Here is a 163,021-nt window from a genome sequence, read left to right as displayed (position 1 = left end):
GCCCTCCGGGCGGTAGCCCCCCCCGACGAGGGCTTCGGGGGTCTCGAAGGGGGGGTAGAGCGCCCCGACCGCCACTCCGGCCCGCCGGGCGATCTCTTCCACATGGGCGTCGGCCTCGCCGGTGAGGAACGCCTCCCGTGCCGCGGCCAGGAGCGCTTCGCGGTTGCGCCGCGCATCAGCGCGCAGCGGACGTGACGACGGCAACAGTCCTCCATAAGGTGAATCGGACTCCGCTTGTGTATGGTTTCCGGAGTCAGGTTCATCTTACTGGAGGAGCACTTCCATGACGGTTCCGGAAGAGGGGCTCAGCGGCCTTCGGGTGCTGGTCACCGGTGGCAGCCGCGGTCTGGGCGAGGCGACCGTCCGTCGATTCGCCGCCGCGGGCGCGACGGTGCTGACCGCCTCGCGCGGCACGCCTCCGGAGGATCTGCCCGCCACTTTCATCCCCGCGGACCTCGCGACGGACCAAGGAGTGGCGGAGCTCGGCAGACGGGTCCTCGACAGCGTGGGCGGGGTGGATGTCCTGGTCGACAACGCGGGCGCGGCGAGCGCCCCGGTGTCGACCCTCGAGCGGTCCGACGACTCATGGCGTGCGGACCTGGAGATGAACCTGCTCAGTGCCGTCCGGCTGGACCGGATTCTGGTGCCGGGGATGGTCGAGCGGGGTTCCGGCGTGGTCGTGCACGTCTCGTCGATCGCCAGCCGCCTGCCGCAGCGCACCGAAGTGTCCTACGCGGCGGCGAAGGCGGCACTCAACGTGTACAGCCGTGAGCTGGCGACCGAGGTGGGCGAGCACGGGGTGCGGGTGGTGTGCGTCCTGCCGGGCTTCGTGGCCACCGAGGGCGCGGTCGAGCACCTCCGGCACCTCGCCGATCGGCAGGGCGTCGGCATGGACGAGGTCACACGGCAGATCGTGGATCACCTGAAGGTGCCGATGGGGCGGCCCGGCGATCCCGAGGACGTGGCGGAGATGATCGCCTTCCTCGCGTCCGGCCGTGCGAAGTGGCTCACGGGAGCCGAGTTCCGGGTCGACGGCGGCATCATCCCGGTGGTCTGACATCAAGCCCGAGCGGGGGAGTACGGAGAAACGAGCATGAACATCGACCTCGGCGCAGTGATCATCGACGCTGCCGAGCCGGATCCCGAGAGCGCGTTCTGGCACCGGCTGCTGGGCGGCTCGATCGCGAAGACCGCGACCCACCACTTCCTCCGGATCGACGGGTTCCCGGTCCTCGTGATCCAGCGGGCCGAGGGGCATGTCCCCCCGAAGTGGCCGGACGGCGACTCGCAGCAGATGCACATCGATCTGACGACGGACGACCTGGCGGCGGCGGACAGACTGGCGCTCGACGCGGGCGCACGTCGGCTGAACCCCACGGACGACGTAGACCCCGCGGCGCGGAACGGCGGCCGGGTCTACGCCAGCCCCGCCGGACACCCCTTCTGCCTCCGCTCGGCCTGAGCCGCATCGGCCTGTTCGCGCGTCAGTGCCTACTGTCCTGCGCGTGCTTGGCGAGGCCATCGGCCATGCCTTGCATGAAGCGGGTCAGGTACCAACGCCAAAAGGGGCCGGACAGCGGCAACTTGGGGGCGAAGTGTGCGGACCAGACGATGTCGGTGCCGCCGCCACATGACCGTGTCAGTTCGACGGCGCCTTGGTAAGACCGGAACGGCCCGTTCACATTCTCGTACGCGAACCGCTTGTCGGTGATCAGCTCGACGATTCGCTCATGCGAGACGGCCCTGCCGGTACGGAAGATTCTGATGTCCCCGGCCTGCTGCGGATCGCCCGGATCGCCGACTTCGACCTCCGCGGCGTCGATCCGCGACCACAGGGGCCACGACCCCGGCCGGAGCAGGATCGAGAAGACGGCGTCGGGGTCGGCGTGTGAATGCGCCGTCACGGTGTAGGTGTATGCCACCGCTTGAACGTAGGGCCGCGTTGACGTGCGAGGACATGCGTCGGATTGCGACATGGCGATCAGTTCTTGCGGTGGCCCGGTGGCCCGGTGGCCCGGTGGCCCGGTGGACGGGTGGGCCGGTGGCCCGGTGGGCCGGGCGTGGTCGAGGTTGCGGTGCGCTACACTCGATCTTGTCGTGCTCGCCCGAACTTCGGGCAGCCGGTCACGCGTTGGTGGTCCAAGGCAAGACGCCCCGCTTCCTGCGGGGAGATGCAGGTGCAAGCCCTGCCCAGCGCTCAGAGGGCGAGCCCACTCCGCATGCGGAGTGGGCTCGCGCCATTTCGCGGCACGGTTCAGGGCCGCCGCGGCCCTATCGAGCACGGTGCGAGAGCTGCCCGAGGAGTGTGGCCGTGGCTCGGCGGCGGCCGTAGGCGATCCCGCCGAGGATCACGGCGATGATGAGCGGGGTGTACCAGTAGGTGGTGTCCAGGTAGGTCCATGTGAAGATCTCGGCGCCCACCATGAGCCCGGTCAGGGCCAGGGCGGTGAGACCGGCCAGGCGTGGGATCAGCAGACCGATGCCGCCGGCCACTTCCAGGGCGCCGACCAGGTACATAAACCAGTCGCCGTAGCCGATCTGGTCGAATGACTCGGCGGCGGCCGACATCCCGGCCAGCTTCGGGAGGCCGCTGCCGACGGCGAAGAGCAGGGCGAGGGCGATCTGGCCGGTCCACAGCGCGATATCGGCCCGACGGGAGACGGCCGGCGACGGGGCGGGGCCGGTGGCGGTGTGGGCGGTGGTGTTGGCGGAGTCAGCGGTCATGACGGTTCCTCGTGGCTCGGTGGGCAGTGCGACGGCGAGCGCGGTCATCTGTATGACCGCGGCCGCGGGCAAAGCTCATCGGTCCTCGCCGTGGCCACTTGGCCGACTCCCGTTTCGGGCCGCCGTGCCCTAGACCAGGAGGTCGCCCGGGATGCCCGCCTTGTCCGGGGCGTAGTAGTCCTTGATCCCGGCCACCCAGGTCGCCACCTGGATCCGGTCGTCCGAGGGGTCGAAGGCTTCGAAGAGGGCGTCGATGTTCGCGGGTTGGAAGCCGATCGCCCGCATCAGCGCGACGAACCTGGGGCGTTCGATGAGCCCGTCGCCGTCCGGGTCGCCGAGCGCGGCGAGCGCCTCGGCGAACACGCCGATCGTGGTGTCGAAGCGCTCGGGCGAGAGCACACAGGCCACGTACTCCTCGTAGCTCACCTTGCCGTCGTCGTTGGTGTCCAGTTCGGTGACCAGGGTCGTCCAGTACTGGCGGAACGCCGCGCGCATCGCGTCCTTCGCCGCCTCGTCCGAGTCGGGCGCGGCCTCGACCACATTGCCCGCCATGAGGTCGAAGTCATCGGCCTCAAGGATGCCGTTGCCATTGGCGTCGAACAGGGAGAAGACGTGTGCGACTCGCTTGGTGGCCTCAGTGCGCATGGTTGCTGTCACCCTTCGTCGGTCCATCGCGGCTGCCTCGCTCACTATTCGGCCGATGGCGCTCCCATGTGATTGGCATCTCTCCTTATTCACCCGAAAGGCGGAAGTGTGCTGAATCCTGTGTGATTCCCGCGCCAGGGGCCGGTGCCGGATGTGGTGCCGCTCGACGGAAAGTTGGCGCACAGGTCTTGACCCGTTCCGTACGGCACCCGCAGAGTGCTCGGTAATGCGCATAGGTAATGCGCATTACCAATGCGACGGCGAGAAGGAATCAGAACGTGGAGCAGTCGAGGAAGCGGGCGAAGCCGGGGCGGAATCCGGGCTCGGGCAGTCGTACGTCACGGCCGCGGCAGGCCGAGGTGGCCCAGCTCGCCGGAGTCTCGCAGGCCACGGTCTCGCTGGTGCTGTCGGCCCGTTCGGACGGCAAGGCGGCGACGATCTCCGAGGAGACCCGGCAGCGCGTCCTCGACGCCGCCCGCAGCCTCGGGTACGCACACGACCCGGCCGCGCGGCGGCTGGCCGCCGCGCGCAACAACCTCCTCGGCGTCTTCAGCTTCACCGCGACGTTCCCGACCGATGTGCAGCACTCGTACTACCCGTTCCTCGTCGGCGTGGAGCAGGAGGCGGCCGCCCGCGGCTATGACCTGGTGCTCTTCACCGGGTCGAGCAGCGGCGGGGCGGGCGCGGCCGGGCCGGACGCGTTGAGCCGGGTGCGCCTGGCCGACGGCTGTCTCTTCCTCGGCCGCCATGCGCCGGGCGCCGAGCTCAAGCGGCTGGTGGCCGACGGTTTCCCGGTGGTCCACCTGGGTCGGCGGGAGGAGTTGGAGGGGCTGGCCTGGGTCGGCGCCGACTACGTCAGCGCCAGCCGCGCCGTCGTGGAGCACCTGGCGGCGCTGGGGCACCGGCGCATCGTCCTGGTGCGCGAGGCCGACGACGCCCCGGCGTCCGCCGACCGCCAGCGCGGCTTTCTGGAAGGGCTGGCGGCCGTCGGTGGCGAGGCGGGCCCGGGGGCGGTGCTGCGCTGTGCCGACCCGGCGGGCGCGGTGACGGCGGAGCGGGTGCGCGCGCTGGTCGCGGACGGGGTGACGGCGTTCGTCGCGGAGGAGACGGACACCGGCGCGGCCTGGCGCGCACTGGACGCCGCCGTCCGGGAGGCGGGGCTCAGCTGCCCCGGGGACGTCTCGCTCGGTCTGCTCGGCAGCCCGCCGCCGGACCTGGCCGCGGCACCCGTGCCCACCGGGTTCGACGTGCCCCGGCATCAGCTCGGCGCGGCAGCCGTCCGGCTCCTCGCCGCCCTCGTGGCCGGTGAGGAGGCCCAAGAGCCGCTGGTGGTCTGCGAGTTCCGTACCGGCGCGACGGCGGGTCCGCCCGGCCGACGGCCATGACGCCCCGGACGAGCGAGCACCACAACTCTCGCATCCGACGACGAACCCCACGCCCGCACGCGATGACGAACACCACGCTCGCGCAGGACAACGAACACCACGCTCGCGCATACGACGACGAACCCCACAGCTCGCACGTGACGACGAACCGCTCGCACACGGCGACGAACCCCACAGCTCGCACACGACCCCAAGGAGCACAGTGATAGCGGAACCGGACATCCTGATCGTCGGTGGCGGCCTCGGCGGAGTCGCCGCCGCGCTCGGCGCCTGCCGGGCGGGCCGACGTGTCGTGATGACCGAGGAGACGGACTGGATCGGTGGTCAGCTCACCGCGCAGGCGGTGCCGCCGGACGAGCACCCCTGGGTTGAGCAGTTCGGCACGACGGCGTCGTACCGGGCGCTGCGCGAGGGAATCCGGGCCTACTACCGGCTGTGGTACCCGCTGCGCGCCGAGGCGCTGGGGCTCGCCGACCTGAACCCGGGAGCCGGCCGGGTCAGCAAGCTGTGCCACGAGCCGCGGGTGGCGCTCGCCGTGCTGGAGGGCATGATCGCCCCGTACCGGGCCGCGGGCCTGCTGACCGTCCTGACCGAACACCGCCCCGTGTCCGCCGAGACGGACGGCGATGTGATCCGCGCGGTGACCGTGCGCGACCTGCGCGGCGGTGGGCTGACCACGTTCACCGCCCGGTACGTCCTCGACGCCACCGAGACCGGTGAGCTGCTCGAACTCGCCGGGGTGGAGCACGCCAACGGGGCCGAGGCGCGGGACGAGTTCGACGAGCCGCATGCCCCGGCCGAGGCGCGGCCGGACAACCAGCAGGGCATCACCGTGTGCTTCGCGCTCTCGCACCACGAGGGCGAGGACCACACCGTGGAGCGGCCCGAGGACTACGACTTCTGGCGTTCCTACCGGCCCGACTTCTGGCCGGGTCCGCTGCTCGGCTTCGAGGCGCCCGACCCGCGCACCCTGGAGCCCGTGCCTCGTACCTTCGTACCCAACCCGGATCTCGACCCGCTGGCGGTCAGCGCCGACCAGAGCGCCGACGCCGGGGACAAGGAGCTGTGGGGGTTCCGCCGGATCCTCGCCCGTGGGCTGCACCGGCCCGGCGCCTTCGGCTCGGACATCACCCTCGTCAACTGGCCGCTGAACGACTACTGGCTCAAGCCGTACATCGGCCAGGAGGCCGAAGCCCTGTGCGAGGCACGCCAGTTGTCGCTGTCGGTGCTGTACTGGCTCCAGACGGAGGCGCCGCGCGTGGATGGCGGCACCGGCTTCCCGGGGCTGCGCATCCGCCCGGATGTCACCGGCACCGCGGACGGTCTGGCCAAGGCGGCCTATGTGCGCGAAGCGCGGCGGATCAAGGCGGTGACCACCGTCGTCGAGCAGGACGTCGCGATCGATGTGGTCGGCCCCTACGGCACGACCCGGTACCGCGATTCGGTCGGGGTGGGCGGTTACCGCATCGACCTGCACCCCTCCACCGGCGGCGACACCTATATCGACATCGGCTCCGTGCCGTTCGAGATCCCGCTCGGCGCGCTGCTGCCGCGCCGGATGCGGAACCTGCTGCCCGCGGGCAAGAACATCGGCACCACCCACATCACCAACGGCTGCTACCGGCTGCACCCCGTCGAGTGGAACATCGGCGAGGTCGCGGGCGCGCTCGCCGCGCACTGCCTGGACGCGGGCGTGGAGCCGCACCAGGTGCAGGCCGAGGACAAGCGGTTCGAGGAGTTCGGCCGCCTCCTGGACCGGGCGGGGGTGCAGCGCCGCTGGCCCGACGTCCGCGGCTACTGACCCCGTCCGACGGCTCTCCCCGCCCCGTTCCCCCAGCCCTGTTCGCCCCCTCTCTTCCCTCTCTTCCGGTCCCCGTCTTCGTCAACCCAAGCACGTCAACACACAAGGAGGTGCCCGCCATGACTCCAGACCGCCGCATCCGCGTCGGCATCGACGTGGGTGGCACGTTCACCGATGCCGTGGCGGTCGACGCCGCCACGCTCACGCTGGTGGGCCAGGTGAAGGTGCCCACCAGCCACCACCACGAGGACGGCGTCGCCCACGGCATCGTCCAGGCGCTGGAACAGCTCCTGGCGAAGGTCGACCGGACGGCGGGCGACGTGGTGTTCCTGGCGCACGGCACGACCCAGGCCACCAACGCCCTGCTGGAGGGCGATGTGGCCACGGTCGGGCTGATCGGGATCGGCAGCGGGCCCGGCGCGGTGATCACACGGCGGCTCGCCGCCTTCGGCAAGCTGGAACTCACCCCCGGCAAGCGGCTTCCGCTGGCGTACGCGCATGTGGCCGACCCGACCGAGGAGGCCGAGGTGCGCGCGGCCGTGGAGCGGGTGCGCGCCGAGGGGGCCGAGGTCCTCGTCGCCACGGAGCCGTTCGGCGTGGACCGGCCCGATGGCGAGCGGGCCGTGCTCGACGTGGCGCGGCCCACGGGGCTGCCGCTGGCCGCCGCCCATGAGATCACCTCGATGTACGGACTGCACAAGCGGACCCGCACGGCGGTGGTGAACGCCGCCATCCTGCCGCGGATGCTGGCGACGGCCGATCTGGTGGACTCGTCCATCGCCAAGGCCGGGGTGACCGCGCCGCTGATGGTGATGCGCTGCGACGGCGGGGTGATGTCGCTGGACGAGATGCGCCGGCGGCCGCTGCTGACGATCCTGTCGGGCCCGGCGGCGGGCGTCGCCGGGGCGCTGATGCAGGAGCGGATCAGCGAGGGGGTGTTCCTGGAGACGGGTGGCACCTCGACCGACATCAGCGTGGTGCGGCGGGGAAAGGTGGCGGTGCGCCACGCCACGATCCTCGGCAAGACCTCCTATCTGAGCGCCCTCGACGTCCGCACGGTCGGGATCGGCGGCGGCTCCATGGTGCGGGTCTCCGACGGGCGGGTGGTCGGCGTCGGTCCGCGCAGCGCGCATATCGCGGGCCTGCCCTACGCCTGCTTCGCCACGCTCGACGAGTTGCGGGACGCCCGGGTGGCCACGGTCCGGCCGATGGCCGGTGACCCGGACGACTACCTGGTCCTCGACGCGGCGGGCGGCCGGTTCGCGGTGACGATGACCTGCGCGGCGAACGCGCTCGGGCGGGTCGGCGAGGAGGACTTCGCGCGCAGCGACCAGGAGGTCGCGCGGGCCGCTCTCGCCCCGCTGGCCGCCACGCTCGGCACGGATGTGGCCGGTGCGGCGCGGGCGGTGCTCGACGCCGGAACGGAGCAGGTCAGGGCGGTGGTGGACGCCATGATCCGCGACTACCGGCTGGACCGGGACACGGCACTCCTGGTGGGCGGTGGCGGTGGCGCGGCCGCGGTGACCCCGCATCTGGCCGCCTCCGCCGGGCTCGAGGGGCGCATCGCCCGGCACAGCGAGGTGATCAGTCCCGTAGGGGTGGCGCTGGCGCTGGTGCGCGAGCAGGTCGAGCGCATCGTGCCCGGCGCCACCCAGGAGCAGATCCTCGCGGTACGGGCCGAGGCCGAGCGGGCCGTCGTCGCGCAGGGGGCCGCCGCCGACGGTGTCGAGGTGGAGGTGACCGTCGATCCGCAGACCAACACCGTACGGGCGGTCGCGACGGGCGCCACCGAACTGCGCACCCAGGACCGGGCACACCGCGCCGACGCCGATGAGCGGCTGCGCGCCGCCGCCACCAGCCTCAAAACACCCGAGACACGTGTGCGGACACTGGCCGGCACGGACGCCTACACGGTGTACGGCACCGAGGTGCGGCGCCGGTTGCGGGCGGCCCGCCACCCGGTGCGGGTGGTCGACGCGGACGGTGTGGTGCGGCTCGGCGCGGCGGACGCGCGGGTGGCGACCATGACGGTGGAGAGCTCGGGCGAGGCGCTCGCCGCGCTGGTCCGCGACGCCACCTCCTATGGTGACGGCGGCGTACGGGCCCCGGCCGTGCGGCTCCTGGTGGGCGGCCGGATCGCGGACCTCTCCGGTGTTCTGGAGCCCGCGGCGCTGCTGGCTCTGGCCCGCACCGAGCTGCGTCCGCGCGGCGCCGGGGAGCCGGTCGTCGCCGTCGTGGAGTCACGGACATGAGCGTCGCGGACATGATCTGTGACCCGGACGTGGACCTCGCGGTCCGCCTGCTCGGGGGGACACCCACGCACGAGGGCCGCGATCCCGCGCTGCTGCGCCAATGGGCCCTGGCGGCAACGGAGTTCGGCCGCCGGATGACTCCGCGGGCCGAGGCCGTACGGATCGTGGAGCGGGACGGCGGGCTGGACGCCGGACTGCTGGCCAGGTACCGGTCCCGGCCGCCGGTGGTCGAGGTGTACATCGACACCGTCGAGCGGGCCGAGCGGCTGGTCGCCGAGCGCGGCTGGCGCCATTGGTTCCCGGAAGGGTCGGTGCGCGCCGCCGCCCTCGCCCATGAGCGGGCACACGTCTGGCTCCACCACGCCGAGGTGCGCGCCGAGTTCAAACGGACGCTGGGCCATACGGCACTGCGGTTCGGGCGCCGCCGACTGTACGCGTATGTCGCGGGCGCGGACGAGGTCGCCGCGCACGCCTACGCCCATGCCGCGTGCGGCCTGGGCCGCAGCCCTCTGCTGCTCACGGAGGCGCTGGCCGCCGTCGTGTCCTGCGAAAGCGAGAACTGATCGATGGGTGTCGTCATTCTGCTCGTCATGGCGGCGGGGGTCGCCGCCATGCTCAGCCGCAAGCTGCCCACGGCGTTCGCCCTGGTGCTGCTCGCCGTGGTGATCGCGTTCCTGGCGGGTGCGCCGCTCTCCGGCAAGGGCAGCGTGCTCGACACGGTGCTCCAGGAGGGGGCGCCCGCGCTCGCCGCCACGATGATCGCGATCCTGCTGGGGTCGTGGCTCGGCAAGCTCCTGGAGGAGACCGGTATCGCGGGCACTCTGGTCCGTAAGATCGTCGAATTCGGCGGCGACCGGCCGGTGTTCGTGGCGCTCGGTGTGCTCGCCGTATCCGCGCTGGTCGGCACCGTGACCGGATCGGCGCCCGCGGCGATGCTCGCCGGTCTGATCGGTATCCCCGCGATGATCGCGGTCGGCATCCCCAAGGTGACCGCGGCGGGCACGATCCTCATGGGGATCGCCGTGGGCGTGCCGTTCGAACTGCCGGTATGGCAGTTCTTCTCCACCGCCCTGGACCTGCCCATCGACACGGTGCGCGGCTTCATGGTGAAGCTGTTCCCGTTCGCCCTGGTGGCGGCCGTCGCCTACGTCCTGGTGGAGTCGCGGCGCCGCGGCGTGGAGCACACCTGGTCCCTGAAGTCGGTGCGGGAGCGGCCTTCGCGCGACGACCGCCGCCGGCTGCCCGGCGACGCCCCGTGGTACGCGCTGCTGACCCCGGCGGTGCCGCTCGCGCTCGCCCTGGGCCTGGACGTGGCCATCATCCCGGCGCTGCTGGGCGGAGTGGCGTACGCGCTGGTGACGACGACCCGGCCGCGGGAGATGAACCGCCGTCTGCTGCGGACCCTGTACGGCGGATTCGAGGTGGCCGCGCCGCCGATCACCCTGTTCGTGGCGATCGGCATCCTGCTCGCCGCGGTCAAGCTGCCCGGCGCGATCGACGCGCTGGAGCCGCTGGTCAAGGCGGTCAGCCCGCAGAACGCCGTGCTGTTCGTCCTCGTCTTCACCCTGCTGGTGCCGCTGTGCCTGTTCCGGGGCCCGCTGAACGTCTTCGGCCTCGGCGCGGGGATAGCGGGCGTCCTCATCGCCACCGGCATCTACCCGGCCGTCGCCGTCCTCGGCATGACCGCCTCGTACAACCAGGTCTTCGGGGTGGCCGACCCGACCAGTACCCAGACGGTGTGGAGCGCCCAGTACGCGGGCGTCTCCCCGCACCAGGTGATGGTGCGCACCCTGCCCTACGTATGGGCCGTGGCCTTCGGCGGCCTGTGCGTCACCGCCTCCACCCACCTCTGACCGCAACCGCAACGACTTCAGGAGCCGATCATGCATGAGCCGCAGTCCGGCCCGGACCGCCGTATGTTCCTGCGCGCCACCGCCCTCTCCGGCGCGGCGCTCACCTTCGGCGGGCTGGCGACGTCGTCCGCGTCGGCCGCGCCGGGCGGATTTCCCGACTACGCCTACGTCCGCACACTGCTCACCCCGTCGAAGCTGAAGTACAACCCGACGGGCGAGATCATCTTCCCCACGATCCGCGGGGTGTACGACAAGCTCTCCTCGCCGCTGGGCCGCTACTACCTGTACTACGCGCCGCATGACGCGCCGGGCGGCATCTGCCTGGCCTACGGGAACTCCCTGGAGGGCCCGTTCACCGAGTACCCGTCGAACCCGATCGTCGCCAACAAGTGGGACCCGCACTACTCGGTCAGCCATGTCTCCTCGCCGCATGTGCTGTGGAAGGCGGACGTCAAGGAGTTCTGGCTGTACTTCCACGGCGAGAACACCACGACCCGGCTCGCCCGCTCGAAGGACGGCATCCACTTCACCTACGACAAGGTGGTCCTGAGCACGTCCATGATGCCCGCGGGCACCACCGAGACGTCCTACGCCCGGGTGTTCCAGTACGACCTGCCCGCCCGCGGCGCCCACTATGTGATGCTGTTCATGATCAACAACACCACCGACCACCGGGACATCGGCTGGGGCTGGTCCGCGGACGGCCGCAACTGGACCTTCGCCCAGACACCCCTGGTGCGCCACTCGGACGTCGGCGCGGTCAACGTCGGGGGCCCGCATCTGCTGACGCGCAACGGCTCCGCGTTCGTCGTCTACAACAAGGACAAGTCGAGCGGCGGTGACCTCATGATCACCGAGGTGGGCAAGGACTTCTCGCTCCGCAAGCACCTCGGTGTCTTCTACGACTCCCACTCCTCGGCACCCGAGAACGGCCGGGCCGCGGCCCCCTCCTTCGGCACGGACAAGGGTGTGCCGTACATGATCTACGAGGCCGGTGAACGCCTCGCCGGTTCCATCGCGATGGCCCGGGGCTGACACCCGGGGGAGCGGGCCCGGTGACCACCGGGCCCGCACTCTCACGTCACGGCGTTGATGGCCGATTCGATGACCTTGGCGACCGGCTCCGGGTCGGAGATGAGGGTGAGATGGGAGCCGCCGCGGAAGGTGGTGACCTTCGAACCCGCGCGCCGGGCCATCCTCCGCTCCGACTCGGGGGTGATGATCCGATCGCCGCTGCTGATGAAGTACCAGGAGGGAATGGTCTTCCACGCCGCGTACTTGGAACGGGTGTTGAACGCGGCGGTGGACGCGGCGCGTTGCGCGGCCCACAGGTCCGTGGCCTGCTGCACCGGCACGCTGCCGGCGAACTTCTTCAGGAAGACATTCTTCTTGAGGTAGAGATTGCGGGCTCCGCTCGGGGCGTTCGCGTAGGGCACCGCGTCGTACAGCGTGCCGGGCGGCGCGCTCAGGGCGGACGCGGAACCGCTCAGCGCCCCGGTGGTCTCCCCGACGGCGGGGGCGGCGGCGTCCACGTAGACGAGTGCCTTGACGTTGTTGCTCCGGGCGGCCGCATTGGTGATCACTGAGCCGCCGTAGGAGTGGCCCACCAGGACGACGGGCCCGGGGACGCTCCGCAGGAAGTCGGCCACCGTACGCGAGTCGGTGGTCAGGCTCTCCAGCGGGTTGGCGATGGCGCGGACGGCGTACCCCTTGCGCCGGAGAATCTCGATCTCGCCGTTCCAGCTCGATGTATCGGCCCAGGCGCCATGCACCATGACCACGGTGGGCCTGGCGCTCTTCGCCGCCGAGGGCCCGGTGAGCCGTGCGCTGGGTGTTCCGGCCATGGAGCGGGCGTCCGGGGGCCCGGTTCCGCAACTGGTCATCAGGGCGGCGCTCGCGACAGCGGCTGCCGATGCGCACAGACGGATCCGTATCAGGCGTCGTCGTGATCTGAACACGCGCATGAGCGGAAGCTCTCCTTAGGTCACATCGGCCCCTGCCGCGACATTAAGAGGTCGAGGGTGCGGAGCGCTCCTCGCAAGGGGCTCAATGGGTGATGCGCCGGACCCGTCCGCTCCGCTTGGGCGCCGAGCGACCGGACGGTGTACCCGGGTGATCATTGCGCGTACGGTGCAAGGCGTTCCGCTGTCCGTCAGATGAACGTGTCGTTCTCACCGTCCTCGTTACGAAGGAGAGCCACCGCATGCGCACTGCTCCCCTGGGTGCCGCCCTCGGGCTGGCATCGGTCGCCGCACTGATGTCCTTGATTCCGGCGAGCACCACCTACGCGGCGGAGACCACCGCGGAACGGGCGTACTGCCCGCGCCTCTCATCCTCGCTCGCGTGGTACGGCGACAACAGGGAGCGGCTTCAGCGGGTGATCGACGAGCGGGGAACCTGCGGCAACCCACAGGCGCGCCATGGCGAGCGGCCGGTCGCCGCCTTCGACTGGGACAACACCGTCTCCAAGAACGACATCACCGACCTCGCCATCGCCTGGGCCCTCGAACACGACAAGATCCTGCGACCGGCACACTGGTCCGACACCAGCCCCTGGCTGACCGAGGAAGCCGACCGGACCCTGACCGAGGCGTGCGGCACCGATGTGCCCGTCGGCGCGCCACTGCCGACGTCCACCGACACCGCCTGCACGGACGAGATCTTCTCCATCCGCAGCGAGGCCACCCTGATGAACGGCCACAAGGCATTCGCGGGGGAGTGGAACAGCCGCCGGACCCTTCCCCAATACGCCTGGGTGCCCCAGCTGTTCGCGGGTCACACCGAGGCCGAGGTCACCTCCTACGCACGGAAGTCCCGGGCCGAGGCGCTGGCCGCGCCCGTCGGCGCCACCCAGCGGGTCGGCAGCCACACCCTGCACGCCTACGCCCGCTACAACCCGCAGATCAAGGATCTGATCCGGGTCCTGAAGAAGGCGGGCTTCGAGGTGTGGGTGGACTCCGCCGGCAGCACCCCGGTCACCAACGCCTGGGCGGGCGGCGTCGGCGTCGACCGCGAGCACGTCCTCGCCATCCGCAACCTGCTCGACCGCCACGGGCGGATCACCTACACCCAGGAGGGGTGCGGCGGCGAACCCGCCAGTAAGGGCACGGTCATGCCCTATATCGAGGGCAAGCGCTGCTGGCTCAACGAGAAGGCGTTCGGCGTCACCGGCCCCGACGCCTGGAAGCGGCAGGCTCCCCAGAACCGCCCGGTGATCGCCGGGGGCGACGCCGACACCGATGTGACGATGGTCGGCGACGCCACCGGAGCGGGCCTGGTCCTCAACCGGAACAAGAACGAGATCATGTGCCGGGCCTACGACAACGCGGACGGCACCTGGCTGATCAACCCCATGTTCATCGAGCCACTGCCCCGCAAGGAAGCCGCCTACCCCTGCTCCACCACCGGCTACACCAACCCCGACGGCACGCCGGGCCCGGTGCGGCGGCAGGACCGCAGCGTCATCCCGGACCAGGAGGACTCGGTCCACGGGGGCTGAGCGCAAGGGTAAGCGGACCGGGCGCGGCGCCGGCCGTCGCGCCCGGTCTCTGTCAGCCGATACACCGTCGGCCGGAACGGGAGCAGTAGGCCAAGGCGCACGGATGGACCGGCTGTGTAGCGCAGGCTCACGCAGGACAAGGTCGTTGCATGAGCGATTTCCCATACAGCTCCGTGGGGGCATCCGAGACACCGGGCGAGACATTGCGTGATCTCGCCGGAGAAGCAGTCTGGGACGATCTGGTCCGACAGTCCTACGAGCGCTGGCATCCACCCGGTGTGTTGCTGTTGCAACAGGGCGAGCCCGGAACCCTGGTACTGGCCGTTCTCCGAGGTGTGGCCAAGGTGGTGCGGACTTCACGGAGCGGGGCGCCCACGTTGCTGGCATTCCGTGGTCCGGGCGAGCTGCTGGGCGAGGTAGCCGTACGGGGCGGCGGCGTGCGACTGGCGAGCGTCGAGACGCTGACCCGCTGCAAGGTCGCAGTCATGATGGCCCCGGAGTTCACCCGGTTCGTCGACGCGCACGAGCTGTCGCCCGTCCTTGAGCGCTACGCGCTGGCGCGGCTGCGCGAGTCGACACAAGCCCGCGGGGGCGGGGACGTACTGCACCGGCTGGCGGTGACCCTCGTGAAGTTCGCCGACATCTCGCGCGCCCGGGAACTGGCCGTCACACATGACGAATTGGCACAGCACTTGCGGGTCTCCCGAAACACCATCACCCGACTTCTGCGTGAACTGGAGTCCTGTCAGGTGTGGGCGCGACGCAAGCGCATCGTGATCGACGATCTGCCGGCATTGCGTCGAGTCGCGAACTCCGACGGCGGATGAACCCGGCAGCCTCCGTGGTGTCTGTGGCGCCTGTCACCCGTTATCCGCACTGAGAGAGCGGAAGGCGAGACGTCGATTCGCGAGCCTCGAGGGACACGGCGGTTCGATCCGTTTCCCGCGGACGTTCCAGACCGCCCACGTCCCATTCGTCGATTCCGTGAAGGAGCACCAGATGTCCGAGCACTTCCAACCCCATTTGCCGCTGCCCCAGGCGACCGCCGCGCCCTACACCCGCAGTCGGCCGCTGCCGCCCTACCGAGGGATCGTGGCCGTCGACGCGAAGGACTTCACCGGCTATCCGGCCATCGAGCACGACCTCATCAGCCGGGCCATTCCCCAGCTCCTCGCCAGATCGTTCGAGCGTGCGGGAATCGCGGACGTCTGGAACGACAGGCGGTTCCCCGACTCCACCGGCGACGGCTTTGTGTTCGGCTTCGACCCGACGGCGATGCCCTTCGTCATTCACCCCTGGCTGAGCACACTCCAGGAGGTGCTCACCGAGTTCAACGTGCACTCCATGGGGGCTGTACGCATCCGGCTTCGCGTCAGCCTGCACATCGGGCCGGTGACCGACTCGGGGGAGCGGGAGGACGGGAAGGGGACGCCGCGCAATGACACCCACCGGCTGCTCGACTCCCGCCCTGTCAAGGCGATGCTGGCCGCATCCAGTGAGAACGTCACTCAGGTCGCGGCCATCCTCTCGGACCGCTGCCACCAGGACGCGGTCGAGAGTGGCTACACGGGCCGCCATCTCGATTACTTCACCGAGGTTCCGGCCACGGTGGAAGGCAAGTCGTTCGCCCAGCGCGCCTGGCTGTACGTACCCGCTCCCTCCGGCACGCTGTACGACCGTCGGATCCTGGGGGACCAGGTGATCGAGGACCAGGAGGCCCAGCGGGCGCACGAGGACAGCCCGCGCGACCCTGGCCACGTGGCGGATCCCCGAACCGTCACGAACAGGGCCGACAACGGAAACGTGAACACCGGCACTGTGCACGGGGGCCAGAGCGTCAACAACACGCGCACCAACACACACGTCGCCGGCGACCAATTCGGCGGCAGCAAGGCGGGTACGGTCCACGGCACCCAGGGCGATACCGTCCGCGGCGACAAGAACTCGGGGCACCGATGAGCGAGCGGGACCGGCGCCCCGAACTCCCCGTCGGCACCATGGCTCCGGTCGCCGGGAAACCCGAGGCCCCGGCCGCCGAGGAAGGGGACGACCACACCGCCCGGGAGGAACCGGAGGCCACGGGCCAGGGGGAGTCGGACGGATTCGACGACGAGGACGGTGTCGGTGACGAGGGCTCCATCCCCGGAATCGACGACCTGTTCGGTGGTGCCGGCCGCAACGGCCGGGGACCGTTTATTTACGCCCCCAACGGCAACATCAACACGGGCTCTGTGCACGGCGGCCAGCGTGTGAGCAGCCACAGCCATACGACCGGTGCGGGCACCCACCGGGTGGAGGCGCGCGAAGGCCCCATCTCCGAGGATGAGATCGAGGACGCGGCCTTCGGCTTCGCGGAGCCGGAGTGGTTCCCGGAAGGGCTGAGGAAGCTCGACAGCGGTGTCCTCTTCCTGACCGGAGCACCCGGCTCCGGCCGCCGTACGACCGCTCTCAACCTGCTGCACCGCCACAGCGGCAGCATGGCGCTGCGCGCGGTCGACAGCGACATGGACCTCGCCACCTGGCGGCCCACCCATGCCGACGCCCGCGGGTACCTCGTGGACGGGCTGGTGCCCAAGTACCCTTTGCGCCCGGGCATGGTGGGCAATCTGCGGAGCCTGCTGCACCAGGCCAATGCCCGCATGGTGATCGTGCTGCCGGAAGACCCCGAACTCGTACGGCGTCTGGAGCGGGACCTCCATGTGACCCCCCAGGTCTGCCGACCGGCGCCGCCGCGGGCGGTGTTCGACGCCCGTCTGCGGGCCGCCGTACCGGACCCGGTGCATCGGAACCTGCTGCTCGCGGGGCTGGAACCGGGGCTGCTGGACGACCTGCTGGTACCGGAGCTGGTTCCCGCCGAAGTCGCGGAACTCGTCGCCGCGGTGGTCGACTCGGGCGAGGACGGTACGGACGCCACGGGCCTCCGGAACCGTCTGAGCTTCCTCGCCGAGGGCGAGGTGCCGGACCTGATCAAGGATCTGCGGGACGACTCCGACGGGCTCGCCTTCCTACTGGCGACTTGCGTCTTCGAGGGGCTGGACCACCGCATCATCAGGGAAGAGTCCGAACGGCTCCTCGAAGTGGCAGAGGGTCGTCTGGATTCCGTACTGCCACCGTCCGAGGAGGGCACGGGCGATCAGGGCAAGCGGGAACAGCCTCGGCCCAACCCGCACTTCGTGTTCCGTCGATCCCTGGAAGACCTGCTGCGCTCCGTACGCGCGCAATGCGCGCCCAAGGAGATCCGCGCGACCTCCCAGTACACCTTCGCGGTGGAACCGGTGCGGTTCACCCGGCAGCGGCAGGCCGAGACCGTACTCCGCTACGTATGGCGTGAGTACGGCCGGCTGTCCCAGGTGCTGACTTCGTGGATGGACTCGGTCAGGAACGAGACGGAGCTTACGCAGCCGGTGGGCCGAGTCATGGGCATGGCCGCAGGGTGGGGCGGCGGACGCCGAGCACTGCGCCACATCGGCGCCCTCGCCGGGTCCGAACGTCGCAGCAGTCGGATCATCGCCGCTCATGCGATGGGCGTGGCGGCGAAGGATCCCGTATTGGCCACAGAGGTCAAGCATCGCCTCCGTGAATGGAGTTGGGCACGGAGTCAGCAGCTCCGGTCCACCGTGGCGTACACCTGTGGTACCGACTTCGGGCTCTCCCGGCCGGACCTCGCCATGCGGCTGCTGGGCGGTCTCCATCACGGTCTGGACGACGAGGGGGAGAGCGCCGTGCGCAGGGCGGTGGACTCGGCCCTGGTCGGTCTCTTCAACTCGGGCAGTCAGACGCTGGTCTTCAGGCACCTGGCCGAATGGGCGGGCCAGGAGGGGACCGATGCCGAGCTGGCGCTCCGCAACTTTCCCCGTCTGCTGGCGGACCCCTCCTGGTTCCAGCAACAGCTACTGGGCGCGGGAGAGTGCGCGTGGCAGATCGTCGACCTCGTCCACCGGACACTGGACGACGACGACACCTTCGACACCACAGCCAGGCACCTGATCGGGTGGTGCCGCATGGCCGCCTGGAGCGAACAGCAGAAGGAGGCCGTGGAAACCCTGCTCACTGCCTTGGCACAGGACATGCGACACGGAGTGTTCCGGCTGTTCGTGGTGATCGACCGGCACGAGGACACCGATTTGGTCGGACGGGACATCGCGCGCCGGGCGCTGAACGTCTGGCGCGAGGGCGAGCCGGCGCCGCGACCCCCGTACAGCGACCCGCACTCATCCGGGAGGACATCGTGACAACCGAGGACAGCTGCCCCGTCTACACCCTCGCCCCGCACGCGCCGTGGCGCGAGATCCTTCGCCAGCGTCTGTCCGGGCGGCGCGACCGGGCCCTGGTCCTGCGGGATCGGGAGGGTGCCCACCACGTGCTGGGTACCAAGCGTCCCCGCGGCACGGAGCCCGGCATGGCCGCCGACGGTGCGATGCCCTCCCTACCCCGGCTGCTGGGCTACGAGGAAGCCTTCCGTGTCCGGCTCGGAGAACAGCCCGAAACCCGGAGCGTGGCGCTGCCGACCGCATATGGCACGGAATCGGTGAATGTGCGCGTGTTGTGGTGGGTGCACGATCCGGCGCAGGTAGTGCGCTCCCGGACGGCCTACGGATGGGACGTCGTACGCAAGAACCTCGACCAGTGCCTCCACCAGATGGAAGAGGCTCAGACCACCGGGGGTCGCAGCTTTGGCGCCCCCGAGATGATGCACCACCTGGCTTCGCCCCAGCGTCTGGAGAGTGTGGGGCTCACCTACCGCGTCACGGATGTCCAGGCCCGCGACACCGATGGCGAACTGCGCCTGGGGCAGCCGGGGGACGCCGGCCTGCCGTACTCATGGACGGCGCATCGCCGTGAGGAGTACGACTTCTGCATCCAGGCCCTGCGTAACGGGCCCGTCTCCCTGGCAGCTCTGTGGCTGGTCAGACACCCGGACCAGGTCAGCCAGGTGCTCGACTGGTCGGTGCAGAACCCCGGCCTGGTCCGGGAGGAGACCGACTGGCAGGAGGAGATGGCCGGCCTGCTCGGCAAGCTGACCCCGCAGGAACAGCAGGAGCTCTCCGAACTGCTGCGTGACCGGCTCGTCAACCTGGGACGGCGCGTTCCGGGCCCCCGGAAGGCCGGGGTGAACGGCAGAGTGGACCACCCCTCCGCCGTATGAACACGCGTCCGCCCGGCACCCGGGCGTGCGGAGACCCCAGAGCTTCTTGAGGGTGATTTCCCGGTGTGAGGAGGGGCTGGCTGCGCTCGTCGGTCGCCAACGGGGGCGCGGGCGGGGACGTCGGGTTCGCCTGGCCGTACCTGCCCGCGCTGCGGGCGGTGAGCGCCCCGCTGGCCGAGGCGCTGGTGCAAATCTATAAATCAGATCGCCTACAGCGGAAACATCTGTTGGACAGAACTACGGCCATGTCCAAGGATCCCTCGTGCGGTAGCACAGTCAACGCGACACCGGGATGGACTACCGCCTGAGTGGAGGCTGAAAGTTGAGTGAAGAGACTGACGTAGTCGTCGTCGGGGCGGGCCAGGCGGGTGTGGCCATGAGTGAGCACCTGGGGGCTCATGGCGTGCCGCATATCGTCCTGGAACGGCACCGTATCGCCGAGCGGTGGCGTTCGGAGCGGTGGGACTCCCTGGTGGCGAACGGGCCAGCGTGGCACGACCGGTTCCCGGGGCTGGAGTTCTCCGATGTCGACCCCGATGCCTTCGCCTCGAAGGAGCAGGTCGCGGACTACTTCGTCGCGTACGCCGAGAAGATAGGCGCCCCGATCCGGTGCGGTGTCGAGGTGACCTCGGTGCGCAGGCACGCCGGGCGGCCCGGCTTCCGGGTCGAGACGTCGGAGGGCGCCATCGACGCGCGCTTCGTCGTGGCCGCGACCGGGCCGTTCCAGCGGCCCGTGATCCCGCCCATCGTCCCGGACGGTGCCGTCCCGGTGCAGATCCACTCCAGTGGGTACCGCAACCCGGAGCAGCTCCCCGAGGGCGCGGTGCTCGTGGTCGGGGGCGGGTCCTCGGGGGTGCAGATCGCCGATGAGCTGCGCCGGTCCGGGCGCCGGGTCTTCCTCTCCGTCGGTCCGCACGACCGTCCGGCCCGTGAGTACCGCGGACGGGACTTCTGCTGGTGGCTCGGGGTGCTCGGGCGGTGGGACGCGGAGACGCCGCCCCGAGGCGCCGAGCATGTGACCATCGCGGTCAGCGGCGCTCGCGGCGGCCACACCGTGGACTTCCGTGCCCTGGCCGCCGAGGGGATCGAGCTCGTCGGTCTGACCTCGTCCTACGACGAGGGCGTGCTGCGGTTCGCGCCGGATCTGGCCACCAACATCGCGCTCGGCGACGCCAAGTATCTCGAGCTCCTCCGGGCGGCCGATGAGTATGTCGAGCGCAATGGGCTCGATCTGCCCGAGGAGCCACAGGCCCATGTCCTCGGGCCGGACCCGGAGTGTGTGACCGACCCCCGGCTGGAGCTCGACCTGGCCGGGGCCGGTGTCACCTCGATCGTCTGGGCGACCGGCTTCGCCACCGACTACGGCTGGCTCGAGGTCGACGCGTTCGACGGGAACGGCCGGCCGAACCAGCGACGCGGTGTGTCGTCCGAGCCCGGCGTGTACTTCCTGGGCCTGCCCTGGCAGTCCCGCCGCGGCTCGAGCTTCATCTGGGGCGTCTGGCACGACGCCCGGTACGTCGCCGACCACATCACGACCCAGCGGGCCTACCTCGCGTACGGCACCACCGACCGGCCCGCCGCCGCCCCGGCGGGCCGGAAGAACTGAGGAGCGGACGATGACCTCCATGAACGAGGGCCGCCAGGCGAAGGCCCCGATCGTCGCCGGCGGGCACACCCGGATCCGGCCGTTCAACACCCGCGAGACCTATCCCGAGCAGAACCTCGACAACGACCTCTGCCAGGCCGTGGTCGCGGGCAACACCGTGTACGTCCGGGGCCAGATCGGTCAGGACCTCGACACCAGTGAGTCGGTGGGCGTCGGCGACGCCGAGGCACAGGCGGAGCAGGCCATGGCGAACATCAAGATGCTGCTCGAAGAGGCGGGCAGCCGGATGGAGCACCTGGTCAAGCTCACCATCTATCTGATCGACCCGCGGTATCGCGAGGCGGTGTACCGCACCGTGGGCCGCTGGACCAAGGGGGTCCACCCGATCTCCACCGGTCTGGTGGTGTCGGCGCTGGCCCGTCCGGAGTGGCTGTGCGAGATCGACGCCGTCGCCGTGATCCCCGAGGAGGTGCGGGCATGACGTTCTCCCTGGTGGTCCGCGATGGCGACCGGTTCGGCATCGTGGCCAGCTCATCGAGTCCGGCGGTCGCTGCCCGGGTCGCCCATCTGCGGCCCGGGGTCGGCGCGGCGGCCTCGCAGAACATCACCGACCCCACGCTCGGCACCAGCCTGCTGGCGGGGCTGGCGGACCACGGCGACGCGGAACGCGCCCTGGCCGGTGTCACCGGCGCAGCGCGCAACGCGAAGTCCATCGCGTACCGCCAGCTGACCGTGGTGGGCCGCTCCGGGCCCGGGTTCGCCTTCAGCGGACCGCACACCCTGGGCAGGCACGCCTCGGCCACCGCCGAGGGCGCGGTGGCGGCCGGCAACATGCTGTGTGGCGAGCACATCCCCGGTGTCCTCCTCGACGCGTACGCCGCCGCCACCGGGGAGCTGGAGGAGCGGCTGGTCACCGCCCTGAAGGCCGCTGTCGAGGCCGGCGGCGAGGAGGGGCCGGTGCACTCCGCGGGGCTCGCGGTCGTCGCGGACGTGGACTGGCGGGTGACCGACTTGCGCGTGGACTGGGCCGACGACCCCGTCGACCGGCTCGCCGAACTCCTCGCCGTCTGGCTGCCGCAGCGGGACGACTATGTGCGCCGTGGACTCGACCCTGCCTCCGCCCCCTCCTACGGCGTACCGGGCGATCTGTGATGAGGGCGCTGAAAGACGCCGCCCGGCAGGAGGTCGACCGGCACGCCGAGGAGCTGATCGGCCTGTCCGAGCGGCTGCACGCCGACCCGGAGACCGCCTGGGAGGAGCACCGGGCGGCGGCCGCCGTACCCGAGCTGCTGGACCGCGCCGGATTCGATGTCACCTCGTCCTACCTGGGCCTGGACACCGCCTTCCACGCCCGGTTCGGCGGCGGGCCGGTCCGGATCGCGCTGTGCGCCGAGTACGACGCGCTGCCCGGCCTCGGCCATGCGTGCGGGCACAATCTCATCGCGGCGAGCTCGGTCGGCGCCGCGCTCGGCCTGGCCGCCGTCGCCGACGACGCCGGTCTCACCGTCGAGGTCTACGGCACCCCGGCGGAGGAGGGCGGCGGCGGCAAGATCGAGATGCTCGACCGGGGCGCCTTCGCCGGGGTGGACCTCGCGATGATGGCGCACCCGGCGCCGGTCGACGTCGCCGAGGCGCGCCCCTTCGCGGTCAGCCACTCGAAGATCTCCTACACGGGGAAGTCCGCGCACGCCGCGGCCTACCCCGAGGCCGGGGTCAACGCGGCCGACGCCTTCACCGTGGCCCAGGTCGCGATCGGGCTGCTCCGCCAGCAGCTGCCGGCCTCCGCCCGGGTGCACGGTGTGGTGACCCACGCCGGGGACGCGCCGAACGCCATCCCGGAGCGGGCCGCCGGCCGCTGGTACGTCAGGGCGGAAACCCTCGCCGAACTGGCCGAGCTGGAACCGCGGGTCATACGGGCCTTCGAGGCGGGTGCCCTCGCCACCGGGTGCGAGCTGGAGATCGAGCCGGAGAGCAAACCGTACGCGGAGTTCCGCACCGACGAGACCGCTCTCGACCACTACCGCGCGAACGCCCTCGACCTGGGACGGGAGTTCGCGCCGCCCGGACAGGCCGCCCGGATGAACCGCGCCTCCACCGACATGGGCAACGTCTCGCAGGTCGTGCCCGCCATCCACCCCTACATCGGCATCGGCTCGCTGCCCGCCACCAACCACCAGCACGAGTTCGCCGCGTTCTGCGTGGGCGGGAAGGCCCAGCGGGCCCTGCTCGACGCGGCGACGGCGCTGGCCTGGACCGGTGTGGACCGGAGCTCGGCCTGATGTGCCAGCGCCGGTTACCGACCGAGGCGGAACCCCGTGTGCTCACCCAGCCCCCCTCCCCAATCGGCCGGCCCGCGCGCTGAGGGCACGGCGACCGGCGGCACCCGCTCAGCTCCGGTTTCTTCCACCCATTCCCCAAGGAGGCGCGCATGCCCACTCCTCACACCGACGTCACCACGGCCGAGGTCGAGGTGGCCACCGACGTCGCCGCACTGCGCAGAAGCGTTGTCGCGGGAGCCGTCGGCGTGTTCGTGCACTGGTTCGACTGGGCTGCCTACGCCTATCTCGCCAGTACCGTCGCGACCGTGTTCTTCCCGGACGAGAACGGCACCACCGGACTGCTCGCCGTGTTCGGCGTGTTCGCCGTGTCCTTCGGCATCCGGCCGATCGGTGCCATGGTGTTCGGACCGCTCGGTGACCGTATCGGCCGCAAGCGCACACTGTCGCTGGTCATCTTCATGATGTCCGGCGCGACCCTCACGATAGGTCTGCTCCCCGGCTACGCCGCGATCGGGGTCGCCGCCCCGGTGCTCCTGGTGATCCTGCGCCTGGTCCAGGGATTCGCGGCGGGCGGCGAGTTCGGCAGCGCGGCGAGCTTCCTCGCCGAGACCGCCTCCCGGCGCCGCCGCGGATTCGGGGTGAGCTGGCTGGAGGTCGGCTCGCTGCTGGGCTTCCTCGCCGGTTCGTTCGTCTATCTGCTGCTGTCGACGGGGCTCGACGAGAGCCAGCTGACCGCCTGGGGCTGGCGCGTCCCCTTCCTCATCTCCGCGCCGCTCGGCGTCATCGGCTTCATCATCCGCAACAAGATCGAGGACACCCCCGAGTACCGGGCGCTCGAAGCCAACGACACCGTGGCGCGCACCCCCGTACGGGAGCTGTTCCGCCACCACAAGCCGCAGCTGCTCCAGGCGGCGGGCCTGATGGCGGCCATGCATGTGCCCTTCTACGCGGTGCTGACATACCTGGTCACCTACGAGACCGACCACCTGGGGCACTCGGCGGGCAGCGCCGCCCTGCTGTCCACGGTGATCTCGCTGCTGGGGCTGGTGCTGGTCCCGGTGTTCGGGCTGCTGTCCGACCGGGTGGGACGCAAACCGGTCTTCGTCGGGGCCACCGCGGCCCTCCTGGTCCTCTCCACCCCCGCGTTCCTCCTGATGCGCGGCGGGCTCGCCGGAACCTGGATCGCCGGTCTGCTGCTCGGCGCGATCCTCGCCGCGATCCTCGGCACCTACGCGGTGTGGTCGGCGGAGATCTTCCCCACCCGCACCCGCCAGAGCGGCCTGTCCATCGCCTACAACATCACCGCCGCCCTGTTCGCCGGCACGGTGCCGTATCTGATGACCGTGCTCATCTCCGCGACCGGCTCCACCCTGGTGCCCGGCCCCTATCTGATGGTGTTCGCCGCCGGCGGGCTCATCGCCGCGCTGTCCCTGAAGGAGACCGCCGGTTCCGCCCTGCTGCGCCCCGAGGACGTCTCCGACCCGCCCTCCGAGCGTCATGAGGCGCCGGCCGTATAGGGTCGGCGTCGATACGGACACGGATCACCAGGCGCGAGGGTCACGCATGACGTCACCGGTGGGTTTCACCCTCCTCCAGCTCCGCTACTTCCTCGTCGCCGCCGAGCGCGGTTCGATGACGGAGGCGTCGGGGGAGCTCCACATCGCGCAGTCCGCCGTGTCCGCGGCCATCCACAACCTGGAGCGCGACCTGGGGGCGCAGCTGTTCATCCGCCGCAGGGGCCGGGGGCTGACCCTGACCCCCGCGGGGGAGAGGCTTCAGCAGCACGCCCGGGAGCTGCTGGCCCGCGCCCGTGAGGTCGAGCGGGAGGCCCGGGGAGACGGTGAGACCATCTCCGGGCCGGTGGCCGTCGGCTGCTTCGTGACGCTGGCCCCGTACTATCTGCCGCCCCTGTTCAGCGAATGCACCCGCCACTACCCGGGCATCGAGATCGACGTGGTGGAGGCGGAGACGGATCAGCTCGTCCAGGCGCTGGGCGCGGGGCGCATCGACTTCGCCCTCACCTACGACCTCGGTCTGCCGGCCGAACCCGATCTGCGCAGCGAGACGATCGCGCGGGCCCCGGCCTATGTCATCGTCCCGGCCGATCACCCGCTGGCCCGGCAGGGCGGCGTGGAGCTGGCCGAACTCTCCGCGGAACCGCTCGTCCTGCTCGACCTGCCGCACAGCCGCGACTACTTCCGCTCGCTGGTGGCCGCCACCGGCACCGCGCCCGATGTCCGCTACCGCACCCGGAGCTATGAGACCGTACGGTCGCTGGTGGCCCGAGGGCTCGGATACTCCGTACTGAACCAGCGCCCCGCGACCAGCCAGACCTACGGCGGCGGCGAGATCGCGGAACTGGAGCTGCGGGACGAGAGCCCCGCGCTCGAAGTCAAGATCGCCTCGGTGAAGAGCATGACCCAGACCGCCCGCGCGCGGGCGGTGATGGAGCTGCTGCGGGAGATCGCCGCCCGCCCCACCAGGGCCTGAGCCACCGGATCCGCCGTGGCCGTGGTCAGGCGCGCGGGACGGTGATGACCGGACAGCGCGCGTGCAGCACCACGCCCTGGCTGACGGAGCCCAGCAGCATGCCGGTGAAACCGCCGTGCCCGTGTGTGCCCACGATCAGGCCGAGGGCATGTTCGGACGCGTCCGCCAGGGCCTGCACCGGGTGGCCCGGTACGACCTCTTGGCGCAGTTCCACCTCCGGATGGTCGGCGGTACGCCCGGCGACGGTCTCCGACAGCAGCCGACGGCACTCGTGGACGGCCTCGTCCTCGTCCACCAGTCCGAGCCGCGGAGGCTGCCACACATAGAGCGCCCGCAGGGCCGAGCCGTGCACGGCGGCCTCGTCGAAGGCGAAGTCGACCGCGGCCGCGGAGTGGCGGCTGCCGTCGACCCCGACCACGAAATACGGCTCCCGCCGGGGAGCGAGTTCCGACTCCGGTACGACCACCACCGGGCAGGGCGCGTGGGCGATGAGCGGCAAGGTGACGGCGGAGGAGGCGAAGAGCTCCTGAAGAGCGTTCAGACGCCACGAACCGAGCACCACTTCCGTGGCGTTCCGCGCCTGCTCACGCAGCACCCAGGCCGGATGCCCCTCGGCCAGCAGCCCCGACACCCGCAGCCGGGGATGCCGGGACTCGACGGAGGCCACCGCCTCCTTCAGCACACGATCCCCCGTCGCGTGCAGCGCGTCGTTCCACTCCTCCCAGGACGGCCGCCCGCCCGTCGGCCGGTACCCGGGGGTCGGCACGTTCTGCGCGAGGGCCACCAGCAGCGGCAGACGGCGCCGGTCCGCCTCGTCCGCGGCCCAGTCGAGTGCCGCGCGTCTGCCCGGATCGGGGTCGAGACCGACCACGATCGGTTCCTGTCCGGGTGCCTGCGCCATCGCCGACCTCCTGTGGCGGAGCGTCCTCCGACGGGATGCTGTCCATGCCGCCGACGGGATGTGTCCATGCTGCGCGCCTCCGCGCCACCCTGCGAATCGGAGGCGGAGCGCGCGAGGACCGCACCCCCGCGGTTCTCGAGTGGCCGGGGGAGACCGGGGGGCCGGACACTGGAGGCGCGAGATCGAGGAGGAGTCCCCATGGCTCGCCCCATCACCGTAGGTCTGGACGGATCGCCCGAGAGCCTGGACGCCGCCGACTGGGCGGCGCGCGAGGCCCGGTCGCGTCATGCGCCGCTGCGCCTGGTGCACGCCTGGATGCCGCCGCCGCGGACGGCGCGGACCGCGCAGGCTCCCGAGGCCGGGAAGGAGTGGGCCCACACGGTCCTGGAGGACGCGGAAGCCGATCTCGCCGCCCGCTACCCGGATGTGCCCCTCTCCACCGAGCTGATGGCGGAGACGGCCGTCCCGGCCCTGGTGGCCCAGGACGCGGGCTCTGAGATGCTGGTGCTGGGCTCACGGGGCCGTGGCGCCGTGGCCGGTTTCCTGCTCGGCTCCATCGGGCTTCATGTGCTCGGCCGGGCCACCCGCCCGGTCGTGCTGGTGCGGCAGGGAAGTGGCCGGGCACACGGGCCGACCGGGGGAGATGTGCTGGTGGGGGTCCAGGACCCGCCCGAGTCGGCCGCGCCGATCGAGTTCGCCTTCGCCACGGCCGCGGCACGGGGCACGGGAGTGCGCGCCGTACGGGCCTGGGCGCTGCCGCCGGTGTTCGAGTACGGCACGCCGTATCTGCGGGCCCTCGACGAGGCCGGTGGCATCGAGCCCGGTGAGCGGAAACGGCTGGCGGAAGCGGTCCTGCTGTGGCGGGAGAAGTACCCGGAGGTGCCGGTGACCGAGCATGTCGAGATGGGCAACGCCGCTGAGGTGCTGCTCACATCGGCCGTGGGGGCGGGGCTCGTGGTCCTCGGCCGGCACTCCCGACGGTCCGCCGTCGGCCCGCGCCTCGGCCATGTGGCACACGCCCTGCTCCACCACGCGGCGTGCCCCATCGCGGTCGTCCCCTACGACTGACCCCGCGGCCGCGCGGAACCACCTCCGTGGCCAGGTGCTTCTCGACCGGATCACACTCATGCCCGCCGCCCGCCGTCGACCGACATCGCGATCCCGGTGACGTAGGACGCGGCGTCCGAGCAGAGCCAGACCGCCGCCGCGGCGACCTCCTCCGGAGTGGCCAGCCGGCCGAGCGGCGTGATCGCCTCCTGCCGCGCGGTCATATCGGTGCCGGCCGCCACCTTCTCGAACCCGGCGGTGCGGGTCGGTCCGGGACAGACGGCGTTGACCCGGATGTTCTCCGGCGCGTGGTCGACCGCTGCGGCCTTGGTGAGGCCGACGACGCCGTGCTTGGCGGCCACGTAGGCGGGGGCGTGCGGGATCGCGTACAGACCGCCGTTGGAGGCGATGTTGACGATCGCGCCGTGGCGGGTTCGCCCTCGGCCCATGGGCGACGGCAGGCCCGGAGAAGTCCGGGTGATCCCGCGACGCCGGCCGGATGGGGCGGAACCCGTCGCGGGTCCCGCCCCACCTTCCGCGCGTCACCTGCCGTCGGTCAGAAGCGGTCCGGGGAGCGCTGCGGGAGCGGCGCTCCGGGGAGTACGTCCCGCTTCCGGTTCTCCCGGGCGTCGCCGTTCGAGCCGGCCGTCGCCTCGCAGGTCACGTCCTTCGCCGGCAGCTTGCCGGTGGTCAGGTAGTCCTCCACCTCGCCGTCGGCGCACGCGTTGCCGCTCGGGTAGACGCCGTGGCCCTCGCCGCCGAGGACCGTCAGCATCTTCGAGCCCTTCAGATCGGCGTGCAGGGCCTGACCGCTCGGCAGCGGGGTCTGGGAATCCCATTCGTTCTGCACGACCAGCGAGCCGACCTTGTTGTTCACGACGGTGGCCGGTTCGGCGGACCTGTCCCAGAACGCGCAGGGCTTGACGCTGGACGCGAAGTCGCCGAAGAGCGGGTAGCGGCCCTTGTCCTCGATGGCGTCCCGCCGGTAGCTCTCGGGGTCGCGGGACCAGGCGGCCGAGTTGTCGTTGCACACCACGGTCCAGAAGCCGGCGGTGCCGTTGTCGGACGGGACGTCGGCGTCGGCGGCCGGGCGCGCCGTTCCGGCCGGAGCCGGGAGCCTCTTCGCGGAGGCGGGCTCGCCGGCCGCGGCCTTCTTCAGCTCCACGACCAGTTCGGTGCCCTCCTTCACACCGAAGACCGCGCCCCGCATCATGCCCCGGACGTCATCGCCGGTGTACTTCTCCCCGTCCATCTCGATGGGCTTCTCGTCCGCCCGCTGGACCAGGTCCCAGAACGTCCGGTCGACCTTCTTCGGGGTGTCGCCGAGGCCGTACTGCTCCGAACGCGCGGCGGCCCACTCGGTCCACCGGTCGAACGCCGGCTCGGCACCCTCCGCCCACCACTGGATCATCCCCCGCCAGGCGCGCGCCGGATCGACCGCGCTGTCCAGCACGAACCGGTCGGCCCGGCCCGGGAACATCTGGGTGTAGACGGCGCCGAGGTAGGTCCCGTACGAGTAGCCGAAGTACGAGACCTTCTTCTCGCCGAGCACCGCCCGCAGCAGGTCCATGTCGCGCACCGTATTGCGCGTGGTGATGTGCTTCAGCGTGGCGCCCGACTTCTCACGGCACTTGCGCGCGACATCGCGCGCCCAGGCCACGTCCTTGTCGAACGTCGCTTCCTTGTACGGCCGCAGCCAGTTCTCCTCCTCCGGCTCCAGACCGCAGGTGACGGGGGTGCTCCGGCCCACGCCACGCGGGTCGAAGCCGATGAGGTCGTACTTCTGCCGCGCGGACTCGGGCAGCGACTCCTTCATCAGCATCGGCATGTCGAGCCCCGGCCCGCCGGGGCCGCCGGGATTGGCGAGCAGAACACCGTGCCGCTGGTCCGGTGCGGTGCTCTTGATCCGGGATATGGCCATGTCGATCCGCTTGCCGCCGGGAACCCGGTAGTCCAGCGGCACCTTGATCGTCGCGCACTGGTATTCCGCCGGCAGGTCGGCCTCGCACCGCTGCCACTTCGGCTTCTGTTCGACGTACTGGTCCAGGGCGCTCCCGGTGGCGGCTGCCGGGGCGGCGCCGACCTCGGCGGCGTCGGCCGTGGAGGTGGCGAGCGCGGGAGCCAGCGTTGCCGTGACACTGACAGCCAATAGGGGCGCCAGACCTCGTCTACGCACGAAATCGTTCCTTCCGCTTGCGGATTGGGACAGGAACGATCATTCAGGTGGTGTGCGTCGGACGACATCGGTCGCACGGCCTCAACTCCCCTCCGTCTACGGGGTGATGGGACGGCCGTGCGTGGTCCCTTGGTTGTACGGCGAGGGGTACCGGGGTACGGGGAGGCGGCCGCGGTACGGGGACGCGCCCGGCCCGCGGTCGTCCGGGCCTGTCAGGCGCCGACGGCCTCCAGCAGGAGGTGGAGGTCGTGGGCGGCTTCGGCGGTGGAAAGGGCCGTGGCCGCGAGGACGACGACGGTCGCGGCGGCGAGGACGGGATGGCGGCCGAAGGGCGGCGCCAGGAGGGCCGCGACCCGGCGGGGCACGGGGCCGGCGGCGGTGAGCGGGCCGCGGCGGCCGAAGATGGCCAGGCCGACGCCGGCGGCGCGGGCGGGGGTGTGGTGGGCGGCGAGGGCGGCCTTGGCCACGGTGTGGGCGACCTGGGTGCGGTCGCCGGTGGCGGTGGCCGCGTTCTCATCGGCCCACCGTTCGATGGTGTACGACACGGCCGTGGCGAGGGGGCGCAGCAGCGGATTGGCGGCGGCGCCGAGCTGGGCCAGGGCGACGAAGGCGTAGTGGTGCGCGCTCAGGTGGGCGCGCTCATGGGCGAGCAGGATATGGCGCTCGGTCTCGTCCAGGGTGCGCAGCATGCCGGTGGAGACGACGACGCGGCCGGGCAGGCCGGGGATCGCGAAGGCGTCCGGGGCCTCGTCCTCGACCACGACCAGGCCGTCTTCGGTGGGCATGCACTCCGCTTCCAGGACGGCGGCGGCCAGGGTGCGGGCACGCCGCCAGAGCATCCGGGCGGCCATGAGCACGGCGGCGCCGAGCAGCAGTCCGGCGATCATGGCGACGGACAGTTCGGCGGGGTCGTCGTGCTGAGCGTCGTGGGCCGACCAGTGGCCGAGGGTGGCCAGCTCGGGGAGGCGGATCAGCCCGGTGACGGCCAGCAGCCCCAGGGAGATGGTGGTCGCCGTGCCCAGTACGAGGGCCGAGACGGTGAGCAGCCACGTCGCCAGGCGGGGTTCGCACCGCTCCGACAGGGGGCGGGCGCCGAGGGGCGCGAGCAGGGACAGCAGCAGGGGTATGTAGACGGCGATGCGCATCCGGACGGCCTCTTCGCTACTGGTCGGGTTCGAGCAGTTGGCGCAGCAGGTCCGCGTCGGCGGTGGACAGGCCGTCGGCGAAGCGGGCCAGGACGTCCTGGCGGTCGGATCGCTCCTCCAGGACGGATCGCATACGGCGGGCGGCGAAGCCGGGGTCGTCGGTCACGGGGGCGTAGGCGTAGGCCCGGCCGCGCGGGGTGCGGGTGAGCAGCTGCTTGGTGTGCATACGGGTGAGGATCGTCACCACGCTGTTGTAGGCCAGCCCGCCGCCGATGCGTTCGGTGACCTCGCGGGGGGTCAGCGCGCCGTCGGCCCGCTGTAGCAGATCGAGGATCTCGGCCTCGCGCGCGCCGTTGGGCCGCTTGGAGCCGCGTCCTGGCGTATGGGCGCCCATGGGTTTTGGCGTTCCTCCCTCTTATCTTTTACAGTCGTGTAGGACTCCTACACCGGTGTAAAAGTCGCTGTCCGTCAAGTGTGCCATGTGCTTGTACCAGGGCAGAACTCTGCCCTGCGCCGCGCACGGCCGGAAAGGACCCTGCGGTGCCTCTCGATCTCCATGCGCTGGATGCCGCCCGACCGCCGACAGCGTTCGGCACGGTGGGCGGCTCCCTCGCCGATGGCATACGCGCTCGGCCCTCGGGGAGCGCCAAGTGAAGATCACCTTCCTGATTCACCATGTGTACGGGATCGGCGGCACGATCCGCACCACGCTCAATCTCGCCGCCGAGCTCGCCGACCGGCACGAGGTGACGGTCGTATCGATGCTCCGCCACCGCTCCTACCCGCGATTCGCCATCGATCCACGGGTGACGGTGGTGCCCCTGGTCGACCTGCGCGCGGACGCCGCGGACGCCTCCGACCCGCTGCTGCACCAGCCGGCCGAGGTCTTCCCCACCGCCGAGAAGCGGTACAAACAGTACAGCCGCCTCACCGACCGGCGGGCGAGGGAGTACCTGCGGAGCTGTGACGCGGACGTGATCATCGGCACCCGGCCGGGCGTCAATGTGTACCTGGCCCGCTTCGCCCCGCCCCGGGCGCTGCGCATCGCCCAGGAACACCTCACCCACGACACGCACCCCAAGAAGCTGCGCGCCCAGCTCGCCGGCCAGTACCGCGACCTGGACGCGGTGGTCACCACGACCGAAGCCGACGCGGCCGTCTACCGGACGAGGATGCGGCTGCCGGGCGTACGGATCCTGGCCATACCCAACAGCGTGCCCGACCCGGGCCCGCTGCCCGCCGACGGCGGCACCCACGTCATCGCCGCGGCCGGACGGCTGGTGCGCGCCAAGCGGTTCGACCTGCTCATCGAGGCGTTCACCGACACCTCCGCCAAGCATCCGGACTGGTCGCTGCGCATCTATGGCGCGGGCGCCGACAAGGACCGGCTCCAGCGGCTGATCGAGGAGCAGGGCCTGGGGGACCGGGCGGCGCTGATGGGCGCGGTGTCCCCGATCGAGGACGAGTTCGCGAAGGCGTCGATCGTCGCCTCCGCCTCCGACGCGGAGTCCTTCGGCATGACGCTGGTCGAGGCGATGCGCTGTGGCAAACCGGTGGTCACCACCAACTGCCCGCTCGGCCCCGCCGAGATCATCAACGACGGTGTCGACGGCCGCCTGGTCCCCATGGGCGACCGGCAGGCGCTGGCCGTCGCGCTGTGCGACCTGATCGCCGACGAGCCCGCCCGCCACCGCATGGGCGAGGCCGCCCGCGCCGCGGCCGGCCGCTTCGATCCGGCCCCCGTCGCCCACGCCTACGAGGAACTGTTCGGCGACCTCGCCGCCACCCGCTCCGCCCGCGCCTGGCAGCGCCGCAAGGCCCGCTGGCGCGGTCGCGCGGGCCGGGCCCTGCGCCACCTGCGCCGCTGAGCCCCTGCCACCACCCGCGGCCGCAACGCTGTCCCGTCCCCCGCGGTCGTAACGCTGTCCCATTCGGTCGTAACGCCCCCCCCGCGGCCATACCGCGGGGACCTCCTCGCGGTCGTACCGCGCCGCGCCGTTCCCCCGCGGACACGGCTCGTCCCAGCCCTCACAGAAACGGATCCAGATGAGTGCCATCAGCATCGGCCAGGCGGCCATCCTCGGCATCGTCGAAGGCATCACGGAGTTCCTGCCCGTCTCCTCCACCGGTCATCTGAAGATCACCGAAGGGCTGATGGGCATTCCGGTCGACGACACATCCGTGGTCGGCTTCACCGCCGTCATCCAGGTCGGCGCGATCGCCGCGGTGCTCGTGTACTTCTTCAAGGACATCGTGCGGATCGTCTCCGCCTGGGGCCGCGGACTCGCCGACCGTGAGCAGCGGCACCACCACGACTACAAGTTCGCCTGGTGGGTCATCTACGCCACCATCCCCATCGTGATCGTGGGCCTGGCCGCGAAGCCGTTCATCGAGGGCCCGCTCGCGTCCCTGTGGGTGGTCGCCGGCTCCCTCGTCGCCGGGTCGGCCGTGATGTGGGTGGCCGACCAGATGGGCCGCCACAAACGCGGCGAGGACGACACCAGCTTCAAGGACGCCATGCTGGTGGGCTGTTCGCAGATTCTCGCGCTGCTCTTCCCCGGCTTCTCCCGCTCCGGCGCCACCATGTCCACCGCGCTCATCCTGGACCTGGACCGGGTGGCCGCCACCCGCCTGTCCTTCTTCCTCGGCATCCCGGCGCTGACCGGCGCGGGCCTGTACGAACTGAAGGACGCCGTCGGCGCCGGGGTCGGCAGCGCCCCGCTCGTGGTGGGCACCGCCGTCTCCTTCGTGGTCGCCTACGCCTCGATCGCCTGGCTGCTGAAGTTCGTCGCCAAGCACTCCTTCAACGCGTTCGTCGTCTACCGCGTCGCCGTCGGGCTGCTGCTGCTCGGCCTGCTGGGCACCGGGGTGCTCTCCGCGTGACCGTGGTGAGCGCGGTCCCGCGGCCGCCACGCCGGATCCCGTGGCCGGCGCTGGTCGCCCTCGCCTATGCGGTGGCCCAACTCGCCCTCGTGGTCCCGCACCTGGGGCTGGGCTGGGACGAAACGGTGTACGTCTCCCAGGTCGATCCGGGCCGTCCGGCGGCGTACTTCAGCGCCCCGCGCTCGCGCGGCATCAGCCTGCTGGCCGCCCCCGTGCTCGCCGTCACCCACTCCACCACCGTGCTCCGGATCGTCCTGGCGCTGTTGTCCGCCGCCGCCCTGTACGCGGCCTACCGCGTCTGGCAGCCGCTGCTCGGCCGTGCGCGTACCGCCCTGGCCGCGCTGCTGTTCGCCAGCTTGTGGACCACCGTGCTCTACGGGCCGCAGGTCATGCCCAATCTGTGGGTGGCCCTGTCCGCGGTGGCGGCCGTCGGCTGGTTCCTGCGCGCCGTACACCTCCATGAGCGGCGGCGGGCCCTGCTCGGCCTCGGCGCCATGGTTGCCGCCGCCACCTGCTTCCGCTTCTCCGACGGCGTCTGGCTCGCCCTGCCCCTGCTCGCGGCGTGCGCGATCGTCCCGGCCTGGCGGCGCCCGGCGCCCGCGCTCGCCGTGGCCGGAGGGTTCGCCATGGGCGGCGCCGAGTGGGTCGCGGAGGCGGACGCCTTCGGCTACGCACACGTCCGCCGCGTCGAGCGCGCGCTGATCCAGGAGTACCGCGAAACCGTCCTGGGAGCCCTGGCCGCCGCGAGGCCCGCCACCGATCTCGACGCCGTGGTGGAGCTGGCGGAACTCCCCGACATGGTGCGCGGCTATGAGCGGATCAAGCTGGACAACGTCGACGCCTACCACCGGCGGCGGTCCGAACTCCTGGAGCAGCTGCGGCCCGCACCAGTCCAAGAGACGCCGACGTGTCGCTGAGCCACCGCAGGATCGGGCCGAGCCCCAGATGTCCGAGGGCTGGAAGGGGGGCTACGTGTGCTGTCCGTCCCGCGCCGGGTCGCGGGAGGGCAGCGGGAAGATCATGCAGCTGCTGGTGGCGTGTGCGAGCAGACGATCCGCCTCGTCGAACAGCTCGGCCTGGGCGAGCGCGGTGCGGCGGCCACTGCTGAGGACGGTGCCCACGGCGCGGATCTCGCCGGTGTCCACGGTGACCGGCCGAAGGAACTTCACCGTCAGGTCCAGGGAGGTGTAGCCGACGCCGGCCGGCAGTGTGGAGTGCACGGCGCATCCGGACGCCGAGTCCAGCAGGGTGGCGTAGACACCGCCGTGCACGCTGCCCAGGGGGTTGTAGTGCTCTTCGCCGGGGCTCAGGGAGAACACCACGCGCCCGTGCTCGGCCTCGGTGAGGGTGAAGCCCAGCGTGGCGCTGATCGGTGCCGGGGGAATGGCGCCGGAGGCGATGCTCCGTAGCGTCTCCAGGCCGGTGAGTGTGCCGATGGCCGCCGCCGATACGGCCGGGTCCTCCCACTCGTACGTTCGCGAGCGTCCCATGCTGTTGACCTCCCCGGCTGGTTTCTTGATCGACGCTAGCCCGCGGGCGTCTGGCTGTCAATCTCGCAGTCAGCCTATGATGGCCGTGTGAACTGGCTGAACATCAGCACCGAGAACTGCCCGATCCAGCGGACGCTCGACATCGTGGGCGAGAAGTGGACGCTTCTCCTGCTGCGCGACGCGGTCAACGGCGTCCGGCGTTTCGAGGATTTCCACCGCCATATCGGGCTTTCGGAGTCGGTCCTCACCGACCGGCTCCGGAAGCTGGTGACAGCGGGGATCCTGAAGGTCACCCCCTACCAGGAGCCCGGGAGCCGGGCCCGGAACGAGTACCGCCTCACATCCAAGGGCTGGGATCTCTGGCCGGTGCTGATGGCCCTGCGGCAATGGGGTGATCAGCACGCCGCCGACCCCGAGGGCCCGGTCCTGGACGTTCGGCACGCGGAGTGCGGTGCGCCGGTGCGCGCCGTCGTCACCTGCGGCGATGAGCGTGTTCCGCTCGGCCCCGCCGAGGTGACGGTCCTGCCCGGCCCCTCGGCGCGGCCTCGGCCCTGAGCCTGCTCCCGAGTCGCCGGGACACCGAGTCACCGACCCCGGCGGTCGCACCCCGCGACTGTGGCGGCCGCGCATTGCCCGACATCGACATGGGTCAACCGGTCAGGAATTGGAGCACGAGGCTGGTGGCCGAGACCACCACCCACAGACAGCCACCGAGGATGAGCGGCCGGGGGCCGGTGCGGCGCAGTGCGGTGAGGTCGGTGGACAGGCCCGTCGCGGAGAGCGCGACGGTGATGAGGAAGACCGAGAGCTCGCCGAGTCCATGGTGGGCGGCGGCCGGGATGAGGCCCACGCTGTTCGCCGTGGTCATCAGCAGGAAGCCGATCAGGAACCCGGGTACCAGCCTGACCACCCGGAGCCGGGGCCGGACCGTGGCTTTCGACGCGGCACGGTCACGGCGGCCCACCAGCCAGGCCAGTCCCAGGCAGATCGGGATGATCATGAGGCTGCGGGTGAGTTTCACGACGACCGCGTAGTTCGCCGCGGTCGGACCGTACGCGGTGGCGGCGGCGACCACCGAGGACGTGTCATTGACCGCCGTGCCCGCGAAGAGTCCGAAGCCGTGCTGACCCATCCCCAGCAGATGGCCGACCAGCGGGAAGGTGAGCACGGCGGCGATGTTGAACAAGAAGATGGTGGAGACCGCGTAGGCCACCTCGACCCCGGCCGCGCCGATGACCGGGGCGGTCGCCGCGATCGCCGACGCGCCGCAGACGCCCGTGCCCACGCCGATCAGCGTGCGCAGGTCCCGGGCTATGCCGAGCCACCGGCCGATGCCGTACGCGGCGATCAGACAGACCGCCAACGAGCCGATCATCACCGGAATCGAGTCCGCGCCCACCTGGACCAGCCGGCCCAGCGACAGCTGCGAGCCCAGGACGACGACCGACACCGGCAGCACCCGCTTGCTCGCGAAACCGATGCCCGGAAGCAACCGTGCTCCTGGCCTCACCACGGCGGCCAGCAGCACACCGAGGACGATCCCGGTCACCGGGCCGCCGATGAGCGGGAACTCCTTCCCCACCGCCGTGCCCGCCACCGCGAGAGCCAGGGCGAGGGCCAGACCGGGTACGAGAGCGGCGGCCCCCCGGCCCATGGGCGGTCGGGGCGGCTCGGCGCGACGCACGGTGGGCCGGGACGCCCGCGTCGGTTCGGCCTCCGGTCGTACGGGGACCTCCAGCGGGACCTGACAGTCCGGATCTTCGCTCATGGTCCGACTCTGCTGCGCTCCGGACCTGGGCTGTAGCCCCGAGATCGCGAGGAGGTCATAGCCAAGGGGAATGACTGCCGACCGGGCCCGGCCCATACCCTGGGGCCATGAGGAAGCTATGAGCCGGTTGCCGGATCTGGAGTCGCTGCGGCTGCTCGTCCTCGTCGGTGACGTGGGGAGCCTGAGCGGCGCGGCGGCGCGGCTCGGACTGGCGCAGCCGTCGGCGAGCAAGCGGCTGTCCATGCTGGAGCGCAGGCTGGGCCTGGTGCTGGTGGACCGGACCCGGCGGGGATCGGAGCTCACCGACGCGGGCCGGGCCGTGGCGGGCTGGGCCCAGGGGGTCCTGCGGGAGCTGGAGGGGCTGCTGACCGGCGCGGAGGCGCTGCGTACGAAGCGGGACGCCGAACTGAGGGTGGCGGCCAGCATGACCGTGGCCGAGCATCTGGTGCCGGGCTGGATCGGGGAGCTGCGCCGCACTCGGCCGGAGCTGTACGTCGGTCTCCAGGTGACCAACAGCGAACAGGTCCCGGAACTGCTGCGCGGCGGCGCGGCGGACCTCGGGTTCGTCGAGTCACCGCAGGCCCCGGCGGGGCTGTCGGCCCGGCAGGTGGCCACCGACCGGCTGCTCGTGGTGGTCGCCCCGGGGCACCCCTGGACGCGCCGCCGCCGTCCGCTGGGCGTCGCCGAACTCGCGGCCGCGCCGCTGGTGGTGCGCGAACGCGGGTCGGGCACCCGCGAGACCCTGGACCAGGCGCTGCGCAAGGCCGGTGTGGGCGAACCGCTGTGTCTGCTGGAGCTGGGGTCGGCGACCGCCGTACGCAATGCCGTGATCGCCGGAACCGGTCCGGCGGTGATCAGCGAACTCGCGGTACGGGCCGACCTCGCCGACGGCCGCCTGGTGTCGGTGGAGGTCGAGGGCATCGAACTGCGCCGTGTGCTGCGCGCCGTCTGGGCTTCGGGCCGCGTCCCCGCCGGCCCCGCGGCGGAACTTCTGGCCGTGACCAGACGCCGCGGAAAGAAGGCGTGAGGCGCCGCGGGGGCCGATGCGATTTCGGCGCGGGGGCCGCGGACGCCGACGCGAAATCGGCGCGGGTGTGGTGGGGACCGACGTCATATCGGCGCGCGCGGGCGCGGGCGTGGTGGGGCCGATGCGATTTCGGCGCGGGCGTTGCGGGAGCCGGCGCGGTATCGGCGCCGGCCCCGCACACCGTGGCATCGTCAGGGAGCGATGCCCACACCGTCGATCCGGCTCCAGGCCCTCTCCTGGGCGGATGTCATGGCCGGCCAGGACAGCCCTCCCGGCCGCGGCCGGACACGAGAGGCGTAGGGCTTGGGACCGAAACCGGCGTCGTAGAAGCACCCGGTGCCGTAGACGTGGTCGTACGTGGCGCAGGAGGACGCGATGGACCGCGGGGTCGGCCGCTTTCCGGTGCGCACCCAGGAGTCCAGCGCGGCGATGGAGTCGGCGTACTCAGAGTCGCTCAGCTCGCTGTGTTCGCTTTCCTTGGTGAAGGTCTGCACGAGGTTCTCCCCACGGTGCGCGCCATCGACGGTCGCCCGGTAGGCCGACTCGTGCTCGACGAACGCCGTGGGGTCGTCGATGGCGTGCATGGTCAGCACCGGGATGGCGATCTGCCCGGTGAGGTCGCTGTCGTAGGAGAGATCACGCCGAGCGGCCGGGTCGGCGGAGAAGCGCTCGACACCCGCGTTCAGCGCCTTGTCGTCATGTGAACCGGAGTACCACACGCCCTTGTTGCTGAAGGGATTACGGTCGCGGAGCCGGTTGTGCACGATGTCGCGGAAGGTGAACACCGAGAAGCGCAGATGCGACTCCAGCGTCCGCTCCGGGAGGCGGGTGACGGCGAGGATGTCGTCGAGGTTGCGCTGCTGCCGCTCGGTGCGTTCCTCGGGGGCGGAGGCGTAGCCGGTGCACTCCTGGAGGCGGGCGCGCAGCCCGGCCGTCGTCAGGGTCGAGGTGGGACGCAACCCCTGCCACAGCGGGTACCGGGGCTCATCGGGGCGAGGCAGGTTCTGGCAGTAGTACTGGTAGACCACCCGCAGATCGACGCGGTAGTCATAGCCCCGGGAGCCGCCGCCCAGGACACCGCTGGTGAGGAGGGCCCCGTCGTAGGGACCGTTCTTCTTCCCGTACGTCTCCACGACCTTGGCGGCCACGTTTCCGCCCCAGGACTGGCCGTGTACGTAGGTCCGCTCGGGCTTGCCGAACTCGTCCACGAACAGACGGCGCAGATTCTCCGTGTCGGCGGCCGCCATGCGCGTTCCATAGCCACCTCGCCGGTAGGACGAGCCCGCCCAGGCATAGCCCTCGGACACCATCACCGACCAGCGGTCCAGATCGCCGACGCTCCGCTCGGGATCGGAGCCATCGCCCAGGTCGGGGCCGCCGTGGGAGTGTACGACCAGCGACCCGTTCCACTTCTTGGGAACGGCGATCGCGTAGTAGGCCCCGTTGTCGTCCTGGCCGGTGTAACACGTGGCCTTGTCGCCAATGCTCGCCGGGCATGAGACCGGTGCGGGGCGCGACTCGGCCGCCTGGGCCGGGCCGGTTTGGACCAGTGTCCCCGCGACGACGCCCGCGATGCCGGCGGTCAACGCGACCGTACGCCGCATGCGCGCCAACGGCCGTGGAAGAGAAGGCGCGTTCCGTCTTGAGCTGTGCAAAGCGATGCTCCTGACCTCAGTGGCGCTCCCTTGCGCCAGGCGTTGCGATGCTAGGGAGGCCCGACCCGCAACACCATTGAGCAGGGAGTTCCGTTCATAAAGAACACCGCCCGCGGCGGTGGGCGTGGTGACCCTATGGACGAGTGACGACGCGTACGGAGACGCGCAGTCGCCGGCGGTACTCGTCGAGCGACGCCGACTCGTACTTGGCTCCGGCCGAGGCGTCGAAGAGGTGCTGGGCGACGTCGGTGGCGGACAACCCGGCCGCCTCCCACGCGTTGGCGCGCCCGCTCTGTGTCAGCAGCGCGGCGACATCGGTGACCAGGTCGTGTTCGAGCCGGCTCATCGGGGCCGCGGCGAAGGCTTGCGCGGCCCGCAGCGTCTCGGCGTAGGTCTCCCGGTCGACGATCTCGACGGTGACGGCGTGGAAGGCTTCGAACGCTCCGGCGAGACGCTCCTCGACGGTGTGGTCCGCCCGCCCGAGCGCCTGCCAGGTCGCCCCGCGCAGGTCGTCGAGCATCTGGGCCACGACCGCCCGGAAGAGGGCGTTCTTGGTCTTGAAGTGCAGATAGAGACCCTGCCGGGAGATGTCCGCGGCGCGGGCCACATCGTCCATCGAGGTCTTGCGGGGCCCGAAGCGCAGGAAGACGCCGACGGCCGCGCGCACGATGCCGTCCCGCCGCCCGGCAGGCTGTGGAGTGTCAGGCACGGTCAGCCAGTCTGACCGGTCCGCGCGGCCAAGGGAAACCCGACCCCGGTCAGCCGGGTGCTCTCCTCCCACAGACGGGCGGCGACCGCGGTGTCCTGTGCCCGCCGGATGATCCTCGCGGGGCCCGGATGGCCCTTGGTCTCGAAGAGACGCCGCGGACCCCAGTAGCTTCCGCCGGGCGCGCCCGGATCGGTGGCGGCGCGCATCGTGGTGAGAGCGCCTTTGTCCGGGCGCATGCCGATCCACCGGCTCACCCGCTGGAGGAACGCGGGGGAGTGGCGGGTCAGTTCGGTGCTGGTCCAGCCGGGATGCGACGCCGTCACGGTCAGGTCGAGGGCGGCGGCACGCAGCCGTCGGTCGAGTTCGAGGACGAACAACATGTTCGCCAGCTTGCTCTGCCCGTACGCGGCTCCCGTCGAGTACGGGCGGGTGCGCCAGTTCAGGTCCTCGAAGTCGATGCGGCCCTGCGTCTGCGCCAGGCTCGTCACGGTCGTCACCCGGGCGCCGGGGGTGCGCAGCAGCAGGGGGAGCAGGTGGCCGGTGAGCGCGAAGTGTCCGAGGTGGTTGGTGCCGAACTGCGACTCGAAGCCCTGCTTCGTGCGCGTCAACGGCGTCCACATCACGGCGGCGTTGTTGACCAGCGCGTCCAGGCGCTCCTGACCCGCGAGGACTTCGTGCGCGAACGCCCGTACGGAGTCGAGGTCGGCGAGGTCGAGTGAGCCCGCCCGTACGGTTCCGCGGGGGCCGCGGGCCCGGATCCGATCGACCGCCGCGGCCGCCCTGGCCGCGTCGCGGCAGGCGATCAGGACGTCCGCGCCCCTGTCGGCGAACATCGACGCGGCCTGGAAACCCAGGCCCGTGTTGCCACCGGTGATGATCACTGACCGGCCACGCTGATCAGGAACGTCATGAAGAGTCCACGAGGACAGCCCAACCACCTCCACGCTCGTAGTGAGGCAGACGAGGTTGACAACTTCAGTCATGAATGTCAACTGCGAGTGCGGTGCCGGGGAAGCCTGGTCCGGAGTATCCGGATCGCTGGGGCCGGACCGTCCCGTGGTGAGACCCGCCGACCCGAGGACCCGCCGTCGCCGAACGTGGGCGAGACCTCGGCCAGGACGCTTCGGCTAGGACGCCTCGGCACGCACCGGGGTCAGATGCGGGCGCTTGGCGGTGTGGCCGTCGCCGGAGGAGCGGCCGCGCAGCCGCCGGGCGAGCCAGGGGCCGAGGAAGGCGGCGGTCCATCGCACCTCGTCGGCGGCGGCGCGCCATCCGGTGGGCGCGGGGGTCGTCGGCGGGGGCAGTGGGTGGGTCCAGGTGTCGTCGGCGCCGGGGAGGCTGAGGGCGTGCGCGAGTGCGGCGGCGATGCGCTGGTGGCCGAGCGGGCTGGCGTGCAGGCGGTCGAGGCTCCACAGGCGGGGATCGGCGACCACGGGGTGGTGACCGGTCTCGGCGACGGTGACGCCGTGGCGCCGGGCGGCCTCGCGGATGCGCTGGTTCAGGGCGGTGACGCGCGGGGTGAGGGGGCGCGCGAGAGGGGTCATACGGGCGGGGTCGGGGAAGGTGAGTGTGGCCACGTGGGCGCCCTGGGCGGTGAGCGCGGCGAACATCGTCTCCAGCCGGTGGGCGACGTGGTCGGCGTCGAAGCGGGGGCGGAGCAGGTCGTTGACGCCGGCGACGACGGTGGCCAGGTCGGGGCGGAGGGCCAGGGCGGGCGCGAGCTGTTCGCTGTGGACCTGCGCGGCGAGGCGGCCCCGTACGGCGAGGTTGGCGTAGGAGAGGCCGGGGTCGCCGTGGGCGAGGTGTTCGGCGAGGCGGTCGGCGAAGCCGCGCAGCCCGGTGGTGTCGTCGCCGTCGCCCAGGCCCTCGGTCTGGCTGTCGCCCAGCGCGACGTAGCGGCTGTAGGCCGCGTCAGTGGGCATGGGTGTGCTGCCTCTGTCGCAGGACGGTGATGGTGTGCTCGCACCAGTCGCGGTTGCCCCGTTCGAGGGCCAGGCCGCGCAGACAGGTCAGATACGGGCCGATGCGGTCGCCGTGGCGGAGGAACTCCTCCTCCGTACGGTCACCGCGCATTTTGCGCAGCAGCTTGCCGAAGAGGTGGATCTTGGCCTCGGCGAAGGCGACACGCTCGGTGAGCTGGGCGATCAGGGTCTCCTTGTCGACGTGGTCGGCGGCCTGGACCTTGACGAGCAGGTCGTCGCGGATGAAGGAGGGCTTCGCGAACGCGGCCGTGAACTCCTCCAGCTCCGCCAGCCCGGCATCGGTCACATGGAACAGGCGCTTGGTGGGGCGGGTCTCCTGGACCACCGCCCGGCCCGCGATCAGCCCGTCCCTCTCCAGGCGGGTCAGCTCGGCGTAGAGCTGCTGCGGCTGGGCGTGCCAGAAGTTCGCCACGCCGATGTCGAACGCCTTGGTCAGCTGGTACCCGCTGAGCTCCCCTTCGAGCAGCGCCGCCAGTACGGCGTGCCGTAGGGCCATGGGATCGCCTCCTTCACCCCTCTGTCGCCGGACACCCGGCCATGGTAGTCATGAAAATGACTAATCGCATCCATGATGATAGAAGTTGGGGACGCCATGACCACCGCCGACCGCTTCCGTGCCGCCGTCGACAACCGGGACCTCACGGCCCTGGACGACCTGTTCACCGAGGACATCCGCTTCTACAGCCCCGTCAAGTTCACCCCCTTCGAAGGCAAGCCGATGGTGCTGGGCCTCTTCGGGGTCCTGCTGCGCACGTTCAAGGACTTCCGCTACGTCGGCGACTACACCGGCACCGCGCAGACCAGCACCGACGGCACGGCCGCCGAGTCGGCGGTGCTGCTCTTCCGCGCCGGGGTGGGCGACAAGGAGATCCACGGCATCGATCTGCTGCACTTCGACGACGACGGCCGGATCAAGGAGTTCACCGTCATGGTCCGCCCCCAGTCCGCCGTCCACGCCCTCGGCGAAGCGGTCCTCGCCGGTCTGGTTGCGGACGGCCTCGCCCCGGCGCCCGCCCCCTCCGACACCGTCCCGCTCACCGCGCCCCGGCGGGGGTGACCAGCCGGCCGCCGACGAATGTGTGGGTCGGCTCGAGGTCGCGGAGGGTTTCGGTGGGGCAGTGGGCGGGGTTCCGGGGCCAGACGGTCAGGTCGGCGAGGCGGCCCGGGGCCAGGGCGCCGCGCAGGGTCTCCTCGCCGCACAGACGGGCGGCCTGGGTGGTGTGCAGGGCGAGGGCCTCGTCGTAGCTGATGGCGTGCTCGGGGCCCTTGACGCCGATGACGGTCTGCCGCGTGGTCATGCCCCACACGGAGCGCATGGCGCCGAACTGGCCCACGGGGAAGTCGGATCCCGCGCTGACCTGGGCGCCCAGGTCGATCCAGCCCCGCGCGGGGAAGAGGCGCGCGACGCGGTCCGGGCCCCAGAAGCCCTCCTCCACCTCGGCGGTGTCGTGCAGCAGCGGCTGCTGGATGGTGACCGGGATGCCCAGGGCGACGGCGCGGGCACGCTGTTCGGGGCCGGCCAGGCCGCCGTGCTCCATGACGAGCGCCCCGGCGGGCAGGCCGGGGTTGCGCCGAAGGACGCGTTCGTAGACGTCCAGGAGGGTGCGGACCGCGCGGTCGCCGTAGGCGTGGGTGCCGACCCGCCAGCCGCGGCGGACCACGGCCTCGACCGCCTCGACCAGCGCGTCCGGCTCCCAGATCAGCATCCCGGAGTAGGAGTGGTCGCAGGCGTACGGCTCCTCGGTGGCCCCGGCCTCCAAGCCGCCGTCGAGGCCGAACTTCACGCCCCACACCCGCAGCCATGGATCGGATTCGTAGCGCCACTCCTCCATGGCGTCGAGCAGATCCTCCACCTGAGCCGCGCCGGTCATGCCGAGCGCCGAGATCAGGGCCCGCACCCGGGTGCTCAGCGCCCCCGCAGCGCCGGCGGCCAGGAGCACCCGGTAGTCCTCGGGGGCGACCGCGCAGTCCCGTACCGTGCCGATGCCGGAGGCGGCGTACTGGCCGCCGGCCAGGCGCAGTCCGTCGATGCGCCGGGCCTGGTCCGGGGCCGGGACCAGGCGCTCCACCAGGCCCAGGGCGTTGTCGATCAGCCGGCCGTTGAGCCTGCCGTCGGGGCCGCGGCCGATGGTGCCGCCCGGTGGTACGGGGGTGTCCTCGGTGATGCCCGCCAGACGGAGCGCGTAGGTGTTGACGACGTCGTTGTGGCCGCCGCGCTTGACCAGGACCGGGTGCCGGTCGGTGGCCCGGTCGAGTTCGGTCGCGGTGGGCATGCGGCGCTCGGCCAGGTTGAGCTCCTGCCAGTTGGTGGTGGTGCGGATCCACTCGCCCTCGGGGGTGGCCCTGGCCCGCTGCCGGATGAGGTCCAGGAATTCGGGGATGGTGCGGGCCTGATGGACGGGGACGTCATGCGCGCCGTACGCGGCGAAGATCAAGTGGGTGTGGGTGTCGTCGAACGCGGGCAGCACGGTGGCGTCCGGCAGGTCATGGACGGTGGTGCGCGACGTCACCCAGCCGTCAAGGCCGTTCGGGTCGGGGGACAGCGCCGCGATGCGGTCGCCCCGCACCGCCACTGCCCGCTGTGAGGGCTGGCCCGGCACCAAGGTGCGCACCGCGGCGGCCCGGATCAGCAGATCGGCTCCACGATCGGTCATATGCCGTCTCCCATCGCCATCTCGACGTTGTCGTCCGTAACGGGTCAGGGGCCGCGGGCGGACCGTTTGTTCATCCGCGGCGCCTGACACAGAACGTTGTACGGCCCGTCGGCCGATCCATGTACCTCGGCGGCCCGTGGCGCGGGAAATACGTCATGCTCGTGCCTGGAACGCCGATCATGCGCCAGGTGGACGAGGCGAACCGCCGTGGTGAGCCGCCGTGGCCTTATGCGGGGAGTCCGCGGACAGGAGCCGGGCCAGCCAGTCGGTGCGGGTCCGGCGGGCCGTGGCCGAGATGCGAGCTTGTGGGAAACCGGCGTCGAAGCCGTGGAAGCCACCCGCCCAGACATGGAGTTCGGCCTGGCCGCCGGCCGCCCAGATACGGGTGGCGTAGTCGGTGTCCTCGTCGCGGAAGACCTCGGCGGAGCCGGTGTCGATGTAGGTGGCCGGCAGGCCCGAGAGGTCATCGGCCAGCGCGGGGGAGACATACGCGGGCACCGCGTCATCGGTGAGGTCGCCGAGGACACAGGACCAGCCGAACGCGTTCATCTCACCGGTCCAGACGCCGGGCACACCGGAGTACTGACGGCTGGAGGTGGTGGTGTTGCGGTGGTCGAGCATGGGGCAGATCAGCATCTGCGCGGCGATGGCCGGGGTGCCGCGGTCGCGGGCCAGCAAGGTGACACCGGCCGCCAGACCACCGCCCGCGCTGATGCCGGCGACGACGATCCGGTGGGGATCGATGCCCAGGTCTTCCGCGTGCTCGGCGACCCAGAGCAGTCCCTGGTAGCAGTCCTCGACGAGGGCGGTGCCGGTGAACTCCGGCGCGAGCCGGTGGTCCACGGAGACCACGACCGCGCCGAACTCGTCGAGCCACTCCAGCGGGATGTCGATCTGCGAGAAGCGGTCGCCCATGACCATCCCGCCGCCGTGTATCCAGTAGACGCACGGTGCGGCGGTGGTGCGGCCGGTGGTGGCGGCGTTCGCGGGGCTGAGGACCGACAGGGGAATCGGGGCACCGTCCTTGGCGGGCACGGTGAGCTCGCGCCGGTCGGCCTGCCGGTGTGCGAGGAGGTCCTCGACGGGGGTCGAGGGCAGCTGGCGTAGTTGGGCGAGGATTTCCGGGCTGAGCTGGGACATCAAGGGCGTGTCGGCCAGGAGTTCGCGCAGTTCGGGGTCGAGGGCGGGGCGGGTCGTGGTCATGGTCGTCGCCTTTCGTGGGTGGGGTGGAGCGGGGTCGGCGGGCCGGGGTTCGGGCCGGGGCCTCAGAACGCGGCCTTGCCGCGGACCGGTACGTAGTCGGTGTAATCGGACTCCTTGGCCAGCAGTCCGCCGATCCGCGCCACGATGGCCTGGGCGGCCGCACCGGCGAAGATCCGGTGGTGGTCCTCCTCGCTGGTCCAGCCCTCGGTGACATGGACGACGTCGGGGTCGGACGCGGACCGGGAGACGAGGTAGACGACGCAGTGTTCGCTCGCGCCGGGGCTGCCCTCGTCCAGCCCGGTCAGCAGCAGGTCGATCAGCTGGTCGCCCATTCCGGGCCTGGCGGTCAGGGTGGCGTTGAAGCCATAGGCGGGGATCATGGAAATCCTCTTCTCGGTGGGGGAGTGCGATGACTCCATTCAACCGAGCTGACCTGCGGAAACGTTAGAACGATGCTCGCTTTGACTTGCACGATCCTCGCAGGTACGGGAGACGTGGCGCGCTCAATGGTGCTGCAATGGACGCATGTACCTCGAAGAGCTCCGCACTCTGCTGGCCCGGCACGCCCGCCCCGACTGGACCACCGCCATCGACGGCGTGCTCATCTCGGAGGTCGACCGGCCGGACCCGCCGGAGCCCTCCATGACCGGCACGGTGCTCGCGGTCATCGCCCAGGGCTCCAAACGGCTCGCGCTGGGCGACCGGGTGTACGAGTACGGTCCTGGGCAGTACCTGGTCGCATCCGTCGACCTGCCCGTCACGGGGCAGTTCACCCAGGCCGACCCCGAGCGGCCGGCCCTCGGCTTCGGCCTCATGCTGGAGCCGTCCGCCGTCGCCGAACTGCTGCTGGAGGCCGGTCCCGGAGACACCCCGCGCTCCGGCGGAGGCACTCCGTCGGGGATCGCCGTCAGTGACGTATCCCCCGCGCTGCTCGACGCGGTGATCCGGCTGCTGCGCCTGCTCGACGAACCCCATGACCGGGCCGTACTGGCGCCGATGGTCAAACGCGAGATCCTGTGGCGCCTGATGACCGGTGAGCAGGGGGCGACGGTCCGGCAACTCGGCCTGGCCGACAGCAGTCTGAGCCATGTCTCCCGGGCCGTGCGCTGGATCCGCGAGCACTACGCGCAGCCGTTCCGGGTCGAGGACGTGGCCCGTAGGTCCGGCATGAGCGTGTCCGCCTTCTACCGCAACTTCCAGGCGGTGACCGCGATGAGCCCCATCCAGTTCCAGAAGCAGATCCGGTTGCAGGAGGCCCGGCTGCTGCTGGCCACCCATCCGAACGATGTCACCGGGGTCGGCCAGCGCGTCGGCTACGACAACCCGTCGCAGTTCAGCCGGGAGTACCGCCGCCAGTTCGGCGCGCCCCCGAGCCGGGACGCGGCCCGGCTGCGGGGGGACACCGTACCCGCTCCCGTGGGGGTCCTGCCCTGAGCCGAGCCGAGCCGAGCCGGACTGAGCCGGACCGAGCCGAGCTGAGCGGAGCCGAGCCAGTGGGAGGATCGTGCAAGGGGAAGCGAGGATCGTTCTATCGTTTCCGCAGGTCGGAGCGGTGCAATGGGATCACGAGTTCTTCCGTGGGGCAGGAAAGTGCCTGTCCTTCCGCGGATCCCATCACATCGCGAGGGCCACACCATGAAGACAGTCCTGATCACCGGTACCTCCTCCGGGTACGGGCGGGAGACCGCCCTCCATTTCCACTCGCAGGGGTGGAACGTCATCGCCACGATGCGGACGCCGCGGCCGGGTGACTTTCCCGAGTCGGACCGGTTCCGCGTCGTCGCGCTCGATGTGACCAAGCCCGAGAGCATCGCCGCCGCGTTCGAGACGGCGGGGCCCATCGACGCCCTGGTCAACAACGCGGGCATCCCGTCGATGGGCGTGTTCGAGGGCACCCCCATGGCCCGGGTGCGGGAGGTTTTCGAGACCAACACCTTCGGTGTGATGGCGATGACCCAGGCGGTGCTGCCCCAGTTCCGCGAGCGTGGCTCCGGCGTGGTGGTCAATGTGACCTCCAGCGTGGTGCTGGGACATATGCCGCTCACGGCCGTCTACAAGGCGAGCAAGATGGCCATCGAGGGGTTCACCTCATCCCTCGCGCTCGAGCTCGCGCCCTTCGGCGTACGGGCGAAGACGGTCGAACCGGGCGCCTGTCTGACGACGAACTTCGGCGCCAGGGCGACGAACGGCGCCCCGATGGACGAGCTGGTCCCGGAGGCTTACGCGGCGTTCACGAAGAAGGCCATGGACGACTTCATGCGCCAGGACGTGTTCACCAAGGAGAGCGACGTCGCGGAGACGGTGTGGCGAGCCGTGTATGACACGACCGGCCAGCTGCGATTCCCGGCGGGTCCCGACGCGGTCGCGCTCGACCAGGCGAAGTGAGCGGCCGGCGGGCAGCAGACAAGGTGACGCCGCACTGATTGATCTCATGAGCCGGCCCCGCGCATACGCACGGGGCCGGCTCGCCGTTCGTGCCGCCCGGCCCGGGTCCGACCGCGGCGTCATACGGAGTGGGTGCGGCGGGCGTAGGCGCGGGCGGCGCGGGCGCGGTCGCCGCAGCGGGTGGAGCACCAGTGGCGGCGGCCGTGGCGGAGCAGGTAGCGGTTGCACGGGGTGGAGCCGCAGGCGGTGAGGCGGTCCGCGGCGGGGCCGGTGAGCAGATCGGCGGCGTCCGCGGCGAGGGTGGCCAGGGCGTCGTACTGCTCTCGCACGACGAGCACCCCGACAACCTCGACGACTCCGGCCGGGCCCTGCTCGCCGACGTCCCCCTCACCCTGACCACGCCCGGCGGCGGCGAACGCCTGAGTGAGGGTCTGGGGAAGAAGGTCAGGGGCCTGGCCGACTGGGAGCCCATCGCACTGGACTCGTGCTGAGCAGCGCCCAGGCGGCCGAGGCCGCCCATATCCTCGACGCCGACCGGGTGGCTCCCGTCCACTACGACAGCTGGGCCCACTTCACCGAGGGCCGCGATGACCTGGCGGCCGCCTTCACCGCCGCCCGTCTGGCCGACCGCCTGGACTGGGGCCGGGAGAACTGACGAACCGTCGTCATGGGAGAAGCGGGCTCGCGGTCGGCGTCACACTGCCGAACAGCCCGATCTCCTTGCCCGGCCGCTGTTCAGGGTCCGGGCGTGGCCCGTCAGCCACGCAGCCGGGTGTTGAGGCGGGCGGCCTGGCGGGTCAGGTGGTCGCGTTCGGCGAGGTTGGGTGCCTTCCGGGCCGCCTCGGCGTACAGCCGTGCCGCCGTCGGCAGGTCGCCGTCGCGCTCATGGAGGTACGCCGCCACCGCGGTGTGGCGGGGCAAGGGGTGTCCCCTGCCCGAGGAGGTCGGGGAAGAGTCGTCCAGCGCCGCGAGCGCCGCCAGCCCGGCGCGCGGGCCGTCGGCCTCGCCGACGGCCACCGCGCGGTTGAGCCGCACGACCGGGCTGTCGGTCAGGCGGGTGAGCTCGTCGTACCACTCGACGATCTGTACCCAGTCGGTCTCCTCGGCGGTGGGCGCGTCGGCGTGGAGCGCCGCGATGGCGGCCTGGGCCTGGAACTCGCCCAGCCGGTCGCGGGCGAGGGCCGCCTGGAGGATCTCGACGCCCTCGGCGATCGACCCGGTGTCCCACCGGCCGCGGTCCTGCTCGGCGAGCGGCACCAGGCTGCCGTCGGGTGCGGTCCGGGTGGCGCGCCGGGCGTGGTGGAGCAGCATGAGGGCGAGCAGCCCGGCCACCTCGGGGTGGTCGATCGCGGCCGTGAGCTGCCGGGCGAGCCGGATGGCCTCGGCGGCGAGGTCCACATCGCCGGAGTAGCCCTCGTTGAAGACCAGGTAGAGGACGCGCAGCACGGTGGCCACGTCGCCGGGCTGATCGAACCGCACACCGGAGACGGTGCGCTTGGCCCGGCTGATGCGCTGCGCCATGGTCGCCTCGGGCACCAGGTACGCCTGGGCGATCTGCCGGGTGGTGAGCCCGCCGACGGCGCGCAGCGTGAGCGCGACCGCGGACGACGGCGTCAGCGACGGGTGGGCGCACAGGAAGTAGAGCTGGAGCGTGTCGTCCACCGCGGCCGCGGGTCCGGGCGGCGGTTCCTCGTCGACCAGGTCCTCACGCCGGCGGCGGGCGGCGTCCGCCCGGGTCGCGTCGAGGAACCGGCGCCAGGCCACGGTGATCAGCCAGCCCTTGGGGTCCCGCGGGGGGTCGGCCGGCCAGACGCGGACCGCCTCGACCAGCGCGTCCTGCACGGCGTCCTCGGCCGCCGCGAAGTCTGTTCCGCGGCGGACGAGGATTCCGAGCACCTTCGGCGTGAGGCTCCTCAGCAGGGCCTCGTTCATGAATGAGGACACTCGCTGATGGTGGGCGGCGCGGCCAGGAACGGGCGCAGCTCGAGCCACTCGTGGATCGGCTTCCCGCCCGCCCCGGGGGCCGCCGACAGCTCCCCGGCCAGTTCGACGGCGCGCTCGTAGCTGTCGACGTCGATCACCATCCAGCCCGCGATCAGGTCCTTGGTCTCGGCGAACGGACCGTCGGTGACCGGCGGGCGCCCCTCACCGTCGTACCGGACCCACGTCCCCTCGGGGGCGAGCGCCTGACCGTCGATGAACTCGCCGGTCTTCTCGAGCCGGGCCGCGAAGTCGTTCATGTACCGCATATGCGCCGTGACCTCTTCCGGCGCCCACTGGTCCATCGGCACGTCGTTGACCGCTGCCGGGGCGCCGCGGTAGTGCTTGAGCAGCAAGTACTTGGCCATGGTGGTTCTCCTCGGTGCTGGTGCGACCCATTGTGGTCGCATTCACCACGGGGACGGAGCCGCTCACGGGTTCTCGACATCGCCGCCGGAATTTTTTTTGGGGCACCGTGGTCGCGGACGCCCCGGTGGCCTCTGAAGGCGGCGGGGCTCAGCGGGCGGCCTCGGGGTTGGCGCAGTGGGCGAGTGGTTCGCCGCGCAGATAGCGGGCCACCTCCGCGGCCACGATCCGGGCGGCCTTGTGGGCGACCTCGCGGCTGGCGCCGGCGATGTGGGGGGTCAGGACGATGCCGGGTGTGGACAGCAGCCGGGAGCCGGCCGGGACGGGTTCGGCGGGGTGGACATCGAACCCCGCGCCGCCCAGATGCCCGCTCTCCAGGGCGTCGCACACCGCGTCATAGTCGACGAGCGCGCCCCGGGCGCAGTTGACCAGCACCGCTCCGCGCGGCAGGGACGCGATCCGGGCGCGGCTGATCATTCCGCGGGTCTCGTCCGTCACCCGGGCGTGGAGGGAGACGATCCGGGAGCGGGTCAACAGCTCCTCCAGTGACACCAGCCGGGCCACCCCCGCCACCGCGTCGGGGCGTATGTACGGGTCGTGTACGAGGACGGTGGCGCCCATGGCCGCCAGGGCGCGGGCGACCCGGGAGCCGACGGCACCGAAGCCCACCAGCCCGACGGTCGAGCCGTCGATCTCGATACCGCAGTTGCCGTAGTCGTAAGTGTCGCCCCGCCAGGTGCCCCGCTTGAGGTCGGTGTGAACGTCGGCGACGCCACGGGCGGCGGCGAGGATGAGGGCGAGGGTGTGCTCCGTGGTGGCCACCGCGTTACGGCCGGGCGCGTAGCAGACGGCGACGCCGTGGCGGGTGGCCGCTTCCAGGTTGGCGTTGACCGGTCCACCGCGGCTGACGCAGAACAGTTCGAGGTCGGGACAGGCCCGGAGGACGCGTTCGGTGAGCGGGGCCATCTGCGTCACACAGATCCGGCTCCCGCGCAGTACCTCGATGATCTCCTCCTCGCCGCCGGACGCCTCGTCGCCGGTCGCCTCGTCGCCGGTCGCCTCGTCGCCGGTCGCCTCGTCGCCGGTCGCCTCGTCGCCGGTCGCCTCGTCGCCGGTCGCCTCGCCGACCTCGTCGACCTCGTCGACCTTGCCGAACGGTGTGTGCGGCCAGGGCAGCCGCAGCTCACGGATCTCGAGTTCGCCGTCGCCGGGGACGGCGTTCCGCAGCTCCTGGGTGAGCAGTCGGGGCAGCACGAAATGGTCGCCTGCGGCGAGGACGGTGGTGGGCGCGGTGGGACTCCGGGGAAAGGGGGACCAGTGGAAAGAGGGTCAGTCGGGGGCCACCGCCGCGGCGTTGAGCCGCAGCAGCGACGCCCGGTCGCCAAGAAGGCGCAGCTCGGTCAGCGCGCCGTTCTCAAGCCGGGGAAACACCTGGCGGTAGTGGGCGAGCGGGATGCCGAGCAGCTCGCACAGGACGAGGCGGACGAGAGTGGAGTGGGCGACGACCAGGACCCGGCCATCGGGCGATTCCCGCTGGATTTCGGTCAGGCAGGCGATCGCGCGGGCGGCGGCCGCCGCCGGGTGCTCACCGCCGGGCAGATGGTGGGCGACCGGATCGGCCAGGAACGCGTCCAGCTCCGCCGGGAAGCGCTCCCTCATCTCCGCCCGGGTCAGCCCCTCGCCACGACCGAAGTCCACCTCGTACAGCCGCTCATCGACGCGCGGGGTGAGGCCGAGCGCCGCGGCGGCGGGCCCGGCGGTGAGCCGGGCGCGGGACAGCGGTGAGCTGAGCACCGCGTCCAGCCGCCGGCCCGCGGCCCAGGCACCGAGCGCGGCGGCCTGCTTGTGCCCGAGTTCGGTCAGCGGCACATCGGTGCGGCCCGCGTAGCGGTTCTCCGCATGCCACACGGTCTCCCCGTGCCGTACGAGGACGAAGTCGGTCACCGGTCGGCCTTTCTGTGGGCGTGGGCCGCCACTCGCGGCTCCAGCCAGCCGCGGTGGACCAGTTCGTCGACGAAGCCGAGGTAGCCGGGAAGCAGCCGTTCGGTACGGGAGGAATCGGGGCGCAGCTCGATTCCGGTTCGCACCATGGAGGCGGCGGCCTGCTCCAGCGTGACGCCCGAGGCGGTGGCGGCGAGCACCGCCATGCCGACGGCGCTCCCGCCCTGCGCAGGCAGGGTCACGCTCCGGCCGAGGAGGTCGGCGCGCAACTGCGACCAGTAGCGGTTACGGGCGCCGCCGCCGGTCAGGCTCAGCGGTCCGTCGACGGGCGCGCCGATGTGATCCAGGTGGTCGAGGCAGAGCCGCTCCACACAGGCCACACCGAGCAGACAGGCGTGGAACTCCTCGGCCGCACCGGTCGGTTCGCCCAGGACGAAGGGGCGCGCGTCGGGCGCGCGGAACGGGAAGCGCTCACCGCGTTCGCCGACGAGCGGGTAGACGACCGCGGTGGAGCCGGTCGCGGCGGCCCGCTCGGTGAGGGCGTCGAGGTCGGCGCCGGGAAAGCGGCGGGTCAGCACCCCGGCGCCGCTGCTGGAGGCACCGCCGGGCAGCCAGCTGCCGCCGGGCCCGCGGTGGCAGTAGACCACTCCGGCGGGGTCGCGCACCGGACGGAGGGCGGCGCCCTTGAGGACCAGGGTGGTGCCCAGCACCGAGTTCCAGGCGCCGGGGCTGAGCGCGCCCGCCCCGATCTGTGCCGCGCAGCCGTCGGTCGGTGAGACAAGCCTCATCCCATCCGATGGCCGAAAACGCGGCACCCGCCGGGCGACTGCCTGGCGGGCACCGGGTGGTGGGGACGGATCAGCGGGTCACCAGCCGACGGCGACCGCGAGGTACTGCGGATCGCCGTGCGAGACGAAGGACGACTGCCCCGCGAAGTCGTCGTACGGGAAGCCGTAGGAGAGCTTGTCGATGGAGTGGTCGTGCCAGAACTTGGCGTAGTAGTTCGCCGGTGCGTCCTGGTAGTACTTGCTCGGATCAGACCACTGGTCCTCGGGCAGTTGGGCCACGTGCCGGTTCAGCGCGGAGCACTTGCCCGCCTCGTTGGCCAGCACACCGGCGCAGCCGAAGATGTCGGACGTGGGCGCGTCGATGCCGACCGTCTTGGCGTAACTGCTCATGTAGTCCGCGTACTTGCCGCCCTCCCGGAAGTCGGGCACGCTGCCCGGCGCGAGGATCCGGTAGGGCTTCTCGACCTCGGTCAGCGATGCGAACTCATCCGGCACCGCGTCGGCGAACTTCTTCCAGGTGGCGTCCCGGTCCTCCTGGAACGTCTCGTAGTCCTCGCCGACCTGTGCGTCGAAACCGTCGTGGGCGTGCAGTCGCATCGCCAGCTTCAGCCCGAAGGCGTCGACCCGGGTGGTGTTGCCGTTGAAGACGTCGTCGCCGACGGTGAACTCGATGAAGTCGGCGTACTTGCTGTCGGGCGAGCCGAGGTGGAAGTACATCCGGCCCGCGGAGTTCGCCGGCATGTCGAGCGTGGACTGCTCGGCGATCGAGTGCGTTTCGTTGTTGAAGGTCCAGTAGACCTGGTCGTCCGGGTACTTTCCGTTCGTCCGGTTGAGGACCTGGACGGTGAGGACATTCTTCGCGGGCGGGATGGAACTCGTGTCGCCCCAGAAGGAGTCCGGCGGCTGACCTTCCGCCCGGCCGCTGACATGGTCGGCGGCGGTCGCCGGCGCGGTGCCGGTGAGCGAGCAGAACGTGGCGAATGCCAGCGCGGCGGCGGCGATGAGGCGGGTGGCGCCTCGACGCCGGAGTAGCGGCCGTGCGGTGGGGGGCATGGCTCTCTCCTGATGTGGGGGGTGGGGCCGGGCAAGCGGTCACCGCCGGGCGGCGACCGTTGTCCGGCCTTGCCGAGCGCTCCCGCGCGGGCCGCTGGGCTGCGGGCGGGTGAGAGCGCTCTCTCGAAGAGTTGTCGCGTTTCATGTCCTTGTCAAGAAGTCTGTCTTCAAGAGATGAAGGTGCGCTGGCCAACCGCCCGAACGCATAGGGCCGATGGGCACGGCGCCGGAACCGCGAGGGGCCCCGGCCGGCCGGGGCCCCTCGCGGTTCCGGCCGACCGGCGCGGGGGCACCCGGCAGCGCGGGGCTCAGGCGGAGGTGGCGGTCGGGGCCGCGCCGGTCCGGTGCTCCTGACCGCCCGTCGAGTCCGGGACGGGCTGCCCGCCGCCCTGCTCTCCGGGCAGCTTCAGCAGAAGGGTCAGCACGAGGGCGACCAGGTAGAGGGCGAGGAAGATCACGGTGACTCCGCCGGCGCCGACGAGGGGGAGGAAGAGGCTGGCGATGGCCGGGCCGACGAAGGCCGCGCCGCCCGCGCCCAGGTTGAGCAGGGCCATCGAACCGCCCTTGTTCTCCGGCGCCATGGACGGGATGAGCGCCGAGATGGGGACGAATCCCGCGAGCGTCGCCCCGTAGAACATGCCCGCGAGCACCGCGACCCAGTAGTAGTCCGGGCCGAGCCAGGTCGGTACGAAGTACAGCGTCGTGACGCTGATCGCACAGCCCAGCGCGCCGAAGCCCGCGATGGTGGTGCGCCAGCCGATGCGGTCGGAGAGGACACCGAAGATGAGGTTGAAGAAGATGTTCGTGCCGTAGATGATCGCCAGCAGCTGGAGCCACTTGTCCTCGCCGAATCCGACGTCGTCGGAGAAGATCCGCGGCAGATACACCAGCATGCCGAACTCCGGGGCCGTGTTGATGATCCGGACCAGGCAGCCCACCAGCACCCGCGGATGGGTCCAGATGATGGAGACGGAGTTGAGCAGGCTCTCACCGGTGGTGACCTCCGGCGGTGCCATCCGGTCACCGCCGGGCCTCCGCCGGGCGCCGACCAGGGCGATGGCGCCGCCGATGAGGATGAGGACGAGTGCCGACCACAGCGTGCCCAGGCGGCCGAACGAGGGGATCGTCAGGCTCGACCACAGCGAGCCGAGGGTGGGCAGACCGCCCGTGAAGGCGAAGTAGAACCATCCCACCGCGGTGCCCAGCCGGGCCTGCGGTGCGGTGTTGGTGATCCATACGAGGAAGCCGAACGCGAAGAGCGGGTAGCCGAAGCCCCGGATGCCGTAGAAGAGCAACATCATCGGGTAGTTCTCGGTGCCCAGTGCGAAGAGCAGGTACGCGGCGTCGAAGACGGCCCAGATCACCAGGCCCGTCCACATCACCCGGCGCGGCCCCCACACCTGGCAGAGCGCGCCGGAGAACCACGACGCCAGCATGACGGCGATGCCGTACACGGTGATGACGTATCCGGCTCTTACGTCTGTTGCCGCGCCGTGGTCGGCCATATACGGGGCGATGAACCCGGATTCGACACCATCGCCGATCATGAAAAGGAGCACGCCCAGATAACCCAGGACCAAGGGTTTCGGCATCGCTACCTCCACTCTGAGGTGAGGACGGAGTACGACCGCAGATACTCAAGCGAGCCGAGAGAAATATCAAGGGTCCTGGTAAAAATAACGATGATCAGTGATAACTACTCGGTCTCGACGACCCTCACATCCGTGAGCTCGCGCATCTCCCGCACCAGCTCCTCGTCCACCGGACCGGTCAGCAGAACGTGGTCGAAGGAGTCCACGCTCTCCAGCCGGTGCAGTGCGCGCCGGCCCACCTTGCTGTGGTCCATGAGCAGCACGCTCCGCGCGCCCGCCTGCCGGGTCGCCCGCTTGATGCTGACGATCTCCTGCTCCTGGTGGAAGGTCATGCCCGCGGTCATCGCGGAGGTGGAGAGCACGCTCAGATCGGCGGAGATGCCGCTGATCATGTCCATCGCCGGCAGGCCGATCCATGAGTCATGGGTGCGCGAGTACTCGCCGCCCACACAGATCAGCCGGATGCCCTCGGCCCCCCTCAGCTCCTCGGTGATCAAGCGGTAGTTGGTCACCACGGTCAGCGGCCCCACCTCGGGCAACAGCCGCGCCAGGGCCAGTGCCGAGGTCGAGTCGTCCAGCATCACCGACATCCCCGGGGCCACGAACGGCAGGGCGGCGCGGGCCAGTGCCCGCTTCTCGCCGGCGTGCGAGTGCAGCCGGAAGTCCGAGCTGGACTCGAAGACCATCGAGGGCTGTGCGGAGACGCCGCCGTGGTACTTGCGCAGGATGCCGCGGTCCGCCAGTTCGGCGATGTCCCGGTGGACCGTCATCAGGCTGACGCCGGTGAGCTCGACCAGTTCGGCCACGGTGGCGTCCCCCTGGGCCAGAACATGATCGACGATCAGTTGGTGTCGCTGCTGCCGCGCACCGCGCGACGACGGGGGAGTAGTCATGCCCACCATCCTGCCGTGTTTGTTTCTCACATAGAACCAGTGACAACTCACGCTGCTACTGTTAATTTCGCTGTGACGGGCACCGCCCGGTGCTCCGTCCAGCCAAGGATCATCAGCCAGGAGATCAGGGGTACGCATGGCCGACGCAGTGGTCTTCGACATGGACGGCGTGCTGGTCGAGAGCGAGCATCTGTGGGAGGAGCTGTGGGCCGCCTACGCCGCCGCCCGCGGCCGCGCATGGGGCCCGGAGCAGACACGCGACGTCCAGGGGATGAGCGCCCCCGAGTGGGCCGCCTACCTCACCCGGTTCTGTGCGGCGGGTGACCCCGCCACCAGCACCGAACGAGAGGTCGTGGACGGTATGGTCCAGGCCCTGGCCGACGGCCGCATCGGCCTGTTGCCCGGAGCGCGGGAGATGATCACCGCCACCGCCGAACTCGCACCCGTGGCGCTCGCCTCCTCCGCACCGCGCCGGGTGATCGACGCCGTTCTCGTCCACCACGGTGTCGACCACCACTTCAAGGCGACCGTCTCCAGCGCCGAGGTGGAGCGCGGAAAGCCGAGCCCGGACGTCTATCTGGCCGCCGCGCGCGCCCTCGGCGTGGCCCCGGAGCGCTGTCTGGCGGTGGAGGACTCCAGCAACGGACTGCGCGCCGCAGCGGCCGCCGGGATGACCGTCGTGGCCATCCCCAATCCGCAGTACCCACCCGCCGAGGACGCCCTGGCCGCCGCCGCTTACCGTTCCTCGGACCACCATGCCGTCCGTGACTTCCTGCTCAGCAGGCTCGAGACCCGAGGGGAGTGACCGACATGACCACGGTCCTGGTAGCCGGCGACGACTTCATCGCCCCCGACCTCTTCTCCGCTGCTCTGCGCGAGGGCCTGCCCGCCGCCGGGCTGAGCTTCCGCACCATGCGCACCCGCTGGCCGAACGAGCCCTTCGGTCCGGTGGGGGCCGACGGGCAGGGCAACGGCGGGGTCAAGGAGGCCAGCGGCACCGAGGAGCAGGTGCTGGAGGCGCTCGGTGACGCGAGTGTCGCCCTCACCCAGATGGCGCCCTTCACCTCCCGTGTCATCCGCGAGTCCCCCGGTCTGAAGTTCATCGGGGTGGCCCGCGGCGGCCCGGTCAACGTGGACCTGGCCGCGGCCACCGCCGCCGGGATACCCGTCACCTTCACCCCGGGCCGCAACGCCGCCGCTGCCGCCGAATTCGCCGTCGGCCTGATCCTCGCCGCCATGCGCCGCATCACCCACGCCGACGCGGCCCTCAAGGAGGGCATCTGGCGTGGCGACTACTACGCGTACGACAACGCGGGTCTCGAGCTCGACGGCGCCACCGCCGGCCTCGTCGGCTACGGGGCCATCGGCTCGATCGTCGCCCGTGTGCTGCGCGCCTTCGGTGCCCATGTCCTCGTCTCCGACCCGTACGCGGATCCGGCCCGGGCCTACGCCGACGGTGTCGAGCTCACCGGCCTGGAGGACCTGCTGCGGCGCAGCTCCGTGGTGAGCCTGCACGCCCGTGTCACACCCGAGACCCGGCATCTGCTGAACGCCGGCAACCTCGCGCTGCTGCCCGAGGGCGCCGTCCTGGTCAACTCCGCCCGCGGGGAACTGCTCGACTACGCTCCGCTGCCCGGTCTGCTGGAGTCCGGCCGGCTCGGCGCGCTCGCCCTCGACGTCTACGACATCGAGCCGCCCCCGGCCGACTGGCCGCTGCACAAGGCCCCCAACGTCATCACCACGCCCCATCTGGCGGGCGCCACCCGGCAGACCGCCGACCGGGCCGCCCTGATCACCGCCGCCGAGGCCGCCCGCTTCCTGCGCGGCGAGCCGCTGCGGCACGTGGCCAATCCGGAGGTGCTGACCGGGGGCCGGCCATGATCGTCGGAGTCGACATCGGCACCTCGGTCACCAAGGCCCAGCTGATCTCCCGCGACGGCCGGACCACCCCCGCGCACGAGGCCCGCAGCACCGTCTACACCCTGCCGGGACAGCGCGTCGAGCAGGACCTGGACGACGTGGTGGGCACCGTGGAGACTGTCGTACGGGCGGCGCTCGGCGACGCCGCGCAGCTGGGCGGCGAACCGGTCGAGGCCCTGGCCCTCACCGGGCAGGGCGACGGGCTGTGGCTGCGCGACGCCAAGGGCGCCCCGGTCGGCCGCGCGCTGTCCTGGATGGACGGCCGGGCCGCGGACCGGGTCGACCGCTGGGCCGCCGACGGCACCCTGCACGCCCTGCACCGGCGCACCGGTGTCGGCCTGTTCCCCGGCTCCGCCGCGCCCCTGCTGGCGCATCTGGCCGAACACGAGCCGGAGCGGCTGGCGGCGGCCGAGGTCGCCGGATACTGCGTGGACGCCGTCGTGCAGCGGCTGACCGGTGCCGTCACCGTCGATGTCTCCGACGCCTCGCAGCCGTTCCTCGACGTCGCCACCCGCACCTACGACGAGACCGCGCTGGAGCTGTGCGGACTGTCCGCACACCGCCGGCTGCTGCCCGATCCGGCGCCGTCCGGCACCCTGCACCGGCTGCTGCCCGACGCCGCCCGGCGGCTCGGCCTGCCCGCGGGGCTGCCGGTCTCCGCCGGTCCGTTCGACATCCCGGCCTGCGCCTTCGGCTCGGGAGTGGCCGAACCGGGCGAGGGCAACCTCATCATCGGCACCACCCTCGCCGCCCAGGTCCTCGACACCGAGCCGCGCCCGGCCATGGCCGAGGACCCGGCCGGGATGGTGCTGGCGACCCCGTACGAGAACCGGTACCTGCGGGTCATGCCCGCCATGATCGGCACCGCGGGCCTGGACTGGCTGCTGAAACTGCTCGATGTGAAGATCGAGGCGCTGGACGCGCTGCTCGTCCAGTCCCCGCCCGGCGCCTCGGGCGTCACCGCGCTGCCCTTCCTGTCCACCAGTGGCGAGCGGGCGCCCTTCGTCGATCCGCGGGCCCGTGGCCGGTTCGACGGGCTCTCCCCGCTGGCCGGCCGTGCCGACCTGGTGCGGGCGCTGTGCGAGGCCGTCGCCTACTCGGCCCGGCACTGCATGGAAACCCTCGGCGTCACCGGCACCGTCACCGCCTGCGGCGGCGGTGCCCGCTCCGGGGAGTGGGCGCGCGTCTTCGCCGGTGTCCTCGGGGGCGACCTGGAGGTCTGCGACGACGCCGTGGGCATCCGCGGCGCTGCCCATGTCGCCTGGCGCTCCCTGGGCACGCAGGTCGACCCCGGCGCCTGGCGCGCCCGGCTGCGCACCGTGACCGCCGAGCGCGGGCTGATCGACCACTACGCCGAGGGCTACGCCGCCTACCGCCACGCCCTCGACCTCGCACGCGAAGGCTGGAGCACGCAATGACCAGGCTCTTCAACGACCCCGCCCGGTTCGCCGACGACATGGTCACGGGGTTCGCCGCCGCCCATCCCGACCATGTCCGGGCCGTGCCCGGCGGTGTGGTGCGCGCCCGCCCCACCCGCACCGGGAAGGTGGCCGTCCTCACCGGCGGCGGCTCCGGCCACTACCCCGCCTTCTGCGGTGTCGTCGGCCCCGGATTCGCCGACGGCTCGGTCATCGGCGATGTCTTCACCTCCCCGTCGGCCGCCCGCGCCCGCTCGGTCGCCGAGGCGGCACAGGCGGGCGGCGGTGTCCTCTTCCTCTTCGGCAACTACGCCGGGGACGTGATGAACTTCGGCCTCGCGGCACGGCAGTTGGCGGACGACGGGATCCCCGCCCGCTGCTTCGCCGTCACCGACGACATCGCCTCCGCCCCCGCCGGCCAGACGGCCCGGCGGCGCGGCATCGCGGGCGGCTTCGTCGTCTTCAAGACCGCGTCGGCGGCGGCCGAGGAAGGCGCCTCCCTCGACGAGGTCGTGCGCGTCGCCGAGCTCACCAACGCCCGTACCCGCACGCTCGGAGTGGCCTTCGACGGCTGCACCCTGCCGGGCGCCGGCGAGCCGCTGTTCACCGTCCCCGAGGGCCGCCTGGGCCTCGGGCTGGGCATCCACGGCGAACCGGGGGTGAGCGAGGACACCCTGGGCACCGCGGAGGACCTGGCCCGCGCCCTGGTGACCGGGCTGCTGGCGGACCGGCCCGCCGGTACGGACGGCGAGGGGCGGGTCGCGGTCGTCCTCAACGGCCTCGGCGCCACGAAGTACGAGGAGCTGTACGTGCTGTGGGGCGCCGTGGCCCGGCTGCTGGACGAGGCGGGCCTCACCCCCGTACGCCCCGAGGTCGGCGAACTCGTCACCAGCCTCGACATGGCCGGTTGCTCCCTGACCCTGAGCTGGCTGGACGACGAGCTGGAACGCCTGTGGCTCGCACCGGCCGACACCCCCGCCTTCCGCCGGACACCACCGGCGGAACCCCCGGTGGACGGCGCCGCCGTACGGCCCGCCGCGGCCCCGCGCCGCCAGGCCCGGTCCGCCGCCACGGCCTCCGGCGCCGCGGTCGAGGTCGCCGAGCTGGCCGTCCACGCCCTGCGCGCCGCCCGCGACGTACTGCACCGGGACGCGGAGGCCCTGGGCCGGCTGGACGCGGTGGCGGGCGACGGCGACCACGGCCGTGGCATGTGCAAGGGCGTCGACGCGGCACTGTCGGCCGCCGAAAAGGCACACACCGACCGGCTCGCCCCGGCGGCGGTGCTGGCCGCCGCCGGAGATGCCTGGGCGGCGGAGGCCGGTGGCACCTCGGGCGCGCTGTGGGGGGTGGCGCTGCGCGCCATCGGCGCCGCACTGCCGGCCGACCGGGCGCCGGGCCGCGAGGAACTGGCGTCGGCCGCCGCGGCCGCGCTCACCGCCGTCACCTCGCTCGGCGGCGCCGAAGTGGGCGACAAGACCCTGGTCGACGCGCTCGCGCCGTTCGCCACCGGCTTCGCGGCGCGGCTGCGGACCGGAGCCCCGGTGTCCGAGGCGTACGCGTCCGCCGCCGCCGAAGCCCGTACGGCCGCCGAGAACACCGCGGGGCTGCGCCCCCGGCTGGGCCGCGCCCGTCCCCTCGCCGACCGCAGCGTGGGCACCCCCGACCCCGGAGCCACCTCACTCGCCGCGGTACTGACCGCCGTGGCCACCCTCCGCGCGACGACAGGAAGCGAACCCGTATGACCACCGCCAACGCGTTCCGGATCGTCGTCGGCTGTGACGACGCCGGCTACGACTACAAGGAAGCGCTCAAGAAGGATCTGCTGGCCGACCCACGGGTCGCCGAGGTCATCGACGTCGGTGTGGGCAGCGACGAGCACACCGCCTACCCGCATGTCGCGGTGGAAGCGGCCCGCCGGGTCGCCGAAGGCAGGGCCGACCGCGCCCTCCTGGTGTGCGGCACCGGCCTCGGCGTGGCCATCAGCGCCAACAAGGTGCCCGGCATCCGCGCGGTCACCGCCCATGACACCTATTCCGTGCGCCGCTCGGTCCTCAGCAACAACGCCCAGGTGCTCTGCTTCGGCCAGCGCGTCATCGGCCTGGAACTCGCCCGTGCGCTCACCGACGACTGGCTCGCGCAGCGCTTCGACGAGACCTCCCCGTCGGCCGAGAAGGTCGCCGCCATCCGCAGTTACGAGGGCTGATCGAGGAGGCCGGGAGCTGACCGCGGTGGGCCGGAACGGCGGAGGAGGGCGGGGTATGGACCCCGCCCTCCTCCGTCTCCTCACCTACCGGTGACCTACCGGAGAGGCCGCTACTTGCTCACCTTGACGGAGAACCAGTCCACGCTCATTCCCTCACCGGAGGTGGTGTCCTCCGCGGGTGAGGTGCAGCCGCAGACCTTGTTCGGGTAGGAGCCGCCGACCGCCACATTGAAGATGGCGAAGAACCCGTGGTCGACCGCCTTCTTCCAGGTCTCGGCGGACACCTGGTCCTGCTTCACCGTGAAGGTCTCCTTGCCGTCGCGGTAGAAGCGCAGTTGCTCGGCGGAGGTGTCGGTGCGATCCACGATCACGGAGTACGTGTGGTAGTCGGTCTGACAGCCGTCGCACGGCAGCAGGTCGCTGGAGATTCCGTCCGGGTCGTGGCACTCACCGGCCCACTCCCCGCAGTGGAAGGTGTGCGAGTGCTTGTTCAGCCCGTTGACGGCCTCCATGATGTCCAGCTCGCCGATGCTCGGCCAGTTGGTGGCCCCGACCGGGCGGGCGTCGGCGCCCATGGCCCAGAAGGCGGGCCAGATTCCGAGGGCCTTCTCCGGGTTGGGCTGCTTGAGGGACGCGCTGATCTCCAACTGCCCACCGGCCGGGGCCTCGAAGTCGGTGCGCTGGGTCTCCACCCGGCCGGAGGTCCACTTTCCGGAACCGTCACGGATCGGCTTGATCACCATGTGACCGTCACCGTCGTGGTAGACGTTGTCGGTCGAGTCCGTGACCGACTCGATCTCCCCGGTGCCCCAGTTCGGGGCGCCGCCCGGGTAGCCGGTGCCAATGTCGTACAGCCAGTCGGCCTTGTTCAGACCGGTGCCCGCCGCGCCGTCGAAGTCGTCCTGGAAGACGGTGGTCCATTCGGCGGCGGCGGGCTCGCCCGCGGCGGCGTTGGAGGACGCGCTGAGAGCCAGCAGTCCGGTCAGCGGAAGCGACAGGGCGGCCAGGAGGGCCAGAACGCGTCGTCGGCGGCGGGGGCGCGCGGCGTCCGCCGTCGTATCTGAGGAAGTGATCCTGAACATGTGGGGGGCTGCTTTCGTTCGACGGAGTTCCAGTGACGAGGTGTACGAGCCCCCGTAGCCCGCTCCTGGCGTGGGGGTGGTGGGAGTCTGGGCTACGGGAACTCGGGCACGGGGAACTGAGCGAGCGCAATCAGGTCGAGAGAGCGCTCACACGGAACGACTGTCTTGGACCTCGCCCCCGCCGGTCAAGAGTCGTGCAGGGTTCACGACTTGAACGAAGGTCCTTCGCATGACCGCGATCACGCGGCGGTATCGCCCTCCCCACTTCAGAGTTGGAGGCAGGGGCGAGGGGGCCGCGCCCTCAAAGGCCAACTCTTGACGGCGCGCCACACCGCCATGAGATGGCGTTCCCTCTTGAATATGACGACTTATCGCTTTGTTGAGAGAGCGCGGGAAACAGCGGAGCGGATCGGTCGGAGACACGGCTCCCGCGGCCTTTCCGGCTCGGGCTCATGTGACGAGGACGGCCCGCGCGATCTCATCGGGGACGGTGCCCGTCCCGGCGATCAACTCCCCGTCCGCGGACCAGATGCCCGAACGGCCCGACGTACGGTCGAAGCCACCACCGGTCGGCCCCGCGAAGGCCGCCATGGCGACCCACACCCCATGGTCGGCGGCGACCCGGCGGGCGCGCTCGCCGTGAACCTCGGCCTCGTGGTCGGCGTGGACCACCCCGGCCACATAGCCGTCCATGCCCAGCGCCGCCGTCCTCGCGGCGTGTTCGGGGATACCGGTGTCGCGGCATACGGCGAGCCCCAGCCGCCATCCGTCCACTTCCAGCACGGCGGGTTCCCCGGGCACGAAGCGGATGGCCTCACTGCTGTGCAGGCAGACCTTGCCGTAGACGACATGTGCGCCATCTCCGTCCACCGCCAGGATGCCGATGCGCGGACCGCCCACGGCCGCGCCGACCAGGGCGAGTGTCCGGGACTCGGCGCACGCGGCGACGATCGGGGCCGGCCGTTCATCGTCCGGGGCGACCGGCGTCGCGTCCAGTTCGTACCCCGTCAGCGACATCTCGGGGAAGACCACCACCCGCGCGCCCGCGGCCCTGACGGCCTCCGCGTGCGCCGCCGCGTTGGCCGCCACGTCATGAGCCACGCACCTCGGCTGCGCCACCGCGATGCTCAACGGCCGCGTCACGCTGAACTCCCCTCGTCGAGCCGCACGATCAGCCTATCCACGGCAGGCGGACGGACACGGCCGGTGTGGCCGGGACGAGGCCGGAACCCACCGCGGGCGGCAACCGGTGGCGCACACGGTACGTGTTCCCTCGTGACGCTGTGCGGACGCCGGACGCGGCGTTACCGTGCGATGGGATCGACGGGATCGACGGATTCTGGCGAGGGGGAGGAACGGGGATGCTGGAGCAGGCGTTGACGGCGCTGGCCGCGGCGGGCGGGACCGCGGTGGCGCAGGCCGCGGGTACGGAGACGTGGACCGCGCTGCGGCAGGCGGTGGCACGCTGGTTCGGCCGGGGCGACTCCCGGCGCGAGCGGGCGGAGCTGGAGCGCCTGGACCGGACCGCGGGCGAGCTGGAGACCGCGGAGGCGGCCGTGGCCGAGCGGGCGCGCATCCGTCAGGAAGCGGCGTGGCAGGCCCGTATCGAGGCCGTTCTGGAAAGCCTGGACGACACCGAGCGGGCCAGGGCCGCCGAGGAACTGCGTGCCCTGCTGGCCCGGCACACCCGCAGTGGCGGGGCGTCGACCGGTCGGGGCGGGCTGGCCGTCGGCGGCGATGTGGACATCCGCGCCGAGCGGGGCTCGATCTCGGCCGGTGTCATCCACGGAGGTGTGCACATCGACCGCCCTCCGGCGCCGGAGCCGTCCCAGGGCTGAACGGACCGGCGGCCACCCCAAGCCCACCGCCCCCCGTGGGCGGCGATACGCCGAAGACCATCACAGTCCACGCCGCCCACGGCGGCGTGGCGATAGGCGGCGCCGACCAGGTCAACTATTACGCGTCGGCTCGGGAGCCCGCCACCTGGCCGCATCAGGTCGGTGTGATCCCGTCCCGGGCCCAGTCCTTCCAGCACCGCGCCGAGGCGGAGCGGCTGCGGGCGGCGGCCGACGACGGCGGCACCGCCGTACGGGGCCAGATCCTGACCGGTATGGGCGGGGTGGGCAAGACCCAGCTCGCCGCCGACCACGCGCGCACCGCGTGGCAGGACGGCAATCTGGACGTACTGGTCTGGGTCGCCGCGAGCACCCGCCCGGCGGTGGTGGCCGGATACGCCCAGGCCGGTGTCGAGTTGTGCGTGGCCGATCCCGGCGATCCCGAGCGGGCCGCGCGCACCTTCCTGGCCTGGCTGGCCCCGAAGGCCGGGGCGAGGCCGTGCCGGTGGCTGATCGTCCTGGACGATGTCGCCGACCCCGGCGATCTGCGCGGGCTGTGGCCGCCCGCCGGTCCCTACGGCCGGACCCTGGTCACCACCCGCCGCCGCGACGCCGCCCTGACCGGAGAGGAGCGCCACCGGATCGAGGTCGGCCTGTTCACCGAGGCCGAAGCCGTCGCCTACCTCACCACGTCCCTGGCCGCCCACGGCCGCCACGAGCCCGAGGGCGGGCTCACCGCCCTCGCCGCCGACCTCGGCCATCTGCCCTTGGCCCTGTCCCAGGCGGTCGCCTACCTCATCGACTCCGGCGAGGACGTGGCCACCCACCGGTCCCAGCTGTCCGACCGTGCCACCCCACTCGCCGACACCACCCCCGACCAACTCCCGGACGAACAGGCCCGGCCGCTCGCCGCCGCCTGGTCCCTGTCCGTCGATCGCGCCGATTCCCTCCGCCCCTCCGGCCTGGCCCGGCCCATGCTCCGCCTGGCCGCCCTGCTCGACCCCAACGGCATCCCGCAGACCGTCCTGACCAGCGAACCCGTCCTCGGCCACCTTCTCGAACACCGCACGCGTCAGGCCCCCACCGGGGAGTCGGAACCGGTCTCCCCCAGGGACGCGGTGCGCGTCCTGCGCGTACTGCACCGGCTGAGCCTCATCGATCACACCCCCGCCACACCCCACCAGGCGGTCCGTATCCACCAGCTCATCCAGCGCGCCACCCGGGACTCCCTCGCCCCCGAGCGGCATGACCGCCTCGCCCGCACCGCCGCCGACGCCCTCACCGCCGTCTGGCCGGACATCGAACGTGACACCTCCTCGGCACGGGCCCTGCGCGCCAACACCCGGGCACTCATCTCCCATGCGGAGAAGGCCCTGTTCGGCATGGACGGTGTGCACCCGCTGCTCACCCGGCTGGGCCGGAGCCTCGGCGCGGCGGGCCAGGCGGCGGCCGCCGCCGCTCACTTCCGGCATCTGGCCGCCACGGCCCTCGACCGGCTCGGCTCTGACCACCCCCATACCCTCGCCGCCCGGCGCGATCACGCCCGGTGGCGCGGCATGGCGGGGGACACCGACGGCGCCGCCGCCACCCTCGCCGAACTCCTGCCCGACGATCTGCGGGTGCTGGGACCCGATCACATCGACACCCTCATGACCCGGCACAACATCGCCGTCTGGCGGGGGACGGCGGGGGACGCCGCCGGGGCCGCCACCGCGCTGGCCGCCCGTCTGCCGGACTTCCTGCGGACGCTCGGTCCTGACCACCCCCGTACCCTCGGCGTCCGCCACAATCTGGCCCACTGGCGGGGCGAGGCGGGCGACGCGACGGGCGCCGCCGCGGCATTCACCGGGCTTCTGCCGGACTACGTACGCGTACTGGGACCGTACGACTCCCGCACCCTCATCACCCGGGCCCAACTCGCCCACTGGCGGGGCATGGCGGGGGACCCCGCCGGGGCCGCCACCGCCTTCGGCGAGCTTCTGCCCGACGATGTGCGGGTGCTGGGACCCGACCACGTCAGCACGCTCATCGCGCGGTACGGCCTGGCGCACTGGCGGGGCGAGGCGGGCGATCCGGCGGGCGCCACCGCGGCGCTCGCCGCCCTGCTGCCGGACTTCCTGCGGGTGCTGGGCCCGAACCACCCCCGCACCCTCACCACCGGATCCCAACTCGCCCACTGGACCCGACAGGCGCGGAACGGAACCGTCCGGCCGTCGACCGATCCCTGAACCTCGAGCGGGGGCGCGCCCTCAGACCCCGGCCTCCAGGACCGCGCGGAAGCGCGCCCCGCCGGAGAGCATGTGCTCATACGCCTTCGGGGCCTCGGACAGCGGGAACACCTCGATACGGGGCCTGATCCCATGGGCGGCGCTGAAGGACAGGTTGTCCTCGTTGTCGATCGGGGTGCCGGTGAGGTGGCCCTGGATCGTACGCGTGCCGAAGAGCAGCTCGCCGGTGTCCACCTGGATGGGGTCGGCCGCGGCACCGAGGACGATGAGCCTGCCGCGCGGGGCGAGCCCCGCCACCAGGGGGCTCATGGAGGCTCCGCTGGCGGCGGTCGCGATGACGGCGGACGCGCCACCGAGGTCCTGAAGGGCCTCGGCGACGTTCTGTTCGGTGCTGTCGATGTAGTGATGCGCCCCGAGCTGACGGGCCAGCGGCTCCTTCTCCCGGCCCCGGGCGATCGCCACGACCTGGTACCCGAGGCTGCGCGCGTACTGAAGGGCGAGGTGTCCCAGTCCGCCGATGCCCTGCACCGCGACCAGTGCGCCGGGACGGGAGTCGATCTGCTGGAGTCCCGAGAACGTGGTCAGTCCGGCGCACAGCAGCGGGGCCGCCTCGGCGGCCGGCACATCGTCGGGGATGCGCGCGAGTCCACTGGTCCGCGCGTAGACGACCTCGGCGTAGCCGCCGTCGGTCGTGGTCCCGGTCTGCGCCTGGTCGCGGCAGTTGACGAAGTCACCGCGTCGGCACGGTTCGCACTCCCAGCAGTGCCCGGCCAGGAAGCCGACGCCGACGCGCTCACCGATCCGCCAGGCGCCGACGCCCGGACCCACCGCGTCGATCACGCCGACGATCTCGTGCCCGGGCACGATGGGCCGCTCGGGGTCCACCCGCAGCCCCTCGGCGGCGAGGACGTCGGTGTGGCAGATGCCGCAGTACTCGACCCGCACCCTGACCTGATTCGGGGCGGGGTCGACCAGCTCCCGGTCGACGAGACGGAAGTGGCGGGTGCCGGTCACTTCGAATGCACGGTAGGTAGCCATGCGCTGCTCCTTGTGGTCGATTGCATGGATGGCATTCAATATGACCGACCATCTTAGATTTCCGCAACCCGCCCTCTCGCGGGCTGATCCGGCGACCGTCATCGGGCCCGGGGCGGGCCGGACGGGCGGACTTGACGGTCAACAAGACGACCGTTCATATTCTTTGCGGGGAAGAGATGCGAGGAGTCCGTATGCCCAGGCCGAGCGTTCGTGAGCAGTTGGTCGAGGCCGCGATGGAGTGCTTCCACGAGCGCGGCTTCAATGGCACGGGGATCCAGGACATCGCCCGTACGGCCGGCGTCCCCAAGGGGTCGGTGTACAACCACTTCGACAGCAAGGAAGCGCTCGCCGCCGAGGTCATGGACCGGTACGCGGTATCCTGCAAGATGGAGATGCTGCGCGACGAGACCCTCGCCCCCGTGCCGCGCATCCGGGCCCATTTCGAGTATCTCGCCGCGGACCTGGAGCGGTTCTCCTTCGAACGCGGCTGCCTGTTCGGGAACTTCGGGACGGAGCTCTCGAATCAGAGCGCGATGCTGCGCGGCAAGGTCGACACCGGTCTGCGTCTGTGGACCTCGGCCGTCACCGAAGTCCTCGAAGAGGCGCGCGCGGCGGGGGCGCTCGCGACCGCGCTCACCCCCGACCAGCTGGGGCGGTTCCTGGTGAACGCGTGGGGGGCGCGGTGCTGCGGGCGAAGGTGGTCGGCACTCGGGCCCCGTTGGACGGCTTCTTCGAGGTTTTCGACTCACTCGTCGCCTGAGGCACGGCGCAGCAGCGGGGTGAGGCGGTGCGGCACCAGTTCGCGCATGGCCAGGGCCGTCGTTGTGCGCTCGATACCGGGAACGGCGAGGATCTGGCCCGCGATCCGGTACAGGTCCTCCGCGTCCGCGGCGACCACCCGTACGAGCAGATCGGTCTCGCCGCTGAGGCCGAAGACCTCCACGACTTCGGCGATGTCCGCGAGTGCCTCGGACACCTCGGCCAGCCGGCGCTGATCGACCCGCGCGGTGACGAACGCGGTGAGCGGATGGCCCAGCGCGTTCGGGGTGATCCGGCGTTCGAAGGAGCCCAGCGCGCCGCTCTGCTCCATTCTGGCCACCCGGGCCTGGACCGTGTTGCGGGACAGTCCCAGCCGCTCGGCCAGGGCGACGACGGTGGCCCGAGGGTTGGCGGCGAGGGCGAGCAGGATCCGCGCGTCGGTGGCGTCCAGGTCTCGCTCACTGTTCATAGTGCTCAATCGATATCCCTCATCCGGCTCAGAGCATAAGCAGAATGCTCAATGGCAGAGGAGCATCTTGTGCAGTTGAAGAGTCACCTGTCTACTGGCGGCGCACAACGACAATTTTCCACGGCATGGTGCCGATAGCGGAGGCGGTCTGTGATGGTCCTGGACCCGGAGCTGAGAGCGGCCGGCGGCAACGGCTCGGGCCTTGCCCGGCAGGATGAGCTCGCCGTGCTGAAGGCGGTCGGGCAGCGGGTGCTGTGGCTGTCCACCGCGATCATCGACCACGCCAACCGGGTGCGGCCGAACCCCTCGGGGCTGAAGGTGGGCGGTCACCAGGCGTCCAGCGCGTCGATGAGCTCGATCATGACGGCGCTGTGGTTCCACGCGCTGACCGCGGATGACCGGGTGTCGGTCAAGCCCCATGCCTCACCCGTACTGCATGCGATCAACTACCTCCTGGGCGAGCTGGACGAGTCCCGTCTGACGACCCTGCGCGCCTTCGGGGGGCTTCAGAGCTACCCCAGCCGGTCCAAGGACCCCGATCCGGTCGACTACTCCACCGGTTCGGTCGGCATAGGCGCCACCGCCCCCCTGTGGGGCGCCCTCGCACGGCGCTATGTGGAGGGCCACCTCGGCGGGGCGGGTACAGGGCGGCAGTACTCCCTGCTGGGCGACGCGGAGCTGGACGAGGGCGCCATCTGGGAAGCCATCCAGGACCCGATGGTGCCGGGCCTGGGCGAGGTGGTGTGGGTGGTCGACCTCAACCGGCAGTCCCTGGACCGGGTCGTGCCCGGTATCGCCGCGGACAGGCTGCACGGCATGTTCGCCGCGGCCGGCTGGCAGGTCATCACCCTGAAGTACGGGCACCAGCTCCAGGAGTTGTTCGAGCGGCCGGGCGGCGAGGCACTGCACGCCCGTATCGACGCCATGGACAACCCCGAATACCAGCGCCTGCTGCGCTGCTCCGCCGAGGAGCTGCGGCTGCGCCTTCCCGGCACCGGCTCCACGGCCGGGCCGATCGCCGACCTCATCGCCTCCCTGGACGATGCCGCGCTGCTGGCGGCGCTGCGCAACCTGGGCGGCCATGACATCGGCGCGCTGATGGACGCGTTCGACGGCGTGGACGACACCCGCCCGACCGTCATCTTCGCGTACACGATCAAGGGCCACGGGCTGCCCACGGAGGGCCATCCGCAGAACCACTCCTCACTGCTGACCGCCGACCAGATGAGGACACTGGCCGACCGTCTGGGAACGGACCTCGACCGCCCGTGGGCGGTCTTCCCCGACGGGTCGCGGGAGGCGGCCCTGTGCGCGGCGGCCGCAGGCCGGCTGCGCCGCCCCGGGCACGTGGCCCAGCGGCCCCCCGCGGTCCCCGCCGACCTCGGGCGATCGGCACCGGCCGGCACCGGCAACACCCAGCAGGCCCTGGGACGGGTCCTGCTGGATCTCATGCGGCGGGCGCCGGAGGCGGCGAGCCGGATCGTCACCGTCAGCCCGGACGTCAGCTCCACCACCAACCTCGGGGGCTGGCTCAACAAGGTCGGTGTGTGGTCGCCGACCGAGCGCCTCAACTGGTTCGCCGATGACGCCGAGACGATCCTGCACTGGCGGGAGCGGCCCACGGGTCAGCATGTGGAGCTGGGCATCGCGGAGACCAATCTGGTCGGGCTGCTCGGCGAGCTGGGCGCCACCTGGAGTCGGTGGGGCCAGCCGCTGCTGCCGATCGGTGTCGTCTACGACCCCTTCGTCAACCGGGCCCTGGAGCCCTGGTCGTTCGGCATCTACGCGGGAGGCCAGTCGATCCTGGTCGGCACGCCGTCCGGTGTCACCCTCGCCCCGGAGGGCGGCGCCCACCAGTCGATCACCACCCCCTCGCTGGGCATCGAGCAGCCCGGCTGCGTCACCTATGAGCCCGCGTTCGCGATCGACACCGAGTGGTGCCTGCTCGCCGCGCTCGGCAACCTCGGCCGCCCGGACGGGAGTTCGGCCTATCTGCGGCTGTCCACCCGGCCCGTCGACCAGTCCGCGGCCGCCGTGCCCGACGACCCGGCCGCGCGCGAACGCCGCCGCCGGCAGGTGACCGCCGGGGCCTACCGGTTGCGCCGGCACGAGAAGCCGGTGGTGACACTCGCCGCGATGGGCGCCCTGGTCCCGGAGGCCCTGGCCGCCGCCGACCGGCTCGCCGCCCTCGGCCACGACGCCGATGTCGTGTGTGTGACCAGCCCGGACCTGCTCTTCCGCGCCCTCCAGGCCCGCCGCGGCCTGTCGGACGACCCGGCCTGGATCCTCGACCAGGTCTTCCCCCTCGACCGGGCCACCCCGCTGGTCACCGTCCTGGACGGGCATCCGCATACGCTGGCCTTCCTGAGCACGATCCGGAACACGCCCGTCACCACCCTCGGGGTGACACGGTTCGGCCAGTCCGGTTCGATCGAGGACGTCTACCGCTATCACGGCATCGACACCGACAGCATCGTCGCCGCGGCGCTGGACCTCGTCGACTGACGCCGGGGCGGGGGGAAGCCCACGCCCGTCTCCTCGGTCTCGATGGCGTCCGGAGGTCACCGACCGGTCGTCTGGCCGGGCCTCTCGCCCTTCAGCGCCCTTCAGCGGGGCGAGTCGTGGCCCGGGGCCGTGCTGATGTGCTCTTCGACGGTCCATGACCGGGTGCGGGAGCGGTCGAGGAAACGCGCCTCGTCCTCGGCGACCCCGGAGTCCTCGGCGAGCACCAGGCCGAGCCAGGCACGGCGGGTGGATTCGTCGGCGAACTTCATATGTGTCATCACATCGAAGTCCGCGGGGAAGCCGCGTTGGCCGGTCTCCGGCAGGTAGTTGCGGGCATAGTAGTCGGGTGGCGGCGCGAGGCTGAGGATGAGGGGGACGTGGTGGTGCTCGTAGTAGTCGATGAACTCATCCCGGCTGAGCCCGTCGCGGGCCTTGAGCAGGGCGATGGTGGTGATCACGGGATTGCCTTCCGGAACTGCGGCGTCAGGCCGTCTGGCGCGGGATCATGGAGGAACAAGCCGAACTCCATCACACTTGCATCAGCGCAGTGGACATGAGTGCGGTCGCCGACGGACTTATGGGGTCCCTCGCGGCGAAATCCGACGCGGACTTCGCGGCCAAAACGCAGCGGTACTTCCCGCAGGGGATTCGCGCACTCGGGGTGAGCAACGCCTCCGTCGTGGGCATCGCGAACGACTACTTCCGTACGAGGCGGGACATTCCGGCGGCGGCGCGGCTGGCCCTGGCGGAAGAGGTGCTCTCGCGCGCCTCCCACCATGAAGAGGTCCTGCTGGGATTCGCGCTGCTGCACAAGGTCGCGAGGGTCGGGCTGGACGGCGAGTTTCTCGACCGCTGTGAGCACTGGCTCGGATCGTATGTGTCGAACTGGGCGCAATGTGATGACCTGTGCCTGAAGTTGCTGTACCCGTTCTTCCGCGGACACCTCGATCTCATCCCGCGGACGCGGCACTGGGTCGAGTCCCCGTCCCCTTGGGCGAGGCGCGCCGCGAATGTGTCCGTCGTGAAGTTCGTTCGCCGCAAGGTGGGGCGGTCGGTGTTCGAACTGCCGCTGCCCCACGTCTTCGACAACTGCACCCGGCTGATGCACGACGAGGATGTGTATGTGCGGAAGGGGTGCGGCTGGCTACTCAAGGTCACCGGTGAGGTTCATCCGGACGAGGTGGCCGCGTTTCTGCGCGAGTGGCGTACCGAAATGAGCCGTGACACATTTCGGTACGCCATGGAGAAGCTGGCCCAGGAGACGCGAACTTCCCTGATGGCGCTGGGGTAGGGGCCCGCCGCCCCGGTGCCGGACCGCTTCCGGGAGCGGGTGTGCCGGTGGGTCGGCCGTGGACCGGCGGTGCGGGACCACGTGGTGCCGACGGGTACATTGCGCGGGTGCCAGCACAGATTTCGGCCATGCCCGGTACCCGGGCCGGAGCCGTCTGGCGCAACACCACGAAGAAGGGCCGCGCCTACTACGACGAGCGCACCGCGGTGTACGCGGCGCTGCTGGCCGATATCGACTCCCGGCTCGGCGCGGACGGCGACCACGGCATCATCGTCATGGACGGCACCGGAACGGATCGCTCGTACCAGCGCGAGCACCGCAAGCTGCGGCTGGCCGCCAGGAACATAGTCGAGGACCCCTGGTTCATCGACTCCCGTACCAGCCAGCCCGTCCAGGCCGCCGACCTGCTCGCCTACACCGCCTACCAGGTGGTCCAGCGCCACCCGGGCAAGGACTACATGTGGGACTGGTGGAGCCGGCAGCTCCCGGACGCCGCCCCACCCCGCCGGATCTGAGCAACGCCCTGATCTGAGCAACACCCCGGTCTTGACGACACCCTGGCCCTGACAACACCCCGGTCCTGACAACACAAAGACCCGGCACATCGGCCGGGTCTTGAGGAAGCTAGACCCGGGGATCCCGCGTACGCAGGCCAGGTCCGCACCATCAGTATGCCACAGCTCGTCAACGGTCGCGCCGGGGCGGATCCGCGGATGCGGGGGTGTGGGAGGAAGGCCAGGTCAGATCAGGCGGAAGAGGTCGGCGGCGTGCACTCGCCCGCAGCCTTCTGGCCGTGTCCTGCGCGTCCTGTCCGCCTCTACGACGAGGCGATGCGTGGCATCGGGCGCGGCCGCTCCGAGCGGGCCATGGCGAACTCCAGCTCGTCCTCCCCTTCCCGTACGGGCTGGATCTGCCCCGTCCGCTGGAAGCCGTGGCGGGCGTAGAGGCGCTCGGCGGATTCGTTGCCGTCGGCCACCCAGAGGCGCACCTCGGGAAGGTGCTGGTCCTTCGCCCACCGCAGCGCTTCGCGCACGAGGAGGTCACCGGCTCCGCGCCCTCTGGCGGCGGGGTGGACCCACATGGACACGAGCTCGGCGACGCCCGGTTCGGCCGGGACGATGCCGATCAGACCGCATGCTTCCCCGGCGTCCTCGGCCACGAACTGATTGCGCTTGGTGAGCCGCCCCCGCCATATGTCCGCCGTGAACGCCTGCTCACGGCCGAGTGTGGAACCGAATGCCTCGGGGGCGTCCGCCAGGGCCGCCAGGCGAACGGCGCGGTAGAGGGCCCAGTCCTCGGTGTCCAGGGGGCGCACGGAGATCGTTGTCATGGGCCGGACCCTGGCTTCCGGCCGATGGCCCGCGCAAGGGATTTTCACCGCGACGCGGGCCGGCGAACGCGCCGGCCCGCGTGGGTGGGTGGGGAACCGCCGGGCGGCGGCGGTGTCACCAGCTGATGGCGTCGTCCATCGACTGCTGCCAGTACGTGACCTTGATGGAGCTGTCCACGTAGACACCCTTGGCGGGCAGCGACGGGTTGGCGCCCGAGGAGAGGCTCTCGCCGTTGCGGCCCTGGTAGTAGACGGTCAGGGACTTCTCGGTGTTGCCGTTGGCACCGCTGCCGTCGGCGGCCGACAGGTTCACGGAGGCGTAGCCGGACTCGCCCGGGGGTAGCGTGACGACGGCCTGCGGATGCGAGTCCTCGATGGCCGGCGGCACCGACTGGGCCTCGCCGAAGCGGACGGCCGGGTAGCCGTAGAGGTAACAGGTCTTGCTGCCGGTGTTGGTGACGGTGAGCAGCATGTGGTTCACGGGGCGGTTCAGGGGAGCCGCGACCATCTTGGTGTTGGAGCCCTGGCAGGTGACGTTCTTGCCGCCACTCTTGCCGGAGTCGCCCGAGTTGTCGGAGCCGTTCTTGCCGTTCCCCGATCCCGCGGGGTCCTTCGCCGCGGGACCGTCCGCGGTCGGCTTCGAACCGGAGGAGCCCGGATTCGCGTCCTTGTCGGAGGACGAGTCGGAGCCGGACGACGCGGAGTCGGAGGACGACGCGCTGGAGGAGGCGTCCGCCGATGAGCCCTCGCTCTGGACGCCCTCTCCGTCGTCGCACGCGGTCAGGGAGAGAACGGCGATCGCGGCGGCAGCGGCGGCGGTCAGAAGGCGGGTGCGGGAGGTGCGGACGCTGGACATGTGGGTGAGCCCCTTCGGTACCGAGGTGGGTGTGGTGTTTGGATGACCGGAGCTTGTGGAGTGATCCGTCCCAGCCGCCACGTATGCCGGGCAGGTTGGGACACTGGAACGCCGAAATGGGCGTTGATCAGGGGAAACACAAGTGGTCTGGAACGCTGGAATGGGACGCTCCGGGCCACAGGGGAAGGTGAAGAACGGTGTCAGGGACGACAGGGGCGACGGGAGCGACGGGGGCTACGGGGGCCGCCGGGGACGTGGCGGCGTTCGCGGAGCTGCTGCGGGGGATCAAGGAACGTTCGGGGCTGAGCTATGGGACGCTCGCCAAGCGGCTGCACATGAGCACATCGACGCTGCACCGCTACTGCAACGGCACCGCGATACCGGCCGACTACGCGCCGGTCGAGCGGCTCGCCCGGGTGTGCCGGGCGACCCCCGAGCAACTGGTCGAGCTGCACCGGCGGTGGGTTCTGGCGGAAGCGACACGGGGGCGTAAGGGGCCGGGGTCGGGGCCGGAAGGGGTGGCGAGCGGTGCCGGGGCCGGGGCCGGGGAGCCCGAGGGGGCTCCTGCGGCGTCCGATGCAGCGGCGCCAGGCGGCGGGGGCGGCGTCGCCCACCCCGCCGCGCCGGGCGGCACACCGGCCGAGGAGCCGGGAGATGAGCCGGTTGCCGGTGGGGGCACCGCCCCGTCCGCTCCCGTGCGGCCCGGTCGGCGCCGTACCGCGCTCATCGCCTCCGCCGCGGCGGCGGCCGTCCTCGGAGCCGTGGTGCTCGCGGTGAATCTGCCGTCCTCCGGGGGCGGTGACGGTGGCCGGAAGGCCGCCGGGGCCGCCGACCCGGCCACCGCCGAGCCGAGTGGCACCGGCACCGACACCAGCACCGGCCGGGCGAAGCACGAGCAGCCGTCCACGTCGGCCTCCTCTTCCCCGTCCCGGGACGCGAAGAGCGGCAAGCCCTCCGCCCCCGAGTCGGAGTCCGCCGCCCGCGGTGGCGGGGGCGCCGCCGAACGCACCGACGGCGTACCGGTCAACGTGGCCACCCGTCCCTACGTCTACGACAGCCCGTGCAGCCAGCACTTCCTCGTCGACAGCGAGCCCGAACAGGTCGGCCCGCCCGCCGCCGAGCAGGACGCGCCCCGCTGGGCCGCCGCGTACGGCGCGGTCTCCTCGGGGGAGCAGCGGGTCGCCCTCACCGTGCAGGGCGCCGGGAAGGACACCGTGGTCCTGGAGGCGCTGCACCTGCGCGTCGTCGCCAAGGGCGCCCCGGTCGCCTGGAACGACTACTCGATGGGCGTCGGCTGCGGCGGTGGCGTCGAGACCAAGTCGTTCGACGTCGACCTCGACAACGGCAGCCCCACCGTCACCGTCAAGAACGGTCAGCGCGACTTCCCGTACAAGGTCAGCGAGTCCGACCCGGAGGTCTTCTACGTCACCGCGCACACCAAGGCGCACGACGTCCGCTGGGACCTCGCCCTGGACTGGTCCAGCGGTGACCGCCGCGGCACCGTGCGCATCGACAACAACGGCACCCCGTTCCGTACCAGCGCCGACGCCGGCCGCCCCGGCTACGACTACCCGCTGGGCAGCAGCGAGTGGATGAGGCGGGAGGAGCAGTAGCCCCGGACGTCGGCCGCCGGAGGGACGCCCTTCACCGCGCGTACGGGCGTGCCCTGCCGGGCCGTGCGAAGTTGTCGTGGAGTTTATACAACGTATTGACAAACCGTCGTGACGGTTCATGGGTTCGCTGGCGCGGACGTTCCGCCTGTGCGTGTCGTCCACCGCGCTCACCGCGATGATGGACGAGTGGGTCCGGTGCCGGTGGGTGTGGAACGAGAGTTCAGCGGCAACACGGTCAAGAACCTGCGCCCCGGGCAGGTCGCGATGCGGAACGACTCGCCGGACATCTTCCACATCACCGGGTGGAGGGACCGGGGGCCGGTGTCTCGGTCCGGGAATCCCGTCGCGGGCGGGCTTCGCCCGGACTTCATCCAACGTATTGACAAACTGTCGCGGCGGTTCGTAGTTTCACAGGGCATCCAGCACGACAGAGCTTCTGACGTCCGCAATTGCCGCTGGACACCGGCCCCTTGAGGCCACCTCATCCGACCCCGACCCGCCGCGCGCGCCGCCCGCGCGTGGCGCCGATGGGAGCGTGCGATCACCTTGACCACCGATACCCGGCGGGCGCTCGTCGTCCGCGGCGGCTGGGACGGGCACCAGCCCGTGACGATCACCGATTCGTTCGTCCCGTTCCTCAAGGAGCGGGGTTTCGCCGTCGAGACCTCCGAGGACCTCGCCGTGTACGAGGACGCGGAGCGCCTGGCCGCCACCGATCTGATCGTGCAGTGCTGGACCATGGGGACCATCACCCGCGAGCAGAGCGCGAACCTCGCGGCCGCCGTGCGTGCGGGCACCGGCCTCGCGGGCTGGCACGGCGGCATCGTGGACTGCTTCCACGACCACGGCTACCACCTGCTGACCGGCGGCAAGTTCGTCATGCACCCGCCGGGCTTCCTCGACCACACCTACCATCTGTCGCCCGGCCACGCCGACCACCCGATCATCGCGGGTCTTGACGACTTCGCCGTGCACAGCGAGCAGTACTGGGTCCTCACCGACCCGCAGAACGAGGTCCTGGCCACCACCACCTTCCCGCCCGGCGAACTCCACGACCGGCCCGCGGTGATGCCCGCCGTGTGGACCAGGACCTGGGGCGCGGGCCGGGTCTTCGTCTCGACCATCGGGCACAAGCCCGACGACTTCGATGTGCCGCAGGTCCGGACGCTGACCGAAAGGGGACTGCTGTGGGCGAGCCGCTGAAGATCGGCATGGTGGGCGCGGGAAAGATCAGCGGCGCCTACCTCTCGACGCTGGAGCGCCTCACCTCCGTACGGCTGACCGCCGTCACCGACCTCGACCGGGGCCGGGCCGAATCGGTCGCGGAGCAGGTGGCGCACGAGGTGGCCGTGGCGCCGGACGTGGCCGCGCTCGTGGCCAGGGACGATGTGGACGCCGTCCTCAACCTCACGATCCCGGTCGCCCACGCGGAGGTCGCCCTCGCGGCGCTGGGCGCGGGCAAGCATGTGTACGGCGAGAAGCCCCTCGCGGCCGGCCGCGAGGAGGCCGACGCCGTGCTCGCGGCGGCGCGCGGGGCGGGACTGCGGGTCGGCTGCGCCCCCGACACCGTCCTCGGCACCGGCACCCAGACCGCGCGCAAGGCGGTGGACGACGGCCTGATCGGCCGGCCGGTCGCGGCCACGGCCTTCATGACGACCGCGGGCCACGAGAAGTGGCATCCGGACCCGGAGTTCTACTACCGGCCGGGCGGCGGCCCCCTCCTCGACATGGGCCCCTACTACCTCTCCGCCCTGGTCCATCTGCTCGGCCCGGTCGTCAAGGTGACCGGCGCCTCCTCCCGGCCGCGTACGGAACGCGCGATCGGCAGCGGCCCGCGCGCCGGGCACACCTTCCCGGTCGAGATCGACACCCATGTCACCGGCGTCCTGGAGCACGCGGGCGGCGCCCTGTCGACCCTCGTCATGAGCTTCGACATCCGCGCCGCGCGGCTGCCGCGCATCGAGGTGCACGGCACCGACGCGTCGCTGTCCGTGCCCGACCCGAACGGCTTCGACGGGGCCGTCGAGATCCACCGCGGCGACGGCTGGGAGACCCTGCCCGTGTCCGCCGGCTTCCGGGACGCCGGGCGCGGTGTCGGCCTCGCCGATCTGTCCGGGGCCCTGTCGGCCGGACGCCCGCACCGCGCGTCGGCCGAACTCGCCGCCCACGTCCTGGACGTCATGCTCACCCTCATGGAGGCGGCGGCCCAGGAGCGCGCGCTTCCGGTGGGCAGTACGTGCGAGCGCCCCGCCCCGGTGGCCGACGCCGCCCGCTGACCGGAAACCCGTCGACCGGAAACCCGCCGCCCGGAAACCCGCCGACCCGCGCCCGCCCCCACTGCGTCAGGAGACCGTCTTCATGCACGACGACCGGAAACTGGTCGAGGCACGCCTGGAACGCGTCCTGAGGGAACGCGTCCGCCCGGCCGTCCACCCCGCCACCACGCCCCTGAGCGTGGAGATCTGGTCCACCGACGGCGAACCCGTCCCGGTGGCCGAGGGGCTCGTGGCGCCCACCCGCCCCATCGCCCCGGGCACCCCCTGGGGCACACCGTGGGGGACGAGCTGGTTCAAGGTCACCGGCACCGTTCCCGCCGAGTGGGCGGGCCGCACCGTCGAGGCCGTCCTCGACCTCGGCTTCACCCCGCGCACTCCGGGCTTCCAGTGCGAGGGGCTCGTCCATCTGCCCGACGGCACCCCGGTCAAGGGCCTCCACCCGCGGAACGCGTATGTGCGCGTCGGCGCTCCGGTGGCGGGCGGGGAGCGGGTCCACTGGCGTATCGAGGCCGCTTCCAACCCCGACCTCGAAGCGGACGGTGTGCCGTTCCAGCCGACGCCGATGGGGGACAGGGCGACGGCCGGTGACGCGCCGCAGTACGTGCTCGGCGAGATGCGGCTCGCCGTCTTCGACGAGACCGTGTGGAACCTCGTCATGGACCTGGAGGTCCTCGGCGAGCTGATGGCGGAACTGCCCGTCGACGGGGCGCGCCGCTGGGAGATCCTGCGCGCGGTCGGCCGGGCGCTCGACGCCATCGACCTCCAGGACGTGAACGGCACGGCACGGGCCGCACGCGGCGAACTGGCCGGGGTACTCGCCACGCCCGCCGCCGCCACCGCCCACCGCGTCAGCGCCGTAGGCCACGCCCATATCGACTCCGCCTGGCTGTGGCCGCTGCGCGAGACGGTCCGCAAAGTGGCCCGTACGGCGTCGAACATGACCGCGCTCCTGGACGAGGAGCCCGACTTCGTGTTCGCCATGTCGCAGGCCCAGCAGTACGCATGGCTCAAGGAGCACCGGCCCGAGGTGTACGCGCGGGTCAAGAAGGCCGTCGCCGACGGGCGGTTCGTACCGGCCGGTGGCATGTGGGTGGAGTCGGACACCAATATGCCCGGCTCCGAGGCGATGGCCCGCCAGTTCGTCCACGGCAAGCGGTTCTTCCTGGAGGAGTTCGGCGTCGAGAGCGACGAGGCATGGCTCCCGGACACCTTCGGCTTCGCCGCCGGGCTGCCCCAGATCATCAGGGCCGCCGGGTCGCGGAGGCTGCTCACCCAGAAGATCTCCTGGAGCAGGACCAATGACTTTCCGCACCACACCTTCTCCTGGGAGGGCATCGACGGCACCCGTGTCTTCACACACTTCCCGCCCGTCGACTCGTACAACTGCGAGATGACGGCACGTCAGATCGCCCACGCGGCACGCAACTTCAAGGAGAAGGGCGTCGCCACCCGCTCCCTGGCGCCCACCGGCTACGGCGACGGCGGTGGTGGCACCACACGCGAGATGGTCGCCAAGGCGGCCCGGATGCGTGATCTGGAGGGCGCCGCGACCGTCGAGTGGGAGACCCCGGCGGACTTCTTCGCCAAGGCCGAAGCCGAGTACCCGGACCCGCCCGTGTGGGTCGGCGAGCTCTATCTCGAACTGCACCGCGCCACCCTCACCAGCCAGGCCCGGACCAAGCGCGGCAACCGGCGCGGCGAGTCGCTGCTGACCGAGGCCGAGCTGTGGGCCGCCACGGCCGCGGCGCGCACCGGCTTCCGCTATCCGTACGAGGAGCTGGACCGGATCTGGAAGACGGTGCTGCTGCACCAGTTCCACGACATCCTGCCCGGTTCGTCCATCGCCTGGGTGCACCGGGAGGCGCGCGCCACCTATGCGCGGCTCGCCGAGGAACTGGAGGCGATCATCACCGGGGCGCAGCGCGCCCTGGCGGGGGAGGGCACACGGGAGCTGGTGTTCAACCCGGCCCCGCACGCCCGCGGCGGTGTGCCCGCCGGTGGCGCCGCGCCCTTCGACGGCCAGGGCGACAAGGCCGTGCCCACCCCGCGCGACGGCGGCGGCTACGTCCTGGACAACGGCCTGCTGCGGATCGAGATCGACGGACGTGGCCTGGTCGTCTCCGCCTACGACCGGATCGCGGGCCGGGAGGCGATCGCACCGGGGCAGGCGGCCAATCTGCTCCAGCTCCACCCCGACTTCCCCAACCAGTGGGACGCGTGGGACGTCGACGCCTTCTACCGCGATGCCGGACGTGACCTCACCGATGTCGCCGGGCTGTCCGTGGCGGGCGGGGCGGTGCGCGTCGAGCGCGTCTTCGGCGCCTCCCGTGTCGTCCAGCTCCTGTCGGTGCCCATCAGCGCCAAGCGGCTCGACATCGACACCGAGGTGGACTGGCATGAGACGGAGAAGTTCCTGAAGCTGGCCTTCCCGCTGGATGTGAAGGCCGACCGGTACGCCTCCGAGACCCAGTTCGGCCATGTGTACCGGCCCACCCACCAGAACACGAGCTGGGAGTGGGCCAAGTTCGAGGCGTGCAACCACCGTTTCGTCCACGTGGACGAGCCCGGCTGGGGTGCGGCCGTGGTCAACGACGCCACGTACGGCCACGATGTGACCCGTACGGTGCGCGGTGACGGCGGCACCACGACGACCGTACGGGCGTCCCTGCTGCGGGCCCCGCGCTACCCCGACCCGGAGACCGACCAGGGCACGCACCGGTTCCGGCATGCGCTGGTGCCGGGCGCCACGGTCGGCGACGCGGTCCGCGAGGGCCACCGCGCCAATCTGCCCGAGCGCCGGGTCACCGGAGGCGCCGCCGAGGTCGCCCCGCTGGTGACGGTCGACAACGACGCCGTCGTGGTGAGCGCGGTGAAGCTCGCCGACGACCGCGGTGGCGACCTGGTCGTACGGGTCTACGAGGCACACGGCGGGCGGGCCCGCGCCACGCTGCGCGCCGACGGCTTCGACACGGCACGAGCCGTCCTCACGGATCTGCTGGAGCGCCCGGACACCGACGCCGAGCCGCCCGCGCGGGCCGACGGCGGTCTCGTGCTCGCCCTGCGCCCGTTCCAGATGGTCACCCTGCGTCTGCCCCGCGTCTGACGCCGGCTCGTACGGGCACGGCCGCGCCGCCGTGCCCGTACGGGCCGATCCGCACGTACCGAAAGAGGCTTTCGCATGACAGCCCGAGCCGCACATCCCGCACGCCCCAGGGCGGTCTGCGTCATGGACCCCGCCGTCGCCCCGCTCGTCCTGCCCCACGATCTGCGCGCCCACCTCTCCGAAGTGGTCGAGTTCCTCCCCGATCCGACGGGGCCGGAGCCGCTCGCCGCGCTCGCCGACGCCGAGATCCTGATCAGCGGCTGGGGCTGCCCCCGGCTGACCGCCGGTGTCCTGGCCCGCGCGCCCCGGCTGCGCGCCGTGATGCACGCCGCCGGAACCGTCAAGTCCCTGGTGAGCGACGCGGTGTGGGAGCGCGGCATCGTCGTGTCCTCGGCCGCCGACGCCAACGCGGGACCCGTGGTCTCCTACACCCTCGCCCTGATCACCCTCGCCGCCCGCCGCACCCTCACCATGGCGGCCCGCTACGACGCCGGGGTCTGGCCGGACTCGGCCACCCGCACCGGCGCCGACGGCCTCACGGTCGGCATCGTCGGCGCCTCGCGCATCGGCCGCCGGGTGATCGACCGGCTGGTGCGCTCCGACGCGGGCTTCCAGGTGCTGGTGAGCGATCCGTACGTCACGGACGAGGAGGCCCGCCGCCTCGGCGCCGAACGGGTCGGACTCGATGAGCTGTGCCGCCGGTCGGCGGTGGTCAGCGTGCACGCCCCGCTGCTGTCGGAGACGACCGGCCTGCTCGACGCCCGGATGCTGGCGCTCATCCCCGACGGGGGAGCGTTGATCAACACCGCGCGCGGGGCCGTCGTCGACACCGAGGCCCTGACGCGGGAGTGCGCCGAGGGCCGCCTGGAGGCGTACCTCGATGTGACCGACCCCGAACCCCTGCCGTCCGGGCACCCCCTGCGCTCTCTGCCCCATGTGCTGGTCACCCCGCATATCGCCGGTGCCCAGGGCACCGAGACCCGCCGGCTCGGCCAGTACGCCGCCGCCGAGGTCGCCCGCTATCTGGCGGGACAGCCGCTGCTGGGCGAGGTCACCCCAGACGTTCTGCCGCGCCTGGCCTGAGGGACACGGCAGGCACGGCGGACCACCACCTTCCCAACCCCGGGACGGCCGACGACGACCGCCTCCGGTGAAAGGGCCGCACCCATGACAACACTTCACGGGCCCTGCGGCTTCGTCCCGCCGGAAGCGGTGCCAAGTAGCCTGAGCGGGCAGGCAGGCGACGCGGTTCGGCCCGGGTGCTCATGGCACCGGGCCGGACCGGCGGCGTACCCTGCCCCATCGATTGCGGGAGAGCCAGTTTGACGACCGACACGGTGCGGACCGCGAAGCGCACGATCCGGCGCGGCACCAATCTGCCGCGGATGGGCGACTTCAACGAGTCCGTGGTTCTCGACGCCATCCGCCGGCACCCCGCGGGGCTGAGCCGGGTGGAGCTGGCGCAGGCCACCGGCCTGTCCGCGCAGACCGTCTCCAACATCACGCGCAGGCTGCTCGACCGGGGAGTGGCCCGGGAGTCGGGCAAGCACAACACGGGCAGCGGAAAGCCCCGGACCCTGCTCGAGATCGTTCCCACGTCGCGTTACGCGGTCGGGGTCCATCTCGACCCGGCCGTCATCACCTGCGTCCTGGTGGACCTGCTCGGCACGGTCGTGGCCCAGCGCAGCCAGCGGACCCCGAGCGGCGGGGACACGGACGGGATCACCGCGGACATGGCGGCCTCGGTGAGCGCGCTCATCGCGGAGGCGGGCATCGACAGCGGCCGCGTCCTGGGCCTGGGGATCGCCGCCCCCGGCCCCATCGACGCGTCCGTCGGCTGGGTCATGGACCCGCCCGAGCTGCCCGGCTGGGGCCGCTACCCGCTGCGCGAACGGCTCAGCGAGGCCACCGGACTCCCGGCCCTGCTCGACAAGGACGTCACCGCGGCCGTCGTCGCCGAGCGCTGGGCCGGGGCCGCCACCGACAGCCGCAACCTGCTCTTCTTCTACCTCGGCACCGGTTCCGGGATGGGCCTGGTCGTGGAGGACACCGTGCTGCGCGGCGTCTCCGGGAACGCGGGCGAGGTCGGCGGGCTCGGCGCCGGGTGCTCCACCCGCACCCTGGTCGACGAGGCCATCGCGCTGGGCGTGCTCGGCGCCGAGTACACCGTCCTCGACCCGGCCGACGCCCAGCGCGGCCTGAAGCGCCTCGCGGAGCTCGCCGCCGGGGGAGAGGCGCAGGCGGACGGCATCATCGAGCGTCTGGCACTGCGGATCGGCCGCGGTGTGTGCGCCGCGGCCACCCTCCTGGACGTCGACACCGTGGTCTTCGGCGGACCCATCTGGCAGCTGCTCGCCGACCGCCTCCTCACCACGATCGAGCCCATGGTCGCCCGGTCCCCCTTCGTCAGGGCGACCCACCCGACCGCGGTCGTCTCCACCACGCTCGGCGAGAACGTGGCCGCGGTCGGGGCGGCGTCCCTGGTCCTCGACCAGGCACTGTCCGCGCAGCCCAGGTCACTGCTGCTGACCTGAACACCGGCGGCTGGGCGGCGAGGGCGCGGGGTCAGACCGTGGAGAGGTCGATGGCGCGGTCGATGTCGTCGGGGCGCAGCACCCGCAGGATGCCTTCGAGCAGGTAGTAGTCGGCGTAGGGGAGCGAGATCTCGACGCCGTCCCCGCTGGGGCGGTTGCGGGTGCAGCGGGCCACGACCGCTTCGGCGCGGGTCGACTTCGTGGTGAGGCAGGTCTGGGACAGCGCGTTCAGCAGCCGCAGGGCCGCCTCGCGGTAGCGGGGCTCGCCGGTGGCCTCGGACAGGTCCAGCAGGCCACAGGCCATGATCGCGCCCGCCGAGGCGTCCTTGATGTCGTTGGGCGCCTGCGGGGCGAGGTAGTCCCACACCGGGACGTTGTCCGGGGTGAGCGCGCCCAGGGCGAAGTCGGCGAGTTTCCGGGCGGTGGTGAGGAATTCGCGGTGGCCGGTGCGGCGGTAGGTCGTGGTGAATCCGTAGATCCCCCATGCCTGCCGCGTGACCAGCAGGAGGCGGGGCTGTAGCCCTGCACGGTGGCCGGACCGAGGGGCGCGCCCGAGGCCGGGTCGAAGCACGAGCGAGCGAGTGGGGCATCCGACAACGAGATGCGGTGCGGGTACATCAGCCGCCTGTGGGGCGCGGGCGAGGTGCTCGCGCCCCACAGGCGGTTTGCCGGAGCGGGCCGGTCAGCCGGGAGGATCAGGGATAGTCGGTCACGTTCGCGACGTTGCTGTTGGCATCCGAGGGGCCTCCCGTGTCATTGATGACGTGGTTGATGGTGCCGGTGCCGCCGAGCGAGACGGTGACCAGGTCGTGGAACCTCACATCCGGGCTCTGCGGAACCTCGAAGGCGTGCTCCGCGGTCACGGACTTGTCGGCGTTGAAGAAGCAGTAGCTGCCCAGGCCCCACGCCTCATGGCTCTTGACCGAGTCGGCCACCTTGTAGGCGGCGTATCCCTTGGTGGAGCCGTTCATCCAGGCGTCCTGGTCCGGCGGGTCGTAGGGCATCTCGTTCTGGTAGAAGTACGTACGGCCGCCCTCGCCGTTCCAGGTCGTCTGGTGCTTCTGGTAGTGCTCGACGAACAGGCCGTACATGGTCACGTCGTCGCCGTTGACGACGAGCCCCTGGTCGGCCGTGTTGCTGTCCCAGCCGACGCCGTCACCGTGGTCGGCGCGCCAGATCCAGGTGTGGTCGCCGATCACATCCGAGCTGTTGACCACCAGGCTCGTGGACGCCTTGCCCACACCCGCGCCGCCGACCCGGAAGAACACATCGTGCAGCGAGGTGGGGTTGTCGCTGTGGTTGGCGGACGAGTCCTCGGGGCCGAGCTCCATCAGCGTCTTGGAGTTCTCGGTGCCCGCGTCGATGAGCAGCCCCGCGAGCTTGACGCCGTCGACGTCGGCCACGTCCATCGCCGTGACCCCGTTGTCGGGAATCAGCGTGGCCAGCCCCAGGCCCAGCACGACGGTGTCGGGCTTGGTCACCTTCAGCGGCGCGTCGAGGTGGTGGACGCCCGGGGTGACGAGCAGATGCTTGCCCGCCTCCAGCGCCGCGTTCATCTCATCGGCGGTGGCACCCGGCTTGACGATGAAGAAGTCGTCCAGCGGGATCGAGGTGCCCTTCGGCGTACCGGAGGACCACGATGTGCCCGTGGAGTCCTTGCGCACCTCCGGCACGAACACCTTGTAGGCGCCCTCGTCGTCGACGTACAGGAACGGCTTCTCACGGGAGACGGGTGTCTTGTCGACCCGGGTGTACGGCGGGTTGGGGAAGTCCCCCGCCGGGGGGTTCTGCGCGCCCACGAACATCATGTTCCAGTTGGAGCCGGTCCAGCTGCCCCATTCGGTGTTGCGGGAGAGCCACTGCTGCTGCGATCCGGACCGCACCTGCCCGTCGACCTTGGTGTCGGCCAGCAGACCGCCGCTGGACCAGCCGCCGTCGTCCAGCTGGAGGTCGCCCTTCAGATGCATCCGGCGGTACGGGGCGGCCTGCGACACGGCCCAGCGGTCCGCGCCGTCATCGGGGTTGACGGCGAGGTTCTCCGCGTCGCGCCAGAAGTTCTGCGTCGCGTTGCCGTCGAACCAGTCGGCCTCGGCGTGCACCGCGCCGTTGATGGTGGTGTCGTCGGGCGACAGGCCCAGGCCCGCCACCTGTGTGTAGAAGCCGACGTTGGCGCTGACGTCGTAGGAGCCGGGCTTGAACAGCAGGGCGTGCCGGTCCTGGCCGAACTGGTTGGTCTCCTGCTTGCCGAAGACCGAGTCCAGCTTGGACTGGATCTCCTGCGCGGACATCGACGGGTCGAAGATCTGCACATTGGGGCCCAGATCCGGTTCCGCGTCCGCGCCGTGTGCCGACGGCACGGTCAGCGCCGCCGCGACGGCACCGGCCAGCACGGCGAACGCGGCGGCGGCGCGGGCGGCGCGGCGGCGTCCCCGATGGCCGCGCTCGGTGGTGTCGTTGCTCATGGTGGTGTCTCCCTCAGCCCTGGTACCGGGCGAATATTCCGGTGAACTGCCAGGGCTCCTGGGCGACTCCGGAGCAGGTGTCGTCGTTCGGGTAGTCGCCCGGGCAGGGGCGGTCGCGGTTGACGGACCAGAAGGAGAGCCGCGACAGGTGGTGCTGGGAGGCGTAGTCCAGGATCGTCTCGAAGTCGTCGGTGGAGACGGTCTCCTTGACGTCCGTGATGCCGTTCATCGAGGACAGGCCGCTGTGCCGGTAGGCGTCCTCGTCGCTGTAGCCGTAGGCGCCCTTGACGGCGTCCTTCAGCCCGTCGGTGGCCTGCTTGGTCAGCTCGCCCATGTTCTGGCCCTCGCCGCCGAAGTCGAACGGCATGATGGTCCAGCTGTCGGCCTCGAAGTCCGATTCGGCGGCCCGGCGGATCATGCCGTCGTCGGGGCCGTTCTGACCGCTGGGGAAGGTGACGTAGGTGAGCAGCCCCGGGTTGTCGCCCTTCACCTGCTTCAGGGCGTCGATCGTCTTCTGCTGGACGGCCGGGTCGTCGTAGGCGTCGCCCTCGATGTCGATGTCGATGGCCTTGAGACCGTAGGCGTCGATGACCTTCTGATAGGCACCGGCGAGGGCCTTGGCGTCGCCACACGACTGCTCCAGCTTGGCGCCACTGGCACCGCCGAAGGACGGTACGACATCGCCGCCCTTGGCCCGTACGGCCTTCACGGTCTGCTCGTCCTGTCCGCCGGTCAGCGGGCGCCCGCCGTCCCACTGCGGGTCGCAGCCGCCCGCGTCGAGGACGAAGGCGAGGGTGAACCAGCTGACGCCGGTGGCGTCCATGACCTCGCCCGGGTCCGGCGGATCGCCCCACCCGTTGTACAGGTACGGCGCCACGGCGGCGGGTGCGGCGGACGCCTCGGCGCCGTCCCGGCCCGATGGTCCGGAGTTGTCGGCCCAGGCGGCCGCGGTCGTGCTCGCGGCCGCGGCCACGACGGCCAGGGCCGGCGCGATGCGCCGCCGACGGCGGCGGTGTGCGCGGTCCTGAACGGAGAAATCTTCGCGGTGGTTCATGTGGGGGGATACCTTCCTGCCACGCGGACGGACCCCGGCAGTGGGCATGTCCGGCGGACAGGCGCCGCCGCGGCCCGCGACATGCGGTTCCGGCCGGAAGGTCACGGCCGGACTCTCGGCCCCATATATTTCGGGAGTTGAACATGTCTCGTCAATAGGTCCGCACCAATGAATGAGGTGCCTTCAAAGGGCGAACTCGCGCTCCCGGGGGCCGGAATGGGCTGGTCGGACTCGGGGGCCGTTGGACGCTCCGGCCGGTGGACGCGGCCGCGGCTCCGCTCCTGCCGCGCCGGGCCTAATGTGCTGCCATGCGCGACGACACCCCTGACGAGAGGCGCCGTGTCCAACTGAGCCGTACCTTCGACGAGGACGCGGAGCTGTACGACCGGGCCAGGCCCGGGTATCCACCGGAGCTGTTCGACGACCTCGCCGAGGTGGCCGGTACCGGTCCCGGCTGCCGGGTGCTCGAGGTGGGCGCGGGCACCGGCAAGGCGACCCTGCCGCTGGCCGAGCGCGGTTGCCGGATCACCGCCGTCGAACTGGGCGCGGACATGGCCGCCGTCGCCCGGCGCAACCTGGCCGGGTTCGACGCGGTGGAGATCGTGACGGCGGACTTCGAGACCTGGCCGCTGCCCAAGGAGCCGTTCGACGCGGTCGTCGCGGCCACGGCGTTCCACTGGATCGACCCGGCGGTGCGCATGGTCAAGGCCGCGGACGCGCTGCGGCCGGGCGGCGCCCTCGCCGTCGTCGCCACCCAGCATGTGGCGGGCGGCACCGAGGAGTTCTTCGCCGAGGTCCAGGGCTGCTACGAGCGTTTCGACCCGGCCACCCCTGCGGGGCTGCGGCTTCCCGCCGCGGCGGACGTGGACACCTCGGATCACACCGACGAGGTCGCCCGCGACGGCCGGTTCGGGCCCGTCGTCCTCCGGCGCCACGAATGGGATCTGACCTACACCACGGCGCAGTACCTGGACGTGCTGCGCACCTACTCCGGCCACCGGGCGCTGCCCCCGGAAGCCAGGGAGGGCCTGCTGGGGTGCATCGCCGGGCTGATCGACGGGCGGTACGGAGGCCGGGTCACCAAGCGGTATCTCACGGAGCTGCGGGTGTCACGGCGCGTGTGACGCCGGGCGCCGGCGGGGCCCTGAAGGACCGGCCGCGTCGCCCGGCGGCGCGTTATGAGCAGGACTTGTAGAACTGCTTCCAGCCGTCGCCGGGCATGGCGGGCGGCTCGGCCCACGACCCGGCTTCGCCGTACTTCTCGAACGCCTCGTAGTCGAAGTCGTTCAGACCGCCGCCCGGCTTCGACAGGCGTACGTCCCGGTCCATCTGCCCGTCGCCCCCGTTGTTGAGGATCGCGAGGTCCGGGTAGGCGTCGTCGTTGTAGTGGGCGATGGCGAGCTGCTTGGCCTCGCCGTGGTCGCCGATGTCGGAGTGCCGCGAATCGGCGGACCCCAGATCGGTCCGGTTCAGCGGACCGGGGCGGTACTCCGCGACACGGGCCGTCGAGGGGTCGTCCCCGTCGGCCGGTTCGACGATGTTGACGACCATGTCCAGCGTGCCGTCGTTCTGGAAGTCGGCGACCGCGGCGGTCGCGATCTCATCCGACGTGGCGCCGAGCAGATCCTTGACGGCCATCTTCCGGCCGAAGGAACCGCTCTCGGTGCCCCACTGGACCGTCATCTCGGTGCCGGTGTGCCCGGGGTTGATGATCTTGTCCGGGTAGGAGTCGCCGTCGAGATCTCCGAGCAGCGTGGTCGCGCCGGCCAGACACGGGGCCGACGCACCGGTGGCGCGGTCGGACCGGTGTGTTCCGCCCGAGTCCGACGACTCGGTCGCCATGGCCTGGTAGCCGGCGACGGTCAAGGTCAGGGCGGCGGCCGCGAGCGGCACGGCGATTAAACGCGTGCGCTTCCGAAGCATGTACGAGCTCCTCTCAATTGCTGTCACGCAGTCAGATGCCTGTGTGATCACGCGAGTTCACACGCTGAACGTCGTGTGACGTAAACGTGACATTCGGGGGAACGGAGTACGGGGCGGGGGCGTGGCGGCCACGCAGTGGCGGAGCCAGGACGCCGGAGGCGGCATTGACCGCTCCGGGCGGTCGCGGGACGGTCATGGCGCAACCGGGCGCAATGGACTCGACAGCGGAGGCAGTCATGACATTACGGTTTGTCGGGATGGACCCGAATACCGGAGGTGAGGGGTCACCGACGGTATGGGTGGAGGAAGGGAGCGCCGACCTCGTCCTGCAAGGCGAGGAGGCCGAGGCGCTCCTGATGGAGTTGATCGGCAGCACTCAGTGGGTGCCCGGGCACGCGAGGGGGGTTCCCGCCCATGAGCGGGTCATCAGGATCCCCGCTCGGATGGTGCCGATCTTGAGGGAGGCGTGCGATGTCGCTGAAGGCAAGGGCGTTCGCTGACCTGCTCGCGGCCACCCGGAGCAGCGCTGTCCACCTGGAAATGCGCGATCAGTACGCGGTCGGTGACGAGGCCGAGGACTATGCGGCCTTCCTGCGCACCGGAGTGGCCAACACCGACCCGGCCAAGTCGTTCTGGCCCAAGTGGCTTCCGCTGGTGGCCGACGCGGTCGCGCGTGGCGTGGTGGTGCGCCGGGCGCGGATCGTCTCCGAGCCGGTCACCGATTACATCCGCTACGAGCACGCCATCACCTTGCTCAACCTGCGGGCCGGGGAGGACGTACGCTGGCTGCCTCGGCGGCGGGCGAGTGACCTGGCCCTGCCCGGTAACGATTTCTGGCTCCTGGACGGCCGGATCGTGCAGTTCAACCACTTCACCGGAAAAGGGGACTGGGCCAGCAAGGAGCACACCGAGGACCCGGACGTCGCCGCTTTGTGCGCCACCGCCTTCGAAGCGGTCTGGCGGCGGGCCGTCCCGCATGAAAAGTACACCGTCTGAAAAGCAAATGGACAGCCCATGCCCGCATCTCCGTCCTCCAGCGCCCAGGCCGCCCGCGAAGCTCTCGCCGTTCGCCTGGCCCATCTGGTGCGGGACGCCGGGATCACCGGGCGTGAGCTGTCCGCCCGGTGCGGCTGGCACCCGGCCAAGACCTCGCGCATCCTGCGCGCCAAGGCCGCTCCCTCCGAAGCCGACATCCGGGCCTGGTGCGCCGCCTGCTGTGCCGAGGACCAGACCGCGGACCTCATCGCCACCGCCCGCGCGGTGGACTCGATGTACCTGGAGTGGCGCCGCCAGCACCGCGACGGGATGCGCCGCACCCAGCAGGACGTCCTCGCCCGCAACGCCGCCGCCCGCCTCTGCCGCGCCTACACCTCCAACGTCATCCCCGGCTTCTTCCAGACCGCCGGCTACGCCGAGGCCCTGATGCGCGCCATAACCGACTTCCAGGGCACCCCCGACGACATACCCGAGGCCGTCGCCGCCCGCCTGGCCCGCAGCCGCTTCCTGTACGAGGGCGACCACCGGTTCGTGGTCCTGATCGAGGAGTGGGTCCTGCGCACCCGGATCGGATCCACCGAGACGATGGCCGGTCAACTCGCGCATCTGCTCACCGTGATGCCGCTGCCCTCGGTCTCCCTGGGGATCATCCCCCTGGGGGCCCGGCGCACCGTGTGGCCGCTGGAGGCGTTCTACCTCTACGACGACCACAACACGGTCGTCGAGACCCTCACCGCCGGGATCAGCGTCCGCCAGCCCCGTGAGATCGCCGACTACACCCGCGCCTTCACCGGTCTGGCCCGGATGGCCGTCCACGGCGACGCCGCCCGTACGCTCATACGGGCCGCGATCGACGCCCTGGAGTGAGTCCGCGCCTTCCATGGGTCCGCGCCCTTCATGGGCCAGCGCCTTTCATGGGCCAGCGCCTTTCATGGGCCAGCGCCCTTCATGAGTCCGCGCAACAATCCGCAATTTCGTTGAGGCCCGTACCACCGCCTTCGTAGCGTGAGGGCCGACACCACGGCCCGGAGAGGCGGGACCTGACGCGCATACACGAACGCCGGCGCCACCGGGGCACAGCGCCCCTCCCCGGCCCGCTCGCCCGCGCAGGCCAGGAACCGTCCGCCTCCCCGGGCGGCCGCGGCGGCCACTCCGGCGCACCCAGCAGCGAGGCCCGATGACCAGCACCCACACGGTCCTGCACGACCCCCAGGGCCGTATCGAGGGGAAGCTCCCCCTCGACCGGGAAACCCATCAGCGGCTGGTCGCCGCCGTGCTCGCCTGGGCCGGTGACCCGGGGCTGCATCCGAGTGAGTACCACCAGATCGCGCTGCAACTGACCGCGGCCGCCCGCGCGGTGGCCGACGACGTCCGCCGCACCGCCGAGCAACTGCCCGCGGACCACCCGGCCCGGATACTGGCCGAACACATCCTCGACGAAACCCGCCACCGGCTGTCCAAACCCCTGAAGGGCACCGTGAGTTGCGCCCAGGACCGCGCCCGGCTCTGCCGCTCCCTGTACGGGCGCCTGGACCGCCTCACCGACGTCGCCTCGTCCCTCCCGGGCCCGCGACGCTCATCGGCCCGCTGACACCGCGCGGCGACGTCGACTGGGAGGCCCAGGCGCGAGCCGCTCACCACCGTCTGGCCCGCACCCCGCCGTACGCGCCCGAGGAGACCAAGTACTACACCGACGCCTGGTCCGAGGCCCATCGGGACTTCCACCGGACTCTGCTGGAGGGCTGCGGCACGGCCGAGGTGCTGGCCCGGCACCTCACCCTGACCGCGGCCGGACTGGCCGGCGGCACCGGCGATGAACCCGCGAAGGAAGCCCGATAGGCCGCCCGGCAACTGGTCCATACCAAACTCTTGACAGTGTTTTCCTTCACTTCTTAAATCACGTAATGAACTAAGTACAGCTCAGATCGCTCACCGCACTCCGGTCGGCGCCGTGACCACTTGGTTCAGCTGCGCCTACATGTCTCTCCGCGCCTGTTCATCCACCTGTATCGGAAGGGAGAGTCATGGACTCCCCGCGCTTACCCCGGCGACTGCTGCTGTCCGTCGTCTCGTTCCTCGCCCTCGCGTCGCTGTCCACCGGACTGACCCAGGGGCATCCGCCTCAGCGGAGGATCGGGCCGCGGATTCCACCGCGAGACCGGCGGCCACCGCGAGACCGGCCAAGGCGGCCGCCGTCACGTTCTCCGACGAGTTCGACGGGGCCGCCGGTTCGGCCGTCAACGGCAGCAAGTGGCAGATCGAGACGGGCGACAACGTCAACAACCACGAGCGGCAGTACTACACGGCGGGCAACAGCAACGCCGCCCTCGACGGCCAGGGCCATCTGGTCATCACCGCCCGCCGCGAGAACCCGAACAACTACCAGTGCTGGTACGGACGGTGTGAGTACACCTCCGCCCGGCTGAACACCTCCGGCAAGTTCACCACCACCTACGGCCGGGTCGAGGCCCGGATGAAGGTTCCGCGCGGGCAGGGCATGTGGCCCGCGTTCTGGATGCTGGGCAACGACATCGGACAGGTCGGCTGGCCCAACTCCGGTGAGATCGACATCATGGAGAACGTGGGCTTCGAGCCGTCCATGGTCCACGGCACCCTCCACGGCCCCGGATAGTCGGGGTCCGGCGGCATCGGCGCCGGGTACAGCCTGCCCGGTGGCCAGGCGTTCGCCGACGCGTACCACACCTTCGCCGTGGACTGGAGCCCGAACGCCATCACCTGGTCCGTGGACGGCACCGTGTACCAGCGGCGCACCCCCGCCGACCTCGGCGGACGGCAGTGGGTGTTCAACAAGCCCTTCTTCGTGATCCTCAACCTCGCGGTCGGCGGCTACTGGCCCGGAGACCCCGACGGCAGCACATCCTTCCCCCAGCATGTTCGCCATCTGCGACACCGTCACCGTGCTGCGCGACGGCACGTCCGTGCTCGAATCCTCCCCGCTCGCCGGCCACACCCAGGACGAGGTGGTCGGGCTGATGGTGGGCCGCGCCCACTCGGCCACCGCGATGCGACCGCGGGAGGTGGACACCTCCGCGGCCCCGGTGCTCTCGTTCGACGGGGTCTGCACCGCCGCCGGCCACCGGGACATCAGCCTGGACATCCGGCCCGGCGAGATCGTCGGCCTGTACGGGCTGGTCGGCGCGGGCCGCAGCGAACTGGTCAAGGCCATGCTCGGCCTCGACCGCGTCACCGGCGGCGAGATCCGGGTGCACGGCAAACCGGTGCGCATCACTTCTCCCCGGCAGGCACTGCACCGCTTCGGCATCGGCTATCTGACCGAGAACCGAAAGGAGGAGGGCGTCTTCCTGGAACAGCCCATCGTCCGGAACATCACGGTGACGGTGTGGAAGAGACTGGCGAAGGCGCTCGGGTTCATCTCCTCGCGCGAGGAGCGGGACGTCTCGTACGACCTCGTGGAACGGCTCGGCATCCGCACCTCCGGGCTCGGGCAGAACGCCGGAGAGCTGTCCGGTGGCAACCAGCAGAAGGTGAGCCTGGCGAAGTGGCTCGCGGCCGACACCCGGCTGCTCATCGTGGACGAGCCGACCGCCGGTGTCGATGTGCGCACCAAGCACGCCTTCCACCAACTCATCTGGGAGCTGGCCCGCGACGGCCTGCCCATTCTGCTGATCAGCAGCGACCTCGCGGAGATGATCAGGCTCGCGGACCGGGTGGTGGTGATGGCCGACCACCGGATCCGGGGTGAGGTGGACAACGACCGCGACTACGAGCGGATGAGCGGCAGGATCATCCGCGTCATCCACGACCGCGCGACCTCGGCCGTGCGCCCACGGGTGGGGGAGGTGTGATGCGCGTGGCGCGGGTGTTGTGCGCGTGGCGCGTGGGGGTGATGCGCCCGGCGCGGGTCAGGACTCCTCGTCCCGGCTGAGCTGACGCTGAAGGCTGTGGGCGAGGTGCTCCGCCATCGCCTCGGCCGCGCGGTCGGGGTTGCGGCGCAAGATCGCGTGCACCACGCGCTGGTGCTCCGCGAGGGTCGGGTCATCGGCGCCGAGGAGGCTGCTGAGCCGGAAGATATGCAGATGGGAGTGGAGCCGCTGCACCGCGTCCGCGAGCAGTGGCCGCCCGGACGCCTGGGTGATCGCGTCATGGAGGCGCTGGTCGAGGGCGGCGAAGCCACGGTAGGCCGCATAGGGCCCGGCGGTGGTCCCCGGGTGGGAGTGCATCTCCTCCGCGATCCGCTCGATGCCGTCCAGCTGGGCCTCACTGGCGTTGACCGCGGCGAGGGCGGCGGCCCTCGGCTCCAGCAGCTGCCGCATCTCGAAGAGCTCCTCGAGCCCCTGGCGGGTCAGCAGCTCGGTGGTGCGGTACCCCGAGAGCGGCCGCTTCACCACCAGCCCGTCCGACTCCAGCCTGGCCAGCGCCTCCCGGATGGGGGTCGGTGAGACGCCGAGGGTGCGGGCCAGGGCCTCGATGCCGACACGTGCGCCGGGGGTGATCTCATGGTCCATGACCATGGCCTTGACGCTCTCGTAGACGCTGTCCGAGAGGGCCTGGCGGGCGGGCGGCAGATCCCGCCCGTGCCCGCCCCGCGGTGCCCCGGGCGCGGACGTGTCCTGCGGCGGCATCCGGCCTCCTGTTGATCGGGGCTTGTCGGGGCTGGTCGGGCTGGTTGGGGCTTATCGGGGAGGCAACAGTTTATCCAGGTGAGGGACGCGATTCAGGGGTGAGCCGGGTCCGCTTCACCATGCGGGGCGGGCCCGACCCCGATGAGGGGGCTCGGCGCCTTCGGCCGAACCGTCGTACCGTGCGGTCGGCCTCGGGCCGAATGGCGCGCACCCTCGTTGTCGGCCGACCCCTGACCTTTCAGGACGGCGAGCAATGAGTCATGATTGTTGTGACCAGAGGCGTGACATCCTGTGAATGGTGTGTCATGCGCCCGGGGGCTCTGATCGTGTACCAAGGAGTTGATCTTCATCAAAGGCTCAGGAGACGCTTCCGCTGCCGCGCTCGGGGCGCGGATCCGCCGCCTGCGCAGATCACGGGGAATGTCCCAGGCCGACCTGGCGGGGGACGACTTGTCGCCCAGTTACATCTCCCTTCTGGAGGGCGGCAAGAGGCTTCCCTCGGCCGAGGTGCTGGAGCAGCTCGCGGTGAGACTCCGCTGCGATGTGCCCACCCTGACCGGACGTGCCGCGGAGGCGTCCGAGTGCGATCTCGAGGTCGAGCTCAAATACGCCGAGATGGCCATGCAGAACGCCGATCCCCTGGCGGCGCTCGCGGCGTACCGCGCGGTCCAGGACAAGACCACCGCCGTGGCGCAGCCGAAGATCTGGTACGCGGCGGAGCAGGGGATCGCCCTGGCGCTGGAGCGGGACGGCCGGCTGGAGGAGGCCGCCGTCCACTACGAGGCGCTGCGCACCGCGTCCGTCACCAGCAAGGAGTCCGTACCGCGGCTGACCGCGGTGATCGGCCTCTGCCGCTGTTACCGGGAGCTCGGCGACCTCTCGCATGCGATCCAGATCGCCGAGGAGACCCTGGACGAGCTCAGGGAGCTGAAGCTGACGCCGACGGTGATCGGTGTCGAACTGCTCTCCACGCTCGTCGGGATCCACTCCGAGCGTGGCGATGTGCATCGCGCCTCCTATCTGGCCTCGCAGGCCATCGAGCTGGCCACCGCGATCACCGATCCGAAGGCGCTCGGCGCCGCGTACTGGAACGCCAGCGTTGTCATGTACCGCAAGGGGAACACGGCGGACGCGCTGGTCCTGATCCAGAAGGCCCTCGCGATCTACGCCGAGGGGGAGGACCAGCGGGCGCTGGCCCGGCTGCGCAACGCGTACGCGAGCATCCTGCTCCAGACCGAGGACCCCCAGCCGGAGTTGGCGCGGACGGTGCTCACCCAGAGCCTGGAGTCGCTGCTCCAGGTGGGCAGCAGTGTGGATGTCGCGTACTGCCGGTCGGCCCTCGCCCGCGCCGAGCTCCATCTCGGCCGGCCCGAGGCCGCGGTGGCCCATGCCGAGCAGGCGATGGCGGACCTCGGCGTCGGCCACCGCCTCCAGGCCGCGCGCAACCTCCTCCTGCTGGCCGCGGCCCAGCTGAGGCTCGGCCGGCCCGAAGAGGCGAAGTCCTCCTATGAGCGGGGGGCTTTGATGCTGGAGGCATCCGAGGCCGGCCAGCAGGCCGCGTACGCCTGGGCCGAGCTGGCCGAGATCCTCAAGCTGTGCGGTGAGGACGAGCGCGTCCTGTGGGCGTACCAGCAGAGCATGCGGTGCATCGGCTACCGCAACACCCTGATGCTCGACCGGCTGCCGCTGTCGAAGTCGAGCTGACGCGGCGCCATCTTCAGAGGTTCCGCCAGGGATCCCATCGAAGGGTCAGCAGCATACGGGTATCTCCTTGCCGTTCGGCGGCCAGTCACCACCGGCCGGCCGCATGAAGAGGGGCGGCGCCCCGGGGGTGGAGTCCGTGGGCAGGGCCTGCACCTGGGGGGCACACAGCGCGCTCAGCAGTACCAGGGCACCGACGAGGGTCGCTCGCGACATGACGCATTTCATAAGGGCCTCTCAAGGGAGCGAGTTCGAGCGGGAGATGGAGCGGGAGATATGACGCACAGTGGGCGCGGAGATCGGGCCGCGGCCTGCCGACCGGATGCCGATGCGGGGGTGACCGGGGCATCTACGGGAGTGCGGGCAGCGGTGTTCGCCCCCTGCGAGGGATGTTCGCCTCAGGGGGGTTCGCCTTGGGGAGTGTGCGCCTCAGGGGGTGTTCGGAAGGAAGACGACGTCCGAGAGCCCGACGGCCTGACCTTGTTCGCTGACAAAGGCGACGTCGACCGGCCGTCCGGTGGATCGGGTACGGCGCAGGAGGCAGGGGCCTTGGGGACGCGGCCGATGGGTGTCCCCCCACTGCTGGAGGGCCGCGAGTACGAGACGTAGATCGCGTCCCGCGGGAGTGAGGTGATAGGCGTCGCGGTGACGGCAGCCGGGTTCCCGGTAGGCGCGCGTCTCCAGGACACCTGCTGACACAAGGGTCTTCAGGCGGGCGCTGAGGATGTTGGGGGCGACACCCAGGGCTTTCCGGAATTGCGAGCCGCAAGTCAGCTGGTCAGAGGCCGCGGGGCGGGCGGGAGGACTGCCGGGACCCTGGGCCACCTGCGCGTTTACCGCTCAACAGCCTGATTTATCAAGGCTGTTCGGCCGTAGGGTGCTGAGACACCGACCCTGTGAATGCGGTCACTCCGGCCTCCGCGAATACCGTCGCTCAGCGACCGGATCATGCTCCTGATGCTCCGCGGAAAAAGCTGACTATTGTTCTTGTTACTCAGATGGCTGCCCGAATGTGTTCCTCCGGGTGTGTGTACAGCGGCGAGCCCACCCCGGATGCGCGGGGTGGGCTCGCCGTCTTCGGTGCTGGGCGGGGCGTGAGCGTGGCCGGGCCGGCGCCCTAGCCGGCCGAGTCCTCGGCCTCGGCCGGGAGCTGAGCGGGGTAGGGCTCGTTGAAGTCGGCCGAGCGGCTGACCTTCTCCCATGCGGTCGCCTGGGTGAGCTGGCGCCGGGAGTAGTCCTGCGCCATGGTCGTCGCGTTCACACCCAGCGGGAGATGGGTCGGGACCCGGCCGCGGTGGACGGTGCGCACGATGATCTCGGCGGCGCGCCGGGGGTCCCCGGCCGCTCCGGCCGTGCTCTGCCGCACCCGCCGGTTCATCTCCCCGACGGTCGCGTCATAGGCGTCGGGGATCGGGTGGACCGGCATGGAGGAACCGGCCCAGTCGGTGGCGAAGCCGCTCGGTTCGACGACCATGACGCGCACGCCGAACGGTGCGGTCTCCGTGGCGAGGACCCGGCTGAAGCCGTCGACCGCGAATTTGGCCGCCTGGTAGGAGGCGATGCCCGGCGATCCGCCGACCCGCCCGCCGATCGAGGAGATCTGTACGACGGTGCCGGCGCCTTGCCGCCGCAAGGTGGGAAGGGCGGCCTTGGTCACGTTGTGGACGCCCCAGAAGTTGGTCTCGAACTGGGCGCGGAAGTCCTCGTCGTCCGATGTCTCGATGGGCGACACATTCGCATACCCCGCGTTGTTCACGAGCACGTCGATGCGTCCGAAGCGGGCGAGCGCCGCCTCGACGGCCTCGTGCGCCGCCTCCGGGCGGGTGACGTCCAGCGCGAGCGGGTGGACACGGTCGCCGTACTCCTTGAAAGCCTCCGCGAGCGCATCGGGGCGGCGGGCGGTGGCCACGACGCGATCACCGGCCTCGAGGGCGGCGGTGACCAGGGCGCGGCCCAGGCCGCGCGATGAACCGGTGATGAACCAGACCTGTGAACTCATGCTGTTAGTGAAACATCGTTCTCTTAATTACGCAACGTCGTTCTCTTAAGGGTTCTTATGATGTCCGGCATGACTACGCCTGCCTTCCAACGTGCGCGCAGCGCTCAGGCCAAACAAGCGCGGGAGGAAGCGATCCTGGACGCGGCCCGTACGCTCGGCCATGAGCGCGGGATCCGGGACGTCACCCTCACCGACATCGCCGCGGCCGTGGGGATGCACAAGTCGGCCCTGCTGCGCTACTTCGAGACCCGGGAGCAGATCTTCCTCAGGCTCACCGCGGAAGGCTGGCGGCAGTGGTCCGCCGAGCTGCGCGGCGCTCTCGGGGGCAGGGCGCACGCCACGGCCACGGAGGTCGCGGAGACGATCGCCGCCACGCTGGCGGCCCGGCCGATGTTCTGCGATCTGCTGGCCCAGGCGCCGATGAATCTCGAGCGCAATGTGTCGATCGAGTCGGTGCGCACCTTCAAGCTGGTCACGCTCGAGGAGATCGAGCTGATCGGCGGCGAGCTGCGACGACTGCTCGGCCTCACCGAGCCGCAGACCGTCGACCTGGTCGCCACGGCGACCAGCCTGGCCGGGGCGCTGTGGCAGATGGCCACCCCGGGCCCGCGCCTGCGGGAGCTCTACGAGACCGACCCCCGGCTCGGCCACGCGATCGTCGAGGTGGAACCCCGTCTGCGCCGCGTCCTCACCGCCTTCCTCGCCGGAGTCGGCGCGGAATCCGCCACGACGCCATCGGGCGACCCCGCGTAGTCGCCCGCTCGCTCACCGGGCTCGAACGCGCCGATCGGCACCGTCTGGCGGGTCACCAGCGCCTGGAAGCCGACGATCAGCGCACAGGAATTCAGCTGATCGCGCCCCAGGGCCCTCAGCGTGATGTCCCGGCGAAGGCTTCCGAAGCGTCGACCCCGCAGACCCGCAGCAGGCCGACCACGATGCGGTCCAGGTCTTCCCCCACCGTGGTGACCTCCGGAATGCCGAGGCTGCCGAACTCGTCGCTCGGCCGGTGCATGGTGAGCACCGCATTGCCGTCGCCGTCGCTGAAGACCAGCATCCGCAGGGGCGCGTACAGCAACGCGCGCGGGTCATGGCGGAACATGCGCTCGGCGATGACGTGATTGCCCGTCAGATACTCGACCGACCTGGTGGTGTGCCCCGCCGTACCGAAGAGTGGGGTGGTGTTGATCCGGGCGTAACGGACCATGTCGTGGGGCGCGTTCGCGGCGACCGCGGCACGTACGTCGTCCCAGCTTCCGCCGGTTTCCACAATGCGTTCCACGGGGCCCGGGTCGAAGGCGGGTGCCGCTTTCTCGAATGCCGCCACGAAGTCGTCGTAGGCGATGCCCGTGGGAATGTCGATCCGCGTCACGGTGTGGCTGTATTGGCTGGTCATGCGGCCCCTCCCCATGGTGGGACTCTTGCGCACTCCATCGTGGGCGAGCGGCACGGATGTCGCGAGTTCAGCCGCGTGCGTCCGCTTGTGCGCCCGCCATCACGCGGAAATTCCCTACCGCGGTGGCCGGAAAGGGCGGAGACTCGTCCCATGACTGACATGGGGGCGTTCCGGGAGGCGGTCACCGCATGGGCGGCCGGTGGCCCCGGCGGCCCCGCGCGCGAGCTGGCCGCGGGGCTGGGGGTCCGGGCGGCCGTCCTGCTCGAAGGGCCGAGCGACGCCGCGGCGGTCGGCGCGCTGGCCGAGCGCCACGGCCGGGACCTGGCGGGCGAAGGAGTCTGCGTCCTGCCGATGGGCGTGAGCGTCGGGCGCTTCGCCCGCCTCCTCGGGCCACCGGGTCTGGGGCTCCGCCTCACCGGACTGTGCGATGAGGCGGAGCGTCCCTTCTACGCCCGCGGCTTGGCGCGGGTCGGCGCGGCACCGCAGGGGTTCTTCGTCTGCGCGGCGGATCTGGAGGACGAGCTCATCCGCGCGCTGGGTGTGACACGCGTGGCGGAGCTCGTCCGGGCGGAGGGCGATGTGCGCGCCCTGGAGACCTTTCTGCGCCAGCCCGCACAGCGGGGCCGCACCGCACCGCGTCAGTTGCGGCGCTTCCTCGGTACGAAGAAGGGGCGCAAGATCCACTACGGCCGCGTCCTCGTGGAGGCGCTCGACCCCGATCGCGTACCGGCGCCGCTCGACGGACTGCTCACCAGGCTCTGACCGCCGAGCGAGGCCGGTACCGCCTCAACCGCCGTAGTACGCGTCGAAGTTCTTCGCGAACTCCCCGCCGTTGAAGTTGTCCCAGTTGATCGACCAGGCCATCAGCCCGCGCAGGGCGGGCCAGCTGCCATGGGGCTCATAGCCGCCGCAGTCGGACTTCTTCGTCAGGCAGTTCAGGACCTTGGTAACCTCACTGGGCTGGGTGTGGCCATTACCCGCGTTGGGGCTCGCCGGCAGGCCGATCGCCACCTGGGAGGGGTCCAGCGCGGGGAAGACGTTCTTGGTGTCGCCCGCGACGGGGAAGCCACTGAGCAGCATGTCGGTCATCGCGATGTGGAAGTCGGCGCTGCCCATGTTGTGGAACTGGTCGTCGAGGCCCTTGATCGGCCCGGAGTTGTAGTCCTGGACGTGCAGCAGGGTGAGGTCGTCCCGCAGGGCGTGAATGACCGGCAGATACGCCCCGGCACGAGGGTCCTGGCCTCCGAAGGGGCCCGAGCCGTAGTACTGGTAGCCGAGCTGTACGAAGAAGGTCTCCGGGGCCATGGTGAGGGTGAACCCGGATCCGTACTTCGCCTTGAGCGACTTCACGGCCGAGATGAGGTTGACGATCGCGGGGGTCTTGGGGTTCTTGAAGTCGGTGTCGCCGTCGTCCAGCGACAGCGAGTGGCCCTCGAAGTCGATGTCCAGGCCGTCCAGTCCGTACTTGTCGATGATCGCCCCGACCGACTCGACGAACTTGTCACGGGCGGCGGTGGTGGTGAGCTGCACCTGGCCGTTCTGCCCGCCGATGGATATCAGCACCTTCTTGCCCGCGTCCTGCTTGGCCTTGATGGCGGCCTTGAACTCGTCCTCCGACTCGACGTTCGGACATTCGCTCTGCGGGCAGAGGCTGAAGCGGATGTCACCGGAGGTGGTGGAGGTGGGCTCGCCGAAGGCCAGGTCGATGATGTCCCAGCTGTCGGGGACATCGGCCATTCGGGTGTATCCGGAGCCGTTGGCGAAGCTGGAGTGCAGATAGCCCACGAGCGCGTGCTCGGGCAGCTCCGCCTTCGCGGTGGGGGAGGGGGTGCCCGCGTTGGCGGCCGTCGTCGAGGCCGTGGCGAGCAGCCCGGCCGTGGCGACAGCGGCACACGCGCCGGTCAGGACCCTCTTGCTCAGGGGGAAACGGAGGCTCATGAAGACCGCTCCTAGGTGTGGGGGGAAGGCGGAGCCGAACTGAGGTGGGAGAAGGGACGATCGGAAGGCACGGGCAGGCCGCGCGCCCCCGAGGAAACAGGACTAGACCATTGGGTGTCAATGGTACGGTCCAAATTGGCGGTGAACCCCTTGACGTGCGCGAAGACATCGCCGCCGGACGGGCCGGGACAGGCCCTAGGGTCGTTGGCCAAAGCGATCGCGCGCGTCCTCGATGTGGCCGAGGTACCGGTGGGTCCAGCCGCACATGGCGTCGACCGTCGCCCGCAGGGCCTGGCCCGGCTCGGTGAGGGTGTACTCGACCCGTGGCGGCACGGTGGGGTGCACCGTGCGCTCGACCAGGCCGTTGCGCTCCAGCATGCGCAGGTTCTGGGTGAGCATCTTGTGGCTGACGCCCTCGACCTCGTTCCGCAACTCGCCGAAGCGCAGGGTGCGCTCGCCGAGCGCCTCGACGATGAGGAACGCCCACTTGTTGGCGACGTCCGAGAAGATCTCCCGCGCCAGGGAGTCCACCCGCCTGAGGTCCGCGTCCTCGGGCAGGCCCTTGAGCAGCCGCTTGGTCACCATGAGGTTCCTCGGTCACCGAAAAGTGCGTTCTTCCAGGTCGGGCCTCACTCTCTTACAGTTCCCGAGTAACCGCAAGAGAGAGAAAACGGAAGGGCGAACACCGTCGGCCACCATCGATGTCTTCAACCACGACGTGCCGGCCGAGAGCGACTTCGGCTACTCGCAGGCGATCAGGTCCGGCGACCTGATCCATGTCTCCGGACAGCTCTCGCTCGACGAGGCGGGCGAGTTCCTCCACGCGGACGATTTCGACGCCCAGCTCCAGCGGACCTACATCAACATCGACAAGGTCCTGGACCACTACGGCGTCACCCGTAACCAGGTCGTCTCGCAGACCCTGTACGTGGTGCACCTGCGCCGGAACGCCGCGGCGACGGCGGAGGGCAACCTGGCGTACTTCGGCCACCACCGCCCGGTCAGCACGGTCTTGGGCGTCACCGAACTGACCTTCCCCGGCCAGGTCATCGAGATCAGCTGCGTCGTCGACACGAAGCTGCCCGCCTGACCCCGTCCGCGGCGCGCGGCCCGGCGGGACGCGCGGCCCGGCGGTTCCCGCCGAGACCGGCGCGGAAGGCGGAGCCGGGTCAGGCGTGTCCGTACTCAGCACACCGCCAGCGATCGTATGAACCGGTGCCCGAGTAGGTGACGACCACATGGCCCCCGTTCGGAATGGCGTAGCAGTCGCTGTCACTGTCCGGGTGTTTGTCCCCCGAGCGAGCTACACGCGGGTGTCCACCGTGTGGTGACGATTCCTGGCCACCGGATCCGTAGCGTTCGACGCGGTCGCGGCGCCCCGCCGTGGATCGGGTGAAGGAGTGGTCATGAGACTCGTTTGGCAGTTGGTGGCCGTCGGGGCGGTCGCCTTCCTCGGTGGCCAGGGCCTCGCCGCGGTGGACGGGCACGCGTGGCTCACGCTGGCCATCGGCGTCCTGACGGCCGTGCTCGCGGTGCTGGTCTACGGGTGGGTGGTACGGCGGACCGAGCGCCGCCCGGTCGCGGAGGTGGCCCGGGAAGGCGCCACGGCCGCGCTCGGCCGGGGAGCCCTGATCGGCGTCGTGATGTGCGGGTTCGTCATCGCGAACATCGCCTTCCTCGGGTACTACGAGGTCGATGGCCTGGGCTCGCCCACGGGCGCGGTGGGGCTGTCCGGCTTCATGGCCGGGGCGGCGGTCACGGAGGAACTGCTGTACCGCGGTGTTCTGTTCCGGATCGTCGAGGAGCGCCTCGGCACATGGATCGCGCTGACGTCCACCGGTGTGCTGTTCGGCCTGTCGCATCTGCTCAACCCGCACGCCAGCCTGTGGGGTGCCATCGCCATCGCGATCGAGGCGGGCGGCATGCTCGGCGCCGCGTACGCCGCCACCCGCAACCTGTGGCTGCCCATCGGCCTGCACTTCGGCTGGAACTTCGCCATATCCGGCATCTTCAGCACCGAGGTTTCCGGCAACGGCACCTCGCAGGGGCTGCTGGACTCCGCGACCTCGGGCCCGGCGGCCGTCACCGGCGGTGAGTTCGGCCCGGAGGGCAGTCTGTACACGGTGCTGTTCGGTGTGCTGGTGACGATCGTGTTCATGTGGCTGGCCCGTCGGCGCGGCCATCTGATGCCCCGTCGCCGTCGCGCCGACCGGGCCGCCGCCACCGCTAGACTCGCCCGATGATCAGTCTTCGGCGGATCCCGGAGGTGTGGCACCGGCTTGACGTCACGGTCCGGGATCTCCCGTTCGGGCTGCTGCTCCTCGCCGGATCGCTCGTACCGGAGTTCCACAACCACGGGACGCAAGTCGGCGGTCTGCCGGCCCGCCCCTTCGACACGCTGGCCGTCGCGGCCGTCGCCCTCCAGTCCCTTCCGCTCGCCGTGCGCCGGCGGTGGCCGGTCGTCTGTCTGGCCCTGGTGTCGCTCGGCTTCGCCGTGGACCAGCTCCGCGGTTACCACTCGTTCGCGGGCACCGCGGTGCCCATCGCGCTGCTGAGCGTGGGGGCCCATCTGGAACGGCACCGGCGCGTCACCGCGCTCCTGTCCTCCGTGGCGTATGTGCCGCTGGGGGTCGCGCTGTACCGGCTCGGTTCGGGCGCCGAGGCGCCCAGCGAGTTCGTGATGTACTACCTGGCGCTGGCCCTCCCCTGGGGCATCGGGGCGTGGCTGCGCTCGACCCGGGTCGCGGAGGCCGAACGCCGCCGCCGTGTCGCCGAGGACACCCGTACCGCCGAACGCACCCGCATCGCCCGCGAGCTCCACGATGTGGTGACCCACCATGTGACGGCGATGGTGGTGCAGGCGGAGGCGGCGCGCTATCTGACCGCCGCGCCGGACCGCCTCGACCAGGCCCTGACCGCGGTCACCGACACCGGCCGGCGGGCCATCACCGACCTGCGCCATCTGCTCGACCTGCTCAACCCCGACTACGGCCCGGAGTCCAGGACACCGGCTGTCGGCCGGTTCCTCACGCTCGTGGAACAGACGCGCCGGGCCGGGCAGCCGGTGGAGTTCACCGAGGAGGGCACACCGGCGGAGTCGACCGGCAGCGCCGACCTCGTGGCCTACCGGGTGGTGCAGGAGGCCCTGACGAACGCCCTCAAGTACGCTCACGGCGGCCGCACCTCGGTCCAGGTGCGCCACGGCGAAAGGGAGATCACCGTGGAGGTCGGCACGGACGGTTCCGGCACACGGGCCGGCTCACCCGGCGGCAGCGGACGGGGCCTGGCCGGTCTCCGGGAACGGGTCGACGTCCTGGGCGGCGACTTCCACGCGGGCCACCGGACCGGTGGCGGCTTCGTGGTCCGGGCACGCATACCCGCGGGGAGCGCGTCGTGACCGAATCGATCCGGGTCCTGGTCTGCGACGACCAGGTGCTGGTCCGCACCGGACTGGTGACGATCATCGACGCTCAGCCCGACCTCGAGGTGGTGGGCGAGTGCGGGGACGGGCAGACCGCGGTCGACCTCGCCGGGCGGCTGCGCCCGGACGTCGTGGTGATGGACGTACGGATGCCGGTGCTCGACGGCATCGAGGCCACCCGCCTGCTGGCCGGCGCCGGGGTGCCGCGTCCGGTCAAGGTGCTCGTGGTGACCACGTTCAACCTGGACAAATACGTCTACGAGGCGCTGCGCGCGGGGGCGAGCGGCTTCCTCCTCAAGGACGCGCCGCCATCCCAGCTGCTGCACGGGATCCGGACCGTGGCCACCGGCGCGGCGCTGCTGGACCCCGAGGTGACCCGCCAGCTCGTGGGCACGTACGCCGCCCGCATCCGGCCTCCCGACGGCACCGCGCACAACATCCCGCTGACCCCCCGCGAACTGGAGGTCCTCCGCCTCATCGCGGACGGCCTGTCCAACAGCGAAATCGCCGGGGCCCTCGTGATCAGCCAGGAGACCGTCAAGACCTTCGTGTCACGCATCCTCACCAAACTCGGACTCCGCGACCGCGTGCAGGCGGTCGTCTACGCCTACCGCCAGGGCCTGGTGACCTGACGCCCGCACCGCCCCGCGGAGGAAGCCGGCGGCGCCAGGTGGCGCAGATAGTCACTAACTGTCGCTATGACACTTGATGTACCGGGGTGGGCGATAGAGCGGAGACGGAGCGGCGTGGCATCGAACAAGCGCAGCGGGATGAGTGAGCACCGGCGCCATCGCTTGCGACTGGAGATCTCACGGGAGGCGGCCCGTCTGTTCTGGGAGCACGGCGTGGACGGGACCAGCGGCGATCAGATCGCCGAGGCCGTGGGTCTGTCGACGCGCACCATCTGGCGGCACTTCCGCAGCAAGGAGAGCTGTGCCGAGCCCATCGTGACGCAGGGCGTGGAATGGGAGATGTCCATGCTGCGCAGCTGGCCCGAGAACCTCTCCCTGGAAGAGCACATCGCCGCGGAGGCCACCAGATACGGCCGTGAAGCCGACGAGGTCAATCGGGCCGACGACATGCTCGCGATGAAGATGATCCTGCTGGCCGACAGGGAGCCGGCCATCCGCACCGCCTGGCTGATGACCTGCGACCAGGTGGAGCGCGAAATGGCCGAGATCATCGCGGTGCGGCTGAAGCTCCCGGCCGACGACCTCCAGGTACGCCTGCACGCCGCGGCGGCCTCGGCCGCGCTGCGGGTCATCAACGAGGAGATCGGCGCCGCCCTCCTCGGGGGCACCGACCCCCGGGAATTCGCCGACGCCTCCGAACGGGTCGCGCACGCCGTCCGCAACGCCACCGGGGGAGCCGTGGGGGACCCGGTCACCGAGTGATTCCACTCCCTTGCGTGGCGTCCATGGGTGACTCACCGGCGCCCCAGCCGCCACCGACGGCCCTGCTGGACAGATACGAAGCGCGCAGCGCGCCACGCAGACCGGGGACGAGGGTGTCGAAGTGTGCGGCGAGTTTCGCGAGTGCCCGCTTGTGCCCGCCGCGCTCCGCCCCGCTGAACACGCTGGTGACCTCGACCTCGGCCGCGAACACGGCCATGGTCAGCTCGTCCATCGGGATCGCCGCCGGATCGGGGGCGCCGAGCACGGCGGCGCGCACCTTCTCCTGAAGGGCCAGCACCTCCCGCGGATCGTTGACGGCGACCCGGCTGACGGCGAGCAGCTTCAGCCGCCTCTCGTGCTGGACCGTGATCGCACCCCGCGCCTCGAGCTGTGCGCTGACGGGCTTCTCCGCCGTATGGGCCTTGTCGTGCACGAGCGGAAGCCAGCTCTTCGGCTTCTCCGCGGGTACGTCACGCCACACCTCGGCGAGGAACGGATCGCCGGGTGGTTCGGTGGACGACCGGATGACCTTCGTTCCCTCGGAGCCGAGCAGCCCGTCGAGCGTCAGCTCGGTCAGCGCCGCGGCGCGCAGCAACTGGCCGCGCCCCTGGAGGTTGGTGAGTTCGAACTTGCCTTTGTCCACGGTGTAGCAGAGCAGATACAGGCGCTGGGGCAGGGTCAAGGTCATGGTTTCTCCTCGGGGTTCTCGGCGCCGGCGGACGTACGGGCCGCGGCGGGTCAGCTCGATCCGGTGGGCCGCTGTCCCGCCAGGGCCTTGAGCCGCTTGCCCGAGCGACGGCCCGCCCACAGCACGACCAGGAAGGCCAGGGCGAGGAGGGGGTAGCCCATCGCGATCTTCGCGACGGCCAGCCAGCCCGTACGGTCCTGGTCGTAGAGCCACTGCTGTACGGCGACCCGGGCGGCGAAGACGCCCACCAGGGTGAGGGTGGCGATGTCGTAGTAGTGGCGCGAGGGCTTGTCCTTGAGCCAGGCGGTGCCGGTGCCGTTGAGCGCGCCCCAGACGACTCCGGCCAGCGGCCGCCGTACGAGGACCGAGACCAGGAAGAGCACGGCGAGCGCGAGGTTGGCCCAGATGCCCGTCAGGAAGAACCCCTTGGCCGATCCGGTCTTCCAGGCGATGAACGACGCGGTCGCGACGCCGAACAGGCCGGAGAGCGCGGGCTGCACCGACTCCTTGCGCACCAGGCGCAGTACGGAGATGGCCAGCGCCACGCCTACGGCGGTGCAGATGGCGGCCGTCAGCCCGTAGGAGGAGTTGGCGAGGACGAAGGCCACGACCGGCAGCATCATGTACACCAGGCCGGTCGTGCCGCCCATCTGCTCGAGCGGTGTCTTCTGCCGGGCCCGGTGTTCCGGGGGCTGGACCGCGCCGTGCGGGTCGATCGTCGGGTGGGAGGGGCGTGTCTGTTCGGTCATGCGAAATCAACTCACCACGTAGTCGTTTGCCGGTGGGGCGTGAGTGCGGGCGGGCGTCGGCTACCGCGTGTCCGGCCGTCCGCCGAGGTGGCGGGCGAGGAAGCGGTCGGCCGCGCGGTACACGTCGATGTTGTTCTCCGGGTTCACGAAGCCATGGCCCTCGTCGTCCTTGACCAGGTACTCGACCTCGATGCCACGGGCCCGCAGCGCCTCGACGACCTGGTCGGACTCGGCCTTGACGACGCGGACGTCATTGCCGCCCTGGACCACCATCAACGGGGTGCGGATCTCGTCCACCCGGCTGATCGGCGAACGTGTCCGCAGCTTCCTCTCCTGCTCGGTGTCGTCGGGGTTTCCGGCGTAGAGGTACCAGTTGTTGACCAGCTGCGGCTTCACGAACTCCGGCACGGTCCGGAGGAAGGTGACGAGGTTCGAGGGGCCGCAGAAGTCGATCGCGGCGGCGAAGACATCGGGGGTGAAGGTGACACCGACCAGGGCGGCGTAACCGCCGTAGGAACCACCGAAGATCGCGACGCGGTCCCGGTCCGCATACCCCTCCCCGACGGCCCATTCGACGGCGTCGATGAGGTCCTCGTGCATCTTCCCGGCCAGCTCCCCGATACCGGCTCTGAGGAACGCCTTGCCGTAGCCGGTCGAGCCGCGGAAGTTGACCTGGAGCACGGCGTACCCGCGGTTGGCGAGCAACTGCACCACGGGGTTGTAGCCCCAGCTGTCGCGGGACCAGGGCCCGCCGTGGACCAGCAGCACCAGCGGGAGCCCGGCCGGCTCGGCCCCCACGGGCAGGGTCGGATACGAGGGGAGGGCCAGTCCGTCGCGTGCGGTGATCGTGACCGGTGACATGGGGGCGAGGGTCTCGGGCTCCAGGCGCGGCATGGGCCGGAACAGCAGCCGGCTCTCGCCCGTGGAGTGGTCGTAGCCAGATCGAGCCGCGCCGGCCGGGTCCGGTCGCCGTCCCGGTTGGAGCCGAACCACACCCCGGTGCCGTCCGGGGTGCACAGGTACGGCTGGACGCCCAGCGGGTAGTCGGCGCCGTCGCACGGCAAGTGCATGACGCCCAAGCGCCGAGGTTCCGGGATGGACGAGAGGCTGTATCGGCGGCTTGACCGGCGGATATGACCGGTCGGCCCCGACCGGGCGAGCCTCGGCGCGGGGTTTACGCGCGGTCCGCGGCCTGTGAGGTGACGCGCTCTATCGCCCGGACGGCGACATCGGGCTGGTCGACGTAGATGTAGTGCTCGCTCTCGGTGGCGGTGCTCAGCCTGCTGCGGCTGGAGACCCCGCGCCACGCACGCTGGCCGTTGGACCACGCCCGCTCCAGGTCCGGCCCGTAGTCGGGAACCTGCTCGAGGTACCGCTTCCCGTGCTGGATCACCTCCACCGGGATGTCCCCGGCCGAACGGACCTCCCCGTCGGGCACCATGAGCCTCTCCGGCTTCCCTCCCTGGAGGATCGCCAGCGTCCGCGCACGCAATTCGGCCGCAGGGCCGGTGGCGGACTCGGGGATCCCCTTGTTGAGATCGGCGGTCTGGGTCGGCGAGGTGGCATCCATCAGGACCAGCCCCTTGACCCGGTCCCGATGGTCGGGGGCGTACCGGGCGGCGATCAGTCCGCCCAGCGAATGCCCGGCGAGGACGACGGGACGGTCACCGGCGACACGGTCGATCACCGAGGTGAGGACCTTCCCCGTGCTCCGGATGGTCTGCGTCCCGTCGGGCTGGTCGCTGGCGCCTTCGCCGAGCCGGTCGTAGGAGCAGACCCGGTTCTTCCCGCTCAGGGTCTTCTGGATGCCGGCCATCTTCTCCAGGCCATCGCCGCCCCCGGCCATCAGGACGATGACCGGCCTGTCGTCCGCCGGAGCACCCGAACACGACACATTCACCGACCGGCCGTCGATTTCGAACTTCTTGGCGCCGGTGAATGCGCCCTCATCGGCCGTCTCCTTCGGAGCGGCAGTGGTCCTGGTGGCGGACGCGTCCGAATCCGACTTTGTGGATTCCTCGCAGCCGACGAGCCCCATACCGGCGATGGCACAGGACACCGCGATCACAGCGGACAGCCTGCGGTTGTGGTTCATAAATCCTCCCCGTACGAGAAATGACATCGAAAAGCGTTGATTTCCGGGGCGGTTGAAGGGTGTCGTTCCGACGAACCGCCCCGCCTGTTTCACACGCTACGGATCCGGTGCCCCGGAATCGTCACCATGGCGTGGACACCCGCGCGTAGCTCGCACGGGGGACAACTCCACGATCTCGCCGGTCTCATCGACGCGGGCGACGCGGAGAGCGGAGGTCGAGGCTTGCTCCGGCCGCCACTCGACCGGGCCAATGCATGACCACATGCCTATTCAATCCTTCGGCACAGCGCCCGCGTTCCCGGTTGGCGTGTCGGGCGGCACCGTCACGCCCCCCTGGTTAATCTGCGGCCGCAGGAACAGACCGCACAGGGCTGAATACGCCAGCTGGCGCACACCATTTTCCTTGGCCGATTACTGGCGTATCCCCGTCGAGAGGATACGGACCATGCAGGATTTCCCCCGTCGAAGACTGCTCAAAGCATCGGCCGCCGCCGGTGTCGGCTCGGTCGTTCTCCCGGGCATTGCGGCCCCGCCGGTGAGTGCCGCGACCACCGAGGGCGCCGCGGCCAAGGCGACCGGAAGCGGCAAGTGCCCGCCGGCGAAGCTCACCGGACGCGTCGTCACCCCCAACGACCCCGGGTACGCGGAGGCGAGCCTCGGCTGGGACGAGCTCTTCGTCCACTATCCGCTGGTCATCGTCTACGCCCAGCACACCCAGGACGTGGTCAACGCCCTCACCTGGGCCCGGCAGCACGATGTCGCGCTGCGGGTGCGGAGCGGCGGCCACAGCCTCGAGGGCTGGTCGAACGTGGACAACGGCATCGTCATCGACGTCAGCGAGTTGAAGTCGGTCCACATCGACACCGCCTCCCGTACCGCGAAGGTCGGCGCCGGGCTCAGCCAGCTGGAAGCGGTGACCACGCTCGCGCGGAAGGACCTCGCGGTCACGACCGGAACGGAGGGCAGCGTAGGTCTCTCCGGTGCCACGCTCGGCGGCGGCTTCGGCTTCCTCACCCGCTACCTCGGCATGGCGTGCGACAGCCTGACCGCCGCCGAGGTCGTCGTCGCCTCGGATCCCGACTGCGCCAAGGTGATCACGGCGGACCTGAAGCACAACTCGGATCTGCTCTGGGCGCTCCGCGGGGCGGGCAACGGCAACTTCGGAATCGTCACCTCGCTCACGTACAGGACGTCCCCGCTGAGGAGCGTCGCCTATGTGCAAGCCACCTGGGACGGCCTCCGGGATCTGCAAGCGATCTTCGAGGCGTGGCAGCGTACGGGTCCGAGCGCCGACCCCCGCCTCGGAACCCAGCTTGAGATCCACAGGAACCAGATCCTGCTGTTCGGGGTGGTCGCGGAAGGGTCGGCGGCGGAGGCGAGGAAGCTGCTGGCCCCGATTCTGTCGATCGGCACCCCCGAGGTCACGGTGCAGATCGGCAACTGGGGCGATGTATACGCGGGCTTCCAGATCCCGACCGAGGAGGAGCCCGCGAACTGGAAGTTCTTCTCGCAGTTCACCACCAAGCCGTTCCCGAAGAAGGCGATCAGCCTGATCGGCTCGTTCATGCGGGACGCCCCCACGGACGACAGCAACTTCTTCACCCAGGCCTTCGGCGGGGCGGTGCGGAGAGAGCCCCGTGGCGGTACGGCGTTCCCGCACCGCGACGCGCTCTTCTACTCCGAGCCCGGTGCGGGCTGGGGGACCCGTGGCGTACCGGGCAGCGGCGATGAGCTCACACCGGTGGCCCAGGCGTGGATCGCCGAGTTCAGCCAGGCGCTGCGGCCCTATGTGAACGGCGCCTACGTCAATGTGCCGAACATCGGGATGCAGGATTGGGAGACCGCCTACTGGGGATCCAACTTCGACCGGCTGCGCAAGATCAAGGCGAAGTACGACCCGCACAACATCTTCCAGTACGAGCAGAGCATCCCGCCCGCGACCCACTGACCCGGGCCCCGGGGGAGATCGCCCGCGGGCCCCGGCGGACGGCCGGGGCCCGCGAACGGTCAGGAGGCGGTGGCGGGGGTGCGGAAGTAGTGGCCCTTGTCGAGGTCTTCGAGGAGGCCGGGGTGGGTCGGCCGCCAGTCCAGCAGCTCGCGGGTGAGGGCGTTCGACGCCGGGGAGTCGAGTGCGACGAAGTCGCTCAGCCAGGTGAAGTGCTCGGCCGCGGCCTCAGGGGCCACGGAGGCCGTCGGCACGCCCAGGTGGCGGCCGATCACCTCGGCGATGTCGCGGAGCGCGATACCCTCCTCCGCCACGCCGTGCAGCACCGCTCCCGCGGGGGCCTTCTCGACCGCCAGCCGGAACAGCCGCGCGGCGTCGAGGCGGTGGACGGCGGGCCAGCGTTGGTTGCCGTCGCCGAGGTAGCCGGAGACACCCTTGGCGCGGGCGGTGGCGACCAGGTGCGCCATGAATCCGTTGTCCCCCTCGCCGTGGCAGGTCGGGGAGAGCCGCACCACGGATGAGCGCACACCGCGCGAGGCGAGTGCCCGGGCCGCCGTGGCGGTGGCCGAACGGAGGGACGCCGGGGTGCCGTTGACCATGGGCATGTCCCGCTCGGTCGACACCTGCCCCGACTTGAGACCGACCAGGCCGGAGGCGAGGACGAAGGGGCGGTCGGTGCCGGCCAGCGCGTCGGCGAAGGTGTCGACGGCGCGGCGGTCGGCCTCGGCGGCGCCCTGATAGTCGCCGGTGAAGGCGATGTCGTGCTTGAAGGCGAGGTGGATCACCCCGTCCGCGGCGGCGGTGGCGGTGCCCAGGACGTCCAGGTCGTCGAGGGTGCCGCGGACCACCTCCGCCCCGGCGGCGGTGAGCGCGGCGGCGGAGCTGTCGGAACGGGCGAGACCGATCACCTGGTGTCCCGCGTCGATGAGCTCGGGAACGAGGGCGGAGCCGAGCCAGCCGGACGCTCCGGTCACGAAGATGCGCATGGGAAAGCCCCAAACTGTCGATGTCAGTGACTGTCATCGACGCTACCATCTGATGTCAGTGGCTGCCATCGCGTAGGATCTGCGCATGGGCAGATGGGAGCCGAACGCGCGCGAACGCCTGGCGAAAGCGGCGCTCGAGCTCTACCGCGAGCGCGGCTACGAACAGACCACGGTCGCGGAGATCGCCAAACGGGCCGGGCTCACCGAGCGGACCTTCTTCCGGCACTACGCCGACAAGCGTGAGGTGCTGTTCGACGGCTCGGGCGCGCTGCAAGAGTTGGCCGTGAGCGGTGTCGTAGGGGCTCCGGAGTCCGCGGCGCCGCTCGACGCGATGGCGGCGGGGCTCGAGGCGGCCTCCGGCTGGTTCGCCGACCGTCGTGAACACGCCCGGCAGCGACAGGCCGTCATCGTGGCGAACGCGGAACTCCGGGAGCGCGAGCTGATCAAGCTCGCCTCGCTGTCCGCCGCGCTCGCCGACGCCCTGCGCGGCCGCGGCGTCGCGGAGCCCACCGCGAGCCTGGCCGCCGAGGCGGGGATGGCCGTCTTCAAGGTCGGCTTCCAGCGGTGGATCGCGGAGGCCGAGGAAGCGACGCTGTCGCAGTTGATGCGCGAATCGATGGCCGAGCTCAAGGCCGTGACCGCGCACGGCCAGGCCCGGCCGGGGCGGTGACCTCCAGGAGTTCGCGGGCGTGGCTGACACGGGTGGTGAGCGGCCACGAGGGGCCCCAAAATCCTTCGCGCCCGCTCGTCCCGCCCGGTACGGTCTCGAGCGTGCCACCGCGGGGAGCCCCGGAGTTCCGCGCGCGGCCGCCCCGGCAGTTCCCACGCTGAGAGTAGGTTTCGTCCATGGCATGTCGTATCAGTGAGCTCGTGCTCGGTTGCCGCGACCCCGAGGTGCTGGCGCGGTTCTGGTGCGAGGTCCTGGACTTCGTGGTGCTCGACCGCGAAGACGACGGCACCCTCGAGATCGGGCCGCGCGAAGGGTTCGGCGGCCCACAGCCGACGATCATCCTCAGCCGCAGGGACGAGCCGGAGCGGGGGAAGCCCCGGCTGCACATCGACGTCAACGCCACCGACCGCGACCAGGGCGCCGAGCTCGAACGGCTTCTGAAGTTGGGGGCGCGCAAGGCCGACATCGGCCAGACCGGCGAGGAGCCCTGGCACGTTCTCGCCGACCCCGAGGGCAATGAGTTCTGCCTGCTCAAGGCCCGCCTCAACCCGCTCTGACGGCTCTGTGCCCCCGGTGCGGCCCCAGGCCGCACCGGGGGCGGCCCCAGGCCGCACCGGCCCGGGTCGCGGATGGGCCCCGGGTGGAACGCCACGGGTGGCCGGTGCGTGCCGGGTGGAGGATCGCGGTCACGAATTTCCACGGCTGACGCCGACCCATGCGAGAGGACACACACCGTTGTCCGACATTGACGCCCGACCCGGGGAGCGGGAGCCGCGCAGGCCCGAGCCCCCGGCGCCGTACGGAAATCACCGTCCCCTTGCCCGGTCGGGCGGGGTGGAGCGGTGAGCGCGGCGCCCGTCCCGGACGGCACCGTGCCCGGCTTGGGTATCGACGCGATCCACGAGGCCGCCCGGCGGCTGACCGGACACGTGGTACGGACACCCCTGCTCAACTCGCCGATGCTGGACGAGCTCGTCGGCGCCCGTGTCCTGGTCAAGGCCGAATGCCTCCAGCTGACCGGCTCGTTCAAGGTGCGTGGCGCGCTCAACGCCCTGCTCACCCTGGACGAGGACGCGCGCCGCGCCGGGATCGTGGCCTACTCCGCCGGGAACCACGGGCAGGGTGTGGCCGCCGCGGCGCGGCTCGCCGGCTGCCCCGCGGTCATCGTCATGCCGAACAGCGCCCCCCGTATCAAGGTCGACAACTGCCGCTGGTGGGGCGCCGAGACGGTCCTCTACGACCCGCGGACCGAGGACCGGGAAGAGGTCGCCCGGAAGATCCTTCAGATGCGTGGCATGACGCTCGTCCCGCCCTTCGACGACCCCGGTGTCATGGCCGGTCAGGGCACCGTCGGCCTGGAGATCGCCGAGCAGGCGCGCGAGCTGGGGCTGACCCCGGACACGGTCCTGGTGAATTGCAGTGGCGGCGGTCTGGCCTCCGGTGTGCTCACCGCGCTCAACGATGCGTTCCCCGGCCTGGCGAACCACATCGTCGAACCGGCCGGCTTCGACAAGATGGCCCGGTCCCTCGCGGCCGGACGCGTATGTGCCAACCCCCGCCCGTCGGGCGGCCTGATGGACGCGCTCGCCGGCCCGGTGGCCGGTGCGCGCCCCCTGGCCGTCCTCCGCCACTACGACGTGACCGGCCTGACCGTCACCGACGAGGAAGCCCTGGCCGCCATGGGCGCGGCGCACCGCTTCCTCAAGATCGTGGTCGAGCCGGGCGGCGCCGCGTCCCTGGCGGCGGTGGTGTCCGGGAAGGCGGACGTACGGGACGAGGTCGTGGTGCTCGTGGCGTCGGGCGGCAACGTCGATCCGGAGGTCTACCGCCGGGCCCTGGCGGACTGAAACCACTTCGGGGAGTTTTGTCTCCGTCCCCGCTCCGCCGATGCGTCGAATGGGTGACGTCCGCCGGCCTCGAGCGCGATGAGCGCGTGCGGCCCCGCGGGCTCTCCGAAGCTGGATGCGGCCGTCATCCCTCACCGAAGCGGAGACATCATGAGCGTTGGCCCCCGGCTCGGCGCCGCCGGACGCACCCGCCCGAGGACCGGGCCCCGCCGAAGGACCGGGCCTCGCCGAGGGACTGGGCCTCGTCGAGCGAACGGGCCTCACCGCGGGACCGGGCCCCGCCGAGGGACCCGGTGAGCCCGCCATGACGCTCGGGCTGGCGGCCAGGAAACGCCATCCGCAGGTTCCGCGGCGGCACGGTGAGGGCGGGAAATCCCATCTGACCGTGTTCGAGGGGCTGGCCGCGCTCTCGCTGGACGCCCTCAGCTCGGTCGCGTACGGCCCGGAGTCCATCGTCGTCGTACTGGTGGCCGCCGGAACGGGCGCGGTCACGGCGATGCTGCCGATCACCCTGGTCATCGCCGGGCTGCTGGCCGTCCTGGTCGTCTCCTACCGTCAGGTGATCGCCGTACACCCGGACGGCGGCGGGGCCTACGCGGTGGCGAAGAAGGATCTGGGCAGGCCGGTCAGTCTGCTGGCGGCGGCCAGCCTCATCGTCGACTACGTCCTCACCGTCGCCGTCAGTCTCGCCGCGGGCGCCGCCAGCCTGGCGTCGGCGTTCCCCGCGCTCTCCGGTCATCTGCTGGCCGTGTGCCTGATCGCGCTGGCCCTCATCACCGCCGTCAATCTGCGCGGCATCGCGGACAGCGCGCGGGTGCTGATGCTGCCCATGGCGCTGTTCATCCTCAGCGTGATCGGCGTCATCGTCGTGGGGCTGTTCCGGTCGCACCCGGCGGCGACGGTCGGAACGCACCAGTCGTTTCCCGCCGTCGAGGCGCTGGGTCTGCTCCTGGTGTTCAGGGCGTTCGCCGCGGGATGCTCGGCGCTCACCGGAGTGGAGGCCATCGCCAACGCCGTTCCCACGTTCCGCCGGCCACGCGTCAAGCGGGCGCAACACACCGAGCTGCTGCTGGGGTTCCTGCTGGGCGCCCTGCTCATCGGGCTGGCCCTGACCACCCACCGGCACCATGTGGTGCCCCGTGGCGGTGTCACACTGCTGGCCCAGCTGACGGCCGGTGCGTTCGGGACCGGCTGGCTCTACTACGCCATCAGCCTCATCGTCACCATCGTGCTGGGCATCGCCGCGAACACCAGCTTCGGTGGCCTTCCGGTCCTGATGAGCCTGCTGGCCAAGGACGACCGGCTGCCGCATCTGTTCGCCCTGCGCTCGGAGCGGCCCGTGCACCGCTGGGGTGTCGCCGCTCTGGCGGTGCTGGCCGCCGCGCTGCTGATCGTCGTCGGCGCCGAGACCCAGCGGCTGATCCCGCTCTACGCCATCGGTGTCTTCGTCGGCTTCACCATCAGCCAGATCGGTCTGGTCCGGCACTGGATCGCCCAGCGCCCCGACGGGTGGGTGTCCCGGGTGCTGGTCAACGGCGTCGGGGGTGTGCTGACCGCCGTCGCCGGAGTCGTCCTGCTCGCCACGAAGTTCCTCGCCGGTGCCTGGATCGTCGTCCTGATCGTGCCGCTGCTGATGCTGCTGTTCTCCCGTATCGAGCGCTACTACACGCTCATCGGCGACAAGCTGGCCTTGGCGGAGGCCCCGCCGCGCCCGACGCCGTCCCCCAGCCTGGTCATCGTCCCCCTGGGCCGGGTCGACGCGGTCGCCGTCTCGGCCGTCGCCGCGGCGCGTTCGATGGGCGATGAGGTCGTCGTGGTCGCCGTCTTCGACGACCCGGCGAAGGCCGACACCCTGCGCGCCGAGTGGCGGCGATGGGACCCCGGTGCGCGGCTCGACATCATCGACAGCCCCGAGCACTCGGTGGTGCATCCCGTCGTCCACTACGTCGAACGGATCAGCCGCGACGGCAGACAGATCGCCGTGCTCATCCCGCAGGTGGAGCCGCTGCGCGACCGCTACCGGCTGCTCCAGAGCCAGCGGGGCATCCTCATGGCCGGGCTGCTGAGCGCGCACACCGATGTGGTCGTCTGCCTGCACACCATCCGGCTGAAGGTGTGATCCGCGGGAGCCGTCAACGCTTCGTCGGCACGAGGGCGTCGAACGCCTCGTCGACCACGCTGCCCAGCCCCTGGCGCCCCTCGATGGCGACCCAGTGCTCCAGGGCGGCCATCAGACACTCCAGAGCCGCGGCGACACGTGCGTGGAGGACCAGGGGAGGCATATCCCGAGACCCCGAGCTCTCCGTCAGGGTCTCCACCAGGCGCAGGCGCCAGCCGGTCTGCTTCTCGTGAAGACGGGCGCACAGCGCCGGAGTCCGCTGCACCAGGCGGAGCAGCGCGAGCCCCTCGGCGGGCTCGCGGGAGAGGAACGCGACGGCTGGTTCGACGGCTCGCCTCAGCGCGGTCCAGTGGTCCTCGTCGGCGGGGCGGGCCCGCAGCGCGTCGGCCATCTGGTCGCCCAGCGGGTCGAAGGTGAAGAGGACCACCTCCTCCTTGCTCCCGAAATAGCGCAGGAAGGTGCTGCGCGACACCCCGGCGGAGGCGGCGAGGTCGTCGAGGGTCACCGCCTCGAAGCTCTCGCGGCTGAAAAGGCCGAGGGCTACCCGGGCCAGCTCTTCACGGATAGCGCTGCGCCCGATGTCGCGGGTCTTCATCCGGGGGACGTCCATCCGCCCATCGTACCCGCCGAGCGCCACTCGCTCGCACAAGGGGCACTTCGATGCTCAGTTGACGCTCGGCGTCAGAGTGGATAGCAAGTACCTCAGAGCGGAGGCGGTGGCATGGCTGCCCGGTCGGCCACCGCTTGAGGCGCTCGGACTCATCACCTATCGGACTCATCACCTGTTGGGAGAGAGCACATGACCCAGACCCTTGGACTCATCGGCAGCGGCATGATCGGCGGCACACTGGCCCGCTTCGCCGTCGGGGCCGGATGGAATGTCGTCGTCAGCAACTCACGGGGTCCCGAGACCCTCGGCGAGCTCGTGGCGGAGCTCGGGGAGCGCGCGAAGGCGGCCACCCCTGCCGAAGCGGCCGCCTCCGGCGACCTCGTCGTCGTGAGCATCCCCCTGTTCGCCTACACCCAGCTGCCTCAGGCGGAACTTGCGGGCAAAGTCGTCATCGACACCCTCCCGTCGTCCGGCGCTTCCCGCGCGGCCGGGGCCATCCAGGAGACGGCCCCTGCCGTGTGGCGCGCATCAGCCGTGGCGGTGGTCACCGGTCGGCGGTCACGGCCGTGGGCGTGTCCGAGGTACCGGCGGATGAGGCCCCGACGGATACCGCCCAGCGCTCCCACTCCGCGGTCCGCGCAGGGTAGACCTGGCCATGGCACTCGGTGACGACAAGGGGGCGATCTAGGCTTGCTGACAGCGGCCGGGCCGATCCCGGCTGAGCGGTGAGGAAGGACGCCGGCGTGCGGAAGTCCGAACACGAACTGGCCGATGTCCAGCGTGAGCACTGGCAGCGGACCTACGGCGAGCATCCCGGCATGTACGGCGAGGAGCCGTCCGACCCGGCCGTCCACGCCGCCGCCGTCTTCCGCGCCGCCGGTGCCCGCGAGGTGCTCGAACTGGGCGCCGGCCATGGCCGCGACGCGCTCCACCTCGCCCGTGAGGGCTTCACCGTACGGGCCACCGACTTCAGCCCGGTGGGCCTGGAGCAGCTGCGCGCGGCCGCGGCGGCGCGGGGCGTGGCCGAGCGGATCACCACCACGTCGCACGACGTCCGTGAGCCGCTGCCGCTCCCGGACGCTTCGGTGGACGGCGTGTTCGCGCACATGCTGCTCTGCATGGCGCTGTCCAGCGCGGAGATCCACGCTCTGGTCACCGAGGTCCGCCGGGTGCTGAGGCCGGGCGGCGCCTTCGTCTACACCGTCCGCCACACCGGAGACGCGCACTACCGGGCGGGCACCGGGCACGGAGACGACATCTGGGAGCACGGCGGCTTCGCCGTTCACTTCTTCCACCGCGACCTGGTCGACGCCCTCGCGGAGGGCTGGCAGCTCCAGGAGGTCCACGCCTTCGAGGAGGGCGACCTCCCACGGCGGCTGTGGCGCGTCACTCAGACCGTGCCCGCACCCGCCGGTGACGATCCGCCGGGCGTATGAGGGCAGGTCGAGCCTTTTCGTCGGAGGGCCGATCCTCCGGTCCTGGTCGGGGCGGACGGGCACTCAGGTGTGCGGTGGGAGCAGGATGCGGAAGGTGGCGCCCTCGTCCGGGGCCGTGCGGACCTCCACCCGGCCGTGGTGGGCCGCGACCAGGGAGGCGACGATCGCGAGGCCGAGGCCCGCGCCGCCACTTCCGGTGCGGCCACGGGCGTCGTCCGCGCGGTAGAAGCGGTCGAAGGCGCGGGCGGCCTGCTCCTTGGACATCCCCGGGCCCTCGTCGTGGAGTTCCAGCACCGCCAGGCCGCCCTCGGTGCCGACGCCGATCCGGACCGGGGTGCCGGGAGCGGTATGGGCCACCGCGTTGCCGACGAGGTTGGAGGTCACCTGGCGCAGCCGCGCCTCGTCGCCGAGCACCGGCGCGCCCCCCGGCGGCCCGCCGCCGGGACCGGTGAGCGTCACGGGGCGCCGTGGATCGAGCGCGCGCAGGTCGTGCAGGGCGTCGGCGGCCAGGGTGCGCAGATCCATCGGGGTGAGGTGGAGCGGGAGGTCCGCCGCGCCGGTGTACTCGTCGAGCCGGGCGAGCAGCAGCAGGTCCTCGACCAGCCGGACCAGCCGGGCCGCCTCCCGCTCGATGCGGCTCATCGCGGTGTCGACATCGGTGCGCTCGGGCATGCCGCCCATCCGGTACAGCTCGGTGAACCCCTTGATGCCGAAGAGCGGCGTACGCAGCTCATGGCTGGCGTCCGCGATGAAGCGGCGCATCCGGTCCGTGGCGGCCGCCCGCGCGGCGTCACTCTCCTCGATCCGGTCCAGCATCCCGTTGAGCGCCGCGGCCAGACGGCCCAGCTCGGTACGGGAAGCGGCCAGCTCCGGGACGCGGCTGGACAGATCGCCGTCCGCGATGGCCGCCGCCGTGGTCTCGATCCGGCGCAGCGGGCGCAGCCCGCCACGCACGGCGAACCACCCGGCCACGCCGAGCAGCGCCAGCACCGCCGCGTCGATGAGCAACACCCGGGTGCCGAGCTGTCGGATCGTCCCGTCGACCTGGGCGAGCGACCCGGCCACGACGACGCTGGGGCCGTACGAGGCCCGCGCTCCCCGGCCCTCGTACGGTACGGCGATCACCCGCCATGCCCCGCCGCCGTCGACGGCAGGGACCTCGAAGGGCCCTCGGCCACGTTCGCCGACCGCCGCCGCGTCGAGCCGGGGCAGCGCGGGGGCACCGTGCGCGGCGGGTCGGATGACCCGCTGGACCTGGCCGTTCGAGCCGAGGTACGCGAGATGGACATCGCCGGTCAACTGCTGCTCCACGGTGTCGCGCACCCGCGATGTCCGGTCGCCGGCCACGTCGTCGAGGTCGGTGAGGCGCGCGGCGACCGTGGCGGCGGTGCGGAGCCGGTCGTCCAGCTGATGCACCAGGTCCCGCTGGAGCAGGGCGACGGCCAGGGCGTTGCTGCCGATCAGCGCGACGACGAGCAGCAGCATGGAGATCGCCAGCAGCCGCCCGCGGAGCGAGAGCCGCTTGCGTAGTGAGAGCCGCTTGCGTAGTGAGAGCCGCCCGCGGAGCGAGAGCCGCCCGCGCAGCGAGAGCCGCCCGCGGAGCGAGAGCCGCTTGCGCAGTGAGAGCCGCCCGCGGAGCGAAACCCGTCTGTGCGGCGAGAGTCGGCCGCGCGGCCCGCGCGCTGGGCTTCCGCTCACCGCCGGGGCCTGCGCAGCACATAGCCGGTGCCGCGCACCGTATGGATCAGCTTCGGTTCGTCCAGGTCCACCTTGCGCCGCAGATAGCTGATGTACGAGGTGACGATGGTGTCGTCGCCCCCGAAGTCGTACTGCCACACCAGCTCCAGGAGCTGAGCCTTCGACAGCACCTGCCCGGCGTTCTCCATCAGCACGCGCAGCAGGCTGAACTCGGTCGGGGAGAGCTCCACGGGCCGCCCGCCCCGGCTCACCTGATGGCTGTCGGGGTCCAGTTCCAGATCCCCGACGACCAGCCGCCCGTCCGGCTGCCGACCGCTGGTGCGGCGCAGAATGGCCTGGATGCGCAGCACCAGCTCCTCCAGGTTGAACGGCTTGGTGACATAGTCGTCACCGCCCGCCCTGAGCCCGCTGATCCGGTCCTCGGGCGCATCGCGGGCGGTGAGGAACAGCACCGGTGGATGGCCTGCCGCGGTGATGGGACGCTGCCCGCGCAGCCTGCGGACCACCTCGAAGCCGTCGAAGTCGGGCAGCATCACATCCAGCACGATCAGGTCGGGACGCTGCTCCCGGACCGCGGCCAGCGCCTGTGCGCCGGTCGCGACCGGGATCACGGCGAAGCCCGCCAGCCGCAGACTCGCGGAGAGCAGCTCGCGCAGCGTCGGCTCGTCCTCCACCACCAGCAGCCGTTCCGATGCCGTCATCCGTCCTGTCCCCGCCTGATCGTCCGCGTCCCGGCGCGGCGCCGCCGCGTTCGCAGCAGGATGACAGCCACCACGGCGGCGACCATAAAAGCGCTGGTCGCCATCGTGATGTAACGGTGCACGCCCAAGGCCGAGTTCACCGTTTCGCCGTCGACGACCGTATTGGTGGACTGGAGTACGGCCGCACCCACGAACTTCAGAATCACCGCCCCGATGGCCACCATGACCATCACCATGCTGGACACGACGCCCTGGCGTTCCGGGGACGCGAGAGTCCCCGCCATGTTGAAGCCGGAGGTCACGAGCGTGCCCGCCGTGAGACTCAACAGGAAGGAGCACACGACCGCGAGAGGGAGCACGGAGTCCCCGAAGAACATCCCGACGGTGCCCACCGTTCCGATCGCCACTCCACCCGCCAGTGTGGCGGCCGGCCCGACACGTGTTCCGAGCGCCCCGGCCAGGGTGCCGCCGAGCACGATGCCGATCGCCGGTACGCCGTACAGCAGGCCCAGCGCCCCCGGGGCGGCGACTCCGTATCCGAGGTGCTCATCCGGGGAGACCTTGGCGATGTGGCCGAAGAGCGTCAGCATGCTCTGGTACGCGCCGGTGCCGAACGCGACCAGGAGGAGCGTGAGCGCCAGGGGCCTGCCGAGGTTCCTGATGTCGATGACGGGCTCGGGAATCCGGCTCGCCACCAGGAACCACCTGGCCAGTGCCGCGGCGCCACCGGCGAGGAGGGCCAGCGGGCCCACCGCGAACCAGCCGAACTCCGATCCGAGGCTCACATAGCTGAGCACCGCCGCCAGACCTCCGCCGAGGAGAGCGGCTCCGGCGATGTCGAGCCTGCCCGGTGTGGTGATCGTGGACGGAGGTACGAGGCCGCGCACCAGAACGCCCGCGACGGCCGCGAATACCGCCGACGCGACGAACACACTGCGCCAGCCGAACGCCGAAGCCGTGATGTCGAAGAGGGCGGGCATGACGATGCTGAGGAGCGCGGAGCCGGAGGTCACGATGCCCGTGGCGACCATCGCCATATCCGGTGCGCACATGTCGTGGATGAGGGCGACCGTGAGGAACACGGCTCCCACGGCCGCTCCCTGGAGCAGGCGTCCCAGGATGAACACCCAGAGGTTGGGAGCGACGAGACATACGAGGGCACCCACGAAGGCGGTGATCAGCGTCATGACCAGCACCCTGCGCTTGCCGTGGATATCGGCGCCCTTGCCGAGCAGCGGCGCCCACATCGCCCCCGCCAGCAGCGAGCTGGCGTCGATCCACGCCGATTGATCGGTGCCGAAGTGGTCGAGCATCTCGGGAAGGACGAGAAGTGGTGCCGTGACGACGGTGTCCACCATGGTGTTCACCAGAATCAGGATGGCCACCTGGCCGACGAGCCGTTTGCTCCACCGTGTGTGTTGCCGTCCGCTGCCGAGCAGTCCGGTTCCGGAACCGCCAACGCCGCTGTCCTGCATGAAGCACCCTCCGCCCGCTGTGGACTTGACCCACGCCTCACAGTGATCCGCTCGTCTGGGACGGATCTGCGCGAGTGTGAGTGCGCCATGTGAACCGGGAGTCCCGTCCGGGGGAAACCGGCGGGCCATGTCGGCGGGCGGGCCGAAAACTCACGGACAACTCTCAGAAAGCGGCCCCGGCATCCCGCGGCCGTGTGGTCCTTGCCTCCGGGTTTGGTCCTCCTTCAAGCTAGAAAGCGGTTTCACGGAGACGACCCCTCAGGAGCTGCCATGACCACCGTCCCCTCACGTGTGCTGTCGGACGGAGTGTCGATTCCCGCCGTCGGGTTCGGCACCTACCCCCTGTCCGGATCCGACGCCGAGTCGGGGGTGCGCAACGCGATCGCGGCGGGCTACCGCCTCATCGACACCGCTGCCAGTTACGGCAACGAGGCCGAGGTCGGCCGGGCCGTCGCCACGAGCGGAGTGCCGCGTGAGGAGGTGTTCCTGATGACCAAGTTGCGCGGCCGGGACCAGGGGTACGAGCGGACCCTCACGGCCTTCGAGGAGTCGGCCGCGCGGCTCGGCGTCGACCACGTCGACATCTATCTGATCCACTGGCCGCTGCCCCGCGTCAACGCGTACGCCGACTCATGGCGCGCCATGATCAAGCTCCGTGAGGAGGGGCGGATCCGGTCGATCGGGGTCAGCAACTTCACCCCGGCCCAGCTGGACCGGCTGAGCGAGGAGACCGGGGTGATGCCCTCGGTGAACCAGATCGAACTGCACCCGCGCTTTCCGCAGCGGGAGCAGCGGGCGGCCGACACCGCACGTGGCATCGCCACCGTCAGCTGGAGCCCGCTGGGCCGGGGGAGTGGCATCCTCGCCGATCCGGTGGTGACCGGGCTGGCCCGTACCCACGGTGTGACACCGGCCCAAGTGGTCCTGCGCTGGCACCTCCAGCTGGGAGCGATCCCCATCGCCAAGTCGGCCACGCCCGAGCGGCAGCGCGCCAATCTGGACATCTTCGGCTTCGCCCTGACCCCGGAGGAGATGGCCGCCATCAGCGGTCTGGAGCGCGGGCGGCTCGGCGGCGATCCGGACACCCACGAAGAGTTCTGACACTCCGTCGCGGTGTTCCGCCACACGCGGACAGCGTGCCGGCGCCGGATCGGGGATCCGGCGCCGGCACGCGTCTCCGGTCTTCAGCGCGCGTCTTCAGCGCGTGTCTTCGGCGATCATGTCCGAGCCGTACTCCGCGATCATCACGGTCGGGGCCTGGGTGTTGGAGCTGACGATACGAGGCATGACCGAGGAGTCCACCACCCGCAGCCCGCGCAGCCCGTGCACCTCCAGCCGCGGTGAGACCACCGACTGATCCGAGACGCCCATGGCACACGTGCCCACCGGGTGATACGCGGTCCTCCCGTGCCGTCGTACGAACGCGATGTAGTCGTCCTTGGTGCGCACCGGACGGCCTCCGGCGAGGTGTTCGGCCTTGATATGGGGAGCCATCGACGGCTGCCCCATGATCTCGCGGCTCTGCCGGACGCCCTCGATCGCCATGTCGAGGTCGTGGTCGTCGGCCAGGTAGTTGGGGTCGATCAGTGGCGCCTGGCGCGGATCGGGCCCCGCCACCCGCACCGTGCCCCGGCTGCGGGGCCTGAGGAAGTAGGAGTTCAGGGTGCAGCCGTAGCCGGGGCGCACCGCGGCGATCCCCGCCTCCACTCCCGCGGCCGGAAGGAAGTGGAATTGCAGATCCGGCGTCGTCTCCTCCTTGTTGCCGAAGGCGAAGCCACCCGCCTCCACGACGGTGGAGGCAAGCGGTCCCCGGCGGAAGGCGGCGTACTGCACGGCGGCGGCCGCCGTGGCGGGCAGGGGCCGTGCGTAGCGGTCCATGCTCTGGTACGAGGTGAGTTCGTAGACGATGTCGAGGTCGCAGTGGTCCTGGAGGTTCTTGCCGACTCCGGGCAGTGCGTGGACCACCTCGATCCCGGCCCGCTCGAGGTCGGCCGGGTCGCCGATGCCGGACAGCTGGAGGATCTTCGGGGAGCCGAACGCGCCCGCGGCCACGATCACCTCGCGCCGGGCCGTGTAGCGCCGGGTGGTGCCGCCCTCGACGGTCTCGATCCCGATGGCCCGGCCATGGTCGGTGATCACGCGCCGGACCATGGCGCCCGTCATGACCACGAGGTTCTCCCGGCCGCGGGCGGGACGGAGATAGCCCACCGCGGCACTGCACCGCCGGGAGTGGCGGGTGGTCGTCTGGTAGAGCCCGACGCCGTACTGCTCGGCGCCGTTGAAGTCGCTGTTGTACGGCAGCCCGAACTCCTGGCCCGCGCGGACGAACGCCTTGGCCAGCGGATGCGGATTGACCAGGTCGGACACCGAGAGAGGGCCTTCGGTGCCGTGCAGGGGGCCGGACAGCCGCTCGTTGCCCTCGGAGCGCACGAAGTACTTCCGCACTTCCTTGGCGGACCAGCCCTCGCAGCCGTGGACACTCGCCCAGTCGTCATAGTCCTGGGCGACACCACGGGTGAACACCTGGGCGTTGATCGAGCCCCCGCCGCCGATGACCTTGCCCTGGGCCAGGGGTATCTCACGTCCGTCGCAGTGTGCCTGGGGCAGGCTGGTGAATCCCCACTGATAGGGACCGGCGGTGAGTTTGGCGAAGCCGGCCGGTACATGGATGAAGGGGTGCCGGTCCGCACGCCCCGCCTCGAGGAGCAGTACCCGTACGGACGCGTCCTCGCTGAGCCGGCCGGCCAGCACACACCCCGCCGTGCCCCCGCCCGCGATCACATAGTCGAACGAGTCATCCCGCTGTGCCACAACAACACTCCTGGTTTCGGTCTCCGGTGAGTGGCCGCCCGTCCTACCGGGCGCCGCCGCGGAAGAACGGTGTGCGCTTGCCCGACCGGATCTGGACGGTCTTCACCTCGGTGAACTCCTCGAATCCGGCCTGTCCCATCTCGCGGCCGTAGCCGCTGCTCTTGACCCCGCCGCCCGGCAACTGGGGCGCGCCGTCGATGGTGGTGTTCACCCAGACCGTGCCGCTGCGCAGCCGTCGGCCCAGTGCCAGCGCGGTGTCGATGTTCTTGCTCCACACCGAGTTGGCGAGCCCGTACTCCACGGCGTTGGCGAGCTCCACCGCCTCGTCCTCGGTGCGGAACCGGCTGATGGCCAGGACCGGCCCGAAGACCTCCTCGTTGAACAGGCGCGAGGTGGGCGACACCTGGTCGATGATCGTGGGCGCCATGAAGTGACCCGCGCCGAAGCCGTCCCCGGTCAGCCGGGTGCCTCCGGCCACCACCCGGGCGCCCTCGGCCCGCGCGCCGTCCACGGCGGCGAGGACCTTGTCCAGATGGGCGGAGTGGATCAGGGGCCCGATATCGGCGTCCTCGTCGAGCGGCGCCCCCACCCGCAGGGTGGCCACCCGGTCCACCAGCGCCCGCACGAACTGGTCGGCCACGTCCTGATGGACCAGCAGGCGCGCTCCCGACACACAGCACTCGCCCTGGTTGAACAGCACTCCGAAGAGCACGCCGTCCACGGCGTCCTCCAGGTCGGCGTCGGGGAAGACCACGCTGGCCGCCTTGCCACCGAGCTCCAGCGAGAGCCTCTTGAGGTTGCCCGCGGACGCCTCGACGATGGAGCGTCCCACCGCGGTACTGCCGGTGAACGACAGCACATCCACGTCCCGGGACTGTGCGAGATGGTGGCCCACGGTCGCTCCGGGCCCGGTGACCACGTTGAACACACCGCGATCCAGCCCCGCCTCGGCCGCGAGCCTGGCGATCTCCAGCGTACTGCCCGAGGTCAGCTCGGACGGTTTGCACACGGTGGTGCACCCGGCCGCCAGGGCGAACGGCAGCTTCTGCATGAGCAGCAGCAGCGGGAAGTTCCAAGGGGTGATCATGGCGACCACCCCGCACGGTTCGCGGGTGACCAGCCCGGTGAAGTCCGGCCCGAGGCTGGTGTGCGCCTCACCGTGGCTGGTCATCGCCAGGGCGGCCGCGTACTCGGTCAGCGCGATGCCGGTGGCGACATCGCCGCGGGCGAGCCGGATGGGCTTGCCGGACTCCTCGGCGTCGATGCGGGCGAGTGTTTCCTGGTCGCGGCGGATGAGGGAGGCCAGGGCGCGCAGTACCGCGGCACGTTCCTGCCCCGGGCGGTCCGGCCAGTCCCCCTGGTCGAACGCGCGGCGCGCGGCGGCCACGGCCGCCCGCGCCTGGGCGAGGTCGCCATGGGCGAACCGGGCGACCACCTCCTGGGTGCCGGGGTTCTCACGGGTGATGAACTCCGTCGACGGCTGGATTTCCGCACCGTCGATGAAGACGCCGTAGCTGCGGACAGGACGCGCGGTGACGGGGGCTGTCATGGGCCCTCCTGGAGAGCTAGAGAGCGAGAGAGCGTTTACTCAGATCTCGGCGAGCTGGTCGTCACCGTAACAGCGGCGTAAACTGCGAACAAGGGAAAGTGCGTCGCCAATACGGGAAACGCTTTCTCGCGGTCGAACGGACCCCGTGGGCCAAGTGGCGTCCGCGCGCGGCCGGGTGTGCCACGATCTCAACGGAGGAGTCGGCCGAGGGCGGAGCGCGGCGGGCTCCCGGAGCGGGAGCGATGGGGAGGCGTAGGTGAAGGAGCGGCGTCGCGTCACGATCAGGGACGTAGCGGATGCTGCCGGAGTGTCGGTCGCCACGGTGTCACGGGTCTTGAGCGGCTCGCTCACGGTCAACCCGGAGATGGCGGAGCGGGTGCGCCGCGCCACGGACGAACTGGAGTACCGGCCCAACGGCGCGGCGCAGGGGCTCGCCTCGGGGGTGCACCGCAGTGTGGGCGTGGTCCTGCCCGACCTCTCCAACCCCTATTTCCACGACATCATCAAGGCGACCAATGTGGGGGCGGTCGGCGATCGCTACCGCATGCTCGTCACCGAGTGGCGGGAACCCGGTGAGGAGCTGAGCGTCTGCCTCGATGTGCTCTCCCGGGTGGACGGTCTCCTGGTGCTCTCGGCCCGGATGGAGGCCGACAGCCTGCGGGATCTCGCGGCCCGCGGCGTTCCCACGGTGCTGGTCAACCGGGTCGAGCTCGGAGTCGACCTCCCCATGGTCGCGGTGGACAACTTCTCCCCGATGCTGGAGCTGTGCCAGCATCTGGCCGCCCTGGGCCACCGCCGCGTGGTCTATCTGGCCGGTTCGCCGAGCGCATGGCAGAACCGTGAGCGGTGGAGGGCGGTGCGGCAGGCGCGCATCCTCGGGCTCGACCCGGTCATGGTCGCCTCGGACGGCACCATCGAGGCCGGCTACGAGGCGACCGACGAGGCGCTCGGCCATGAACCCACGGCGTTGATCGCCTTCAACGACCTGGCCGCGCTCGGGGCCATCGCCCGCCTGCGTGAGCTGGGCCTGAGCACACCCGAGGACATCTCGGTGACCGGCTTCGACGATGTGGCCGTGGCCCGGTACGTCGACCCCGCCCTGACGACGATTGTCAGCCCCAAGACCGCCCTGGGTGAGCAGGCATGGGTGATGCTCGAGGCCAGCCTGCGCGGTGAACGGCCGGAGCAGCAGCCGCTGCTGCCGGCGACCTTCGTGCAGCGGGCTTCCACCGGCCCGGCCAAGGGCTCCCGCGCCTGAGCCAGGGCCTACGGGGTCTACGGGCCTTTTCGGCGGCACGGGGGCGGATGCCCTCGTGCCGGCCTGTTTCCGACCGCCCGGCTCACCCCGGCTCCCCTCCACTTCTCGCGGAAAAGTCCAGCGCTCGGGGTTGACGCGCTTTTCTCGATGGCCTAGAAAACGGTTACAGGCAAGTGAAGCACCGCTTGGCAGGCGCCCTGGATCGGCGTCGAGCGGGAGCATGGCCGGGCCTCGTCGAATAGGCCCAGGTAGTCCAATGTGATCGGTCACCCTCGGATGGACTCTGTCCGGAGGGTCGGTCGACGGCGGGAAGCGCATCGAGAAAGCGTTTCCTAGGAGGCGGAATGAGTCTGGAAGACAAGGTCTGCGTGGTCACCGGCGGAACATCGGGGATCGGCCTGGCCACGGTGCGGCTGTTCGCCGGTCAGGGCGCCCGGCAGATCGTGCTGGCCAAGGACGAGCCGGAGTGCGACACCCTCGCCCAGGAGGCCGAGGGCCACGGCTGGCCCGTGACCGTCGTGGCCGGTGATGTGGCCAGCCCCGCCGCATGGGACGAGGTGCTCGCACATGTGGACCGGCTCGGCGGTGTGGACGTCCTGGTCAACAACGCGGGCTACGGCATCAGGGGAACGGTCCTCGACACCGAACCGCCCGCCTGGGAGGCGCTGTTCGCCACCAATGTCACCGGTGTCTTCCTCGGCTGCCGGGCGCTTGTGCCGCGAATGGTCGCGCGGGGCTCCGGGACGGTGGTCAACGTGGCCTCGGTGGCCGGGCAGATCGGCATGGCACAGCGGGCGGCGTACTGCGCTTCCAAAGCCGCGGTGCTCGGCCTCACCCGGGCCATGGCGGTGGACCACGCGGCCGCGGGCGTGCGTGTCAACGCGGTCGCGCCCGGCACCACCGACTCCCCGTACTTCGCGAAGATCGAGGCCGATGTGGCGGACCCGGTGGCCTACCGCGCCTATCTGGAAGGGCGTCAGCTGCTCAACCGGCTCGCCGAGCCGGGCGAGATCGCCACGGCCATCGCCTTCCTCGCCGGTGACGCCTCCTCCTTCGCCACCGGTTCGGTCGTCACCGTCGACGGAGGGATGAGCGTCGTATGACCGGCATATCCGCGGGTCCCGCCATCATGAGCGCCGCCGAGGCCGCGGCCACCGTCCCCGACGGCGCCACGCTCGCCATGACCGGCTCGGGCGGGGGCATCCTGGAGGCCGACGATGTGCTCGCCGCCATCGAGCAGCGCTTCCTGGCCACCGGCCACCCCCGGGACCTGACCGTCATCCACGGCCTCGGCATCGGGGACGGGCGAAAGACGGGCCTGAACCGGCTGGCCCACGAGGGTCTGGTCCGCCGGGTCATCGGCGGCCACTGGTCCTGGTCCCCGGGTATGCAGGCCCTCGCGGCCTCGGGCGCCATCGAGGCGTACTCACTGCCCACCGGGATCATCGCGGCCCTGCTGCGCGAGAGCGGGGCCCGTCGCCCGGGAGTGTTCTCGCAGGTGGGTATCGGCACCTTCGTCGACCCACGGCGCCAGGGCGGACGTCTGAACGATGTCTCGCGCGACGATCTGGTCACGCTGACGGAGATCGACGGAGTGGAGTATCTGCACTACCGCCCCGTGCACGTCGACATCGGCCTGGTGCGCGGCAGTTCCATGGACGAGCGCGGCAACGTCAGCTGCGCCGAGGAGGCGGCCTCCCTGGACAGCCAGGCGGTGGCCGCGGCCGCGCGTGGCTGCGGGGGCAGGGTCATCGCCCAGGTCAAGCGCCGGGTCGCGGTCGGTGGCCAGGACCCTCGCACGGTGAGCGTCCCCGGGCCGCTGGTCGACATCGGTGTGCTCAGCCCGGGGCAGTGGCAGACCTACGCGGGGGAGTTCGACGCGGCGTTCGGCCAGGCCGCGCCCACCGGCCGGCCACGCCCCGCGCCCCGCCCCGCCGTTGCGGGACCGCGGGACGTCGTCGCCCGCCGGGCCGCGCTGGAGGTGCCGTCCGGATGTGTGCTCAACGTGGGTTTCGGCATGAGCGCCGGTGTCGTCGACATCCTCGCCGAGGAGCACCGGCTGGACGATGTGCATCTGGTCATCGAGCAGGGCGCGGTCGGCGGTGTGCCGGAGACCGGTGAACTGTTCGGCCTCAGCCGGTATCCGGCCGCGCTGGTCTCCTCGCTCGCGCAGTTCGACTTCTTCGCCACCGGGATGCTCGACATCGCGGTCCTGGGCATGGCCGAGGCCGACCGGTACGGAAACGTCAACGTCAGCAAGGTGGGCTCCTCGGTCGTCGGGCCTGGCGGCTTCATCGACATCGCCCACGCCGCGAGCACCGTGGTGTTCTGCGGCACCTTCACCGCGCGCGGGCTGCGGGCGGACGTCACACCGGGCGCACTGCGCATCGCCGCAGAGGGGCGGGTGCGCAAGTTCGTGCACGAGGTCTCGCATGTCACCTTCGACGCCGCCACCGCGCGGCGCCGGGGGCAGCGCGCCCTCTACGTCACCGAGCGCGCCGTGTTCGAACTGCGCGACGAAGGCCCCGTGCTGATCGAGGTCGCGCCGGGCATCGACCTGAACCGCGATGTCCTGGACCGGATGGACTTCGAGCCGGTGCTCGACCCGTCGCCGCGCCCGATGCCCCCCGAAGTCTTCACCGCCTGAGCCCCGAGCGACACCGGCCACCCCCACCCCCTGGAGGTCACCCTCATGTCACCGCGTCAGACCGCCGACACCGCCCCGGAGCGCGAGGCTCTCGTCGCCATGGTGCGGGACTTCGCGGCGAAGGAGATCACGCCCATCGTCGAGGAACTCGACAGCACCGAGCGCTTCCCGGAGGAGATCTACGCCCGGATGGGCGAACTGGGCCTGATGGGCATCACCGTCCCCGAGGCCGACGGCGGGGCCGGTGGCCTGGTGGCCGACTACATCGCGGTGATGGAGGAGCTGTCCTACGGCTACGCCAGCGTCGCCGACCAGTGCGGTCTGGTGGAACTGGTCGGCTCGCTGCTGGCCCGCTTCGGCACCCGGGAGCAGAAGGACCGCTATCTCCCCGGCATCATCAGCGGCCGTACGCGCTGCGCCTACGCGCTGACCGAACCCGGCGCCGGATCCGACCTCGGAAGTCTGGCCACCCGCGCCCGCCGTGACGGCGCGGACTGGGTGCTGACCGGCGAGAAGATCTACATCCACAACGCACCGGTGGCCGATGTGGCGCTGGTGCTGGCCGTCACCGACCCGGACAAGCGCAAACGCGGCGGCATGTCGATGTTCCTGGTCGACGTGGACACCCCCGGTGTCGAACGCGGCTACCGCGAGAAGAAGATGGGCCAGAAGGCGTCCCCGGTCGGCGGCTTCGTCTTCACCGATGTCCGGCTCCCCCCGACCGCGCTGCTCGGGGAGGAGGGCAGTGGCTTCGGCGCCGTGCTCTCGGTGCTGGAGAAGGGCCGGCTGGGGATCGGCGCGCTGGCCAATGGCATCTCCCGCGCCGCACTGGACACCGCGAGCGAACACGCCGTCAGCCGCCACCAGTTCGGCAGCCCGCTGTCCGGCTTCCAGTCCGTGGCGTTCCAGCTCGCCGACATGGCGGTGGACCACCGGGCGGCGAAGCTGCTCCTGGAACACGCGGCGGGGCTGATGGACACCGGCCAAGCGGCGGGCCCCGCCTGCTCGATGGCCAAGCTGTTCGCCTCCGAGGCGAGCATCCGCAACACCTCCCGGGCCGTTCAGATCCTCGGCGGCGGCGGATACATCCGCGGGGTGCCCGCCGAGCGCCTCTACCGGGACGCCCGGATCACCACGATCTACGAAGGCACCAGCGAGGTGCAACGCCTCATCATCAGCCGCGACCTCGTGCGCCGCCGCGGGTAGCGGGGCGCCGCCACGGCCCGATGGGCCCGGCGGCTCGTACCAACAGGAGGACGTACCATGCACCATCCCCGATCCGCCGTCATCGGCGTATCCCTGACCGCTCTGCTCGCCATGTCCCTCAGCGCCTGCGGCGCGGTGGACAGCGGATCGGCCGCCGGCGACTCCGGACGCTGCGAACCGTCCGATGTCACCCTCGTCCAGTCCGGACGGGGGCTGGAGAACGAGTACTACGTGGCCGTCAACGCCGGGGCCCGTGCCTTCGCCAAGGCGCACCATGCGCGCCACTACCAGTGGATCGCCAGCAACGGCGACTCCTCGAAGCAGCTCAGCCAGATCCAGTCGATCCTGGCCAAGGGCGGCAAGTGCGTCGTACTCAACGTCGACCCCAATGAGTCCTCGGTGCTGCCGGCGATCGTCAAGGCGGTCGACAAGTCCGGGGCGTGGCTGGTCACCCAGTGGAACCGGCCCGATGGCCTGGCCCCGGAGAGCGAATCCCCGCACTGGGTCGCCCATATGTCGGTCGACGGCGTTCCCCAGGGCTATGAGACGGCCAAGGCCCTGTTCACATCGATGGGTGGCAAGGGCTCGATCGTGGCCCTCCAGGGCATCCTCGACAACGCGCCCGCCCAGGAGCGGTTCCGTGGGCTGAAGAAGGCGCTCAAGGAGTACCCCGGTATCAAACTGCTCGGCGACCAGACCGCCGGATGGGACCGCACCAAGGCCCAGAACGTCACCCAGACCTATCTGACGAAGTACGGCCACCGGATCGGCGGTGTCTGGGCCGCCAGCGACTCCATGGGCCTGGGCGCGCTGGGAGCGGTCAAGAACGCGGGCCGTAAGGGCAAGGTCAAGATCGCGTCGGTCGACGGTCTGGCCGAAGTGGTGCGCGCCGTACGGGACCCGTCCACCGGCTACGTCGCCACGACGCCCTCCACCGGGGCGGCCCAGGGCGCCCTCGGGATGTCGATCGGATACGCGGCCGCCACCGGCAGGATCGACCCCGACAAGGAGCCGCGGGGCCACCGGTCGTTCTATCTCAAGCCACTGCCCATCATCACCCGGGCCAACGCGTCCTCGGCGCCGTCCCCCACGGACACCACACGGCTCGACTTCAAGAATCCGTGGTCACAGAACGGCAGGCCGATCAAGTGAAACCGACCCTCGCACCCGCCGGCCACCACGATCCCCGCGCCACCGGCCGCGGCGCGGACGAGCCGGCACGGCCGGGGCGGGCCGCGCTCGGCTCGCACACCTTCCCCACCCCGGCCCTGAGCGTGCTCGCGCTCATCGCCCTCGTCATGAGCTTTGTCAACCCCTCGTTCCTCTCCCCGGGAAACCTGGGCGCGGTGGCCGAACAGAGCGCCGTCCCCGCCGTGTTGGCGGTCGGCCTCACCTTCGTCATCCTCATGGGAGGCATCGACCTCTCGCTCGAGGGCACGATGGCGGCGGCATCCCTGACCACCGCCCTGCTGGTCGCCAACGACCGCAACACCATCGACCTCGGCCTGTGGGCCATCGCCGCCGGATGCGCGGTCGGGGCGCTGATCGGACTGGTCGCCGGGGCCGCCGTGGGACTGCTGCGCGTCCCGTCCTTCATCGTCACCATCGGCACCTGGCAGATCGGCCTGGGCGTGGCCCAACTGCTGTTCGGGGACACTCCGCCCCGGGTGACCGACGAGTCCTTCCGCGCCCTCGCGGACCACAAGACGGCCGGTCTCCCCGGCATCGTGTGGATCGCCCTGCTGGTCGTGGCCGCCGGATGGACGCTCCAGCGCTACACCCGCTTCGGCCGCTACGCCTACGTCATCGGCGGCAGCGAGGAGACCGCGCTGCTCTCCGGGATCCCGGTGCGCGCCTACCGGGCGGCCGCCTTCGTCCTCGCGGGTGCCACCGCGGGGCTGGCCGCGGCGATGGCCACCGCCCGGTCCGGCGTCGGCGACGTGGGCATCGGGACCGGTCTGCTGTTCACCACCATCGCCGGTGTGGTCATCGGCGGGACCTTTCTGACCGGTGGCCGCGGCGGAGTGCTGCACTCACTGGTCGGGGTGGTCGTGATGGTGGCCATCGCCAACGCGATGGTCCTGGCCGGTGTCAGCTCCTACATCCAGCAAACCGTCCAGGGAGTCGTCGTGGTGACCGCGGCGAGCCTCACCCTGTGGCGCGCCCGGCGACGTCTGAGGGTGATCAAGTGAAGGACACACCGGTCATGGAACTGCGCGGGGCGACGAAGTCGTTCCCCGGTGTCCGTGCCCTGAACGACGTCAGCGTGGAGGTCCGGCGGCATGAGGTGCTGGGCCTGATCGGGGAGAACGGCGCGGGCAAGTCGACCCTGCTGAAGGTCCTGTGCGGGCTCCAGCGGCTCGACTCCGGCTCCCTGCTGCTGCGCGGCTCGGAGGCCGTCTTCCAGGGAGTGGCCGACGCGAACCGGAACGGTGTCGCGATGGTGTTCCAGGAACAGTCCCTGCTGGAGAACATCACGGTCGCCGAGAACGTCCTGCTCGGCAACGAGGGCCCGTCGCTGCGGTGCGGACTCTACCGGTGGCGGGACCTGAACCGCCGGGCCCAGAAGTATCTGGACCTGGTGGGCGGCTCCCTGCGCGCCGCCACGCCGACCGGCCGACTGCCCTTCGCCAAGCGGCAGATGGTCGAGGTGGCCAAGGCGCTCGCCTCGGGCGAACGCGGCCACCACGAACCGGTCATCCTCCTCGACGAGCCGACCTCGGTCCTCGAACACGCCGAGATGGAGACCCTCTTCTCCATCGTCCGCGAGCTGCGCGAGCGCGCCAGCGTCGTCTTCGTGTCGCACCGCATGGAGGAGGTGCTGGCCATCTGCGACCGGGTCTACGTCATGCGGGACGGCGGCGTGGCCGGCGAGTGCCGCCCGGCCGATGTCACCACCGACCAGCTCTTCTCGATGATGGTCGGGCAGGACCTCGGCGCCGGCTACTACCACGAGTCGGACCAGCGCCCCGCACAGTCCCGGCCACGGCTCGAACTGGGCGACCTCACCGGCGAGACGTTCCACGATGTCTCCCTCACCATCGCGCACGGCGAGGTGGTGAGCCTGATGGGCGTCCAGGAGAGCGGCCGGGAGGACGTGGCCCGCGCCGTCTTCGGGGCCGTTCCGGTGCGGTCGGGCACCATCACGCTCGACGGGCGGCGCATCAGGCCCAGGTCCCCGGCGCACGCGGTACGCGCGGGCATCGGCTATGTGCCCGCCGAGCGCAAGGTGGACGGAGCGGTGCTCGGCATGGACGTCCGCGAGAACCTCACACTCGCCCATCCCGGGCAGGTGAGCCGGGGCCCGCTCCTGGACCCGGCCCGCGAGCGGCACACGGTCGGGGAGTGGATCGAGGACCTGCGGGTGCGCACCCCCTCCCAGCACACCCCGATGCGCGACCTGTCGGGAGGCAACCAGCAGAAGGTCGTGCTCGCCAAGTGGCTCCTCGACCCCGAGCTGCGGGTGCTGGTCCTGGACACCCCCACCCGGGGGCTCGACGTCGGCGCCAAGGCCGATGTGTACGCGCTGATACGGCGGCTCGCGGCACGTGGCCTGGCCGTGCTGCTGCTCGCGGACACGCTCGACGAGGGGATAGCGATGAGCCACCGGGTCCTGACCATGAAGGACGGCCGTATCACCGGCGAGTTCACCTCCGGTGCGGGCGCCCGCCCGCAGCGCACCGACGTCCTCGAAAGGATGGTCTGAGATGGCCACCACCTCACAGACGCCACCGGAGGCGCGGACCGGCACCGAGGGGACCTCGCGGTTCAGGCGGCTCCACGAAGCCGGTGCCGCACCCTTCTTCGTCCTCGCGGCGCTGGTCGTCGCCGTCGGCGCCTACGACTCCTCGTTCTTCCGGGCCGCGAGCCTGATCTCCCTGCTGGAGCAGGCCGCGCCACTGACCCTGCTCGCGATCGGCGAGGCCCTGGTGGTGCTGACCGGACGTATCGATCTGTCGAACGCCGGACTCGCGAGCCTCGCCGGTGTCGTCCTCGCCCACGGGCTGGGGAGCTGGGGCCCGGCCGCGGTGGCGCTCGTCGTGGTCGGCGCGGCGCTGTGCGGAACGCTGATCGGCGTCATCCACACCACCACCCAGGTGCCCTCGTTCATCATCACCCTCGGCTTCCTGGGGATGTTCGCCGGTCTGTCGCTGAGCGCCTCGCGGGCCGACTCGATCCTCGTCACGGACGGCTACGGCTCCATCGAGTGGATCTTCTTCCGGATCTTCGGCCTGCCCATCTCCTACCTGCTGGTGCTGGTGGCCGCCCTCGCGCTGATGGCCTGGATGAAGGCGCTGCCGATCGGCCGGCGCGTCCGCGCCATCGGGCTGAACGAGCGGGCCGCGGCCTACAGCGGCATCCGTACCCGTGGCATCGTCATCGCGGTCTTCACCGCCTCCGCGGCCCTGGCCGGTCTGGCCGCGGTCTTCCAGGTCGCCCGGCTCCAGTCCGCGGGCGCCACCACCTCCGACGCGCTGCTGCTGCCCGCCATCGCGGCGGTCATCGTGGGCGGCACGGCCATCTCCGGAGGGATCGGCGGGGTGGGGCGCACCCTGTGCGGCGCGCTGGTCATCGCGCTGCTGCGGGTCGGCCTTGACCTCGTCGGCATCAACGCGGCCTTCCAGCCCATCCTCTACGGCGCGATCGTGATCATGGCGATCGCGGCGACCGCGGACCGGCGACGGGGGGCGACGGTCGCATGACCGCTCAGCGACGCGTGGCCGGACCCCCGGGAGAGACAAGGAGCCATCGACAGTGAACATCGTCGTCTGTGTGAAGTATGTGCCCGCCACCGCCGACCGGAGGTTCAGCGCGGTCGACATCACCGTGGACCGGGCCGGTGTGGAGGGAACGCTCTGCGAACTCGACGAGCACGCCATCGAGGAGGCCCTGCGGATCACCGAGGCCGACGAGGGCGAGGTGACGGTGGTGACCGTCGGGCCCGAGGAGGCGGCCGACGCCATCGCCCGCGGCCTTCAGATGGGGGCGCACAAGGGTGTGCACATCGTCGACGACGCCCTGCACGGCTCCGACGCGGCGGCCACCTCGCTGGTGCTCGCCGCAGCGGTCAGGAGGATCGGCTACGACATCGTGCTGTGCGGGATGGCCTCCACCGACGGTGCCATGGGGGTGGTGCCCGCGATGCTGGCCGAGCGGCTGGGCGTACCCCAGCTGACGCTCGCCTCGCAGGTCACCGTCGAGGGCGGCACCGTCACCATCCGCCGGGAATCCGACACCGCCACCGAACACATCGAGGCGTCGGGGCCGCTGGTGCTGAGTGTGACCGACCGAAGCAATGAACCGCGCTACCCGTCGTTCAAGGGCATCATGGCGGCGAAGAGGAAGCTGGTGGAAACGTGGTCGCCGGCGGAGCTCGGCATCGCGCCGGAGGTCGGCCCGGAGGCCGCCGGAACCAGGGTGTCGGCGTTCGCCGCCCGCCCCGCGCGCACCGGGGGCCAGATCGTGTCCGACGAGGGCGAGGGCGGAGTGCGGCTCGCCGAGTACCTCGTCGCACAGAAGCTCGTCTGAGCCGTCCGCAGATCCAACCGGAAGGTCCACAAGCGCTATGAGCGAGATCCTCGTCGTCGTCGACCACATCGGCGGCGCCGTCCGAAAGACCACGGCCGAGCTGCTGACCTGCGCGCGCCGCCTCGGCGAGCCCTCCGCGGTGTACTTCGGGGCCGAGGACGGCCTCATCCCCGGGCAACTGGCCCGGTACGGGGCCACGAAGGTCTACGTCCTCGACGACGACGCCTACCGCGACTGCCTGGTGGCGCCCAAGGCCGAGGCGCTCGCCCACCTGGTCGCCACCAGACGGCCGGCCGCGGTGCTGATCCCCTCGACCCTTGAGGGCAAGGAGGTCGCCGCCCGGCTGTCCATCAAGACCGATTCGGGTCTGGTGACCGACGCGAGCGACATCGTCCGGGGCGAGGACGGCGCCGTCGAGACGGCCAAGCCGGTGTTCGGCGGCGCCTTCACCACGACGGTGAGCATCACCAAGGGCACACCGATCGTGACGCTGAAGCCCAACTCCCTCACCCCGCCGGAGAACGCCGGGGCCACCGTCCCGATCGAGGTCGAGACCGTGGACGTGGCGGTGTCCGATGCCGCGAAGGCGGCGCGGATCATCCGCCGTGAGTCCCGCGCGGACCTCGGCCGCCCCGATCTCGCCCACGCCTCCATCGTGGTCTCGGGAGGCCGCGGCACGGGCGGTGACTTCGACGCCGTCGAGGCGTTCGCCGACTGCCTCGGAGCCGCCGTGGGCGCCTCACGTGCCGCGGTGGACGCCGGCTGGTATCCGCACGCCCTCCAGGTCGGCCAGACCGGGGTGACGGTCACCCCGCAGCTGTACGTGGCATCGGGCATCTCCGGAGCCATCCAGCACATCGCCGGTATGCGCTCGTCCAGAACCGTCGTCGCGGTCAACAAGGACCCCGATGCGCCGATCTTCGGCCTCGCCGACTTCGGCGTCGTCGGCGATCTGACGTCGGTCCTGGTCCAGGCCACCACCGAGATCGACAGCCGCCGGGCATCCGGCGCCTGACCAGCCCTTCAAGGAGGTCCCCATGCGGGTGAACGAATCCCGGCCGCTCGGGCGGACATCCGTCCGCACCACCGCCCTGTCCTTCGGCGCGGCCCCCATCGGCAACTTCCTGCGCCCCTTCGGCGAATCCACGGCCATGGACATGGTGTCCCAGGCGTGGGACCTCGGGATGCGCCACTTCGACACCGCTCCGCTGTACGGCCACGGGCTCAGCGAACACCGCCTCGGCCACGCGCTGCGCCGCTACCCGCGCGACCAGTACGTCATCTCCACCAAGGTCGGCCGACGGCTCACCCCCGCCGCGCCCGGCACCTTCGACTCCGGTCTGTGGGTGGAGCCCGCGCCCTTCGCCGCCCACTACGACTACTCCTACGACGGGATCATGCGCTCGGTGGAGGAGAGCCTCCAGCGCATGCTCACCGATCACGTCGACATCCTGCTGATGCACGACGTGGACCGCTACACCCATGGCGACGCCCAGCCGGAGATGTTCCGCCAGTCGGTCGGGGAGGGCTTTCCCGCCCTGGTGCGGCTGCGTGAGGAAGGGGTGGTCTCGGCCATCGGGTTCGGCGTCAACGAGACGGATGTGTGTCTGGAAGCCATCCGGCGGACAGACGCCGACTGTGTGCTGCTGGCCGGCCGGTACACCCTGCTGGAGCAGGATCCGCTGGAGGAACTGCTGCCGCTGTGCGAGAAGCGGGGCGTCGGAGTGATCCTGGGCGGGGTCTACAACAGCGGTGTGCTCGCCACCGGCGCGGTCGCAGGAGCGAAGTTCAACTACGCCCCCGCGCCCCCGGAGATCCTGGAGCGCACGGCGCGGATCCACGCCATCTGCCGCGCCCACGACGTGGCCCTGCCCGCCGCCGCACTGCGGTTCGCCGCGACCCACCCCGCCGTGGCGAGCGTATGTGTCGGTTCACGCACCCCCGAGCAGCAGAGCGGCAGCGCCGCGCTGTTCGAAGCCCGGATCCCCCGGCGGCTGTGGGACGACCTGCGGGACGCCGGTCTGCTGCGGGACGACGCCCCGACGCCGTAACGCGGCGACCACCCGCGCGGGGAACCGCGCCGGGACGGAACCACGCCGGACCGGAACCCGGACAGGCACCGAACGAGACGAACGGACGGGAAACGGATGAGGGCCGCTCGATTCCACGGACGAGGCGACATACGCATCGAGGAGATCCCGGAACCGGCCGTACGGCCGGGCACGGTGAAGATCAAGGTTGATTGGTGTGGCATCTGCGGCACCGACCTGCACGAATATCTGGACGGCCCCATCTTCTGCCCGGTCCCAGGGGAGCCGCATCCGATGACCGGGGAGACCTCGCCGGTCGTCCTGGGCCATGAGTTCGCGGGCACGGTCGCCGAAGTGGCGCCGGATGTGGACGGCCTCGGCGTGGGCGAGCGGGTGACCGTCGAGCCGCGGCTGGTGTGCCGGTCCTGCCCTCCGTGTCTGGCCGGGCACCACAACAGCTGTGACCGGGCGGCCACCATCGGACTGGCGGGCGGTGGCGGGGGCCTGGCCGAGTACATCGTCGTCGACCGCGAACTGGTCTTTCCCCTCGGCGAGTTGACGACCGAGACCGGTGCGCTCATCGAGCCGCTGGCCGTCGCCCACCACGCCGTGGCAAGGGCGGGGATCGCTCCGGGCGCCAGGGCCGTGGTGTTCGGAGCAGGGCCGATCGGGCTGCTGATCGTGGCGTTGCTGGAGGCGACCGGGGCCGGGCACATCACCGTGGTGGAACCGTCCGCCGGGCGCCGGGGCCGAGCGCTCGAAGCGGGAGCCGACGTGGCCATCGACCCGCTCGCCGAGAACGTGGACGAGTGCGTCAGGCGGCTCACGGGTGGCGCCGGGGCCGATGTGGCCTTCGAATGCGCGGGAGTCGACTCCGCGCTGGCCGGATGTGTCGCGGCGGTCAGGGCCCGCGGGACCGTCGTCAACGTGGCCATCCGGAGCCATCCGGCGACGCTGGACATGATTCCCCTGGTGCTCAAGGAGGTGCGGCTGGTGGGCACCATCTGCTACGCGGGCGACCACCGGCCCGTCATCGACCTCCTGAGGGCGGGCAGGCTCTCGGTGGACCGGTTCATCACCGGACGCATCGACCTGGAGGACCTGGTCGAGGGCGGCTTCCAGGCCCTTCTCGACGGCACCGGAGACCACATCAAGATCCTGGTGCGGCCCGGCGGCCGGTCGCGGTAACGGCGGTGTCCCGGCCGGATGCGGGTCGCCGAGACAAAAGGTGAGGCACAAGCTGAGTGTCAAAGCTGCGACAAAAGGTGTGCGTGGATGTAACGCGCACATGGCAGCCGTACGAAGTCGTCATTGCCCCTCTCCGGAAGGGCGAACGCACGCTTGACCCTCCTTTGACACCGTGGATAGCTTCAGCGGCATGCCGATCTCCCCGCGCTTCACGCGGCGGCGCCCCGTCGATCTGATGCGCCTCGACGCCGCGCTGTGTAGCTGAACCCGAGCAGCGAACACACACCTCCCACTCGCGCGCCCCCACCGCGACACCCGTTGATCCCCGTACGCGCCGATGCCGTACGCCCTGCACTCGGGAACCCGTATGCCCAGGCACGCCCCGCTCGCCATGGCCGCTCTGACCTGCACTCTGCTGCTGGCCGGCTGCGCCGAGAACACCACCTCACCGACCACCGCCGACAGTGAGAACGTCGCCCACATCAAGATTCCGGACAAGGCGAAAGCGAGCACCACGATCACGGTCGGCGCCCCGGACATCCAGGTGGCGCTGAAGCTCTCCGGACAGCTCGACAAGCTCCCCTTCAAGGTCAAGTGGGCCAATATCAGCGGCGGACCACAGTGCTCCGAGGCATTTCGCGCGCATGCCCTGGATGTGTGCTCATCGGCGGAGATCCCGTCGATACACGCCCACTGGACCGGCCTTGACACCAAACTCGTGGCCGCGAGGTTCCGCGAGGACCCGCTGAAGCATCCGGTCTATGAACTCGGCATCGCTCCCGGGGCGGATATCGACACCCTCGCGGACCTGCGCGGAAAGAAGATCGCCTACAGCCCGGGGCAGGCCCAGGGCGCGCTGGTGCTGCGCATCCTGGCCAAGGCGGGGCTCACCAAGAACGATGTGCGACTGGTCGAACTGCCCAGCACCGGGGATGTGTACCCGACCGCACTCGGCAGCCACCAGGTGGACGCGGCGCCACTGGGCGGCGTCAACATCAAGCGCTATCCGGCGAAGTACGGCAAGGACGGCGGGAAGACCATCCAGCACGGTCTGCGGGACGACCCCGCGCATCTGTGGGCGCCGACCGAGTCCGTGCGGGATCCACAGAAGGCCGCCGCCGTACGGGAGTTCATCAGGTTCTGGGCGCGGGCCGAGGTCTGGATCGACCGGCACCCCGAGCGGTGGATCGACGGCTACTACGTCAAGGACCAGGGTCTCACCCGCGAGGACGGCGCCTACCTGGTGAAGCAGAACGGCCATCCGGACATCCCGGCCGACTGGACACCGGCCATCGCGCGCCAGCAGAAGACGGTGGACCTGCTGGCGAAGGAGACGGGCCAGAAGAAGTTCGACGCGGCCATGCTCTTCGACCGCCGGTACGAGTCGGTCGCCGCCGACGCGATCGCGGAGGCGGGGAAGCCACGATGAACACGCACACCACGGAATCCACGAACGCCACGGACACCACGGGCCGGCGGCCGGCCCTCGTCAGGGCGGCGAAGGACGCCCCGGTGTCCCGGACCGCCCGGCGCGGGCTCGCGCGCCGCCGCCTCGGCCCCGGCCTGCCCATCCCGTACGGCAGGGCGATCGGCCCCGTACTGCTGCTCGCCATCTGGTCGGCGGGTTCGGCCACCGGCCTCATCGACCCGCGCAACCTGTCCGCCCCCTGGACCGTGGTGACCACGGCAGGTGACCTCATCGCGGACGGCAGGCTCCAGTCCAATGTGTGGACATCCGCCGTGCGGGCGCTGTCCGGTCTGGCGTACGGGGTGGCCGCCGGGCTCGTACTGGCGCTGATCGCGGGGCTCAGCAGACTCGGCGAGGGGTTGATCGACGGCCCGGTGCAGATCAAACGGAGCATTCCCTCGCTCGCGCTCATCCCGCTGCTGATCCTGTGGTTCGGCATCGGGGAGTCCATGAAGGTCATCACGATCGCCCTCGGCGCCCTCGTCCCGATCTACATCCACACCCACAACGCGCTGCGCACCATCGACAGCCGGTATGTGGAACTCGCCGAGACCCTCGGGCTGAGCCGCCCGCGCTTCCTGCTGCACATCGTGCTGCCGGGCGCGCTGCCCGGCTTCCTCCTCGGCATGCGCTTCGCCGTGACCGCCTCCTGGCTGGCCCTGGCCGTGGTCGAACAGGTCAACGCCACCAGCGGGATCGGCTACATGATGGGGCTCGCCCGCACCTACGGACAGACCGACATCATCATCGTCGGGCTCGTCGTGTACGGACTGCTGGGCCTGCTCTCCGACGGACTGGTACGACTCGTGGAGAGGAAGGCCCTGTCATGGCGGCGCACACTGGCGGACTGACGGCCACCGTCCCGGAGACCGGCACGGCCGCCGTCCGCATCAGCGGGCTCGTACGGGCCTTCGGCGAGCGCAGGGTGCTGGACGGGCTCGATCTGAGCCTGCGCGCAGGGGAGTTCGTGGCCATGCTGGGCCGCAGCGGCTCCGGCAAGTCGACCCTGCTGCGCGCCCTCGCCGGACTCGACCACGACGCCGGTGGCGAGGGCGAACTGAGCGCGCCCGACCATGTGTCGGTGGTCTTCCAGGACGCCCGGCTGCTGCCGTGGAAGCGGGTGCTGGCCAATGTGACGCTGGGGCTCAGCGGCGCGGACGCACAGGAGCGGGCGCGCACGGCGCTCGCCGAGGTGGGCCTGGCCGGGCGGGAGGACGCCTGGCCGGTGGAGCTGTCGGGCGGTGAGCAGCAGCGGGTCTCGCTCGCCCGCTCCCTGGTGCGCGAGCCCCAACTGCTGCTCGCGGACGAGCCGTTCGGCGCGCTGGACGCCCTCACCCGGGCCCGTATGCACACCCTGCTGGCCCGTCTGTACGAGCGCCACCGCCCCGCCGTGCTGCTGGTCACCCACGATGTGGACGAGGCGATCGCACTCGCCGACCGGGTGGTGGTCCTGGACGGGGGCCATATCGCCGCCGACCTCCCCGTGGACCTTGCGGCGCCGCGCAGGCCCGGCACTCCCGAGTACGCGGTGCTGCGCGAACGGCTGCTGGTCCGGCTGGGCGTCGAGGTGCCCTCCGGGTAGGGGCGGCGTTTGTCCGGGAGGCTCGTCAGGGCCGACGGCCGACGACTGACGGCCGATGGCTGACGTGCTGACAAAAGCGCAGGTCGTCGGGGTTCCGCGCAATGAGACACCCAAAGGTGTCCATTGACAGCGGCTCCTGCGGTCACGACCATATGGGGTATGCATTCAACGCATCCGGGCGTGCTCTGCCGCTACGTGGACTTCCTGCGCACCTCCAGCGCCCTCTGTCGCTGAGCGGCGGCCGCACCGTCCCCGGGGGCCCGGCACCCCGTAGGTGACCTCCACCGGCCACCGGTCACCGTTCACCGGCCACCGGACCGGCCTGGAATCGCTCCTCACCTCCCGTTGAACCCGGGGCCATCAGCCGTCCCCGGGGCGACGGAGACCTCCCTCGGGCCCGGCTTCGGGCCGTGTGCGTCCCCTCCGCCGTTGACGGCCCGGCGTCCGCCGCGTCCGATGACCACGTCCCCGGGGACCGGGCCCCAGGACCGGGCCGGCCATGGGTGCCGCATCCCTTACCCCTCGTCCACCACCGCCGACGCGACAGCCACTTCGGAGACCCCGTGACCTCCACCACCGACCGGACCCGCCGCCCCACCGCCCTGCCACCGCCGGACTACGACCGGCTGCCCGCGCTCACCGCGGCGCTGGCCGCCCGCGCCCCCGCACACGACCGTGACGCCTCCTTCCCCACCGAGGGGATCGCCCTGGTCCACGAGGCCGGGCTGCTCACCGCCACCGTCGCCACGCGGTACGGCGGAGCCGGGGCCGGGCTCGCCGACACCGTCCGCATCCTGCGCGCTCTGGGCGCGGGCGACCCGGCTGTGGCCCTGGTGACGGCCATGACGCTGTTCACCCACGCCGCCGAGGCCCGTACGCCCGCCTGGCCGGTCACCGCCTACGCCGATCTGCTCGCCGCGTCGGCCACGCGCCCGGCCCTGGTCAACGCGCTGCGCGTGGAGCCGGAACTCGGCAGCCCGGTCCGCGGTGGACTGCCCGCCACCACCGCGCGGCGCGACGGCGACCAGTGGCTGCTGACGGGCCGGAAGATCTACTCCACGGGTGCGGTCGGGCTCAGCCGCATGCTGGTCTTCGCGCGCACCGAGCCCGGCGCCGGGGAGCCCGTACGCGTCGGCACCTTCATCGTCCGCGCGGGCAGCCCCGGGCTGACCGTGGAGCCGACCTGGGACCATGTCGGTCTGCGGGCCAGCCGCAGCGACGATGTGGTCCTGGACTCCGTACCGGTGCCGGCCGGCGATGTCATCGGCCTCGCCGAGCCCGGCGACACACCGGGCGCCCGCCCCGACCCGGTGACCGGGGCCTGGAACGCACTCGGCCTGACCGCGCTGTACCTCGGCGTGGCGGGCGCCGCCCGCGACTGGCTGATCGGCTTCCTGCACGAGCGGGTGCCCACCGCCCTCGGCGCGCCGCTCGCGACCCTGCCCCGCTTCCAGAGTGCCGTCGGAGAGATCGAGACCGCCCTCATCGGCGCCGACACGCTCGTGGACGCGCTCTCCGCCCGCGTCGACGCGGGCGACCCGGAGGCCGCCGAACGGGCGGGCGCCGCCAAGGTCCTCGGCACCCGCGCGGCCATCACCGCCGTCGACCAGGCCCTCACGCTCGTCGGGAACCACGGCCTCACGCATGCCAACCCGCTCCAGCGGCACCACCGGGATGTGCTGTGCGGCCGTGTGCACACCCCGCAGGACGACTCCGTCCTCACCGCCACCGGCCGCGCGGCACTGGCCCGCCGGTCCGCGCCCGCCACCTCCGCCGTGTCCACCGCGTCCGCCCCGTCCAACTCGACCGTCCCGAAAGGCAATTGACCATGTCCGCGCCCTCCTCATCGCCCGCGACGTCGGTCGAGTTCATCGGCATGATCGAGACCCAGGAGGTCTCCGAGACCCGGCCCGCCACCGGCCCCGCGATCGACCCGGACTACACCACCCGCTTCGCCCGCGCCCACGAGGACGCGGGCTTCGACCGGATCCTCATCGGCTACAGCTCCCGCCGGCCCGACGGAACCCAGGTGGCCGCGCATGTGGCGGCCCGCACCGAACGGATCGGGCTGCTCATCGCCCACCGCCCCGGCTTCGTCGCCCCCACCCTCGCCGCCCGGAGCTTCGCCACCCTCGACCGGTTCACCGGCGGCCGCGTCGCCGTGCACACCATCACCGGCGGCAACGACGCCGAGCAGCGCAAGGATGGCGACTACCTGGACAAGGAGGAGCGCTACGACCGCACGGACGAGTACCTGGGCATCCTGCGGCGTGCCTGGTCCTCCGCCGAGCCGTTCAGCCACGAGGGCCGCCACTACCGGTTCGAGGACTACTCCTCCGACGTCCTGCCGCACCGCGCGGCCGGTATCCCGCTGTACTTCGGCGGCTCCTCGGAGGCCGCCTACCGGGTGGGCGGCAAGCACGCCGACACCTTCGCGCTGTGGGGTGAACCGCTCGCGGAGACCGCCGAGCAGATCGCCTCCGTACGCGCCGCGGCGGCGGCCGCCGGACGCACCGGGACGCCCGGGATCAGCGTGTCCTTCCGCCCGATCCTGGCGGCCACCGAGGAACTGGCCTGGGAACGGGCCCACCGCGTCCTGGACACCATCAGGACCGGGACGGGACGCCCGTTCTTCCACCAGCAGAACGGCGAGCGCACACCCGAGAACGCCGGGTCCCAGCGGCTCCTCGCGGCCGCCGCCAAGGCCGACCGCCACGACCGCGCCCTGTGGACCCCCACCGCCACCGCGACCGGCGCGGGCGGCAACACCACCGCCCTCGTGGGCACCCCGGAGACGGTCGCGCAGGCGCTGCTCGACTATGTGGACATCGGCGCCACCACCCTCCTCATCCGTGGCTACGACCCGCTCGACGACGCCATCGACTACGGCCGCCACCTCATCCCCCTCGTACGCCAGGAGCTCGCCCACCGCGCCGCCACCACCCCGTCCGCCCTCACCGCCACGGGAGGCACCCGGTGACCACCACCACCGACCGCGGGGTGGCGGGCGCCGGGCAGCGAGAGGAAACATCATGAGCCCGGAATTCCTCTGGTACATCCCCAACACCGTCGAACCGGGCCACCGTGGCGACGACACCACATCCGGCTGGGGATCCATCGAATACTCCACCGACCTCGCCCGTACGGCGGAGCAGCACGGCTGGGGCGGCGCTCTGCTGGGCACCGGATGGGGACGCCCGGACACCTTCACCGTCGCCACCGCGCTGGCCGCCCGGACCACGACGTTCAAGCCCCTGATCGCGATCCGTCCCGGCTACTGGCACCCGGCGAACTTCGCCGGCGCGGCGGCCACGCTCGACCAGCTCAGCCGCGGACGCGTCCTGGTCAACATCGTCAGCGGGCTGGACAACCCGGCCGCGTACGGGGACACCACCGTCGAACCCCCCGAACGGTACGCCCGCACCCAAGAGTTCCTGTATCTCCTGCGGCGCCTGTGGACCGAGGAGGACGTCACCTTCCACGGCGAGCACTTCCGGGTCACCGGCTCAACGGTCGCCCCCCGCCCGTACGCCACCGACGGCAGACCCCATCCGACGCTCTACTTCGGCGGCGCCTCCGAGGCCGCCGAACGGGTGTCGGCGGCCGAGGCCGATGTGCAGCTCTTCTGGGGTGAACCACTCGACGGGATCGCCGAACGCGTCGACCGGCTCAAGACCATGAGCGAGCAGGTGGGCCGCCGGCACAAGCCGCTGGAATTCGGGCTGCGCATCACCACACTGGTGCGCGACACCACCGAGGAGGCGTGGCGCGCGGCCGAGGAGAAGGTCGCGAAGATGGCGGCCGGCAAGGGCGCGGCGACCTGGACGGGAAACCGCAGGAAGGCCGTGGGGCAGCAGCGGCTTTTCGACCTCGCCGAGCGCGGAGAGGTGCTCGACACCTGCCTCTACACCACCCCCGGCAAGGTCGGCGGCGGGGGAGCGGCGACCACCTGGCTGGTCGGCTCGCCCGACGATGTGGCCGAGGCGCTGAACGGCTACCGCAAGCTGGGCATCACCCACTTCGTGCTCTCCGACACCCCGTACAAACCGGAGGTCGCCCGCATCGGTGACCAACTGCTCCACAGGCTGCGGGAACGGGCCGGGTGACCCGTTCCCCGATCGGCCGCCTGAGACAATGGAACGGCAATGGTGTGCGGCGGAGTGCGCCGCGGACGCTGGAGGAGCCCTGTGCCGCTGACCTCGAAACCCTTGCGGAAGCTGGGCTTCTTGACCATCGGGCTGTTCGATGAGGCCGACCCCCGCCGGGGCCATGAGTCGACACTCGACATCATCGAACTGGGCGAGCGGCTGGGGTTCGACAGCGCCTGGGTGCGCCACCGCCATCTGCAATACGGCATTTCCTCTCCCTTGGCCGTTCTGGCGGCGGCCACGCAGCGCACCCGCCGCATCGAACTGGGCACGGCCGTCATCCCGCTGGGATGGGAGAACCCGCTGCGGCTGGCCGAGGATCTCGCGACGGTCGACATCCTGTCCGGGGGCCGCCTCAACCCGGGGGTCAGCGCCGGTCCGCCGCATCACTACGAGCACGTCAAGGGCGCGCTCTACCCCGACACCGCCGATACCGAGGACTTCAGCCATGAGCGGGTGCGGAGGCTGCTGGACTGCGTACGCGGCGAACCGGTCACCGGCATCAGCGGTGTCGAGGGCTTCGAGGTGTTCTCCGACCGTGTCCAGCCGCACGCCCCGGGGCTCGGCCGCCGCATGTGGTACGGCGGTGGCAGCCTGCGGTCGGCCCAGTGGGCCGGTGAGCACGGAATGAACCTGCTCACCAGCAGTGTGGTGAAGGCGGAGGAGTCCGAGGACTTCGCCGAGATCCAGCTCTCGCACATCCGGACCTTCCGCGCCCACCACCCCGACGGCGACCGTGCCCGGGTCTCCCAGGGACTCGTCGTCATCCCCACCGACAGCGCCTCACCGGAGCAGCGCGCGAAGTACGAGCAGTACGTCGCGAAGCGGATGCCGCGTACCGCCACGCCCCAGGGTCCGGCGCGGATGATGTTCGCGCCGGATCTCGTGGGCACCTCCGGGGAGATCGCCGAACGGCTGTCCTCGCACGCCGCCTTCCGGGAGGTCGAGGAGGTCGCGTTCGCGCTGCCCTTCACCTTCGACCACGAGGACTACGTCCAGATCCTCACCGACATCGCCACCGAACTCGCCCCGGCACTGGGCTGGCGACCGGCCCCGTAGCGCTTCATAGGCGACCGGCCCCGTAGCGCTTCATATCGGCTTGACCTCGAAGCGGTGCCCGGTCCCGCGGGCGAGTTCATGGCCGGCCGACGGTTTCTCATCTCACCAGAGCGACAGGGAGCGGTCGAGGATACCGGCGAGGTCGTCCTCGGTGACCGCGCGCGGGGCGGTGGCCAGCAGCCGCTGCTGCTTCATGGTGCCTTCCACCAGGGCGGGGATATCGCCCTTGCCGTAGCCGACACCGCCGATGCCGTTGGGCATGCCGATGTCGCGCATCAACCGCTCGATCGCGGCCGGCAGATACTCGGCGAGGTTGCCGGGGCGTTCCATCTCCGGGGCGAGGAGTTCCGCGGCCCGGAGGTGCCGTTCGGGCTGGGCGGCGAAGGTGAAGCGGAACGCCTCCGGCGCGGTGAGCGAGACGGCCATGCCGTGCGGGACCATCGGCTCGTGCTCCGGGTAGCCGGTGGGGTGGAAGTCCTTCACCCGTCCGGCGATCGGGTAGGCGTTGGCGTGGGGGATGTGTACGCCCGCGTTGCCGAATCCGAGCCCCGCGAAGGTGGCCGCCAGGGCCATGTCCGACCGTGCCCCGGGGTCGTCGCCGTCGCGGACCGCGGTGCGGAAGGACTGTGCGAGCAGGTGCAGGGCCCGTTCCGACCATGCGTCGGAGATGGGATTGGCGCCGCAGTACGGTACGCGCTGCTCGGGGCGCTTGCGCGGCAGCGCGTCGTACGGCCGGGCCGTGTAGCTCTCCAGCGCATGGCACAGGATGTCCATACCGCTGGCGGCGGTCACCCCGGCGGGCAGGGTGAACGTCAGATCGGGGTCGATGACCGCGAGTGCGGGCCGCAGCCTGGCGTGGCTGATGCCGGTTTTGACCTCCAGTTCCAGGACGTCGAGCACGCAGATCGTGGTGGACTCCGAGCCGGTCCCGGTGGTGGTGGGGACCGCGACCAGCGGCTTGAGCGGGTTCACGGGCGCCAGCGCCCTGCCCACCGGCGCGTTGACATAGTCCATCAGCTCGCCGGGGTTGGTGCTGAGCAGGTTGACGGCCTTGGCGGTGTCGATGCTGGAGCCGCCGCCCACCGCGACGAAGGCGTCCCACGGGCCCGACGCCAGCGCGTGGTCGGCCGCCTGCCGCAGGCTGACGTCGGTGGGCTCCACGTGCACCCCGTCGAAGACATGGGCCTCGATGCCGAACGCCGTCATCCGTTCGGCGACGCGGTGCGGTGCGCCGGTGGCGGCCACTCCGGCGTCGGTGATCACGAGTACCCGGCGGACCTCCCGCTGGGCGAGGTCGTAGCCGATCTCGTCGGACGCTCCCGGCCCGAACTTCAGCGCCGGGGCGCCATAGGTGAACACGGACTCGGGTCCGGCCGGAACGGTGGTGGTCATACGCATCCCTCCTGAGGGATCGGACGGGGCCGCACGATCGGGTGCAGAAGCCGTTGGGTGTGGAAGCCGTTGGGGGCGAGCCGCATCGAGCGCGGCCGCTGGGCGTCATGACCGAAGACGACGGTGGCGTCCGACCGCTCGGCGATGCCGCGGATCTTCTCCACCGAGCCATACCAGGCGGACAGGTCGTTGACAATGGCGGTCTCCGGGGCGGCGAGCGGTTCGGCCGCCCCTTGGCGCAGCAGGAGAAGCGGCTGATCGGTAGTCTCTACGGCTCGGCCAACACACCGGTCGACATCCCCAAGCTCGTCGATCTGTTCAAGACCGGCCGCCTGCCGCTTCACAAGCTGCTCGGCGAACGGTACGAACTGTCGGCGATCAACGAGGCTTACGCCGCGCTGTCGCGGGGTGCCACCGGCCGTGCGGTGATCATCCCCGACGGGGCGGCGAGCGGCCGCCCGCGGGCAAGGAGAGACTGATGCAGAAGGACCTGATCGCAGAACTGGCGCGGCGCCTGTGGGAAGCCGGCAACGGAGCCGACGCGGTGGACCCCGCCGCGGCCGATCGGCTCGATGACCTCGAGCTGGCCTACGCCGTGGAGAGCGCGACCCGCGACCTGGCGATCGCGGCCGGGGAACGGGCGATCGGCTACAAGATCGGCCTGACGTCACAGCCCGCGCGGGACACCTTCGGCGCCGATGAGCCCTCCGCCGGCCACCTGCTCGCCGGCAGGCTGCTCGAGCACGGCGAACCCCTCGCCACGGCCGGGCTGTTCAACCCGCTGGCGGAGGTGGAGGTCGCGTTCACCCTGGGCGAGGCGCTGCCCGGCCCGGATGTGACCGCGCAGGACGTCCGCGATGCCACCGCCACCGTCGCACCGGCCTTCGAGATCGTCGACAGCAGGTGGCACGGCGGTCCGCGTGGCCTCCCCATGCTCGTCGCCGACAACACCAACGCCGCGCGTGCGGTGCTGGGGTCCGCGCTCGCGCTGTCGGCGTCGGGGGATCTGTCGCGGCTCACCGCCACACTGACGATCGGCTCCACAACGGTGCCGGGAAGCGCGGCCGCCGTCATGGGCGACCCCGCAGAGGCGGTCGCGTGGCTGGCCCGGCACCTGCTGCGCGGCGGCAGGCGACTGGAGGCCGGGGACATCGTCCTGAGCGGCACCCTGTGCGCCCCGACGGCCATCAGCGCCGGTGACCACCTGATCGCCGACCTGGGTGAGCTGGGCCGGATCGAGCTCGACGTCAACTGACCGATGGCGCGCACCGCGTACTCCGGCCGCGGGCTCGCTTTGGGACGGGTCCCGGCGGAGGGCATGGACCCTGGTGGGCGTGTCTGCGCACCTGCCGAGCATCCGCCGAACCGAGGAGACCCCGATGCCCCTCTCCGCCAGCCTCGCGCGCGGAGTCGCGCCCAGCACCCCCGGCACGCTGCACGCCCGTACCGTGACCGGTGACCTCAGCGCCCCGCCCCGGCCGGGGCTGACGGTCCGCTTCGGGCGCGGGGAGAAGCCGGACGTGGATCTGGGCGTGGGCGTGGACGACCTGCGGGTGAGCCGGCGGCACGGTGAGCTGACCTACCGTCAGGGGCAGTGGTGGCTGCGGAACACCGGGCGGCAGCTCGTGCGGCTGCCGCGCGGCCGGATGATGCATCTCAGCACCGAGCCGATCCCGCTCGACACCGGCTACACCCCGCTGTTCGTCAAGGGCTCCGGCTACCGTGAGCACCTGGTCGAGCTGTATGTGGCGGGCCACGACGACCAGGGGCCGGTGTCGCGGCGGCGCGCCGAGACCCTGCGGCCGGAGATCTGGCCGCTCGAGGACGACGAACGGCTGCTGCTGGTCGTCCTCGGCCAGCGGTATCTGCTGTACGAGGAGGATCCACGGCCCCTGACGTACGCCATGGCGGCCAGGCAGCTCGGCTATCTCCGTCCGGGCGCCGGCTGGAACGAGCGCAAGATCGAGTACCGGATCGAGGCCGTACGGCGCCGGCTGCACAACACCGGCTTCAGGCACCCGCTGATGCACGACAAGTCGCAGGGCCGCCCGGCCGACAACGGTCTGCTGCACAACCTGCTCAAGGGGTTGGTGGAGTCCACGACGCTCGTACCGCCCGATCTGGAGCTGATCGAGGACGACGCCCTCTGGCCCGACCCCGATCCCGGTCCGGCGCCCGAGGGGTAGCCACAGGGTCCGCGGTGCCCGATCCAGCGGGCACCACGGACCACCGGGGTCAGCTCACCACGTCAGGTCACCACCAGGTGGTGCAGGCGACCTCGGGGAAATTGCCGGCCTTGCCGCAGGCCCGCATGAGGTTGCCCCGGTTGTTGAACGCGTCGGTGAAGTTGCTGCCACCTGTGTTGATCTTCGTGACGCTGAGCTGCTCCCAGGTCCGGCCGCCGTCGAAGCTGCGGTCCACCCACACCAGATCGCCCGGTGAGCCGAAGATCCTGCCCCATGCACACGCTCCGTTGTACCGGAGCTCGATGCCGCGGGAGTGGGTCGAGGCGTTCGCGACCGTCCTGGCGTTGCTGGTGTTGCAGCCTTCGGCGGCCTGAGCCGCGGTCGGGGTCACCGCGGTGAGCAGGGCTCCGGCGAGTCCTGCCGCGGCGAGGGTTCCGAGAAAGGTCTTGCGCATGCTCATGGCTGACGTTCCTTCCGATTGTCGCTTTTCCGGGACCGGATGGCGCGGGTCGGAGATCCGCTGTGATGACATCGCTCATCCGGCGACACTTCCGGGTATAGCGGGAGGTTTCCGGGAGGGGTCCCGGCCCGCACCCGGAAGACGGCCCGTCTTCGGGACCCGTCCCGGAAGCGGCGGCGAACGATGGGAAGCGGCCCCACCCGTCACTCCACCGCTCCGGACCGGAAGGAACACCCATGAGGTGCATGCGCATCGTCGTTCTCGCGGGCATCACCGCGGCCGCCTCGACGGCCCTCGTGCTCCCGGCGCAGGCCGGTATCCCCGCCCGCGACGCCACCACCACGGCGGCCCCGTGCGAGTACCCCGCCGATGTCCTCGACCTCACCAACTGGAAGGTGACCCTGCCCACCGGCGACGACGAGGACCCGACCGAGATCACCCAGCCCGAGCTCGCCACCTTCTCCGCCAAACCCTGGTTCCAGGCCGACGACGACTGTCGGGCGGTCCGGTTCCGCGCCGCCGTCGACGGTGTGACGACCGGGGGCTCCAGCTACCCGCGCGCCGAACTGCGCGAGATGACCGACGATGGGGAGGAGGAGGCCAGTTGGTCGACCGATGAGGGCACCCACACCCTCGTGGTCACCGAGGCGTTCACGGCGCTCCCCGAGGACAAGCCGCATCTCGTCGGTGCCCAGATCCACGGCGGGGACGACGATGTCACCGTCTTCCGCCTCGAAGGCGGCAAGCTCTACATCACCGACGGGGACGACACCCACCACCACCTCGTCACCGACGACTACGAGCTGGGCACCGAGTTCGAGGCCAAGTTCGTGGTGCGGGACGGGAAGATCGACGTCTACTACAACGGGGAGCGCGAGACCACGATCTCCCACGACGACGACAGCAACTACTTCAAGGCAGGGGCCTACACCCAGGCCAACTGCGGCAACTCGGACCCGTGCGACGCTGACAACTACGGCGAGGTCCATATATCCGGCATCAAGGTCACCCACTCCTAGCCGGGGGAGGAGCGCGGTGCCGGGCCCCCCGCCCGTAGCGGAGGCCCGGCACCGCCGTAACCTCCACAAAGGTGAAGATTTCTGGAGTGGTGGGTGAATTCCCTTCTCAACCGGCCAGGTCCGCCGCGCCGCGCGCATCCGCCGCGCCTCTTGCAGCCCTCACGAACGCCGCGAACAGTACGTGTCCCTCCGTGTACGCAGTAAGTTCGATCCGCGTGCCCGGTAACGGCAGGTGTTCTGGACTCGTACGAGGGGAGTGTCGCCGTGCGACGGGGGGAGAAGGTGGGCAAGTACCGGCTCACAAAGGGGCCTGTCGAGGGAGGGAGAGGCGCGGTCTGGTTCGCCGTCGACACCGAGCTGGGCCGGTCCGTCGTCCTCAAACGGGCCCTGCTCGAGAACAACGGCCAGGCCGACTTCGACGAGTTGCTGGCCGAGGCCCGCGCTCTGGCGAAGTTCAGCCACCCGAACGTGGTCACTCTCTACGACGCCGTCCGCGCGGGCAAGGGCAGGAAGGCCACGTTCTGGCTGGTGATGGAGCATGTGACCGGGGGCAGTCTGGACGTCCCGGTCAAGATGGCCCCGGAGCTCGCGGCGCATATCGGCGCGCAGATCGCGGGCGCGCTGGCGGCCCTGCACCACAAGGGCATCGTGCACTGCGACGTCAAGCCCGGCAATATCGTGATCACACATGACCGAGTGGCCAAGCTGACCGACTTCGGCGCCGCGTACCGGGTGGACGGCAGCGAGACGATCACCCCCAACGGACCGGTGAGCCTCACCCCGTTCTTCGCCGCCCCCGAGGCGTTCCGGGGCGCACCCGAGCGCGCGTCCGATGTGTTCTCCCTCGGGGCCACGCTGCACTGGCTGGTGACAGGGACCGCGCCGCTGCGCGGCCCCGGGCGCGCGGTCCGGCTGGAGACCATCGCCCCCCAGGTCGGCCCGCTCGGCGGGGTGGTCACGGCGATGCTCCAGCGCGACCCCGGAGCCCGGCCCACCGCGGCGGAGGTGCTCGGCGTCCTCACGGACATCGCGGGATCGCCGGACCGGTTCCCCACCCTCCCGCTGACCCCGTCGACCACGCCCTATACGGCCACCTTTGGATACGGTGAGGTCCCGGCGGGAGGCCGGACGCGCACGATGGCGCCCCTCGTCGGACGCCGCCCGTTACTCATGGTCGGTGCCGCTGCCGTGACGGCTCTGGCCATCTCCGTTCCGTTCATCGTGATGAGCCTGGGCGACGACGGCGACCAAGCCAATCCGGCGCCGAACAAGCCGAACAAGCCGACCAGCGCCGCCTTCATCGGCGACCCCCGTACGGCCGACCCCTGCTCCTTGCTGAACGCCACCGTGTTCGACCGGTACGGCGAGGCCGAACTGGACCGCGACTACGGCAACTTCAACCGGTGCGACGTCCTGCTGAGGGAGCGGAGCGAGGAGGTCGTGGACGTCAGGGTGGAGCTCGACGCCGATCCGCTGCCGGAGGGCGTGGCGAGGAAGACCAGGGGCAGGGTCACCGTCGTGGAGCGCGCGGCCGAGGACGACGCGTGCGAACGGGCCGTGGCGGTGACCGCCGCCCATGGCAACAGCCTTCGGGTCACCGCGGCCGCCAGACAGCCCGATGAGCTCAAGGAGCCGCTGTGCGACACCGCCGACCGTGCCACGGGGCTCGCGGTCAAGGTGCTCAACCGCGGTGAGGTCCCCCGGCGTTCCCCCGGCTTTCCGTCCAGTTCGCTGGCGCATCTGGACGCATGTACGTTGCTCGATGTCAAGGCGCTGGAGAAGGTGCCCGGTATCGACGCCGGGGACCCGGACGTCGGATTCGGCCGCTGGGAGTGCCAGTGGAAGAGCACCACCAGGGAGTTCGAGGTGGACTTGCGGTTCGACCAGGGCGATCTGCCGCATGAGAAGAACTCCCGGTCCACCAGGCTCGGTGACCACCAGGCGATCGTGCTGCCGGAGAGCGAGGGTCCGGGCACCTGCCGTGTCGAGGTGGTCCACCGTGACTACACCGGCCTGGACCGGGTGAAGGGGACCGAGCGGGTGGCCCTCGTCATCAAGGGGGCGGGCGCCAAGGACCGGCCCTGCGAACTGGCCACCGATCTCGCCGCGTCGGCCGCCACCGCGCTGCCGCCGGTCTGACGGCCGATCGTCGGTCCGACGGCCGCCGTCCGCCAGACGGCCGTCCTCCACCGGACAGCCGCCCTCAGCCCGGCGTGGCGCCGCGCTACGGTCGGCCGGACGTCGCCTCGGGGAGGCGGGCGCGCCAGGTGAGCGAGGTCTTCTCCACGCTCGCGGCCAGCTTCTTGGTGGCCGGGTCGGTGCCCGCCGAGCGCTCGGAGTGGGCGATCTTCGCCGCCTGGTCGAGGTGTTCGCGCATCGCCGCGAGGAAGAGGGCGTCGAAGGCGGCGTCCTTCGTTCCCTCAATGGTGCGCAGTTCCTCCTCGGTCACCATGCCGGGCATATCGTGGCCATGGTGCGGGTTGGTGTCGGGCACGCCCGCCCGGGAGAGCAGCTCTCGCAGCTGGACGAGTTCGCGCCGGTAGCCGGCGGCCACCGGTTTCGCCCACTTCTCCACCTCGGCGTCGGAGGAGTGGTCCGGGACCAGGCCCAGTAGGAGTGCCGCTTGGTCGTCCATCGCGATCATCAGCTGGATCCAGCCGATATCGCTGGAGTTGAAGGTCCCCGATGTCGCCTGTCCGTCCGGGGGCCGGGTGGCGGCCTTCCGCGCGGCCGACGTCGACCGCCCCTCGCCCGTTGGTTTCCCGCCACCGCCGTCGCCGCCGCATCCCGTGGTGAGCAGCGTGGCGGCGGCGAGCAGCACCGCTACGGACGCCACGCGCCGTGTGACGGCTGCCGCTGTCATCTCGACTCCCCTCGTCCGTGAGGGGCGGAGCCCCCGGTGACGGGGCTCCGCCCACCGGCAGGACGGGATCGCCCCGCCGGTTCGTACGCTCTCCTGCTGCGTCAGGGACGGCCGCCCGGGTCAGGGACGGGCCCTCTCGGTCAAGGACGGCCGTCGGCGCCGCACTTGATGATCGGGTTGATGCAGTCACGCACCCGCCGGGCCATCTCGTCCTCGGGCCAGGCGTTGAAGAAGTCACCGTGCATGGTGAATCCGCCACCTGATGCCAGCTTGAACCGCGAGGGGTCGCCGCTGACCGGGTAGCGCAGCACCTGGCGCAGCTTCGGCACGGCGACCGGGTGGGTCGCCGGGCACTGGCCACCGACCGGGTAGGCCATGTGGCTCTTGTGGTCGGGGGAGTCCAGGTCCTTCCCGTTCCAGCACTGGGGGAAGTCGAGGTAGGACTCCAGCATCGAGCCGGACGGGCAGTTCACGAAGTCCTTGGAGGGGTTGACCTCTCCGTGGTGCAGGCAGGACCACCGCGAGATGGACGAGGGGTCGTCGACCCCGGTGGCCTTGGCGTTGCCCGCCACGATCCGCAGCCCCGCGGGCAGCGGCTTGATGTTCGCGATCACATCGTCGCGCACACCTTCACCGAGGTAGTAGAAGGTGGTGCCGGTGGGCTCGACCTCTTTGCCGTTGTCGTAAAGGGTGGGAGTCCAGTACGACGACAGGTCGGCGATCGGGTTGCAGCTGGTCCGGCCCTTCTTCAGGGCGGCCAGATCGGTGTGTGCGTTGGTCGAGTCGTTGCCGAAGAAGCTGTGCATATGGGACGCGCCGGGGAGCCCCGGGAACACGATCGGGTCGTCCGGCAGCCGGTGGGTGAACGGGCACTCGGCCACGAACTCGGCCACCCGCACCGGTGCCTTGACGCTCGGCGCGCTCGATGACCCGCCGGTCTTGTCGTTGGCGCGCAGATCGGCACGGGCGCTGGCCGAGCCGGTGGACAGCATGGACAGGATGAGACCGACGGCGGCGAGGATGACACCCGGCCCTCGCCAGTGGCCGAGTACACGCCGTAAGGGCGGGAAGCGCGGGGGTGTACGTGACATGACTCTCCTTTCCGTGCGCACACGGAAGAGCGAAAAGAGCGGGAGAGCCCTGCGGTGTGGTCACGCGGGGCGGTTCAGAGAGCGCTCTCACAGAGCGGTGCTGCGGACGCTAGAGGTGGCGCAGGTCACTGTCAAGAGTCCGCGTCAACGAGGGGGCGGTCGCCCTCCAGCGGCGAGATCGTCGCTGTCCGCTGAGCGGAGCCCGCTCGGTCGATCCGGCTCGGCGATCCCGCTCGGTCGATCCGGCTCGGTCAGTCCGTGGCGCCGGGGTCGGTGCGCTCGTCCGAGAGCAGATGAATGAGCAGCAGGACGACCCCGGAGATTATGAAGACGCGAGTGGCGGCCTCCAGCCCGTTCCACGCCTTCGACTGCCACATGGCGAACCATTCGCCGCCGATGGCGATGAACCCGGCACCGAACAGCACCATCAGCATCACGAGCCCCAAGGTGCTGGCCTGCCGGGCACGGCGAACCCTGCCCCCGCGCAGCCCCGCGCACCACATGGCCGTCGCGGCGAGGAGGACGAGCGCGGCGACGCTCTCCCAGACGATGATGGCGATGTAGGCGGTGTCCTGGAGCGTGGTGGACTCGATCGCCCGCCACATCAGATCGTTGTCCTTGAATGTGGTGTCCATCGCCAGGACATGCCGTACGAACTGCTGATTGGTGTCGAAGTCGGTGATGTTGCCGAAGGCGACAAGCGTGATGTACAGCGCGATCGTTCCGGTGAGTACCCCCGAGGTGAGGGCATAGGCGCGGGGGGAACGTATCCTGCCGGTTCGCTCACTCACGATGGCCTCTGCCTCCCGCTGTATCCCCGTTGGCCGGGCCGAGTTGATCGGCCCGAGCCGTAGCGTACAACTGGCCGGATCCGAGCGGTCATGGATGGCGTATGTGATGCGCGAAGTGCCGTCGCTCCCTCCGGGATACGCGTCCCGGAGGGAGCGTGATGGATCTCCGCCGGAGCGCTAAGCGCTCCGCTGGGAGTGCTATGACCTGCCGGCGATTGTCCGCGGCGCCGTCGTGGCTGGTCGCGCCCACGCGGCGCAGCCGCACATCGACACAGCGCCGCGCCCCTTCGGGGCGCCACCGAACCGCAGTCGACTTCCGCCGATCCGCTTAGCACCCATCCGAGAGCGCTGCCGATCGTCGCGGTCGGCGGCGAACTCCCCGCGTCGGGGTCTGGGTCCACGCCGTCAGCGCGCTTGGGGGCGGGGAGACGCAGGTCACAGCCGGCGATGTCACAGGGGGTCGGGCTACCCCGTCTCAGGGGTGTAGCCACTGACAACCGCGGAGGAGTACATCATGGACGCGCGACTGAACTACTTCGACAGCGTCACCGCCGGCAAGATCCTCAAGCCCGTGATGACGGCGGGCAGGGCGGTCAAGGACTCGCCGCTGCCGGCCGCTACGCAGGAGCTGGCGGCGCTTCGGGTGAGCCAGATCAACGGCTGCGCCGTCTGTGTCGACATGCACACCAAGGAGGCCGCCGCGGCCGGTGAGACCGCGGTGCGGCTGAACCTGGTGGCGGTATGGCGCGAGGCCACGGTCTTCACCGAGGCCGAGCGCGCCGCGCTGGCGCTGGCGGAGGAGGGGACCCGGGTCGCGGACGCGGCCGTCGGGGTCAGCGACGAGGTGTGGGCGAATGCCGCCAAGTACTACGACGAGGAGCAGCTCACCGCTCTGGTGATCATGGTCTCGTTCATGAACATGGTGAACCGGCTGAACATCATCACCCAGCAGCCGGCCGGCGACTACCAGGTCGGGCAGTTCTGACCCGCCGGTGGTTCAGGGGGACCCGGGGGAGGGGAGCCGTGTGAGCAAGGTCGAGGAGTTCGAGGAGCTGCGGCCGC

General features: G+C 71.1%; 151 protein-coding genes and 8 pseudogenes (1 of these 159 only partly in view). 96 read left to right on the top strand and 63 right to left on the bottom strand.

The features are described 5' to 3' along the window. A partial coding sequence (locus NQU54_RS07105) for a TetR family transcriptional regulator (RefSeq protein WP_257630294.1) occupies positions 1 to 204 on the bottom strand: 204 nt, incomplete at its 3' end. A gap of 79 nt (positions 205 to 283) precedes the next feature. Between NQU54_RS07105 and NQU54_RS07100 the strand changes: the two genes are divergently transcribed. Continuing rightward, positions 284 to 1,057 (top strand): SDR family oxidoreductase, encoded by a 774-nt coding sequence (locus NQU54_RS07100; protein WP_257630293.1) that lies wholly within the window; start codon positions 284 to 286, stop codon positions 1,055 to 1,057. A gap of 36 nt (positions 1,058 to 1,093) precedes the next feature. Continuing rightward, complete coding sequence (locus NQU54_RS07095; RefSeq protein WP_167500515.1) at positions 1,094 to 1,462, top strand: VOC family protein; 369 nt, start codon at positions 1,094 to 1,096, stop codon at positions 1,460 to 1,462. A gap of 22 nt (positions 1,463 to 1,484) precedes the next feature. On the opposite strand, the gene NQU54_RS07090 is transcribed toward NQU54_RS07095, so the two are convergent. The 3 genes from NQU54_RS07090 to NQU54_RS07080 form a co-directional block, all read right to left on the bottom strand. Beyond that, the gene (locus tag NQU54_RS07090; RefSeq protein ID WP_257630292.1) at positions 1,485 to 1,922 is read right to left on the bottom strand and encodes an SRPBCC family protein; all 438 of its coding nucleotides are present in this window, start codon (positions 1,920 to 1,922) and stop codon (positions 1,485 to 1,487) included. A 349-nt stretch (positions 1,923 to 2,271) separates the two neighbouring features. After that, on the bottom strand, positions 2,272 to 2,724 hold the full coding sequence (locus NQU54_RS07085; RefSeq protein WP_257630291.1) for a DoxX family protein: 453 nt from the start codon (positions 2,722 to 2,724) through the stop codon (positions 2,272 to 2,274). Between the two features lie 129 nt (positions 2,725 to 2,853). After that, on the bottom strand, positions 2,854 to 3,369 hold the full coding sequence (locus NQU54_RS07080) for an EF-hand domain-containing protein (RefSeq protein WP_257630290.1): 516 nt from the start codon (positions 3,367 to 3,369) through the stop codon (positions 2,854 to 2,856). A gap of 278 nt (positions 3,370 to 3,647) precedes the next feature. Here NQU54_RS07080 and NQU54_RS07075 point away from each other — a divergent pair, with 278 nt between their 5' ends. From NQU54_RS07075 to NQU54_RS07050, 6 genes are all read left to right on the top strand, one after another. Continuing rightward, positions 3,648 to 4,754 carry a LacI family DNA-binding transcriptional regulator gene (locus NQU54_RS07075; protein ID WP_257630289.1) on the top strand — a complete coding sequence of 369 codons (1,107 nt, stop codon included), beginning with the start codon at positions 3,648 to 3,650 and terminating at the stop codon, positions 4,752 to 4,754. A gap of 202 nt (positions 4,755 to 4,956) precedes the next feature. Further along, on the top strand, positions 4,957 to 6,555 hold the full coding sequence (locus NQU54_RS07070; protein ID WP_257630288.1) for an FAD-dependent oxidoreductase: 1,599 nt from the start codon (positions 4,957 to 4,959) through the stop codon (positions 6,553 to 6,555). 119 nt (positions 6,556 to 6,674) lie between these two features. Next, positions 6,675 to 8,807: a hydantoinase/oxoprolinase family protein gene (locus tag NQU54_RS07065; protein WP_257630287.1), complete on the top strand. Its 2,133-nt coding sequence runs from the start codon at positions 6,675 to 6,677 to the stop codon at positions 8,805 to 8,807. Further along, positions 8,804 to 9,370 carry a hypothetical protein gene (locus tag NQU54_RS07060; RefSeq protein WP_257630286.1) on the top strand — a complete coding sequence of 189 codons (567 nt, stop codon included), beginning with the start codon at positions 8,804 to 8,806 and terminating at the stop codon, positions 9,368 to 9,370. The genes NQU54_RS07065 and NQU54_RS07060 overlap by 4 nt, the downstream gene beginning before the upstream one ends. Positions 9,371 to 9,373: 3 nt before the next feature. Then, complete coding sequence (locus NQU54_RS07055; protein WP_257630285.1) at positions 9,374 to 10,660, top strand: TRAP transporter large permease; 1,287 nt, start codon at positions 9,374 to 9,376, stop codon at positions 10,658 to 10,660. A gap of 30 nt (positions 10,661 to 10,690) precedes the next feature. Beyond that, entirely contained in the window at positions 10,691 to 11,695 is a 1,005-nt protein-coding gene (locus NQU54_RS07050; protein WP_069861656.1) for a glycoside hydrolase family protein, read from the top strand. Positions 11,696 to 11,736: 41 nt separating this feature from the next. Here NQU54_RS07050 and NQU54_RS07045 read toward each other — a convergent pair whose 3' ends face one another. Beyond that, on the bottom strand, positions 11,737 to 12,624 hold the full coding sequence (locus tag NQU54_RS07045) for an alpha/beta hydrolase (protein WP_257630284.1): 888 nt from the start codon (positions 12,622 to 12,624) through the stop codon (positions 11,737 to 11,739). A 239-nt stretch (positions 12,625 to 12,863) separates the two neighbouring features. Here NQU54_RS07045 and NQU54_RS07040 point away from each other — a divergent pair, with 239 nt between their 5' ends. The 11 genes from NQU54_RS07040 to NQU54_RS06990 all read left to right on the top strand — a co-directional run bounded on the left by NQU54_RS07040 (position 12,864) and on the right by NQU54_RS06990 (position 25,680). After that, the gene (locus NQU54_RS07040; RefSeq protein WP_257630283.1) at positions 12,864 to 14,159 is read left to right on the top strand and encodes an HAD family hydrolase; all 1,296 of its coding nucleotides are present in this window, start codon (positions 12,864 to 12,866) and stop codon (positions 14,157 to 14,159) included. Between the two features lie 149 nt (positions 14,160 to 14,308). Further along, the gene (locus tag NQU54_RS07035) at positions 14,309 to 14,986 is read left to right on the top strand and encodes a Crp/Fnr family transcriptional regulator (protein ID WP_257630282.1); all 678 of its coding nucleotides are present in this window, start codon (positions 14,309 to 14,311) and stop codon (positions 14,984 to 14,986) included. A gap of 172 nt (positions 14,987 to 15,158) precedes the next feature. Next, positions 15,159 to 16,118, top strand: a complete 960-nt coding sequence (locus NQU54_RS07030) for a hypothetical protein (RefSeq protein ID WP_257630281.1) — start codon at positions 15,159 to 15,161, stop codon at positions 16,116 to 16,118. Next, complete coding sequence (locus NQU54_RS07025; RefSeq protein ID WP_257630280.1) at positions 16,115 to 18,391, top strand: hypothetical protein; 2,277 nt, start codon at positions 16,115 to 16,117, stop codon at positions 18,389 to 18,391. Before NQU54_RS07030 ends, NQU54_RS07025 begins: the two co-directional genes overlap by 4 nt. Continuing rightward, positions 18,388 to 19,305, top strand: a complete 918-nt coding sequence (locus tag NQU54_RS07020) for a hypothetical protein (RefSeq protein WP_257630279.1) — start codon at positions 18,388 to 18,390, stop codon at positions 19,303 to 19,305. The genes NQU54_RS07025 and NQU54_RS07020 overlap by 4 nt, the downstream gene beginning before the upstream one ends. A 322-nt stretch (positions 19,306 to 19,627) precedes the next feature. Next, the gene (locus NQU54_RS07015; RefSeq protein ID WP_257630278.1) at positions 19,628 to 20,911 is read left to right on the top strand and encodes a flavin-containing monooxygenase; all 1,284 of its coding nucleotides are present in this window, start codon (positions 19,628 to 19,630) and stop codon (positions 20,909 to 20,911) included. Between the two features lie 10 nt (positions 20,912 to 20,921). Next, entirely contained in the window at positions 20,922 to 21,392 is a 471-nt protein-coding gene (locus NQU54_RS07010) for a RidA family protein (protein ID WP_187286905.1), read from the top strand. Next, positions 21,389 to 22,063, top strand: a complete 675-nt coding sequence (locus NQU54_RS07005; RefSeq protein WP_093703099.1) for a DUF1028 domain-containing protein — start codon at positions 21,389 to 21,391, stop codon at positions 22,061 to 22,063. The genes NQU54_RS07010 and NQU54_RS07005 overlap by 4 nt, the downstream gene beginning before the upstream one ends. After that, entirely contained in the window at positions 22,063 to 23,190 is a 1,128-nt protein-coding gene (locus NQU54_RS07000) for a M20 family metallopeptidase (RefSeq protein WP_257630277.1), read from the top strand. The genes NQU54_RS07005 and NQU54_RS07000 overlap by 1 nt, the downstream gene beginning before the upstream one ends. Before the next feature lie 149 nt (positions 23,191 to 23,339). Beyond that, positions 23,340 to 24,707: an MFS transporter gene (locus NQU54_RS06995; RefSeq protein ID WP_257630276.1), complete on the top strand. Its 1,368-nt coding sequence runs from the start codon at positions 23,340 to 23,342 to the stop codon at positions 24,705 to 24,707. 46 nt (positions 24,708 to 24,753) lie between these two features. Further along, positions 24,754 to 25,680 carry a LysR family transcriptional regulator gene (locus NQU54_RS06990; RefSeq protein ID WP_257630275.1) on the top strand — a complete coding sequence of 309 codons (927 nt, stop codon included), beginning with the start codon at positions 24,754 to 24,756 and terminating at the stop codon, positions 25,678 to 25,680. A gap of 25 nt (positions 25,681 to 25,705) precedes the next feature. Here NQU54_RS06990 and NQU54_RS06985 read toward each other — a convergent pair whose 3' ends face one another. Next, positions 25,706 to 26,581, bottom strand: coding sequence for a universal stress protein (locus NQU54_RS06985; RefSeq protein WP_257630274.1), 876 nt, complete (start codon positions 26,579 to 26,581; stop codon positions 25,706 to 25,708). A gap of 198 nt (positions 26,582 to 26,779) precedes the next feature. On the opposite strand from NQU54_RS06985, the gene NQU54_RS06980 reads away from it, so the two are divergent. After that, positions 26,780 to 27,649, top strand: a complete 870-nt coding sequence (locus tag NQU54_RS06980; RefSeq protein WP_257630273.1) for a universal stress protein — start codon at positions 26,780 to 26,782, stop codon at positions 27,647 to 27,649. 56 nt (positions 27,650 to 27,705) lie between these two features. Here NQU54_RS06980 and NQU54_RS06975 read toward each other — a convergent pair. The 4 genes and pseudogenes from NQU54_RS06975 to NQU54_RS06960 form a co-directional block, all read right to left on the bottom strand. Next, a pseudogene (locus NQU54_RS06975) lies at positions 27,706 to 28,056 on the bottom strand (SDR family NAD(P)-dependent oxidoreductase); the annotation flags it as partial. Between the two features lie 128 nt (positions 28,057 to 28,184). Continuing rightward, the gene (locus NQU54_RS06970) at positions 28,185 to 29,804 is read right to left on the bottom strand and encodes an alpha/beta hydrolase (RefSeq protein ID WP_257630272.1); all 1,620 of its coding nucleotides are present in this window, start codon (positions 29,802 to 29,804) and stop codon (positions 28,185 to 28,187) included. Positions 29,805 to 30,016: 212 nt separating this feature from the next. Next, positions 30,017 to 30,949 (bottom strand): M56 family metallopeptidase, encoded by a 933-nt coding sequence (locus NQU54_RS06965; RefSeq protein WP_257630271.1) that lies wholly within the window; start codon positions 30,947 to 30,949, stop codon positions 30,017 to 30,019. Between the two features lie 16 nt (positions 30,950 to 30,965). Next, a complete protein-coding gene (locus tag NQU54_RS06960; protein WP_257630270.1) occupies positions 30,966 to 31,343 on the bottom strand; it encodes a BlaI/MecI/CopY family transcriptional regulator in 378 nt (125 codons plus the stop codon). Positions 31,344 to 31,599: 256 nt separating this feature from the next. On the opposite strand from NQU54_RS06960, the gene NQU54_RS06955 reads away from it, so the two are divergent. The 3 genes from NQU54_RS06955 (at position 31,600) to NQU54_RS06945 (ending at position 34,749) form a co-directional block, all read left to right on the top strand. Next, positions 31,600 to 32,817 (top strand): glycosyltransferase family 4 protein, encoded by a 1,218-nt coding sequence (locus NQU54_RS06955; RefSeq protein WP_257630269.1) that lies wholly within the window; start codon positions 31,600 to 31,602, stop codon positions 32,815 to 32,817. 178 nt (positions 32,818 to 32,995) lie between these two features. Further along, on the top strand, positions 32,996 to 33,832 hold the full coding sequence (locus tag NQU54_RS06950) for an undecaprenyl-diphosphate phosphatase (protein WP_069861685.1): 837 nt from the start codon (positions 32,996 to 32,998) through the stop codon (positions 33,830 to 33,832). Continuing rightward, the gene (locus NQU54_RS06945) at positions 33,829 to 34,749 is read left to right on the top strand and encodes a DUF6537 domain-containing protein (RefSeq protein ID WP_257630268.1); all 921 of its coding nucleotides are present in this window, start codon (positions 33,829 to 33,831) and stop codon (positions 34,747 to 34,749) included. Before NQU54_RS06950 ends, NQU54_RS06945 begins: the two co-directional genes overlap by 4 nt. Positions 34,750 to 34,800: 51 nt before the next feature. On the opposite strand, the gene NQU54_RS06940 is transcribed toward NQU54_RS06945, so the two are convergent. Beyond that, positions 34,801 to 35,322 carry a PaaI family thioesterase gene (locus NQU54_RS06940; protein WP_257630267.1) on the bottom strand — a complete coding sequence of 174 codons (522 nt, stop codon included), beginning with the start codon at positions 35,320 to 35,322 and terminating at the stop codon, positions 34,801 to 34,803. A gap of 87 nt (positions 35,323 to 35,409) precedes the next feature. On the opposite strand from NQU54_RS06940, the gene NQU54_RS06935 reads away from it, so the two are divergent. Further along, positions 35,410 to 35,877, top strand: coding sequence for a winged helix-turn-helix transcriptional regulator (locus NQU54_RS06935; protein WP_069861714.1), 468 nt, complete (start codon positions 35,410 to 35,412; stop codon positions 35,875 to 35,877). Positions 35,878 to 35,971: 94 nt separating this feature from the next. Here NQU54_RS06935 and NQU54_RS06930 read toward each other — a convergent pair whose 3' ends face one another. Next, on the bottom strand, positions 35,972 to 37,090 hold the full coding sequence (locus tag NQU54_RS06930) for a YeiH family protein (protein WP_257630266.1): 1,119 nt from the start codon (positions 37,088 to 37,090) through the stop codon (positions 35,972 to 35,974). A 118-nt stretch (positions 37,091 to 37,208) separates the two neighbouring features. On the opposite strand from NQU54_RS06930, the gene NQU54_RS06925 reads away from it, so the two are divergent. After that, positions 37,209 to 38,117, top strand: a complete 909-nt coding sequence (locus tag NQU54_RS06925; RefSeq protein WP_069861718.1) for a LysR family transcriptional regulator — start codon at positions 37,209 to 37,211, stop codon at positions 38,115 to 38,117. 191 nt (positions 38,118 to 38,308) lie between these two features. Here the strand turns inward: NQU54_RS06925 and NQU54_RS06920 are convergent, their stop codons facing one another. The 5 genes from NQU54_RS06920 to NQU54_RS06900 form a co-directional block, all read right to left on the bottom strand. Next, entirely contained in the window at positions 38,309 to 39,721 is a 1,413-nt protein-coding gene (locus NQU54_RS06920; protein WP_257630265.1) for a hypothetical protein, read from the bottom strand. A 184-nt stretch (positions 39,722 to 39,905) separates the two neighbouring features. Further along, complete coding sequence (locus NQU54_RS06915) at positions 39,906 to 40,481, bottom strand: TetR/AcrR family transcriptional regulator (RefSeq protein WP_093700795.1); 576 nt, start codon at positions 40,479 to 40,481, stop codon at positions 39,906 to 39,908. 2 nt (positions 40,482 to 40,483) lie between these two features. Beyond that, the gene (locus NQU54_RS06910; RefSeq protein WP_306278424.1) at positions 40,484 to 41,464 is read right to left on the bottom strand and encodes an oxidoreductase; all 981 of its coding nucleotides are present in this window, start codon (positions 41,462 to 41,464) and stop codon (positions 40,484 to 40,486) included. Positions 41,465 to 41,608: 144 nt separating this feature from the next. Further along, complete coding sequence (locus NQU54_RS06905; protein WP_257630264.1) at positions 41,609 to 42,403, bottom strand: SGNH/GDSL hydrolase family protein; 795 nt, start codon at positions 42,401 to 42,403, stop codon at positions 41,609 to 41,611. Further along, positions 42,393 to 42,959: a PadR family transcriptional regulator gene (locus NQU54_RS06900; protein WP_079256783.1), complete on the bottom strand. Its 567-nt coding sequence runs from the start codon at positions 42,957 to 42,959 to the stop codon at positions 42,393 to 42,395. The genes NQU54_RS06905 and NQU54_RS06900 overlap by 11 nt, the downstream gene beginning before the upstream one ends. 96 nt (positions 42,960 to 43,055) lie before the next feature. On the opposite strand from NQU54_RS06900, the gene NQU54_RS06895 reads away from it, so the two are divergent. Further along, positions 43,056 to 43,520, top strand: a complete 465-nt coding sequence (locus NQU54_RS06895) for a nuclear transport factor 2 family protein (protein WP_257630302.1) — start codon at positions 43,056 to 43,058, stop codon at positions 43,518 to 43,520. Here NQU54_RS06895 and NQU54_RS06890 read toward each other — a convergent pair. The 3 genes from NQU54_RS06890 to NQU54_RS06880 all read right to left on the bottom strand — a co-directional run bounded on the left by NQU54_RS06890 (position 43,498) and on the right by NQU54_RS06880 (position 46,700). Continuing rightward, on the bottom strand, positions 43,498 to 45,117 hold the full coding sequence (locus NQU54_RS06890; protein ID WP_257630263.1) for an amidohydrolase: 1,620 nt from the start codon (positions 45,115 to 45,117) through the stop codon (positions 43,498 to 43,500). The two genes, NQU54_RS06895 and NQU54_RS06890, sit on opposite strands and share 23 nt — an antisense overlap. 177 nt (positions 45,118 to 45,294) lie before the next feature. Beyond that, on the bottom strand, positions 45,295 to 46,320 hold the full coding sequence (locus NQU54_RS06885; RefSeq protein ID WP_257630262.1) for an alpha/beta hydrolase: 1,026 nt from the start codon (positions 46,318 to 46,320) through the stop codon (positions 45,295 to 45,297). A 62-nt stretch (positions 46,321 to 46,382) separates the two neighbouring features. After that, positions 46,383 to 46,700: a putative quinol monooxygenase gene (locus tag NQU54_RS06880; protein ID WP_257630301.1), complete on the bottom strand. Its 318-nt coding sequence runs from the start codon at positions 46,698 to 46,700 to the stop codon at positions 46,383 to 46,385. Between the two features lie 145 nt (positions 46,701 to 46,845). On the opposite strand from NQU54_RS06880, the gene NQU54_RS06875 reads away from it, so the two are divergent. Continuing rightward, complete coding sequence (locus NQU54_RS06875) at positions 46,846 to 47,754, top strand: AraC family transcriptional regulator (RefSeq protein WP_257630261.1); 909 nt, start codon at positions 46,846 to 46,848, stop codon at positions 47,752 to 47,754. A 201-nt stretch (positions 47,755 to 47,955) separates the two neighbouring features. Further along, positions 47,956 to 48,705: an SDR family oxidoreductase gene (locus NQU54_RS06870; RefSeq protein WP_257630260.1), complete on the top strand. Its 750-nt coding sequence runs from the start codon at positions 47,956 to 47,958 to the stop codon at positions 48,703 to 48,705. A 119-nt stretch (positions 48,706 to 48,824) separates the two neighbouring features. On the opposite strand, the pseudogene NQU54_RS06865 reads toward NQU54_RS06870, so the two are convergent. Further along, a pseudogene (locus NQU54_RS06865) lies at positions 48,825 to 49,016 on the bottom strand (CGNR zinc finger domain-containing protein); the annotation flags it as partial. On the opposite strand from NQU54_RS06865, the pseudogene NQU54_RS06860 reads away from it, so the two are divergent. Next, a pseudogene (locus NQU54_RS06860) lies at positions 49,005 to 49,360 on the top strand (MBL fold metallo-hydrolase); the annotation flags it as partial. The pseudogenes NQU54_RS06865 and NQU54_RS06860 sit on opposite strands and share 12 nt — an antisense overlap. A 101-nt stretch (positions 49,361 to 49,461) precedes the next feature. Here the strand turns inward: NQU54_RS06860 and NQU54_RS06855 are convergent. From NQU54_RS06855 to NQU54_RS06820, 8 genes are all read right to left on the bottom strand, one after another. Then, positions 49,462 to 50,637, bottom strand: a complete 1,176-nt coding sequence (locus NQU54_RS06855; protein WP_257630300.1) for an RNA polymerase sigma factor — start codon at positions 50,635 to 50,637, stop codon at positions 49,462 to 49,464. Beyond that, positions 50,634 to 51,053, bottom strand: a complete 420-nt coding sequence (locus tag NQU54_RS06850; RefSeq protein WP_257630259.1) for a YciI family protein — start codon at positions 51,051 to 51,053, stop codon at positions 50,634 to 50,636. Before NQU54_RS06850 ends, NQU54_RS06855 begins: the two co-directional genes overlap by 4 nt. 148 nt (positions 51,054 to 51,201) lie before the next feature. After that, a complete protein-coding gene (locus NQU54_RS06845) occupies positions 51,202 to 52,305 on the bottom strand; it encodes a 2-hydroxyacid dehydrogenase (protein WP_372505809.1) in 1,104 nt (367 codons plus the stop codon). Between the two features lie 75 nt (positions 52,306 to 52,380). Further along, positions 52,381 to 52,995, bottom strand: a complete 615-nt coding sequence (locus NQU54_RS06840) for a histidine phosphatase family protein (RefSeq protein ID WP_257630258.1) — start codon at positions 52,993 to 52,995, stop codon at positions 52,381 to 52,383. Further along, positions 52,992 to 53,780, bottom strand: coding sequence for an FGGY-family carbohydrate kinase (locus NQU54_RS06835; protein WP_306278423.1), 789 nt, complete (start codon positions 53,778 to 53,780; stop codon positions 52,992 to 52,994). The genes NQU54_RS06840 and NQU54_RS06835 overlap by 4 nt, the downstream gene beginning before the upstream one ends. A 78-nt stretch (positions 53,781 to 53,858) precedes the next feature. After that, positions 53,859 to 54,833 carry a glycoside hydrolase family 64 protein gene (locus tag NQU54_RS06830; protein ID WP_257630257.1) on the bottom strand — a complete coding sequence of 325 codons (975 nt, stop codon included), beginning with the start codon at positions 54,831 to 54,833 and terminating at the stop codon, positions 53,859 to 53,861. Positions 54,834 to 55,141: 308 nt separating this feature from the next. Further along, entirely contained in the window at positions 55,142 to 56,425 is a 1,284-nt protein-coding gene (locus NQU54_RS06825) for an MFS transporter (protein ID WP_069861756.1), read from the bottom strand. 104 nt (positions 56,426 to 56,529) lie between these two features. Next, positions 56,530 to 57,318 carry a DeoR/GlpR family DNA-binding transcription regulator gene (locus NQU54_RS06820; protein WP_079256771.1) on the bottom strand — a complete coding sequence of 263 codons (789 nt, stop codon included), beginning with the start codon at positions 57,316 to 57,318 and terminating at the stop codon, positions 56,530 to 56,532. A gap of 136 nt (positions 57,319 to 57,454) precedes the next feature. Between NQU54_RS06820 and NQU54_RS06815 the strand changes: the two genes are divergently transcribed. Genes NQU54_RS06815 through NQU54_RS06795 form a run of 5 tightly spaced genes read left to right on the top strand, consistent with a single transcriptional unit; the run spans position 57,455 to position 62,859 of the window. Then, positions 57,455 to 58,123, top strand: coding sequence for an HAD family hydrolase (locus tag NQU54_RS06815; protein ID WP_079152868.1), 669 nt, complete (start codon positions 57,455 to 57,457; stop codon positions 58,121 to 58,123). A gap of 5 nt (positions 58,124 to 58,128) precedes the next feature. Beyond that, positions 58,129 to 59,199 carry a 2-hydroxyacid dehydrogenase gene (locus NQU54_RS06810; RefSeq protein WP_147966527.1) on the top strand — a complete coding sequence of 357 codons (1,071 nt, stop codon included), beginning with the start codon at positions 58,129 to 58,131 and terminating at the stop codon, positions 59,197 to 59,199. Further along, positions 59,196 to 60,656 (top strand): FGGY-family carbohydrate kinase, encoded by a 1,461-nt coding sequence (locus tag NQU54_RS06805; RefSeq protein WP_257630256.1) that lies wholly within the window; start codon positions 59,196 to 59,198, stop codon positions 60,654 to 60,656. Before NQU54_RS06810 ends, NQU54_RS06805 begins: the two co-directional genes overlap by 4 nt. Next, on the top strand, positions 60,653 to 62,398 hold the full coding sequence (locus tag NQU54_RS06800) for a dihydroxyacetone kinase family protein (protein WP_257630255.1): 1,746 nt from the start codon (positions 60,653 to 60,655) through the stop codon (positions 62,396 to 62,398). The genes NQU54_RS06805 and NQU54_RS06800 overlap by 4 nt, the downstream gene beginning before the upstream one ends. Next, positions 62,395 to 62,859, top strand: a complete 465-nt coding sequence (locus NQU54_RS06795) for a ribose-5-phosphate isomerase (RefSeq protein ID WP_167500469.1) — start codon at positions 62,395 to 62,397, stop codon at positions 62,857 to 62,859. Before NQU54_RS06800 ends, NQU54_RS06795 begins: the two co-directional genes overlap by 4 nt. A 110-nt stretch (positions 62,860 to 62,969) precedes the next feature. On the opposite strand, the gene NQU54_RS06790 is transcribed toward NQU54_RS06795, so the two are convergent. Continuing rightward, the gene (locus NQU54_RS06790) at positions 62,970 to 63,941 is read right to left on the bottom strand and encodes a glycoside hydrolase family 16 protein (protein WP_102933904.1); all 972 of its coding nucleotides are present in this window, start codon (positions 63,939 to 63,941) and stop codon (positions 62,970 to 62,972) included. Positions 63,942 to 64,391: 450 nt separating this feature from the next. After that, positions 64,392 to 65,084 carry a carbon-nitrogen hydrolase family protein gene (locus NQU54_RS06785; RefSeq protein WP_257630254.1) on the bottom strand — a complete coding sequence of 231 codons (693 nt, stop codon included), beginning with the start codon at positions 65,082 to 65,084 and terminating at the stop codon, positions 64,392 to 64,394. 218 nt (positions 65,085 to 65,302) lie between these two features. Here NQU54_RS06785 and NQU54_RS06780 point away from each other — a divergent pair, with 218 nt between their 5' ends. Together NQU54_RS06780 and NQU54_RS06775 are read left to right on the top strand one after the other, a co-directional pair. Beyond that, positions 65,303 to 65,779: a hypothetical protein gene (locus NQU54_RS06780; RefSeq protein ID WP_257630253.1), complete on the top strand. Its 477-nt coding sequence runs from the start codon at positions 65,303 to 65,305 to the stop codon at positions 65,777 to 65,779. Between the two features lie 35 nt (positions 65,780 to 65,814). Continuing rightward, positions 65,815 to 68,004 carry an NB-ARC domain-containing protein gene (locus tag NQU54_RS06775; protein ID WP_257630252.1) on the top strand — a complete coding sequence of 730 codons (2,190 nt, stop codon included), beginning with the start codon at positions 65,815 to 65,817 and terminating at the stop codon, positions 68,002 to 68,004. Between the two features lie 21 nt (positions 68,005 to 68,025). Here NQU54_RS06775 and NQU54_RS06770 read toward each other — a convergent pair whose 3' ends face one another. Next, entirely contained in the window at positions 68,026 to 69,042 is a 1,017-nt protein-coding gene (locus tag NQU54_RS06770; protein WP_257630251.1) for an alcohol dehydrogenase, read from the bottom strand. A 176-nt stretch (positions 69,043 to 69,218) separates the two neighbouring features. Here NQU54_RS06770 and NQU54_RS50000 point away from each other — a divergent pair. Next, positions 69,219 to 69,704 (top strand): annotated as a pseudogene (locus tag NQU54_RS50000) (TetR/AcrR family transcriptional regulator); the annotation flags it as partial. A gap of 83 nt (positions 69,705 to 69,787) precedes the next feature. On the opposite strand, the gene NQU54_RS06765 reads toward NQU54_RS50000, so the two are convergent. Then, complete coding sequence (locus tag NQU54_RS06765) at positions 69,788 to 70,270, bottom strand: Lrp/AsnC family transcriptional regulator (protein WP_257630250.1); 483 nt, start codon at positions 70,268 to 70,270, stop codon at positions 69,788 to 69,790. A gap of 153 nt (positions 70,271 to 70,423) precedes the next feature. On the opposite strand from NQU54_RS06765, the gene NQU54_RS06760 reads away from it, so the two are divergent. Continuing rightward, positions 70,424 to 72,775 carry a thiamine pyrophosphate-binding protein gene (locus NQU54_RS06760; RefSeq protein WP_257630249.1) on the top strand — a complete coding sequence of 784 codons (2,352 nt, stop codon included), beginning with the start codon at positions 70,424 to 70,426 and terminating at the stop codon, positions 72,773 to 72,775. A gap of 101 nt (positions 72,776 to 72,876) precedes the next feature. On the opposite strand, the gene NQU54_RS06755 is transcribed toward NQU54_RS06760, so the two are convergent. After that, positions 72,877 to 73,233, bottom strand: a complete 357-nt coding sequence (locus tag NQU54_RS06755; protein WP_079256764.1) for an EthD domain-containing protein — start codon at positions 73,231 to 73,233, stop codon at positions 72,877 to 72,879. Positions 73,234 to 73,328: 95 nt separating this feature from the next. On the opposite strand from NQU54_RS06755, the gene NQU54_RS06750 reads away from it, so the two are divergent. Continuing rightward, positions 73,329 to 74,066, top strand: a complete 738-nt coding sequence (locus tag NQU54_RS06750) for a DNA alkylation repair protein (RefSeq protein ID WP_257630248.1) — start codon at positions 73,329 to 73,331, stop codon at positions 74,064 to 74,066. Between the two features lie 107 nt (positions 74,067 to 74,173). Continuing rightward, the gene (locus tag NQU54_RS06745) at positions 74,174 to 74,581 is read left to right on the top strand and encodes a DUF3800 domain-containing protein (protein ID WP_257630247.1); all 408 of its coding nucleotides are present in this window, start codon (positions 74,174 to 74,176) and stop codon (positions 74,579 to 74,581) included. Positions 74,582 to 74,883: 302 nt separating this feature from the next. Here NQU54_RS06745 and NQU54_RS06740 read toward each other — a convergent pair whose 3' ends face one another. Further along, a complete protein-coding gene (locus tag NQU54_RS06740) occupies positions 74,884 to 75,396 on the bottom strand; it encodes a GNAT family N-acetyltransferase (protein WP_257630246.1) in 513 nt (170 codons plus the stop codon). Positions 75,397 to 75,511: 115 nt separating this feature from the next. After that, a complete protein-coding gene (locus NQU54_RS06735; RefSeq protein WP_257630245.1) occupies positions 75,512 to 76,252 on the bottom strand; it encodes a DUF4232 domain-containing protein in 741 nt (246 codons plus the stop codon). A 197-nt stretch (positions 76,253 to 76,449) separates the two neighbouring features. Between NQU54_RS06735 and NQU54_RS06730 the strand changes: the two genes are divergently transcribed. The 6 genes from NQU54_RS06730 to NQU54_RS06705 all read left to right on the top strand — a co-directional run bounded on the left by NQU54_RS06730 (position 76,450) and on the right by NQU54_RS06705 (position 85,778). Further along, positions 76,450 to 77,865, top strand: coding sequence for a helix-turn-helix domain-containing protein (locus NQU54_RS06730; protein WP_257630244.1), 1,416 nt, complete (start codon positions 76,450 to 76,452; stop codon positions 77,863 to 77,865). Positions 77,866 to 78,411: 546 nt separating this feature from the next. Then, positions 78,412 to 79,068, top strand: a complete 657-nt coding sequence (locus tag NQU54_RS06725; RefSeq protein ID WP_257630243.1) for a ThuA domain-containing protein — start codon at positions 78,412 to 78,414, stop codon at positions 79,066 to 79,068. Next, the gene (locus NQU54_RS06720) at positions 79,053 to 80,141 is read left to right on the top strand and encodes a Gfo/Idh/MocA family protein (protein ID WP_257630242.1); all 1,089 of its coding nucleotides are present in this window, start codon (positions 79,053 to 79,055) and stop codon (positions 80,139 to 80,141) included. The genes NQU54_RS06725 and NQU54_RS06720 overlap by 16 nt, the downstream gene beginning before the upstream one ends. An 82-nt stretch (positions 80,142 to 80,223) precedes the next feature. Then, positions 80,224 to 83,244, top strand: coding sequence for an alpha-mannosidase (locus NQU54_RS06715; RefSeq protein ID WP_257630241.1), 3,021 nt, complete (start codon positions 80,224 to 80,226; stop codon positions 83,242 to 83,244). Positions 83,245 to 83,319: 75 nt separating this feature from the next. Then, positions 83,320 to 84,327, top strand: coding sequence for a hydroxyacid dehydrogenase (locus tag NQU54_RS06710; RefSeq protein WP_257630240.1), 1,008 nt, complete (start codon positions 83,320 to 83,322; stop codon positions 84,325 to 84,327). A gap of 302 nt (positions 84,328 to 84,629) precedes the next feature. Further along, entirely contained in the window at positions 84,630 to 85,778 is a 1,149-nt protein-coding gene (locus tag NQU54_RS06705) for an ROK family transcriptional regulator (RefSeq protein ID WP_167504167.1), read from the top strand. Between the two features lie 31 nt (positions 85,779 to 85,809). Here NQU54_RS06705 and NQU54_RS06700 read toward each other — a convergent pair whose 3' ends face one another. The 3 genes from NQU54_RS06700 to NQU54_RS06690 all read right to left on the bottom strand — a co-directional run bounded on the left by NQU54_RS06700 (position 85,810) and on the right by NQU54_RS06690 (position 89,294). Continuing rightward, positions 85,810 to 86,349, bottom strand: coding sequence for a hypothetical protein (locus NQU54_RS06700; protein ID WP_306278422.1), 540 nt, complete (start codon positions 86,347 to 86,349; stop codon positions 85,810 to 85,812). A 124-nt stretch (positions 86,350 to 86,473) separates the two neighbouring features. Beyond that, positions 86,474 to 88,240: a pectate lyase-like domain-containing protein gene (locus tag NQU54_RS06695; RefSeq protein WP_257630239.1), complete on the bottom strand. Its 1,767-nt coding sequence runs from the start codon at positions 88,238 to 88,240 to the stop codon at positions 86,474 to 86,476. Between the two features lie 13 nt (positions 88,241 to 88,253). Then, positions 88,254 to 89,294, bottom strand: coding sequence for a chitinase (locus NQU54_RS06690; RefSeq protein ID WP_372505808.1), 1,041 nt, complete (start codon positions 89,292 to 89,294; stop codon positions 88,254 to 88,256). A 308-nt stretch (positions 89,295 to 89,602) separates the two neighbouring features. On the opposite strand from NQU54_RS06690, the gene NQU54_RS06685 reads away from it, so the two are divergent. Beyond that, positions 89,603 to 90,418 (top strand): class I SAM-dependent methyltransferase, encoded by an 816-nt coding sequence (locus tag NQU54_RS06685; RefSeq protein ID WP_257630238.1) that lies wholly within the window; start codon positions 89,603 to 89,605, stop codon positions 90,416 to 90,418. A gap of 52 nt (positions 90,419 to 90,470) precedes the next feature. Here NQU54_RS06685 and NQU54_RS06680 read toward each other — a convergent pair whose 3' ends face one another. Next, complete coding sequence (locus NQU54_RS06680; RefSeq protein ID WP_257630237.1) at positions 90,471 to 91,217, bottom strand: FG-GAP repeat domain-containing protein; 747 nt, start codon at positions 91,215 to 91,217, stop codon at positions 90,471 to 90,473. Positions 91,218 to 91,453: 236 nt separating this feature from the next. Here NQU54_RS06680 and NQU54_RS06675 point away from each other — a divergent pair, with 236 nt between their 5' ends. From NQU54_RS06675 to NQU54_RS06645, 7 genes and pseudogenes are all read left to right on the top strand, one after another. Continuing rightward, positions 91,454 to 91,717, top strand: a complete 264-nt coding sequence (locus NQU54_RS06675; protein ID WP_069861805.1) for a hypothetical protein — start codon at positions 91,454 to 91,456, stop codon at positions 91,715 to 91,717. Further along, positions 91,689 to 92,213, top strand: coding sequence for a DUF6879 family protein (locus tag NQU54_RS06670; protein WP_069861807.1), 525 nt, complete (start codon positions 91,689 to 91,691; stop codon positions 92,211 to 92,213). Before NQU54_RS06675 ends, NQU54_RS06670 begins: the two co-directional genes overlap by 29 nt. A gap of 18 nt (positions 92,214 to 92,231) precedes the next feature. Further along, on the top strand, positions 92,232 to 93,080 hold the full coding sequence (locus NQU54_RS06665) for a helix-turn-helix domain-containing protein (RefSeq protein ID WP_069861809.1): 849 nt from the start codon (positions 92,232 to 92,234) through the stop codon (positions 93,078 to 93,080). Positions 93,081 to 93,390: 310 nt separating this feature from the next. Continuing rightward, on the top strand, positions 93,391 to 93,804 hold the full coding sequence (locus NQU54_RS06660) for a DUF6415 family natural product biosynthesis protein (RefSeq protein ID WP_257630236.1): 414 nt from the start codon (positions 93,391 to 93,393) through the stop codon (positions 93,802 to 93,804). A 2-nt stretch (positions 93,805 to 93,806) separates the two neighbouring features. Further along, positions 93,807 to 94,052: pseudogene (locus tag NQU54_RS06655) on the top strand (GntR family transcriptional regulator); the annotation flags it as partial. Positions 94,053 to 94,237: 185 nt separating this feature from the next. Then, a pseudogene (locus tag NQU54_RS06650) lies at positions 94,238 to 95,109 on the top strand (glycoside hydrolase family 16 protein); the annotation flags it as partial. Then, positions 95,108 to 96,040, top strand: a pseudogene (locus tag NQU54_RS06645) (ATP-binding cassette domain-containing protein); the annotation flags it as partial. The pseudogenes NQU54_RS06650 and NQU54_RS06645, both read left to right, overlap by 2 nt. A gap of 57 nt (positions 96,041 to 96,097) precedes the next feature. Here the strand turns inward: NQU54_RS06645 and NQU54_RS06640 are convergent. Further along, entirely contained in the window at positions 96,098 to 96,817 is a 720-nt protein-coding gene (locus NQU54_RS06640; RefSeq protein WP_257630235.1) for a GntR family transcriptional regulator, read from the bottom strand. Positions 96,818 to 97,156: 339 nt separating this feature from the next. On the opposite strand from NQU54_RS06640, the gene NQU54_RS06635 reads away from it, so the two are divergent. Continuing rightward, the gene (locus NQU54_RS06635) at positions 97,157 to 98,521 is read left to right on the top strand and encodes a helix-turn-helix domain-containing protein (RefSeq protein WP_257630234.1); all 1,365 of its coding nucleotides are present in this window, start codon (positions 97,157 to 97,159) and stop codon (positions 98,519 to 98,521) included. Positions 98,522 to 98,566: 45 nt separating this feature from the next. Here NQU54_RS06635 and NQU54_RS06630 read toward each other — a convergent pair whose 3' ends face one another. The 3 genes from NQU54_RS06630 to NQU54_RS06620 form a co-directional block, all read right to left on the bottom strand. Next, positions 98,567 to 98,734 carry a hypothetical protein gene (locus NQU54_RS06630; protein ID WP_158525871.1) on the bottom strand — a complete coding sequence of 56 codons (168 nt, stop codon included), beginning with the start codon at positions 98,732 to 98,734 and terminating at the stop codon, positions 98,567 to 98,569. 213 nt (positions 98,735 to 98,947) lie between these two features. Next, positions 98,948 to 99,343 (bottom strand): winged helix-turn-helix transcriptional regulator, encoded by a 396-nt coding sequence (locus NQU54_RS06625; protein ID WP_257630233.1) that lies wholly within the window; start codon positions 99,341 to 99,343, stop codon positions 98,948 to 98,950. 292 nt (positions 99,344 to 99,635) lie between these two features. After that, positions 99,636 to 100,517 carry an SDR family NAD(P)-dependent oxidoreductase gene (locus NQU54_RS06620; RefSeq protein WP_257630232.1) on the bottom strand — a complete coding sequence of 294 codons (882 nt, stop codon included), beginning with the start codon at positions 100,515 to 100,517 and terminating at the stop codon, positions 99,636 to 99,638. A gap of 69 nt (positions 100,518 to 100,586) precedes the next feature. Here NQU54_RS06620 and NQU54_RS06615 point away from each other — a divergent pair, with 69 nt between their 5' ends. Then, positions 100,587 to 101,270, top strand: a complete 684-nt coding sequence (locus tag NQU54_RS06615) for a TetR/AcrR family transcriptional regulator (RefSeq protein ID WP_257630231.1) — start codon at positions 100,587 to 100,589, stop codon at positions 101,268 to 101,270. 115 nt (positions 101,271 to 101,385) lie between these two features. Here NQU54_RS06615 and NQU54_RS06610 read toward each other — a convergent pair whose 3' ends face one another. Further along, positions 101,386 to 101,910: a DUF302 domain-containing protein gene (locus tag NQU54_RS06610; protein WP_257630230.1), complete on the bottom strand. Its 525-nt coding sequence runs from the start codon at positions 101,908 to 101,910 to the stop codon at positions 101,386 to 101,388. A gap of 150 nt (positions 101,911 to 102,060) precedes the next feature. Between NQU54_RS06610 and NQU54_RS06605 the strand changes: the two genes are divergently transcribed. Beyond that, positions 102,061 to 102,672 (top strand): TOPRIM nucleotidyl transferase/hydrolase domain-containing protein, encoded by a 612-nt coding sequence (locus tag NQU54_RS06605; protein ID WP_257630229.1) that lies wholly within the window; start codon positions 102,061 to 102,063, stop codon positions 102,670 to 102,672. 24 nt (positions 102,673 to 102,696) lie between these two features. On the opposite strand, the gene NQU54_RS06600 is transcribed toward NQU54_RS06605, so the two are convergent. Further along, positions 102,697 to 103,848, bottom strand: coding sequence for a chitinase (locus NQU54_RS06600; protein ID WP_257630228.1), 1,152 nt, complete (start codon positions 103,846 to 103,848; stop codon positions 102,697 to 102,699). Positions 103,849 to 104,043: 195 nt separating this feature from the next. Beyond that, positions 104,044 to 104,433, bottom strand: coding sequence for a winged helix-turn-helix transcriptional regulator (locus NQU54_RS06595; protein WP_257630227.1), 390 nt, complete (start codon positions 104,431 to 104,433; stop codon positions 104,044 to 104,046). Positions 104,434 to 104,566: 133 nt separating this feature from the next. On the opposite strand from NQU54_RS06595, the gene NQU54_RS06590 reads away from it, so the two are divergent. The 5 genes from NQU54_RS06590 to NQU54_RS06570 all read left to right on the top strand — a co-directional run bounded on the left by NQU54_RS06590 (position 104,567) and on the right by NQU54_RS06570 (position 108,663). Then, positions 104,567 to 104,938, top strand: coding sequence for a RidA family protein (locus NQU54_RS06590; RefSeq protein WP_257630226.1), 372 nt, complete (start codon positions 104,567 to 104,569; stop codon positions 104,936 to 104,938). A gap of 316 nt (positions 104,939 to 105,254) precedes the next feature. Beyond that, a complete protein-coding gene (locus tag NQU54_RS06585; RefSeq protein WP_257630225.1) occupies positions 105,255 to 106,091 on the top strand; it encodes a CPBP family glutamic-type intramembrane protease in 837 nt (278 codons plus the stop codon). Continuing rightward, complete coding sequence (locus NQU54_RS06580) at positions 106,088 to 107,245, top strand: sensor histidine kinase (RefSeq protein WP_257630224.1); 1,158 nt, start codon at positions 106,088 to 106,090, stop codon at positions 107,243 to 107,245. Before NQU54_RS06585 ends, NQU54_RS06580 begins: the two co-directional genes overlap by 4 nt. Then, the gene (locus tag NQU54_RS06575; RefSeq protein WP_069861836.1) at positions 107,242 to 107,901 is read left to right on the top strand and encodes a response regulator; all 660 of its coding nucleotides are present in this window, start codon (positions 107,242 to 107,244) and stop codon (positions 107,899 to 107,901) included. Before NQU54_RS06580 ends, NQU54_RS06575 begins: the two co-directional genes overlap by 4 nt. Before the next feature lie 114 nt (positions 107,902 to 108,015). Continuing rightward, positions 108,016 to 108,663, top strand: a complete 648-nt coding sequence (locus NQU54_RS06570) for a TetR/AcrR family transcriptional regulator (protein WP_257630223.1) — start codon at positions 108,016 to 108,018, stop codon at positions 108,661 to 108,663. Here the strand turns inward: NQU54_RS06570 and NQU54_RS06565 are convergent. From NQU54_RS06565 to NQU54_RS06550, 4 genes are all read right to left on the bottom strand, one after another. Further along, on the bottom strand, positions 108,653 to 109,351 hold the full coding sequence (locus NQU54_RS06565; protein WP_257630222.1) for a GOLPH3/VPS74 family protein: 699 nt from the start codon (positions 109,349 to 109,351) through the stop codon (positions 108,653 to 108,655). The two genes, NQU54_RS06570 and NQU54_RS06565, sit on opposite strands and share 11 nt — an antisense overlap. A gap of 50 nt (positions 109,352 to 109,401) precedes the next feature. Then, positions 109,402 to 110,100: a DUF3159 domain-containing protein gene (locus tag NQU54_RS06560; protein WP_257630221.1), complete on the bottom strand. Its 699-nt coding sequence runs from the start codon at positions 110,098 to 110,100 to the stop codon at positions 109,402 to 109,404. Positions 110,101 to 110,160: 60 nt separating this feature from the next. Next, complete coding sequence (locus NQU54_RS06555; protein WP_257630220.1) at positions 110,161 to 110,961, bottom strand: alpha/beta hydrolase family protein; 801 nt, start codon at positions 110,959 to 110,961, stop codon at positions 110,161 to 110,163. Positions 110,962 to 111,274: 313 nt separating this feature from the next. Further along, entirely contained in the window at positions 111,275 to 112,195 is a 921-nt protein-coding gene (locus NQU54_RS06550) for an alpha/beta fold hydrolase (protein ID WP_257630219.1), read from the bottom strand. 445 nt (positions 112,196 to 112,640) lie between these two features. Between NQU54_RS06550 and NQU54_RS06545 the strand changes: the two genes are divergently transcribed. Beyond that, positions 112,641 to 114,143, top strand: a complete 1,503-nt coding sequence (locus NQU54_RS06545) for an FAD-binding oxidoreductase (protein ID WP_257630218.1) — start codon at positions 112,641 to 112,643, stop codon at positions 114,141 to 114,143. 59 nt (positions 114,144 to 114,202) lie between these two features. Here NQU54_RS06545 and NQU54_RS06540 read toward each other — a convergent pair whose 3' ends face one another. Further along, positions 114,203 to 115,126 (bottom strand): SDR family oxidoreductase, encoded by a 924-nt coding sequence (locus NQU54_RS06540; protein WP_257630217.1) that lies wholly within the window; start codon positions 115,124 to 115,126, stop codon positions 114,203 to 114,205. 85 nt (positions 115,127 to 115,211) lie between these two features. On the opposite strand from NQU54_RS06540, the gene NQU54_RS06535 reads away from it, so the two are divergent. The 4 genes from NQU54_RS06535 (at position 115,212) to NQU54_RS06520 (ending at position 119,762) form a co-directional block, all read left to right on the top strand. Continuing rightward, positions 115,212 to 115,796 (top strand): TetR/AcrR family transcriptional regulator, encoded by a 585-nt coding sequence (locus tag NQU54_RS06535; protein ID WP_257630216.1) that lies wholly within the window; start codon positions 115,212 to 115,214, stop codon positions 115,794 to 115,796. Between the two features lie 176 nt (positions 115,797 to 115,972). After that, positions 115,973 to 116,353 carry a VOC family protein gene (locus tag NQU54_RS06530; protein ID WP_069861854.1) on the top strand — a complete coding sequence of 127 codons (381 nt, stop codon included), beginning with the start codon at positions 115,973 to 115,975 and terminating at the stop codon, positions 116,351 to 116,353. 285 nt (positions 116,354 to 116,638) lie between these two features. Further along, positions 116,639 to 117,643, top strand: a complete 1,005-nt coding sequence (locus NQU54_RS06525; RefSeq protein ID WP_257630215.1) for a threonine ammonia-lyase — start codon at positions 116,639 to 116,641, stop codon at positions 117,641 to 117,643. 304 nt (positions 117,644 to 117,947) lie between these two features. Beyond that, positions 117,948 to 119,762: an APC family permease gene (locus tag NQU54_RS06520; RefSeq protein ID WP_257630214.1), complete on the top strand. Its 1,815-nt coding sequence runs from the start codon at positions 117,948 to 117,950 to the stop codon at positions 119,760 to 119,762. A gap of 13 nt (positions 119,763 to 119,775) precedes the next feature. Here the strand turns inward: NQU54_RS06520 and NQU54_RS06515 are convergent, their stop codons facing one another. Beyond that, positions 119,776 to 120,372 carry a TetR/AcrR family transcriptional regulator gene (locus NQU54_RS06515; RefSeq protein WP_257630213.1) on the bottom strand — a complete coding sequence of 199 codons (597 nt, stop codon included), beginning with the start codon at positions 120,370 to 120,372 and terminating at the stop codon, positions 119,776 to 119,778. A gap of 171 nt (positions 120,373 to 120,543) precedes the next feature. On the opposite strand from NQU54_RS06515, the pseudogene NQU54_RS06510 reads away from it, so the two are divergent. Continuing rightward, a pseudogene (locus NQU54_RS06510) lies at positions 120,544 to 120,834 on the top strand (NAD(P)-binding domain-containing protein); the annotation flags it as partial. Positions 120,835 to 121,115: 281 nt separating this feature from the next. After that, entirely contained in the window at positions 121,116 to 121,808 is a 693-nt protein-coding gene (locus NQU54_RS06505; RefSeq protein ID WP_257630212.1) for a class I SAM-dependent methyltransferase, read from the top strand. Between the two features lie 63 nt (positions 121,809 to 121,871). Here NQU54_RS06505 and NQU54_RS06500 read toward each other — a convergent pair whose 3' ends face one another. The 3 genes from NQU54_RS06500 to NQU54_RS06490 all read right to left on the bottom strand — a co-directional run bounded on the left by NQU54_RS06500 (position 121,872) and on the right by NQU54_RS06490 (position 125,682). Then, positions 121,872 to 123,293: a sensor histidine kinase gene (locus tag NQU54_RS06500; RefSeq protein WP_257630298.1), complete on the bottom strand. Its 1,422-nt coding sequence runs from the start codon at positions 123,291 to 123,293 to the stop codon at positions 121,872 to 121,874. Positions 123,294 to 123,502: 209 nt separating this feature from the next. Next, complete coding sequence (locus tag NQU54_RS06495) at positions 123,503 to 124,207, bottom strand: response regulator transcription factor (RefSeq protein WP_257630211.1); 705 nt, start codon at positions 124,205 to 124,207, stop codon at positions 123,503 to 123,505. After that, positions 124,204 to 125,682, bottom strand: a complete 1,479-nt coding sequence (locus tag NQU54_RS06490) for an MFS transporter (RefSeq protein ID WP_257630210.1) — start codon at positions 125,680 to 125,682, stop codon at positions 124,204 to 124,206. The genes NQU54_RS06495 and NQU54_RS06490 overlap by 4 nt, the downstream gene beginning before the upstream one ends. Before the next feature lie 270 nt (positions 125,683 to 125,952). Between NQU54_RS06490 and NQU54_RS06485 the strand changes: the two genes are divergently transcribed. Continuing rightward, positions 125,953 to 126,783, top strand: coding sequence for an aldo/keto reductase (locus tag NQU54_RS06485; protein ID WP_257630209.1), 831 nt, complete (start codon positions 125,953 to 125,955; stop codon positions 126,781 to 126,783). A 96-nt stretch (positions 126,784 to 126,879) separates the two neighbouring features. Here NQU54_RS06485 and NQU54_RS49715 read toward each other — a convergent pair whose 3' ends face one another. Beyond that, positions 126,880 to 128,493, bottom strand: a complete 1,614-nt coding sequence (locus NQU54_RS49715; RefSeq protein WP_257630208.1) for a GMC family oxidoreductase — start codon at positions 128,491 to 128,493, stop codon at positions 126,880 to 126,882. 43 nt (positions 128,494 to 128,536) lie between these two features. Beyond that, positions 128,537 to 130,042: an aldehyde dehydrogenase family protein gene (locus tag NQU54_RS06475; RefSeq protein WP_257630207.1), complete on the bottom strand. Its 1,506-nt coding sequence runs from the start codon at positions 130,040 to 130,042 to the stop codon at positions 128,537 to 128,539. A gap of 256 nt (positions 130,043 to 130,298) precedes the next feature. Here NQU54_RS06475 and NQU54_RS06470 point away from each other — a divergent pair, with 256 nt between their 5' ends. The 19 genes from NQU54_RS06470 to NQU54_RS06380 all read left to right on the top strand — a co-directional run bounded on the left by NQU54_RS06470 (position 130,299) and on the right by NQU54_RS06380 (position 152,157). After that, entirely contained in the window at positions 130,299 to 131,300 is a 1,002-nt protein-coding gene (locus NQU54_RS06470) for a LacI family DNA-binding transcriptional regulator (protein WP_257630206.1), read from the top strand. Between the two features lie 344 nt (positions 131,301 to 131,644). Next, positions 131,645 to 132,403 carry an SDR family NAD(P)-dependent oxidoreductase gene (locus NQU54_RS06465; RefSeq protein WP_257630205.1) on the top strand — a complete coding sequence of 253 codons (759 nt, stop codon included), beginning with the start codon at positions 131,645 to 131,647 and terminating at the stop codon, positions 132,401 to 132,403. Continuing rightward, positions 132,400 to 133,947, top strand: coding sequence for an acyl CoA:acetate/3-ketoacid CoA transferase (locus tag NQU54_RS06460; protein ID WP_257630204.1), 1,548 nt, complete (start codon positions 132,400 to 132,402; stop codon positions 133,945 to 133,947). The genes NQU54_RS06465 and NQU54_RS06460 overlap by 4 nt, the downstream gene beginning before the upstream one ends. Positions 133,948 to 133,992: 45 nt before the next feature. Further along, the gene (locus NQU54_RS06455; RefSeq protein WP_257630203.1) at positions 133,993 to 135,153 is read left to right on the top strand and encodes an acyl-CoA dehydrogenase family protein; all 1,161 of its coding nucleotides are present in this window, start codon (positions 133,993 to 133,995) and stop codon (positions 135,151 to 135,153) included. A 57-nt stretch (positions 135,154 to 135,210) separates the two neighbouring features. Then, the gene (locus NQU54_RS06450) at positions 135,211 to 136,305 is read left to right on the top strand and encodes a sugar ABC transporter substrate-binding protein (RefSeq protein ID WP_257630202.1); all 1,095 of its coding nucleotides are present in this window, start codon (positions 135,211 to 135,213) and stop codon (positions 136,303 to 136,305) included. Next, positions 136,302 to 137,345: an ABC transporter permease gene (locus tag NQU54_RS06445; RefSeq protein ID WP_257630201.1), complete on the top strand. Its 1,044-nt coding sequence runs from the start codon at positions 136,302 to 136,304 to the stop codon at positions 137,343 to 137,345. Before NQU54_RS06450 ends, NQU54_RS06445 begins: the two co-directional genes overlap by 4 nt. Then, positions 137,342 to 138,859 (top strand): sugar ABC transporter ATP-binding protein, encoded by a 1,518-nt coding sequence (locus NQU54_RS06440; protein WP_257630200.1) that lies wholly within the window; start codon positions 137,342 to 137,344, stop codon positions 138,857 to 138,859. Before NQU54_RS06445 ends, NQU54_RS06440 begins: the two co-directional genes overlap by 4 nt. Position 138,860: 1 nt before the next feature. Next, entirely contained in the window at positions 138,861 to 139,856 is a 996-nt protein-coding gene (locus NQU54_RS06435) for an ABC transporter permease (RefSeq protein ID WP_257630199.1), read from the top strand. Between the two features lie 70 nt (positions 139,857 to 139,926). Then, the gene (locus NQU54_RS06430; protein WP_257630297.1) at positions 139,927 to 140,682 is read left to right on the top strand and encodes an electron transfer flavoprotein subunit beta/FixA family protein; all 756 of its coding nucleotides are present in this window, start codon (positions 139,927 to 139,929) and stop codon (positions 140,680 to 140,682) included. A 37-nt stretch (positions 140,683 to 140,719) separates the two neighbouring features. After that, positions 140,720 to 141,697, top strand: coding sequence for an electron transfer flavoprotein subunit alpha/FixB family protein (locus NQU54_RS06425; RefSeq protein WP_257630198.1), 978 nt, complete (start codon positions 140,720 to 140,722; stop codon positions 141,695 to 141,697). Positions 141,698 to 141,719: 22 nt separating this feature from the next. After that, complete coding sequence (locus NQU54_RS06420; protein ID WP_257630197.1) at positions 141,720 to 142,733, top strand: aldo/keto reductase; 1,014 nt, start codon at positions 141,720 to 141,722, stop codon at positions 142,731 to 142,733. A gap of 96 nt (positions 142,734 to 142,829) precedes the next feature. Further along, positions 142,830 to 143,900 carry a 2,3-butanediol dehydrogenase gene (locus NQU54_RS06415; protein ID WP_257630196.1) on the top strand — a complete coding sequence of 357 codons (1,071 nt, stop codon included), beginning with the start codon at positions 142,830 to 142,832 and terminating at the stop codon, positions 143,898 to 143,900. Between the two features lie 367 nt (positions 143,901 to 144,267). After that, on the top strand, positions 144,268 to 145,329 hold the full coding sequence (locus NQU54_RS06410; protein WP_257630195.1) for an ABC transporter substrate-binding protein: 1,062 nt from the start codon (positions 144,268 to 144,270) through the stop codon (positions 145,327 to 145,329). Next, the gene (locus NQU54_RS06405; RefSeq protein ID WP_257630194.1) at positions 145,326 to 146,219 is read left to right on the top strand and encodes an ABC transporter permease; all 894 of its coding nucleotides are present in this window, start codon (positions 145,326 to 145,328) and stop codon (positions 146,217 to 146,219) included. The genes NQU54_RS06410 and NQU54_RS06405 overlap by 4 nt, the downstream gene beginning before the upstream one ends. Further along, on the top strand, positions 146,195 to 146,950 hold the full coding sequence (locus tag NQU54_RS06400; protein WP_257630193.1) for an ABC transporter ATP-binding protein: 756 nt from the start codon (positions 146,195 to 146,197) through the stop codon (positions 146,948 to 146,950). The genes NQU54_RS06405 and NQU54_RS06400 overlap by 25 nt, the downstream gene beginning before the upstream one ends. A 563-nt stretch (positions 146,951 to 147,513) precedes the next feature. Further along, positions 147,514 to 148,776, top strand: coding sequence for an acyl-CoA dehydrogenase family protein (locus NQU54_RS06395; RefSeq protein ID WP_257630192.1), 1,263 nt, complete (start codon positions 147,514 to 147,516; stop codon positions 148,774 to 148,776). Between the two features lie 2 nt (positions 148,777 to 148,778). Further along, positions 148,779 to 149,930, top strand: coding sequence for an LLM class flavin-dependent oxidoreductase (locus NQU54_RS06390; RefSeq protein WP_257630191.1), 1,152 nt, complete (start codon positions 148,779 to 148,781; stop codon positions 149,928 to 149,930). 52 nt (positions 149,931 to 149,982) lie between these two features. Then, positions 149,983 to 151,056 (top strand): LLM class flavin-dependent oxidoreductase, encoded by a 1,074-nt coding sequence (locus NQU54_RS06385; protein ID WP_257630190.1) that lies wholly within the window; start codon positions 149,983 to 149,985, stop codon positions 151,054 to 151,056. 81 nt (positions 151,057 to 151,137) lie between these two features. After that, positions 151,138 to 152,157, top strand: coding sequence for an LLM class flavin-dependent oxidoreductase (locus tag NQU54_RS06380; protein WP_257630189.1), 1,020 nt, complete (start codon positions 151,138 to 151,140; stop codon positions 152,155 to 152,157). 102 nt (positions 152,158 to 152,259) lie between these two features. Here NQU54_RS06380 and NQU54_RS06375 read toward each other — a convergent pair whose 3' ends face one another. Then, the gene (locus NQU54_RS06375; RefSeq protein WP_257630188.1) at positions 152,260 to 153,549 is read right to left on the bottom strand and encodes a hydroxyacid-oxoacid transhydrogenase; all 1,290 of its coding nucleotides are present in this window, start codon (positions 153,547 to 153,549) and stop codon (positions 152,260 to 152,262) included. A gap of 107 nt (positions 153,550 to 153,656) precedes the next feature. Here NQU54_RS06375 and NQU54_RS06370 point away from each other — a divergent pair, with 107 nt between their 5' ends. The 3 genes from NQU54_RS06370 to NQU54_RS06360 all read left to right on the top strand — a co-directional run bounded on the left by NQU54_RS06370 (position 153,657) and on the right by NQU54_RS06360 (position 155,735). Beyond that, on the top strand, positions 153,657 to 154,028 hold the full coding sequence (locus tag NQU54_RS06370) for an MDR/zinc-dependent alcohol dehydrogenase-like family protein (RefSeq protein ID WP_257630187.1): 372 nt from the start codon (positions 153,657 to 153,659) through the stop codon (positions 154,026 to 154,028). Then, on the top strand, positions 154,028 to 154,804 hold the full coding sequence (locus tag NQU54_RS06365) for a 2-keto-4-pentenoate hydratase (protein WP_257630186.1): 777 nt from the start codon (positions 154,028 to 154,030) through the stop codon (positions 154,802 to 154,804). The genes NQU54_RS06370 and NQU54_RS06365 overlap by 1 nt, the downstream gene beginning before the upstream one ends. 124 nt (positions 154,805 to 154,928) lie before the next feature. Beyond that, positions 154,929 to 155,735, top strand: coding sequence for an FHA domain-containing protein (locus tag NQU54_RS06360; protein WP_257630185.1), 807 nt, complete (start codon positions 154,929 to 154,931; stop codon positions 155,733 to 155,735). Between the two features lie 67 nt (positions 155,736 to 155,802). Here NQU54_RS06360 and NQU54_RS06355 read toward each other — a convergent pair whose 3' ends face one another. Then, complete coding sequence (locus NQU54_RS06355) at positions 155,803 to 156,195, bottom strand: glycosyl hydrolase (protein WP_257630184.1); 393 nt, start codon at positions 156,193 to 156,195, stop codon at positions 155,803 to 155,805. A 236-nt stretch (positions 156,196 to 156,431) separates the two neighbouring features. Here NQU54_RS06355 and NQU54_RS06350 point away from each other — a divergent pair, with 236 nt between their 5' ends. Beyond that, positions 156,432 to 157,214, top strand: coding sequence for a polysaccharide lyase family 7 protein (locus NQU54_RS06350; protein ID WP_257630183.1), 783 nt, complete (start codon positions 156,432 to 156,434; stop codon positions 157,212 to 157,214). Between the two features lie 264 nt (positions 157,215 to 157,478). After that, a complete protein-coding gene (locus tag NQU54_RS06345; RefSeq protein WP_257630182.1) occupies positions 157,479 to 159,353 on the top strand; it encodes a serine/threonine-protein kinase in 1,875 nt (624 codons plus the stop codon). An 85-nt stretch (positions 159,354 to 159,438) separates the two neighbouring features. Here NQU54_RS06345 and NQU54_RS06340 read toward each other — a convergent pair whose 3' ends face one another. The 3 genes from NQU54_RS06340 to NQU54_RS06330 form a co-directional block, all read right to left on the bottom strand. Further along, complete coding sequence (locus NQU54_RS06340) at positions 159,439 to 160,077, bottom strand: DUF305 domain-containing protein (protein WP_257630181.1); 639 nt, start codon at positions 160,075 to 160,077, stop codon at positions 159,439 to 159,441. Between the two features lie 140 nt (positions 160,078 to 160,217). After that, positions 160,218 to 161,168, bottom strand: a complete 951-nt coding sequence (locus tag NQU54_RS06335; RefSeq protein ID WP_257630180.1) for a DUF1996 domain-containing protein — start codon at positions 161,166 to 161,168, stop codon at positions 160,218 to 160,220. Positions 161,169 to 161,419: 251 nt separating this feature from the next. Beyond that, on the bottom strand, positions 161,420 to 161,959 hold the full coding sequence (locus tag NQU54_RS06330) for a DUF2165 domain-containing protein (RefSeq protein ID WP_257630179.1): 540 nt from the start codon (positions 161,957 to 161,959) through the stop codon (positions 161,420 to 161,422). A gap of 514 nt (positions 161,960 to 162,473) precedes the next feature. Between NQU54_RS06330 and NQU54_RS06325 the strand changes: the two genes are divergently transcribed. Further along, positions 162,474 to 162,944 (top strand): carboxymuconolactone decarboxylase family protein, encoded by a 471-nt coding sequence (locus tag NQU54_RS06325; RefSeq protein ID WP_257630178.1) that lies wholly within the window; start codon positions 162,474 to 162,476, stop codon positions 162,942 to 162,944. A 40-nt stretch (positions 162,945 to 162,984) separates the two neighbouring features. Beyond that, positions 162,985 to 163,021, top strand: the start of a protein-coding gene (locus NQU54_RS06320; protein WP_257630177.1) for an RNA polymerase sigma-70 factor. Its footprint extends 887 nt past the window's final position; the window shows 37 of its 924 coding nt (coding positions 1-37); it begins with the start codon at positions 162,985 to 162,987; its stop codon lies off the right edge, out of view.

This window comes from Streptomyces malaysiensis subsp. samsunensis (assembly GCF_024519315.1).
Classification (GTDB): Bacteria; Actinomycetota; Actinomycetes; order Streptomycetales; family Streptomycetaceae; genus Streptomyces; species Streptomyces malaysiensis.
This window is presented reverse-complemented; position numbering and strand designations above follow the sequence as displayed.

What these genes read in the sequence shown, in the direction of transcription:
- NQU54_RS07100 (WP_257630293.1), top strand. Translation starts at nt 284, where the DNA reads ATGACGGTTCCGGAAGAGGGGCTCAGCGGCCTTCGGGTGCTGGTCACC.
- NQU54_RS07095 (WP_167500515.1), top strand. Translation starts at nt 1,094, where the DNA reads ATGAACATCGACCTCGGCGCAGTGATCATCGACGCTGCCGAGCCGGAT.
- NQU54_RS07085 (WP_257630291.1), bottom strand. Translation starts at nt 2,724, where the DNA reads ATGACCGCTGACTCCGCCAACACCACCGCCCACACCGCCACCGGCCCC.
- NQU54_RS07080 (WP_257630290.1), bottom strand. Translation starts at nt 3,369, where the DNA reads ATGCGCACTGAGGCCACCAAGCGAGTCGCACACGTCTTCTCCCTGTTC.
- NQU54_RS07065 (WP_257630287.1), top strand. Translation starts at nt 6,675, where the DNA reads ATGACTCCAGACCGCCGCATCCGCGTCGGCATCGACGTGGGTGGCACG.
- NQU54_RS07060 (WP_257630286.1), top strand. Translation starts at nt 8,804, where the DNA reads ATGAGCGTCGCGGACATGATCTGTGACCCGGACGTGGACCTCGCGGTC.
- NQU54_RS07055 (WP_257630285.1), top strand. Translation starts at nt 9,374, where the DNA reads ATGGGTGTCGTCATTCTGCTCGTCATGGCGGCGGGGGTCGCCGCCATG.
- NQU54_RS07050 (WP_069861656.1), top strand. Translation starts at nt 10,691, where the DNA reads ATGCATGAGCCGCAGTCCGGCCCGGACCGCCGTATGTTCCTGCGCGCC.
- NQU54_RS07045 (WP_257630284.1), bottom strand. Translation starts at nt 12,624, where the DNA reads ATGCGCGTGTTCAGATCACGACGACGCCTGATACGGATCCGTCTGTGC.
- NQU54_RS07040 (WP_257630283.1), top strand. Translation starts at nt 12,864, where the DNA reads ATGCGCACTGCTCCCCTGGGTGCCGCCCTCGGGCTGGCATCGGTCGCC.
- NQU54_RS07035 (WP_257630282.1), top strand. Translation starts at nt 14,309, where the DNA reads ATGAGCGATTTCCCATACAGCTCCGTGGGGGCATCCGAGACACCGGGC.
- NQU54_RS07030 (WP_257630281.1), top strand. Translation starts at nt 15,159, where the DNA reads ATGTCCGAGCACTTCCAACCCCATTTGCCGCTGCCCCAGGCGACCGCC.
- NQU54_RS07025 (WP_257630280.1), top strand. Translation starts at nt 16,115, where the DNA reads ATGAGCGAGCGGGACCGGCGCCCCGAACTCCCCGTCGGCACCATGGCT.
- NQU54_RS07010 (WP_187286905.1), top strand. Translation starts at nt 20,922, where the DNA reads ATGACCTCCATGAACGAGGGCCGCCAGGCGAAGGCCCCGATCGTCGCC.
- NQU54_RS07005 (WP_093703099.1), top strand. Translation starts at nt 21,389, where the DNA reads ATGACGTTCTCCCTGGTGGTCCGCGATGGCGACCGGTTCGGCATCGTG.
- NQU54_RS07000 (WP_257630277.1), top strand. Translation starts at nt 22,063, where the DNA reads ATGAGGGCGCTGAAAGACGCCGCCCGGCAGGAGGTCGACCGGCACGCC.
- NQU54_RS06995 (WP_257630276.1), top strand. Translation starts at nt 23,340, where the DNA reads ATGCCCACTCCTCACACCGACGTCACCACGGCCGAGGTCGAGGTGGCC.
- NQU54_RS06990 (WP_257630275.1), top strand. Translation starts at nt 24,754, where the DNA reads ATGACGTCACCGGTGGGTTTCACCCTCCTCCAGCTCCGCTACTTCCTC.
- NQU54_RS06985 (WP_257630274.1), bottom strand. Translation starts at nt 26,581, where the DNA reads ATGGCGCAGGCACCCGGACAGGAACCGATCGTGGTCGGTCTCGACCCC.
- NQU54_RS06980 (WP_257630273.1), top strand. Translation starts at nt 26,780, where the DNA reads ATGGCTCGCCCCATCACCGTAGGTCTGGACGGATCGCCCGAGAGCCTG.
- NQU54_RS06965 (WP_257630271.1), bottom strand. Translation starts at nt 30,949, where the DNA reads ATGCGCATCGCCGTCTACATACCCCTGCTGCTGTCCCTGCTCGCGCCC.
- NQU54_RS06960 (WP_257630270.1), bottom strand. Translation starts at nt 31,343, where the DNA reads ATGGGCGCCCATACGCCAGGACGCGGCTCCAAGCGGCCCAACGGCGCG.
- NQU54_RS06950 (WP_069861685.1), top strand. Translation starts at nt 32,996, where the DNA reads ATGAGTGCCATCAGCATCGGCCAGGCGGCCATCCTCGGCATCGTCGAA.
- NQU54_RS06940 (WP_257630267.1), bottom strand. Translation starts at nt 35,322, where the DNA reads ATGGGACGCTCGCGAACGTACGAGTGGGAGGACCCGGCCGTATCGGCG.
- NQU54_RS06930 (WP_257630266.1), bottom strand. Translation starts at nt 37,090, where the DNA reads ATGAGCGAAGATCCGGACTGTCAGGTCCCGCTGGAGGTCCCCGTACGA.
- NQU54_RS06925 (WP_069861718.1), top strand. Translation starts at nt 37,209, where the DNA reads ATGAGCCGGTTGCCGGATCTGGAGTCGCTGCGGCTGCTCGTCCTCGTC.
- NQU54_RS06920 (WP_257630265.1), bottom strand. Translation starts at nt 39,721, where the DNA reads ATGCGGCGTACGGTCGCGTTGACCGCCGGCATCGCGGGCGTCGTCGCG.
- NQU54_RS06910 (WP_306278424.1), bottom strand. Translation starts at nt 41,464, where the DNA reads ATGACTGAAGTTGTCAACCTCGTCTGCCTCACTACGAGCGTGGAGGTG.
- NQU54_RS06905 (WP_257630264.1), bottom strand. Translation starts at nt 42,403, where the DNA reads ATGCCCACTGACGCGGCCTACAGCCGCTACGTCGCGCTGGGCGACAGC.
- NQU54_RS06900 (WP_079256783.1), bottom strand. Translation starts at nt 42,959, where the DNA reads ATGGCCCTACGGCACGCCGTACTGGCGGCGCTGCTCGAAGGGGAGCTC.
- NQU54_RS06895 (WP_257630302.1), top strand. Translation starts at nt 43,056, where the DNA reads ATGACCACCGCCGACCGCTTCCGTGCCGCCGTCGACAACCGGGACCTC.
- NQU54_RS06890 (WP_257630263.1), bottom strand. Translation starts at nt 45,117, where the DNA reads ATGACCGATCGTGGAGCCGATCTGCTGATCCGGGCCGCCGCGGTGCGC.
- NQU54_RS06885 (WP_257630262.1), bottom strand. Translation starts at nt 46,320, where the DNA reads ATGACCACGACCCGCCCCGCCCTCGACCCCGAACTGCGCGAACTCCTG.
- NQU54_RS06880 (WP_257630301.1), bottom strand. Translation starts at nt 46,700, where the DNA reads ATGATCCCCGCCTATGGCTTCAACGCCACCCTGACCGCCAGGCCCGGA.
- NQU54_RS06875 (WP_257630261.1), top strand. Translation starts at nt 46,846, where the DNA reads ATGTACCTCGAAGAGCTCCGCACTCTGCTGGCCCGGCACGCCCGCCCC.
- NQU54_RS06870 (WP_257630260.1), top strand. Translation starts at nt 47,956, where the DNA reads ATGAAGACAGTCCTGATCACCGGTACCTCCTCCGGGTACGGGCGGGAG.
- NQU54_RS06855 (WP_257630300.1), bottom strand. Translation starts at nt 50,637, where the DNA reads ATGAACGAGGCCCTGCTGAGGAGCCTCACGCCGAAGGTGCTCGGAATC.
- NQU54_RS06850 (WP_257630259.1), bottom strand. Translation starts at nt 51,053, where the DNA reads ATGGCCAAGTACTTGCTGCTCAAGCACTACCGCGGCGCCCCGGCAGCG.
- NQU54_RS06835 (WP_306278423.1), bottom strand. Translation starts at nt 53,780, where the DNA reads ATGAGGCTTGTCTCACCGACCGACGGCTGCGCGGCACAGATCGGGGCG.
- NQU54_RS06830 (WP_257630257.1), bottom strand. Translation starts at nt 54,833, where the DNA reads ATGCCCCCCACCGCACGGCCGCTACTCCGGCGTCGAGGCGCCACCCGC.
- NQU54_RS06825 (WP_069861756.1), bottom strand. Translation starts at nt 56,425, where the DNA reads ATGCCGAAACCCTTGGTCCTGGGTTATCTGGGCGTGCTCCTTTTCATG.
- NQU54_RS06820 (WP_079256771.1), bottom strand. Translation starts at nt 57,318, where the DNA reads ATGACTACTCCCCCGTCGTCGCGCGGTGCGCGGCAGCAGCGACACCAA.
- NQU54_RS06815 (WP_079152868.1), top strand. Translation starts at nt 57,455, where the DNA reads ATGGCCGACGCAGTGGTCTTCGACATGGACGGCGTGCTGGTCGAGAGC.
- NQU54_RS06810 (WP_147966527.1), top strand. Translation starts at nt 58,129, where the DNA reads ATGACCACGGTCCTGGTAGCCGGCGACGACTTCATCGCCCCCGACCTC.
- NQU54_RS06805 (WP_257630256.1), top strand. Translation starts at nt 59,196, where the DNA reads ATGATCGTCGGAGTCGACATCGGCACCTCGGTCACCAAGGCCCAGCTG.
- NQU54_RS06800 (WP_257630255.1), top strand. Translation starts at nt 60,653, where the DNA reads ATGACCAGGCTCTTCAACGACCCCGCCCGGTTCGCCGACGACATGGTC.
- NQU54_RS06795 (WP_167500469.1), top strand. Translation starts at nt 62,395, where the DNA reads ATGACCACCGCCAACGCGTTCCGGATCGTCGTCGGCTGTGACGACGCC.
- NQU54_RS06790 (WP_102933904.1), bottom strand. Translation starts at nt 63,941, where the DNA reads ATGTTCAGGATCACTTCCTCAGATACGACGGCGGACGCCGCGCGCCCC.
- NQU54_RS06780 (WP_257630253.1), top strand. Translation starts at nt 65,303, where the DNA reads ATGCTGGAGCAGGCGTTGACGGCGCTGGCCGCGGCGGGCGGGACCGCG.
- NQU54_RS06770 (WP_257630251.1), bottom strand. Translation starts at nt 69,042, where the DNA reads ATGGCTACCTACCGTGCATTCGAAGTGACCGGCACCCGCCACTTCCGT.
- NQU54_RS06765 (WP_257630250.1), bottom strand. Translation starts at nt 70,270, where the DNA reads ATGAACAGTGAGCGAGACCTGGACGCCACCGACGCGCGGATCCTGCTC.
- NQU54_RS06760 (WP_257630249.1), top strand. Translation starts at nt 70,424, where the DNA reads ATGGTCCTGGACCCGGAGCTGAGAGCGGCCGGCGGCAACGGCTCGGGC.
- NQU54_RS06750 (WP_257630248.1), top strand. Translation starts at nt 73,329, where the DNA reads ATGAGTGCGGTCGCCGACGGACTTATGGGGTCCCTCGCGGCGAAATCC.
- NQU54_RS06740 (WP_257630246.1), bottom strand. Translation starts at nt 75,396, where the DNA reads ATGACAACGATCTCCGTGCGCCCCCTGGACACCGAGGACTGGGCCCTC.
- NQU54_RS06735 (WP_257630245.1), bottom strand. Translation starts at nt 76,252, where the DNA reads ATGTCCAGCGTCCGCACCTCCCGCACCCGCCTTCTGACCGCCGCCGCT.
- NQU54_RS06715 (WP_257630241.1), top strand. Translation starts at nt 80,224, where the DNA reads ATGCACGACGACCGGAAACTGGTCGAGGCACGCCTGGAACGCGTCCTG.
- NQU54_RS06710 (WP_257630240.1), top strand. Translation starts at nt 83,320, where the DNA reads ATGACAGCCCGAGCCGCACATCCCGCACGCCCCAGGGCGGTCTGCGTC.
- NQU54_RS06705 (WP_167504167.1), top strand. Translation starts at nt 84,630, where the DNA reads ATGGGCGACTTCAACGAGTCCGTGGTTCTCGACGCCATCCGCCGGCAC.
- NQU54_RS06695 (WP_257630239.1), bottom strand. Translation starts at nt 88,240, where the DNA reads ATGAGCAACGACACCACCGAGCGCGGCCATCGGGGACGCCGCCGCGCC.
- NQU54_RS06690 (WP_372505808.1), bottom strand. Translation starts at nt 89,294, where the DNA reads ATGAACCACCGCGAAGATTTCTCCGTTCAGGACCGCGCACACCGCCGC.
- NQU54_RS06685 (WP_257630238.1), top strand. Translation starts at nt 89,603, where the DNA reads ATGCGCGACGACACCCCTGACGAGAGGCGCCGTGTCCAACTGAGCCGT.
- NQU54_RS06680 (WP_257630237.1), bottom strand. Translation starts at nt 91,217, where the DNA reads ATGCTTCGGAAGCGCACGCGTTTAATCGCCGTGCCGCTCGCGGCCGCC.
- NQU54_RS06675 (WP_069861805.1), top strand. Translation starts at nt 91,454, where the DNA reads ATGACATTACGGTTTGTCGGGATGGACCCGAATACCGGAGGTGAGGGG.
- NQU54_RS06670 (WP_069861807.1), top strand. Translation starts at nt 91,689, where the DNA reads ATGTCGCTGAAGGCAAGGGCGTTCGCTGACCTGCTCGCGGCCACCCGG.
- NQU54_RS06665 (WP_069861809.1), top strand. Translation starts at nt 92,232, where the DNA reads ATGCCCGCATCTCCGTCCTCCAGCGCCCAGGCCGCCCGCGAAGCTCTC.
- NQU54_RS06660 (WP_257630236.1), top strand. Translation starts at nt 93,391, where the DNA reads ATGACCAGCACCCACACGGTCCTGCACGACCCCCAGGGCCGTATCGAG.
- NQU54_RS06640 (WP_257630235.1), bottom strand. Translation starts at nt 96,817, where the DNA reads ATGCCGCCGCAGGACACGTCCGCGCCCGGGGCACCGCGGGGCGGGCAC.
- NQU54_RS06630 (WP_158525871.1), bottom strand. Translation starts at nt 98,734, where the DNA reads ATGTCGCGAGCGACCCTCGTCGGTGCCCTGGTACTGCTGAGCGCGCTG.
- NQU54_RS06620 (WP_257630232.1), bottom strand. Translation starts at nt 100,517, where the DNA reads ATGAGTTCACAGGTCTGGTTCATCACCGGTTCATCGCGCGGCCTGGGC.
- NQU54_RS06615 (WP_257630231.1), top strand. Translation starts at nt 100,587, where the DNA reads ATGACTACGCCTGCCTTCCAACGTGCGCGCAGCGCTCAGGCCAAACAA.
- NQU54_RS06610 (WP_257630230.1), bottom strand. Translation starts at nt 101,910, where the DNA reads ATGACCAGCCAATACAGCCACACCGTGACGCGGATCGACATTCCCACG.
- NQU54_RS06605 (WP_257630229.1), top strand. Translation starts at nt 102,061, where the DNA reads ATGACTGACATGGGGGCGTTCCGGGAGGCGGTCACCGCATGGGCGGCC.
- NQU54_RS06600 (WP_257630228.1), bottom strand. Translation starts at nt 103,848, where the DNA reads ATGAGCCTCCGTTTCCCCCTGAGCAAGAGGGTCCTGACCGGCGCGTGT.
- NQU54_RS06595 (WP_257630227.1), bottom strand. Translation starts at nt 104,433, where the DNA reads ATGGTGACCAAGCGGCTGCTCAAGGGCCTGCCCGAGGACGCGGACCTC.
- NQU54_RS06585 (WP_257630225.1), top strand. Translation starts at nt 105,255, where the DNA reads ATGAGACTCGTTTGGCAGTTGGTGGCCGTCGGGGCGGTCGCCTTCCTC.
- NQU54_RS06580 (WP_257630224.1), top strand. Translation starts at nt 106,088, where the DNA reads ATGATCAGTCTTCGGCGGATCCCGGAGGTGTGGCACCGGCTTGACGTC.
- NQU54_RS06565 (WP_257630222.1), bottom strand. Translation starts at nt 109,351, where the DNA reads ATGACCTTGACCCTGCCCCAGCGCCTGTATCTGCTCTGCTACACCGTG.
- NQU54_RS06560 (WP_257630221.1), bottom strand. Translation starts at nt 110,100, where the DNA reads ATGACCGAACAGACACGCCCCTCCCACCCGACGATCGACCCGCACGGC.
- NQU54_RS06555 (WP_257630220.1), bottom strand. Translation starts at nt 110,961, where the DNA reads ATGTCACCGGTCACGATCACCGCACGCGACGGACTGGCCCTCCCCTCG.
- NQU54_RS06550 (WP_257630219.1), bottom strand. Translation starts at nt 112,195, where the DNA reads ATGAACCACAACCGCAGGCTGTCCGCTGTGATCGCGGTGTCCTGTGCC.
- NQU54_RS06545 (WP_257630218.1), top strand. Translation starts at nt 112,641, where the DNA reads ATGCAGGATTTCCCCCGTCGAAGACTGCTCAAAGCATCGGCCGCCGCC.
- NQU54_RS06540 (WP_257630217.1), bottom strand. Translation starts at nt 115,126, where the DNA reads ATGCGCATCTTCGTGACCGGAGCGTCCGGCTGGCTCGGCTCCGCCCTC.
- NQU54_RS06535 (WP_257630216.1), top strand. Translation starts at nt 115,212, where the DNA reads ATGGGCAGATGGGAGCCGAACGCGCGCGAACGCCTGGCGAAAGCGGCG.
- NQU54_RS06530 (WP_069861854.1), top strand. Translation starts at nt 115,973, where the DNA reads ATGGCATGTCGTATCAGTGAGCTCGTGCTCGGTTGCCGCGACCCCGAG.
- NQU54_RS06520 (WP_257630214.1), top strand. Translation starts at nt 117,948, where the DNA reads ATGACGCTCGGGCTGGCGGCCAGGAAACGCCATCCGCAGGTTCCGCGG.
- NQU54_RS06515 (WP_257630213.1), bottom strand. Translation starts at nt 120,372, where the DNA reads ATGGACGTCCCCCGGATGAAGACCCGCGACATCGGGCGCAGCGCTATC.
- NQU54_RS06500 (WP_257630298.1), bottom strand. Translation starts at nt 123,293, where the DNA reads ATGCTGCTGCTCGTCGTCGCGCTGATCGGCAGCAACGCCCTGGCCGTC.
- NQU54_RS06495 (WP_257630211.1), bottom strand. Translation starts at nt 124,207, where the DNA reads ATGACGGCATCGGAACGGCTGCTGGTGGTGGAGGACGAGCCGACGCTG.
- NQU54_RS06490 (WP_257630210.1), bottom strand. Translation starts at nt 125,682, where the DNA reads ATGCAGGACAGCGGCGTTGGCGGTTCCGGAACCGGACTGCTCGGCAGC.
- NQU54_RS06485 (WP_257630209.1), top strand. Translation starts at nt 125,953, where the DNA reads ATGACCACCGTCCCCTCACGTGTGCTGTCGGACGGAGTGTCGATTCCC.
- NQU54_RS06475 (WP_257630207.1), bottom strand. Translation starts at nt 130,042, where the DNA reads ATGACAGCCCCCGTCACCGCGCGTCCTGTCCGCAGCTACGGCGTCTTC.
- NQU54_RS06465 (WP_257630205.1), top strand. Translation starts at nt 131,645, where the DNA reads ATGAGTCTGGAAGACAAGGTCTGCGTGGTCACCGGCGGAACATCGGGG.
- NQU54_RS06460 (WP_257630204.1), top strand. Translation starts at nt 132,400, where the DNA reads ATGACCGGCATATCCGCGGGTCCCGCCATCATGAGCGCCGCCGAGGCC.
- NQU54_RS06455 (WP_257630203.1), top strand. Translation starts at nt 133,993, where the DNA reads ATGTCACCGCGTCAGACCGCCGACACCGCCCCGGAGCGCGAGGCTCTC.
- NQU54_RS06450 (WP_257630202.1), top strand. Translation starts at nt 135,211, where the DNA reads ATGCACCATCCCCGATCCGCCGTCATCGGCGTATCCCTGACCGCTCTG.
- NQU54_RS06435 (WP_257630199.1), top strand. Translation starts at nt 138,861, where the DNA reads ATGGCCACCACCTCACAGACGCCACCGGAGGCGCGGACCGGCACCGAG.
- NQU54_RS06425 (WP_257630198.1), top strand. Translation starts at nt 140,720, where the DNA reads ATGAGCGAGATCCTCGTCGTCGTCGACCACATCGGCGGCGCCGTCCGA.
- NQU54_RS06420 (WP_257630197.1), top strand. Translation starts at nt 141,720, where the DNA reads ATGCGGGTGAACGAATCCCGGCCGCTCGGGCGGACATCCGTCCGCACC.
- NQU54_RS06415 (WP_257630196.1), top strand. Translation starts at nt 142,830, where the DNA reads ATGAGGGCCGCTCGATTCCACGGACGAGGCGACATACGCATCGAGGAG.
- NQU54_RS06410 (WP_257630195.1), top strand. Translation starts at nt 144,268, where the DNA reads ATGCCCAGGCACGCCCCGCTCGCCATGGCCGCTCTGACCTGCACTCTG.
- NQU54_RS06405 (WP_257630194.1), top strand. Translation starts at nt 145,326, where the DNA reads ATGAACACGCACACCACGGAATCCACGAACGCCACGGACACCACGGGC.
- NQU54_RS06400 (WP_257630193.1), top strand. Translation starts at nt 146,195, where the DNA reads ATGGCGGCGCACACTGGCGGACTGACGGCCACCGTCCCGGAGACCGGC.
- NQU54_RS06390 (WP_257630191.1), top strand. Translation starts at nt 148,779, where the DNA reads ATGTCCGCGCCCTCCTCATCGCCCGCGACGTCGGTCGAGTTCATCGGC.
- NQU54_RS06385 (WP_257630190.1), top strand. Translation starts at nt 149,983, where the DNA reads ATGAGCCCGGAATTCCTCTGGTACATCCCCAACACCGTCGAACCGGGC.
- NQU54_RS06375 (WP_257630188.1), bottom strand. Translation starts at nt 153,549, where the DNA reads ATGACCACCACCGTTCCGGCCGGACCCGAGTCCGTGTTCACCTATGGC.
- NQU54_RS06370 (WP_257630187.1), top strand. Translation starts at nt 153,657, where the DNA reads ATGACCGAAGACGACGGTGGCGTCCGACCGCTCGGCGATGCCGCGGAT.
- NQU54_RS06365 (WP_257630186.1), top strand. Translation starts at nt 154,028, where the DNA reads ATGCAGAAGGACCTGATCGCAGAACTGGCGCGGCGCCTGTGGGAAGCC.
- NQU54_RS06360 (WP_257630185.1), top strand. Translation starts at nt 154,929, where the DNA reads ATGCCCCTCTCCGCCAGCCTCGCGCGCGGAGTCGCGCCCAGCACCCCC.
- NQU54_RS06355 (WP_257630184.1), bottom strand. Translation starts at nt 156,195, where the DNA reads ATGAGCATGCGCAAGACCTTTCTCGGAACCCTCGCCGCGGCAGGACTC.
- NQU54_RS06350 (WP_257630183.1), top strand. Translation starts at nt 156,432, where the DNA reads ATGAGGTGCATGCGCATCGTCGTTCTCGCGGGCATCACCGCGGCCGCC.
- NQU54_RS06340 (WP_257630181.1), bottom strand. Translation starts at nt 160,077, where the DNA reads ATGACAGCGGCAGCCGTCACACGGCGCGTGGCGTCCGTAGCGGTGCTG.
- NQU54_RS06335 (WP_257630180.1), bottom strand. Translation starts at nt 161,168, where the DNA reads ATGTCACGTACACCCCCGCGCTTCCCGCCCTTACGGCGTGTACTCGGC.
- NQU54_RS06325 (WP_257630178.1), top strand. Translation starts at nt 162,474, where the DNA reads ATGGACGCGCGACTGAACTACTTCGACAGCGTCACCGCCGGCAAGATC.